Source organism: Endozoicomonas sp. 4G, assembly GCF_023822025.1.
GTDB lineage: Bacteria > Pseudomonadota > Gammaproteobacteria > Pseudomonadales > Endozoicomonadaceae > Endozoicomonas_A.
This window is the reverse complement of record NZ_CP082909.1, coordinates 1,460,686-1,691,371: the sequence shown is the minus strand read 5'-3', so window position 1 is coordinate 1,691,371 and position 230,686 is coordinate 1,460,686. Positions and strand designations below refer to the sequence as shown.

Sequence of the window (230,686 nt, the reverse complement as noted above, 5' to 3'; positions counted from 1 at the left end):
TGCTGGACGAAGGCATATCCGAGTATGGGGCTGTCGATCATATGCAGTCTTCCGAACGAGATCGCCAAGCGTCATCAGTGATGCGGTCGCCAGCCTCCCGACCACGCTAAAGTTCGGGCAAGTGCACCAGTGTGCGTTCGGTCTCTGGCTCGGGTATGCCTTCTTTCTTATCGTAGGACGAAGACTTGAGGTTGGCAGCAAAGAGTTACTCAAAGATGTGTGCCCGCAGGGCGGGCTAGTCCGCTAAAGATGAACCCGTATCACTAAAGTCGAGCACTTGTTTAAATCATTCTTGAGAATTGTAAAAAAGCTATACAAACCTAACTCTTCTTAATATATCTAAAATATAGGATAGAACTACGAAGAAAAAGGAGACCACCCATAGCCCTTCAAAAACTACACCTAAGAAAGAAGTCAGAAAAAAGCAATAAGTTTTATCCCTTCGAGCCATCGAGTACAGAGACAAAATCAAAGTTGACAGCACAAAAAATGTATAAAATGCTGTTTTCCCATAATTACCTATAATATATGAGCTATAAATATTACTCCTCTTTAGCATTGTACATATTAAATTTTGATCACATACTAAGTCGTACTCTGAATTCAGAGCTATAGCATTTTTATCAGCTTCCACTCCCTCAGTAAAATAATATATTTTATGTGAAATAGAAGGCAATACTGATAAAACTAGTAGCGTTGCCACAGCAAAGAATAGCTTTCCATTTATCCCAATACTCTTTCTTATAAAATACAATATGAGCATAAATGGAATTAAAACACCTGAACTCAAATTGGCAAGCAATAGAGCATAAAACAATCTTCCTTTTCCTTTATAAACACCCAAAAAATAATGATATAAAATACTAATTGAAAGAATAACTAGAGCTGTTCTGTAGCTAAAAAACAAAGGAGAAAGTAGAATGAAATATTTCCATTTCCCATTCCTAGAAATCAAAAAAGGGAGCATATAAAGGAGAAGAACTATTGATTGAAAAAAAACAGGCGCGTTTAACTTATAAAGAAACCAGAAAGGCCAAACAACAATATATCTAGCAAAATGTATGAACCATAATAAACCAGTCGGCTGCAAATTGTTATCTATGAAATTTATTTGACTATAGAAACCATCTACGCCATTCCCATAAAACATAGATTTAGGAAATATTAAAGAAAACAATAAAAAAACGAAAATATAAAAAAAATTTCTACCAGACATCTATACCATACTCAAAAAAGTTCATAGCTTTGATATATAATTATCATCTTTTATAAAGTTGTTATAACACAAGGGCTGCAGAGCAGGCATGTAACCAGGTATTGTGATTCTACTTCATTGCTCATACCCATACAGCCCAGAGAACTCGTTTCTGAATTCTTATCCAGGTGGTCAGAAACACCTCTATGGCCTTTACCAGTAAAGGGCTTCGTTTAATGTCTACCCTAAGCATAATAATTACCCTACTAAAGGCTTTGCTTTAATGATCTACGACTTCACGAAACCATAGCTCTAATGCCATCAAGGCACGGATTTCACGTGTATTATTATTTTCACCACTGCAATGCTCTTCATAGAGGCTACGTATATAATTATAATCAAACAGCCCTCGGTTAACTGCTCTCTCTGATAGCAACAAATCACAGCACATGTCGGCAAGCTCGGTTTTAAACCAATCACCTATTGGTACGGTAAACATCTGTTTCCGTCTATAAGCAAGTTCTTCTCCAATCAAGGGGGTTACTGCCTTTTTGTAAATATATTTTGTTTCTCCTGATTTTAGCTTTAATGTCCCAGGCATAGAAAATGCCAGCTCAATCATTCGATAATCTAGGAAGGGAGACCTATTTTCAATAGAAACTGCCATTCCCATTCGATCAGGCTTAACTAAATTATTTCCTGAGAGTAACAAAATTGTATCGATATAGAGCGCCTGATTAATGCGATCCATATTTTCGACTTTACTAAAAAAAGGTCTAATAACTTTATCAGCGTCAAATATGCCTATTCTTTTTTGGCTTTCAACGGAGAGTAATTTCTTTCTTTCCTCAGTATCAAATAATGAAATATTATTTGTGTATTTTTCCTGAAAATCCACATTATTAAGCCCACCAATATCCTCAGCAAAGAATGTCTTATATTTGTCATAACCTGCAAAAAGCTCATCTGCACCATCACCTGTCAGCACCATCTTAACGTGTTCTGAGGCAAGTTGTGCCACCTTGTATGTTGGCAGGAAAGAGACATCACCATGCGGATGATCACAATGATAGGTAGCCATTGGCCATAAGTCGATTAAATTTGGATCAACTTTTTGCAGGGTATGATTTGTATGAAATCTCTCAGCAGCTGCTTGTGCAAATGGTGACTCATCATATCTTGGATCATCAAATCCGATGGAAAATGTTTTTACAGGCTGATTCAGGTACTTACTCATTAGACCTACAACTGTGCTTGAGTCCACACCACCTGATAAAAAAGCACCAAAAGGAACATCTGCTCTTAACCTGATTTTTACAGCATCGGCAAGGATAGTGTTAAATTCTTCAATCCATTCTAATTCGCTTTTATTGACTGTAGTTATTTTTGAAATATCCCACCAACAGTTTTCTTCGATACCTTGCGCTGTTATTCTTAACCAGTGACCTGGCATCACATGCTTGATATTCTCAAACATTGTGAGTGGAGGTGGAACATAATTAAATGCAAGAAAGTTATTTAAAGCCTGATAATCAAGTTCAGGTTGCTCCACAGATTTCAAAATTGCTTTAATTTCTGAAGCGTAAACTGTTTGAGTAGCGTTGTTAAAATAATATAGCGGCTTTTCACCTACCCGATCCCTGATAAGAAAAACAGCGTTCTGTGTTTTATCATAAATAGCAATAGCAAACATGCCATTTAATTTAGAGACGAAATCAATACCATCTCTTTCATACAGCCTGAGTATAACTTCAGTGTCACAGTGAGTCTTGCAAAAATAACCATCTTCAGCAAGCTCCTGAGCTAGCTCAACATGGTTGAATATTTCACCATTTTGAACAACCACGATATTGTTATCATCAGAAATAAATGGCTGTTGACCATGTTCAATATCAAGTATTGCCAGTCTTTGATTACCCAGCGCTATGGCATGGGATTCATCATGATAGCAACCCTGTCCATCAGGGCCGCGATGCTGTATGGATTCGCCCATACATTGCAAGGTTTCATCTGAAATTCTGTTATTGTTAGTATCAACATATCCAAAGATTCCGCACATACTCAGTTACCACCTTTAGACAGTACTTGCTTAATGGTCATTAAAATAATCTTGAAATCCGTAATCATTGACATCTTCTTGGCATACTCAAGATCAAGTTCTGTTCGTTGTTCAGGTGTAGCTTCCGATCGTAGCGTAGCCTGAGCCAGACCTGTAATACCAGGCTTTACAGAATTGCGTAGTTGCCACTGAGCTTGTGTATATTCTTTTTTTTGTTCTGGAACATTAGGTCGAGGACCAACAATACTCATGCTACCCTGCAAAACATTGATTAGCTGTGGTAGCTCATCAATACTTGTTTTCCTAATAAATGAGCCAACTCGTGTAATGCGACTATCGTTGCCGACAGTAAAGTACGGTCCTTTTTCTGTCGCATCTGAAACCATGCTTCTGAACTTATAAATAGAGAAAGTTTTACCATGAAGACCTATGCGAGCTTGCGTAAATAATACACTACCTTTTGAATCTAATTTTATTGCTACTGCAACAACCACAAAGAGGGGAAAAAAGCATATAATTGCTAATAATGAAACTAATATATCAAATAGACGTTTCACAAACTTTCCTTACTACAAAACTATCAACTAATTCCTTGAATTTCATACGATCTATTTCTTCTTGCTCCTGCGTTCTCATTGACAATCGTATTTCTTCATTTTTTAACTTTTCAATTTCTCCTCTTAAATTTACAACTTTTTCTAGCTCTTCTACTGTTTCGCTCTGCCTATGAAATGTTCTTGAAAGTATGACAGCACTAGACCCCAGTCTTACATGTTCTGCTAGAACAGACTCACCGGGCACAATACCCTCACTCATTCGAGCAATTCCACCTATGCCAAATTTCAGCCCTGCTTCTTTAATGATCTTAACCATCTTATCAACTAAACCATTTGCTAATGGTTCAAACATAAAGTTCAAACGCATGTCAAGGTGTAGATCATTCAGGCCAATATGTATTTCGGATACTCCGTCAACATTAACAATCTCTTCCAGAGACTCTGCTGCCGCCTGTGTTTCAACAAGAAGTACAATTCCAACCCGACCATCGACATATTTTGAAAACTGCTGTACTTGTTTTGCTGATCTGAACATAGGGAGCATTAACATGTCAGCTCCTTCGGAAATCGCTTGCTCAACTTCATGCTTCGTCCCATTGTGAAGTGGGTTTACACGCACCATAAGCGGAATACTTTGAAGTTTTGCCTTAATTTTGCTCACGTCTTCTAAAGAATGTTCACTTATAAGGGTGTCCAGATGGCCTTGTCGCTCTTTTTTCCCCATCACTTCTAAGTCTACAAATATTCGCCCCACACCACAAAGCTCACCATATTCTGCAAGCTCTGGATTGTTGGTAATAAATATATATTCAATCATTTCTTTTCATCTTTACCATTAATTGTTCTCTTACTTCCTTCCTCATCAAGAACGCAGCAACTAAAAGTAAGGAAGACACCAAGGCAGATATAAATATTTTTACCCAATTATTTAAGTCAAAGCTTTGAATCTTAACGCATATGATACATATTGATAGCGAACAAATTAGAAGCAAAAAGGAGAAACGGGTTTCCAACATTGTATTCAGCCAGCTCAAACCTTCTATCCGAAGAAACAGAAAAAGAAAAAGAACCATTAAAAGGTTACTTGTAAGCATTGAGAAAATGATTGCGTACAAGTCGTAGCCATAGAGCCCTATCTTATAAATCAAAATAAATAAAATCAGCCCAAATACATTGACAATAAGAGGTGTAAACGTATTATTCCTTGAGTTAAACACAGCCGTTAAAAATGTAGACAATCCCATCAAGGGCAACAACCAAATACCCCACTCTGTCAAGCCTGAAATTTCTTGTATATTTGTAGAATCAATCTTTCCATAACCATAAACAACCGAAGTATATGACTCACTTATTGAACTTAGAGCGCTTGAAACAGCTACTGACAAAAACAAAGTTAATTGCACTCCATATTTAACAATTTTTGAGTGATCACTTGGATTTTCAAAGTAGCTTTTAGAGAGTTTTGGAAATAATACAACTGAAAGAAATGTTACAGTTATAGCTAATGGAAACTCAATCAACTTCGTTGAATAATTCAAAACTGCCAAGCTGCCGGGATCCAAGTAAGATGCCTGAGATCTTGCAAAAACTGGAAATAGTAGAATCGCGCTACCGGATACCACAGCCTGAAGATAATGCAAAAACAGCTTTTTGTTTATAAGAAGAGAATTAAGACTTTTTAACGGCGTGAATTTTAAATCACCAATTTTTACTAATTGTGAAACAAATCTTAATATTCCGCCAAAGAGGACGGAAGCAGATAATACATACACACCACCTCCAACCTGCCTAATAACCCACAACCCGAAGATAATTGATACATTTATTATTAATGTTCCCATTGCTGGAATCATATATTGGTTTCGTGATTGTAGAAATGCCGTAGTAACCCCAGCTATAACCGTTAACGGTAACAACCAGATAACATAGCCAACAGCTTCTACAGTTCTTTCAAATTCATCATAGCCAAACCCAGGAGCAAAAATGGATATTAGCCATTCCATCTTGAAATATATTAAGATTGCCAGCAACAAAAACAAAATACCGAAAACTACTATAGCCTGATAGACCAGCCTTCGTGCATATTCAGGATTTCTATTAAACTCTGGTATTAGAACAGCTCCTAACGCACCTCCCATGAGAATATTAACCAAAATATCTGGAACACTCAGCATTAAGATTACTGTGTCAGCTTGACTACTTATACCGTAAATAGAAGCAACAATACTCTCTCTAATAAACCCTGTGATTCTCCCAAGCAGAATACCAATATTTAATATCATTGAGGAAATTAGAATTGACTTTATCATATATTTCAATAGAAATTTCAGTGCTGAGATGTCAGGCTTATTTAGTGCCTACCCGAAAACCCACTAGTAATCGGATTTAGCAGGCAGCAGCCAAAACTTTTTGATTAAAATTTAGCCTATTCATTATGGGTGCTACTAATAGTCACCTAAAAAAATCCCATTGTAAGTTTATAATCCAATATGCAGTTCACCACTATACTGCGAACAATACCACCTAACCTTGTCAGCAACACCAAGCAACACAGGCGCAAATTCAAGAACCCTGGAGAAAATCAGATCCAATGCCACTGTCTGGTATTCATCACCAATACTATTCCTCAATTCACGAATTTCTATAAATTCACTGGCACTATCAATCAAACCTTTCTTCTCAGCCCGGTTGATTCTATCGCGGTTCGAGCCCTCGTCTTCGAGATCTATAACATCGACCAGACGGAATATTTTTAGTAACAAGAAATCGTTAAAGCGAACAAAACGAGCGGTAAGGGCTTCAAACTTGTCCAGATCTTCAAGTTCTGGCGTATTTCCCTTCTCAACAGTTACAGCCTGACAGCGAGCCAAAGACCATTTCAGCAACTCTTCCATCTGGCTCATGCTGTCCAGCTGCTGCCGCAAGAGCAACAGCTGGTCTTCTTTTATCGCTAGCTGTCGTTTTTTGTTCATAGCTTTGAATGGTGCCGGAGGATGGTCGGTGGAATAGTTCAGAGCCAGCGTTCCCCACTTATGGTCTCGTATAAGGCAATCGCATCTCTTACAAAAGCATCCATTAAATCGAGTGCTGCCTTTGTTTTATTGCCATCATAATTATGGGAAGGATCAATACGGCTATCCGCATAGATCAACCATTGCGAAATATCCGACGGCAGCAGTCTGTTTTCATTGGCAATCCGAAATAGCGGTTTCGGACTGTTAGGTACATCAGGTAACCCAAGACTGATTTTTAAATAGTGCTTTAGCACTTTCCACAGACAGTCATAACAGTTTCCAAATCGCCGGGTAACAGATTCCGATACTGCCTCTTGAATCCAGTTGGGTAATGCGTGATCAAGTGTCTGCTGATGATGGTATTGAGATTCCAGCAGCGTTAATGACTGTTTAAACTTTCCGCAGTCGATTTTGATGTCGTCAGCCATCGTTGCACTCCCCCGGCAAAACAGCACCATAACGCAAGGCAAAACCCCGAATATTACGGTAGACCGTTAACAACTCGCCAGCCAGCGGCATGGCCCGGTTCAACGTCTTGGCGGTGAGCTCACTGTCTTCCGGGTAATCATGGGCAAAAGCATTGCGCATCTCACGAAATAAAAGCCATTGGGCTGCATTGTCAATCGCTTCTATTTTTTCCAGCCGGTTGAGCTTGTCGATAAAGGTGTTTAACGCCCCCTGCTCTCCCACCAAATCCAACACCTGAGGAAAGAGTTTTGCTCCCATTGCATCCTGTAATTTACTGAACCGGGTGGCAAATTGATCCATGTACGCCACTTCAGCCGGAGCAAGGTTTTCGAACGCTTTGGCATTCAATGGAAACAGGCTTTTCACTTCGGCCATCACCCATTCAAGGCGCAAAGCATGACGGTCACAAATCAAGAGGGTGCGCCCGATAACGTCTGCAATTTGTCGTTTGCTACTCATTCATTACCCCAGAGCTCTGTTGCCATTCAATTGAATCCCGGTATTTCTGGCTTCATGGTGAATCGCTTCCCGGCGTTTTCCCCGTCGATAAATGACCAGGTCAATTTTCTGGTCACCGATGTGCTGTTTGATGTCCACCAGACTGTGGAGTTTAGCATCAATAACCGCTTCTGGGCTTTGCAGGTCGGTTTCTATGTAGAGATCTATATCACCGCCACGCTGATTATCATCAACTCTGGAGCCGAAGAGCCAGATATCAGTTTTGGCACCAAAGTGATGCTGAAGCACGTTGCAAATATGGCCTGCATGTTCGTTTGTGATTCTCAATGGTATTGACCTGTCGTATTTTCTTCACAGCTTTGAAAGGATGTCTGTTAGCTTGTGGCCGACTTTCGAAGTTCGGCGTGGGTCACTGACACGGCAAAATCATGAAAGTGACTGCCCAGCAAGGACTTCAGCTACAGGTCAATAATTTCAGGGGGTTTCATGTTTTTTCCCTGCGGGTTCAGGTCTTTCATTGTCCATCATTATTAAAGCTGCGCATAACTTCTTCTGCGAACCAGTTAATTTCATCAACATGCTTTTCTATAACAGATTTAAGAATAGCTATGTTCAATTTTTGGTACTCGTGGACCGCTATATTCCTGAACCCAACCATTTTTATCATACTGATTGTGAGTGGGGCTGATACCAGTCCATGATCGTTTAGTAGCTGGAAAGATTCTCTGGCATTCTGGGGGATTCCCAATTTTTTCAGTTTGATAACGTAGTTCGCCATATCCTGGGCAGCCTGGCAAGCTCTCTGAATATTCAGAATTATAGAATCCTGCTGAGTGTAATTTGTGCACAGTTCAGACTCATGACCTTTGTATTCTTCGTTAATACGGGCAATACAACGCTGAATGATTGAGTATTTGTTAAGAATAATGTCATTCATTGTGCAGCCTTCTTTGTAAGTCGTTCAGGATTTCCCGTCTATCGTATTGTAGTTGCTGGTACAGCGACATAACCTGGAGTTCGAATAAGTCACAGGTTACGGTATCTTGCTGCCACAGCCAGATTCCTGTATTGATCACTTCATGCTGTAGTACAGTGGTTGCTGCGCGTAAATCTACCAAGTCGATATTGGTATTCACCTGGCTGGCTAGTGTCTGGGCGTTTTCCCATAGTTCAACCGGGTCAGCCATACCATCAATCAAAATACCCAGGTCTATGTCACTTTCTTTATTGGCTGTGCCGTTGGCATGGCTCCCAAAGAGCAGTATACCTTGTAACAAGTCACCATAAGCTCGCCTGAGAAATGATATGATGACTGCCTTGTGCAGTGGTTCCATTGGTTTGATACTAGCTCTATCGGTAATGGTTTAGGCAGCGTAACTTCTGCCGTCCTCGCTACGGGCGCTATTCTCGGTCAGGCTCCTAGCGCTGTAGAGTCCGCCTTTCAGGGGAGGTATGCATTCCCACGCGGAGCGTGGGAACGAGTGGGAGTGGGGATAGACGTTACATTTCAGTCAATCACACTGGGCCCACTCTCAACCATCGCTTTTATACCTGCCACCGATTCTTTCAGCCGACTGCCAAAGCGCTGCTGATAAAATTCCCGCATGAGTTTCTGGTGTTCCTGGTCTCCCCCCAACATCGCTGTGTAATTCACATCAAGGTCATCCAGCTGGAGCAGGTCGTAGATGCCTACCCAGGTCTCTTCTTGCTTGATCGTGAAGCGGAGCTTGAGGTTCGGGTTGAGAATGTAGTGACCTCTGCGTATGCGTTTGAACAGTTTGCGGTTATAACGATGATCGCGGTCAACTTCGTTAGTCGACAAAATACCACTGATATAGGTTTGTTTTTTTCTGCGCTCTGGCAATACGCTGTCGGGTAGTTCCTGAACCAGCGTCGTTAAGTCTTGAGCTGTAAAGCCTTCCCACCGTGGGAGTCGGTCTCCCAGCTTGCGATAAAACAGGGCACACATCAGGTTAAAGAGAAACAGCCCCATCAGCTTTTTATCCAGCTTGATTAACCGGCCTTCTGCCTGTATCGCCATGGTGTCGGGCTGGAGTCGTTCGTAGATAGAAGGCAGTTTTTTGCTGCTGTAGGTCGGATCAACGGTGGCTGTCTCCAGTGCCATTTGCAGGGCATTGAGTCCGTTGGAGCCGGTCAGGCTGGCTTCGGCACCCCGTTCTATCAGGGTGTCTACTAATTCGGTGTTGCCGGTTTTGGCGGCGACCATCAGTGGGGTCAGGTTAAATATTGTCCGGTGGTTGATGCCGTATTTTTCTGTATCGCGAAGCACGCCTCCGGGGTTTTTTAATGTGTACAGCATGTAGTGCTTGCGATACAGCTGGCTCAGGCTTTTACCCTCATCACCAAAAGCCGCCCTGAAGTTTTGTTCTTGCAGCGCATTCAAAGTGGGTTGGTGATGGTAGAGCATGGCGTATTCAAGGGCCAGTATTCGCTTTTTCTTGTTGCCACTGCCTTCGAACCCTTGCTCACAGAGTTTAGTAAACGCTTCTCTGTCGTATACTGGCCAGGGCACTGGTTTTTCTTGCAATATACGACTGCGTATATCGTCAGCCTGATCCTGTTTACCTTGCAATTCCAGTTTGTGGGCTTCTTTTTGCCAGTCTTCGAGAGAAGAGTCCTGCTTGTCGAGGGTCAATTCTCCAGAGAAGTTCTCCAGGTCCAACAGCTTCAGCAGCGGGTGCTTAAGGTTTCCTTCGATAAGGTACAGGTTGTTGACGGCACGGGTCATGGCCACGTACAGGGCATTGATGTAGAACTTGTAGACTTCGAGGGATTTGTCCCGTTTATCTTTGCTGCGTGCGTAGTTGAGGCTGTCGCCTTCTAACTGTTTGGGGTCAATGCCTGCGGCAATTTCCCGGAACGCTTTCTCTTCATCCTGGACAAAATTGAAAAGAATAATATTGTCGTATTCCAGTCCTTTGGCTTCCTGAACTGAGAAAACCAGGGGTGTTTTAAACCAGCGACTGGCCAGGGGCTTCTGTTCAGGGTGCATGACCAGCACGGCAAAGCGGGTGGACAGCGCGGTTTTGGCGTTAAGGTCCCGCTTGACGGCATCGGTGTCTTTGAGTACCTGCAAGGTGCCGTCTTTGCCGCCAATACTCTGAACCAGGTAGTTGCTCTCTTTATCAATGGAACCAAAGCGCGCCTGTTTCAGTTTCAGGATACGGTTGGCAATGGCTGTCACTACTGCCGAGTTGCGGTAGTTGGTTTGCAGTACCCGGATGATTTCACTGCCACCCGAGAGTTTCTGCTCATTGAAAAACAGGCTTTTTACCTTGTCCCAGGAGAAAAAGTTGGGGTGCACGATCTGGTTGGAATCACCGCACAGCAGAAATTGCCCGGCATTTCGCAAGGTTTTCAGAATCAGGTACAGCTGGACGTTGGTAATATCCTGTACTTCATCGATAACGATAAAGTCGTACTGCGGCTTTGCCAGAGACTGGTATTGGTAGCTGACGATATTGCTGTCGTAGAATCCCTCTTTCTCCATCCAGGCCAGGTAACGCTCAAACAGATCGTAAACAGAGGCACGTTCTTCTTCATTGAAGATGGATTGTTTGACGCCTAACTGTCGGTAGTCATCCCGGCTGAGCCAGGCTTCAGAGAAGGAGCTGGTCAGTACGCCTCTGAATTCTTCGAAGACTTTATGGGGGTCACGCAGCGGGCTTTTTTGGCGGCGAAACCAGTTTTCAAAGTCTTTCAGGGAGACTTCTTTGCCGGCAGGTACTTGCAGGCTTTCCAGAAACTCTTTCAGTGAGAGAAAGTCGACTTCCTGGTACTCATTTTCGTAACCTTTGGCGTAGTAAAGGTTGCGGGAATTCTGAACCAGGAATGAAGACAGACTGATATAGAGTACGTCACCTGCCGCCTGTTTCATTTTCTCCAGGGTCAGGGCGGTCTTGCCACTGCCTGCGCTGCCAATAATCACCAATGGCGCTGGCATCTGGTAAATCTCCTTCTGACTCGTATCGAAGGAGATAATTTTATCCAGCAGGTTAAATTGACTACTATTGTTATTCAGATAAGGCAGGGGTTCTATGGTCAGAGCTTCGGAGCTTGCAACCGTCGGGATTTTCTCTTCGTCAATCTCGGCACCACGGCTGAGGAAACGAGACTTTTCGTAAGCGTGGTTGCGAATATGTTCAAGTACCAGACAGTAAGTGGAACCTTCGTAACTGTACAGGCTGAACAGCAGTCGGTCGCTTTTGTTCAAACGGGCACGGTAGAGGTTATGGTCGACTTTACGGACATCGGCTCGAACGAAGTCGTCTTCTTCCAGTGCTTTTAATGTTTTAGGCAAACCCTTGATCTTCTCGGGTTGCAGGTCGGAGTACAGTAAGGTTTTCACTGTTTGAGGTTCCAAAAACAGGGAGTATATACTTAGGATTTTTTCACGCTACCGCCCTTCAGATGACACTCTCTCTGAAAAGCTGCTTAAAAAATTGTCGACTACTTTGTTGATTACACACCCTGAGTGGTTATCCCATCAGGAAACCGGCAGGTAATAGCCTTCTCTACCCATCACATAGAATTACACATAAGAGGGTAAATCTTACACGTTATAGCTAGTTAAAACTACCTATATTAAACGACAATTTTATACGAATTCCTTATACACACCCGGAGGTAAAACACAATGGTAGAGGACAAACTATCTGGCGGACGGGACTTTTCTGCTACTGCACAAAATGGCGCCAACTGTCAAAAACGAACCAACAACCAGCACCCTGTCGTGGGCGGTTGACGTATCGGTTAGCTGCTGAAAAGCTATTTCAGCATTTTCAGACATCACAGGCAAATCAGCATATCTCGCAACGGCTTCACTAAGATCGGCCTTGTCCAGCGCCCTGGGCGAGTCAAAGTCAGTGACGACCCACTCATCGACCACTTCAGACAGAGCCTCAATCACCCCGTGATAATCCTTGTCTTTATAGATCGCCATCAGGGCACGGGTTTTTCCTGGTACCGGCTCTGCCTTTAGACGCTCTACCAGTTTTGTGGCTGCCTGTGGGTTGTGGGCAACATCGAGAATGACTTCAACTTGCTCGCCACTTTTGTTGGTCTCAGTGACTTTTTCATAGCGACCGGGGAGGCTCGATGTTTTTAAGCCTTTGTCGATGGCATCACGGCTGACGACTTCAGGTAAAAACTGTATTGCTTGCAGAGCGGTGGCAGCATTGTCAATCACCAGTTCAGGTTTGGTCAGGTCGACATATTCTATGCATTCACCTGTTCTGTTCAAACCTTTCCAGCGCCATGTTTTGCTTTTTTCGCTTAGCTCGAACTCTTTATTTCTTCTATATAGAGCTGATTCCAGCCTGACAGCTTGATCGACGATGCTATTGGGTGTCTCGATACCACCAAATACGGCGGGTTTTTCAGGGCGAAAAATACCGGCTTTTTCTTTTGCGATGGCTTCGATGCTGTAACCGAGCCAGTCCTGATGATCTAAACCGACGGTGGTCACCACTGAGACATCGGGTTCAATCATATTGGTGGCGTCCAGGCGACCGCCCAGCCCAATTTCCATAAGCGCAATATCAACGCTTTCTTTCTGGAAAACATCCACAGCCAGCAGTACGGCGAATTCGAAATAGGACAGCCAGTTTCCGCCACGCCCGTTGTTCACTTTTTGAAAAGCGGCGCACAGGCTTTCGTCGCTGGCCTCAATGCGATTGACTTTAATACGCTCGTTGAATCTGAGCAGGTGCGGAGAGGTGTAAACGCCCACTTTGTATCCGGCTGCCAGAAGGATGGACTCAAGAATGGCGACCGTCGATCCTTTGCCGTTGGTACCGCCCACTGTGATCACGAAAGGCGCGGGGGTTGTCAGCTCCAGCTTTTCGGCTACCTTTCTTATTCTGTCCAGGCCAAGTTCCATTTCGTGTTCTGGGCGGGTGTTTTCTAACCAGTCAAGCCAATCAGACAGCTGCTCGTAGGGGGGCTGACTGTTTTGCTGGTGTGTCATGGGGGTGGTTCCTTGGGCGAGTATTAGGGGGCGGATGATTGCATATTTGTCTGGATCTTTCTATATCTGGCTTTGGGTCGATGCTGTTACGAGGGGGTTACGATGAGTTATCACTATGCAGAGTGCGGTTTATCCTACATTCATCTGGCTGATGGTTATAATACTGAAGTCATAGATGAAGTGACTTATGTGGGCGTGGAAAATGTTCACGGCCTGCATCAGCTTATTGCCAAGAACATTACTGTAAAAAAAAGCCCACTTCTGGGTGAAGAAGTGCGATTTTTGAGAATCGAATGTGGAATGTCCCAAAAGAACCTGGCAGAAATATTGGGCGTTGACTCCCAAACCGTTGCTCGTTGGGAGAAGGATCAAACTGCCATACCAAGAACCTCAGATGCAGCGCTTCGCTCTATCTATCTGGAATCCGTAGATACAAACAGCAAAATCAGCTTTTTTCTCAACCTGCTTGCCGAGAGTGAAGAAGTTGAGGTTATACAACAACTGACTCTAAAAGCTGAAAATAATCATTGGTCGGTGGCGATTTAACTTATCTCAATGTCGGAACCTACAGGCCTGAAAACATGGCAATCAGGATAAATGTCGGGATGAATACGGTCATTAGAAGGATTGGCAACTCGTCAGGAATCATTATACCGCCAAAGTTACTGCGTAAACTGAACTTGAAGGATGGGGACGGTATCGTTATCACGAAAGTAAAGAATAGTCTGGTGATTACCAAGAGCACAAACCGGCCACGTTATTCAATGGATGAGCTACTGGCTCAGTGTGATCTGTCGGTCGCTATGCCGAAGGAGTTTACCGAATGGGATTCTGTTCCGGCTGTTGGAGATGAAGTGCTTTGAGCGTTTATTAATATGGCGATATTGAGAGAGGGTGGGAACGAGTTATGTTTGACCATATTTATAGGAACAGTTGTAAGCCCCCCACAGTTGACCAATCTGGCTTTGGAGGCAATGATATAAGCTTTTAGCTGATGGTAATTGTGATGCCTGTGATCTCTTCTTTTTTTGGAATTTACATCAGAATGTATCATGATGATCATCCACCACCACATATCCATGTTGAGTACCAAGGTCACGAGGCTTTGGTGTGTATTAATGATGGTACGGTTCTCAAGGGCTATCTTCCAAAAAAGGCCGCAAGATTGGTATCTGACTGGTGTGGTGACCATAAAACAGCACTATTTGATAACTGGCAAAAAGCAGTGGAGCTTCAGCCGCTAGAGCGTATTCCGGGAGCTGATTATGATTAAATTGATAAAAGCTGAGTGGTTATACGATAAAGAAATTCGCCTTTCTTTTTCTGATGGTTCCTACGGAGTGATGGATTTTTCTCCGTTGTTGTCTAAAAAAACAGCTATGACATTACCCTTGGAGAGTTCACAGTATTTTTGCCGTTTTTTCCTTGAGTTGGGCGCTTTGTGCTGGCCTAATGGTTTTGAACTGAGTCCTGGTAGCTTGCATGAGAAACTGGATAAGGCAGGTCAGCTAGTTAGGTTTGATGCCGAACCAACAAAAGAGAACGTGCCAACCACCCTTCGACTCCGCTCAGGGTGAACAGAGTTTGGGTGCCATTGATAAAGGGAAACCATCAATTACATTGAAAGCGTGTACCAGCTTGTTAGGTAAGGTATGCATTCCCACGCAGAGCGAGGGTGTCGCGAAACCCAAGACAAACAGGTATCATTGTCTTGATATCTGTTTGCTCGTGATGACCGATGACAACCAAACAAAAAATCAAAGTGCACCAGCCTCCCCAGCAGGATATGTTTTCTCCTGCTCCTTCCGAGAGACAAAAGCTACGCACAATCCGCCATTCATCACGGCGATTTATTCATCCTGATGCTGACGAGATCTTTTTGTCCGGCCATCCGTTGCGTCAGCATCTGGAGATGACCAACGACAAAACTCCTTTTGTTATTTCAGACTTGCTGGATGAACAGGACTGGTCTGTTTTTGAGCAAGACTATGCAGAATCCGGTCGCCCACCTTATGCACCGCGCTGCATGGCTGGATTGATTTTGTATGCAATTATTAATGGCGTCACTTCCCTCAGGTTTATTGAGCGAATGGCTCGGATGGATTTGGGTTGTATGTGGGTCAGTGGCGGTATATTTCCGGATCATGCCAATATCGGACGATTTATCACCCGGCATCAAGAAGCCCTGAATGGCTCCTTTTTCGAGGCATTAACTCAGTCAGTACTCAACCGCACAGGGTCAGCAAATGACTCAGTCGCTGGAGATGGAACCTTAATTGAGGCTGCTTGCTCCAACTACAAATTGATCAAAGAAGAAGCAGCTCGCGCAGCGGTTGAGGAAAGCAAAGCCCGATTAGAAAAGGCACCTGATGATGAGTCCTTGAAAGAAGCACTGACCCATCAAACAGAAGTGTACGACACATTACAGGAGCGTCAGGCAAAGCAAAAACGCAGGGGCAAAAAAAACACATCGGACACAAGGATAAGTCCAACAGAGCCAGAAGCCGCCCGCCACAAAATGAAACGGGGCAGAGGGTATGCACAGGCTTATCTTCCCTCTGTGCTAGCTAATGAAGAACGAGTGGTTCTGGCTGCTGCTGTTGATCCAACCAATGAAGCCGCAGTGATCCCTCAGATGATGGATCAGGCAGAACGCATAATAGGCAAAACACCGGAAGAGCTGCTGGTCGACGGTAGTTACTTTACAGACAGCGTGATTAATGACTCGCTGGCAAGAGATGTCAGCCTACTGTGTCCAGAAAGTGGTAATCCGGGCAAGCCTAAAAAGAATCAGAAATTCCATAAAGGCAGCTTCCGATATGAATCGGAAGAGGATGCGTACATATGCCCGGCAGGTCAGAAACTAACGCTCATCTATCGCCCGAGAAATCCGAGCCACTCGAAGGCGCAATGGACTTATGGCGGTGCAGCCTGCAGTGATTGCCCGTTGAGAAAGCAATGCACCACTAGCAAGGCTGGGCGAAAAATCAGGCGCTTTGCTATGGATAGCGTTAAAGATGAGCTGCGCCGGGTTATGGAGCATCCAGCGGCAAAGAAGGCTTATAAGAAACGTCAAGGGATGGTTGAGCCAGTGTTCAGTTATTTACGAACTGTTCAGGGGCTAAACCGCTTCCGCCGTCGGGGATTAGACTCAGTGAAGCTGGAGTTTAACCTTCACCTTCTGGCTTATAACCTGAGCAGGGCAGTAGCCTTTGCTTTGCAGCGTTTATTTACAGTGATTTGGGAAATATTAGCGATCATCCGCACTCAATGGCTAATAATCGCTAGAACCCAAAATTTAAAATTGTCGCATGGGGGTGGCAAGTTTTTTAGAGTTGCCTGCGCTCATGAAACTGTTTAACGGTTTTGCAACACCCTCAGAGCGTGGGAACGAGTCGCAAACACTCCAGCGAGATCAATCTTATGTCCATGGCAGTCCAAAGCGTAAAATTTGAACAGGAAACACTTGATAAACTCAGTGAGCTGGCGCGGATAAGAGATCAAGATATCTCCTATCTAATTCTTGAAGCTGTGATTGACTTCATAGAGAAGTCAGAGTGGCAAATAGAAGAGGTTAAAAAGACACTGCAGGGGATTGATTCTGGAGAAGTGTCTACAAGGCCGCTGGGTGAGTTTTTGGCAGAAACCAAAGAAAACCTGTTTCAAAAGTCATGACTCGTTCTCACGCTGGAGAGGATGGGAACAAGTCCAAAACACAGAGAAACACAGTGGGTCAGGTCTTGATTCTTGCTACCCGTTATGTCAAGGGTTGCGACCAGTCTTCAACCTCTAAACCCGGCACTCTACAAAATTCTTTAGTGTTATTGGTGATCACGGTCAATTCCAGACTTCGGGCATGCCCAGCTATCATATTGTCATAGCTACCAATCAGCTGACCAGTAGATTTCAGAAAGTATCGAATTTGAGAAGAGTGCTCCGCTGCATCCTCGTTAAAATCTAGTATCGGGATAACACTAAGGAGAGTATTTAACTCTTCCTGTTTTTTCTCCCGAAGTCTTTTTGGGGCGCAGCAAATGCCAAACATAAGCTCATCAACAGTAACCGCCGATATAAACATACGGCCATTGTTGCTTTTGAAATGCTCTTTGATACTACCTTTGTCGTGTCCTCTCAGAATGTGAATCAGTACATTGGTGTCAAGTAAGTATTTCATTATGACCAATCTCCAAAATCACGTTCTTGTGGTAGAGGCTGTTCTCTCTCAGGGTAATCCGGACAGACCGTGATGTTGTCAAAAAATTCGTCCCAGTCCACATCTACGGGTGAAATGGTTAAAGTATTCCCTTGTCGCTGGATTTGAACGTGCTTTACATTTTCGGGAAACGCAAACTCTTTGGGAATGCGTACAGCCTGCGTTCTGTTGTTTTTGAAAATCGTCGTTTTCATATTCGAACCTCTCTTGTATATACCTGAGTATATACTAGATTAAAAATTCAGGCCTTTCCTACAGATCTATGGGGGGTTGCTAGAGCGTATTCCAGGAGCTGATTATGATTAAATTGATAAAAGCTGAGTGGTTGTACGATAAAGAAATTCGACTTTCTTTTTCTGATGGTTCCTACGGAGTGATGGATTTTTCTCCGTTGTTGTCTAAAAAAACAGCTATGACATTACCCTTGGAGAGTTCACAGTATTTTTGCCGTTTTTTCCTTGAGTTGGGCGCTTTGTGCTCCACCCTTCGTCCGTTCACCCTGAGCGGAGTCGAAGGGCGCTCAGGGTGAACGGGGTTTGGGTGCCATTAATAAAGGGAACCCATCCATTACATTGAAAGCGTGTACCAGCTTGTTAGGTAAGGTATGCATTCCCACGCAGAGCGTGGGAACGAGAGGTTAGACTTTTTCGACACCCTCTGGAGCCAGGGAACGAGCCACAAACTTTTCAACCATCACCCAGCCGCCGAAACCACCTCTTCCTCAACTTCACTAAAGTCCGAATCCGGCTCAACCGGCACAGGGGCGATTCCCTGCATTTTTCTGCAAAGACGAGCGATTGTCGAGCGCATGTCACCCCGGTCAACAATCATATCGATGACACCGTGCTCCAGCAGGAACTCACTTCGCTGAAAGCCTTCCGGCAACTTTTCACGAACGGTCTGCTCGATCACCCGCGGGCCGGCAAAACCGATTAATGCACCCGGCTCGGCAATATTGATATCACCCAGCATGGCCAGTGAGGCGGAAACACCGCCATAAACGGGATCGGTCAGTACCGAGAAATAAGGCACACCCTGTTGTTTCAAACGCTCTAACGCTGCGCTGGTTTTTGCCATCTGCATCAGGGAGAACAAGGCTTCCTGCATACGGGCACCGCCACTGGCCGAGAAACAGACAAAAGGAATCTTCAGTTCCAGACTTAGCTCTGCGGCTCGGGCAAATTTCTCGCCCACCACAGAACCCATTGAACCGCCCATAAAGCTGAATTCAAACGCTACAGCGACCACAGGCAGGCCATCCAGATAGCCTTTCATGGCGACCAGGGCGTCTTTTTCACCGGTCTGTTTTTGCGCCGAGGCCAGACGATCTTTGTATTTTTTTGAATCCCGGAACTTGAGCTTATCGACAGGCTCTATCTCTGAAAACAGCTCTTCAGTACTGTTTTTATCCAGAAAATATTCCAGACGCTTGCGGGCACCGATCCGCATGTGATGGCTGCATTTTGGACAAACGTCCAAATTTCTTTCAAGCTCTGGACGATACAGGACCGACTCACACTTTACGCACTTGCGCCACAACCCTTCCGGCACATTACTGCTTTTCTGCTGGCTCGCAGAACGTGACAGCGAAGGTATCAGTTTGTCGACTAGCCAGTTACTCATTAACTTAACGCTTCCTGTCTATTGGCAAGACTGAAAACGAGAGCGCCTGAAAATCCCGAGCGCTCCCTTTCGTCTGCCCTGATTGATCGGATTAATCTTTATCCATTGCCTGACGCATGGCTTCCAGATGGCCAGAGACCCGTTCGACAGCGCTGTCACCCTGGCTTTCATAGTGGGCCAGTTCAGAGACCAACAGAGATCCCACCACCACACCGTCAGCCACCGAAGCAATGGCCGCTGCCGACTCACCATCACGAATACCAAAGCCGACACCGACTGGCAGGTCGGTAAACCCTTTGATATGAGCCACTCGGGACTGAACACTGTCCAGATCCAGCGCATTCGAGCCTGTTACTCCTTTTACGGAAACGTAATAGACGAATCCTGAAGCAACGGCACAGATCTTTTTAATACGCTCATCGGTGGTTGTGGGTGTAATCAGGTTGATCATATCAATCTGCCTGGGTTTTAACTGCGCCACCAGATCGCCAGCAAACTCTGCCGGCAGATCAACAATCAGGACACCGTCGACACCGGCTTGGGCGGCCCGGTTTGCAAACCGCTCATAACCCATGATTTCTATCGGGTTCAGGTAGCCCATCAGGACAATCGGGGTAGTATTATCGTGTTCCCTGAAGCGAGTTACCATTGAAAAAACGTGATTCAATGTAACACCTTGTGATAATGCCCGCTCATGAGCCTCTGCAATCACCGGTCCGTCGGCCACGGGATCCGAGAACGGGAACCCAAGCTCAATCAGGTTAGCACCGCTGGCGACCATCCTGTGCATAATGTCGACGGTCTTTTCCGCCGGATCACCTGCCGTCATGTAGGGCATCAGAGCCTTACTGCCTTGCGAAGACAATCGTTCAAAGCACTGTTTGATTCTCATGATAATTCCCCCCTCAACGCTTAGAACGTCAGTCCATCAATTTCAGCCACGGTATGAATATCCTTGTCGCCCCGGCCCGACAGGTTGACCAGGATAATCCGGTCCTTTGCCAGGGTTGGCGCCAGTTTCTCGGCAAAGGCCAGGGCATGTGAGCTTTCCAGGGCTGGCATAATGCCTTCCATACGGGTCAGGTTTCTGAAAGCAGCCAGTGCCTCATCATCGGTGATACAAGGGTATTCAGCACGGCCAACCGCTCTGAGGTGACTGTGCTCAGGACCAACACCGGGGTAATCCAATCCGGCTGATACGGAATAGCTTTCTACTATCTGACCATCGTCGTCACACATCAGGTAACTGCGTTGCCCCTGGAAAACGCCTTGTCTTTCGCCAGACATTCTGGCCGCATGTTCCCCAGACTCAACACCGTGACCACCGGCTTCAACGCCGTAGATTTTAACCTCTTCGTCCGGCAGGAATTCATGGAACAAACCCATGGCGTTAGAGCCACCGCCGACACAGGCCACCAGCGCATCTGGCAAACGTCCGGTCATTTCCAGGCACTGCCTGCGGGCTTCACGACCAATCACACTCTGGAAATTACGCACCATTTCCGGATACGGATGAGGGCCACACACGGTTCCCAGGATATAGAAAGTCTCTTCCGGACGGGTTACCCAGTCGCGCAGTGCTTCGTTGATGGCGTCTTTCAGTGTTTGCGAGCCACTTTCTACCGGCACCACCGTGGCCCCAAGTAACTTCATTCGGTAAACATTCAGCGCCTGACGTTTAACGTCTTTGGCGCCCATGTACACCACGCACTCCAGACCCAGTCTTGCGGCAACAGTAGCGGTAGCGACACCGTGCTGACCGGCACCGGTTTCAGCAATAATCCGCTTTTTACCCATGTGTTTGGCCAGCAGCGCCTGACCAATGGCATGGTTGATTTTGTGGGCACCGGTATGGTTCAGGTCTTCACGCTTCAAGTAGATTTGTGCACCACCGAGGCTCTCAGACCAGCGTTCAGCATGATAGAGCGGGGACGGCCTGCCTACGTAATGAGCCAGATCACGATCAAAGTCGGCCTGAAACTCTGCATCATCCCAGAGCTTTTTGTAAGTGGATTCCAGCTCTTCAAGCACACACATCAGTGTTTCAGCGACGTAGCGTCCACCAAAACGGCCAAAGTGACCGGTTTCATCCGGCAGGTCTTGCAACTTTTTATAATCTACAGTCATTGTCTTACCGCCTCGACAAAGGCTTTCATCTTTTCGGGGTCTTTGCCCCAGTCATTCTCTACACCACTGCTAACGTCTACAGCAAAAGGCGCAACCTGTTCTATGGCATGGGAAACGTTATCAGGATTCAGGCCACCCGCCAGGATAACAGGCTTATCCAGATGGTCGGGAATCAGCTGCCAGTCAAAAGCCTCGCCGGTTCCACCGGGCACACCTTTACGGTAAGAATCCAGAAGCAAACCACAGGCACCGGGGTAAGCAGCTGCGCTTTCTTCAACAGACATCCCGGGACGCACTCTGAGTGCCTTGATATATCGTCTTCGCCATCGCCCACACTCCTGATCCGTCTCATTACCATGAAACTGCAACAGATCCAGCGGAACCTGATTCAGAACGTTCCGGATAACCGCTTCTTCTGCGTCAACAAATAAGCCCACCAGCGTGATAAAAGGCGGGGTGGCAGTGGCAATTTCCCGAGCCCTACTAACGGACACAAACCGTCTACTGTGCTGATAAAACACCAGGCCCAGCGCATCAGCACCGGCATTAACCGCGGCCAGCGCTTCTTCTACCGAGGTAACTCCACAGACCTTGATCCGAGTCTTCAACAATACCTCTCCTGTAAATACCTATAGCCAGTGAATGAAAAAGCAGGGGGTGAAGTATGAACGAAAGCAGGGGGTGGATGTTAGCAGAAACGGTAGAGCCTTGTCTCATGGTGATGACATCCTCCCCGCCCTGAAAGAAGTTACGACAGTCACTCACTGGTGCAGGTTTCAATGTAATTGATGGGTTCTCGCTATCAATGGCACCCAAACTCCGCTCAGGATGAACGGGGTTCGGGCGCTCAGTATGAACGGGGTTTGGGTGCTTAGGATGAACGAGGGGGCTGTATGGATATCAAGGACTGGCTGCACTAGAACTATTCGGTAGAACCATTCACTGAGAAATTACATTGACTCGCAAAATCTTCAGGTAATGTATAGGGCACCCCACTCAGATGGCTATTCATTTTATTCCATGCTTTTATACGCTCTAACGTGTTATATATTTTTGCTCTCATTTTATGGCGAAATGCCGTGGAATTCCCGTCCATCACATGCAAAAGACAAAGAACTGCCGCACCCGACTCATCGCTCAATTCAATGATTTTTTCTCTGTCATAGGCATTCTCCAGTTTCTTCTGACTTACTTTCGCCAACTGTCTGGCCGCCTTCCTTTCCTGTTCAGAATCGGTTAGAACCCTCTCAATAAACCGCTCAATATCATCACGAACACCATCTTGATTACTGTCAATTCCTGCTAAGCCAATCAAGCCATCCTCACCAGGATCGGGCGGCAGATCAAAAAACCAGCGGGTTTCAACAGATTGCAGACATTGCTCCCAGGCAAGGCTTCTGAAACGCTTATTTTTGTTCAATATCAGACAATAGCGACTGCCCCTGAACTGAAAGCTCAGGCGTTGCTGCAGGTACTCAACCGGATAAAGGATACCGAATCTGCGCTCAGATGTGACTGGATAGAATTGCTTGCGCCATCGGAAAACATTCAGCGCCCTGCCTTCCACAGAAACCACCTCACCTTCACCCACCTCCCAGTCCTGTATTCTGCTCTGATCACAAGAATGGGAGTGGGCCAACCTTCCGCCGCTGAAGTAAGGTAGCCAGTTGAGCTTTTTTTTAATATTTTGGCTCCATTGGTCTCGTTCCTTCGAACCCTCCTGAAGACAAACTCCCTGCTCCTGAACGCCCCATTCCAGTGATCCGGCCTGAGCTGTGCCAGTCAAGAGCGATAGAGTCGCAACGCAGGCAACAAAGCCTACTATAGACAGATGTCGTTTTCTCATGATCCTTCCCTGTTTGCCTTAAGACAGTCACTAAAGATAACAATTGATAATGCTGGAGGCTTTATTCAATAAGAAACCCTTGCCGAAATGAAAAAACAAGAGCCAACTCAAAGGTAAAACTCACTTTAGTTCAAACGTCTGGAAGGGTATTGCCCCCTGATTGCCAGATTATAATAACGGCCAGCAGATTCAGCAGACATCAAATCCTGATAGACACTCTCTGGCACATCATAATATCGATACAAACTGTCAGACTCCACAAACTGGATTTCCAGTATCTGTGCTGTCGGATCATAGCCCGCAGAAGCCAACGCCGATGAGCCTAATGACTGCCGATCAAAAGGCAGGGTTTCCAGACTGTATGCAACGCTTCTGATCTGCTCCCTCAACATCTGGCCACTGGGATCACCCGAAAGATAACTCATCACAAAGCTATGATTCTTCCAGTCGTCGCTCACCGTCGTGTTTGTTACATTGGCGGGCAGAGGCCCAAAAGCAGCACTTCGCAATACATTAATCACCAGATCATCAGAAAGCGTCAGATATCGAGTCACACTCTGCTGATCAGCTGGATAACTCAAAGGGTAACCCACCTGGCTGGCAGGCGTGGCTACTGACACCACACCCATTAGCTTCAACTCATTCCAGGCAATACCGGCAGTCGAAGCCTGATAAACCAAACGCCAGGACTCATTACCGTAAAAGTTCCCCTGGGAATGAGCCACCAGCAGCACTTTCCGGCATTGGCTAATATCTTGCGAATACTGGCGCACATGCCTGCGAAGGTCACTGTCGAAAACATAACTGAATGCATCGTAGCTAGTCACAACCAGCTCCAGCCCCTCACGGAACCAGTCAGGTGCAGACTCTATTCCTGCCAGCCACAGTAAAATATTACTGTAATCCTGTAACAACTTTTGTCGCGCCACTTCGAGCATTTGATCAACAGGGTTTTCATTGTAGTTGTAAGAAAGCTTATAGCTGACCCGGTAGCCAGGAAGCTGACTTCTCAATAGTCGAATTAAACTATTCCTTGATTCTCGAGCAGCCTTTTGACTATTGAACATTCCATTACCGTAGTACAGGGCCAGTTCGGGTGAAGAAACCCGACATTCACTTGCATTCGCCATTGAAGCAGCGAGCAAAAACAGCATCATTAAATAGTTTTTCATATTCTTCCCTGAAATTTCAGTTCTGCTCTTCACGTTTAAAATGACATTGACTCTCCAAGTCATCAGTCAAGGTAAATATCATACCGCTGAAGTAACTGTTTATTTTGCTCCATGCTTTCAATCTTTCTACCGTGTTGTACGTTTTTGCCTCTAACTCCAAGAGAAATTTTGTTGCCTTATCCTCCATAACAAATGACATACAGTCCAATGCAGCACCTGTTTCAGGCTCAAGAGCCATCACTGCATCCCGGTCGTATGCAATTATCAACTCTTTCTGAAGACTACCCGCCAATGACAAAGCAGCTCTTTTATCCTCTTCAGAGCCCTCTAATACTTTCTCAATAAACCGCTCAACATCATCACGAACACCATCTTGATCACTGTCAATTCCTGCTAAACCGATCAAGCCATCCTCACCAGGATCGGGCGGCAGATCGAATAACCAGCGGGTTTCCACAGATTGCAGACATTGCTCCCAGGCAAGGCTTCTAAAACGCTTATTTTTGTTCAATATCAGACAATAGCGACTGCCTCTGAACTGAAAGCTCAGGCGTTGCTGCAGGTACTCAACCGGATAAAGGATACCGAATCTGCGCTCAGATGTGACTGGATAGAATTGCTTGCGCCATCGGAAAACATTCAGCGCCCTGCCTTCCACAGAAACCACCTCACCTTCACCCACCTCCCAGTCCTGTATTCTGCTCTGATCACAAGAATGAGAGTGGGCCAACCTTCCACCGCTGAAGTAAGGTAGCCAGTTGAGCTTTTTTTTAATATTTTGGCTCCATTGGTCTCGTTCCTTCGAACCCTCCTGAAGACAAACTCCCTGCTCCTGAACGCCCCATTCCAGTGATCCGGCCTGAGCTGTGCCAGTCAAGAGCGACAGAGTTGCAACGCAGGCAGCAAAGCCTACTATAGACAGATGTCGTTTTCTCATGATCCTTCCCTGATCGTCTTAAAACAGCCATCAAAAATATTAATCGATAAAACCGAATGCCTTATTCAATAAGAAACCTCTTATGTAAGCAAGTTGTCAAGCCTTCTACCAGGGCAGTACTGAAGCCACAAAAAAAGGATTCGGCTCACTGTTTGGCAGTTCATACTCTGCTGGATAGCCTACATCGACAAAATAAAGGCCATGGGGCTTGGCAGTCGTTCCCCCTTCAGAACGTTTTCGGGCATCCAACACGTCTTTGGCCCAGACCGGTGGTTTTCTACCCGCTCCAATCTCAAGCAGAACGCCGGTGATGTTTCTTACCATATGATGAAGAAAAGCATTGGCCCTGACGTCAATCACCACCATATCGCCATGTCTGTAGACATTGAGATGCTGAATTTCACGCACCGCATGTTTGGCCTGGCACTGAACTGCACGGTACGAATCAAAATCATGCTCACCAACAAGATACTGCCCGGCGATATTCATCCACTCTACATCCAGTGGCCGATAGTAGAAGGTGACACCTTTGGGTAGATGAGCGGGCCGCACCGGGCGGTTAAGAATCACATAGCGATATCGGCGCCACAGGGCGGAGTAGCGAGCGTGGAAATCGTCAGGTACAGGCTGAACCCAGTTAAAGGTGATGTCATCCGGCAAGTTGGAATTTCCACCAAAGGTCCAGCCATAGCCGCTACGCACTGACTCTGTGTCAAAATGAATAATCTGGTTGCAACCATGCACCCCGGCATCGGTTCTTCCGGCACAAACGACAGAGACAGAATGATTGGCAACTTTTGACAACGCCTTTTCTACAGCAGCCTGAACCGAGGGAAGCCCCGACTTCAGACTCTGCCACCCGTGATAACGGGAACCATCGTATTGAACACTGGCAGCTAATCGCGGCATGAAAAATACTCACTCCATCCATTAAAGGGAGAGGAATTTATCAGGAGGCAGAAAGAATTGGTAGGGGGCCAGCAAGCCGAATAAGAAAAGCCCGGATCTACCCAGGCTTTTGTAAAGTTTCAATTCAGAAATGATTAAATCGTCTTAACCCGTTTGTTCCATCAATACCTGAGCCTCCTGCTTCTGCTCGTCGCTGCCAGAATCCAGCACTTCCTGCAGAATATCCCGGGCACCTTCATGATCACCCATGTCGATGTAGGCTCTTGCCAGATCCAACTTGGTGGCTACTTCATCGTCATCAGACAAGAAGTCCAGATCATCATCCTGCAGAACTGACTCCAGGTCAGGCAAACCATCATCAAAGCTCAGAGACTCTTCTTCAGCATCGGCACTGTCATCGTCCAGTCCAAGATCAAGATCCAGGTCATCCGACAGATCATCCGCCAGATCATCGACTGGAGCAGGCTCATCTTCCTGAGCGGACAGGTCTTTCGACAGTTCCAGGTCTTCCAACTGGAAGTCCAGATCACCAACCGACTCTATATCAGGTAGCTCTGTATCAAACGACTCTGCATCAAACGACTCTGTATCAGACGACTCAGCCAGTTCATTTTCAAGTTCCAGTTCATCCAGATCAAACTCCAGATCCCCCAGATCGCCGTCCGCATCAACATCGTTATCATCGGTGAGTGCATCATTCAGGTCAAATGACTCAAAATCGTCATCTTTCTCCTCAGCAACTGCTTGTGAGGGAGCCTCTCCTGAGAAAGCTTCGGTCGGGAACCGGGCTTTATAGGTATCAGCCTGACGCAGGGCATCCTGATCATTCAGCGACTCAACACCCGTCAGGGCTTCTTTAAAGTTTTCCAGATCATTATTCTCAGCGTGAACTTCCAGCAGCTTGAGTCTCAGGTCCGAGCGACCCGGCTCTTTTTCAATGGCTTTTTCCAGTAGCTCAACCGCTTGTGGGAATCGACCGTAGGCAATATAGATATCGGCTTCACTGATCGCATCATCGGTTTGCTGAGTCGTCTCTTCTGGCTCTTCTGGCTCTTCATCTTCCTGCAGGCTGTCTTCATCGATTTCGAGCATCTCATCCAGTTCGAGCTCTTCCTGATCCTCTTGCAGGGGCTCTTGAGGGATCAACGACATAGGCTCCAGACCAGACTCTTCTTCAATCTCATCCTCGTCTTCTTCCTGCTTACGACGGCGGTAGACTAAAAGAGCCGCAATCAAACCTAATGGCAACGCAGCTGACAAAGCCAGGTAAAGCGGATGGCTGAACAGGAAGCTCAGGAAACCAGTCTCAGGTTCTGGTTGCACCGGCGCTGAAGCCGGTTTGGCTTCCTGTGTTTTTTGCTCAGGTGTTCCGGTAGACGCTCCGGTAGACTGCTGCGTCAATGCAGCCAGCTGGTCATCTTTAAGGTCTATCAGTCGTTTCAGGGTACTGATCTGATCATCAAGATCTTTCAAACGGCTCTTAAGCTCTTCGTTTTCGCGAGCCAGCTTATCCATCGTCTCGCGCGTCATGGCCAGCTCATTCTTCAGAGCCGTGGTTGTCGCATCGGTTGAATGGCCCCCCAGATCACTGCCGGTTCCGGAGCTATTATCCGTGGCAACAATCGACAGACGCCCATTATTTTCAGCATTGTCTCCATCCGAATCAGAAGAGCTTCGTCGTGTAGCATCCAGCTGCTCGAGGCGAGCCTGCCAGTCACGATTCTGTCGAGCCACCTCGCCTACTGCATCCTGGAAACTCATCGCTTCAATTTCTTCTCTGACAGGTACTCGCAATACCTGCCCTTTCTTGAGGCGATTGATATTATTTTGCATGAAAGCTTGGGGATTCTTTTTCTGCAGGGCCAGCATTGTCTGCTGAATACTCAGCTCACTGCCCGGTCTCACCCTTTTGGCAATATCCCAGAGATAATCATTAGGTTGCACATCATAGGTATCTGGTCGGCTTTGTCCGGAATAACTGCCAACACCGCGAACAGGCTCTTCCCTGACCGGAGTCGCCTGAATCGGCCTGACTATTTCTTTTGAAGCTATTCCTTCTGAAGTTATTTCTTCTGAAGCGCCCTGATCAAATGGATTCACATTCTGACTACGCGACGGCGTAGGCAAACCACCGTTGTACGTCAGAGTAGAAGCAGGCATTACCGGTGCTGCGGGTTCCTCGCTGAATGCCGGTGGATCCAGAAGCATGGTGTATTCCCGGAGCAACCGACCACTGGGCCAGTGCACTTCTAACAGGAAATTAAGAAAAGGTTCACGCACCGGCTGATGACTGGTGACGTGAATAAAACCGGTACCATCCTCTCTCAGGACGGTCTTAAACTTCATGCCTGTTAAACTGAAAGGTCTGTCAAGCCCTGCCCGCTGAAAATCGGAACGACTGGCAAGATTGGGCAGTATCTCGTTTCGGGTCAGCTCTCTGACTTGCAGCAATTCAATCTCGGCATCCAATGGTTGATTGAGCGCCGAATTCAAGCGCACTTCGCCCAAACCCAGCGCATGAACCAGACCGGAACCCAATGCTCCCGATATGGCCATAGCTGCTACAAGCTTTTGCAGTTTCATTATTAGTCCTTGTTATCTGCGCGTATCAGCAATCCCGCTCGTAAACACACCTTATGGTACTGTCACTGTTCTTAGCTAAGTTATCATTTTAAAAAGTCTTTTAGCAATATCTCTACCACTGCCAATGCCTGAATTGCACCGCATCGCACAGGATCAGCCACAATCCATAAGCATATTTGATCGGCATGATCCGGATTTTGACGAATACGACCCACGACAATGGCATCTTTTCCTGCAACGGTTTCAACAGAAGGCATTTCATCCACTGCTGCCAACTCAATGCCATCAACACCGGTCAGGAGATCCCTGACCGTCTGCTCGTCCACCGGACGATCCAGATCCAGGTGCACCGCCAGACTGTCACCGAAGAACACCGGCACCCGCACGCAGGTGGCACTGACCCTGAGATCTTCCTGATCCAGCCCCTTCATCAGTTCTTCAGCGATCAGGCGCTCCGGTGCGGTAAAGCCACTTTCAGTGACGGGACCCACCTGCGGCAGGACATTGAAAGCAATTCGCTGCTCAAAAAGCGTTTTCTTGACTGGCTTGCCACTGAGCAGGTCAATTGTCTGCCCACGCAACTCTTCAATTCCTTTCTGACCACTTTCAGCCAGCGACAGGCTGGCCATAACATTGACAGAATCAATACCCACGGTTTCCTGAAGAGGCTTGATAACCTGTAGCATCAGCGCTGCCGGACTGGCTGGAATGGCTACCTCCTGCTGACCAGACAGTTCGGCAGCATCGGAAAGACCAGACAGGTATATATCAGCCTCACTATTAATAGCACCACCGACCGCACCATTAACCACACGACAACCACTCTCAGCAGCCAGGTTCAGGACTTCAGGGTTTATGTGTGAGCCAGCCGGTATGATCAGAAGATCAGCATCGGCGTAGTTAAACGTCAACGCACTAATAACATCCAGTTCCGTGCCCTTGAAAACGACGGTGGCTTCGTCGCCAGGCTCACCAGGCTCTTCACTTCCTGTCAGCGGATAGACAACACCGGGCGTTAAATGGCTCTCTTCCAGAAGGGTTAGCAGAGCCTCCCCGGCAAGACTCTGGGCATTATAAATCGCTAAATCAAAGGTTCCGCTCATAAGCTTCTCTGTAGGTAAACAACATCGTTGGGGGATTGTCGGGGGAATGTACTTCAGTGTCAGCATTTGATCAATGATCAAGCCGGAAGTGTGCTCTTGCCGTAGCCACTGGTGTTTCCCTGCGGCTCTGCCAGGCGGTGATCGAAACATTGGCGATCCGGCTACCCTGTCTGATCACATTGCATTCAGCAAAAACATCCTTAATTCTTGAGCTTCTCAGGTAATCAATAGAAAAATCGACAATCTTGGGAATGCCAGGCTCGTCCATAAACAACATCAGATGAATGGCTGCCGACATTTCCATGAAACCAGCCAACACACCACCGTGGAGTGCTGGCAACACCGGATTACCGGTGTTTTCGCTGTTTCCGGGTAAAACAAAAAGAGCATCGTCACCCAGGGACTGGCAACGCATGCCAATTTTTCTGGCGTAGGGCAGAAGATCTGTCAGATTACTGTAATCACTGCTTGCCCTGACCTGGAGCAGAACCTCTCTAAAATCGTTTTGAATCGTCATTTTGCCAGCTCCTTAGCCATTTCACTCAAGGTTCGCCCGGTTCTCATAAAGGTGCCCACGCCATGAGCAAAAGGTTGGTCACGGTCGCCCTGGTAGGCGACTCCTCTTGTAAATACAACGGTTTTAGTCACTCGATAGGCTTCTGCAAAACAGCGAACCGGCTTGAAAGGGTCTGGGCACTCAAGATGGTCAATGCGCAGATCGATAGTAGGACAAGTTTCAAAGCCGGGCAGACTGATGCAGGCGGCTATACCGAAAGCACTGTCCATCAAGGTGGTTATCGCCCCGGAATGAATAATGCCACTGCCCGGATCGGCTTCCAGCTCTTCATTAAACGGCATGCGGATAACAACACCTTCAGAAGAGGCTTGCTCCGGCTTCATGCCTAATATACGACAATGAGGTACTGCATGAAAAAACTGCTGGACAACCTTTCCTATCTGCTCGTCGGTATTCATAAACTCAATCCCTTATTCTGGCAGGTACGAGGCCAGTATATCCCATTTCGAACCACTGTTTAGCCTCCATACCAGCCAGTAAACAACTGAATCACGACGGCATTAGTAATATCGATAAAAAACGCGCCAATCAAAGGCACCACAATAAAGGCTTTGCCCGATGGTCCGAAGTGTTTGGTCACTGCCGTCATATTGGCAATCGCATTGGGCGTTGCGCCCAGGGCCATGCCCATATAGCCAGCTGACATGACCGCGGCATCATAATCCCTGCCCAATGCCCGAAAGATCACCCAATAAGTGAACAGTCCGAGCACCACAACCTGGGCCACCAGAATCAAAAGGATCGGCAGGGCCAGATCCACCAGCGTCCATAACTGCATACTCATTAATGACATGGAGAGAAACAGGCCCAGCGACAAATCAGAGACCAGTGCCAGTGAAGCCGAGTCTGAGGGACACTTCATATTCTTGAAGAGCAGTGGCAAGACATTGGTCAGGATGATCCCGGTAAACAGGCAGGTCACGTAATTGGGCAGAAACAAGCCGATTTTCTGAAGCAGGATAGTAATATGAAGCCCTGTACCAATGGCCACGGCGAAAAGAAACACGGTTTCAAGCATCATCTCAGCATCAATCAGCTCATGCTCTTCACCGTAGCGAGAACCGATAGTGATGTGCTCTGAACCTGAAGGACTCAGATTGTTTTTTTCAATCAATCTTTGTGCCAGCGGCCCGCCGGTAAGCCCACCCAGAATCAAACCGAAAGTGGCGCAGGCCGCACCTATTTCCGTTGCATTTAACAAGCCGAACTGTTCCGCCAGGATAGGTGCCCAGGCAATCGCCGTGCCGTGCCCACCGCTTAATGCGATTGAACCTCCCACGACACCAATTAATGGGTTAACGCCGGTCAGTTTGGCAATGGTGACACCAATGCCGTTCTGCACAAACAGGAACAGGCTGGCAAAAATCATCAAAATAACCAGACTGATTCCCCCCTCCTTCAGCGTTGAGAAACGCGACGATAGACCAATAGTGCTGAAAAAGATCAGCATCAGGTTGTCTCTCATGGTCAATTCAAACTCAATGCTCAGTCCGGTAAAAATAAACAGGGCGGTGAACACCAGTGAAGCCAGAAAACCACCGGTTACCGGCTCGGGAATATTGAAATGGCGAAAAAACGCAATATGCGTGTTGAGATAGCGCCCAACGAAGAGCACCAGAATGGCGACGATCAGTGTCTCCCATGAAGATATCAGCATTGAAACACCTAAATTCGGCTGAGGGGGATGGTATCGGGGCAGCGCCTGACTGAATGAAACATGGAACTAAACGACACTAATAATAGTCGTTGCTCAGAATTTTACCGGCGGAGATGGGTTTTCCTTGTTCCCATCCACTGAGAGGCTGCCGCAAAACTCTGGTTCCCATGCTTTTAGGCCCTGTGGGTCCCAGCGTGGGAACTTACGCCATCCGACTGCAATCCTATCCGGAGAATCTGGGCTATGTGTAAACAATGCAATACCGGGGAAAACCCGCTAGAGTGGATTAACTTCTGGCAATTAATCAGCATGGATAAGGCAAATTAAGGCAATGCAACTGAACCATATCGTATACCACAATTTTCGTTGCTTTAAAGAATCGAGGCTCACACTGCACCCAAGACTGACCGTTATTGTGGGTGCGAATGGCGCGGGTAAAACCGCGTCAATGGAAGGCATTGCTGTTGCCCTGGGCAGCTTTATCGGGGCTTTTGATGAAGCCAAAGGCTGGCCTATCAAACCATCAGACGCTCGACAAGAGCGATTACATACCGACCCCATAGAGTGTGAGCCTCAATACCCTGTTGCTATAGAAGCCGAAGGGTCATTGAAACAAGGTGGCCAACCTGAGCACTGGTCCAGAAGCTTGACAGGCAAAAAATCCAAAACCACCGTAGTTGATGCCCGATATGCCACCGAAACCGGCAAATTTCTTCAGACCATGGTGCGAAAAAAACAAAGCGTCTCTCTCCCTATCATTGCCTTCTATGGTGCCGGAAGGTTATGGGGAGAAAGTCGTCTGACCAAAACCAAAAAGCAGACCCTCAGTGAAAGCCGAACACTGGGTTATCACGAAAGCATGAACCCCACTTCAGGCTATAAAGAGTTCGCTTACTGGTTCAAGCAGCTTTTTCAGGCGCAGCTACAAGCGAAAATGGAGAAAGTGCAAAAAGGGGAAGCGGATCTTGTCACTCCATACGACACCACCATTAAAGTCGTACAGAAAACCGTAGATTTGTTACTGGCTCACACGGACTGGCACTCAGTGATGTACGATGCCGCCATGGACGAAATTGCGGCAGAACATCCCGATGTAGGTCGAATGCCTGTGACCATGCTCAGTGACGGCGTGAGGAATGTGCTGGGACTGGCGGCGGATATTGCTTTTCGTTGTTGCAAACTCAACCCTCAGTTTAAAGAAAAAGCCGCCACTGAAACCCCTGGCCTGGTGATGATTGATGAAGTGGATATGTACCTTCATCCCTCCTGGCAGCAAACACTGGTCAGCTCCCTGCAGGAAGCCTTCCCGAAAATTCAGTTTATTCTCACGACTCACAGCCCCCATGTGATTTCGACGGTGGACTCTGATTCGATTCGGGTACTGGATAATGGTCAGTTCCATAATGCGCCCCTGGGCACCAAAGGGGCAGAAGCCTCCCGAATTCTGGATAGAGTATTCCATGTTCAACCTCGTCCGGAAAAAGATCCAAACACTATTCTGCTTAACGAGTACCTTGATCTGGTCTATGACGACAAATGGCAGGAAGCAGAAGAAAAGCGAAAAGCGCTGGACGCTATTTTTCATGGACAGGAACCGGCCTTGACCGAAGCTGACCTTTATATAGAAAACCGTCAATGGGAGTTAGACGGTGAAGAAGATTTGTAAAAGCACAGAACCTCAGGAACTGACCGAGTTCCGTCAGAAGCATCCAAACGCCCAATGGCAAACCTTTAGAGATACTGGCCCATATTCCAGGGTCAAGACAGCCGTGTTTCAGGATCAGGGACTGCTCTGTGCTTTTTGTGAAACCAGACTGCCACCTGAAAAGTCGAGCAACCAGCGGGTAGAGCATTTCCACCCAAAATCCGATGCCTCAGACCCCAACCATAACTGGACGCTGGACTGGGACAATATGATCGGAGTGTGTATGGGCGGCTCCAAACAGGCTGAAGATAAAAAAGTTCGTTACTCCACGCCGGAAAACCTGAGCTGCGATGCCTACAAAGACCATCTGGTTACCGGGGGCCAGTTACCGGAAGACTGTGAAGGCTATGTGCTGAACCCGCTTCGAATTATTAACACCCCCTGTCTATTCAAGTTCGATAAACGCACCTGCGAGTTCAGAGCAAATCCGGAAGCCTGCGCCCAACTGGCGGATATTGATAACCACTATGAGTCGCTGGTTAAGCTGGTGGAAGAAACCATTCGGATTCTGAACCTGAACTGTTCTCGATTAGTAGATGACCGCCGGGCTGTACTGAATGCTTTCAACAAGGAATTTGCCAAAGCCCGCAAAAGCAATAACCGCCGGTACAAAACCCAACTGGCTGATCGCTGGTTTCGCACTCGCTGGCCTTCCTTTTTTACCACCCGCCGGATTTTGCTGGGGCAGGCTGCTGAAGAGTGGCTGGTTGACAGTGAGTATCAGGGGTAAAAATAAACAGGGCGGTGAACACCAGTGAAGCCAGAAAGCCACCGGTTACCGGCTCGGGAATATTGAAATGGCGAAAAAACGCAATATGCGTGTTGAGATAGCGCCCAACAAAGAGCACCAGAATGGCGACGATCAGTGTCTCCCATGAAGATATCAGCATTGAAACACCTAAATTCGGCTGAGGGGGATGGTATCGGGCTGCGCCTGACTGAATGAAACATGGAACTAAACGACACTAATAATAGTCGTTGCTCAGAATTTTACCGGCGGAGATGGGTTTTCCTTGTTTATGCTGAACGGAGTTTAGGTGCCATTGATAGAGGGAACCCATCAATTACATTGAAAGCGTGCACTAAACCGCACCCAGTTAGAAAACAACAGTTTAATGGATTGGTACCCAGCGGACCCCGATATGATGTGTACGTCAGGTTTTTCAGCTCGGGCAGCAGCCAGCCTGCAATGCGATGTTTCAATCCCATTCAGTATTTCCTGAAATTTGTGCTAATTTGTATGTACAAATGTAAATACCGACTTTACCATGCAATTTGAATGGGATGAGAAAAAAAATCAGGCCAATATCCGCAAACACGGGATAGCCTTTGAGGATGCTGTCGATATTTTCAATCATCCTCAGCTCTGCCAGGTTGATGACCGCACGAGTTATGATGAAGAACGCTGGATCACCATTGGACGTATTCAGCACCTTACCGGGGTAGTGGTCTACACAGAACGGGTCGGCGATGTTGTGCGGATTATTTCAGCCCGAAAAGCCTCCAAAAGAGAGATCAAACGCTATGAAGAAAGCATCTGGAACTAACTGGGAACGGCTTGAAGCCATGAGCGACGATGAAATAGATACCTCTGATATCCCCGAGCTTGATGATGAGTTTTTTAATCAGGCCGAGTTACGCCTGCCTGTTAAAAAGCCCATCACAATCCGTTTGGACTCCGATGTTCTGGAGTGGTTTAAAAGTCAGGGCCAAGGCTATCAGACACGCATCAACAACTTGCTCAGACAATATATGGAAGCCCAACAGTCTCGCTAAATTCCTTTGTGAGAATAAACCCCATACTGCCGGGGTCGCTTCTGCTGCTTGATCAGTTCCCGCTCAATGGCCTGCAGTCGCCTTTCCATATCATGTTATGCGAGGTATGCATTCCCACGCGAAGCGTGGGAACGAGGGGGTGTGCGGATATCAGAGCTTGGGTGCACTAACGGCGAGATTTCTGCTTTTTCTTTTTATCGTCTTTTTTCTTACCTTTGAGCTCAATCACACGACGCTTGTGAGTCACCTTGCGTTCGCCACCGGGGTTCTTCTTATGAACGGCTTTGCGTTCTGCGTAAGGGTTCTCTGAAGAACGGAACTCAATACGAATCGGTGTCCCCATGATCTTGAGCACTTTTCTGAAGGTATTTTCCAGATAACGCTTATAAGAAGCGGGAACTTCTTCCGTCTGATTGCCATGAATAATAATGGTCGGTGGGTTCATAGCGCCGGCATGGCAGTATCGGAGTTTTATACGACGATTTCTAACCATGGGTGGCTGGTGAATCTTGGTGGCATCTTCCAGAATCCGGGTCAGCTGATTGGTAGACAGTTTGCGAGTCGCACACTCGTAAGCTTCATCAATGGAATCGTAAAGATGACCGACATTAGTGCCGTGTTTGGCAGAGATCATATGAATACGGGCAAAGTTAATGAACTCCAGCCTTCTGGCCAGTTCTTCTTTTACCTTTTTCCGCTCTTCCTCTTTCATGCCGTCCCACTTGTTCACGGCAATAACAACAGCGCGACCCGCTTCCAGCACAAAGCCCAGCAGATGCAGATCCTGTTCTACAATGCCTTCCCTGGCATCGACCACCAGTACCACGACATTGGCATCTTCAATGGCCTGGAGGGTTTTGATGACTGAGAACTTTTCAGCCACTTCATGGACTTTACCGCGGCGGCGAACACCCGCCGTGTCAATCAATGTGTAGTCCTGTCCCCAACGCTCATAAGGTATGTAAACACTGTCGCGGGTGGTTCCGGCCTGGTCATAAACCACAACACGTTCTTCACCCAGCAAACGATTGACCAGTGTCGACTTACCCACATTGGGCCGTCCAACAATGCCAATCTTGATTCCCCTGGCCTTGACCGTTTCCGAGTCGTCTTCACCTTCTTGAAACTCATCAGGCTCAGGCCCCATCACGGCTTCGAGGACGCCTTCAATCATACCTTTAACGCCACGACCATGGACGGCAGCAATATGGAAGGCTTCACCAAAACCAAGAACGGCAAAGTCGGCTTCTGCCTGGTCAGCATCAACGGTATCGGTCTTGTTAAGCACCAGATGATACTGCTTGTTTTGTTTGCGCAGATGATCAGCAATCATTTCATCAGCAGCCGTCAAACCGGCCCTGGCATCCACCAGAAACAGAACAATATCAGCTTCCCGGATCGCCGCCAGAGATTGTCCGGCCATGGCTGAGTCAATACCTTCTTCGTCACCACTGATACCGCCGGTATCGACAACGATATAGGGTCTGGAGCCCATCCTGCCTTCTCCGTACTTACGATCACGGGTAAGACCGGCGACATTAGCAACCAGGGCATCACGAGAGCGAGTCAAACGATTGAACAGCGTAGACTTACCGACATTGGGACGCCCCACCAGGGCAATTACAGGAACCATACACTTCATTCCACAGGGGTTATTGGATACCCCCAAGCTTTTAACCAGTTACAGACAAACCGCCGTTTAAGAGGGAGCCATTTGTCCTGAAACCCACTTCAGCAGGACTTTACAGTCCAACCGCAATAGATTTCTGGCATTCTAATAACAGAAAAAGGGCTGAACCCCATAAAAAGTTCAGCCCGGCTTTAATCTTTTGCCAAACGCGCTTTGGTTCAATTCAGCACATTAAGTTGACTTTTGTCTCAGCGCTGTCAAGGTGCCATCGGCACTGAGCACGTACAGGAAATCACCTGATACCACGGGAGGGGCCTTAATGGCTGATGAACCCACCTTGAAACGACCTGCTATGCCACCATCAACCTGAGACAACAGGTGAACATAGCCTTCCAGGTCACCCACCGCCAGATAGCTGCTATAAGTGGCCGGCGCTGTCAGCAAACGGTACTCCAGCTTATCTTGTCTCCAGCTCACGGCACCACTGCGTTGGTCCAGGGAACTGACATAACTGCTGTCATCGGTCAGATACAGAGACCCAAAACCTTCAGCGATGGATTTATAGCTCGATAACTCCCGGCTCCAGAGCACACGGCCACTGTACATATCCAGAGCGGCTGCATTCCCCTGGAAGCTGACCATAAACAGGTTGTTACCTACGATCAGCGGCTGCGCCTTGATGTCGACCATTCTTTCCAGTTCAGAAGAGCCTTCAGGAATGGCAACGCGGCTGTTCCAGAGAGGACCGCCATCGGTAATTCTAAACGCTTTCGCTTCACCATTGGAGAGCCCTACAAAGACCGCCTCACCTTCCATGCGGGGGGTACTGGAACCTCTCAAGGTCAGAGCAGGCTGCAAGTTTTCCTGATGCCAGAGTTCTTTACCGGTTTGTGCATCCAGTGCCGTAATGGTGTCGTCAATACTCTGAACCACTACCACGCTGCCGTTGGTTTGCGGAGAAGAGATCACTTCACTGCTCACTCTGGCTTGCCAGAGCTCACTGCCATCTTCTTCTTTCAGAGCAATAACGTGCCCGTCCAGAGTGCCCAATAGCAGCATTCCGTAGTCGGCAGTGATACCACCACCGATGGGGAATTTCAGACTCTTCTTCCAGATTTCCTTGCCGGTCTCGCGATTCAGGGCAACAACGTGACCCTGGGCATCTGCCGCATAAATCACGTCACCTGATATAGAAGGCACCAGTCGCTCATAACGACCTTCATCACCTTCACCGATACTTTTGGACCAGACTTTTTCTAATTCGACATCCGGTTTAAATTCGGTCAGGGGTTTAGGTTTGCGAACGACCTCCTCATCACCGGAGAACAGGCTACAGGAAGCCAGCCCCAGCGTCATGAAAACGATCAGCAGTGACCTGATTATCCTTTGCATCCATTAGCCCTCTTTTACATTTGCTGCCAGATCGTCCAGTTTGAACTGCAGCAGAGGCCGGGACTCTCCGTCGGTACGGGCAGCTTCCAGTGCCTTTTCATAAGATTCGCGCGCTTTGTCCTTCTGACCCATCGCCAGATAAGCATCGCCCCGGGCAGACTCGATGGTCGCTACAAAGCCAGCTTCTGGCGTGGCCTTGGCCAGAACATCCAGCGCCGCCTGGGCGTTATCGTCAGACTGGCCCAGCATCACCCGCGCCAGCCGGGCACGGGCTACCATCTCAACTTCCAGATCAGGCTTCTGATCCAGTACCCACTCCAGGGAAGAACGGGCACCCTCAAGATCGTTATCCAGAACCTGCTCACGGGCCTGAAACAGTGTCGCAAACGCTGCATACTCAGAGCTCTGGTAATCAGCCTGCAAGGTTTCCACTACGTGTGTTACCGTGGCTTTCTGTTGCTCCGACAGGGGTTGCCCCTGGGCTGTCCGGGTAGCGTCCAGAAGACTCTGGTACAGCTGCGATGAATCAGCCGCCGTTTCCAGCTGATTCTTTTGGTATGCCTTGTAACCAAAAATAGCTATGACTGTGATAGCGACACCGGCAATAACGGGCTTGCCGTATTCCTGCCAGAGGTTTTTGAGCAGTTCTACTTCTTCTTCATCTGAGCGACTCACTCTTTACTCCTGAATTCGCTGTTTAAAAATTCAATTACAGCAGAAATATCCATATTTTCCTGCTCACCTTCCGTTAACAAAGGCTTAACGGATATTGACTGACTGGCCAGCTCATCTTCTCCAATGATGAAGGCAAAATCAGCTCCGCTATTAAAGGCTCTTTTCATCTGACCTTTAAAGCCGCCACCGCAATTCACTTGAATGCGTATACCTGGAACACCTGTTCTTATTTGCTCGATCATGGGCAGAGCCTTAGCACTCACCTTGTCTCCGCGGGTGACCACAGCAACATCGACAGTCTTCTGCACCGACTCTGGAATCAGGTTCAGCGTATCCAGCATCAGCACCAGACGTTCCAACCCCATGGCAAACCCGACTGCGGGAGTCGGTTTGCCACCCAGCAGTTCCACCAAAGCATCGTAACGACCACCGCCGCAGACGGTTCCCTGGGCACCAAGGCTGTCGGTTATCCATTCAAACACGGTCCGGCTGTAGTAATCCAGCCCGCGAACCAGACGTGGATTGACAACATAAGCAATCCCTGCCGCATCCAGAATACCTTTCAGGGTTTCAAAATGCTCGGCCGATTCAGCGTCCAGATAATCGTGCAACACCGGGGCGTCTGCGACAATTTCCTGAGTACGTTTATCTTTGCTGTCGAGAATTCTGAGAGGATTAATAGTCAGACGGTTGCGACTGTCTTCATCCAATTCCTGCTCGAAGCGGGATAAATAGTCGACCAGAGCCTCACGATAATGCTGGCGAGCGGCCAACGTACCCAACGTATTGAGTTCCAGACGCACATGCTTATGAATACCCAGCTCTTTCCAGAGTCTGGCAGTCAGCAAGATCAGCTCTGCATCAATATCGGGACCCGCCATGCCGTAAGTTTCAACACTGAACTGATGAAACTGACGGTAACGACCTTTCTGTGGACGCTCGTAACGGAACATGGGCCCCATGGTCCAGAGTCGTTGTGTCTGGTTGTAGAGCAGACCATGCTGGATGCCGGCACGCACGCAACCCGCTGTACCTTCAGGACGCAGAGAAAGGCTCTCGCCATTGCGATCCTGGAAGGTGTACATTTCTTTCTCTACGATATCCGTACCCGCACCGATACCCCGGCTGAACAGCGGACTGGGCTCAACCACAGGCATCCTGATTTCTCGATAACTGTAGGCCGCCATCAGGTTACGAAGTCTGGATTCCAGATACTGCCAGGCAGGGCTCTGTTCTGGCAGGATGTCGTTCATCCCGCGAATGGCTTGAAGTTGCTTTGCCAAGTTCTGACGTCCTCTCAATCCTCAAAAAAGCGCCAACTATAACTTTTCCAGCCTCCTGAGTATATGGCAGACAGGCTTATCACGCAGGCTGGCGCAAAATCTGGCTAGGAGCCAGACGCTTTTATCGCAACTTCCCTGCCATCAAACTTCAGGTCCGCTACGCCCCGCTTCAGGCTCCGCCGCCTCCGCTTCAGAATCATTAAAGTCGCCCTGAAGGGAGCCAATTTCTTCCACGTCAGAAATATCTTCTGTCGACTCAATAATGGCGGGCGCCTGTGGCTGGGAAACCACTTCCGGCTGCGGGGCAGGACGCTTGTCCATATTCCAGCCATAATAACTGCCCGCACCCACCAGAACCACAACAAGAAGGCTCGCTCCCCAAGCCGCGACAGGAGACATCGCACGCCGCACTGTCACAGGAGCACCTTCTTTCAAACGAGGCGTTTCGGCACCGCTGTGCCCGGTGAAACGATCAAAGTGCTCCACCAGTTCATTGCCATCCAATTGCAGAATCCGGGCATAGCTTCTGACATATCCCCGAGCAAAAACCAGACCCGGCAGTTTCTCAAACTCATTACTTTCGATGGCCAGAATATAAAACTCCGGCAGTTTAAGATGATCGGCGGCTTCCTCTACCGAAAGATCCGCCTTCAGCCTTCCTGCTTGTAGTAACTGACCTGGAGAGGCATCAGAAGCCATCTCAAGATCTTTCTGGCTATTTTGTTCATCAGTACTCATAACTGCTTCTACTCCGCCCTCCCTCTCCGGTGGAAGAAGGGAATAAACGCCCTAACTGCAAAGAATAACTGGCAGCAGCATCCTGATCGCCATTGATTCTGGCCAGACGAACTCCCAGCCTGAGGGATCGCTCATTCTGACGGGAAAGACGGGCAAAGTTCTGATAGGACTTCCAAGCTTCACGAAACTCGCCTTGCTCCTCAAGTATTGCTGCTAATTCCAGACTTGCACGGGGTAAATTACTGTTTAATTTCAGTGCTTTCTCAAAATGCTCTGCTGCCAGAGATAAACGGCCTTGTCTTAAAGCCACTAACCCCAGGTTTTCATAAGCTCGACTGCGACTGTTGTAGCGTACATCATCGGCGGCTTTCTCAAATTCCCGGTAGGCTTCACTCAAGCGGTTCTGACTGAAGAGAAAAACCCCGAAGTTATTATGGATTTCAGAAGAGTCAGGATTCAGGGACAGGGCTTTTTTGAAGGACTGTTCCGCCAGGCTGGCTTCCCCCTGAAGCTGATAAACCAGCCCCAGCATGCCATAGGCATCGGCTGATCGTGGTTGAATTTCCAGCGCGCGGTTGATGGGCTTAACGGCTTTCTCGGTTAACCCCTGTTGCACATAGCCTCTGGCCAGTTCGAGATAGCTGCGGATAGCTTCGCTTTCATTGACGGGCTCTGGCCCGCCGGTTGTCACACAGCCACTCAGAATGATACTGAACAAAACTGCGCCGATTCTCAGTTTTGCAATCATATATCTCCCCGTCATTGAATCCTTTTGAACCATAGTAAGTGAACCGGGATAGCCAAGGCCACAGAAATCTGGCCCTGGCGATGATAATTTTCAGCTCAAACAACCTTGGAAGCCTGACGGGCAGTCATATACCGCTCACTTCTTCTCGTTTTGTCAGCGACCTGCCCGACCAACTGACCACAGGCAGCATCAATATCGTCACCGCGGGTCTTTCGCACGGTCACATTAAAACCGGCTTGCTGCAACTGCTCCTGAAAGCGATGCACAGCGTTATTACTGGGACGCTCGTAGCCAGAATGCGGAAACGGATTAAAGGGAATCAGGTTAATTTTACAGGGGACTTTCTGTAACAATTCAATCAACTGAGCCGCTTGTTCAGGCTGATCATTCACTCCTGCCAGCAGCGTATACTCAATGGTCACGACACGCTTGTCGGGAAGCCCGCTCATATATTGATCGATAGCATCCAGCAACTCTGACAGTGGATACTTGCGGTTAATCGGGACCAGTACATTTCTTAATTCGTCGTTAGGCGCATGAAGCGAGACGGCCAGAGACACATCGGTCACCTGACCCAGTTTGCGCAGGGCGGGTACAACGCCCGAAGTACTCAGTGTTACCCGACGCTTGGACAGACCATAACCCAGGTCGTCCATCATCAGGTTCATGGCGTCAACGACATTATCGAAGTTCAGCAAGGGCTCGCCCATCCCCATCATAACAACGTTGGTGATAGAACGATCTTTCTTTGCAGGGACGTTATTGAAATGACGCGCAGCAATCCAGACCTGACCGATAATTTCTGCAACCGTAAGATCTGAGTTAAAACCTTGCTTGCCGGTGGAGCAAAAGCTGCAATCCAATGAACAGCCTGCCTGGGAAGATACACAAAGGGTGCCACGCTTTCCGTCTGGAATATAAACCGTTTCGACACAACTGCCCGAGGCGACTCTTACCACCCACTTGCAGGTGCCATCTTCAGAAAACTGGCTGCTGACCACTTGGGGACCACGAATTTCAGCCACCGCCTTCAGCTTTTGCTTCAGGGTTTTGCCGATATTGGTCATTTCATCAAAGTTATCGACGCCGAAGTGATGAATCCACTTGAGCATCTGCTCGGCACGAAACTTTTTTTCACCTATGCTGAGAAAAAAATCTACCATCTTGCTGCGGGACAAATCCAACAGGTTGATGGGTTTATTTTGAACCTCACCGACCTCAGCGCTTACGGTGATCAATTCGGACATTCTTAATACCTCAAAAAGCCATGAGCGTTTTCTGTCATGGGGCAGCCACGCATTATTGATTCACGAAAAAATACGAGCGCCATTAAACCACAAAAGCTATGGCATTTTCATAGATACAAATACAGGGCACACACCTGAGCCTTGTTGGCTAAAGGATGAATGCCCCGCTAGATGTCACTTACCGGGTGCGAGGGCAGACGCCTGCATCCTCAAAAAAGTAGGCCACTTCTCTGGCAGCAGAAGCCGGAGAATCGGAACCATGCACAGCATTTTCATCAATAGTCTGAGCAAAATCAGCACGGATAGTTCCGGCGGCGGCTTCAGCCGGGTTGGTAGCACCCATCAGCTCACGATGGTGAGCGACAGCGTTTTCACCTTCCAGAACCGATACCACGACCGGGCCGGAAGTCATAAAGGACACCAGGTCATTAAAGAAAGGACGCTCTTTATGCTCAGCATAAAAGCCTTCTGCTTTCTCTTTGCTCAGGTGAACCATACGGGTTCCGACAACTTTCAGGCCAGCCTTTTCAAATCGGCTGAAAATTTCGCCGATGACATTTTTAGCAACTGCGTCAGGTTTAATAATCGACAAAGTGCGCTCTACAGCCATTACACTCTCCAAAACACTCTCCAAAACACTTTTAAACGTTTTCTGGCCCAGCACGGGGCACATTTATAATCCAATGCGCTACCTCCAGTCATTGGGGGAGCTTGGTCGGCATTGTAAACGATCACTACCCCAGTGTCAGTCTTATCAGCAAAAATGTTCACGATCTTTAAAACCAGCCCCTGGTGACATTCATTTGCAGATTATCAGGCACCTACCTGTATAAGTGCTATTCTGCAACAGCCTTGAGAATACAGAGCCGAGGCGTTATCTGTCCGCATATCAGGTTATACCTATCCTAATACGCCTGATGACAATGCATCTCAGTCTGTAGTTATAAACTCTGGATCAGGTAGGCTACTAGATGTCCAAAAACGTTCTTTTATTTGCTCTCATTTTTTCCATAAAATCTTATGCATGGATACCCATACATCTAATCTATGGTAACGCATTGATGCTTGCATGGATTGCAGAAAACCCCGCTGAAGTTGAAGCGGCTCGCCGATGCAACGCCAGAGCCTATCCATTTTTGAATGAACAGTACCGACTTGATACCGCATACGTATTTCCAAGTGATGCCCGAAACCAAAAAAGCAATAACTATCACCACCAACTATACAGACAGCCTGGCTACTCTCAACCGCTTCAGCGACCCCAGCTGCCTCAGCTGCCTCAGCCGAATTTAAATAGAGGCCTGCTCACGTTACCAGCTTCACAAGCACATGCAGTCGGCGCATTAATAACATTAAAATTTGATACTAATGCGCCCCGTTACCCCAAATACTGCAGAGATTTCGCCTATGGGCGTAATGGCTGCTGGCGAGACCCGTGCAGGTTTCTACATATTACAAAAAGGGACTTTATAAGGCGTGTTGTATGTTTTAATCAGCTTTCAGGGGTATGCCGGTCTAACAATTGTGATCACAGGCACCTTTTGCCACATCAACTACATCAATTACAGACTATTCGAGCGCGGGGAGGCTTTGTCCCCATTATTTTCTGCGACAGGAACCACACCACTTCTCGAGAACAGGAAAACTGTCCCTTTCTACATTTCAGTCGGTGATCGTTTATCTAACAAGTGCGCATTAAGCGCAGAGGTATAACTATGACTCTCAACGTTAAGATTACCAGTGGCTACATTCAATGTTTTGCAAGCCAGGTAGCACTGCTGTTATTCAGTTTTTTGTTGATATCACCACCGCTTCAGGCGGTCATTAAGACATGCCATAAGTGTCAAATACAGTATAATGATGATGACTTTTCAGACTGCCCCATTTGCCACTATGAATTTGACAGTCCAACAACACAACCTGCAACACAACCTGCAACACAATATGCAACACCGCCTGTAACACAAGACTCTGACGAACTGGCGGTACGACTTTTTTTGTTGGCCGCCCAGGCTCAACCGAATTCAAATTTTGTTTTTTCCCCTGAGAGCCTTTTTCAGGCTCTGTCAAACCTGCTCATGGGAGCCACTGGTGCCACCCGGCAGTCGCTTGCAAACTTTTTGGGAGGTTATCAACCCCCTTCCACAACCGAAGAATCAGGCGCCGCTTCAGGGTCAGATGAGGTTTACTCCTTTGGCAACTGGTTATTGTTGTCCTCGCGATACCAGCTTCTTGATGCTTATCGCAGGATCGCTGAAAAGACGAATACCATGATTTATGACAACATTGACTTCAACAACGAGTCATCCCTTATCGACCTCGCCAGACAACTTAACCAACAGATCAGCATTTTAACTCAGGGCATGATGCCAGATTCTTGTCGCCCCGATCGATGGGGGCCGGATACGGTACTCAGTCTAATAAATACTGTTTACTTTCGGGGATCATGGAAACAACCTTTTTATCGCGATGAGGACGGAGGATTTTTTACTTTAGCAAACGGCAGGAGAATACGATTAAGAGAGGTGTTAAATAGTGAAGTACAATTCTCAGAACACGCTAACGTTAATGGGTGGCAAGCAGTGACGGTTCCCTATCAGGGTAACTACGAAATGGTTCTGGTTTTACCCCCGGAGGGAACCTTACCTTCCGCAATATCTGTTTTGGCATTGGCCGATTTACTTTCGTCACTACAACCTGTACAACGGGTGGAATTAACTCTACCGCCCTTCGAAAGCCGCTCTGATACCGACTTGAATCCGATGTTGAGACAGATGGGTCTGGGGGGGTTATTTGAACAGGGCAAAGTTAGTTTAGGCGCAATGCTGATGGGATCTTCGCAAGATATCTTCTTAAGCAAAGTTCACCAAAAATGCGCCATAAAAGTCAATGAAAAGGGGACTGAAGCTTCAGCAGTGACTGAAATGGTTTGTACCGATGGTATGGTCAGACACCCCTGTGTTAACTTTGACAGACCCTTTCTATATATGTTGCGACACCAGGGAACGCTGAGAATAGTCTTTATCGGGCAGATACTTGATCCTGATGCCCTTGATGAGTAAGGGAAAATCGACCATGCCGGGCGGAGACATCATTCAAGCTCTTCAATCCAGGCTGCCTGAATAGCCTCCAGAAGTTTTTCTCCACAGCGCTCTGGATCATCATCAAAATCTTCCAGAGCCATCACCCAGCTTCTCAGATCAACAAAATTGACAAATGTTGGATCAACATCCGGGTGCGCATCCACCAGCTCGGCAGCAATGTCGTAGATATCTGTCCATTTCATAGTCTTTCCTAAAAACACGACAGGGTCAATGTTTCTCTGACACCTGATTAATGGTGTATCTGGGGATTTCTACCACCAGATTCTCTTCCGCCACGACCGCCTGACAACTTAAACGGGATTCAGGCTCCAGGCCCCAGGCTTTATCGAGCAGATCTTCTTCCAGCTCATCAGCCTCTTCCATGCTGTCAAAGCCTTCACGAACAACCACATGGCAGGTCGTACAGGCGCAGGACTTTTCGCAGGCATGTTCAATTTCAATGCCATGAGCCAGAGCTGCATCACATACGGTCACGCCTGCTTCAGCCTCAATCACAGCCCCTTCCGGACAGATTTCATCGTGGGGCAGAAATACGATCTGCGGCATGTTCAGGACTCCTTGAATTCGTCAATCTTATGGCCGGAGAGTGCTTTTCGTATACCCGAATTCATACGACGGGCAGCAAACTCATCACTGGCCTTACTGATACGCTCAATTTCGAGCTTGATGGCCTCTGCGTCACCTGAACACTTCACAACACCCAGGTTTTCCAGATCAGCCACCAGCCGGTTAAATTCATTTTTACTCAGCAGTTCATGCCCGTCGGCTTCAAGCGCCGTAGCCAGGGCTTCTGTCAGCCGCTCAGCCTCTACCTCCTGCTCCCGGAGTTTTCTAGCATCACGATCTGCGGCGGCACTGCCCATGGACTCTTTCAGCATACGTGCGATTTCATCATCGCTCAGGCCATAAGAAGGCTTCACCTGCACACTGCTTTTGACACCTGTCGCCATTTCTTCCGCCGATACATCCAGCAGACCGTCTGCATCTACCTGGAAAGTGACACGAATTTTGGCAGCGCCCGCAGGCAGTGGCGGAATCCCCCGCAACTCAAAGCGCGCCAGCGAACGGTTGTCACTTACCAGCTCTCGCTCACCTTGCAGAACCTGGATGGCCATTGCCGTCTGGCCCTCTTTGTAAGTGGTGAACTCTTGAGCCCTGCTGACCGGAATGGTGCTATTTCTGTGAATGACTTTTTCCATCAGCCCACCCATGGTCTCGAGACCGAGTGACAGCGGAATAACATCCAGCAGCAACATATCTTCGGCTGACTTATTGCCTGCCAGTACATCAGCCTGTTGCGCGGCACCCATGGCAACGACGCGGTCTGGATCAATAGACGTCAACGGTTGTTTGCCAGCAAATTCAGCCACGGATTCACGAACAAAAGGTACACGAGTGGAGCCGCCTACCATAATAATTTCATGAATATCAGCGGCCTTAACACCTGCATCACGCAGAACCCGCTTAAATGTCCTGATCGTTCTGGTAATCAGTGGTTTTACCAATTCGTTGAACTGAATACGACTCAGCTCACCTTGCCAACCGGAAAAGGTGACGGTCACATTCTCTGAGTCAGTCAAAGCCTCTTTAACCCGGCAGGCTTCAATCATAACGGCTCTGTGACTGCCACTATCAAGATCCGCTTCAGAAACAGACGCACTCGCCAGGATCCAGCGGGCAACCGCTTTATCAAAATCATCCCCACCCAGTGCCGTGTCGCCGCCGGTAGCCATGACTTCAAACACTCCCTTCCTTAACCTGAGTACAGAGATATCAAACGTACCGCCACCCAGATCAAAGACCGCAATAACCCCTTCAGCTCCCTCATCCAGGCCGTAGGCAACCGCTGCAGCAGTAGGCTCATTCAAAAGACGGTAGACGTGCAACCCGGCCAGCTTTGCGGCATCTTTAGTGGCCTGACGCTGAGCATCATCAAAATAGGCAGGGACAGTAATGACTGCACCATCCAACTCGCCCCCAAGGCTTTCGCTGGCACGCTCTGCCAGCGAGCGAAGAATTTCGGCAGACACTTCAACCGGGCTGACAGCCCCGCGGCGGGTTGCTATCAGGGGCATACTGCTTTCGGACTGAGTGAAGCGATAAGGCATCACCTCGCCCAGCGTATTGACATCCTCCAGACCACGCCCCATCAGTCGTTTAACTGAGACAATGGTGTTCAGCGAATCGTCTATCACATGGCGTTTCGCCTGCAATCCCACTTCGATGCCCTGCTCTGCGTAACGAACCATTGAGGGCAGGATATGCCTGCCATCGTGATCGGGCAGTGTTTCCACAGATCCAGACCGAACCGTGGCTACCAGAGAGTTGGTAGTGCCCAGATCGATCCCTACTGCACGTTTTTGCTGATGAGGTTCGGGAGCCAGTCCAGGCTCCGATATCTGAAGAAGTGCCATATTCGATTCTCAATCGTCCAGGAGCCCGGCTTCCAGCTGTTCCAGTTCACCAGACAGCTTCACCATGAATTGCATTTTTTGAACGACAGCCGCAGCCTGCTCCAGTGAAGCTTTATCGCCCTTTTGCCAAAGAGAGGCAAATTCGTTTTGATAATCCATTACCGATTGATCCACCTGCGCTATCAGTCGATCCAGTTCTGACTCAGGATCCTGATGCTCACGAATGTCGCTGATAGCTTCTCTCAGCTCCATCTGTTCCATCAGGAAGACCGTATCCATCACTGTGTTATTTTCAAGATCAACAGGGTGGCCTGCCAGTTCCAGCAGGTAAAGAGCGCGATCAAGAGGCGACTTCAGTGTTTCGAGCCCTTCATTGACGAAGGCGGCGTACTGAACTGCCAGCCTCTGCTGCGACTCACCTTCGCCAGCAAACCGGTCAGGATGAACCAGCTTCTGTAATTCACGATATCGCTCAGATAATAATGCCTGATCCACCTGAAATTCGACAGGCAACTGAAATAGCTCGAAAAAATTCTTGGTTAAGTCGACCACGATACCGGACATTCCAAATGTATTCTATTACGCAGCTCTTTGTTACGAGCCCTGTGTTACAAACTCTTTGTTACAAACCCTCTCAATGGCAAAAAGTCCTCCACCACCTGAGTGATGAAAGACTTTTCAACGCATTCAAAAACGAGAGAGATCAGGCTGCATGGGTGTCACTGTACGTCAGAGTTCAGACGTTGAAGCTCTCACCACAACCGCATTCGCTGGATGCATTGGGGTTGTTAAACTGAAAGCCTTCGTTTAACCCTTCCCTGACAAAATCAAGCTCGGTGCCATCGAGATAGACCAGGCTCTTTTGATCGGAGTATATGTTGACACCCTGACTTTTAAAAGACAGTTCATCTTTTACTGTTTCATCGACGAACTCCAGTACATAAGCCATGCCCGAACAGCCAGAAGTTCTCACACCAACACGGATACCGAGACCCCTGCCACGCTTCTTCAGTTGATTCTTTACATGCCGGGCTGCGGCTTCTGTCATGGTGATCGCCATGAATTACTCCAACTCAATACATAAATCCAATAGGTCACCGGGAGCCTGCCAGACTTAAGACTGTCCTGCAGGCTCCTGGAATATCAATGACCTGAAGGCTGATCGTGCTTGGTACGATAATCGTCGATGGCCGCCTTGATCGCGTCTTCAGCCAATACTGAACAGTGGATCTTCACAGGAGGAAGCGCCAACTCGTCAGCAATATCCGTGTTCCTGATTTCCGCTGCCTGTTCCAGCGTCTTACCTTTCATCCACTCTGTTGCCAGAGAGCTGGAAGCAATAGCAGAACCACACCCGTAGGTTTTAAAACGGGCATCTTCAATCACACCCTCGTCGCTTACCTGAATCTGAAGACGCATGACGTCGCCACAGGCAGGCGCACCCACCATCCCCGTACCGACTTTATCAGACTTGTCGTCTAACTTGCCTACGTTGCGAGGGTTCTCGTAATGATCGATTACCTTTTCACTGTATGCCATAACCTTATCCTCCCACCCATTTCGGTATTAGTGCGCTACCCACTGAACAGTACTGAGATCAACACCGTCTTTATACATGTCCCACAGAGGTGACAGTTCACGCAGTTTTTCTACGGCTTCTCTCACCTGAGTAGCCGCATACTCCACTTCTTCAGTCGTTGTGAAACGACCAAAGCTGAAACGCAGGGAACTGTGGGCCAGCTCATCACTGACACCCAGTGCGCGCAGCACGTAAGATGGTTCCAGACTGGCAGAAGTACAGGCCGACCCGGAAGAGACAGCAATGTCTTTCAGAGACATAATCAGAGACTCACCTTCTACGAAGGCAAAGCTGATGTTGAGGTTGCCGGCAACACGGTGTTCAAGGCTGCCATTGACATGAACTTCTTCCATGTCTGAAATACTGTTCAAAAAGTGCTGACGCAGCCTCAGGCTGTGCTCGTTATCAACCCCCATCTCTTCTTTGGCTATACGACAGGCTTCACCCATACCGACCAGCTGATGAGTCGGGAGAGTGCCTGAACGCATACCCCGCTCATGACCGCCACCATGAATCTGGGCCTCAATACGAACGCGCGGCTTGCGACGTACATAGAGCACACCCACACCTTTGGGACCATACATTTTGTGAGCCGATAACGACATCAGATCCACTTTCAGGGTGCCCAGGTCAATGGGAAGCTTGCCTGCACTCTGCGAAGCATCAACATGAAACAAAACCTTGCTGGCCCGGGTAATCTCGCCAATGGCGGCGATATCCGTCACCACGCCAATTTCATTATTAACATGCATCAGGCTGACCAGGATGGTGTCTTCACGCAACGCATTGCTAACCTGTTCGGGGGTAATCATACCTTCAGAGTCGGGCTCAAGGTAGGTGACTTCATAACCTTCGCGCTCCAACTGACGGCAGGCATCCAGAACGGCTTTGTGCTCAATTCTGGAGGTAATGATGTGCTTGCCTTTTTTGCTGTAGAAGTGCGCTACACCTTTAATAGCCAGATTGTCAGCCTCAGTGGCACCTGAAGTCCAGACAATTTCACGAGGATCAGCACCCAGCAGGTCCGCAACCTGTCTGCGGGCGTCTTCAACAGCTTCTTCTGCCTTCCAGCCAAACACGTGTGAACGGGATGCAGGATTACCGAAGTTGCCCTCAGACAACAGGCACTGGCTCATTTTCTCAGCAACACGAGGATCACAAGGTGTTGTTGCTGAATAATCGAGGTATATTGGTAATTTCATCCCGCACATCTCCAGGCGCCTGAATACGTCTTGTGTCGCTCAGGTCGCTCAATTGCCGCTCAAGCTATTAATCGCTCAAGGCTGTTAATCGCTCAAGGCTGTTAATCGCTCAAGGCTGTTAATCGCTCAAGGCTGTTAATCGCTCAAGGCTGTTAATCGCTCAAGGCTGTTAACCGCTCACGGCTGTTTGTCCCTGCGATCCACCGCTCTTCCCTCATCAAAGAAGGCTGTTGATCACGCTCTTGTTTATCAGTCCCTGTTGCTCATCCTGACGGACTGCAACATTCTGAACTTCACGTCTGGCTACCAGATCAGCAAGACTGATTCCACTCAGGAATACGTGGATTTGCTGGCTGAGGTCATGCCAGAGATCATGGGTAAGGCATTTGGCTCCTTTTTGACAGGAACCGCTACCGTGACATCGTGTGGCATCAACTGACTCATTAACTGCATCAATGACTTCTGCCACATAAATTTCATCAACATCACGACTCAAACGATAACCGCCGCCAGGGCCTCGAACACTGCACACCAGATCTCCCCGGCGGAGACGTGAGAACAGCTGCTCCAGATAGGAAAGCGAAATGCCCTGACGATCAGAAATATCAGCCAGCGCCACCGGCCCTTGACCAGCATGAAGCGCCAGGTCCAACATAGCGGTTACGGCATAACGCCCTTTCGTTGTTAATCGCATGTTGGCACCATCTCCGAACCAGCCGACCGGAAGCCGACGCTATCTAAAGAACCTAAATCTACTGACTTTGCTGTTTGTTGTCCCGACAACAGCTCTACCCTGCATACGTAAAAAAACAATGACAGGATCAGTATTCGGGCGAATTATGAAATACCTGAGCAATTTAGTCAAGTATTGTAAATGATAGCGTGAGAAGCCTGTCTCAGCCTTAAACCGACTGAAGAAAGAAGAACTGTGAAGAAATCGAAATGATGCGGAATCAAGTCAACTGAAGAGGCCGTCTTAACAAAAGCGTTATAACAGTGCGGCATAAGCCGCCGTCATTGTATACAAGCAATGCCCTGCATCCAAGCAAATTATGAATGGGAACTCACTTCGATATCCGCATCGGATTTGACACTGGCAAAATCCTCTTCCCTTAATTCAGGCAACTGCTTGTCACCGCAATCAAGCCCACGATCCCTGAGGGTCATACAGAGCTTTTCTATACGACTATCCACTGCCTGCATATGATCCAACATGGCAGATATCGCATTGGCTGTAGGGTCTGGCATGTTTTCTGTCACCGCGTAGGCATCAAAGCCTATTTTTTCAGCCATTTTCTGACGTCGAGAATCCATTTCTTCACGCTTCTCAATGATACGTCCCGGTATGCCAACCACGGTCGCACCTTCAGGCACTTCCCGAATGACAACGGAATTGGAGCCAATTTTGGCATTTGCACCGACCACAAAAGGCCCCAACACCTTAGCACCAGCACCTACCACAACTCCCTTCATAAGCGTCGGATGACGTTTACCCCGATTCGAAGGGTGGTTTTTGCCTCTATTCGGTGAAGTCCCCCCCAGGGTCACACCATGGTAGAGCGTCACATCATCATGAATAATGGCCGTTTCACCAATCACTACTCCCATGCCATGGTCTATAAAAAAGCGTCGACCAATACGGGCACCCGGATGTATTTCTATACCCGTCAACCAGCGACTGAATGACGACAGCGTTCGTCCCAGCCAGCAAAACCCAAACCTCCAGACTTTATGGGCTGCACGATGCAGCAATAAAGCATGGAGACCCGGATAGTTAGTAAGCACATCAAAGGTGTTCCGGGCAGCCGGATCACGCTCCATAACCGTTCTTATGTCTTCTTTTAAACGCTCAAACATGGATCAACCCATCATTCCCGGAAGCTGATGTTATTCTTTAACACTCTGTCTTACTGCTTTTGAGCCTCTTCAGAACTGCCAGCAGATTCGGCAAACTTCCCGGTCTCTGACAAAATCCCCCTGAGGATATTCAACTCAATCCGGTCTGGACGAATACGTCCATACATACGCCTAAGCTTGGCCATGATCTTCTCGTGACTGCTGTGATCAAGAAAACCAATTTGCACCAGTGTCTTATACAAGTGCTCATAGAAGCGTTCCATATCATCCTGGGATGCCAGATCATGGGTTCGCGGCGAAGGCAGCGGCACCTCACCCCGGGTGATCGCCAACCACGCCATCCTTAACTCATAGGCCATTACCTGAACAGCCGCTCCGAGGTTCAGCGAACTAAAATCTGGATCGGTCGGAACATGCACCTGAAGATGACACATCTGCAACTCTTCATTCGTCATTCCACGATCTTCCCTGCCAAATACCAGAGCAATTTTCCCTGAACCCGCTTCACCAAGAATCCGGCCAGCGCAGGCACGGGGATCGACCAGGGGTAATGACACCCCTCTGACCCTGGCACTGGTACCCACCACAAAGTGACAGTCTGCCACCGCTTCTTCCAAAGAACCCACCACCCTGGCACGGGTCAGCAGATCATCGGCACCGGAAGCCAGCGCATGAGCCTTGCCAGAAGGAAACTCCAGTGGCTCCACCAATACAAGCTTGCTGAGCGCCATGGTCTTCATGGCCCTGGCTGCCGCGCCGATATTACCCGGATGGGTGGTATTGATCAGAACAATGGAAATGTTGTCGAGCACCAATGGCTCAATTGCGACTGAGTCACTCACTGGGGGATATCTCGCGTGGCGGGTGGATTGTCGTGGCATAAAACGATTTGACCGGCGAGTTTAACCTAAACGATGACTGACAGCTACGAGAACTGAAACAGGCAGGACGACAGAAGCACGCCGAAAGGTTTCTAACCGCAAATAACGCTGTTATACTCCGCCGATTGTTTTCCCAGTCACTGGCTCAATATCCGGCGTTTCAGGAGTAAGAGACCAGTCTGTACCAGGCTGCCGACCCTTCCGGTCAGCATTTTGATCTTTCACAGTCAGACGTAGTCCAGCCTATGCAACCCATGGTGAATATGGCCTTGCGAGCAGCTCGCACGGCCGCCGAAATTATTCTTCACGCCCACCAGGACCTCGAGAGCCTCAAGGTGCAGGCAAAAGACCGGAACGACTTTGTCACCGAAGTGGACAGAGCTTCCGAGAAAGCCATTATCGGCGCATTGAAGAAAGCGTACCCCGACCACGGATTCTTTGGCGAAGAGTCCGGTATCGTCGAAGGAAAAGGAGAAGGTAAGGACTACCTCTGGATCATTGATCCACTGGATGGCACTACCAACTTCATCCGTGGCATTCCTACTTTCGCTATTTCCATCGCCTGTCAGTACCGCGGTCGTATTGAGCATGCCGTTGTACTTGACCCCGTTCGGGATGAGGCATTTTGCGCCAGTCGTGGACAAGGCGCCACACTGAACAGCAAGCGCATCCGCGTCAGCAATCGTAAAAGTCTTGAAGGCGCACTGATCGGCACCGGAATTCCTTTCTCGGGCCACAACCTGAACTATCTGGACGGCTACCTGAACATGATGCGCTCCCTGCTGGGTGATACTGCTGGCATTCGTCGTGCAGGCGCTGCTGCCCTGGATCTGGCCTATGTTGCCTGCGGACGTCTGGATGCCTTCTGGGAATTTGGCCTGCAAAAATACGATATGGCGGCTGGCGCACTGTTAATTCAGGAAGCGGGCGGCCTGTGCAGCGACTTTAGTGGCGGACACGACTTCCTGGACAAAGGCCAGGTTGTTGCAGCTAACCCCAAATGCTTCAAGGAAGTTCTGCAACGTATTCGTCCATTTGCCCATGAAAATATGGGACGCTGATCCTTCAGAGCCTTATCCTTCAGGGATAAGGCTCAGTGTTCAAGTGCCAAGTGTTATCATTTGACCAGTTTTGCCACATCTCGAAAAGCATCGCAATTCGCTGTTTTCATCAATTCAAACAGACTCATTTCAACACTGGTCATCTCGACCCCCTTCCGTGCCAACTTATCTAACGCCAGTCGTTTGTTTTGCTTTGACCTGGATGAGGTTGCATCGACCACCACTTCCACTTCGTACCCCGAATTCATTAAATCCAGGGCTGTCTGATAAACACAAATATGGGCCTCAATACCTGCCAGCAAAATGTGGGTTTTTCCAGCAGCCTTCAGTGAATCCATAAATGCCTGCTCCCCACAACCACTGAAGGATGCCTTTGCGACAGGGGTTAAACCTTTCAGCTCATCAGCCACACTCGGGCTCGTTGGCCCCAGTTTTTCGGGCAGCTGTTCCAACCAGAAAACCGACAACTCCAGCATTCGAGCCCCTTTAATCATTTTCACCAGGCCGTCATGCATGTTTTTCTGCCTGTACATTAACGTGGCAAGTTTACCCTGAACATCGACCACAACCAGGGCCGTATTGTCCTGACTCAGCATACTGAACCCTCAATATGAAAAAACACCAGTGTAATAATATTTGGCGCACAAACCAAAGCGATTGTTCAGACTGTTTTTATGCAGCACAAAAAAAACCGGCCTTTTTACCAGCCGGTTTTTTGATCAAACTGATAACGATCAGGGTCTCTGATCAACGTCGCCTTCCTTAACAGGAACAATCAGGTCGTCACGACTGATCTTCATATAAATCAGCAGATTGGAAGCAATGTAGATGGAGGAATAAGTACCCACACCAATACCTACAATCAGGGCTGTAGCGAAACCATTGATCATTTCACCACCAAACAGAAACAGTGAGAGCAGCACCATCAGGGTGGTACCGGAGGTGGCCAATGTCCTGCCCAGTGTCTGAGTCAGGGAAACGTTGATAATTTCATCGGCATCCCCCTTTCTCAACTTTCTGAAATTTTCACGAATTCTGTCGTACACAATGATGGTATCGTTCAACGAGTAACCGATAACCGCCAGTATCGCCGCCAGAACAGTGAGGTCGAACGGCAACTGCAGCAAGGAGAACAACCCCAGGACGATAATGCTGTCATGGGTCAATGCCAGAACGGCACCCACAGAGAACTTGAACTGGAACCGGAAAGCGATATAAAGCATGACCAGCCCCAGGGCCATCAGCATACCCAAACCGCCCTGCTCTCTCAGTCGCTCACCTACCTGAGGGCCAACAAACTCAACCCGCTTGACGACAACGCTACCCACGTGATTCTGATCCAGCAATCTGGCAATACTATGCCCCAGAGCCGGATCGTCACCGGGGATACGAACCAGAATATCACGCACAGAACCGAATTCCTGGACGACAGCGTCACTGTGACCAGCATCACCCAGCTGACTGCGAATCTCTTCTGTGTTAGCTGGTTTATCATACACCAGTTCGATCAGGGTACCGCCGGTAAAGTCCAGACCCCAGTTAATTCCCTTGATGCCCAGTGAGGCCAGGGAACCTACGATCATCACAACGGAAAGAACGGTTGCGTAGGTACGCAACTTCATAAAATTAATGATTTTTTGATCTGCCATAATGACCACCTCAGATGCTCAATTTTTTCAGATCACGACGACCGCCGTACACCAGATTCACCAGTGAGCGGGTCACCATAATCGCGGTGAACATGGATGTGACGATACCGATAGACAGAGTCACAGCGAAGCCCTTGATGGGACCGGTTCCCACAGCAAAGAGGATCAACCCCACCAGCAGCGTGGTAATGTTACCATCAAAGATTGATACGAAAGCACGGTCATAACCATCGTGAATCGCACGCTGTACCGGACGCCCTAACTTGATTTCCTCCCGGATACGTGAGAACACCAGCACATTGGCATCCACCGCCATACCCAGCGTCAGCACGATACCTGCGATACCCGGCATAGTCAGGGTGGCGCCGAAGATACTCATCACAGCAATCAGCAGCATCAGGTTGATGGCCAGGGCAATGTTTGCCAGCAAACCAAACACCCGGTAAACCACCACCATAAACATAATGACCATACCCAGGCCCATCAGCGTGGAGTCCAGCCCCATTTTGATGTTCTCTGCACCCAGACTTGGGCCGACTGTGCGTTCTTCAACAAAGTACATAGGTGCTGCCAGGGAACCCGCCCTGAGCAACAGAGCCAGTTCCGACGCTTCAGCGGAAGAATCAAGGCCAGTAATACGGAACTGGTTACCCAGTGCTGACTGAACAGTGGCAAGACTGATGACCCGCCTTTCTTCACGGAAACCAGGCACCTTAACCTTGACCATTTTGCCATCAACTTCTCGGGTTTCAGTGCGGGTGACCGGCTTCTGCTCGATAAAGATAACCGCCATGCTGCGCCCGATGTTATTACGGGTGGCGTTGTTCATCTTTTTGCCGCCGGTACTGTCCAGGCTGATGTTTACCTGAGGCTGGCCACTTTCGGTATCAAAGTTAGACTGAGCACTGGAAACACGCTCACCAGTGATAATGATGTCGCGTTCCAGGTCAACGGTACGACCCCGGTAATCGAAAGCCTCTGTCGTACTGCGAGAAGCATTGGGCAGCGCCTCAAGCCGGAACTCAAGGTTAGCGGTTTTACCCAGGATACGCTTGGCTTCTGCGGTATCCTGAACACCCGGAAGCTCAACAACAATACTGTTTCGCCCCTGACGCTGAACCAGAGGCTCAGATACACCCAGCTCGTTAACACGGTTACGAACTGTGGTCAGGTTTTGTTTGACCGCATAATCTTCCAGTTCACGAATGTATTGTTCGGAGTAGCGGTAGGAAACAGCGTAACGCTCGCCCAGGTCCTCTGCCTCTACCAGCAGATCAGGGAACTCCCGTTTGATCAGGCGCTCAGCCTTGTCCCGGGTCGCTTTGTCCAGGAATGCCAGTTGACGGGCACCGTCAGCACGATCAGGCATGGTGCGATAACGCAGCCTTTCCTTACGAAGCAAGGTGCGAATTTCGGTATTTGAAATATCCAGCTTGGTCTTGACGGCCCGCTCCGTATCCACCTCCAGCTGGAAGTGCACACCACCCGACAGATCCAGACCCAGCTTCATGGGATAGGCACCGATGGAGGTCAGCCACTCCGGCGTCGTCGGCGCCAGGTTGAGTGCCACGATATAGTCATCGCCCAAAGCTTCCTTGACCACTGATTTAGCCAATTGCTGTTGATCGGCATGCTTCAGCCGGATCAACAGGACATTATTTTCTATATCAGCGGCCTTGACCTCGATATTGGCCTCAGCCAGCGCTTCTTGCGCCTTATTCTGCACATCAGTACTGATGGTTTCTGATGAGCTGTCGCCCGATATCTGAATGGCGGGATCATCGGGGTACAAGTTGGGCAGAGCGTACACAAAACCAAGGGCAACGATGGTTGCAATCAGCAGGTACTTCCACAGGGGGTATCGATTGAGCATGGCCCACCGGTTCCTGTTCTAAATATTAAATGCCTGGATCAGGAGCCTGCTCAAGGAACGAAAACTCGCCCTGATGCTCAGGCAAAATCCGTTTCTCCAGAGATAACCGGAAACCATCTTCGATTTCCGGTCGCGCTTTTTATCATGAAAAAATTTTTCATCATCAACGATGCAGAAAAATCGTTTCCTTAGCTTAGGCTGTTGACCAGCCCATAGCTGCTATTTAATGGCTTTCAGCGTACCCTTGGGCAGTGAAGCAGCCACTGAAGATTTTTGGAAATTCAGTTCAATGTTCTCAGCAACCTTCAGAGTGATAAAATCATCGGTGGTGTTCACAACCTTGCCAACGATACCACCGGTGGTCACAACCTCATCACCCTTGGCCAGATTGCTGAGCAGATTTTTATGCTCTTTAGCGCGCTTGGACTGCGGACGCCAGATCAGCAACCAGAAAATCAGGACAAAACCGCCCAGCATGATCAGCTGACCATACATGCTCGGACCCGCAGGGGCCGCGCCAGCCGCTTCAGCAAATGCCGGACTGATGAATGGAATCATTCAGATACTCCTTAGAGACAATAAAAAAACAATAAAATTCCGTCACAAAAACAGGATCACACCAGATCGTTACAGCACCGGCACCGGTTGACCACGCTTTTGGTAGAACGCTTCGACAAAGTCGTCCAATTTACCTTGTTCAATGGCGTCTCGCAAACCCGCCATGACTCTCTGGTAATAGCGAAGATTGTGAATTGTGTTGAGCATACAACCCAGAATCTCGCCGCACTTGTCCAGATGATGCAGATAAGAGCGACTGAAATTTTGGCAAGTATAGCAGTCACAATCCTCTTCCAACGGCCGGGTGTCCCGCTTATGTACGGCATTGCGAATTTTAATGACCCCTTCGTCCACAAAAAGATGGCCGTTACGGGCATTACGAGTCGGCATCACACAGTCAAACATATCCACGCCACGACGCACGGCTTCAACAATGTCTTCCGGTTTGCCCACACCCATCAGGTAACGGGGATAGCCTTCAGGCACTTTATGGGTGATATGTGACAGAATGCGCATCATGTCTTCTTTGGTTTCACCCACAGAAAGACCGCCAATGGCATAACCATCAAAGCCGATCTCGGCCAGCCCTTCCAGGGAGCGGTCACGCAAATGCTCAAACATGCCGCCCTGAATAATGCCAAACAGGGCGGAAGGACTGTCGCCATGAGCGTCTTTGGAACGCTTTGCCCAGCGAAGGGATAACTCCATCGACGCTTCTGCGTCCTTTTCTGTGGCTTCGCCATCGGTGCATTCGTCAAAAATCATGACAATATCTGAACCCAGCTCTCGCTGAACCTGCATGGACACTTCCGGACTCAGGAACACGGGCGAGCCATCCACAGGTGACTTAAAGGAAACACCTTCTTCCGTGATCTTGCGTAATTTACCCAGACTGAACACCTGAAAACCGCCCGAGTCGGTCAGAATCGGCCCCTGCCATTGGTTAAAATCGTGCAAATCCCCATGCTCCCGGATAATCTCAGTGCCGGGCCGCAGCATCAGGTGGAAAGTATTTCCGAGAATAATCTCCGCTCCTGTATCGGCAATATCCCTGGGCATCATGCCTTTAACGGTGCCATAGGTACCAACGGGCATAAAACAGGGCGTTTCAACCGTGCCACGGGGAAAGGTCAGCCGTCCACGTCGAGCCTCACCATCAGTGGCCAGCTCTTCGAACTGCATGAAGCACTCTTCTCTACTCATGAGCCTCTCAATCAGATGAAGCTACAACGCATTCATCTGAGTTATTTCAAAAATTAAATTAGCTTTAAGGTGGGAGCGGATCGCTTTTTTTCAAGCCCTGCGCCCGACTTTCTTGTTCAGCCTTTCCGGGTCAGCCACATGGCATCACCATAACTGAAGAATCGATACCCTTCTTTTACTGCCTCGTTATAGGCTCGAAGTATCGCGTCTCTACCCAAAAACGCACTGACCAGCATCAGCAATGTTGACTGGGGAAGGTGAAAATTGGTGATCATGGCATCCACCGAGCGGAATTCATAACCCGGAAAAATAAAAATATCGGTATCGCCAAAGAAGGGTTTGATGTCGCCATCTCTGGAAGCCGACTCCAGGGAACGAACCGATGTAGTCCCCACAGCCACCACTTTATTACCCCTGGCACGGGCTGCTTTGACCGCCTCACAGACCTCTTCCGGTACTTCGATGTACTCAGAATGCATTTCATGGTCAGCGATATTTTCAACCCGCACTGGCTGGAAGGTACCAGAACCTACGTGCAGGGTAACAAACGCCTGCTCAACACCCTTATCTTTCAGACGCTGCAACAGAGTTTCGTCAAAATGCAGTCCTGCCGTTGGCGCTGCCACAGCACCGTCTTTTTGTGCAAACACTGTCTGGTATCTAAGGCGATCAGCACTGCCATCTTCACGATCAATATAAGGGGGAAGCGGCATATGACCATGTTCTTGTAACTGAGGAAGCACAGGCTTATCAAAATCAATAAGGAACAAAGCTCCCTGTCGACCCGCCACTTCTGCTTCAATGCAGTCATCCGCCAGAAAAATTCGACTGCCGGGTTTTGGCGCTTTGCTGGAACGCACGTGTGCTAACACTTTTCGTTCTTCCAAAACACGTTCTATCAGCACTTCCAGTTTGCCACCGGTTTCCTTTCGGCCAAACAATCTTGCAGGAATCACCCGGGTGTTATTCATAACCAACAGATCGCCGGGCTCGAGCAGGCTTTCTACATCGGTAAACTGTCCATGGGTAATGGTTTCTGTCGGACCATCAAGCTGCAACAGACGACTACCAGTTCGCTCCCTGGCAGGAAACCGGGCAATCTGCTCATCGGGCAACTCAAAATCAAAATCACTGACGCGCATAATTAGGTGTGTGGTAAAAAACCGGTGAATATACTGCAAAACTCTGGCTCTGTCAGGCGCGATTCCATGTACGCTGGTTTCACTCACAATGAATAGTGAGGCTCAGGGCAAAGCGGCTGTTGAAAACCCTTCGGGCTTATGTATACTAGGCCACATCTTCTCGGGGCAGCTCAGCCCTGAAAACAGTGCCGGTGTGATGGAATTGGTAGACATAGGGGATTCAAAATCCCCCGCCTTTGCGGGCGTGGCGGTTCGAGTCCGCCCACCGGTACCAGTTCGAATTTTTATTCCCTGTGTAAATTTAAAGCAGTCGGTTAATCCATGCCGTCAGTGTCGCATACTCTGACTTCACAGGCGTTGCACCTGGATATGCTGAATTTTACCACCGTATACGACCACATCTTCCAAACCAGAGTACTCTACTCTTTCTCCAGTATGAGTTTCACCCACAAAGTTAAAATTGAAATGAACGATTCCGGGCTTGGTCTCCGTAACGCTGTTTACTTGCCACTCAAGCTTTGCAAACAGTCCATGATAACGTCGCTGCATCGACATGATGTCACTCACTCCCAGGAAAAGCTCTCCCTTTCCTGATCGGTACGTAGAGCTTTGACAAAACAGCTTGGTGATTTCATCAAAGTTACTGTCGTTGGAGAGTTGGAAGTAATACTCTGCTATTTGCAATGAATTCATTTTCTTTAAAGTCTCTCAATCATAAACAAATGGGCTAGAGTATAATGCTTGTACATGGGAAGTGGAGAGCAGAATTCCTGAAACGAATTGGAAACATTGTTATATTCTGAGCCCTATCGATAATGTGTAAACATCAACGCTCTATACACATATGACGTTTAACTTTTGGTTCAGCCGCAGCGTCGGTGGGTGGAGAAAAACCCCGTAACGATCTGGAAGTATTCATTATGTTGTAGTTTGTGGCACAAAGCTAATTTTTCCTACTTATAAAAAAGTTCACCTTAATGTCTTCTAAAAGCTTGTTTTTTGTTTCGGGTAAACAGACATAAAAGAAAACCCATGCAAAAAGAGCGATGGCAGCATAAAGGCTAAATGTTGAGCCTATTCCAATAAAGTGCACCAGGGTTAAAAATGTTCCAGAAACAATAAAATTACAAAACCAGTTTGTAAAAATTGCAATACTCACAGCACGCCCTTTTACTTTTATAGGCAGCATTTCATTCGGCATGAGCCATGACATTGGCCCTAGGCTAATAGCAAAACTTCCAACAAAAGCCATAATTGAAACGATAGAGATAATGGCGATAAACTTACTTTGAATTCCGAATAAAAAACTGAGACCAATTGCAACAAGGGTAACGATCATTCCGAATAAGCCTGTGAAAAACAGGGGCCTTCTTCCCCACCTATCCAACAGAGGAAGGGCGATGATTGTCATCAGCACATTGACAACTCCAACCCCAATTGTTGCTAAGATTGCAGCGTGTGTGGAGGTAAACCCAGTACTTAAAAAAATCTGCGGTGCATAATAAATAACCGCATTTATTCCTGTAAGTTGTTGAAATGAGTGCAGAGCAATTGAAACAGTGAATGCAGGCCATATATCCGAGTGAAGAAGCTCTTTAAATTTTGTTTTTTCTTTTTTTAGACTGCCTTTGATTTTCTCAAGTTCTTTTTCTGCTTGATCAGCTTCCCGAATTGATTTTAAAACACTAAGTGCTTGTTTGAATTTCCCTTTTGAGGCTAAAAAGCGGGGGGTTTTAGGAAAACAAGCAAGAGCAATGAACTGAATAACTGCTGGGACCATACCAAAACCAAACATCCACCTCCACCCATCCTCTATACCGGAAAAGGCATAGTTCATAATAAATGCCAGCAAAATCCCAATGGTTACAAACAGTTGATTGGTTGTGACAAGCCCACCGCGAATTTTTGCAGGAGCGATTTCAGCAATGTACATAGGAGCTGCTGTCATTGAAATTCCAATAGCAAGCCCTGTAATCACTCGCCCAATAATTAAATCATGGAAGCTCATTGCAAAAGCCAGGAATAAAGCCCCGGCAATGAATAAAATACTTCCTATTAAAATCGTTATCTTTCTACCTAACTTGTCAGTAAAATACCCCGAAAATAAAGTCGCAATGCCTGCCGTAAGAAGCATGACTGAAACAACAAGCTGTTCTTCATAAATGGTAAGAATAAAATCTTTTTTTACAAAAAGGAGGGCTCCCGAGATCACACCGGTATCATAGCCAAATAAAAGACCTGTAATGGCCGCAAAGATTGAAAGAGTATAAGTAACCAGCCTAGGTGTTGATTTTTCCATATTCAGGTCAACTTTTTACTGGCCATTTAAATTTTTAGCACTAGCTAAGCTTGAGTATTAAAAACCATATTGGAAAAAGGAGTGTCTTTTGCCACAACGCAATCTAAGTCAGAAAAGGCTGTTTGTCAACTTTTCAGGCTTAACGTGGGTCACTAATAATAAAGTGGTTAAATCAAATCGCGAGCACTCACGCTGAGCTGAGCCCCTATCATGATCTCGCAGGTATAAGAACATAGACGTATTAGAAAGAAAAAGAATAAAAGTATCGAGGCGTTTTTACTGTTTAGTATTTTATTTAAAACATCGAGTGGTGATGGAGCTGATATCAGTGTCCTAAAGTTGGTCGTAATAATCCCCAGCACGCTGGCGGAAAAAGACATTACAATATTGCAACTGCAGTTTAACTGGTTTCTCCTGAATAACAGTAACATAGGGATTAGCTTCAAGAGTTACTGTGACTGACTTGTTTTGCAAAAGTTTATCGTAGAGAGCCTTTTTTGTAGTTTCTTTTTTGGAATAAGGCATGCGAATAATAATATTTTTATTGCAGTTAGGTGCAGAAATTGGGAAGTACTCTTTTGGTACAAAGACTTCAAATTGACCACCCGCATTAAAACCATATTTTTTATTGATTTCATAATGACCAGGACGAAGCTCATACTGAAAGTGATAATATTTTGAGTATTTTCCTGGATTCACCGTTATCTCCAAAGCTTGCAGAGGAAACGCAATCCAAAAAAACAGAATGATAAGAAAATGTTTCATAGTTACTCTGACCCATAACACCTGCATGTGGGGCACCACTGCAGCCCGAGTTCCGCAGCGACCCGTTAATAGGATGTTCAACACATAAGCCAATTTCAGTGGCTGCGCTACAGGCGCAGCCCGCTGTAAATTTTTGGTATGCTCACTTTGTTTTTTGGACTAACAAACCAGCTCTATACGCACCCATTACAACATATTTCGCTGTATTTTCCTGCTCCGTTCCTATTGCTTCTAAGTAATCTTTGGAAAATGCAAAATCAATCATATTGTCGTTACAAAGAGAATGCACTACTTTGAATTTACTAAAAGAGTTTAACCACTCTAAGACTATATCAAGCTCCCTGTGCTCGTAAAAAATAAAAAATGCATATCCCCCAACCTTTAGTCGAGCAAGAGAGTTTAAGATAATTTTAATCCATAGTTTTGAAATAAATTTTTGTTTATTTTGATTTTTTACCATCATATACGGAATATGGAATTCGCTATCATATGCTCTATATAATGCACTAATTGCTAATTCATCATAATCTGTCACATGAGGGTGAATAAATAGAACAGCATCATAATATGTTTTGTCAGATTGTCTTTTTGATAAATCCAAATGTCTTAAAACCAGCTTTGGGTTGTCTCCAAACATTCCCCTTGTAAATTCAATGGCTTTGTCATCTACATCTTCAGCAACTATTAAAGAAGCGTTAAATTGAGCTAACAGATCAGGGAATTCATAAAATTTTCCTGAAGCAGGAACTAATAACCGGTCATAGACTTCTACTTCTGCTGCTGATTGTAATTCGCTCAGTAATTTCGAAATTCTTTGTCTTGCATATTTCGAACTTCGGACACTATTTATGTGTACCGCATGATATATGGGATGCCAATCAGGATATTTCTCTTCATTTGACTCCAGGACTCCGTAGATTTTACTTTTAATTTCTAAAAGCATACGTTGAGTAGTTATCTCTTGAGATAATTTTTTTTCAACTTCCGAATAGATATTTTGCTGATCACCTCTTAAAAGATAAGGATAAGTAGTATTTAAATCTGAAAATAAGCGTTTAACCACTTCAATTTCAGGCATTAAATCAACTGCAAACAGTTTCGGCGATAAAGAAAAAATAAATAATGATAAAAGCAACCTATATATGTTTTTCATAAAGCTGACACTTTAGTTAGAAAAGAAACATATATAGCTCATTAGCGTGGCTTGAGCATAATGCCGCGATAAACGGCGCGAGCTTGCGAGCGACCGGCGATCGGCAACCGTAGGCCGCATCCTTTAAAACCATTTGTTACATACGATTCTATGCGTAAATCAGTTTGGACATATAAAGTTCGTTAACGTAGTCACCATTTACTTTTAGTGACTTTCGTTTAACACCTTCGACTTCAAAGCCAAATGACTTATATAGCGAAATAGCCCTTGTGTTGTGCTCCATAACCGTTAGCTCAATTCTATGAATCCCATTTTCTTTTGCCCATAACTCAAGGCTTTTAAGGAGCGTTTTACCAAAACCTTTTCCAGTAAATTTTTGTAAAACTCCGATCACACAATAAACAGTATGCTTGTTTCTTGAAAGCTCATTGCCAATACCAACAGTAAATCCTGCTATTTCATCACTTCCAGAATCAATAGCAACAAGCATAGTTTTGGATTCTGAATCAGAAAAACCAGAAATTATATTACGCTGCTGTTCAATGGTTGTTTTTCTTTCATCGGGCTCATAAAGCATGAATTGTGTTTCAGAATCTAACTTTTTGCCTCGTCAGTAAAATCTGTGGGTCATTTCTGGTTCAGGCAGATGGCCCAGTGCATGATATAAAGCAATTTCTGCACATTTGTAGGTCCTAAAACCGTACGATTTTCTCGTAGTGAGTTTTACCTTGGTGTTCAGACCTTCAACAATTCCGCTGGAAAATGCCTTTTTTGCCTTGAACCAATTCAGAATCAACGGCCTGTGTCGTCGAACAGTTTTGGCTACTTTCTTCATGGGTTCTATCTTTGACCTCATGACTCTTGTGCACCACCGATCCAGATACTTCCCTGCCCAGTGTGGTGATATGTAGTCCCAGAACACTTGAAACTCTTCCTTGAGCAGATAAGCCCTGACACTTTTGAGGTTATACTGGAGTACCGTATTTAACTTGATCTCCTCTTTCTCGGTCAGGTTCTCCTTCCGTTTGAGGAGACACCAACGAGTCTTCTTCAAAACAGGCTCATAACCATCAGCCTGAAGCTGTTTTTGTTCTGATGCCCTGACCTCATCGATAGCTTTGTTCAGCATGGAGACAATATGAAATCGATCCAGAATATGCAGCGCCTGACTGGCAAACTCAGTGATTGCTTTTACGTAGGGCTTCCACATGTCAGAGCAGACATACTCCAATCGCTCACTACGTTCGGGGCCAAAGAAAGAGAAAAAGCTACGAATCGTCGCTTCTGTACGGTCCTTACCAACCCACAACAGCCGGGTACAACCACGATCAATCTGGTAAACCACTGTCAGGTATTTGTGCCCAACCTGGTAAGACACTTCATCAACCCCAATAGCCTTGATATGGTCGAGTGAGCGATTTGCTTTGCCCCACTCAACCATGTACTCCACAGCATGAAATACTTTTTCCCACGAAGTATTGAAAGTACTGGCAACCTCCTTCCAGGAAAGTTTTCTGGCCCAGTTTGCCAGGAATTGCATGTAGACTTTGGTCAGTTCCTTTTTACCTTCAGCCCATGGAACTTGCTCAACCTTTACGCCGCATGTCTTACATTCCACTCGGCGCATTCTATAGAGCAAGAAAACTCTGATTCCCCAGAGGGGAACAAACTCGAAACGGCGTTCAGTAAGGTGATCATAGCCTGGTGCTGGTTTTTGGCAGCCAGAGCAGAGAGCCCGACTGTTCTTCCTTGGAACCACGGTGACATTGAACACATCTTCACCCTGATAATTGCCGAATTGGACATCCTGATAAACAAATGACTTGAGTTTATGCACTTTATTTAGGATAGTTTTTATTAGCATCAGCGGTCTCTTCTGTTTTTTTGTCTGCTAACAAAAAACTACCAGAAATCAGCCGCTGGTGCTTCTACCTTTAAGTTTGATCATTCTTACCCGCGGATACCTCTTAAGAACTGGTTTGCTAACCTCAGGGCGCTGATAGCGTTGCAAACTGGTTTGCAGAGTCAGCGGTTTCCAATCCTTCATGTGCCGACTATTTGTTTCCAACTTAGAGGTTACTCTGTAGCTTTATCCTCACAGGCTGGCTGGTTTTACCCACAGATATCCCTGAAGAGCCAACTTTTTAAACATTGATAAAAGTTCTTCTGCGTCACTTACTATGGCATTTCTAATTTTCAATTTTTACTCCAATGTTGGTTTTACGTATAACGCGTACATGTGGGGAACCGTAGGCGACCCCAGGCTTGTTCAACAACCGGATAAGATTGCGGCTATGCACACCTATCCTTATTCGTTATGTGCTTAGTGCAAATATGCACTGCTCTCTTGTCAACCAAACCTCATCAAAGCTACTTTCTGAAAGATGTTCTTTGATAAATGTTTTATGAATTTCCTTTTTTCTTTGACCAATTTCTTTGGGGAGTATTTCGGTTTCCTGAAAAAAAACGTTTATTGGCTCTTCGGCCTCACAATCAGAGCGAGTAAAATCAAACCTTTCACCTCGATACGTAAGATAGCAATGAGCCTCAGGGATGTACTCAAAATCTGTATTGTCTAAAACAGTACCAACTCCAGGTGTATTTGACTCATTCATTGGATATATGCCAACTGTGAGTTGAACATTAAGATTTAATTCATCAGCAAGTGACTTCAAAAGAGCATGCTTTGTGCTGCAAGTTCCTCTATTCTCCACAAGAACAAGATTCCAATCGTCACTTTTGCTGGTACGCCCATAAGGGATTTTGTGGACATATACACAAGCTTTGTGAAAACTATTACAACCAAGTTCAACAAATGCTCTTGTTAGTTGCGTATCACTAGAAAATTTTTCTTTGGGTAATTCGATATTCATTGTTCACTCTTAGCACATAACACCTTCTAAACGTCATCGGATAAGCCATATTGATCTAAGTCTTCGCCAATTTTTTCAACTAGCTTGAATGGAATTCGGGATGATGACTCACAAACTTCAACACCAATGATTGTTACTTGGTGGACTAATAAATCTCCATAATCAAAGAGATAAAGAATCTGCCTACCTTCCTCAAAACCTAAGTCACGAATTTCAGCGGTAGATGCTGACTTAGTAGGTTTTCCAAGTCTTGAGACATAATGTTCACCATCAGGAGCAGCTGAATACTCCGTTTCTGAATCGTACAGTTCATTGGACAGATAAAATGAAAACATATGATCATTATCCCAACAAAAAGCATCCTGAATTTTCAAGTGAAGATCATATAATGTTTCTTTTCCTGAAACTACGAAGGTTCGAGAAATCTCGTTACTTACATCATGTAGCCAGTGCTCAGTTAACTGAACTTTAATTGTATATTTCTTTATTGGTTCATTGAAAACTTTCTTGGCCCCTTCTAAAGTGCTGGAAAAATTAAAGGCTCTTTTAATCTCATAATCTTTTTCAGGATTAAGAAAGCAACATTTTTTGTATTTTTTTCCGCTACCACAAAGACAGAGATCATTACGAGATATTTTTAACATGACGTCTTTCTCTGGTGTTGATTGATTGGAGAGGCATAACGCCTGCTTCAGACGCGCCGCCGATGGCGGCGTCGGGTGAAGAGACGAAGCCCCGGAACGAGCTGGCTGCATTTGTTAGGCATGTGCTGAGTATGGAGAATACGATTCAGCTAGGAGCCTGACCGAGAATAGCTGCCCTACTGCGGCGACAGCAAATTGGTCTAAAAACCCGCTTTTGTTCGTCAAATAGCTAGCTATTCTCCTCACAAAAACGAATTTTTATCCTCAATTTTCTGCCGTCCTCGCTACGGGCGCTATTCTCGGTCAGGCTCCTAGTAAATCTCAGCTTTCTCTATCCATTCTGGAATTCCTTCCTTGATGCTTTCTTTTAAATCTTCAAGATCATCTCTATCTATTAAATTTTTTTCGAGAAGGAATGAATAAAACTTTTTTAGGGATGCTGCATTACTTTTGATTGTCGAAGGACTAGCCCACATAGCTTTCCTAATAAACCAATACCCTAAAAACATGTCCACTCCATGGGCACCATTTTCTGGTTTTATAACATCTTCATATAAGAGATAGTGGTTTATATAAAAATCAATATTTTGCAAGTGTGTGCGAATAGTTTTGTCTGATAGCCGCGAGCTTTTTAGCCAGCCTTCAAACTCGTCAAGAAGCTTTTTATTTTCAGCTCTTACCTTTTCACACTCAGCTTCATATTTCTCATATTCGTCCATTACAAAATACCAAGGTTATATACTGTGTGCATAGTTTACCAGTATCAATAACTTTGCCAACACAAAAAAGCTAGAGATATTAAAGAAGCACCTGACGGTTGCAGCAAGGGTGGCAAACGCAGCGAGCCGTCCCTTTGACTGAACTTGTTAAATGCCGTTACCCCATAACTCTTCAGTTAATTTTGATGCAGAAATTTCTTTGCAGCCACTTCTATTTTCACCCGCCCATAGAGGAGTAAAATCAGAACAACCCAGAGTTTCTGCTTTTGATCTCAGAGGAGCAAGTGCAACTGAAGCATAAGGGAACTTCGGTGCCTTATCCGTAATAAAACCAAGATCTTTCATTATTTTATTGGTAATGCCTCTTGCCAACCGACCTGAAAATATATTTGTTAATGCGGTTGTCATACCTTTTGACTGTATCGCTTTTCTATGTAGCTCAGTTGTTTTTGCTTCATAACAAAGCAAATATGAAGTACCAACCTGAACGCCTGATGCGCCTAAACTTATCATTTCTTTAACATCAGTATTTGTTGCGATCCCGCCTGCCGCAACAAGAGGAATTGACAGTTCACTTTGCAAGCATTCTACAAGTTCTGAAGTTGCAATTTGGGTTGATGGGTTAGAGGTCATAAACATTCCTCTATGACCTCCTGCTTCACAACCTTGCGCAATAACTACATCTGCTCCATTTTCTTGCAACCACACACCTTCTTCTCTGGTTGTTGCAGAGGAAATGATAACTGTTCCCCAAGACTTTAATCTCTTAACCAATTCTTGGGATGGAAGACCAAAATGAAAGCTAATGATTGGTGGTTTATAAGGCTCTAATGCATCTGCAAGGTTTGAATCGAAAGGAACTCTCAAACCAGAAATATCTTCAGGGGGGGAGACTGAAAATAATTCATAATAGGAAGCAAACTGTTCTTCCCAAAGTTTAAGTGCTTTGTGATCGACAACAGGCATTTGATGGCAGAAGAAATTTAAGTTGTAATTCTTGCCTGAGTGTTTTTTGAAATTTTTGATTTCAGATAAGACCTGATCTTTAGTCAGCATTCCACAAGGAATTGAGCCAAGCCCTCCAGAATTTGATACAGCTACAGCTAATTCCCAGTTCTGCACTCCTGCCATAGGGGCTTGAATTATTGGCTTTTCCATTCCAAGAACACTGCATATTTTCATTTTTATTCTTCATTCTTTATTAACACTTAACGCCTGCGTGTGGGGCGCTGCTGCAAGCAGCTTGCTGCCAACACGACGCACTTGTTATGTAGCGGTGTAACTTTATGACTATTCCAGATATGGCAAATAATATATTGGAATTTCTACTTTCATGGTTCTTGGTTGGTGTGGCTTTTGGCTAATCAAGCCCAGCTTATGCAGTTTTATAACCATCTGATGGACTGTAGGTGCTGTGACCTTAAAATATTTCTGTAAATCAGACTCAGCAGGTGGGATACCATTAATTTTTGTAAAGTTGTAGATAAAAGACAGGTATTGCCCCTGAAGCTCTGTGAATTCTATCGGCTCTTGACTCATGAGAAAATTAATCTTCCTTTAAACTTACAAACGTTTACTGTTCCAGCTGCTTAAGTTTATATGAGCGAAATTGCCAGCGGCATTTTTAACCCTATCGCTGGAAAGGGTTTGACTGCAAAATGGACAATTATAAATTTCTAAAACTGTTTGCCAGATAGTGTCACCAACATTTTCGAGGTTGTGATTATCTTCCAAGTCTTCATCTATAGCTTCCCGTTCAATAATCAAGTTCCATACAGCTTCATCGCTGTTAATGATTGAATCTGAAAATACAATACTTACTCCATCTTTGGGTAAAAAGTCACATTCATGTATTTTATACACATTCACACCTTAATATCGATGTTAGGCTTGCAGCAAGGGTGGCGAACGCAGTGAGCCGTGTCTTTAACTGCACTTGTTATATGGCGGTTGTTAAATCTTAATTTCTTGTTTCTCTATTAATTCGGCTTTTACTTCCTCAAAGGATTGTTTAGTCACATCTTCAAACATCTCAGGTGGAACTAAAGAACTAAACACTCTTAGACGATACTCACCACCAACCCATAAAAGCTCATAATCCATTACATATCGTGGATCTTCACTAAAAATTGTACGTCTACCATTTATCATTAGTGACAAAAATAGAGGTAGACCTTCTTCAAGATCTTCAGGTAGCGCTAAATCATATAACATATTGCTGATAAAGCCATCTTCAAATTCACGACTCATCACTTCAGGGTAATTCCCAATGTTCCAGCACACCGATGCTATAGCAATGACAGCCTCGATATCTTCTTTCGAATCCCCAATCATGTCCAAGAGAGGGGAAGCATAATCCAGTAGAAGTGAGGAAAGCTTCTGTTTTCCAGAATCGTTATCATGCAACTCATACTGCACTGAATTTTTTGGTGCTTTTTGCTTCCGTTTCCGTTTTAGCTCTTTTTCCCTGCGTTTCTGACCTACAGATTTCTTAGCCAAAACAAACTCCATAAACACATTATAAAAGTTGAAGTCTATCAGATTTCACAGGCTTTCCCACAAACTAAAATTGACTATGCTGCCTAGAGGAGCCACATAACGCCTGATTCAGCCGCGCCGCCGACGGCGGCGGGTGGAGGGGCGGAGCCCCGGAACGAAAGGGTAGAATTTGATACCTATTGAGCCCTCTTCCCAGCTTATCGAGAAAGGCCGGGGATCAGTTTGAACACTGTTTCCTGATCCATTTTCGTGTTTTTCATGAAGAGGAAGTGTCGTTTGTTTAGTCCACTCCGGGTGCTTGCCGTATCACTCTATCATGGCACCCAAACCTCGTTCATCCTGAACAGAGTTTGGGTGCTCAGGATGAACGAGAGGGCTGTATGGATATCAATGCTTAGCTGCACTAGTATTTGGAGTAATAATCTTTAATGTATTTTCTTATTGGTGGGACAGCAACAGCAAGAAAAGTAATTATTGTAACTAAGGCTGTAGAAAACCAAAATAAGGAACCCATCTGATCGTTGTTTAGAGCAAAAATCGTTGCAAGTGAACTTGCAGGAAGAAGAAGAGCAGCAATAAGAGATATAAACATTAATACAGAATCATTGGTTTCCTGCTTCTCTTGTCGCCACAGAGCATAACTGTACTCTATTTCAGATAATGACTTTTCCTCTATTTTATCTAATTCTGCTTCATCACAAAGATATTGATAAAGCTTTTGTGCAAAAGGATATGTTGAGATATGTGAAATTCTATACTGACTACGAAACCTTGATATCTTTTTAAATAAAGCAGTTTTGCTTTTTTTACTTCCTAGAATCAGCTCATCTTTATAGTGGTTAAGCGAGATTCTTTGAAATATAACCATAGCGAACAAATCAAGATAGTAATGATACTCAAAAAGATTATACTGCAAAGATGAAACGCCTGGTGTTTGATCTAGAAATACAAAACGATTTAAATTGAATTGACAACACCAATCCTTCCAATGTGAAAACTGTCGATTCCTAAGCTTCCCTATCTCTTCATTTGAAAGGGTGTACCTTGGGTTAGATAAATCAATACCTGCACTTAATTGGCTTATACATAATTTATCATAAGAAAGCTCACCTTCCGATTTGATCCAGCTACAGTTGATAAGCTCATGCCCAAAAACATCATTACTATAGTAATCATCATTTTCAAGAGAAATAGTTAAGATTTTACAAATATGTTCGTAAAGAGTACCAGAATCACCCGTCTTGTTTTTCCAGTTAGTGCAATGGCTATTTTTAGTTTTTGGCTGCCAACTAAATGCGGAACGGTTAATCGATGAAATAGCACTACCTTCATAATTTAAAGATGAATTCACGTGAAAATAAAGTAAGCATACGTCGTTTATAACCAATAACTGAAGCCTTTCTAAAGTAATTTGATATTGATCAGTGGAACAGTGTAGTTGCCCTAAGCTTGATGAATCCATCTTTAAAAAATACCTACCACCATCTAATGGACGAAGCTTTTCTGCACTTGGGCGAGTATAAAAGCGTCTTATATCTTTTATCTGTTCTGGCGATAGATTGGAAGTCCAATGTTTCCAAGGCTGAGCTGATAAGATCTTCTTAATCTGATCTTTTGATAACATAAGTGGCAAGAATCCCCACCCCACCCATTTGTAAGCATTCATCATACTACTTCCTTGGAGTTCTCTGGTAACGACGATGCAAGCCTCTTTATATTATATTTATCACAGAGATTTTTTATCACTAAAAGTTGTTCGTGGCTATATACTTTTGAAATATATCCGCGAATATTTTTATCCACTCTTTCTTTGTACGGAATTTTTCGGTAGCTCTCACAGGTATCCTGAAAATCTCGTAACAAGGAAGCTTCGTGCATCAAAGTTTCATTAACAAGTTCATAACGGGCAGTATAGCCATTCCATACGCTCACAGGATTTGCCTTGTGATGCGCTGTACCGCACATAAGAATAGCCTGATGACCAGACTCAACTCTTTTTTGTAGCCAAGTATTGCTAGCGTTCTTAATGCGTATTATTGGAAGCCCAAATTTATCCAATTTTATCTCTGAATGGTTGACACCATCTCTATCTAATTGATCGATTAAGATCTCCATCATTCGACTTGAATCAACCTTTCTAATCATTGGCAGAATCTCTTCAGCCTTGTATTCAAGGCAGTTTTTTCCGAAAGCGACTATTGCTCTTTCTACTTTATCCTCGCCTACTAAAAAAAGCTTTGTTTGAAGATAACCTGATGAATAATTTTTTATTTCCTCAAATGAAATAGCTTCATCAGTTATGTTTAACCCCCTCTTTGATTGGATTTTTTCCAGATCCATACCTGAAAGACTGACTATTTGTTTTTCTTCTAAAATCTGACTATTTCTTAAAAACTTGCTTGTGCTCTCATTCCGCAATTCATTTAGATCTGTGTATACAAGCTCATAAGCTAATCTAGGGAGTAAGCGAGAAGATGTGGCGCAGTACCGAAATGACCTTTGCACTTTTCTTACTGGTACACCATGCTGTAAGCTCTCTAAGCCAAGGCTGGTCAGCCTAAATCCATCTTGCGTATAATCGATAAATGACCTCCCAGTCATTTCAGCTAAATGTTTTAGTACCAATTTCTCCGCCAATCCTGTTAAGAATACAATGGATTCAACTGAACTAATACCTTGTTCGATGAGTTTAAATAACATAATATCAGTGTCACTTAACTCCTCTCGGCTACGTTCTTTAACCAACATCTTAATATTCAATATTGGCAGCATGCAGTTTTTTGCGTAAAAAATCGTTTCCCCTGAAGCTAACTCATTATTGAGAACTTCAGAGTAACTATCCATAAGACTGAATCTATTTGGTTTTTTCTTTATCTTCTTGCTAGGCATTAAACTTCTCCAATTTATTCAGATTTCTTACTATTTTTTATTTTTTAGCTACCTTATGGAAATTATCTTTTAAAAAAAGAAGCATCAAGAAGAGCCTTTTTCTCAGCTGTTTTATTTTTCAACAAAGACATTGCTCTTTTAAATCCTACATCATGTGCACCTTCACGCTTTGACCCTTTCGTTAAGGTTCCGGAATCACCAATCATGATCAACTGCTTCTTGGCACGAGTCTGTGCAACATTAAGTCTTCGCCAGTCAGATAAAAAACCTACTTTTCCACGAGGATTGGAACGAGTAAATGTAAAAATTATCAGATCTCTTTCCTGTCCCTGGAAACTATCCACGGAGGCGACTAATTCATTTAACGGCATGGTTAATTCAAGAAGATTACCTTTCTTTTGTTCTCGTCGAATAGCTTTTTGGATAGCCTTAACATGATTTGCATAGGGAACAATAATTCCAATCTCTCTGCATTCAGCTAACTCAGGTAATTCTTTTATAGATTCTTCAAGAATATTGACGACAAGCTTTGTTTCGCAAACGTTGTCTTCTACAACAATCCTACCGTCTTGATCAAATGATAATTCAGTTTTGTTTGGCAGACGGTAGGTGTCTATCCAAATCATTGGTTGTGGGCAGAAGGAGAGTAGAGGCTTTTTCTTCTCCATTCCGGTTCCTGCATAGTACTGTCCATCGTAAAATGCTTCCGAGACAAAATCACTAATGATTGATGGACATCGAAATTGAGTGTCCAGCATAATTTTACGATCTTCAGGAGCATTTTCCCAGAGATGTTCAAACCAGCTCAAACGATAGAGATCTTTGTAGTCTTCAAAACCTTGGGATTCTATTTCTTCAAGGACTTCATCACTCACAACCGGGGGTAGCTGCTTGTGATCTCCGACAAGAATAGTCTTACTTGCCCTTGAAAGTGGTACGATTAAATTGTGCAATTGAATCTGACCGGATTCATCAACAATTACAACATCAAAGTCTAGCTCTCTGAATAGAGATTTAGTGTTAATACCAATACAAGTTGCTCCTACAACATTAACATTTTCGATAAGAATTTTATATAGTGCCTGCTGACGTTCATTTTTTAATTTATCAAACCAATGTGTCAGATTTTGTATAACGGCCATTAGCCTTTGAAGGCTATCTTCTAAATCTTTCAAGTCCTTTATTGATATGGGCTTTAAGTTTATGGCTGGAACATCTATTTCTTGTATTGGCAAATAAATTCCTGAAAAATAAAAATTTATTTTTCTGTTTATATCTTCAATTTGATCAGGTAGTTTTTTTGTTTGTTCTTCATGCTCAGTCAGAGTAGATCTTTTGGATAAGATTTCTGAGCTAACCTTAGACAACGATCTATAAGCTACATCTTTCTTTTTTCTCAATTGTTCTCGATTAGCCTTGTAATATATGTCTGATAAAAATTTTAAAATCGGCCAAGATTTCCCTTCAATATCAGATAGTTTTTTTTGTAACTTGCTTATTTCTTCGTCTAATAAAACTTGCCTGGATGTTAGTGTTGATAGCTCTGACTCAATTTTACTAATGGAAAAGAACAGTTTTTGATATTCTGAATCAAGATTATCTCTATGTGTCAGAAGAATGGATATTTGTTCTTTCTGGTTAATGATATTTTCAATTAGTTGCTTTTGCTTATTCAGCATACTTAGTTTTGCATCTGCATCAGCAAACATCTTATTTTGAAGCTCAGTTGCCTTGTTATCTAATGTAATAGCTTCTAGAGAAGAGCTTATTTTGTTTTCATTACCTATCCTAAGGCACTCAAAATCATCTTTTTCAGCTAGTCGTTCAAGTACATTATCAACCGCTTTATTATTTTGGGATGTGACCAATACGCGGTGTCCCTGCTGTGCAAAATACTTCACCCATTGCAGAATAACAGTAGTTTTACCTGTACCTGGAGGCCCAAGGACCAGAGTATAGTCATCACTTCCAGCACCACTGTTAATAGCTTTAACTTGTGAGGGAGTTGGAGGGAACTTACTAGGCGGAATAGGTACATTGACTGGTTTTAGTGGTTTATGTTCGTACTCTTCAGCAATAAGAGGAAGCAGCCAGGGGTTTTTAGAGGATTGATCTTTAAGTGAATCTACAACAGCATTTCGTACCTTACTCAGGGTTGGTAATGCAGCAATTCCGAGCATTCCCTCAGAGGGTATCTGTATGTCAGAAGTTTGTTTTTCAATACTTACATGAATAACAGGTTCTTTCGAAATCGGGTTTAGATCTACAACTTCTAGAAGTATATCAATTGGTTCTCTTTGTTCTGACAATACTAACAATAAACCAGGCTGTTCTTCGCATAATCTTTTATAGTCACTTTCATCGATGGTTATTTCATAGTGCAGTCGATACGTAGTTCTTTTACTTAGAGCCGTTATGAGTTTTGCTGAGAAAGGGGGGCACTGGAGAGCCTTTACTTGTTCAATCTCATGTTCAGCGTTAATAAAACTACGTAGCATGTTAACACTTTCATCCATTTCAACGCTTAATTCATCTACTGTACTTTCCTGGGTTGTTTTTTCTCCTCCTGCATTCCAGGGGGAGTTAATGATTTCAAGTAGCTCATTGGCATATTTTCCGGTACTATATCTATTACTCTGTTTTTCTAGTCCAGAGCCAAAATCTCGCCCCGTAATTACACTTACGCCCTCAAATGACACCAAAGAACCTCTTTCAAGCATTTCTTGGCGATCTCGGTTAGTTGCAAAGCTGATTTTACTTAGCCACAATCGTGAATTTCCATTGCTGCATCCAATGTTTACAATAATTTTATACTTACTAATTAGTAGAGATATTTTTACATCATCTCTACCTTTTGACTTAAATGAGCTGACCCAACCTTTAGTTGCACTTTTCAACTGACCAATAACCAGAGCTTGATTTGGACCATTATCAGGCCAGTTTTGATCAAGATAATTTCTGTCTTCTTTATAAAGAAGTGGAATTTCAGAATTATATTTTTCTACTTTCTGTTCTGGCCAAAACTGAAGGGATTTATTGATTATATTAGTCATCCATAACTCTCTATCTAATTATTCTGGATATTTGACGAAGCTGATTGGCAATCGTTTGAGCTTGCTGTGTTCTTGAGTGGGCTTTAAAAAGCAAACCTTTCCTAAGTAGTTCTTCTAGTTGATTAGGCAGTGATGAGAACTGTTTATTAAATTCTGATGCCCAATCGGTCATATCAAAATTTGGTTCTAGCTCTAAGTGGCTACCTGTAAAAATATACGTAAGTACCTGGCATAGTGAGAATACATCACTTGCCTCTGAAAGTCTGACATTTCTTGCATAACTCTGCTCTGGTGATCGAAAGTGGTACGAACCCTCCTCTGCTTCACGACTTTGATTGGACGATCCAAAATCAATGAGATACACATCGGCTACATTTCTTCCTGCAAATTGGAGAATAATATTTTCAGGTTTTATGTCTCTATGTAAAAGTCTAAAACGATGTAGTTGGTGTACTTTTCTGGCTATTTTCTCTGAAATTGTGATTTTTTGTTGTAATAAGATGGACGATTGTGTATTTGAATTTATGTATTCAGATAGTGGAGTTCCTTCGATCCAGTCCATTATCAAGAAGTGCTTATTCTCATCCTGCCAGTGATGGTGGCACTTTGCAGTTATGCCAAAAGGTAGTCGATTAAGCGCGACTATTTCATTTTTTATAGTTTTCTCCTGACGCCTATCATCAGCCTTAATGACTTTCATGCCATAGAAACTACTGGGTAAATGAGCATGCTTTACTTTGTAAAACGCGCGCCCAGTGGTTAGGTTTGAATAAATTACTTTATCAATTTTATAGCTGGCAACAGGCGACCTTACGCTGTTTCTGATAGCCAGTTCTACCATGATCTGAATACCTCGATGACTTCTTTAATGTCAGGCCTATGCCTTGCAATAGTGTGTAAGATTCGTTGTAAAAATTGAGCGTTTGATTTGTCGACACCTAAATCCTTACATAGGCTGTTCCAAAATATTGGTCGCCGACCTTTAGCAATTAATTCTTTGGATGAGTCCTTGAAAGGTAAGTGGCCACTGAGTAATTGGAAAGCAATCAACCCAAGACTATAGATGTCTGCTGAGTATGTGAGAGTTTGTCCCGGTTCATTTACTTCAGGTGCCTGATAGCGCTGCGCAAAAGTTCTTCTGGCATTGATTGGTAGGGTTGCTAAGGTTTCGAGCTGGCACAATTCGAAGTTGATTAGCATTGGTTTTCCATCATCACCAATTCTAATATTGTCCGGGTTAATCGCTCGATGAATGATGGCCGGTTCACCTACAGATTGGATACTTTCCAGAATTCTGGCCAGCGATACCAGCATTGAAATAATCTCTTGTCTGGATGTTTTTTTATTTGTCCATTCTGTCAGGTTTAATTCAGGAGCGGGTTCTAGAAATATGTAGAGATGATCTTCGGTGACTTCCTTGCCACAATAGTATTGGACTCCATGAAGTCTTTTCTTCCCCAGTCGGTTTAATATCTGCGCCTCTCTTCCCAAGCTTTGAATTTCAGCTTGTCTGTGGACACTACTTAAATGATCAAATGAAAAACATTTTGCCCATGAGAGCTCACTATCTTCCCAAGCTTCATAAACCTTGTAGTAATCAGTAGACTCTTTGATATTTTCAGTTTCACTGCACTGATAGTCTCCGACCCAATGCCTGTTTTTCTGTTGTATAGGAGGAGTACTAACAAGTAAATCCACTATGCGATTAATTTCAGATTCATCAAGCCTAGCTTTGAGCTTTTTTCCGAAGCGTTTTTTACAAAAACTAATTAAGGCTTCAGAAATATTCTTGTTCTCAGCAATGAGCACCTCACCCGCTTGTGTAAAAGGAGTATGGTATATTTCATCATTGTATATACATTTGACACTAGCGTTTGGCGATGTGAATACAACTATTCCTGTATTTTTTAGTAGGGGATCAAGAGCTTTAAGTGCTGGTAAGTCACCGAATCGTCTTAGCCCCTCTCGCAATTTATGAATGGGGTTTGGAAAAGAACGGGTGCCTCTATTGTTTGTAATATACAAACTTTGTCGTTTTGAGGTAGATACATCTATTTTTATATCACCGTGATGGTCTTTCAGTTCTAGAGGTATTACTCCATATGGATAGATCAGTAAACCATCAAACAGCCGTGAAGAGCTATCACTTAAGATAGGAGGGCATGAGACTATTCTGAACCCATCAAATTGCCTACAACTGAAAAGCGATGTTGCTAGTTCGGAAAGTCCTCGCCGCTCATGAAATCTATCCTCCTGCGGTCCTACAAATGGGTTATAGGGCCACTCAGAGCGTATATATGTCTGTGTTTTGCATACTGGAAATATTAGTGCAGACCAATCATTGTCTGCAACAGCAGGTAAAAACTGCCTATAAAGGTTGCCAGATCTCAGAGTGTGGTAATCTATTTCAGCTGCGCACAGTGTTGAAAAGTCTAAACCATCACTGGTTAACATTAGCAACTCTTCATCTTGAGGCTTCAAATGGCGTTCTTCTACTGAGGGGCATGATGGTTGTCCTAAAACTGCAGTAGGTTGACAGTGTATTGCGGAATCTGGATGTAGCGAGACCGATTTTGAAACACTAAACAATCTCAAATTCCCAACATGGTGGAAGATATAGCCAAAATCAGACTTAGTAATTACACCGAATGCAGCTTGAATATTTTCACTCTGAAAAAGAGTATGGATATGTTTAATTAAAGAAAAGGGATTAAACACTTCATTATCCTGCTGCTCATTTAGCCAGTTTCGCAGTATCAGAAGACCTTGGTTGACATCAGTTCCAGACACCATGTCAGCAAGAATAGCTTGGCAGCCTGTTTGATGTATCCATGTGAAGTCTCCAATATTCTCTTTCCCTAAAACGCTTTGAAAATGTAATTCCATAGTCTATTTATACACTCAGCCTCTATTTATTGTTAATTCCCTGTAGGCATCATCAAAGAATGTTGCTCTTCTGGTTTTAATCGTAAAAGTATTGTTTCCTATGCAAACGCAGTGAACACCCCTTTGACTGCACTTGTTAGCTGCTTGTGTGTGTGGCAACCTTAATACCAAAAGCGATTAAAGCACCGCCTACAAATTTCTCTATAGTATTTTTCGAGTCATTGAACATTTGAAGAAGCTTAGGCTGTGTAAAAAATACAGCTACGATAGTGAACCATATTAAGTGTGTTGCTGATATTATTGCACCATAAATTATTTGAATAACTATCGGTGTATCAGGGGTAACTATCTGGGTAAAGATACTCAGAAAGAAAATGGGGGCTTTTGGATTTAATACATTTGTTACAAAACCAATCTTAAATGCTGACAAAGAAGACATGGAACCTTTGGCTTGAGATAACTCTATATCATTACTCGATCTGAATGTTTGCCAGCCAATGTATATTAAATAGGCAGCTCCTGCATATTTCAGTACGGAAAACAAGACGATGGACTTCGAAATTATCACCGCAAGTCCAGCGATTGAATATGCAATATGAACCCATAATGCTGCACTAACACCCAGTGATGAAAATACCCCAGCTCTTCTGCTAAAGCAAATACTGTTTCGAGTAATCATTATAAAGTCTGCACCCGGACTTATCGCCATCAAAACTGCAATGACTGAAATAGAGATCAATTGGGGTAGATATTCGGACAAATTTATTATTTCCATTTTTTACTCCGATATTTGTTTTTACGGGTGCAGCTAACGCCAACTTCAACTGCGCCGCCGACGTTGGCATCGGGTGGAGGACTGGAGAAAGACCAGTCCTCCACCCGATTTATGCTTTTGCTTTTTCTGTGTATAAATCACCCATTAAGCGCACTAAGACAAACAGAAAATTTCTTGTGATCTGAGAGGCTTCTACTCGGGATTTATTAAATGACGAATATCTCGCAACTTCACAATTAAGGTAAACCATTAGTTCAACCTGAATATTTGTTTCGATGCTTCTTTGAACAAACCTGCTTTGTAAATTCTCTCTTACCCTGTCAGGCATCGGTATTTCATCTGAAAGTGATTTTAACTCACCATCAATTAATGCTATGTGATTTTCCGTCCATTTTTCACTACCCGTTACCGGTGGATTTCCAAAACCTTTAATAAAGAACCATAAGACATCGCATGATAAATCAAGATATAGATTTGCCATATCATGATTTATTTCTGCAATTGCATCGGATGGTTCTCCATATATAAATCGATATAATCCAGGGTGTTTTTTTTCAAACTCATCTAGCATATTTGTAATAACATACTCAGATGCTGACCTTCCCTGAGAAATTATATCCATTGTTTGACGTTCACTTAATATTTCCATAACGACTCACTGCTGGTTGATGATGGTAAAAAGAAATAACGCCGACAGCAAGGGTGGCGAACCCAGTAAGCCATCCCTTTGCCCGCAATTGTTAGGCCTTTATCTGGTAAACAACCTCATCTAGTACATTCCCAGATTCAGTTGTAACTTTTGCTTCTTTAAAAATTACACCACCAAGAGACTCAGGAATTTTACGGCTAGCTATATTTCTACGATCAACAGGATATATTGCATACTTGAAATTGATAGTATTCGAAGCCCATTGAAAAAGACTACTAACAACTTTTCTTCCATACCCATTACCGTGTGCTGTTTTTTTAACCCAGACTCCCAATTCAGGTGAGCAGGCATTGCCACGACAATACAATGCGACACACCCCAAAAACTCATCTTTTAACGATGTAATTACTAAAACAAGCTGTTGCTTGGCTTTCATACCTTCAATTGAACAAGAAATAAAATCAAGAGTTTCATTAATATTTTCTGTTGGTTTGGGAGCCATGTAACGAGTTACTTCTTCCGAGAACTCACAAAAAATTTCTTTGGCATATTTGTCAGATATAGAAACTAATTTCAATCCTCTATCAACTATTGATATGTTTTGAAGATCAATTTTTATGTTATTTTTAAATTCAAAATTTTTCATATTTTTATTCACTTTATCTCAAAGGCTCAACGCCTGGATCAGGTGTGCCGTAGGCACCACCTGGAACCACTTGTTGAACTAAGCCGCTAATGCGATGAAAAAACACTGCTCTTCGACGATCCCGGGATTATGGATTTTCACACAGTACGTGTTACTTGTTTTTGCCAAAACTGAGCACAACCATTATCACCGCTTAATTGATATGGTTCAAAACCATATTTTAGGTAGGCTTGCTGAGCGGGCTTATTACCTTCTAATACTTCCAAAGTAATTTTACAACACCCCTTCTGGTAAGCAATTTCCTCGATCTTATCAAGTAATACTCGGCTTAACTTTTTTCCGCGATATTCATTTTTAACTGCAATATCATGAATGTTTATAAGAGGCTTACATTTAAAAGTTGAAAACCCTTCGAAACAATTTGCAAAACCAGCAGGCTTGCCATCAACATAACAAAGAATGCTGAAAGCACTTGCAACCTTACCAAGCTCTTTGGCCAGGTTTTCTTTGACGTATTGATCCAAGGGTTCATTTCCGCCCATTGGATCAATAGCATAATCGTTTAATAAGGAAACAAGGTCATTAGCATGTTTTTCATTTGAATAGTCTGCAAGAATTACTTCTATTGTCATGCTTACTCCGTACTTGTATTGTCTGGTTTGTGTGCCCATTCCTGACTTCCATTTCTGAGTGTGAGAGCTACAGAATGTGCCAGCAGCTGGCTCACATCTGAAATTTCAGTCGATTGCACTTATTGTATTAATCCAGCAGGACTTGCTGTGGCTTACAGTGGTCTGGAGACACCCTCCTGAATAAATAGCGTTCAGCATAATTCGAGTTTCATATTTTCCAATATGATCCTCAGTTAAAAACATGGTCATACTCATAAGAAAGTTTTTCACTTTTCTTATATGCTTTAAACCAGTTTTCTAAACAACTATAAAATTTATTTATAAAACCCAACCACTCTTGCTTTCGTTGCTCCCAATTAATAGATTCTTCCTTTTCTAGAGTCTCATGTTGGGAAAGCAAACTTTCAAAATCTTTCTTGCTCATTAAAGCAGTCTCATTGGGCTTGTTTCTCTGAAAGACTTATGGATCAGGCTTCACCATCCTAGTGCAGACCCGCACGCTACGTGCTGTGGGGGGCTGGAGGTTAGAATCCTTCGGCTACCCGATTTAGGTTTCGTAGTTGATGTTTTGTGTGCAGGTTTTTCCGAAAGGCATAAAATCTATGGTCTATAATTCCAGACGGCTACTCAGCAGTACATATTTAAAATAATATATCGGTGTATCTGTATGTCGAAGCTAGAAAATATAAAGGATAAAGTCAGTGGGACTTTAGAACATATTGCTGACAAAACTGGTAATACTGCTGACTTTGTAGTGAAAAAAGTAGAGAAAGCAGCAGATTTCGTCGTCGAAAAAACTGGCGAAACGGGCGACTATGACTATGTTGATGATTCAATAGAAAAAGTGTCCAGCCCTGCGTCACGGGGCGTTTTTGTATAGAAACCTAACAGCTATTATGTACCGGTTAATTTAGGAGTAGAGAATATGTTTGTAAATGCACAGCAACAAGCTATCGACCACCCTGAGACATTTAAAGCACCAACACCAGGGGAACTGGCTCAAGTAAGAAAGGGTTCTTTCGTGAAGGTGTGTGCTGAACCAGAACGATTCTGGGTACTTGTCGAGCATGTGATTGACGGAATGGTTCAGGGAGTAATCGACAACGACTTGATTTTTACTGAACGACACGGACTGGTATGTGACCAAAGAATTTCGTTTGAACTGGATAAGATCTACCAGATTCATAGCGAGATTGATTAAAGCACATAATGAGCCTGTAGAAAAACTCAAAAACAAAGCCGTAAAACTTGCGGCTTCATTTATTAGCGAGTGCTGATCTACAAGCGCCCGGTTAATTTATAATTTTTCCATTCAGGCTTACCCCCTATGTAATTCGACCGACTACCCCAGCGTTCTGAGTTCCTTGCCTTGGCCTGGTCCATCAGCTCTTTACGCTTCTCCAGACACTTCTCAGCCTGTTCAGAGGCACATTGTCGGGCGGCATCATTTGCTGAATTTTAACTCTTCTGAATAACGAGCCATTGGGCACTCTCTGACCGCCCCCTGATTAGTAGGAAAAATCGTAACTATTCAGCACCCAGCAAAGGATGACCGCAGTAATTCTTCATGGCTATAAGCAGGGCTTCGAAAACGTTCTGACCCTGCTTTCTCGCCGATGAAACATAACTCCGTATCCGGCAATACCATTTCGCTCCTTTCTTGCTTCTGATACAACCCGATATTTTTTGCTTCACCTTGCCATTTCTGATGTCTCGTTCACTGCCATTATTGTCGAAGGGGATGTTGAGGTCGGTCATGAATCTCAAGGTTTCGTCCTTGAACTCCACCAACCGCTTAAACAGGTTGAAGGCTTTGGTATTTTTGACTTTGTCACGACCCAGCCGTTGTCGTACTCGTTCCATATACTCAGCTTCTTCAGCCAGCGCTCTTCTCGCTGTCCGCTCGAACAGTGAGGCAATGCGCTGGTAAATCACTTCTGGCATAGCCTTCATGCCAATCTTTCTGAAACCGTTGCTGAGATGGCAGGCCAGTCTCAGCAACCGTTGCAAACGTGCGGCAAGATGGTTGCAGTCCCTATCAACAACACCCTGTAACTCTCTCAGGTGATGGGCATTGCAGAGGGCATGAAGTGCAGCATAACGGAAGTAAGCCTTATAGTGGTCATGAACTAATATTCCAGCAAAGGCCAGTAAGATGCCCATGGACTCTATGGCGGAGTGACCTCGACTGGGATCAAGGTGATACATCGTCCATTTTTCAGTACGAAGGACATGCATCCACCATAGCGCCCCGGCTACTCTCATGCCCGTTTCGTCAGCACCGGCAATGGGTTCTACCTTGAGGGCATCGGCAATAGCCTGTTCGGTGCTGGCTAACTGGTTATAAGCCTTCTCCTGGAAGGTGCAGATAGAACCCGGGCTAACCTCTAATCCGAAAATATCCATGAAGAACTGGGAAGCGCGCTTGTAAGGCACCAGCTGATACTGGCAAAGATACACGGCCAGTGCCTGAGTAACAGGCCCATACTGCACATGAGAGTCTACGCCTTCGGGGAAGCTGGCCTGCGTTACATGACCGCAGCTACACTTTTTGACCTCTGCTACATGAGCAGTTACTTCAAAGTGACCAAAACGACCGGGTTCAAACACTTGTCGTTCAACCAGCTTAACCGTTTTTCCGAACGCAGTGAGCAACGGCATTTTTCGCAGTCAATGACAGGGTGGTAGTGGGTATGCTCTGCTTTAGCAGCTTGTCGAAGCGTAGAACCCTTGTGACCTTTCTGGCCGCCGGGCTTACGACCTGACTTCTTTCGTAAGCTTTTTGGGTTGGGTTTTTCGTCTTTTGGGTCGCTCTCCGTCGCCTCTAAAGAGTCCTTTGCTTTGGCGTTGGGTTTTGCATATCCATCCGAGGATGGAGGCTTGCTGCTGTTGCGGCTGTTGGTATTGAGTCTAGCTGAGAGTTCTTTGTTCTCCGTCTCCAGCTTTGCCCCTTGCTGGCTCAGCACGGTCACCTGCTCTTGCAGTTCATTCACAACGGCAAGGAGGGCGACAATCATCTGAAATTCGGGAGTAAGCTGACTCATAGCGGCATACGACCAGGAAACTGTACTTCAGAGTGGCACATAATCACGAAAATACCAGTCGATTACAGGGGGGCTGAATAGTTACGAAAAATCAAAAAAGGCGACAACTATCCTGACACAGGGGGGGGATCACTCCGTAAAAAACCCTTTTCGCAAAATATGACAGGCACGCTACCGCTCAACTGCCACACAGCTGAACAGCACTTATCGCTAACGCTAATCGTTTCCTGTTTGCCTAAAACTAGCAAGATTCTGCCAGCATTCTCTTCTGAAGGATAGGTATTAGTGCTTGTTTTTCCAGCGACTCCCACTGAATATACGCATAAAGACGTGTAAGTGATGCAGAAGCGGAGCATCGACGACATTTTCATCTGCATCATGGCAAAAGTGGACTTGGCGAAGTTGCCAAAAGGAATGCCATTCTGACAGTGGTTAGGCCGGTGATCGGGGATTTCACCCAGACAGTCAGCGACTTCTTTAATCAGGTGACTGGCGGACAAGTGCGTACGCCGCGCGCTGCATGCGGCATCGGGTGTAGAGGCAAAGCCACGGAACGAACTGGAAGCATTTGTTATATGGCGCTCTCGATGTGAAACCATTATTTAAAATGGGATTTCGGATTCATCTTCATCATATTTTTGAGTTTCTGCTGTGACATCTTGTTTTGTCTCAATCAAGTGCCATAACTCATTCTGGTGCAGCCATATAGGATCAGCATTTCTTTTAATGAAATCATCAACCGGTATTCCATCAATTTCTGGATCCTTCTTTACTTTAACCTGCTTTCCATTAATGAAAATAAATTCGTATTTTTTTCTCTGCTCAATCTTTCTCTCACGTCGCAGTTTCTTGATTTTTTTAGAAAGAGGCTTTTTTTGAGCTTTCATAATTTGCCACCACACCTGCTATGACAATTGTCATAGTGAACCATATTTGCTAAGTTAGCCTGCTCTTTGGAACTTGATAAGGATTCACCACAAAAAGCACAGCAGTTTATTTCAGAGGCAGTTTGCCAGATTGTATATTTGTTCAAGGTAGTGATTTTCTTCAAGGTCTGACTCTCTTGCTGTGCGCTCTATTATCATATTCCAGACATGCTTCTCATCGCCAAGAAATTCATTGCTGTAGACAATGGTAATTTCTTTTTGTCTGAAAATCACTTTCATGATATTGATACAATCTATGGCTCCTTTGCATGGGGTTTGTATTAGCCACATAACGCCTGGTTCAGCCGCCGCCGGAGGTGGTCGGTTGAGCATAGCGAACGTACTGGAACCACTTGTCAGGTTACGATGCCTGTTACCAACTCGTATATTATTGGTACTACTGATATTACAAGCAACAAAGCCATTGAGACATTAAATTTATGTTGATGTTCTGCTTTTTTGAGTATCTTTTTTAAGTTTGCACCGAAGACAAGCCAAACACCTACTGCTGGGAATGCAACAACGAAAAATGATAGTGCAATAAATAAAATCTGAACATAAACATTGGAATTTAATGTTGTATATGCGGCTATTGCACCTGTTGCCATTATCCATGCCTTAGGATTAGCCCACTGAAAAATAGCGGCTTGCAAAAAAGTTAAAGGCTTTGATTTATTGCTTTCAAGTGAGCTTTGTGAGGAGATCGCAATGAGATAAGCCAAATATAAAAGATAGAGAACACCAATGACTTTTATAATTTCATGTAGCACTGGATATTTTTCAAAGATAACTCCAAACCCTAAACCAACTGCAACAACCATTGCAGGGAATCCAAAACAAATCCCCATAAAATGAGGTAAACTCTTTTTAATTCCATGATTCATTCCAGATGTCATTATCATTACGTTATTTGGTCCTGGGGTCACAGTTGTTGAGACTGCAAACAGTAAAACAGCTAAAGCAAACTCCATTCTTATAATTCCCTATTTTACATACTTATTGGTTTGTATGAGGGTGGAGGGGCGAAAAGCTGCTCACGTAATTCATACGCAAGCTCAAGCTCCTCGTACTCTGCTCTCACTTTTGGGTTTTTGAGAGCTTTTTTCTTGAAATCAGAAAATGTTGGTCTTGTCATTTTTTGAACTATTGCCCCTTGACCTGACAAAACAGTGAACGACCCATGCCTTCTCATAATTGATAACTCTTGCAAGAAATAGTTCCCTTAGATTTGTGATGAACTTGCCCGCTGCAACATAACCCTGTGGTTCCAGCAGCCGGATCCGTCTGCTGGAACCACTTGTTAGCCATTTGGACTATCTTGTGAGTACGTTCTCTCGGCTATGTAACATATTGGGAATATGATGAAAACCAAAACTTTAGTGATATTAACGATTCTGCTTCAATGCATTCTATCTGAACTTCACTTGTTATGTTTTGCAATGGATCCTCCCTTCAAACAAAACGCTGCTGCACTTGATTTAGAGGAAACTCCAGATGACTGTACCTTTGCAGAACTTAAACAGATTGCCCAAGAAATTATTTATTTATTCCCTCCTGATCAGTACTTATATATAGGGATTGGTCGAAGCCCTGCACCCGTAATTGCCTGGTTACAAGTGAAAACACAAGCAAAGGACACTGTTCAGATTCCGCTTTCAAACTTTAAGCTTTGCAAGCCTATTGGTTTTGATAATATAGGAATTCCTGAATTTCCTTCCGATGATAGTCGGGCAAAGTTGTTTAGACATTTTGATAGCTATCTTCGAATAAACTCAGGGTTCCAAAAAAAATGGTTAGTTATTGATGTTGCAGAAACAGGCAATACGCTTCGCTCTGCAGGATTTGCACTGAGAGAATATGCTGCCGAACATGACCTGGATAATTCTGTTGAAATGTTAGCTATTTCCGAAAACGATCAAGAAAAACAAGATTATCTCAACATGGGAATGCATGTGGCGATGGCTGAGTATAAGCCTGGTGCCGAGAACTGTGTTACAGCATTAGAAAATTTTTTGATATTCGGACCTGGAAAAAAATATGCACCCTATGGCAAACTAAATTGGCCTGACTTATTAAACACACCAAACCTACCACAGCAAAGTGCCACAAGCACAGGCTATGACTCGCTCCTCAAACTCATCCAAAACTGGACTGCATCAATAGCACTTACAGTTTTCTGGACTATAACATTAGCTCCAAAGCGTGATCCATCAGCTGAGTAGACGGCTAACGCCTGCAGCAAGGGTGCGAATGCAGTGAGCGTCCCTTTGACTGTACTTGTTAGCTGCGTTGCCCTGGTAGTGTACTTAATAAAGAATAAGCCTCACTGAGAAGCTTTGTTCTTGGCTCCAGATCTTTGATTGATAATGAATGAAGATTTATAACGACTAATTCTCGCTTTTAGTTTCTTTTCTGAATCTGGAAATATAAACATACTGAACTCTCAAATATATGTAGCAGCTAACGTTTGCATAAGCAGCGGCGCGTCTAGCGCCGTCCGCCAAATGCTCTTGCTATGTATTTTTTAGTCGTGCCATATGGTAAGCAGAAACATACTCTCCATTACGAAATGCGTACATTACTGACTCCCCTTCAATGACAAAGCCAAATTTTTTATATAAACCAATTGCCGCTTGATTATCAATATAAACAGTTAACTCCAAACGCGATAAGTTTAACCAATTATCAGCAAGATCTATGATCTATAACAGTTGAAAGTAGTTTACTACCAACACCTAACCCTAAATACTCATCTTTTACTCCCATACCGAAAGAAGCAACATGCCTTCTTCGGGGGTTAACACAAACCTCAAACCCAATATTACCAACTATTTCACCATTAAGAATTGCTACATATGAGTAAATATTATCCGGTATAGTTGAAATTCGTTTTTCCCATAGTTCTAATGATGGGTCAGGTAACTGAAGCGTATTGCTATAAGCATTGGTACACTCATAAATTTCTTTAATCTTTTTTGCATCAGAGGCTTCAGAGCGTCTAACTTTAATTTCCATATGTTCCTCGAATGTTTAAAATACATAACGCATGTGCAGGCGGAGTCCCAGCCAGCCTTGCTGGCGACACCACACACTTGTTATGCCGCGATTCTCAGTTTTGGCCATTGCCCTAACCAGCCTTTACTTGTAACTCTTTGGTTAAAGACCGACCTTGCACGTTTTGGGTTATGAGTGACCTTTAAACTGAATAAAGAATCGGTACCAAAAGCTGAAATGCATTCTAGCTCCCCATTTTTAAGTAGTCGAACTGCTACAGCTGTTTCCTTTTCAGGCCAGAATGACATTGCGTCCAATGAGTTTTTATATGGTTTGTCATTATTTCGGATGTGCATTATAGCTTGGTTGCGAACTTGCCAGTTTAAATTGGGCATATTTTTTTTCAGGGCTGACTCATACTCGATGTACTTATTTTGATCACGCTCATTGCTATCAAAATAGATAACATCAATATCATTCAATTCAGTTGCACTATCAAACCCATGGAGATAATCCCAGACTAAGTTTCGGACAAAACCTGCTGCAATATAGCATTGAGGTAACTCCAACCTTTGAACACACTGCAACGCCTGTATTCTGAATTTATCTGATTTGATTAATTTGGAAATCATCTTTGTGCCATGTTTAGCTGTATAACGCTTACAAAAGGGTGGCGAACGCAGTGCGCCATCTTTTTGACTGCACTTGTTATTTGCTTGCTGTGTGTTGATGTTCCCCCCATCAGGCTGGCAACAGCTCAGACAGCGTTACTATGTTACCTGATCGATTTATCAATATTTCAATTTTGTTGTGGCTATGGTGTAGCTGCATAAGAAATTCACGACACATACCACCACAAGGCAAAATGATTTCATCTGATTTGATGCAGACTAACCTTCTTATTTGATACTCACCTTCGGTAAGCATGGTCCCAATAGCATTTCTCTCTGCACACATGCCCATAGAACAGGCTGTATCAATGCAAACACCAGAGTAATAATTGCCATTCATTGATTCAATAACAGCAGCGACTTGACCATATGAAATATAGTTTGAAGGCACAGCATCTTGTAATTTTGATACAGCTAATTTAATAAGTGGCTCAAAATCAGATATATTTTTCATTTACAAAACCAGATATTTTTGAAAGTCGGATATATCCTGGCACCTGACTGCAAGTGGCGCCCCGGCCAGCTTGCTACCGACACCACGCACTTGTTAGGGGCGCTGCTGATTTTTGACTAAAGCTCTTCTCCATTTACTGCAGACCAATGAAATGGTTGAAGCTCTCTAATGGACTTAAAGATTAACTTATTTTCTTTATTGGTAATTGCGACTTGAACACTACCACCCCAGTGGACCAAGCGCTCCTGACAAATACCGCAGGGACTAAGAACCATAAAATCCGAAGTCTCATTCTCTCTGAAGATACATAAAGAATGTGTTACCGCTTCATTGATTTTATGATCTTCCAAAAAAGCTCCTACTTCCATACACAGTCCAAGAGCGGCATTTTTTGTGTCAGGAGCAACACTTGTAATAATTTTTCCTGATATTGTTCGAATGGCTGCAGCACCTCCCCAACCTTGAGGATACCTTTTCTCAATTAGGTCTTTTGCAGCTTCGTACAGTTCTTCTTAAATGCTCAAAAAATATTACCCCCATTCTTGATTACTTTATTTATTTGGTAAAGCACCTAATGCCAGCTTCAGCCGCGCTGCCAGGCGCGTCCGATGGAGCTGCGCAGCAACGGAACGAACTTGATTTTTTTGTCATGCGGTACTTTCAGGCTTTGCACGCAAAAATGTTGACTTATTCATGTGAAGGACCAAATTACCTAAAACAGTAAGAGCAATACCCATAATGCTGGCTAAGTGCCACTCATAACCCTCAAAAATGCTTGATAAAAACAATGCAATAACCGGGAACATAACTGTGCTATATGCAGCATTATTTGCACCTATGCGAGCTACTAATGATAAATAAGTAGTAAAGGCAACAATTGAACCAAATATACTTAAATACATTAATGAAGCAATGTACTCTGGCTCTGAACTGAAAACTAATGGTTGCTTCATTACTAACAGAATTATGAATAAGATAATTGCACCATAAAACATACCGTATGCATTTGTTGTAATAGGTGACAATCCAAGACTTGTTGTTTTCTTTGAAAGCATATTGCCGAGTGAAAATAAATATGTACCCAGAATAGCGAATATAATTCCTTTTATCGTGTCTATCGAAATTTCTTCATTATACAATTCAGGTAAAAATAATATTAGTAGCCCTGAACTACCTAAAAATGCTGCTATCATTACCTTTGCTGGCACTTCTTCTTTATAAAATATTTTATTATTTATTGCATTGAAAATCGTAGCAAGTGAGAAAACAACAGCAGACAGCCCACTTGAAATATAAATTGTTGAATTATAGAAGCAGATAAAATTAAGCGAGAAAAGACAGCAGCCTTGTAATAGCATTAACTTATGATCTTGTATTCTTGTTGTTTGAAGCTTTCTCAAAAAAATGAGTGTTGGTAAAAATAGAATTCCCGCTAAAGCAAATCTATAAAAGACAGAAACATTAACTGGAACGTCGCCAAGTTGAAAATATATTGCAACCCAAGTGCTACCCCAAATTAGAACTGTGGTTACATATAGAAAAATATTCAAACTGCATCCTCTCTTGTATTTTGATCTTTGAGTGAAACCGCATAACGCAAAGCTGACGGACGCACAGTATGTGCGCCCTAGTTGAGCGTGTTGTTAGGTGGCGTGGTTATTTCTAAAGGTGGTTTACGATAATGGTGAGAGAGTCTTCTATTTTATCAAACCGTTTGTCGTGTTCGTCAAAACGTTTTTCTATCCGAGCGAACATGAGCCGACTCTCTTGCTGGTTAGCGTCAATCTTTTCATTGGGTGACTCAATAGCTATTTCCTGCCGTGCGCTATGCAGGTACAGCTTCCTAATATCGTCCTGTGAGTTTTTGACACTGACCTCTATGCGACTGATGGCATTCCAGAAATCGTCTGTGTCTCTATCGTGGTTCATGCGTACACCCTATGATTATTTCTTGTGCGTTGAGCATATCAGACAATAAGAGATGGTATAGAGAAACCTAACGCCTGCTTCAGCCGCGCCGCCGCAGGCGGCGTCGGGTGGAGGGGGCGAAGCCCCGGAACGAACTGGAAGCATTTGGGTGAAAGTCTCATATTGACCATTTTTTCAGTGCTTGCAGGCCAAGGGATGAAGGGCATCAACAAATTCTATCTGACATGACAACTGGGGACGGCCAAACACCGGTATGATGTTTATTGATACCACAACATTCCAGTGAGAGGCCGCCCCGATGGAAGTATGTCAGTCACTGACCCAAGCCGCCAATTTTTCTTGTCACGCAATCCAGCAGCTTGAGCACAAGTTGGCCGCTCTTCGCCAGCAGAACAACCCAATCCAGCGTCTTGAAGATTATGAAAATGAACTTCACAGGCTTTTTGCCCAAGCGGAGCAAGACGTCCTGGCAGAAGACTTGTCTGGGCTTGATATTAATCTTCCTGCCGTTAAGATAAACGGCATCTGTTACCATCGGGCACTGCGATGCTCGGAAACTTATCAGACCGCTGTGGCTATTCCGGTGCATTCGGCCACCCATTCCGTTAGTACCCGGCCACTAATTCCGGTGCATTCGGCCACCCCCTCTTTCGGAGCGCAGCGACGCATCGGAATGGAGCTTAGGACTTATGTTCGTACTTTGCCAGTTTTCCCCCTTTCTTGCGGAGTGACTCACCCTCCAGGGGAACCCTGTGAGCGTTGTGAATCAGCCTATCCAGAATGGCATCCGCAAGGCTCGGACCACCGATCAGTTCATGTCAGTGCTCGACTGGCATTTGGCTGGTGATCATCAGTGTAACCGTCACGACAGGCTTTTTGCGCAAGAGCATAGGCCAGCCAGGTTTTACCCACGCCAGTAGGACCGGTAATGATGACGTTTTACTGAGCATTGACCTTAGGCCATCCTCGAAGCATGAACCGGGTGAGTCCCAAGACCTTCCTTACCAGAATTCAACCCAGGCTCGTGCAACAACAGGATAATATTGCGGCTAAGCGCAATCTATCCTTATTCGTTACACGGCGATTACTCCATACCTATGTATTTTGGCTGTGATTGTATGCGGCCTATCCATAACATAATTGCTGGATATTCATTTAAATCAAATCCGCCCTCATCGGCAACATGAGTATAACCATACAATGAAATATCGGCTGTGGTAAATTTATTTCCTGTAAGGTAAGGTGTTTTTCGCAGTTGCTGCTCCATTACTTGAAGTGCTTTGTGCCCACCTTCTTGCTTTGACTCATACTCTGCTTTACGATCATCGGGCAAATGGAGATATTTTGCGATAAATCTAGCTACTGCAATGAATGGCTCATGGCTGTACTGTTCAAAAAACTGCCACTGTTGAATTTTCGAATATTCAAATGGATCACTTGATAGAAACTCTGTTCCTGATGCCAAATAGTTTAAAATTGCATTTGATTCAGATATACAACGTCCATCATCTAATTCCAGAACCGGAATTTTTGCATTTGGGTTTTTAACGAGAAATTCTATTGTATGAGTTTCGTCTTTGAGAATGTCTAAATGAATCCAATCGTGTTCGATATTCAGTAACGATGCTAACAATTTAATTTTGTAGCAGTTTCCAGATTGAATATCCCCGTAGATCTTCATTTGCTCCTCCTATCTTCACGTAATCGTTGTTTTATCTCTACATCAACATGATGTGGGTCTATTGCTTGATTTAGCCGTGTAACGCCTGCATGTGGAGTGCCGTAACTGCTCAAAATTTGTAGGCATGTCAACCCACTGATATCAATACTTTGACCATTCTGATCAGGCATAAACCCACCCCATGGCTCCGTCGAAAACCTCAGCGCTTGAAACTGAAGTCAGCGAACTCAAAACCCTTGTCGGCAACCTGCTCAACAAGGTCAACAAGCTGACCATCGAAAACACCTCCCTGCGTGAGGAAGTCAGGCACCTGAAAAAACTCAAGGGGCAACCCAAAATTCGCCCGAATAAAAAAGCCCCGAAAGATGGTAAAAACAACCAAGACGGCAAGCCAGCCTCAGCTTCTGACAACACATCGCCACCAAAGAGTAAGCGGCCCCGTTCGCAAGAGCGTGGCCAAACCGCCAAGCCTTCTCCCTCTAGCGTCAGGGACGAAATTTGCTCGGCAGAAGGTGTGCAAGATAGTTGGAAACGCAAGGGCTATCAAAACTTTACCCATGTTGATGTAAACCTGGAGTTCACGACAAAACGCTACCGTCGCGAGGTCTGGACCACAACCGAAGGCCAAACAGTCATTGCTCCTTTGCCCGCTCATGTTAAAGGTCGCTTTGGAGACAACCTTACCGCCATGGTGCTTGATCTTTATCACTCTTGCAGTGTCACCCAGCCTTTGCTGCTCGATTGGTTACATAGCCATGGTTGTCCAATCTCCGAGGGAAAACTCAATGACTTGCTGATACATGGACACGAGCCATTTCACCAAGAACGGGAAGAAATTCTCGAAACAGGTATTGCCTGCTCCCGTGCGCTGCTCGTAGACGACACTGGAGCCAGGCATGATGGCAAAAACGGCTATTGTACAGTGATCGGCAATGAGACCTTTACCGTGTTCGCTTCAACTGCCAGCAAGAGTCGCATTAATTTCCTGACTTTGCTTCAGGGGAAGCGTCGATCTCACGTACTCAACTCCGTTGCACTTGACTACATGAAGCAGGTGGAGATGACCGGCAAGTGGGTTGATATCCTGTCTGCTTATGGTGAGACCCACTTCCTGGATGCCTCTGCCTGGGAAGCCTTTCTGAATGATCACAAGCTGTTCGCCAAAGAGCAACGCCGCAAGGCAACAGAAGCTGTGCTTAAAGCAGGCTTGTTGAACAACGGCTTTCCGGAAACTATGGTCATTCATAGTGATGGTGCCCGGCAGTTCGACACCGCATTTCCGCACTCTCTGTGTTGGTTCCACGCCAGCCGCCCCCTGGCAAAGCTGATTCCTGCCAACAAACAAGAGCGGGCAGCCCGTGACTGGATGGAAAAGCAATTCTGGTATTTGTACGATGATGTTGAGGCTTATTGTCAGGCTCCGACAGAAGCCAAAAAAAATCAGATTGAGCAAGACTTTGACTATTGGGTGACAACGCAGGTTGACTACTCTGATCTTCGTCATGTTCTGGTCAAGCTTCACAGGGCACGGGAGGAACTGTTGCTGATACTGAAGCATCCATGGTTGCCTCTTGTGAGCGGCAGATCAGGGAGTATGTAAAACGGCGCAAGATCAGCGGTGGTACTCGAAACGCTCTCGGTCGAAAGTGTCGGGATACATTTGCCAGTCTGAAAAAGACGTGCAGATTACATGGCGTGTCATTCTCCAGATATCTGAAGGATCGAATTTCCGGGGGCAGAATGATTCCCCGACTGTCAGACATGATTCGCAACAAGTCAACTCAACCGATGGGCAGCCATGTCTAAGGCCTGTGAGCAGCTGCTGCTTTCGGATGGGCACCCATTAAATCAAACACCTTACTAAAACAAAAGAAATGCTGAACGATAAAAACAACATCAGAACATTTAGAGGATACCTTCATGGAAATTGGTTCAATCTTAACTAACCGGTACAATGCAGCCGCTGCCGGTATAGTAAAGAACCCTCTTACAGTACCTAAGACCTCTACAAGCAAAGAGGAAGTTCAAGTTCAGATCAGTGAAACAGCAAAGAATTTGTCTCAGATAGGCACCAAACAAGCATTCAATGACAGAATGCTAAACCTGTATATGAGTGACTCAGGACTAGCAGAAACAACCGCAAAAAACTTGGCGTATGGGCAGGATCTCCTATTTGTGAAGCTCCCAGAGAGCGGCTTGCTGAAGGATACATATTATCTGGATGGTACGCCTGTGACTGATCAAGGCTACAAAAGTCGTTTTGAGTCGGAAGCAGGTGCCTACCGTAAACAGAGAATTGCACTTTATGAAGCTGAAAAATCAAAAGGAACACCAGTAGGACAAATTATAGAAAAATTGTCTGATTTTTATAAAAATTTACCTGAAAGCTATCACTTGAAGATTGGGTATGTACAGGAAGGCAGGTGAGAAAAGCCCGCCTTATACTCTCTGCCTTAGTTCGCTGCCCAGCTTACATTAACTGTATTTGTTTTCCCATGTGGAGTTGGATGAATTGATCCACTACCGGGAACAGCAAAGGCAAAGAAGAATGGAGTAGACGCTGATAAGCCATTAAAAGCTGTTGTCCCAAAGGACTGATAACGACTCACATCAAGACATGTATCTTTTGCAACACAAACGTAGACCAACAAGCCCTCTGGTCGTTCCGATGAGTCCCAAGTCCATGAAACGTATGTTATCAGCGCATTTGATGGCAATGCTGTAGGTGAGGATATATTTGAACCAATATACCAATTACCTTTAGTATACACAGTTGGACCTACAGCCCAATTTGACCAGCCTCCACTTGATGTCGCTGCCGCTTAGGTACTCGCCAGAAGTCCTAATCCAGGGTGAGAGTCTGCATTCCCCAATAATTCAAACTTATGCTCACTCATAGGGACGGATTTTTCAGTAGCAGAAGTGCTGGAGAAAATCAGAGAAGAGAAAATAAGAGTCAACAAAGCAAAAAAATTGTGATTAAGCAGTTTCATTCGTCTCATTCCTTTGAGCTTCAGATAGGAGTAGAAAAGATAACCGAACTTTTCTGGCTGATCAAGGAAAGCCTTAACAAAGAGGCACCTACTACCAGAGGAGTTTCTTGTATCCTTAGACATTTATAACTTTTTTAAACCCAGTCTGGTTTTTACCTAAAGCTCGAAGTGGCTATCTGCTATTTTTTTGCCAATAAAATATGAGCAGTTACGATTCATGCTCTCCAAGGCCATTATTATTTGCCCATAAATCCATGTTTGGCCATTGAAAACGCAACAAATTTTAATGGGTCATCTGCTGTGCAGTCTTGAAACCAAGCTACCTAACTCTTTAAAAAAAGCCTGTGTAGTTTTTAACCAGAGTTGTCTGAATTGTTCTTCTTTACCAGGTTTTATGTTGAGCTCATATACAGCAATAAACATGTTTATCATCGTTGTTGATTTTGTGGTGACAGAAGCTTCCGTAAAACAACAGATTTACGTTCCTTTGAATAGCGAGGCATATTAAACATCCACCGCCCACTGTCTAACATTATTGGTTAATCAGTAACCGGGACAACTATCCTGACACAGTGGGCCTTCTCCCATATATGAAATTGGGATTTTTCGGCTTAACCCAATATCTCCATATATTAATGGTTGTTGTGCATGGGGAACTATTGAAAGTGATTTTAACTTTGGTTCCAATACTCTAAGATAATTGGTAATTTCGTCAAGGCCAACCTCAATGTCAATTCTACCCAGTCGTTCTGCATCTTCTAATGTATTTCCTTTTGAGGAAGAACCAACAAATACAGCTTGTTTTGGAGTTTCATTAAGATTTTTAACATTCAGTGATAATTGACCACTTTGAATAAATAGATTTGCTTCACCTGCATTTCTTTTCCCTGATTTATAAGTTATTTTCAAGGATTCAGTCAATGCATTATTTGAAGAAAATATCTGACTTGGATCAAACTGCTGGTTTGTTCTAGATATAGTTGCATTGAAGTTGTTCACATGCTCATAGACAGCTTCTTCAGAAGCTTGATTATCTTTAACCTTGATTTTAATCTTATTTTCTAAATTAAAATCATTAAAAAGGGGCTGCCACAGTGAGCTTGGCTGAAAATTAATTGTATTTACCCCTCTCCAAGCATATTGCTTGAGAGTGAGCTCTGGTGAACTACGGTCATAAAACATAAATAAAGCTTCTAATATAGAAGTTTTACCTGTATTGTTTTGGCCTGATATTATATTGATTCGTTTTAAATCTTTTAATTCAAGGTGTTGAAACTTCTTTAAGTTTTCAACACTAAATGAAGTTATCATATTTTATTTCCGTGATATAAAAATTTAAACATTTTATACTTTTTATAAGTGAATTTCTAGTTGGGTGCTTAACGCCTGCAGCAGCGGCAGCCAAAATTGGCGGTTGCCTGCACTTGTTATGTGCTGGGCACTGGATAAATAGTAACAACAACACTACCGCCGACCCCAGCCAATTTTTTTATTGCATCTGACTCTATTCTTGAATGAAAGTTATTTGCTGTAGTCCCACTTTCATAGCCAAAGTCAAAATCTCTCCTTAGTGCTTTGTCCCAGATATCTCTTGATGATTTGGACAAACCATCAATTAAAGAAACATACTCAGCAATTATCTCATCGATCCCGCTACAGGTTGTTTCAAAGGATCCATAATAAATACCATCAACCTCTTCATTACGAAACACGCAAATACGCTCCCCCCATTCCTCGATGATGGGAGATATATCAATCGACGATTCGATATCTAGATCTATGTTAAGAAAGTGGGTCTCATTCATATTAACTTAATTTGATTTGGCACATAACGCTTGCGTGAACCGCGCGCCGAAGGCGCGTCGGGTGGAGCCCTGAAAGGGCAGAACGTATTCCACGCACTTGTTATATACGGTTTCCTTCGGGGACAATCATTGGCAGATCAGTACAACCAAAGTCTAAGCCAAACTGACTTAACACACAGGTCAACTGCCCTCGGTGATGTGTTTGATGGTTGAAAATATGCTGGCAAAACTCACCTACATTTTTTTCAAGCGTGCTGCCTTCTGTAGTTGTATACCTTACTGTTTTACAGCATTTATCCTCATCCAGAGAATTGGCAAATTGCACATAGATCTCATCAACTCGTTCTCTGAGTGGGATCAGCTCTTTGAGACTGTTAGCGAATGTGTCATTTACAGATTTTGCAACTGGCAATGAAGATAATACTTCTTCTTCAATATCCACAAGACGATTTTCTGCCAATCGCCTTAACATGATTAGATCACCGAAAAGAATATGATTCCAATAACTCATTACGCTTGAAAAAAATGAATGTGTTTCTTTATGCAATTGCTCTTTTGTGAGCCTCCCACAAACACTCAACAGTTGTTTATTCATTCGCTGATTATACAGTGCGAGCATTCTAAAATTTGATGATAGTTTCATTTTTTACTCTGAGCTGAGTACATAACGACTAAATCAGGTGCTCCGAAGGCGTCATCTGGATTTTTTTGTTAGGTGCGTTTACTTGATTCTATGACGGAGATTGTGCAAACAACTCTGCCCCAGTCATATTTTTGGTTTGGTTGGAAAAACAATAATACTCTGGCTTTTCATCAATGAATATTTGATGATCGAAGTTGAACTTGTACTCTTTGCCAAACAAGCCAACAGGAACAATATGCTGGTAGTTATGCTTTAAACGGTAAAAAAGATGACTTCCACAGTTTGAGCAGAAAGCTCTTTCAGCCCATTCTGAAGAGTTATAGATTGAAATCTTTTCTTTACCTTCAATTTTTACATTGCTACCACAATCTACAGAGAGAAGTGGACCACCAACCCAGCTTTGACATGTGCTGCAATGACAGGCACCCACATTCAAACTCATTTCTTCACATGAAAGCTTTACGCTTCCACAAAGGAATTTTCCTGTTCCATGTGTAGTTTCAGACATTTTATATACTCACTTCCGATTGTTTGAAATGGGCTTGATGTTGATGTAGCCCCTAACGCATAAATCAGGTGCGCCGTAGGCGTCACCTGGATTTACTTGTTATAACACGGTTTGCACTGAACCTGACGTTTACTTTTTAGACTTTTCACCAAGATACTGTGTAAATCGAAGCATATAGCCATCAGGGTCTTGAACTAAGAATTCTTTTTGGCCAGATAACGATGAACCAACGTCATACCATGATTCCTTGAGGTCACGATATAGTTGTATTTGGAGATTTTGTAGACGCTCAAGAATTGGCTGAATATCTGAAAGCTCCATTTGGAAATTTACACCTCGACCAAGTGGACGAGAAAGCTCCCCAACATGCCAATCACTCTCATGGAACTGTTCGATCATTATTTGAACTTTCTCTAATTCCAGATAAGCAAAATCTGGATTCTCTCTTTTGTTACGAACTTTGAATCCAATTATCTTGGTATAGAAATCCAGAGACTTCTGAAAATTGGTAACTGTGAGTTAAGGAACCATTACGTTCCAGTAATCACTCATCTCAAAACTCCGTTTACTCCATAACTTGATTGAGTGTTATAACGCCTGCGTGTGGGGCTGACGCTGCAAGCGGCAGTCCCAGCCAGCTTGCTGGCGACACCACGCACTTGTTAGGCGCATACTCAAAGCTTGACTTATAAACCATTTATACCATAATCAGGTATATATTGGTACAGGATAAAAAATAGGTGACTGACATGGGTAAAAATACAAGCATTACCTTAGGCGAACACTTTGATTGGTTCATTTCCAACCAGGTTAAAAGTGGCCGCTACGGATCTGCTAGCGAAGTTATTCGTGCTGCTCTGCGACTTTTGGAAAGCAAGGAAACCAAAATTAATACTCTGCGTAACCTGCTCATTGAAGGCGAAGAAAGCGGCATGGCTGAATATGACTATGACACTTTCATTAATGAACTTGACGATGAAACTAACAAATGAAGCCTTTTATTCTAACCCAGAAAGCTAAGGCTGATTTAAAAGAGATTGCAAAATTTACTATGAAACGCTGGGGTAGAGAAAAACGAAATCTTTATCTCAAGGAGTTTGATCAAGCTTTCTTTTTTTTGGCTGAACGCCCTTCCATTGGAAAGTCATGTGACGAAATCAGAAAAGGCTATCGGAAATTCCCTCAGGGAAGTCACATTATTTTCTACAAGCAGAACGATAAAAATCAGATAAATATCATCAGACTCCTACACAAGAGCATGGATGTTGATATTCACTTTAGCGCCTAACGCCTGCGTGTGGGGCGCCGCCGCAGGCGGCGTCCCAGGCAGCTTGCTGCCGACACCACGCACTTGTTATGTGGCGCTTTGACTGATTGCCAACTTCACAGCTTGTGCTGCATGAATTTTTGTTGTGTCGTATAGCGGGATACTTGTATGCTGCTGCTCAACAAGCAATGCGATTTCTGTACAACCTAGAATTACCGCATCAGCACCTTTCGAATATAAGTTGCTGATGATTTCCAGATACTTTTCTCTCGATTCATCATTTATTTCACCAAGGCACAGCTCATTGTAAATTACTTTATGAATAATATCTTGATCCTGATCGTTTGGAACAATAACCTCTATACCATATTTTTCTGAAACCCGATTTTTGTAAAATCCTTGCTCCATTGTGAACTTTGTACCAAGCAAACCAACCCGCTTTATTCCATCAGTAACAAGTTTTTCTGCGGTTGCGTCTGCAATATGAACAAGTGGTACTGAAATAGAAGATTGAACTTCCTCTGAGACCTTGTGCATTGTATTTGTACAGATGAGAATAAAATCAGCCCCACCCGCTTCAACTGATTGCGCGGCTTGAGAAAGAATTTTTCCTGTCTCTTCCCAGCAACCGGAATGTTGCAGCTTTTCTATTTCATCAAAGTCAACACTATAGAGGCAGATTTTGGCTGAATGCAAGCCACCAAGTACTTCTTTGACACCTTCATTTATTGCTTTGTAATAGCTTACGGTAGATTCCCAACTCATTCCTCCAAGCAGACCAATAGTTTTCATATTTTCTCGTTTTACTCAATTGTTGATTTGTGCCACATAACGCCTGCTTCAGCCGCGCCGCCGACAGCGGCGTCGGGTAGAGGGGCGAAGCCCCGGAACGAACTGGAAGCATTTGTTATGTGAAAATTGCACTTAACTCTCTGTAATATTCTAAAGCTCTTTGCATGACCATATCTTCTTTCTGATGAATTTGGTTTTGCTTCTCAATATTTTTCTGAAGTTCTAAGATCTTTTTGTCTCTTTCTTCTTGTGATTCACCACCTTTAAATGGCTCATGAGTAGCAAATGTTCCTGTACGAAAAGCTAATGTATTTCTTAGATTTTCATCGAATGTAATTCCAGTACAAGTTCTATTATTTTCTCTGTATTGTTGCCCAGTAATATCACAAAATTGTAATAACTCAATGTCTCCCAAACCTTGTATAATTCCTTTTTTTATTTTGTTTAGGGCTGCTATTAAGAAAATCATATCATGACGAAAATTTCTCCTTACATATTCATCATTATGTTTATTTGTTATAATTTCCCTCTCGATAAGAGTAGATAATACCCACCTAACATATCCATCATCAAAATATTTTAGCTGAAGATCAGATGATAAATATTTATTAGCTACTGCATGTGGAAATTTAATGCCATTATCAAAACGTAATCTAACAGACCAGTCTGTATTTTTGATATCTCTTATCTTAGAGATTATGATTTCTTCATCGATTTTAACTTTGTCAATAAGCTTATTAATTTCGCTAAATGAACTAAATCCAATGGTATATGTTTCTATGTTTAATATATCTACACTGTCTTGAACTTTCTCTAAAATCTCTTGGTATTTATATTCATTCTCAAGAGATTTTCTTCCGGAAAATTCATAAAAAATCGCAGGCGTTATTGCTAGCTTTATATCAAGCTTGCTTTTTCTCGACAAAAAGTCTGAAAAAATCAGAGTAGACAAATATCTTAGATAACTAATCTGGCTACTGCTTTTATTCTTTATATCTTGAAGAATGCTATTGTCGATAAACAGGTAGTGCGGCTCAGTAAAACCAGAAGATGGCATAAATTGATCCATTAGGTATGCAAAATAGACTAAGACCTTTTCTTTATCCTTTTTATCAAGAGCTTTAATTTCTTCTTTAATACGGATCACTGTTTGAACCCTCTTTTTCACATAACGCAGAGTTAAACGGCGCGAACGCAGTGAGCGTCCGATGGAGTAGCAAAGCTGCGGAATGAATTTGAACGACTTGTTATGCGCTGATTAATACGAAACTCTATTTTCTAAATGGATTGAACTATCTCTTTTATTTTTACTGCTTTTTCAAAGTGATCAAGCTTATGTGTCATTATCCACCATTCCGCTGCCTCCATGAGCAGTTCAGGGTTATCATTTTTATTTGCAAAAAACGCATAGAAAGATACCCCTACATTTTCGCTTTTGCTAGCAATTTTCTTGTCAAATACTTCAATGATCTTTTCTTTTAGACTTTCTCTCATTTACCACTTACTTCAAACTTGATTACTGATTAACTGTGAAAGATTTTAAGCACCTAACGCCTACATGTGCGGCACCGTAGGTGTCCAGCTTCTTTAGGGGCGACACCATATACTTGTTATGTGCCTGATGCTAAATATTTACTGAGGTCTTGAGACACAAGGTTTGATAGAACTCCTAATTGTACCTTTATTCCTGCGTTTTCAAGTATTTTGATTCCTGCACCATTATTCTTTGGGTGAGGACCAATAATGCCAACATATACTGATTTGATGCCTGACTTTATCAATGCTTTTGCACACGACGGAGTGCGACCATGAAACGAACAAGGCTCCAGTGTGACCAGGGCTTACGCACGAAGACAATCATTCTCATTTAGCCTCAACAATGAATGATTTCAATAGCTGAGACAGGTATCTATTGCTCCACCCAGCCTTTTTACGCTTTGTCTTGATGCTCCTCTTACTGGTAACGTCGGCCTTCAGAATATTTAGGGCAATACAACGCAAGGTAGACAGATTTTCAGCAGCGCATTCATCTTTGGTTTGACAAGCATCTTCATCAAAGGCAACGTCCAGCATCCAGTGCAGACTATTTTCCACTTCCCAGTGCTGGCGTGTTGCATTGAGCATTCCCTCGGCTGTCATGGTTTTGCTGGAAATGTAGTACCTTAGAGCTATCGTGGCTTTGCCATCAATTGTTCGATCAGACTGAACGACACCAAACTGCTTTATTCCTGTCCATTCATCAGCTGTTGAAAGAGCCGAAACGTCATCAAAAACCCAGCAGCAGCGATATTCATGACGACCATGACCTTTATTTTTGCGCTCAAAAAATGCATCTGATACTGGCTCTTCCGGGTTGCTATTCCATCGCTCTTCGACTGCTGTTTGAATATCGTTGTGCAGTGTTTTTTGGTTTCCTTTAACAGCAAGAAGATAATCTGCCTCCTGGTTTACGCAGGTTTCTGCAATACTTTTTTGGCAGCTGATTGCATCGGCTGTAATCATGCAGCCTTTCAAGTCGATAGCTTCAAGAAGTTGAGGGACAGCGGTTATCTCATTCGACTTTTTATCAACCTTTTTTTGCCCTAAGACCAGACTCAGTCTGGTGCTCCAGGCGCTAACCATGAGGACTGCTTTTTTACCCTTGCCTTTTCCCTTGGAACCCTTGATAACCTTGCCGTCAATTGGAATGATTTCAGCATCACCATCAGGTATATCAAGGGCTTCAGGATAAGCAGATTTTACCCACCGGGTGAAGCATTCCTGAAATTCATCCGGTCTGAGCATGCAAAAAATCCGGTAGAAGGTGTCGTGCGACGGAATACCATTGGGAAGCTCAAGAAATAAACGAAACCAGTCTTCTTTTTCTTCACCGAACTCTTGCATATCTTGCCATGTATCAGCCCCACAGATGATGGCACACACAGCAATCACAAGAACATCGTCAAAGTTATGCTCGCAGGAAGAAGCTCGCTTACGTGGGTCGGTCAACTCGTTGAGAAACATGATTAGCGGTTCAGGATTAATAGGCATCAGACGTAAAATCGGGGTATTTTACAGCTTTTAAGCACAGATGTGTTAGCCATGATCAACTCATGATGCGGCAGAGCTATTGCTTTGCGCATCTAAATGAGAATGATTATTCTCATGCGTAAGCCCTCCATTTAAAAATCGAAGTTGAAATCTGAAGACTGAGCACTGTCATAGACGCTTTTTACGAGCTTAAAGTCATCGTACTCTTGCGAAGTGGAAAATTGGGCTTCACGGTTTGTTGGCTTATCTATTATCTGTACACGAAAAACACCAACTTCTTCGATTGAGTCAAAAGTGTACGAAATGATGACAGCAAGTTTTGCTAGTTCAGTTTTCACAGTAGCATTTTCATCGTCGTAACTCCACGAAATGTCACCTGACTCCGTTTTTTGTCTTAGCTTTCTAAGGAAATCAGCGGTTTTAGTCGGAATCATAATTTAACCCTTATCGCTGGATTTAAATTTTCAACTTCTACTTTAATGTCAAGAATCTTTTTCATAAGATCTGTTTTTTGTCTCTTTGTCAGAGGTGCATCTGGTGTTGTTTTCTTTGCTTTCAACAACCCCATTTCGACCTCATTAATTAATTCTGAAATTCTGTTTTCTGAGTCTTTTATATCGTTTGCCTGATTTGGTAATACTTTCACACACAACTTTCGGAAATATTGAAAGCTGCATAAAGCGGTTCTATAGTCTTCGTGGCTTACATTATTGTTTGTTTCATCAATAGCAGCCAGGCAATCACTTATTGTCGAAGCACTTTCAACAAGTTTAACCTTTTCAAGTAAACTCATAGCTGTTGCTTGAATAGACTTTGAAATATGAACAGAATGCATTACTTCACATACTGCAACAATAAAACCAATGGCTGTTATAACAGTTCCAAAATATGAAAATCTTGCAAAGTTATTTTCATCGCTGATGATAGTCTTTTCGTACTTGTATGCAACTACCACCAGAATTATAGATACAACAATGTATAGAATTCTTACGATGTTATCCTTGAACATTCATCCTACTCACGCATCATTTCTGTTTGACTTAGAGAAACGGCTGATTATATACCGGATATGCGATAATGTACATTTGCGCTTAACAGCTATTAGACCTCAAACGAGTGATATTAGCTATGACCAAAGTATGCAATACCCTGAAAGTAAAGCGCTATAGCTATAAAACTGAACAGTCGTATTGCTATTGGATCAAGTATTTCATTCGCTATCAACACATGAGACACCCTCGAGACTTGGGGCCTGATCATGTCAGACAGTTTCAGATAGACCTTCGGAAGATGTCCGCCACCTGGTCAGGCCCAAGAAGGCCACAAAAATTGAAGTGGCGTTTGAACGGTCGGCATGAAGCAAAATATGACAGGCACGCTACCGCTCAACTGCCACACAGCTGAACAGAACTTATCCCTCACCTCAATCATTTCCTGCTCGTCTAAAACTAGCAAGATTGTGCCAGCATTCTCTTTCGAAGGATAGGTATTAATGCGTGTTTTTAGCCCGGTAGCTTACCAATGATCCATTCATCACGCCCATACGTAAGCAGAGAAAAAAACTCATCGTCAGGCAGGCACGATAAACACCAAAGTATATGGATTACCAGAACAACAAATGATATAGCTAAAACCAGAGCCACCTAAAACAACAAAAGCCGTACCTCAATCAATCAACCAGCTCTCAGAAGACGGGGTTCGTACATCATGGCCAAAGGAAGCAAGAGCTTACTAGCCCTTAACGCTGTGCTGTTCCAGCTGGTTTGGTTTATTGCTGTACAAGGCAATAACCGGTATGCACTATTGGCATTACTCTTCCTGCTCGTTGTCCACTTCATGCTGATGAAACCAGACAGACAAGAGCTACGACTGATCGTTGCCGTGCCAGTCGTCGGTATTGTTGCTGACACCCTGATTATGAATGCAGGATGGATTGAATATCATGGCACTCATCATTTTATCATTCCAATCTGGCTATGCGTTTTATGGGTTGCCTTCGCGACAACTCTGAAACATTCATTAAACTGGCTATTCAAGACCTTCTGGCTACCTCCGTTAATGGGCCTGCTGGTTGTGCCATTCAGTTATTGGGCAGGCATCAGGCTATCAGGGTCTCAGCCTTTGATCCCGATGGAAAGGCTATTGCTGCTGGAAGGTTTGTTCTGGGCGGTTTTATTGACTTTGATTGGCCATATAGAAAGAAAACAGGAGCAACCTTAATGCCAGCGTCCCTGCCCCCAAAAACAATCATAATGTTCAGCCTGGCTTTACTGCCCTCAGGACTCACTCAGGCAGGTCAATCGGCACTCATCGGGTATGCCTATCACGTGGGAACACGACAGCTTGCGTACACTGAAGAGCACACTTTCCCAGACACCTTATCTCATCATGTTATTTACAAAGAAGCTGATGGAACCGTTTTCGCCAGTAAAACCATCGACTACAGCGATAGCTATATTGCACCTGATATCATTCAGGAAAATCACCGCAATGGTGAACGGATTAAGACTGAGTTGATGGGCGATGTATTCAAGGTTTCTTACAGAGCAAGCTTCGGGAAAGACACCCAACACTCAGACGTCACCTTATCTCCTGACCTGGTGATTGATGCTGGCTTCGATCATTACATTCGTTCAAATTGGGACTCTCTCGTCGCAGAAAAAGAAACAGTGATTCAATACCTGATACCAAGCCACCAAAGAGCCATCGATCTTCGTATAAAACCCGTTGAATGCAAGAAAGACCCAAAAGATACTAATATTTGCTTTAATATTGCCGCAGACAGTTGGTTATACCGCCTGCTCTCGTCGCCACTGACACTCAGCTATGATAAGCAAAGTCAAAGGCTGATGACGTTTTCTGGCCGCTCTAATATCAGCGATAAAAAGGGTGATTATCAGGATGTCACCATTCATTATCAACCCCATCAACCTGCCAAAAATCAAGAGATCAGTTATGTTACGAATGAGTGCTCTACTAATGGTTCTGTTTTTGTTTGGCTGCAGCTCTGTGGATATCAGCCAATATCAAAATAACCAACCCAAACTCTCATTACCGGACTTTTTCAATGGTCCTCTGACAGCCCACGGGATTCTGAAGAATCGAAGCGGTGAGGTCATACGCTACTTTAATGCCACTCTAACAGGGAGCTGGGACGAACAGGGTGTCGGCACTCTCGATGAGGATTTTATTTTTAACGACGGTGAAAAACAAAAGCGTATCTGGACATTCACACCGGATGGCAAAGGCAGTTACCTGGCCAGTGCAGGAGACGTAAAGGAAGCAGTCCCGGTGAAAACAGCCGGCAATGCTCTCTTTATGACCTATGTCCTGAACATCCTCTACAAAGGTGAGCCTATAGAAGTGTCGATAGACGACAAAATGTATCTGGTCAGCGATCACGTCATCATCAATGAATCCGTCATGTCCAAGTTCGGTTTCAACGTGGGCTACCTCACCCTGACTATCATCAAAGCCGGGAACACTCCGGAGTATCCAGATAACTCACAGAGAGGTCAGGACTCCCTTGGCCAGTAACTTTACAATCACTGCATTGAGGGTAACCAATGGATTCACACCGTTAAAAATACCAAGGTCTGGCTCATTACCCCATTTAACAAAGCCAACGCCGGGCACCAGCTCGTGAGGTACAGTTATGGACAAATTAAAGGTATGAGTAGTTTCTGGACAGTCCGGGTAGGTCGATTTCGGTATAACCTTCTGTTTTATGTCGTTAATGAATCTGGCGTCATGACTACACCAGTAGACAATCTCTCTAACAGCCTGTGACAGCAGCTCGCCTTCATCCATAGCCTGAACCGCACACTCTTCTGTGAACCGGGGAAACGCCTTGTGAAACAGAGTAGCCAGAATGACCTTTATTTTATGCTCATGATTGCGCGTGGACTCCCTATCGCCAGAATCGAACTGTTTTTGAAAACAGAGAGCATATTGCAATACCAGCCCCTGGGCATTTTTTGCCAGTTCCGAAAAGGCCACTTTGGCCCGATCCTCTGACTTGTCAAAATCAAGATATTTCTGACATCGGGTAGAAAAAAAATAATCTTCACCCAGCTCATTCATGCTTTTCGTATCACCGGAGTCTCTCATGCCAACAGGACCCACATTAGGGTGTTGTGAAGCCTTTTTCCACTTAAGCATCCTCCCCTCGCAAGGGGCATTCACATAAGACGAAAGGATATGGTGTTTTCGGTGAGTCGCTAAATCATGGTCAGCTGCCATTACCGGCGGAGCGTATAATCCGCAGCTGAATAAAACACCACAATCATGGGCGTACTTATAAAGCCCCTCGAAAATCTGATCCGCCTTTGTCTCTGGATCAAGAACGTAAGGGTATAAATGATAAGGTGCATCCTTTGTTGATTTCAAATGAAGGCAATAACCTGCTTTGCCATCAGGGTAGCGACACTTCTCCTCCAGTTTGGCCTTTTTGGCTGGAGGCATTAATGTCATCAGATCAGCCTGCACATCCTCCCAGCGATATTGGCCAACCACTTCGGGAATCGAACTTTTCAAGCCATGCTGGCTGGCTATAGCGGCCATCAGGCTGATTTTATTACCCTCTTTTGCCAGTTCTTCCGGCTTTTCCGTATCACTGAGAAATTTCAGATAATCCCAGCCGCCATCTGCTCGCTGGATAACCAACGTACGCCCGTTCACCTCGATAGATTTACCCATTAATGATGCTATCGGGGGAGGTGCTGTCCACTGCTGCGGATTGTCGAGTTTTTTCCAATCATTATCAAACTGATTATCCTGTGGCTGATAATCTTGATCCAGTGATAACAATAACTGCCAAGTATTGGGACTTTCCATAGTATTGAGGGGGTGAACAGGTCTGCAAAACAGCGTTTCCCGCTGTTTCGCACAATCAGGATGATTTAACCAATTATTTATTACATAAGTTCGATGAGCTGGAGGTGCAAGTCGTAGAAATGATTGAATAATGTCAAAATGTAAATTAGTCACATCTTTGCTATAGGATGCAAGTTGACCCTGGGTTGCTAAAGTTTTTCTCGAACCCTCTTTACCTGGATCAGGCCACAAGTCGGGCCGATAACTTTTCAGCCTGCTTGTGAAGGTCTCCTCCTGCTCACGGTATTCCGATTCCGATCGAACCCATGAAAGCCCTTCCATCAAAAGCCAGTCCATGAATTTCATAAAATCATTGGGATGGGTGAGGCCATTGCAGCATTTAACCTGGTTGATCAGTATATTCCACGCCTCACTGTACCGGGTATCTTCCTGTAAAAAACCTGCACTGTCCGTCGAAGCCGTACCATTCATTCCCGCAAAAATGTTAGCCACCCACAGGCTTACATCACCCAAATGTAAAGCTTTTCCATGATTCCGTGTTAACCGACTTTCAGCTTCATAACTCTCACCCTTACAAATAGGCAACTGCTCCATGACAAGATGAATAAACGACATAGCTTGTTTATCTGGATACCAAAATACCCGATGTAATTGTTCACCGAATTTGTTGGGCAAAGACCATAAAAACGGTGCTGCTCGATTCACTGTATTGACAAACAATCGATCCTTGGTCAGACCAGCCTCTTTGGCTATAAGAAAAGGAGAATTATTCAGATTGACCGATGCTTCTATAAACGCCTGCCTGGTGACGCTAATACCCATTTCAGTCAATAGCTCAGTGCATTGGTGCAGTCCTCCTAAAATAGCTATCATTGCAATCAGTTGCTGCTGATCCTTACAAAATGATGCAATAAGTTTAAGGGCTTCTTCCCGCCCCTCTTTTTTTGATTGTTGCGCAATAGCCTCAAGAACAAATACCATTATTATGCTGTTTTTATATCGATTAACATGCATATAATTAAAAATTCGGCGACTATTAAAGCTATGGCTAACCAAGTCTTCAATTATGTTGCTCGTAGTAAATTCACGACGGAGATAATTAAAGAAAACTTTCAGCCTTCTATACGAAACTTTTGGTATTGATTGCGCGATTACTTCCTGAAACACCCCATCATCCATTGTAATGGACGTTAAAATCATTTCGGAAAGACTATCAAAGCGAGGATCAGCATCTGCAAAAATAGCTTTGACAAATAATAGATCCGGGCAATGAGGATTACAGTTCTCTAGCAACTTTCTCATCGTATCAAAAGGAAGGTATACGAGATGTTCAGGATAAGGATCGAAACAGAGAGAGTTTGATCTAATGGGAAACCCTTGTTCAATAATATAGGTGAGCACTTCCAGATTGCTTGTTTCGACTTCCGACCAAATAGCAATATCCGGCGCTATTTTTTCAATATGACTTGCTATTATTTTTCTTGATTGAATATCGCTTATAGCTCCAATTTTTCTCCAAGCAAAAGTGTCAGTATCAGCACCAATGTATTTGCTAATCTCACTTTTCAACTCATTAACTTTATCCATTAAACTAACATCGACGTGCAACCTGTCAAACTGTTGAGAAAGTTTCTGTAACTCTTCTTTCACGCACTGTGCATCAACAGGTTCTGAAGTCAATAACTCCAGCAAATTCATCTGCCCTGCCTTGAAACCATGGCCAAGGCTTAGAGCTACTTTTTCGGTTTTCGGTCTGGCATGACTGACTTCGCAGTCGGCTAGTGTAAACGAGCTGACAGGGTGTGCGGATGTGACCCCGGTTGCTCCGGTGTTGTTAGATACAAAATTAGCAGGATTGAAGCATCCCTCTGTTTCTTCAGCAGGCCGTACCGTCAGCGATTTATAACTCCCTGTCCCTCTGCGACTACTCACTTCCGAAGTTAGGCCTGACCCGGTCATCGGATCGGTATTTTTGCCTGTTACATCCATATTTTTCTACCCTGATCAAAATGTCCCTTCCGCCCTTTGACAATGATAAGGAAAAAAAATTCCAATTCCCGGGCCGCAAGGCACCGAAACTCCGTTCAGGATCAACGAGGGGGCTGTGTGGATATCAAGGCTTAGCTGCATTAGTATGGTTCCACTGACCTGAGGACTTACAGCATGAGCGAACAAAACAAATACACTCCACCAGCGGTCTGGACCTGGGACAACGAATCCGGTGGCCAGTTTGCCAGTATCAATCGACCGGTGTCAGGCAAAACACACGATAAGGAACTGCCCAAAGGACAACACCCCTTCCAGCTGTATTCACTGGCTACTCCCAATGGCGTGAAAGTCACCATCATGCTGGAAGAGCTATTAGAAAAGGGCATTGAGAAAGCTGAATATGATGCCTATCCCATCAGCATCAAGGATGGAGAGCAGTTCGGTAGTGGCTTTGTCGATATCAACCCCAATTCCAAGATTCCGGCATTGATCGATAATAGTGGCAGGAAGCCGGTTCGTATTTTTGAATCCGGTGCCATTCTGGTTCACCTGGCGGAAAAGTTTGGCGAATTTTTACCGCAGAAAGAAGGCCGTTCAGAGGTCATGTCCTGGTTGTTCTGGCAAATGGGCAGCGCACCCTTTTTAGGTGGAGGGTTTGGTCATTTTTATGCCTATGCACCGGAGAAGTTTGAATACCCGATTAATCGTTACGCTATGGAAGCAAAACGCCAGTTGGATGTGCTGGATAAGCAATTAGCAAACAATACTTATATAGCAGGCAGTGAATACTCCATTGCCGATATCGCAATCTGGCCCTGGTACGGCGCTCTGGTCTTAGGTCAGATGTACGACGCAGCAGAGTTTTTAAGTGTGGACTCTTATAAGAACGTGAAACGCTGGGCAGAACAGATTGCCTCACAGCCAGCGGTAAAACGTGGCAAGAGGGTCAATAGAACCTGGGGAGAACCCGGTGAACAATTGCCAGAACGTCATCATAAGTCTGACTTTGGATAATTGAGAGCGATCTGGCAATGAACACCATCAACATCCAATACTATACCTCACCCGTAGGTGAGCTGATCCTGGGCACCTACGACCAGCAACTCTGCCTGTGTGACTGGCGTTACCGCAAGAAAAGATTGCGGGTTGATGCACGGGTTAAAAATGGGCTCAAAGCGGAGTACGTTGAGCAAGACGACGAAGTTATGGAGCTTACCCGACAACAGTTAGAAGAGTACTTTCGTAAAGAACGAAATAGCTTTTCAGTCCCCCTGCTTTTGGTAGGCACCGCCTTCCAAAAGCAGGTTTGGCAAGCTTTATTGCATATTCCCTACGGAGAAACCACCAGCTATGCCGGACTGGCAGAATCCATAGGGGACAGAAACGCCCTCAGAGCCGTCGCCAATGCCAACGGTGCAAACGGCATTTCCATACTGGTTCCCTGCCACCGGGTTATTGCCAGCAATGGTGAGTTACAGGGTTATGCCGGTGGTAAACCGACTAAAGAAAAACTACTGAATCTGGAAGGTGCCCTGCCCCAGCAACAGGGTTCGCTGTTTGATTAACACGCCATAGAAACCAACATGATCAATATAAAAACAACCAGAACTGAATTGACTCTGCTTAAACCTGAAGATGCCCGACTGCTTTTAGAGTACAGACTGACTAACCGGGATCACCTTTGTCCTTGGGAACCCCTGCGGCACGAGAATTTTTATACACTGGAACAGTGTAAGCACGAGCTAACCAAACAGCGGAAAATGTTCGAGGAAGGCACAGGCTTCTACTTCACAGCACTGACACCGGACCGAAGAGAAATCATAGGGTTATGTAACTTTAGCAATGTCGTCCATGGCGTTTTTCAAGCCTGTCACCTGGGTTACTCTATCTCGAAAAAATACCAGGGCCAGGGCTTAATGCACGAAATTGTATCCGCGGGCATTGACTATATTTTTCAGGAAGTGAAACTGCATCGCATTATGGCCAACTACATTCCTGACAACCATCGAAGTGCCACATTACTCAAAAAACTGAACTTTGAAGAAGAAGGCAAAGCCCGGTCTTACCTCAAGATTGCCGGGAAGTGGCAGGATCATATTCTGACCGCCAAAATCAATCCTGCCCAACACCACAGAAACTGATAAACTCCGCGGCCTGTTACAGGAGTTTTTATGTCAGACACATCAAAAAAGAAGCACACTCAACCCGCACCCGTCTGGCGACGGCTGGCCGCTATTATGTACGACAGTTTTCTGGTTTTGGCCATTATGTTTCTGGTGGGTTTTATCAATCTTGGCATCCAGATGAAAGTGCACGGCGCTGAAGAACTCAAAGCCATCACAGAGAGCGGGCAATCCATTGGCGGGCCTTTCTTTTATGCTGCGCTTTTCCTGAGCATTTTCAGCTTTTTCGCCTTTTTCTGGTCCCGTCGTGGTCAGACGTTGGGCATGCAGGCCTGGCATATTAAAATTGTGGATCGGGAAGGAGGTTATATTTCCATCGGCCAATGCCTGATTCGGACACTGACCGCTATCCCTGCCCTGCTACTTTGCGGACTGGGTGTCTTCTGGAGTCTCTGGGATCGGGAACACCTCAGCTGGCAGGATCGATTCTCCCGATCCAGAACTCTGTATATTCCCAAGCCCTGACCGGATAGTCAGGCTGCCCTGTACAGCAACAACGATCCTATACCAATACAGATCATAATGGGCAGCAGCACAGACAACACCGGTGGGAAACCAAACACCAGGCTGGATGGCCCCAGCAGGTTCTGCACAATCATAAAAACGACCCCGGTAATCACACCCGAGAAAATTCTCAGCCCCATACTGACCGAGCGCAGGGGGCCAAAGACAAAAGAGATCCCCACCAGCACCAGGGAGAAAATAGACAGGGGTTGCAGTGCCTTGGTCCAGAACGCCAACGCGTACTCACCGGCACCCAACCCTTGCTCTTCCAGATAATTGGTATAAGTATTCAGACCTGAGATAGACAAGCCATCGGGCTTGACCACGACCACCTTCAACAGCGTCGTGGTCAGGTTGGTATCCCAGGGCGCAGTGTTCACTTTTTCCGAGACAACCTTATCACCTTCCATACGGCTCAGGGTGACATCTTCCAGCAGCCAGTGATCCTTCTGATAGATGGCCCTTTTTGCAAACGAACTTTCTTTGAGCCTCATATCATCATCAAAGACATAGCGACTGACACCATAGAGCACGCCATTAGGCTCCACCGCATTGAAGTACATAAATTCATTGCCTTCACGGTGCCAGACGCCTTCTCCGGAATATTCGCCATTGTGTGACCGGGCGATGTTCTTGCGGGTTTCGGCAATCTGCTCTGTGGCTGGCGCCACATACTCACCCAGAACAATGCCTATACAGGTCAGCAGCAACGCAGGTTTCATCACCGACCAGACCATTCGCCATAACGAAATGCCTGCCGCTCTCATAACCACCAGCTCACTGTTGGCAGCCATACTGCCCAGACCGGCCAGACAGCCAATCAAAGCGGATACAGGAATAAATTCATAAATCTTCTTGGGAATGAGCAGCAAAATATAGACGACGACATCCGCCATCTGGTAATTACCACGGACATTATCCAGCTCGCCCAGGAAAGCGAACATGGATTCCAGAACGACCAGAATCAAAAGCACCATGACCATGGAAGCCAGCACGTTCCATGCGATATAACGATCCAGCTTACGCATGAGCAACTTTCCTTTTAGCCATCCTTTTGGCCACCCTTTTCGCCATCATAGCCTGCACAGGCTCCTGAAAATAAACAATCAATCCAAGCAACAGGTAAACCCCATGCACCCACCAGATGCCGATCTGTGGCGAAAGACGTCCATCATCCACCATTCCACGGGCAGTAATCAGCAACGCCAGATAAAGCAGATAAAGCAAGACACCGGGCAAGAGTTTAACGTAGCGCCCCTGCCTGGGATTCACTTTTGAGAGCGGGACCGCCAGTAACACAATAATTGGAATCAATAACGGCAGCGAGATGCGCCACTGCAACTCCGCTATATAGGCAGGATTATCAGAGCCCAACAAGCTAGCGGTGGGCATCGCCTGCTCTTTGCTGATCTCATCCGCTACAGCACTCTCTTCCATACGGATGCCGTAGGTTCCATACTGAGCCACCCTGACTTTTTTACCACCGGGTGTCAGATCGTAACGATAACCATCACTCAGGATCAGATAACGCTGACCGTCCCGCTCTGCGGTAGATATACGACCACGCTCTGCCAACACCAGGGTCATCTCTGAACTGTCCTGACCTGACGACTGGTGAGCAATAAATACCTTATCCATCTGTTGATTGTCGTCTGTCAGAGACTCAGTGTAAGTAACCCGGTTTGCGCCCTCAAACTTTTGGAACCGGCCCGGCACCAGGGTATCGAACTCGGTCATGGAATCCTGTTGGGAAAGAATGATTTCTACTTTCTTTATCCCCCACGGGGCGACCAGGGTGCTCAGAACCGCCACCACGATCATAACGCCCAGTGCCGGAATCATGGTCATGCGCAGCAGCTGCCCCTGACTGACCCCACAGGCCCCCATAACCGTCATTTCATTCTCTACATAAAGCCGACCATAAGCCATGATAATGCCCAGAAACAAGCCCAGGGGAATAATCATCACCAGGAACTCGGGCACTCTGTAAGCCATGATGGCAAAAAGGAAGTCGGCATTCAGCGAGCCGCTGGCAGCCTGCGCGAGATAGTTCACAAAACGGCCACTCATGATAATCAGGAGCACAATACCAGTGACGGCAAATGTGACCTTGAGCATTTCTTTGGCCAGGTATCGAAAAAGGATCGAAGGCATGATCTGGGGTTACGGTTTCCGATTGTTTATTAACGTTAAAATTCACTTATCCCAAAGCTCTGATAAGCGTAAATGACAACAAAAGGCTTAAAATCTGTCTCTGAAAGAGTTGCGGGAATTCACTTCTGACGCAAGCTCTGTTCAAATACCCGATCTGACAATTATCCAACAAACCTGTTCGAGTTTATAGCCCGTATGAGAGAAGTCTCATCATTTACATTCCTTTTGCAAAAAACGGGTGTGGCGGCAAAACGTATTTATCAGGGCTTTGTCAGACAAATTAACAGGAGATCGGGTCATCCCCGAGAGCGATAACCGGACAAGTGTCCTATGGGAGCAACCATGCAATTTATCGTAAAAAGCGGAGCGGTAGAGAAGCAGAAAACTGCCTGCCTGGTACTGGCTGTACAGAAAAAAGTGCTTGCCAGCGCAGCGTCAGCCGTGAACGAAGCCAGCAAAGGTGCCATTAACAGCATCCTCAAACGCGGCGACCTCAAGTACAAGGCAGGCCAGACCCTGTTGCTCCAGCATGTTCCGGAAGTGGCCGCTGAGCGGGTTCTGCTCTGCGCCACTGGCGAAGGCAAGACCGCCCTGAAAGAAAGTGAGTTCATCAAGCTGGCTAAAGCCGTTGCCGGTGAACTGAAAGCAGCCTCGGCCAAAGACGCACTGATTTCTCTGGAAGATGTCGATGTCGATGGCAAAGACCACAGCTGGAAAGTACGCCAGCTGGTCGAAGCCATTGTCTACGCGTTCTACCAGTTCGACGAGTTCAAGAGCAAAAATGCCGACGCACCGGCACTGAAGAAAGTTTCCTTCCTGGCAGATCGTAAGCAGGCAGACGCTCTGAATCAAGCCATCGCTGAAGGTCAGGCCATTGGCGAAGGTCGTAATCTGGCCCGTACCCTGGGCAATCTGCCGGGTAACGTCTGCCACCCGACCTACCTGGCCGAGCAGGCCAAAACGCTGGCGAAATCCCATGCCAGCATGACCACCAAAATTCTGGGCGAAAAGCAGATGTCCAGCCTGGGAATGCATTCTTTGCTGTCCGTAGGCCAGGGCTCTGATCAAGAATCGAAACTGATCCTGATGGATTACAAAGGCGGCAAGCCCGACGAAAAACCCATTGTTCTGCTGGGTAAAGGCATCACCTTTGATACCGGCGGTATCTCCCTGAAACCTGGCGCAGCCATGGACGAAATGAAATTCGACATGTGCGGTGCGGCCAGTATCTTTGGCGCCATGCAGACCATTCTGGCACTGGACCTGCCCATCAACGTCGTGGGCATGGTAGCCGCTGCTGAGAATATGCCCAGCGGCAACGCTACCCGTCCGGGTGACATCGTCACCTCTATGTCGGGCCAGACCATTGAGATCCTCAATACCGATGCCGAAGGCCGTCTGGTGCTCTGCGACGCCCTGACCTACGCCGAGCGTTACAAGCCAAAAGCCGTCATCGATGTTGCCACCCTGACAGGCGCCTGCGTCATTGCCCTGGGCCATCATACAACGGGCCTTCTAAGTAACAATGATGAGCTCAGCGAAGCACTGCTGAAAGCCTCTAAAGACGCCTCCGACCAAGCCTGGCAGCTGCCAATGGGTGAAGAGTACCAGGCTCAGCTGGACTCCAACTTTGCTGACATGGCTAATATCGGTGGCCGCCCCGCTGGCACCATTACTGCTGCCTGCTTCCTGGCACGCTTTACAGAAAGCTACCCATGGGCTCACCTGGACATCGCTGGTACGGCATGGACCTCTGGTAAAGCCAAAGGCGCTACCGGTCGCCCTGTCCCGATGCTGATTCAATATCTGCTGAACCAGCTGTAACTCACTTCGGGGTTGTGGGGGTTGTGGGTCCATAAACACTCACAACCTTTCCTCCAGCCCCATTTGCCATTACACTCAGCGTCATGTCTCGAGTAACCTTCTATTTGCTACAACAACAGTCTGCCCAGGCTGTTAAACAGTTCGCCTGTCGACTGACCGACAAGGCGTGGCGTAGTGGTATGCCTGTTCATATTCACACGGATAATGACATTCAATGCGAAACCCTCGACCGACTGCTCTGGGAGTGGCGTGAAGACAGCTTTCTGCCCCATCAGATCATCAACAGCAAGGCACCGGGCGCACCGATCACTCTGGGGTATGAGCCCCCCGACGCCTTACACGACAACACTCTTCTGATTAATCTGTCCGGTCAGATTCCGGGCTTTTATAAAGACTTTGTCCGAACCTGTGAGATTGTTGACCGGAGTCCGGGCCCGGTTGAGATTCTCCGTGACAAATTCAGAGCTTATGTTGCAGACGGCATCCAGCCAGAAACCCACAAGATCTAAAGTACGCAATCTAAAGTACACAATCTAAAGTACACAACGAAAACCATCAACCGGTGAGGAATATGAGTCAGAAAAAGGCGGATCGTCACGATCATCTCAATCAGCATATTCCTGTTCTCACCGATCTGGCCGACCAGCAAGAAGACCGACAGACCGTCACGGTGCTGGATATCCAGAGAGATTATCAACAGAGCACTCCTCAGGAAACGGTTACAGAAACGGTTACAGAGTCAGAACTGAAAGCCCGGCTACGCAAACAGGCCCGGCAACTGATTCAGGACATCATCGATGACGAGCTGGTCAGGATTGAAGCCCAGCTGAACCGTGAACTGAACAGCTATCTGGATCGCCTGCTGGAGCAGGTGCCGGAAAATCTAACGGATTAACACTGCTCTTCCTGTTCCGTGTATACTGCACGGTTTCGATCAGAACCTGTCAGAACCCTCTAGTTATGGAAAAAACCTTTAACCCTCACGCGATTGAGCGCAGCTGGTATCAAACCTGGGAAGAGAAAGGCTACTTTGCCCCCTCCGGCCAGGGCTCTCCCTACAGCATTATGATTCCACCGCCCAACGTCACCGGCAGCCTGCACATGGGTCACGCTTTCCAGGACTCTATTATGGACGCCCTGATTCGTTACCAGCGCATGAAAGGCAGCAATACCCTATGGCAGGTGGGTACAGACCATGCCGGTATTGCCACACAAATGGTGGTAGAGCGTAAAATTCAGGCCGAAGAAGGCAAGACCCGCCACGATTATGGCCGTGCAGCCTTTACCGACAAAATCTGGGAATGGAAAGAAGAGTCCGGTGGTAACATCACCCGCCAGCTGCGTCGCCTCGGTGCTTCTGTGGACTGGGACAATGAACGCTTCACCATGGATAAAGGCTTCTACAAAGCCGTTCAGGAAGTTTTCGTTCGCCTCTATAAAGACGATCTGATCTATCGCGGCAAACGCCTGGTCAACTGGGACCCCAAACTTCATACCGCTATCTCTGATCTGGAAGTCGTCAACAAGGATATCAAGGGGCACATGTGGCACCTGCGCTACCCCCTGGCTGACGGCGAAAAAACCGCTGAAGGCAAAGACTACATTGTCGTCGCCACCACCCGTCCGGAAACCATGCTGGGTGATACCGGTGTTGCCGTTAATGCTAAAGACGAACGCTACAAGGCCCTAATCGGAAAAGACATCATCCTACCACTGGTCAACCGTCGTATTCCTATCGTGGCCGATGAACATGCGGACATGGAAAAAGGCACCGGCTGTGTAAAAATCACACCAGCCCATGACTTTAACGATAATGAGGTCGGCAAGCGCTGCGGTCTGCCCATGATCAATGTCATGACCCTGGAAGGCCATATCAGCCAACAGGGTCAGGTTTTCAACATCGATGGTTCCGACAATCACGATATTGACGCCCCCATCCCCGAAAAATACCGCGGCATGGAACGGTTTGCTGCACGTAAAGCCATCATCGCCGACTTTGAAGCAGCCGGGCTGCTGGAAGAGATCAAGAACCACGAGCTGATGGTGCCTTATGGTGACCGCTCTGACGTGGTTATTGAACCGCTGTTGACGGATCAGTGGTTTGTCCGTGCCGAACCGCTGGCCAAACCTGCCATTGAGGCCGTTGCAGACGGCCGCATTCAATTTGTCCCCAAACAGTACGAAAACATGTACTTCTCCTGGATGCAGGATATCCAGGACTGGTGCATCTCCCGCCAGCTCTGGTGGGGTCATCGCATTCCTGCCTGGTACGACGAACACGGCAATGTTTATGTTGGTCGCAGTGAAGAAGACGTACGACAGGAAAACAACATTCCTGCCGAAGTCAGCCTGAAACAAGACGACGATGTACTGGATACCTGGTTCTCTTCTGCGCTCTGGACTTTTGGCACCCTCGGCTGGCCTGAAAACACTGAGCGCCTGAACACCTTCCACCCGACCGATGTTCTGGTGTCGGGCTTTGACATCATTTTCTTCTGGGTAGCCCGGATGATCATGATGACCATGCATTTCATCAAAGATGAAAACGGCAACCCTCAGGTACCGTTCAAATACGTCTACATGACCGGCCTGATTCGTGATGAGAATGGCGACAAAATGTCCAAGTCCAAAGGGAACGTACTGGACCCCCTGGATATGATCGACGGCATCAGCCTGGAAGATCTGGTTGCAAAACGCACCGGCAATATGATGCAGCCACAACTGGCGGCAAAAATTGAAAAACGTACCCGTAAAACCTTCTCTGAGGGTATCGCGGCACACGGTACCGACGCGCTGCGTTACACCCTCTACTCATTGGCTTCTACCGGTCGTGATATCAACTGGGATATGAAGCGTCTGGAAGGTTACCGAAACTTCTGCAACAAGATCTGGAACGCAGCCAACTACGTTCAGATGAACACCAAAGACGAAGACTGCGGCCAGAAGGGTGGTGACGTTGAACTGACCCTGGCGGATAAGTGGATTATTTCCCGGCTTCAGCGTCTGGAAGCCCAGCTTGAAAAGAACCTGGCCGACTTCCGTCTGGATCACGCCTCCCAGAACCTGTACGACTTTATCTGGAATGAATACTGCGCCTGGTACCTGGAGCTGTCCAAGCCTGTTCTTTGGAGTGAAGAGGCTTCTGAAGCCCTGAAACGTGGCACCCGTCGTACACTGGTTCAGGTTCTGGAAACCATTATGCGCCTGGCTCACCCGTTCATGCCGTTTATTACTGAAGAGATCTGGCAGAACATCAAGCAGGAAGCGGGCGTTGCAGGCGACACCCTGATGCTGCAAAGCTACCCGACTCTGGATGAAAGTAAACTGGACGAGACTGCCGAGCAGGACATCGAATGGCTGAAAGGCTTCATTACCGGCATCCGTAATATTCGTGCTGAACTGAATATTGGCCCCAGCCGCGAACTGGATGTACTGCTGCGCAACCTTTCTGTTGACGACCAGCGTCGCCTTGATGAAAACAGTGCTTTCCTGAAGTCTCTGGCGAAATTGTCAGACATTCGTGTTCTCAGTTCTGACGAACAAGCCCCTATGTCAACCACTCAGCTGGTGGGCAAGATGGAAGTTCTGGTACCGATGGCTGGGTTGATCGACAAGGAAAAGGAAGTCGCCCGCCTGAGCAAAGAAGTGGAACGACTGAATAAAGAAGTGCAGCGTTTTGAAGGGAAACTGGCTAATGAGAAGTTCATTAACAACGCCAAGCCTGAGGTGGTTGAAAAAGAACGTGGCAAGTTGAAAGAAGCCCTGGCTGCCAGGGAGCGTTTGAATGAACAGCTGACAGCGATTCAGGCTTTGTAAAGAGTTTGAGGATGATACCTGAGACTCCGTTCACCCTGAGCGGAGTCGAAGGGCGGTTGGCAGGGTCTTTAATCGTTGTTTTTCCGCAATTGATCCCTGAGCCGTTGCAGCCGTATCCACTCTTCCTGAGTAGCCAGCAGCTCTGAAAACAGCTCATCGCCAACGGTTGACTGAGAATCACCGTCTTCTTCAAGACCTTCTGTCTGCTCTTCAATCCAGAAATGCTCGAATCGACCTTCAATCTGAAGGCTCAACAAATTGGCCCTGACGATTCTGGAAGCATCATCCATTCTGACAATGTCCTGCCTGTCAGAGGCGAACCGTTTAATCCTTGCAAACAGGTTCTGCCAGAAAAAAAGAAACTCCGCTTTTTCAGGATCTTCCCCACCGGAGGCGGGTTCAGCCTGATCAGAATCGTCAACCATAATGCGTCCTTACTGCCTGAATTCATAAATTGATTATAGAACCCTGTTTCGCTGCGCTCTAAAACAGTCTAATAAAATCAGGCAGATAAGCACTTATTTGATATCCAGAACCTGCTCTTCGATCTTCTGCTTCCAGATTTGCGGTCCGGTTTTGTGGACAGAATCACCGGTGTGATCCACTGCCACGGTCACCGGCATATCCTTGACTTCAAACTCGTAGATAGCTTCCATACCCAGTTCAGGGAAGGCAACCACTTCGGCTTTCCTGACCGCCTGGGAAACCAGATAAGCGGCTCCACCTACGGCAATCAGATAAACAGACTCGTTATCCCTGATGGCATCAATCGCAGCATCACCCCGTTCTGCCTTGCCAATCATTCCAGCCAGACCTGTCTGCTCCAGCATAGTACGGGTAAACTTGTCCATACGGGTAGAAGTGGTTGGACCTGCGGGGCCAACTACTTCATCACGCACCGGATCAACCGGTCCTACGTAGTAAATAAAGCGACCTTTCAGATCAACAGGCAAAGCTTCGCCACGGGACATCATGTCAACCATGCGTTTGTGGGCAGCATCACGACCGGTCAGGATTTTTCCTGACAGCAGTACTGTGTCACCCGGCTTCCAGCTCTTGATTTCTTCTTTGGAGATGCCGTCAACATTGACCTTACGTACCCCTTCGCTCATATCCAGGGCGACCTCAGGGTAATCATCCAGACTCGGAGCTTCCTGAATAACGGGACCACTGCCATCCAGTACAAAATGCGCGTGTCGTGTGGCGGCACAGTTTGGAATCATCGCTACAGGCAAAGAAGCGGCGTGAGTCGGGTAGTCCTTAATCTTGATATCCAGCACCGTGGTGAGGCCACCCAGACCCTGTGCACCAATACCCAGACTGTTGACAGCATCCATAATCTCCAGACGCAGTTCCTCAACCCGGTTACTGGGTCCGCGCTCCCTGAGTTCATGGATATCAACAGGTTCCATAAGGGATTCCTTGGCCAGCACCATGGCTTTTTCAGCGGTACCACCAATACCGATGCCTAACATACCCGGAGGACACCAGCCTGCACCCATCGTCGGTACGGTTTTCTTGACCCACTCAACAATATCATCCGAGGGATTCAGCATCGCCAGCTTGGATTTGTTCTCAGAGCCTCCACCCTTGGCTGCCACCTGAACATCAACGGTATCCCCTGGCACCAGGGTCATATGGATAACGGCAGGTGTGTTGTCTTTGGTATTTTTGCGGGCACCGGCAGGATCTTCCAGAACGGAGGCACGGAGCACATTTTCCGGGTGCGTGTAGGCGCGGCGCACCCCTTCATTCACCATATCCTCGATACTTTGATCCCCTTCGAAGCGGACATTCATACCAATCTTCAGGAAGACAGTAACAATACCCGTATCCTGACAAATAGGCCGCTTGCCCATGGCGCACATTCTGGAATTAATCAGAATCTGGGCCATGGCGTCTTTAGCCGCCTTGGACGGCTCTTTCTTCCAGGCGTCATGAACCGCATGAATGAAATCCAGCGGATGATAACAGGAGATAAATTGAAGAGCGTCAGCAACACTCTCAATCAGATCCTCTTCACGAATTAGTGGCATTGCGCTCCCCAACTCCCATAATCAGTCTGGGAACCTGTCGAACTCAAAGCGCAGCTTCAACAGATCTCAGATTTGCAAGCGTTAAACGGACCCTGGCCGGTTACCCGGCTCTGTTTTTTCGCAGGGTTTCCCCTCCTCATTTGTCCGGCCAGTATATCAACGCTTCACATCAGAAAACATTGATCGAAAACAGGATCTTTCACTTTTTATCGCGGATCACCGAAAAAAACGACAGACAATACTTAAAATGAATGATGGGCACAGCCCCGTCACGAATGCAGGAATGCCCGCAGTCACGCAGGCAATCGTTGATCTGGCAGAAAGTCGAAATTAAGGGTCGGGTTTTACATGCACATCCACTAAATTGGGCATGGAACCACGATCCTCGACGACCTGTATTTGTAACTGAGGAGTCAACAATCTGGTGCGGGTCTCTGAAGTTGGTGCGGACTCCGTCACCCGCCTGATACTATAAATTTGCGGGCCTTTAAGCTCTGACATGATCTTTTGAAATGCCCGTTTCTTTACTACCTCCCAAATTGCCTGAAAGCTTTTATCCACTACTGACGAGCAGGCTTGAGAGGGTTTGCGAACTATATTAATGGCGTATTTTGAGTCACTGGATGAAAGAGAGTCCATCTCGACTGTGCCATCTGCAGGGTTGCTGCTGACAAGGATGGTGACTGGAATCTCAACCGTTTTTTTTCTCTTCCTGTTTTTTTTTGTTCTTGGTGTACATGGGGTTTCGATGCCTAAATGAAGCACCCCTGTGATCTGAAATTGATAGTGACCCTGCTTATCCTTATCCTCATCCTCATCGCTAGCAGTGCTTTCAGAAGAAGCCACGGCAGAGGACTCTTCTTCTGCCGGTGCCGGTCGTGGGGGATGTTCAGCTAATGTATCTGTATGAGACTCGTCCCTTGTCCGCTTTTTTGCACGAGACTTGCCCTTTTTCTGCGGTGATGGCAAGGCCTCCTGATGGGTGCCTGTGCCCGAAGCTGATGGTTTATTTGCGCTGGCTGAAGCAGTGCTTTCATAAATAGTCACTACGGGGTTGTAAATAATGGGATCAATCACGTATAACTGATTCTTGTTCTGAATTTCAATGGGTCCCATTGGAAGAATAATTGGGTAACTATGTTGATCGTCATCCTCAGTAGCCATTTCAATTAAATTTTTATGGATAAGCATTTGCAAAGTGTCACGGGCTATTACCCCTTCATCTGAAGATGGAGAGTACAAATAATCCAGAGTTGAAGAGTAAGAAGGAGGCCAGAGTTCCGCATCAAAAAGTCGACTTCCATAAAAAAAAGTTTCAGGCAAGATGATTGCGGCACTTGGCTGTTCAGGCTGTCGAGGCTGTTCTTCAGATAAAGGACTGAGCGTTTGTGAAACAACAAGGTGGCAATTATCCTCTTGCCGATGTGTAACGACAATTTCATCGTATATCTCATTAACAATAACGGTATACTCGGTGATGTTATCAACCGAATCATCTTCATCTTCTGCGTTAGCATTTATTGCCGTATATCCAAGTGCCAGAATAAACAAAGCTCTTGCAAAAAGATTAAAAAAAGGCATAGTTTGTTACCTGACTTATTGACCACTAAACAACTACAGTCTTGTATCTGACTCCTCCGTGACTATCGAATACAACACTGCCCAGAATAACGCAAACAGCCTTTAACTTAGCAGGAAATCGAGTTTAAAGACTAAATTCTACCTTCGTCTCACGGAATCAGTATGATCGACTACCCGTAATTGTATTTTTGGCATTAATGGCATTGCCCTAACCTCTGAGGATGCCGGGAACCCTGTTAGCCACCTGACACCACGAACTTTCCGGCGGCTTTGCTCTTCCCTGATCCTTCGCATTGCCCGACGGCGTACTTTCTCCCAGGTTTTCTGGAGGCTATCATCCGGCACTGAATTGATGGGCGAGCTGGCCTGAGACGGTTGGCGAAATATATTAACGGCATAGTCCGGGCCAGTGGATGAAAGCGAGTCTATCCAGGCTGCGCCTTGCGCAGGGTCGGTGCTGACAAGCATGATGACTGGAACCGTCACTGTTTTTTTTCTCATCCTTCTTTCTCCTGCTCTTGCCGTACATGGGGATTCGATGCCTAATAAAAGCTGCCCTGTGATATGGAATTGATAGCGGCCCTGCCCACCTGAAGCGGCGCTTGCAGAAGAAGCCACAGTGGCGGACCCTGCTTCTGAGGGTTGTGCTCGTGAGGTGCGGATGCTTTTGCCTGAAGCTGGTGGTTTTAGCGATGCCGGTTTGTTCTGACTCCTGGATGAAGCAGTTTTGGACAAAGCTGTCCTGGAAAAAGCTGTCCTGGAAAAAGCAGTTTTAGACGCAGCAGTTTTGGCTGGAAGATTGCCTGCGCAGGCAGTGACTACCGGATGTTGAAGAATGGGGTCAATGACGTATAACCGATCCTTATTTTGAATTTCAATGGGCCCCATCGGGAGAGCGAGTGGGTAAACAGATTGCTGGTCGCCCCCGGTTGCCAGTTGAATTAAACTCTCATGTGAAAGCATGTGAAGAGGCTCATGACCAAGTACTCCTTCATCCGCAAAAGGACGGGACAAACGATCTTGAGTTAAAGAGTATGAAGGCGGCCAGAGCTCCACAGTAACAAGTGGGTTTTGACTATAAAAACTTTCGGGAAAGATAATGGCAATGCTTGGCTGTGGTAACTGTTCATCAGGCAGGGAACCGGGAGTTTGTGAGATAATAAGGTGGCAATCACCCCCTTGCCGATGCGTGACGACTATTTCATTGGATACGCCATCGACAATAACACTGTACTCGGTGATGCTATCAACCAAATCATCATCTGCGTTAGCATTCATTACCGCATGTCCAAGTGCGAGAGCAAGGGCAAAAAACATTCTTACGATAAGATCAAAGGAAAGCATGGTTTGCCACCTGATTGACTACTAGAGCATCACACACTTGCTCATCTGTGATCACCAATGGCAGTCAATAATAGCACATAACGCCTGGTTCAAATTTTGCTGGTCAGTGCAGCAGCCTCTTTGGATTATTTGTTAGCTTACCGAATTATGACTATATTGATGCAGTTCTCCCTATTACGCTTTATAGATCGCACTTTAAAACTAAAAAATACCACCGGCTTTTTTAATACGAGTAAGTTCATGCTTAAAAAACTACATCTTTTGCTATTTGTTATAGTTTCTTTCTGCCCCCGGACTTGGGCAACCGTAGAAATCATTGATCCACTGACTTTTAAATATACGGATAAAACAGGACGCACAACAATTCGACACATCAATGGCTACACCAGACCTGAGAATGTCGAGCAATATTTACTGTCGGCCATTGAAAGGCATTCTCCCACTCTGAACACGGATAGAGACCTCACAGGAAGAGCAATAAGTACAGTTCACGTTGTACAGTTTTCAGCTGACCCCACAGGTTTTGTTGACCAGAATGAAAATATTGGTTTTATCATCGTTTTAAATGATGGAACAACCCTCCTTAGTTTGGATTTTTTATACACAACAAACCATGCTCCAAGTACCTATGATGAAGCTCTATCGCAGCTCAAACTTTGCGCCCATGTTGCCCGTCATGGCGCACATGTCGGAGATATCTCACAGGGCTCATTAGCGCCTTTTAGCCTGTTTTCCACGGCCTCATTACCCTTCAATCAGAATCTCAAGGATTCTGGCTTTCGCAGGAACAAGAAACAAACCACCAGATATCAAGTAACCTTTCTGGTTCCCTATCCAATGTTATCGGGTCAGGGCACTATAGAAATAACAGGCATTGACTCATTCGAATACACTATTCTTGAGTCCACTTAGACAAGGTAAGATATCACTATGCCTGACATTACACTGTTTAACCGGACTTACCCGGTTGATAAAAACCGGTGCCTGCTGGACTCTTTGTTGGCAGAGGGTGAAAAAATACCCTTCTCCTGCCGTTCAGGTGTTTGTCATGCCTGCATAATGAAAGCTGATACAGGTCAGCCCACGGAACAGAGCCAGGCTTGCCTGAGCCGTGAAAAAGTGCGCCAGGGGTATTTCCTGGCGTGCCAGTGTCTGCCTGAAAACGATATGACCGTCTCCCTGCCCACCAGAAGTCATACGCAGGCCATCATTACCGGGAAACAATGCTTAACGCCTACTATCATGGCCCTGACACTCGCGCCCCGACATCCTGTGCCCTACTTTCCCGGTCAGCACGTCTGCATTGACACAGGAACCAAGCTGAAAAAAGAATGCTACCTGGCCTCAGCGCCAACACCGGACCGGGCAATGGTCATCCATGTCCAGCGCAAGGTGGCCGACCCTTTCAGCACCTGGGCGCATGATGCTACCGAAGCAGGACAGAGAATCCGCATCAGCAGCCCCCGTGGAATAAACCTTTGTGGAAATCTGCTGCCTGCCCAGATACTTATCGCTCAGGAAATGGCACTGGTCCCGTTACTGGCTTATGCCCGTGAAGCTATGAGCAATCAGCCCTCATCTCAACTGAATATTCATCTCATTCACGAAGCGTCCAATAACAACGATCACTATTGCCTTGAATCCCTGGAAACACTCTCACAAATGGATCAATTCCGCTATACCCTGACAACAAGCCGACAGGATTATGGACAATGGCTGGATTCAGCGTTAGCGACAGCGCCGTCAATCCGGGTTATTTGTGCCGGTGACACGGCATTCAACGCAGCTATTGAAAACGCCTGCTCTCTTCGCCCGGGTATTGAGTGCCTCTCTCTGAACAGTGAACCCTTCTGATCCAGTTTTCCCTTCGCAACCATCAGCCTTCCTGTTAATCTGAGACCATCTATCTGATCATCCGAGCAAGATTAACCAAGCAAGATTAAAAAGGTGGGAAGCATGACTCTGCAAACTCAAGTCAGTGACAAACTGACAACAGCCCTGGAGCTTGAATACTTTGAAATAGCCAATGAAAGCCATATGCACAATGTGCCACCAGGTTCTGAGTCCCACTTTAAAGTTGTTCTGGTCAGCCGGGCGTTTGAGAACACCATGCCCGTTAAACGCCATCAGTTGATTTACAAAATCCTGTCTGACGAAATGCAGGGAGGCATTCATGCCCTGGCGCTTCACACCTATACCCCCGACGAGTGGCAAAAGCGTAAGGAGCAGGCTCCTGACAGCCCTGACTGCAAAGGCGGCAGTAAAATACATTAACCGCCAGGCCATCAAAACCACGGAATCCCTCAAGCGTGCGCGGTGGGACACGGGGGATTCTTTTAACAGATGATCTCGGTAAATCGTACTGTTCAAACGACAGGCATTAGTAGACACTCTACTGAGTTAAAACAAAGACCTTAATCAAAAGTCCTTAATCAAAAGACCTTAATCAAAAAACGACTCACACTATGACTGTTTATAAAAAAACACGCCAACTTCTCGCTCTGCCTTTGATACTGATCAGCGCCCTGTTGCTGACAGCCTGCTCATCGCAGCAAAAGATTGACACGGAAGAACAACCCTTCAGCGGTCACCTGGAAAACTATGAAAGACTCACATCGTTTGACGATGACACCGCCATGCGCTGGGTCAGCGGCGACCTGAAAAACTATAAAAAAATCTATGTTGAGCCCGTCAATCTGTTCCCTAATTACAACGCAACCAATGATGCCCGACATGAAGTGGCGACTAAAGTCGCTGAATACCTGAATAATGGTTTCAAAGAAAGCCTGAAGCAGCGTGGTATGCTGGCAGAAAAACCGGGACCGGGTGTGCTGGTGATTCAACCTGCCATCACCGGCATTGTATCAGAGATGCAAGACCTCAAAGCCAGACAGTTTGTACTCCCCATCGCCGTTGCCAGAACCCTGTTCAAGACAGCCACCGACCAACTGGATTACATCGTGGCGCTGTATCTGGAAGTACAATTGAGAGACGGTGAAACAGGCGAACTGAAAGGCGAAGTGCTGCGCAAAGGCATCAACAAACAGTCAGATAATGACCAAGTCACCAAAGAAGATGTGAAAGCGGTTCTGGATGACTGGCTGGAATCCTACAACCTTGGTCTGGACAGTATGATCGGCAAACAACAGTAGACAACCAACAACACGGCTGTCTGCGAGAAACCTCAGACAGCCTGCAAAGCTAACGACGTCGGCCTCTCTGCCCACTTAAAATGTCTACCATCCTATCGGCAGAGGTTAATCCCCTACCACCCGTCGCAGCTGAAATGCGCGATGATAACCAGTCTCGAATCATGTTCCGCCGGTCCAATGGAGCATTTCCTGGCCGGTCAGGATTACCAACGCTGGCAGGCGCTGGTTGCGCGTCCCTGTCACTGAGACTGGTTCTGCATAAAGGACAGCTTGAACTTACCGGTACCCAGGGCTTCAGACAGCCTTCGTGAAACATATGGCCGCATGTTTCGATCACCCTAACTGCCTTTCCGGCAAAAGCTTCGAGACAAACAGGACAGTTGTCTGTCGGCAGTTGATAAAGTGGCTGATTATTTGGGTTGCTGTTTGGATTGCTGTTTGGATTGCTGGGTGGTGCGATTCCGTCCATATGTCTTATTCCTTTCCCTGTCCTTCAAATAATTTCAATCTTTGATCATCGTCTATTCATTTTGTTCCCTGTGTTTATTTCTTTGGCTTCCAGATTGTGAACCCGGCTGCCTGAGAAGGGATAATCAAATTTAGATCTTTCGTACCACATGAAGACCATGTCTGACGGGTAAAAGAATATTATCGAGATCAGCCCTGGCAGAGAGATAACGGTTAAGCTCTGCAATGACCTCATCCCGCTCATCCTGAGGATTCAAGACACCGCCTTTCCAAAGGGCATCGTCAATAACGATAACGCCGCCCTTTTTCAACATCGGCAGAATCAGCTCCAGGTATTCAAAGTACTTTTTCTTGTCGGCATCAATGAACACAAAGTCAAGCTCGCCCGCAATCGAAGGAATGGTTTCCAATGCCCTGCCAAACAACACCTTTAGCTTATGAGCATGGGACGACCGGGCAAAAAATTCTTCGGCAATGGCAATGGCTCGCGGATTCGTTTCACAACAGTAGATTTCGCCATCGTCCGGCAGGGCTTCCGCCATGGACAGAGCTGCGTAGCCGGTGAACATGCCAATTTCCAGCACTCTCTTGCTGTTGCTCAGAGCCACCAGCATTTTCAGGGTTTGCCCCACCATTCTTCCTGACATGTTACCTGGGTAGCGGGTCCGGTCTTCCGTCGCCCGGGCCAGCTCTTTCAGAAGTGGTGACTCACCGCCAGTAATGTTATGGCAATATTCCTCGATATCGGGATTCACAATGACCGTCATCGCCTTTCCTTCAAATCCAGTCTGACGACGGCTTCCTGCGAAACCGAATCATGGGCAGGAAAAGCCCCAGCAGAATGCCTATCATAATGGTGCCGCCACCATAGAGATACCAGCGCATACTGGTGCTGCGAGCCAGTTGATTGTTTTCAGCCTCTACCACCTCGATCCGGTTTTTCAGCTGCAGATTTTCTTCCATCAACTGCTTGTTTCGACGATCCAGTGCCAGGGGCTCAGCGGTTGCTTCTCTCAGGGCGATAAACTCAGAGGTTTTATCATCCAGCAGCCCGGTGGTCTCTTTAAGTGAGGTTTGAACACCGCTCAGTTCATTCTCAGCGGCAGATAGTTCGGATTTCAGAGCCGTATTCTCTTTCGTCAGCTGGGAAACCTCACCCAGCACTTTTGGCAGACGCTCTCTGGCCGGCTGTTCCGCTACCAGGTACTGACTAGGGATATACCCCTCCAGCCCGTCAGCGGTTTTGACCTTGCTGAATCCTTCTCCGGCATCCGCTTCCAGAACCTTCATGCTCAGCCCTGTTTTCAGACCCCGGTGTAAAATCCGGTATTGATTACCCGGGCCTGTCCGCAGCGGCACATAAACGACATCCGTAACATAGCGAGTTTCAGGCTGAACCGGTTCAGCCTGAGCCATGGAACCCAGCAGTACTAAACCACTGAGAAACAAAAACAATTTGTATATGGTTTTTTTCACGTTTTCTCTCTTAACCAGGCTTCTTGGAACCTGCTGAACCTTCTATCACGGAAAAATCAGGGAAGTACTTTCTTAAAAGGCTTCACACTCACGGACCGATACACACCAGCCTCCACATAAGGATCTGCATCAGCCCATGATTGCGCCGCTTCGAGGCTATCAAACTCAGCAATAACAATACTGCCACTGAATCCGGCTGCACCCGGATCGTTAGCGTCGATGGCAGGACAGGGACCTGCCAGGATCAGACGCCCCCGGGATTTCAACGCCTCAAGTCTTGCCAGGTGAGCGGGTCTGGCTGTCTTGCGCAGGGGCAGACTGTTTTCAACATCTTCACTGATAACCGCGTAAAGCATTTATTTTTCCTCAGTCCGCATATGTTTTGAAATCACCAGGAACTGCAAAACGACAAAGACAAACGTCAGGATCAGGCTGCCAAACACCTTAAAGTCGACCCAGAACTCATGGAAGGTGAAGGCGACATAAAGGTTAGCGACACCCAGAAAGATAAAGAATACAACCCAGCTCAGATTCATACGAACCCAGACCTCTTCCGGCAGGCTGACGGCGTGTTCCATCATTCTCTGAACCAGCGTTTTCTGGCCAATGAATTGACTGCCCAGGAAGGCAGCAGCAAAGATCCAGTTGACAATGGGTGCTTTCCATTTCAGGAAGCTCTCATTCTGGAAGGCCAGCGTCATGCCACCAAATAACACCACCGCCACCAGAGTAATCAGCTGGCTCTTTTCCAGGGTTTTATTCTTGATGAAGATGCCGCCGTAAACAATGGCAGAAGCCACAATCAGGAAGAAAGTACCACTGATTGGCCCTCCCAACTCAAAGGAATGACCAGCCACATCCACCATTCTGGGGTCCATTTTGTAGACCGTAAAGAAAACGATCAGTGGAATAAAATCAATCAGTTGCTTCATACTTAAACCAGTTGGGTTACCCTGTTGCCTTGCTTCGCCCGGTGCGATAGGAGCTTTTTAAATCAACCTGTAGTTTACTATGGAACCGGTTTATTGCCATGTCTGACCGGAGCCATCACGCCAACTTTTTAAAAGCCTTTACAGTTCCATTAGTGGTAGAGTGTACTGACAGTTACTACTTATTTGTATCGCAATGACCCTGAATGTTGACCTCCATTGTCACACCACTGCATCCGATGGCTCCATGGGACCGCTGGAAGTTTATGAACGCGCACATGATAAAGGGGTCGATATACTGGCTATTACGGATCATGACTCGGTAGCCGCACACCAGTTCCTCAAAAGCAAAACGCTGGAAGGCCCCAGACTGATTACCGGGATGGAACTTTCAACCACCTGGTCTGGCATGGAAATCCATATTGTCGGCCTGAACTTTTCCCTGTCCCATCCCGACCTTGAGAGCATTATTGATCACCAGTACTCTGCCAGAAAGCAGCGATCACGGCTGATTGCCAACCGCCTGGTGAAACAGCTGAAACTGGATATCAGTGCCGACGCTTTGATGGATGAAGTGATTGATCTGGCATTGAACCGGCAGAAACAATCCGCAGACGGCTTTGTGTTATCCAGAAACGATATCCAGACCGGTCGCCCTCACTTCGCCTATTGGCTGATGGCAAGAGGCTACGTTAATGAGATGCAAGCGGCTTTTGATAAACACCTGTCTCATCAGAAAATAGGCAACCTGAAGGCGTTCTGGCCTCCCATGAGTCAGGCCATAGCCTGGATCAGAGCCCTGGATGGTACGGCTGTGTTAGCCCACCCCGGAAAGTACAAAATGACCCGCACCAAACTCAGGGCTCTGGTGAAAGACTTTAAACAGGCTGGCGGCCACGCCCTTGAAGTCAGCGGCTGTCAGCAACCTCCCGGGCAACGGGAAACACTGGCCAGCCTTTGCGAAGACTTCCAACTCAAAGCCTCAAGAGCCAGTGATTTTCACACCCCGGCCAATCCATGGGTAGAACTGGGCAAAGCATCAGAACTTCCCGATGACAGCTTGCCCGTCTGGGAGAACTGGTAGGTAAGAATCACTAACACCTGTGTTATGAACTTCTGCCATTGATGCCTATCAAAGCTATCAACTCAGGAAGAGATTAATTGCATGGATGCACATTTTTTTACCGGGACCTTATCAACAAGGTCCCATTCCTCAGAACGTGAAGGAAGCGTAAAGCTGACTCCAGAGCAGTTAAAACTGAAAGAGATTGAGGTGCCGGTAAGTTTTAACGCAAGAGTTATAAAGGTTTTAGAAGGTTGCAATATAAAATATCAACTGCAGCGTAATCAGCTACTGGTTGAACCCTCTGTTTATGGAGAGCATGAATCAACAGAATATAAAATCACCACTGATAGAGAAATCAGAAAAATAATCCCTCGTCATTGTTTGCTGTCTTTCAAGTATTCACAAGACAATAGAATGACCCCGATTTTACTGGAAAGCCATCGGTTTGATGAAAACATTATTGATGGTGTAATCTCTCATTCCTTACCCACCGCCTACCTGTCAGTATCAACGAAAGAACACGAATATACCTGTATGCATATTGCAGAAAATCAAATTGCACTAACATCACTTTCAAAGCCTGAGCAACCCAGGTTTTTAACCATTACATATCTTGGCGATTGTCATGCGGTAGTGTTCTGGGATCAAAATACGCAAACCGCCATAATGAGTCACTTTATGCAAAATGACATGTGCGAAGCATCTTTTGACTTTATGTTATCCAAAATAACTCAGTATGCTCCCATGAAAGATATCAAGGCATTTATTGTTGGCGGCATTGTTAAACGGATGAAAGACAGCGGTAATTTTTTTGAATTTGCTGAACAATATCTTGATAAAAAAAACATCACCTTCAAACAAACTTTTCTGGGCGATGAAAAAAGACCCAGTGATTTACTGTTTGATAGTAAAGAAGGTGTTTTTTACGAATTAAAATTCATAAACAAGGGTACCTACCCGTTTGGCTCAATGGACGGCAGAAAAGATTTACCATTCTCTTTTAAAAATGCCGATTTTGATGAAAAGTGTTTTAATTTTGAGAAAACGTATTATTATTCCGCTGAAAATAAAACTCATTTCATACCCATAAATCTGACGTTTATTCGATAAAGCCCTGTCAGATTGCAAATTGAAGGCGGTACCCCTCATTTCCCAACACAACATAATGCAACAGTCCCAAAAATAAACAATGTACAGAGAGCAGTCGTTATTTGATCAAGTTGAGCTTTTTGCTGTTGCAACTCATGTCTAACACGTAGAAGTTCTGAACGAGTTTCCTGATGGCTGGCAACCAAGGAGTGTATCATATCATTAGTAGTAAACATATGGATCGCATGAAGACCACTATTATAGGGTTGATCAAGAAAGCCTGAGCATTTTGGGCAATCTGCGAAGTGTCCATGTTCCGCTAAAACATCATAACAGCCTTCATGAAAAGTATGCTGACAAACTAAAGCTTTTTTATCCTTGCTAGCCAGACATCTTTTACATATAAGACAGTGTTCGTCTGGATACAATACCGTACTTATCAGATAGAGAGGCAAAAAATACGCAATCAGCTTCATGACTTTTTCTCTCACAGGGTTTTAAAAATGCCGTTAAGTATATGCATAAATCGGCCAGCCGGAGGCTAGCACTACCGTCCCCTGCTTCAGCGGTATGATGCGCGCTCCATTTGATACTGTGGATCTGGGGCTGCCTCTACAATGGCTTGCTTAAACGGAACAAGTTCAGAATCGGATAGTCCATAAGACGGTTGATCCGGTAGTTCATCAGACAGTTGATCTGATAGCTCACCAAATAGCTCCTTAGGAGCCATACCAAAGATCAAAAACATACTATGTATAAATTTGTCTTTTTCTCCCTTCTGTTCCAGAAGCTTAACAAGCTGTTCACAGGCTTTTGAGGTGAAGGTTGCTAAAAGTTCAAGTTGCTCACTGCGTACATCTTTCTCAAAAAAGAAATTTTCATTGAATACATCTTCTAAACGCTTTCCGTACATTGATCTTATAAGAACAAAAGCAGTCAATAGAGCTTCAATCTCATACTCACCTATAAATTGATTGGCACTAATATTTAATGCCTGATCATGAAATGATTGAATATCGGTTCCAACTAAAAACTTTCTGTTATGCAAAGTAATAAAAGAATATTCACCACGAACCCCAATCTTAATAATTTCTGTTAACTCCCCACGATCATGGTACGGATCGGGCACACCAAAACCATACATATCATAAACATCTCTGGCAAACTTATGAAACATTGTTATTACTATAAAACTTGATGGGAATATTTCAGCTTTTAGCGACCGACTCACTTCTTTAAATGTCCGATAAATATAATTAATTAATACTGTTTTATGTTGGCGATCTAACCCTGAATAAAAAACTTGACCCGGTTTATTAGAAGCCACAAAACCATTACTCTTTAGCTGGTTGAGCAATTCGTTTCCGAATCGTATCAAACCGGTTTCGCTCTCAAACTTATCCCTGTGAATAGCAAGTATTTTAGCAATTGGTGTCAAATCAACACTATCTCGACCTCCCTGAGACTTTTCCAACTCACCGACATATGAAATAAGCCGGTAAATAGACAGACTGCCATTTAAAAATGCAAGCCATTTCGAATCAAATTCATCTAAATTATTTTTACCTGACACAAAACTATCAACTAGCTGGTTCTGCAATTCGTTTTCAAACCGTTTCAAACCGGCTTCGCTCTTAAAATCATCCCTGTGAATAGCAAGTGCTTTAACAATTCTTGCCACCTCAATATGTTCTTCAATTCCCTGAGACTTTGCCAATTCACCAACTTCTGAAACAAGCTGGTAAATAGACATACTGCCATTTAAAAATTTAAGCCATTTCGGAACAAATTCACTTAGCGTATTTTTATCTGACACAAAACTTTCAGTTAAAAGCTTATAAAGTGCCGGGAAATTATAGTAACTATTACTGTGAAAACAAACTTCTCTCGCGCTTTGATTTGAATCCAGATTTTTGAACCATTCAAATACATAGACTGCAGAAGTATCAGCCTCTTCTGGATATGACTCAGATGTCTCCCTGACTCGTTCTGCTGCAGAAGGCAGTTCTTCTGTTGATTCCTGCTCAAGTACACCAGATTCACGACCCTGGCAGTGTTTGCATTTATTAAAGGCGAATACAGGCTTATTACAAAACGGGCATAACCCACTGTTCGGTGATCCACCTGAGCCATCATCGTCCCCACTCTCTCTGCCACCGCCGCTGCCTTGATTTTGACGACCATTTTGACGACCATTTTGACGACCATAGTCGCTTTGAAATTGAGCATTGGCAGGAGAGGCCTTATTAAGGTCGGCTTGCCCGCTAGACTGATTATTTCCGGTTCCGCCAGCATGACCAATCCCGGTGGGGACATGGCCCGGAAAAATGGTGTTGAGCACAATCCGGGTATCCCAAATCTGTTTTTTTACAGTCTGGCCGTCAGTGCCAGGCACCAGGATTACTATACTGAACAGCTCACTCATCCATTCAAAGGAGTAAAGGGAGCCCATCCTACCGCCCGGCCTCCTCTTGAACAAATCACCTAAATCGTCGCTACTGCCAAAGCCGCCACCATTAGAGCTTGTGAATGGTTTGCTGTTATCCGCAGTACCCGAGGTTCCGGGTATCGCAAAAGACCCGCTGAAATGACTGAGGTTGACATAAAACTGATTGTTCTCCAGTTCAGAAACGGTTTTACCGTTCTGCCCATCCGCTTTGCGATCCGCCCAGCTCAACAGGCTGGTATAACCAGCACAGTGACCAGCAAGCGGCAAAGTGACAGACAGCATAAATAAAGAAAACAGGTGACCCACAGTCAGGAGCCTTGTGATTTTCATGCCTAAATTTACCGAAAGGTTTTATCGACAAGCAATAAAAGTAGACGTTATATTTGAAAATGTTTTATTTATTTCAGGTATTCGAAACGAAAGCGGTCATTTAAAAACGTCTTTCAACAATCCACAGGAGTTCACTATTCAATAAAGCCCTGTCGGATTGCAAATTGAAGGCGTTACCCCTCATTTCCCAACGCAATATAATACAATAATCCCAAAAGCAAAAATTGAAAAGAGAGTAGCCGTTACGTTATCAAATTGAATGTTTTGCCGTTGCCGTTGCCGTTGCAACTCATCTCTAACACGTTGAAGTTCTGAACGAGTTTCCTGATTGCTGACAATCAAGGAGTGTATCACCTCATTAGTAGTAAACATACGAACCGCATGAAGAGCACCATTACAGGGTTGATCAATAAAGCCTGAGCATTTTGGGCAATCTGCGAAGTGTTCATGTTCCGCTAAAACATCATAACAGACTTGATGAAAAGTATGCTGACAAACTAAAGCTTTTTTATCCTTGTCAGCCAGATATTTTTTACATATAAGACAGTGCTCGTCTGAATACAATACCGTACTTATCAGATAGAGAGGCAAAAAATACGCAATCAGCTTCATGACTTTTTCTTCTCTCACAGGGTTTTAAAAATGCCGATAAGTATATGCATAAATCATAAATCGGCCAGCCGGAAGCTAGCACTACCGTCCCCTGCCTCTTAACAAAAGCCACACTAACAGCTCCCGATTAAACAGAATCATTGCACTGCCCTGCTTCAGTGGTATGATGCGCGCTCCATTTATTACTGCAAGAGAATGGCAACCTGTCGACATCCCTTTGAACACAGTCGCTAAAAGACGGTTCAAAAGGTACAGGTACCATGCACACAGCCATGAGCCAGTTTTTCCAGATTCACCCCGAGACGCCGCAGCTTCGTCTGATCCGTCAGGCCGCAGAAATTCTAAGGGCCGGTGGGGTGATTGCCTACCCCACTGACTCGGCCTATGCCCTGGGCTGCCTGATTGGTGACAAACAGGCGGTTGAGCGGATTCGCCAGATTCGCCGCCTGGATGAAAAGCACAATTTCACACTGGTGTGCAGAGACCTCTCTGAACTGGCCACCTACGCCCAGGTCGACAACGTCCAATACCGTCTGCTGAAAAATCACACCCCCGGCCCTTACACGTTTATTCTTAAAGGCACCCGGGAAGTCCCTCGCCGCCTGATGCACCCCAAGCGAAAAACCCTGGGCATACGAGTTCCCCAGTGCAGCATTGTCAGCGCCCTGCTCAATGAACTGGATGCGCCCATCATGAGCAGTACCTTACAGTTGCCCGGTGACAACGAGCCCATGCTGGATCCATACGACATTCGCCAAACACTTGAAAGCCAGCTGGATCTGGTTATTGATGGCGGTTATCGAGGCATGGAACCCACCACGGTCATCAGTTTACTGGCAGACACACCGGAAGTACTCCGGGAAGGTAAAGGTAATACGGAACCGTTTTTTAATTAAATCCTGGGCACCCATAAAACGATGATTTTATTTACGACGGGCAAAACACGCTTTTACCGTCGCCCAAACTGTCGTACCCTGTCGGTTCAGGATTCTAACGGGAGAGCCTCTTGAGCGCTGTAGACTCGCAGTCGCGTGTCCTGTCTGGCATGCGACCCACTGGCCGACTGCACCTTGGCCATTATCATGGGGTATTAAAAAACTGGCTCCGGCTGCAACACGAATACGAATGTTTTTTCTTCGTAGCTGACTGGCACGCTTTGACCACTCACTACGAAGAGCCGGAAAAACTGGAAGACTCAGTCTGGGACATGGTCATTGACTGGCTGGCAACAGGTGTCAATCCAGGGGCAGCCACCCTGTTCATACAGTCCAAAGTTCCGGAGCATGCCGAATTAAATCTGCTGCTCTCCATGATTACACCGCTCTCCTGGCTGGAACGGGTACCCAGTTACAAAGATCAGCAGGAAAAATTGAAGGAAAGGGATCTCTCCACTTTCGGATTCCTCGGCTACCCCTTGCTGCAAAGTGCCGACATCCTTGCCTACCGTGCTGGTCTGGTTCCCGTCGGTGCTGACCAGGAAGCTCACGTAGAGATCACCCGTGAAATCGCCAGACGTTTCAACCACCTGTATGGCCGGGAGCCAGGCTTTGAGGAGAATGCCGAGGCTGCGATCGCTAAAATGGGCCGCAAAGCCGCCAACCTCTATCGCAAGCTCCGTCGTGCCTACCTTGAGCAGGGAGATGATGAAGCCCTGGCCACCGCCAAAGCCCTGCTGAAAGAACAGGGCAATATCACCCTGGGCGATCAGGAGCGATTGTTTGGCTATCTGGAAGGCACGGGCAAGGTCATCCTGCCGGAACCTCAGGCTCTGCTCACTGAGCAGGCCCGTATGCCGGGTCTGGATGGCCAGAAAATGTCCAAGTCCTACGGCAATACCATCAGCCTCAGGGAAAACCAGGACAGTGTTGCCTCAAAACTGAAAAAGATGCCCACAGACCCGGCCCGCATTCGCAGGAACGATCCGGGCGAGCCGGAAAAATGTCCGGTCTGGCAACTCCATCAAGTCTACTCCGATGATCAGTGCAGAAAGTGGGTGCAAAACGGCTGCCGTTCAGCAGGTATCGGCTGCCTTGACTGCAAAAAACCCTTGATTGAAGCCGTTCAGGCGGAACTGGAACCTATTCGCACAGAAGCCAGGGAACTGGAAAGCAATCCCGATGTCGTAAAAAGCATCATTGCCGAAGGGATAGAAAAAACCCGGGACGAAGCCCAGGACACCCTCAGGGAAGTTCGGGAAGCCATAGGGCTGGACTATCGCTGAACACTGTGTTTCAGTTAAATAAAATTGCAACAATCGCAAAATCAATTACGCTAGACACAAGATAAATCATTATAAAAGTGAATTTATCTTGTGAGTTTCAACTTTAAGTGTTTGACAAGGTAGCTTGAACCTTAGCCATAACAGCGAGTGTTGCGCTCGTTGCGGTTTTAATCAAGAGTGAAGTATCAACCATTAAAAAATACCATCAGGCTTTTAGCCTGATCACCACAAAAAGCAGTTTTACCGCTTGCCGGTCAAACTGCTTTTTTTCAGTTAGAGGATTTGAAACAGGGTGACGCATCAATGACCCCCACGGAAGCCGTGGCTGAGTCCGGAGAACGCCAGATATTGGTTATGGGTCAGCCCATGGCCAAGCTGCCTGATGATCTTTATATCCCACCGGATGCCCTGCAGGTCTTTCTGGAAGCCTTTGAAGGCCCTCTTGACCTGCTGCTCTACCTGATCAAGCGCAACAACATGGACATCCTGAACGTTCAAGTGGCGGTCATCACAGAGCAATACATGCAGTACGTGGAATTGATGGAATCAGGACAATTCGAGCTGGCAGCAGAATATCTGGTTATGGCTGCGACACTGGCTGAAATCAAATCCCGCATGTTGCTGCCACGAGTCTCTGAAGATGAAGACGAGGAAGAAGACCCCCGTGCTGAGCTGATTCGTCGACTGCAGGAATATGAACGTTTCAAGAAAGCCGCAGAAGATATTGATCAGCTGCCCAGAATGACCAGAGACCTGCACCAGGCCAGCGCGGTTCCACCCGATCTGGAGCAGGAACGCCCGCACCCGGAAGTGGATCTTAAAGAAATCATGCTGGCCATGGGAGAGATACTGCGCCGCTCAGAAATGTACGTCAGCCACCAGGTTGAACAGGAGGCGTTGTCCACCCGTGAGCGCATGAGTGAAGTGCTGTCCATGCTGACCTCTGAGCGTTTCACACCTTTTGTTGCCTTGTTCCGGCTGGAAGAGGGCAAACTCGGCGTTGTCGTTACCTTTATGGCGGTGATGGAACTGATCAAAGAATCCCTGATCGAATTGATCCAGAACGAACCTTTTGGCCCCATTCACGTTAAAGCCCGGATTGACTGATGGAAGCAGAACAACTGCAACGTATCCTGGAAGGAGCCCTGCTGGCCAGCCAGAAACCCCTGACCGTAGAAAAGCTGGCCGCGCTGTTCCCCGAAGACCTCTACCCTGAGGAAGAGCGCCCCGATGGCAACCGGATTCGCGAAGCCCTGGTGGCTATTTCTGAAGCCTGTGAAGGACGGGGTTTTGAACTCAAGCAGGTGGCATCGGGTTACCGCTTCCAGGTCAGGCAGGAATTGTCCCCCTGGGTGGGCAGACTCTGGGAAGAAAAGCCACAGCGCTACACAAGGGCACTGCTGGAAACCCTGGCACTGATCGCCTATCGACAGCCGATCACCCGTGGCGAAATTGAAGACATCCGGGGAGTCGCGGTCAGCAGCAACATTATTCGCACCCTTCAGGACCGCGAATGGGTACGTGTGGTGGGTCACCGGGATGTACCAGGGCGTCCGGCCATGTTTGCCACTACCCGCCAGTTTCTGGATTATTTTAATCTGGAAAACCTCAATGAGCTGCCTCCTTTATCCGAGATTCGTAATTTGGAAGAAGCCGCCAGAGAGCTGGCTGAAGCCAATGAACAGAGCGAACTCACCACGGAGGATGATGAAACTCAAGAGGTCACTGAAACGGAAGAACAATCCGCCGAGGAACTCTTTGCCGAACTGGATGAACTGGAAGCCGATCTGCCAGACAACTTTGACGACCTGATCCGTAAAAAGAAAGTCGAAGAGATGGAACGGGCAGAGCCATCTACCCAAGAAGATGAAGCGGCACACCCTGAGACGGATCTCCATCACAGTGAAGAGCCTGCGCCTGAAGCAGAAACACCCGTGGAAACACCAGACGAAAGCAGTACACCCTGAGCGATGCCTGATCACTCAACGGAACAGCGACGGAAATCCACGCTGTCTTAACCGGTGCTGAATCGCTATAATCCGGCCCCTTTGATTGAGTAACAGAGCGGCACAGCCGTAAATAACATGACAACTGAAACCACTCCTCCCCAGGGTGAGAAACTGCAAAAAATCCTGGCGGGCGCCGGCCTGGGCTCGCGCCGTGAGATGGAACGCTGGATCAGCGAAGGTCGAATCTCCGTAAACGGTGAACAGGCCAGCCTCGGCGACCGCGCCAATGCCGAAGACAGGATTGCCGTCGACGGTCGCCTGGTTAAACTGGAAACCTATGCTTCCAGAATCCGCCGCGTCATTGCCTACAACAAGCCTGAAGGTGAGATTTGCAGCCGTCACGACCCCGAAGGTCGCCCCACCGTTTTCGACAAACTGCCCAAACTTCAGGGAGAGCGCTGGATTGCCATTGGCCGTCTGGACATCAACACCTCCGGACTGATGCTGTTTACCACCGATGGTGAGCTGGCCAGTCGCCTGATGCACCCTTCCTACCAGATTGAACGTGAATACGCGGTTCGAGTCATGGGGAATGCCACAGAACAGAAGGTAAAAAACCTGTTCGACGGTGTTGAGCTGGAAGATGGCCCTGCCCGCTTCACCGACATTGTCGACTCAGGCGGTTCGGGCATCAACCGCTGGTTCCATGTCTGCCTGCTGGAGGGCCGCAATCGTGAAGTGCGCAGACTCTGGGAATCCCAGGATTTGAAAGTAAACCGTCTGAAACGGGTACGTTTTGCTAATGTTATCATTCCTGACCACCTGCGCATGGGTCAATGGGAAGAAGTCGAGAAAGCGGATATCGACGAACTGGCGGCAGCGGTTCAGCTGACACCCGCAGCCAACGGACCGTCCCGCAGAGCCGATCCCCGACACACCAAAACCGGCCTGAAAACCAAAGGCACCCGTGGTAAACCGGCTATTAACAAGAAGCGCCCGTCACCTCACAAAAAGCCCGGTGCTTTCAAAAAGAACAGACATCGTTAGCGCGGTTTGAGCTTCCGTCAGGGCTGATACTGGACAGATCTACTGTACTTATATACAGTTACTCTAAACCAAACCTGACAGGAGAGGGCCATGTCTATTACCCCCATGTGGCGAGTTGACCGGGACGGAAGCATGTTTACAGACAAAAAAGCCGCTGAAGAATACGATCGTATGCTGGAGCTGGCCGGAAATATCTCCAGCCTGCTGGAAGACAACTTTGAAATCAATGAAGAGCTGGCTGAAGAGATCGGCCTGATGTTCGCCAAAAACAAAGACACCTTCGCCAAAGCCTTTAAAGGCAAACCGGATCTGGTGCTTGAGATTGGTCAGGCTTCTGAAGCAGAGAACAATGCCGAGGATGAAGCAGAGGATGAAGCAGCGGCCTGATCCGCCCACACAGCCTTCAACAGGCCAGAGCGGAATGCCCTGATCCGCTCTGCCACAGGAAAAAAAGTCTTTCTGCCATTGCTGATTAAAAAAACCTTTTTTTACCGAAAACAGTGAATCTGCCGGTCGTTTTTCCCATTTTCAGACCAGCACACCGGTAAAGCAACCCGCCAAGTAGCACTTGTACTGGTTGCTAATACAATCAATTCCGCTAATATAGCGGCCTTTTTGTCTGGCAAGGTATGTAGTCACGACATGACGAGCTTCGTTCCTGGACAGCGCTGGATCAGTGACACCGAAACTGAACAAGGGCTAGGTACCGTTCTTACTTTCGACAGTCGCATGGTCACCCTGTTGTTTCCTACCACCGGTGAGACCCGGCTGTACTCCATTAATAACTGCCCGCTCTCAAGGGTACAATTTAACCTTGGTGACGAGATAGAAAGTCACGAGGGCTGGGCCATGACGGTGACAGAAGTCATCGAAGAAAATGGCCTGCTGCTTTATAAAGGCGTTCTTTCTGACGGTAAGCCCAAAGAGCTTCCCGAATCGGAACTGGGCAACTTTATTCATTTCAACAAACCGCAGGATCGAATGCTGGCCGGTCAAATCGATCAAAACAGCAATTATTCCCTGCGCTACAAGACATTGTTAAACAATTGTCGACTGCTCAGCTCGCCGGTGAGAGGGCTTCTCGGTGCTCGCACCAGCCTGATCCCTCACCAGCTGCACATCGCCCGTGAAGTGTCTGAACGACATGCTCCCAGGGTGATGCTGGCTGACGAAGTGGGCATGGGTAAAACCATTGAAGCCGGTCTTATTCTTCACCAGCAGCTCATCACAGAACGTGCTGGGCGGGTGTTGATTCTGGTGCCGGAAACCCTTCAGCATCAATGGCTGGTGGAAATGCTGCGTCGCTTCAACCTGCATTTCAGCCTGTTTGATGAAGAGCGTTGCCGCGCCATTGAAGATGAAAATCCGTTCAACACCGGACAGCTGATTCTCTGTAGCCTGGACTTCCTGAGCCAGTACGAAAACCGTTGCCAACAGGCTCTTGAGGTCGACTGGGATCTGTTGATCGTCGATGAAGCTCACCACCTGATCTGGTCAGAGGAAAACCCCAGCCGTGAGTATCAGGTTGTGGAATCCCTGTCGTCACGGATTCCCGGCCTGCTGTTGTTGACCGCAACCCCCGAACAGATGGGTCCCGAAAGTCATTTTGCTCGACTCCGCCTGCTGGACCCGGACCGTTTCCACGATCTGGCCACTTACCAGCAAGAAGAGAAAAGCTATGAGCCTGTGGCCGAGGCGGTTCAGGAGCTGCTGGAAAATGACCACCTGCCGGAAGCCGCCTGTCAGCACCTGATCGGCTTCCTGGGCCAGGACTGCCAGCCTCTGATCAGCCTTATCAATAATGGCTCGGATGAACAAAAACAAGCGGCCCGTGAACAGCTGCTGAGAACCCTGCTGGACCGTCACGGTACCGGTCGGGTGTTGTTCAGAAATACCCGTGCAGCGGTGGGTGGATTCCCCGGTCGTGTGGTACAGGGTTACGCCCAGAAACTGCCCGAGCTTTACCAGATTGCCCAGGAAGAAGAAACGGAAGTCCGTGGTTCGCTCTATCCTGAACTGGCTTACCAGTCCCATATCTGCGTTGATGATATGGACCCCTGGTGGAAGGTAGACCCACGTATCGACTGGCTGATCAATCTGCTAAAACTGCTTAAAAAGCAAAAAGTGCTGGTGATCTGTGCCAATGCCAATAGCGCCCTGGACCTTGGGGACGCCCTCAGAATTCTGTCGGGCATACCCACCGCAGTGTTCCACGAAAACATGACGATCGTGGAGCGGGATAGTGCGGCGGCTTATTTTGCGGAGGAAGAATACGGTGCCCAGGTGCTGGTCTGCTCCGAGATTGGCAGTGAAGGCCGAAATTTCCAGTTTGCCCACCATCTGGTGCTGTTTGATTTACCCGCTCACCCGGACCTGCTGGAACAGCGTATTGGACGACTCGACCGCATTGGCCAGACCGAGACCATCAAAATCCATGTTCCTTACCTGGAAGGCACCGGACAGGAATTAATGTTCCACTGGTACGATCAGGGCCTGAACGCCTTTGCCGATACCTGCCCGTCTGGCAGCATGGTCTATGAACAGCTGGGCGAAGCCTTCAGCGAAGCACTGGCACCGGAAAAGAAAACGACACTGGCCGACATTCAGCCGCTGATCGAGGAAACCGCCAGACTCAATGCAAAACTGAATGAGCATCTTCACAATGGCCGGGATCGCCTGCTGGAAATCAACTCCCGTGGCACCCTGGCCAGTGAAGAGCTGATCAATGACATCGAAGCACAGGAAGAGCCCAAACAGCTCAAACGCTATATGGAAAAGCTGTTCGAAGGCTTTGGTGTCGAGTCAGAAGACCATTCCAAACATTGTCTCGTGGTGCGCCCTGGCAGCCATATGGTGACCGCTTTTCCGGGTCTTCCGGCTGATGGCATTACCGTCACCTTTGACCGGGATATGGCGCTTTCAAGGGAAGACATGCATTTTCTCACCTGGGAACACCCCATGGTTCGTGAAAGCATGGACATGCTGCTCACCAGTGAAATGGGCAATACCTCAGTAGCCCTGCTGAAAAACAAGGCGCTGAAGCCAGGCACCATGCTGCTGGAAGCAATTTATGTCGTCGCTGCCACTGGCGAGAAAAAACTGCAACTGGATCGCTACCTGCCTGCGACGCCGATTCGCTGCCTGATCGACCCCAGTATGAATAACCTCTCGGAAAAAGTCGCTTTCGATACGTTGAATGCCCAACTTCAGCCCATCAAAAAAGGCATGGCGAAAAAGCTGGTAAAAGCGCAACGGGAGCCGATTCTGACCATGCTGGCCAAAGCGGAACAAGCAGCGAAGGAACAGGTTAACCCCATTGTGACAGAAGCCTGCAAAAACCTGCTGGGTCATGTTACCGAGGAGATCAAGCGACTGGCCGCCCTGAAAGCAGTGAACCCGAACGTACGTGACGAGGAGATTGAACACCTCAAGCAACGTGCTGCCCTGGGTCATCAATGTCTTCAGAAAGCGATGCTCAGGCTGGATGGTTTGCGGTTGATGATTGCGGGTTGATAGCAGTATCTCCGTTCAGGATGAACGGGGTTCTGCTGCGTAGTAGTATCTCCGTTCACCCTGAGCGGAGTCGAAGGGTGCCGGGCACGGTCTTTATTGTTGGTTCGGAGCCTACATCCTTCGACCGTGCATCCTGAGCGGAGTCGAAGGGCGCTCAGGATGAACGTAGATTGTTCACATCAAACTCATTGAAATGATGCACTAGAAACATCTCCGAAAGCGACCTGCGGTTTCTCCATTATTTGCCAAATTTAAGCTAGGATTAAGCCAATCAACCTGATCCCTTAATAAGAAAAGGTAGCCTCATGTCACGCAAAGGACCTTGGCCTCTTTCCCTGTTTTTGCTTTTTGCTTTGTTTTCCCCGAAAGTCATCTTCGCAGGCCAGAATGGTGTGATGCTGCTTGGCAGCAAAAAGTTGGACTACAGTGAAGATCTGCCCATCCTGGGGATTTCTTCCATCCGTTATGATAAGAACTACCGCAGATACATTCTGCTTTCAGACGACACCGGAGCCGTACCCAACTATTACAACAAAAACGGCCAGTCCCGATACTATCTCATTCCGGAAAAAACCCTGATTACCAGGAAAGGCATAGTAAAGAGCAAAGGGACTTTCCTTCGGTCGTCTGGTAGAAAGGTCAGGGAAGTGGTCATTGAGCCTAATGACAGCATTTTCTGGACAACTCATGGACATATTGATACGGAAGGCTTTGATTTTCTTGACGACAATAGTTTTCTGATCGCTTCAGAACAAAGCGCAACCTATCTGTTCAATCGGGTTTCCCCCTGGATTCGTTTCCCGGGGTGGAATGTTCACAGTGCACTTCTGCAAGTAGCCAGAGATGGAACGCTTCTGGGTGCTTACCATTACCCCAGCGAATTCTCCAATATCGGCTGGCGCTTTGACTGGAAAATTCCTCATTGGGTGCCAGGTATCGGTGACACAGCATTCAACTGGCACAGTGAAGACCCCGATAGAAAAGGGGTCAAGCGAAACCGGGGCTTTGAAACAGTCACCCATCTTCCGGGAACCAGTGATTATCTGGCTATCACTGAACAGGGCATTTTACAGGATGAAAAAAACTGGGATCATGATAAAGGCCCTGTACCCAGCCGGGTATTACGTTTCTCCATGGCGGAGGCCAAAAATCTGGTTTCAGCCAGGGTAAAACCAGAGATTCAGTATCATTATCAACCCACTGCGGTTCCTGCAGACCTTTATGATCCCCAGACGGATGTCGTTGTCCAAAGCATCAGCGATGCCCAGGGCATCAATGACCACCAGTTTCTCATTATCGAAAAAAATTACATCAAGAAAGCCGACAGAAAAACGGCAAACTACTCCTACGCAGAGGTTTATCTGGTTGACCTGAACAATCTGCTACCGCCGACTCAGGGTAATAGCGACGGTTCAGAAGAAGATCGCAATACACTGCAAGAATCCGCTGAAACGCCTCTGCCTCTGCTCGATAAAAAGCGCATTTTGAGCACTCGGAATTTTGAAAAAACCTTTCCGGACTTTAAAAGAATCAACATCGAAGGGGTAACGCTTGGACCCGACGGTGATGACGGCACTAAGCTACTGGTTCTGGTCAGCGATAACGGGGCTAACGCTCCCAAGCCAAGAAGCACCGACGTCATCTTCTTCAAAGTCCCTGACAAGCTGTTAAAGATGCAATAAGTACTGAATTAGCCCTGGTAAGGCGTTGGGTCAGCAACCCCGGCTTCATCAAAGCCCTTTTTGCGGTAGCGGCAGCTGTCACAGACACCACAGGCACGACCTTGCTCATCAGCCTGATAGCAGGAAACGGTAATGCCGTAGTCGACCCCGAGACGGCTGCCTTCCTTGATAATGTCTGCCTTGGTCAGCTCCAGCAGAGGGGCACGAATATGAAAGTGATCGCCCTCGACACCGGCTTTGGTGGCCAGATTAGCCATTTTCTCAAACGCTTCGAGGTACGCAGGACGACAATCCGGATAACCAGAATAATCCACATCGTTAGCGCCAATGAAAATATCCCGGGCACCCAGGATTTCAGCCCAACCCAGGGCCAGGGAGAGAAAGACGGTATTGCGTGCTGGCACATAAGTCACAGGAATACCCTCGCCCAGCGCCTCAGGAACGTCAATACCATCATCGGTCAAGGCTGACCCACCGAGATCACGCAAGTCCAGCTTCAGGGTTTTATGATCCCTTGCCCCCAATGCTTCGGAGACACGAACCGAGGCTTCCAATTCCGCCCTGTGCCGCTGACCGTAATCAAAGCTGACGGTGTAACACTCATATCCTTGATCTTTGGCAATAGCCAGTACCGTAGAAGAATCGAGACCACCGGACAGTAAAATGACTGCTTTTTTTGTCATACTCTTTGTTCCTAATTTATTCCCAATTTTTTCCGCTCATTAATTAAACTCCCGTCTTGTCACCCCAGATCACCCGGTGTAATTGCACCTGGAATCGAACCGGAAGCTTATCGGAAACAATCCAGTCAGCCAGCTGATCGGGTTTCAGCTGGTCATTGACAGGGGAAAAGAGTACATCCGATACTCGCTCCGGAAGGTTATATTGCAGCATCTTACTGACCGACCAGTCATAATCTTCCCGATTGGCGATGACAAACTTAACCTGGTCATGGGCGGTAAGGTACTCAATATTCTCGTACAGATTCCTGTGGCTCTCACCAGACGCAGGCGGCTTGAGATCCAACACTTTAGCCACTCGCTCATCCACTTGGGAAACATCCAGTGCGCCGCTGGTTTCCAGCGACACGTCATAGCCTCTGTCCGATAACTGCTCAAGCAGCGGCAGGCAATTCGGCTGCCCAAGGGGCTCACCACCGGTTACACAAACATATTTAGCGCCATAGCCCTCGACTTCCTGAAGAATCTCATCCAGAGACATACGGGTGCCACCATGAAACGAATACTCGGTATCACACCAGCTGCAGCGAAGTGGGCAACCCGTCAGGCGGACAAACACAGTGGGCAGGCCCGAGGTACGGGACTCTCCCTGAAGGGAATGAAAAATTTCGGTAATTCTGAGGGTATCAGCAGTCATTGAGCTCTCACCAGACATTCAGGCGGGCAATACTAGGAGCCAACCCGGCTGAAGTCAATTTCGGTTTAATCGTCCGAACGGATAAGAGAAGGTAGCGGCAGTGCCCACCCGGAGGCAGGCAACATGAATCAGGTCCCGGACATATTCCTGAGATAGGTCTCTGACAGCCTTGCCGCAGAACTTCCGGGATATTGACTGATCACTGATTCAAAGTGTTTTCTGGCAGCGTCTTTTTCACCTTGCAGGTCAAGAACACGGCCCAGTTTATAAGTAGCATCAGGTACTTTTGAGCTATCAGGGTAGCTGTCAATCAGAACCTGGAAATCGCTCTGGGCTTCTTGGTATTTGCCCTGGGCCATCTGAACTTCACCTAACCAGTATTGAGCGTTATCAGAAAACTGACCTTTGGGATAATCTTTCAGCAGTTTTTTCAAAGCAGGCACAGCCTCATCAAACTGCTTCTCCTTAATCAGGGCGAAAGCAGACTGATAAGCAGCTTCTTCACGGCTATCCGACTTGGCTGCCACAGGCTTCTTGGGCAAAGTCACCGGGAAGCCGCCAGCAGTGGCAGGCGCTTTATCTGAAGTGTCACCCAGACGGGTAATACGTCGATCAAGATCCAGGTAACGATCCCTGTTCTCTTTCTGCAACTGGTTGATCTGATAAGCCTGTTCCTCTACCTGCCCTCTGAGCGTCATGATCTCCTGACGAAGTTCATCCAGGAGATTCAGCAAATGAGCAGTCCCTCCTGCCGCTGATTCTGTCGAAGCCATTTCAGCCTGGGGCGGATCCTGACGTTCAACAGACTGACCACTACTGCCCGAAGGCTGGGAGTCCACCACAGGCACCTGCGCCTGAACAGAAGAGGTCATCAGACCAGCAAGAACAAAAGCAGAGCAAACAGATCGTTTCAGACGCATTCAGTCTCATTCCCTGTCGTGCAGCCATGAGCCTGAGTGCTACCCACCCAGGATTTTTAAACCCGTGAATGGGGCGCCATGGCTGCAATATGAAGTCGATAATTTTCTTTCGTTATGGGGATCAGTTGATCACAATGTGAGCACGGCGGTTCTTAGCCCAGGCTTCAGCATTATGAGCGGGATCCAGAGGCTTCTCAAAACCGAAGCTGATCACTTCAATGCGGCTTGGAGAAACACCTTTGGCAACCAGGTAGCTCTTCACAGCATTGGCACGACGCTCGCCCAGGGCCAGGTTGTAAGTGCGGGTTCCGCGCTCATCCGTATGACCCTGGATGATGATGTTCTTGCCACGACCTTCAGGGGAGTTCAGGTAAGCAGCCTGTACGTCCAGAGCCTTATAATCGCTTTCTTTCAGCTTAGAGCTGTCAAAGCCGAAGTGGTAGGTTTTATCCGCCAGCAGCTGCTCGACCTGCTCAGGGGAAGCCTGAACATCACCGCTGTCAATAACGGCTTGAACAGCAGGATCAAGAACAGGGGTGGTTTCAATCACTACTTCTTCAGTGACGACCTCGGGAGTCGTTTCAACATCAGAGGTGCTCTGACCACCTGTAGAGGCACAACCCGCCAGCCAGAGTGCAATAGCAGGCAGTGCGGCAGCTTTGACAATATTGGCAAAACGCATGACAAGCTCCAATCGTTCATTCAGTGTTGGTAAGTCGAAAATCAATACATTGATTGATGCAGTACAGTATCAGAACTGCAGACTTCGAACCAGCCCGAATACCAAGGGATTCAGCCAAACTTACGACTTAATCCGGCCTGAAATCCAGACAGAGTAAAAACCCTATGCCCGAACATCAGGCTCAGCTGCCCCCGGCAGACTAATCCGAACCGATTTTAGCGCTGTGTACCTAATGACGGCCCCCAGACCGGCTCTCTGACATCACCCTCGGCCGATGGCAGGCGATATTTTACTCGACCATCCGCTGTGACAATGCCAAGTTCTCCATTTTTGCCTCCCGTTACCGCATAAATAAGACGGCGACCCCCGGGGGAAACACTGGGCGAATCTTCCAACCGGGCAGATGTCAGCAAACGCAATCGTCCGGAATCGAGATCCAGAATGGCGATGTTAAATTCGGCAGCGCCCTGACCTTTATGGACCAGTGCCAGCGATTTACCATCAGGGAATACTTTAGCACGGGCATTGAACTTACCGGTAAACGTCAGTCGTTCAGGTTTCCCATTAGCGACCACGGTACCATTTGACAACCGGTTAACATCCACCTTGTAAATCTGGGCACTGCCTCCCCGGTTAGAAGTAAAGACCAGGCTTTTCCCATCAGGCATCCAGTCTGGCTCAGTATCAATCGAGAAGTGCGAGGTGACCTGGCTGAGTTTTCCGGTGGCCAGATCCATCACATAAATGTCCGGATTATCGCCTTTGGACAGAACCAGCGCTACCTGCTTGCCATCTGGAGAAAACACCGGAGAGCTGTTCAACCCTTTAAAGTTTGTTAACTTCTGACGTTTACCAGTAGCCAGCTCCTGAATGTAGATAGCCGGGCGGCCAGACTCAAAAGAAACATAAGCAACACGACTACCGTCGGGTGACCAGCTCGGGGACAGTATAGGCTCTCTGGAACGAAGTATCTCGCGCTGACGCTGACCGTCGGCATCGGCATAGTTCAGGCGATACTCGGTATTATCAGCACTTTTACGATGGGCCGTGACATACATGATTCGGGTAGAGAAATCGCCGGGAATGCCGGTAATCTTTTCATAAACCGCATCACTTATATGGTGAGCCAGGCCGCGCAACTGACTTTCAACGCCTCGCACCCTGCCTTTTAGAATGCTTTTCTGGCGAACAATATCAAATAGCTGATAGCTCACCTCAAAGGTGTTACCTTCCTGTTTCACTTCCCCGGTCACCAGATAGGAAGCACCCAGTACATCCCAGTCACGGTAAACGACATCTTTGGCACCGGCAGGGAAACTGAGCATGTCTTCCCGCGGCAAAGGTGCAAACAGACCACTGAGACGAAGGTCATTTTCTACGACAGAAGCCATATCTTCCGGCAGTATTTTTTTACCGTTCCAGCTGAAGGGCGATACGGCCACCTTGACAGCTTTGTCATTGCCCTGGGTCACTTCTATGGTAAGAATGGCCTGGGCATTCTGCATAGACATCAGCAGGACAACAAACAACCACGAACTCAAAAGGCCTCTGCCCCGAAACCTGCCCGACAATCCGGCAGAAAACCGTTCTACTGAAAACCGTACTAATTGCTTCATCTCACCAGATCCTCTGGCCTGAACCTAAAATTAACGCGTCTAAAATTGTTGTCGAACACACGCCGCTCCAGCTTTTTCAATTCCGGGAAAGGCGCTGCCCGTTGTATCGCCTGTATGACAGAACGATCATAAGCATCATTTCCGCTGCCTTCCAGCAATCTTACTTCCAGCAAATCACCAAAAGGAGACAGACTGAGCTGAACCAGCGCCACCATATTATTACGGGCACTGGGTGGTCGGTTCCAGTTCTGGGCAATCAGGTTGTTCAGCAATTCAGAGTAGTAGGCCACTTCTGCGGCCTCTTTTTCGGCCTGCTCGGCGGCAGCTGCCTGAGCCTGTTCCTGCTGTCTTAGCAATGCTTCCTGTTGCTTTTTCTTCCGACTTTCTTCCGCCAGGCGCTGTTGCCGCTCTCGCTCTTTTCGAGCCGCTTCTTCCTTTTTCTTTCTTTCCTGCGCTCTTTCCTGCGCTGCTGCTTGCTCTTTTGCCGCCTGCTCTTTTTTCAGAGCCAGCTCTTTCTGTCGTTTAATTTCGGCCTGCCGACGTGCCTCTTCCCTGCGCTTTTGGGCAGCAAGTTCCCGGGCTTTTTGTGCCGAGTTGTCGACCACGGGCTTGGGTTCTGGTGGTCTGGCTTTTGGCTGGGCTATTTCAACGACACTGGCCTTGATGCTTCTGGGCGGTACGATCCTCAACGCTTCATCAGACGACCAGTCCCGGGACAGCAGAGCCAGTAGCAAAACGTGCAGCAGTACGGACACCACCACTGCAAACCCGTAACCCTGAAACAGCTTATGACTGAATAAAGCACCGACCAATGGAATCTTCTTCATTACCGCCCTGCGTTCCACAATACCATGATCATGGTTTTTTCTGTCTGACAGTCAGGCCAGAAGGAAACACGTTCGATCATCAGCGTTTCACCCCTTCATCCAACGACGATGGATCGGTAATCAACCCCACATCATGAACACCTGCTCCCTGCAATCGGGCCATCAACTCAACGACCGCACCGTAGTCAACTTTACGGTCACCTTTAATTAATACCTGAGTGTCGGGACTGGCAGAAAGCACCTTACCAACCTTGTCACTGATTTCGTCCAACCCTCTGGCACTTTCCTGGTTGCCACCCAGGTCAATAAAGTACTTGCCATCGGACTGGACGGAGATAATCAAAGTCTTGGCATCATCTGGCAGGGGCATTGGCTTGCTGGTTGCTTTCGGCAGTTCTACCTTCACTCCCTGGGTCAACATTGGGGCACTGACCATAAAGGCCACCAGCATAACCATCATGATGTCGATAAACGGCACCATGTTGATTTCTGACATTGGCTTGCGCCGGGTTCTGGATCGAGCCATGATTTTTTACCCGCTCCCCTCAGCCCGCACGATGACGACTGTGAACCTTGCGATGAAGAATACTGGAGAATTCATCTGCAAAGGTTTCATAATTCGCCAACAGAGCTTCTACTCTGGATGCGTAACGGTTATAGGCCACCACCGCAGGAATCGCAGCCACCAGACCGACGGCTGTGGTCATCAGTGCTTCAGCAATACCAGGAGCCACCGAGGCCAGGGTGGCTTGCTGCACATTAGCCAGCCCACGGAAAGAGTTCATAATACCAACGACGGTACCGAACAGGCCGACATAGGGGCAGGTCGAACCGACACTGGCCAGGAAGGGGAGATGGGTTTCCAGTTTTTCCTGCTCGCGGGAGATGGCGACTCTCATGGCTCGCTGGGTGGCTTCCATGACAGCGTCAGCATCTTCCGTACCCTGGGAACGCATTCGGGAAAACTCACTGAAGCCTGACCGGAAGATCTGTTCCAGCCCCCCCAGATCGTCTTCTTTATCCAGCTCTCTGTACAGCTGGGTCAGATCCATTCCGGACCAGAAACGATCTTCAAAGGCCAGCATATTCTGATGGGCGGAGCGAATAAGCATGCCGCGCTGGACGATCATGACCCAGGAAACAACAGACGCCACCACCAGCAGTATCAGCACCAGCAAAACGATCCAGCTGGCGTTGCCTACCAGTGACCAAATGGACATGCTATCTGCCACTGAAAACCTCGCTTTTAATTCGATCAGTTAGAAAAAGGGTTACCGACAATCGTTCTGGATAATACCATCAATCTCAGGACGAATTATCGTCAGAGCTTAATTTCTTCCGTAAGGATTCTGTAATCGCCGTCGGTTTTCGGCTCTGGCTGTCAAGGCAAGCTACCACAAACCGGGCTTCACATAACAAGACGCCTTCGCGAAAACACTGTTGCAGAAAAACCATCCGGGCCTTGCCCATGCTTTCAATCCGGACGGTTACGGTAAGAGCATCATCCAGCCGGGCAGTCTGTTTAAACTGAACTGACGCATCGACGACCACCAGTTGTTTCTTGTCCTGCAATAACTTCTGGTGATCATAACCGGTACTGCGCAGATATTCAGTTCTGGCCCGCTCCATGAACTTCAGGTAATTGACGTGGTACACGATACCACCGGCATCGGTGTCTTCGTAATAGACTCGAACAGGAATGGAAAAAGTATCAGTCACTGGGCAGGCCACATAAAATGAAATCAGGTCAGAGACTGCCAGAGACGCTTAGGCTATGGCAAGCCATGAATGAGCAAACCGTTACCAAGTTTCCAATGCGTCATAATAGAATCGAAATCCACGCTTTTCAAAAACTCTTTGACAATGGTCACCAACTCACCGGAGTTCAAATTCAAGCTATTCAAAAACTCTTCGGCAATGATCGTCAACTCACCGGAGTTCAGCACCAGTGCATTACAGGTGTTGTGTGCCTCCCGTAAGTAGGCATTCTTAGCAAATTCCCCAAAACCAGAAGTATTGTCAATAGCACACATCATGGCAGACAACTCTTCTGGCGAGGATGGGTCATGAGCACCATAACTGCTCTCGGTACAAGTTTTAGAATTGATGATACCCCCGATCCAGCAATAGGTTAAACGACCACCTTTCGAATGTGTCACTTCATACAGATAATGACCGAATGCCTGCTCAATGGCTTGCTTGTATTTAGTTTTTAAATCGTCCAAAAGCTTATGATCTCTGTCTGGCACCCTAGAGAGCGTTCGTTTGATTTTTTTCAACAACCGCCTCAGTTCAAAGCTATTGTTCTCGGCTTCTCTTTCAAAAAAGACTTCGATCTTTTCATCAATCAATGCTTTCCAGGAAGGCTGCCCCATGATAATTACCGGACGATGGCTCACCCTGCCCGGGTTTAACTTTGGAAATGCGGGATGGTGCGCCAGCATCCGTGCTATGTCCGGAACTCCCTCTGGATTGTCTGTCCAGGAGGTTTGTAACGATGAGCTGAGTGCTAAACGTTCTAAGCGTGACGAAAAGCCACCACAGCTACTGGTGACAAATAAGGCATAATCTTCTCTTTCCTGGAAGTCTTTATAAGCCAACTGCCATTTCTGGCTACTTTTTTCACTGAAAAACACTTCTTTATAAAACTTTTTCAGGCAATGAGCAGCTTCGGTCCTGAGTTCATCGACACTTTCCAGATCCGCCAATAACCTATGATGCTTAATAACCTCTCTAGCATAATTCTCGTAAAACGGCAGTGGATCCAGCCAACCTAACTTCAGAGCTTTCTTGGCAAGGAGCCTAACCGAAGGCATGGCTAAGTCTCTGCCGTCTAATATGTCTAACATTGAACTCAACCAATCCAGTGGGCTTGCTCTAGCCTGATCAATCATTTTTGAATGGAGTGACCTGAGCAGTTCAATGACCTGGTAACCGTCGCTGTTGGATAATATTTCTTTGACTGCATCTGACATCGGTCTATAGTAACGCCAATCTTCGCTATATACACCACCGATCAATTTTTTCTCGAAATAGTTCAGTGATTTTGTCTCCAGCGACACCAACATTGAGACCCCCGTGGAAAAACTGGCCAAGTCTTTTTTATCCCAAAGACTCTTTACTAATTCGAAGGTACTTAGATTTTTTTTGGGCAATGCACTGTCCGTCTCAAGGGCTTTGTTCAGATCCTCAAGATTCATACTGCAGGCTTTAGCCAGAGCTTTTTGTTGTGCAGGTTCAGCCCCCTTCAGAAAGTTCTTAACCTTATTTGCGGCATTACTGGAACCCTGCACGTTTCTGGTGGGCTGGAAGTCTGGTGTCATTTCTTTCAATTGTACAGGCGCCCCGCCCAAGTCCACCGATTTCCAGGTTTGACCTGCATCTTTAGAGTACTCAGCAAAACAGTGTCCAGAGCTACTGATTTGCCGGGATGGAATCCCGAAATAACGACAAAAAGCAATAAAAACAGGCACCCGATGACGACAACTCCCCTGCCGCCGGGTGACTAAATAGTGAAAGAAATTAACACCCCGCTTTGGTTTAGCCTCGCCAGAAAATCCCTTGCAATAGTCTGTGATTGCCATCATTCGTTGTTCCATATTTTCAGGTTTTTTTATGGTCTGCAAAAGCCTCAATACTTCGGGTGGGTGTTGGTCAACCTGGTCAAGGGTCTCAAACAGTCCGTCCAGTACTGCTTTCATACCTTTCGAACAGCTGGCATCAAAACGTTTTAATGGTTCTGGCCGGGGCTCTTTAAAAGGTGTTTTTCTGCCCGGTTTTCTGGGTTCTACGACATAAACGCATTTGATACTCTGCCTGGGTTTAGCATCGGGAATAAACAATGTATGAAGCCCGGTATATACATCCCTGTGCAGGAAAGATTCGGAGAACTCAGGTTCTGTACGCAGGGCCACGATATAGTCATCAGGTGTCAGGCTGGGCAAGGCATATTGACCATTTTTCGATGACGTTTCAAAAGTTGCCAGCGTTTGATTGCTGGCTAATGTCACCGTCTGGTCATGACCCGGTAACCGCTTCGGCCTGAGGGTTTCGAATCCTAGAAAATGCTTAGCGTTAATAATGATCGGTGTAACATCTCCCTTGGGAGACACATAAATATCCTTTGCCCAACAGCGATACATTGCGGGTGAATATTTGTCGGTTTTAAAAACTCTACAATCTTTGACTTTTGGCATCTTCTGGTGACCGAAGTCCGTTTTCCTGTCCAGTGCCGGTAATTTTTTTGCATAGAGCTCTGGAATATATTGTTCAGGGGCACTGTCACCGCCAGTTGCCGACATGTTGTCAAGCCGCCGGGTCGTCAGATGGTTCGTTTTCCTGCCCGGTGCCGGAATTTTTTTTGCATGGAGTTCTGGAATGTGTTGTTCAGGGGTCTTGTCACTGCCAGTTGCCGACATGTTGTCAAGCCGCCGGGTCGTCAGATGGTTCGTTTTCCTGCCCGGTGCCGGAATTTTTTTTGCATGGAGTTCTGGAATGTGTTGTTCAGGGGTCTTGTCACTGCCAGTTGCCGACTGGTCGTCAAACCACCGGCTCTGGGCCACCATTTTGACCATTTCCATCCTGACTTTCTCTTCACTCAGGTCAGCCTTAATACCGATTTCATGGCATTTTTCGTCAATACTGTTGATCTCACTGGGTCGTACCAACCATGGACGACGAACGTCCGGTATCGTCTCGTTGAACCAACGGCAAAGCTTAGCAACAAGCTTGCTGTTACTCACGACAGGAGCCGATAACTCCGGCAATGCCTCCAGCGACAGGTTGGCGGCCATCAGATAGAGCCGGTAGTGCTGGTTCAGGCATCGGAGCAGTCCCTCTTCAGTAAAATCGTTCCCTTCGATAACGGCCCTGGCCACATTCTGTAAATCAAGGCTGGTGGGCTGCAACGGCAGTTTTTTCCGTTGCAGGGCAGCCCTTAGACAACAATGTTTATTGGTCAGCCATTTAGCCACGCTTTTCCCCCGGGAATTCTCTGGCAACACTTTCTCTGGCAACACTTTCTCGGCAATAGTCTGCAACTCTGCCGGGCTGTACTGCCGGATGGGCAAATGCCTAAAACGCCCTTTTAACGCGGGTGATAGCGGTTTTCGTCCGCTGTACTCCGGTGGATTGATGGTGGCAAACAAATGGAAGCCCGGATGGGCATCACCGGCCAGACTAGCGTTCAAGGCTCCTTCCAGATATTGGCTCTCGATCAGATTCATTTCCGAGATGACTACGATGCCACCCTCAACTCTTGCCTTCTGGATCCTTTCACACACGTAGTCCCAGGAACAATCACAGGCATTCAGGGGAAAGACCTTCGGCATGGATTCTCCCCGTTGCTCAAGCTGCCATTTGAAACTTTCAATCACCAGATTCAGCGTGGCATCCTTACCCCGCCCAGCCGGGCCTTCTATCAGCGTTGCCTGACGGCCGCCGTGTTTTCCCTTGAGATGATACTGCTGACATCGACTCAAATCCTGTGCAAGCCATTGCACCAGCTCATGAACTGCCGATCCGGAAGCCTCAAAGTCAGGCCGGTTTCGTTCAGTGTATGTTTTGAAGGCCTGCTGTATAGACTGGGTGGTCTGGTCATGAACTTTCTTGCCCAGGGTGTTGTCCACCTGGTAACGAGCAGCAAACCAGATTTCCAGTGCTGCCAGGGCATCCTGATCGCTCTCGCTGATTTCGGGTCCCAGTACATCCCGAAAACTTTGTTGAATCAAACCGTTCACTTGCTCACGGGTAACCGGCTCCCCTTCAGACAACCCACGATCCAGGTACCAACTCACCCAACTGCAAATATCCGTTAAGTCCCTGGGGGTAAACTCACGTTCTGGCAACAGCTCCTGATAATATTGCCAGAGTGTCATCACACTTCTGGTGGCACTCTGGGCAGCCGTGTTTATTTGAGTATCTGACAGGTGCCGTTGTAACGGGTTGACCAAAGCGGGCTCCACCACTGTGTCCCGAAGAAAAGCCTGGTCTAATGGGGGGTAGTACACCCCGAGCAATTTCTCTTTCAGAGCCGGGTCGAGTTGGCGCCCGGCGTAATGATCCGGGTTACCGGTGAGAATCACCCGATGTTTTGAGCTGACCTTGACGGGATGTCCATTCACATAGATGCAAGGTTCCGGCTCCCATAAGCCGTTCAGGGAGGCCAGCAACCCGGCCTTAGCCAGATTAGCTTCATCCAGAATCAGAGTTATATAGCCTCCGTCTTTATCGGCTGAGCGTTTGGCCCATTCCATCAGTGCCCTATCCTGCTGTTCCATAGAGCGGTCGCCATCAGCGTGCTCTTGCCACTGCCAGTGTTTCATCAAAGTCTGTTCGCTGTCAGATGGCCCGAGAGAGATCACCAAAGCCTGTCCCGAAGCCCTCGCCATCCTGGCGGAAAAATAACTTTTCCCGGTGCCGGTTTCCCCTTGCAGGAAGATCACGGGAGAATCCACAAGCCGGTCATGAAGTCGGGATAAGCGACGGCTTTCACGATCCTTCTGATTGATCGAGCCGTGATAAAGATCCCGGGCCAGCGCTGACAGGGGCCGTTCAGCAGAACCCTGCCACTGCAATGATTGCGACAGTCGGTGTGCTATGCGTTTAATGCATTCTGCCTCGGCATTCGCCGCTCTGGCCATGTCAACACAATCGGCGGCCAGAGCGTGAATGGCATCGGATCGGGTCTGTTCTAGGGATGAAAGTAGCTGCCAGCCAGAAGCCAGTGCATCTTGCAAACGTTTAATATGTCTTGCTGGCCTGATGGCTAACCGTTGATGGGGCTCTGCTACCGTCAGATGATCGACTTCCAACTGATCGGCCACTGCCTGTCGTTGCTGTTCAGGAACATAGGCCACGATCATGGTACAGAACCTGTGCAGAGTTTCTTTTTCAACCCCAGCTCGAAAGGGACGCTCATAGGACAGTTGTAACTCTTCGCGCAATACTGACGGGTCGAAGGCTCTGGCCAGTGACCACAGGTTCTGTTTGACAAACTCTCTGTCTAGCCGTGGGGCATCGCTGATGATGGCATGTAACCGATCCGGGTCTACTGTGCCGGTTTGATCTTCATCCGGCAGTAACTGCCAACAAGCCACTTTCATAAAATCCCGCACTGACGGATTCTGCCGGGTGCCGTGGGTGATAACGCTATTGATGGCCTTGCGCCAGTGGCGGGCCAGAAGCTGTCGGGACTGATCAACCCGCTGTGCCCGCCGGGCAGCCAGTATCAGGTTATTCAACAACCCTTCGGTCATTTCAGGCAGAGGACTGCAAAGGTCGGGAGGTACTGTTTTAAAGGCTTCGTAAAGTTGTTCAATGGCCTGTTCTGGCAGCTCAGCCCGGGGGAGATCATACCTGCGGGCATTGATATCCCAGATGTCAAATTCAGGACAGGGTTTGCTCCTGGCGATCATCGAGCAGAATAACGAAGATGAACTTTTCTCAGACTCGGGCCAGAGCACCGTGACCCTGGCTTTCGGGTAAGCCTGTAACTGACCGTTCACCAACAGAGGTTGTTTAACAAGCAGCGGTTCCAGCAGCTGCGCAAGCGTGGGATTACTCTCCAGCCCACGCAACACCACCTGCCTGCCGACAGTTAATGCCTCCTGTAATACACTCTGGCGTCGTCCAAAGCGCGCCTTTTGTTCTGAAGTGATATGGATATTATCAAACAGTTGACTGAAGCTGGTCTGTTCATTGACCTGGATCACCAGAGGGTCGTTCTGGTCACTGAGCCAATGACTGGCCTGGGCAGGTTGCTGATAAGTGACGGCATTAAAGGCCGTTTGAACCAGGGTATTGAACAAAGGACGGCTGTCGTTTTCTGCCAACCCCAGGGCTTGCGGCTGCTCTCTTGAATGGGCGACCTGAAGTCGGGGATTCAGACCCGTTGTCTCGCGAATCGTCTGCAATGAACCGAGTAAATGAAACCAGAGCGTCTCGGTGAGGGGAGAGGTCACGGTAACGACACGACTCAACCGAAGTTGTTTCAATAGGGAAGTGTTAGGAACGGCATAACCTTTTGGGTCAATGGCAATCGGGTTTAACCACTGTGAAATATTACTTTGGTTAATAATGATCGCGTTTCCTGATGCTTTACCAGGGCGCGCCTGTCTTTGGAACAGAGAATGAAGCTCGTCATTCTTCACCGGCATTTGATAAAACTGAACATCGTCGGGTAACTGACAGAGCTTGCCATTGCTCTCAAAGCTCTTTTGCACCAGCATCTGCCGAATCGCCTGTTCGAAGGCCAGATCCTGCCAGTTGGCTCCTTTCAGAATCACCCGCTGTCCAGCCTTTAATAACTCAAGCCTGCCGGGGATATGCCGGATTCTCCCCTGTTTATCGATGCCTGGCCCACCCAGCAGCAACGGTCGCCAGTGACTGTGCCTATGACAGTCAATAACAACGGCATTGTCGTTTATAGCAGGTTCAGCCCCGGTAAATTCAGGCAATACCGGGGGAGCCTCGTTGAGTGGGTCGAACTGCCAGCTATTTCCCGGTCGATTAATTCGTCGCCAGAAGTCAGCACCCGGTGCGTCGTCCTGCTGACCAACCGCTGCCAACTGTGCAGGATCGGCCAGAACCAACAGGGCAACATGGTTACCCAGAGGGCGCTTTTTCTGGCTAAGTTTGTCGTACAGACAGGGGTTATCCGGGTCCAGCAGATCATTAAATTTTGGCAATTCTTCACTGGTGAGTTCCCGAATATCCATCACCAGGGTCAGTGGCTTTGAACCTTCAAACAACTTACCTGAATGCAGAGCGTGGCGACCATCGTCAGAAATGCTCAAGCGGCTGACCAGATTATCCTGTGCGAGATCATCGGGATGGGAGATAACAGTGACATCCTGATGGTTAGCAGTTCGGGCCGCTAACAGCTGTCGAACCTCATCATCATTGGCGACGAAACGAAAATCGAAGGGATAACGGGACTTGCGGAGCGGGGAATCCGCCGAGGATACGGTTCTCGCCTTGTCAGGTAAGGTAATCGGAGGTAACAATCTATTGAGTTTGGGCGTTACCTCGGAACAGATATCGACTCCGTTCGGTAATGGCGATGGTTCGTCACTATTGGCGATGCTACTACCAGTAACAGTACCAGGAACAGAGCTGTTTATTGGCTCAGGGCTGTTTATTGGCTCACCAATCCGACCATCCATAGTCACTCCCACTCCTGTTATCTGAAAGTACCTGTGACCTTCAGACGGAATGAAAGTTCCCCTGAGCTGAAAACTTTGTAACAAGCTTTTCAAGTTTATCGTCTATTGTTACCGGCTTCTGAAAGAACAGATGAGTAGGCTTTTGATCGAGATGGTTTGATAAAAAAACACCCCCAACCTTCCTTTTTTGGTTTTGGTCATCAGGATCGATCCTTCTATACTGCAATCCTGCAACCCGCCGGTGAAATGCCTGCTTTAACTTCTCGTGGCAAGGTTGCACATGTATGTTTTTGAGCTGTGCCGAATACTCCAGGCAATATGTATGCGAAGCAAATGGAAACAACAGTGCAGAACAAATAATATCGGATACTTGTAAGCCCGAGTGATTATCACTTTTTCCAAAGACCGGCATTTCAACTAACTTCGGGTATTCATCGCCTTCAAACTTGAACTTCTGCGTGAATATTGAATGAGACGTTTGAATATCAAGCTGATGGCTTCGAGAATCGGCGATAATTACGCCTTTTTCATCCCTTTCTTCAAGAAAAGCGTTGAACTCAGTGCAAATATATTGCAGGGCTGAAGTGTACATGCCAACACTGCTGGTATCTTTATCTGCTTTTTTTACGTAAACCCTACCAATAATCCTACCATTATGAGTATTGACAAGATTTAGTAGTTCATTCAAAAACCGTTCTGTATGAGTCCATTTATTATGACTTTTCAAGCTTTTGGGGTTTCTGAGATCAGAACCTTTAATTTCTTTTCTTATAAGATCAATTGGCCGTTCAAGATTTTTAGCTAAGGAAGGGAAGTATTTTTTCTTTATTCCAACAAACTTCTTAGTAAATGAGGCTACATTTGCTTCTTTCAGAATTAATCCCCCCAAGACAAACACAGGCATGGAGTTTTTATTTTGAGTAGACAAAGAAGCAGTGTCGCCCGACTCATCAACATAGCAGAAGTACATCTAAAAACTGATTCCCCAGAAATGAAAAAAGGGCGCGATTTTGGCACCCTTTACTACGCCGAGAGGTTAGTTCGGCGTAGGATATTTGGCAACTATTTCTAGCTGCCTGTGTAGCTACAGCCAGAAGTCTAGGGCTATGTGGCCAAAAGATCAAGAGCAGCTTCGAAAACCAGCCATATATCTTGAAAGCTTCTACCAAACTACTTCTGGCAATAACTGTTATCGGCTCTGGTACATCATTTCAATGAAATTGACGGGTTACGTTCCGTTCATCCTGAGCGCCCTTCGACTCTGCTCAGGATGCACGTAGATTGTTCACATCAAACTCATTGAAGCGACGTACCACTATTCTCTGGTCTGTTCATCGAGCCCAAAATGCAGGTACGCGTGTCGGGTGACCATGCGCCCTCTGGGGGTTCTCATTATATAGCCCTGTTGTATCAGATAAGGCTCCAGGACATCTTCGATGGTATCCCGCTCTTCACTGATCGCGGCTGCCAGGCTGTCCACCCCAACCGGGCCACCATCAAACTTTTCGATCATAGCCAACAGCAGTCGTCTGTCCATATGGTCAAAACCGCTGGCATCGACATCCAGCATATTCAACGCGGCATCGGCGGTTTCCTTATGGATCACACCATCGCCCTTAACCTCAGCAAAATCCCTTACCCTGCGCAGCAGTCGGTTGGCAATTCTGGGGGTTCCCCTGGAGCGTCGGGCTATCTCCCCTGCCCCATCTTTATCAATGCCCACCCCCAGAATGCCAGCAGAACGTTCGACGATATGAGTCAAATCCTCAATATTGTAAAACTCCAGCCTCTGCACAATACCAAAGCGATCCCGCAGTGGCGAGGTCAGCAAACCCGCTCTGGTTGTCGCCCCAACCAGAGTGAAGGGAGGCAAATCCAGTTTGATGGATCGCGCAGCCGGGCCTTCACCAATCATTATGTCCAGCTGATAATCTTCCATCGCTGGATACAGCACTTCTTCTACCACTGGGCTGAGCCGGTGAATCTCATCAATAAACAAAACATCATTGGGTTCAAGGTTGGTCAGCAGGGCTGCCAGATCGCCTGCTTTTTCCAGGACCGGGCCAGAAGTCGTGCGAATATTGCTGCCCATCTCATTGGCCAGTATGTTGGAAAGCGTCGTTTTACCGAGTCCCGGGGGTCCGAATATGAGGGTATGATCCAGGGCATCATTACGACGCCTTGCCGCCTGGATAAAAATCTCCATCTGCTCTTTGACTTTTGGCTGCCCTACATAATCAGCCAGTTTTACCGGACGAATGGCCCGGTCCAGCACCTCTTCCAAAGGGCGCTCCGAGGAGGATATTAATCGATCTGCTTCAATCATGTTTTAGCTCTTTTGCCATTAGTCTCAGCGTACCATCTCCAGTCGGTTAAAAAAACAAACCCACCCTGGGAACAAAACACTTTATTGATCGTCCAAGTAGCTTGATCGAACAAGCTCAATTCTGATTAAAGGAAGTACTCGGAATGAATACACATTTGGTTTCAGGAAAAGGCCTGACCAACTCGGTTCTGGCCTCTATGCTATTCGGGCTTGTGCCCGTCTATATCCAGCTGACTGAACTGACCGGAAATACCTTGTTCTGGAACCGGATCATTTTCAGTGCCCTGTGTCTGGCGCTGGTCTGCTATCGCATGGACCGACTGCAGAGTTTCAGTGCCATTTTTCTCTGCCGGAAAACCGTGCTGATGCTGTCTCTGGGTGGATTGATCGTTGGCTTTCAGTGGTGGCTGTTTGTCTGGGGCCCTGTGAATAATAAAACTCAGGATCTGTCTCTGGGCTATTTTTTGTTGCCCCTGACCCTGGCGCTAACCGGCAAGCTGGTCTTTAACGAGAGACTGAACAAAGCTCAGTACTTTGCCATGGGGTTCGCCTCACTGGGCGTGCTTGCCATGCTTTGGCAACAGGGCTCGCTACCCTGGGTCAGTCTGGCAATAGCAGGGCTTTATCCAGTCTATTTCATTATCCGTAAGCCTTTGCAGGTCGACACCCTGCCAGCTCTGTTGTTTGAGCATTTGCTGTTCTTGCCAGCCAGTCTGTTCATACTGATGAGCGATCAGAGCTTTATCCAGAACCTGACCCGCTCCGCCACCCTGTGGTATCTGCTGCCGGGTCTGGGAGTGCTCTGCAGCCTGTCACTGATCTGTTACATCAACGCTTCCAGGAATCTGCCTGTCAGCCTGTTTGGCTTGTTGAGCTACCTGGAGCCTGCTTTGATCTTTGTGGTGGCCATCACTGCCCTGGGGGAAGTCTTCACAGCACAACAGTGGTTCAGCTACAGCTTTATCTGGCTGGCTACCGCAATCATCTGTGTTGACTCGGCCAGAAGGCTCACTCAGAAAATTGCAAATCAGGCAAGCCGGTGAGACACCCCGTGCCTCACCAGCTACTCAATGGCTACTCAATAATACCGGGAGCCATCAGATCATACTTTTCAGAGCCTGACGAATCAGCTCTTCGCTGGTCATGCCTTCCTTGAACAGCTTGCCGATGACCTTGCTGGCTTCCTGGGGCTTGTAACCCAGGGCCACCAGCGCACTGACCGCTTCCTGTTCGTTATCTTTTGCTGCCACAGCCATTTCACCACCGGCAACCAAGGGTTTCCCTTCCAGCAGGGGGGCTGACTGCCAGCGATCCAGCTTGTCTTTCATTTCAACAATCAGCCGCTCGGCGGTTTTTTTACCGACACCCGGTAACTTCACCAGCGTGGCACTGTCACCTTCTTGTACACAGCGCACAAAAGCATCCGCTTCGATACCTGACAACAGAGTCAGCCCAAGCTTGGGACCAACTCCATTAACCTTGATCAAGGTTCTGAACAACTCCCGTTCATCACGACTGCTGAAACCGTACAAAAGCTGAGCGTCTTCCCGCACCACAAAGTGGGTATGTAAAACGACTTCTTGCCCAATCTCCGGCAGTTTGTAAAAAACCGACATCGGAGCTTCCACTTCGTACCCGATACCATGGGCTTCGATCAACAAATGAGGAGGCTGCCTGTCAGCCAGAAGGCCCCGAATTTTTCCAATCATCGTTTTTCCAGATTTTGAATTTTCTGACTATGGGGTCAGAACACCTAACAATACACCGGCGACCACGAACTCCTGAGAATTGTCCCTCTCTAATCACTGAGAGACATTCAATCTGATGGCTCAGAAGTCCGGAGGAGCCCACCCCTTGACAAAACTTCGCACGTTTCTAGGATCACTCTGGCAGATCCTGCCCGAGGCCGGTCTGGCCAGTGAATACCATCCCGCTGTAGCCGGTGGCGCTATTTCTATACCTTTTATTCAGTCACAGAAATTTCTGTTGCAGGAGGACTTTCCAGAGCCCCTGCCAAGTTCACCTGAGCTTGCCAAACCTGCTCGCAGCTTTACCAGTTATATGCAAGGCTATAGCAGCCTCCCCCTGAAAGATCGCGCTCTGGTTGCCCTTCGAAGTGCCTACCTGTGCAATGCCAGACACCTGACCCCGGTGATTGCTCAATGCGCCCTGGACACCGGCCTGCAAGCCAGTGATGTGCAAATGGTTGCTCACGGCCATCTGGCTCCGGGCTGGAACAGCCATCAACGCCTGATACTGAGAACCACCGAAGAACTCTACAAAAAACAGACCATAAGTTCAGCCAACTGGACAGCGCTGGTGAAAATCTATACGCCACAACAAATTCTGGATCTGGTGCTTTGCATCGCGTCCTTCCACCTTTGTGTTTATCCGCATTAGGAACCTGTGAGACGCCGACGTCGGGTACCCGTAGCACCCGCCATTCTGACCAGGCTGGAGCGGGTATGGGAATGACAAAGTGCCACCGCCAGAGCATCGGCAGCATCAGCCTGGGGAGTATCACTCAGGTCAAGAATCGACTTTACCATGTGCTTTACCTGATGCTTATCTGCGGAACCTTTGCCAACCACCGCCTGCTTGACCTGCCGGGCAGAATACTCCGATACCTCAATATGGTGATTAACCACCGCCACAATGGCCGCTGCCCTGGCCTGCCCCAGCTTCAGTGCCGAGTCAGCGTTCCTGGACATAAAGACCTGCTCTATACCCACTGACTGTGGTGAGTAACGTTCAATCAGGGTGCTGATACCGTCATAAATCTGCTGCAATCGCTCTGGCAGGGGCGCTTCCCGGATACGAATACACCCGGACGCCACGTAGTGTGTTTTATTACCTACTTCTTCAATTAATCCATAGCCGGTAATTCTTGATCCCGGATCTATCCCCATCAGGATGGCCATTCAGAATGTATTCTCAAGTCAGGATTTCAGTACCAATGTTTATGCCGAAAGGATACTGTACATCCATACAATATACCAGCGATGGGGCAAGGTATCAGAAACTTACAATTCAAGAACACTGAATTACCAAACTTGCCTGTGAGTAACGATGGAAGCAGCTTAGTATTTCTCCGGCAATACTTTCATGGTGATCCGGAAACGATCAATGTCTGACCTACTAAAAACATTAATAATTATCACTGCTATCACGGCAGTATTGTTTATGCTGCTGGTGGGCTTCAATGTCTGGGCATTCACTGATTTGCCCTCGAGACTGTCAGAGCAAAAACAGCATCAAAAAAGCCCCGACACTTTCGTTATCGAGGCCATTCAAAAGGAAGGAACAACTTAACCCAGCTGCTCCATCACTTCGGCAGAGATATCAGCGTTGGTGTAAACGTTTTGTACATCGTCCAGATCTTCCAGACGATCCACCAGCTTCATGATTTTTTCTGCACCGTCTTTATCCAGTTCCGTCTGGGTGGAAGCGATCATTGCCACTTCACCACCCGCCGGGGTCAGACCCGCAGCTTCAATGGCTTCTTTTACGGCCATGAATTCAGTCCACTCAGTCACCACTTCAATGGAACCATCGTCGTTAGTCACAACGTCTTCAGCACCGGCTTCCAGAGCGGCTTCCATAACCGTGTCTTCATTCAGGCCCGGTTCGAAGAAAATCTGCCCTTTGCGCTCAAACAGATAGGCGACAGAACCGTCAGTACCCAGGTTGCCACCGTGCTTGGAGAAGGCATGACGCACTTCGGCAACGGTACGGTTACGGTTGTCTGTCAGGCATTCCACCAGAACTGCGATACCGCCAACGCCATAACCTTCGTAGGTGACTTCTTCCATATTGGAATCATCATCGCCACCAGCACCCCGGGCAATGGCCCGGTTGATGGTATCACGGGTCATATTGGCACCCAGAGCCTTATCAACCACCTGGCGCAGCTTGGGGTTATCCTCGATATTGCCACCGCCCTGCTTGGCCGCTACCACCAGCTCACGAATGATTTTGGTGAAGACTTTGCCACGCTTGGCGTCCTGTGCCGCCTTACGGTGCTTGATATTGGCCCATTTACTATGACCTGCCATAGAAAATACCCTTTATCTTTTCTTGAACAGGCCGGTAAAACCGGCCTTTAACAATGGATTGATTGGTCGCAGACCTTTTAATTAGTCGCAGACGCTAAAACAGTCGCAGACGCTTGAACAATCAGTGACTGGTTGCAGACGCTGGAGCACGACGAATACGGATGTTCAGATCGCGCAGCTGGGTAGCGTCGACTTCGCCCGGAGCCTGGGTCAGCAGACAGGCTGCCGACTGAGTTTTCGGAAAGGCGATGACATCACGAATGTTATCAGTACCACACAGCAGCATCACCAGACGATCCAGACCAAACGCCAGGCCGCCATGGGGAGGTGCGCCATATTTCAGAGCGTCCAGCAGGAAGCCAAACTTCTCCTGCTGCTCTGCTTCCTCAATCTTCAGGATACGGAATACCGTCTGCTGCATGGCCTGATTGTGTATACGAACAGAACCACCGCCCACTTCGTAACCATTGATCACCATGTCATAAGCACGGGACAGAGCTTCAGCAGGATTCGCCTCAAGCTCTTCAGGTGAAGTGGTTGGCGCTGTGAACGGGTGATGCAGGGCTGTCAGCTCACCGTCGTCTGTTTCTTCAAACATCGGGAAGTCTACAACCCACAGTGGCGCCCACTCTTTTGTGTACAAATTCAGATCAGCACCGATCTTGCAGCGCAATGCACCCAGGGCTTCGTTAACCACCTTCTCTTTGTCGGCACCAAAGAAAACGATGTCGCCATTGCTGGCATCCAGACGCTCCATAATCTTCATGGTGACATCGTCACCCAGGAACTTGATGATCGGAGACTGTAAGCCATTAGCACCGTTTTCGATTTCGTTGACCTTGATCCAGGCTAAACCTTTGGCACCATAGATGCTGACAAATTTGGTGTAGTCATCAATCTGCTTACGGGACAGCTCAGCACCGCCAGGAACTTTCAGAGCAGCGACACGCCCTTTTGGATCTTCAGCTGGTCCTTTGAAAACCTTGAATTCAACGCTAGCCATCAGATCAGCCACATCCACCAGTTCCAGAGGGATACGCAGATCTGGCTTGTCAGAGCCATAACGGTTCATGGCTTGTGCAAAGGTCATGTGCGGGAATTCGCCCAGCTCAATATCACCTACTTTCTTAAAGGTGCTCTTAACCAGATCTTCTGCCATGCCCATGATTTGGGACTCATCCATGAAGGAAGTCTCAATATCAATCTGGGTAAATTCTGGCTGACGGTCAGCCCGCAGGTCTTCGTCACGGAAGCATTTTACAATCTGGTAGTAACGGTCAAAGCCAGCCACCATCAGCATTTGTTTGAACAGCTGGGGAGACTGTGGCAGCGCAAAGAACTTACCTTCGTGGGTACGGCTGGGTACCAGGTAGTCACGGGCACCTTCCGGGGTGGCACGGGTCAGAACCGGTGTTTCGACATCCAGATAACCGTGCTCATCCATAAAGCTGCGCACGGCACTGGTCAGCTTGCTGCGAAGAATCATTTTTTCCTGCATTTCCGGACGACGCAGGTCAACGACACGGTTTTTCAGACGAACTTCTTCACCTACATCGGTGTAGCCTTCGATCTGGAAAGGGGGCGTCTGGGCTTCGTTCAGGATGTCTACCTGTTTACCCAACACCTCAATCTCACCGGTGCCCATATTGGTGTTTACAGTCCCTTGCGGGCGTGGGCGAACGAATCCGGTAATTTTCAGCACGTATTCACTGCGTGCTCTGTCAGCGAGGGCAAAAGCCTCTTCGGTGTCGGGATCAATAACCACCTGGGCGATGCCTTCACGGTCACGCATATCCAGGAAGATTACACCACCATGGTCGCGGCGGCGGTGTACCCATCCACACAGAGTTACCTCCTGCCCGTCATGGGAGAGATTCAGTTCGCCGCAATAATGGCTGCGCATAACATACCTCGAAACTGGGGGACTAAGACCCTTGGCCGGGCCCTGATTATCATCGTTTTATCTCAACTGGATACCCCGTACTTCTAGTACGAGGAGGAATGTTGACTAGCGGGGGATTATACCTGAACCTTTGATTTTCACCAGATGCGGGTGACTTGCTGCAAAGTTATTACTGGGACTGGTACAGATTGAAGTGGCAGGCACCAGCCCGGTACGGCAACTGGAAGCGGCGCAGAGTGTCAAACGCGATTACCTTTACTGATTTGAACCGCGGCTTCCTGCTGCTCTTCCAGTGACTCCGCCACTTCAAGCGGAATCGATTCAAAATCCTGCAGATGCTCAGCCACGCTCTTGCGCTGGCTATCGACATTCTCAGCCACTTCATCCAGGTGATCTTCTTTCACATCCTGGGTTTCTTCACCTTCTTCGAGCTTGGCTTCCATCCAGAGGCGGGCAAACACCTGTGGACTGCTTGCACCTTCAAAACTGAGATTGTCACCCCGGTGAGTCTCTGCCGCAGGATTGAGGGCGTCTTCCAAGGCCTGCTCTGAAGGGACACTATTGAGAGCAATAGCGAGACCTTCTTCGGCTGAAGGCAAGTTCCTTATCTGTGGTTGATCATCAAGGCGCTGAATAGCACTTCTTAACTCAGCGGGGTCAGAAGGAGAGAAAACCTGTTGCAGAGTTTCCAGTTCCTGAGCGGTTAGATACTGATCAACGCCCTCCTCACTATCAGCCCGTTCATCCTCTAGCCGTCTCCCATCTCTTATGCGCTCTTTATCCAGCGATTTTACTCCATCTTTGCTCTGCTCACGTTTTCTGGATTCCCTGACCTGCTCTTTCTGAACCTGTTGTTCGAGCTCTTTGACGGCTTGCACACCTTCTTCACCGGTTTTCAGCGCAGCAGGATCGAACCTCTGACGAATTTGTCCCAGAAGACTGTTAACACGAACGAAGGTTTCCGTCACTGTGTTCAGCTGTCTGTTGGCTTTGAGCAGGGCGGTATGATCGGTGGCATTGCTGGTTTTCAATGTCTGAATCTCCTGATTCAGAGCACTGATTTCGGTGGTAATGCCTGCAATTTGATACTCAAGCATCATGATTTCAGCCGTTAACTGATTGACTTTATTATTATTGCTGTTGTTGTTAACTACAGAATGGTTACCGGCATAATTGCTGTTGGCCTGACTGGACTGAGCACTGGCCAATTCAGCTTCTTTCAGGGTTTTATAAAGATTCTTGGTGGCCAGGTTTTCAGCATAGGTATCCCGCTGAGCGGTTTTGTTGGTCAAATCTTCGGTTCTGGATCGAATATTCCCCCTCAGGGAGAGGGCAGTAGCTGCACTATCTTCCCTCCTGCTCTGCTCAGAAAGCCGATTACTAAAGTTCTGATCGATAGAGGCAGCACTCACCATCGCCTGGGTATCACTGATCATCCCTTTCACAATAAGAATGAGCGACTGGGTATCATTAATATCGATATCCTGGGCATTGAAACGACGATTGAATTCATGCACAGCTGCCCTGAAGCCATCCAGCCTGGCATCAAAAGCTCTTTGCAGAAAGTCGCGACTGTCTGCACTGGAAGAGTCCGGCTGATCCGGGCTGACACTGACTGCTTGACCGCTGTTACTATTGGCAGAACTGGAAACCGAATTCGAGCCGCTGAAACCTTGGCTTACCTGACTCTGAGCTGGCGTTTGGGATACTGGCCCATTCTGTTGCACGGGGGTCTGGGATATACCGGAGTTGGGATCCACTGGGTTCATAGTTACTTCCTCCCTGAAGGTTCTATCAGATAGCGCTTTAATTGTTTGGCCTGTTTTCGCTGCTCCTCCCATCCTTTGGCAGATTTCAGAATTTTAGCGGCATTTGTCAGCGCTTTAACTGCCAGATTACGATTTTTGAGACGAATAAAACACTCTGTCATACAAATTGATGGGCGAGGGTCCTGACTATCCAGTTTTTCAGCATAATTCAGCGCAGGTATCGCCGCAGCATTCTGATTTAAATGGTAAAGAGCCAGTCCTATTCCCAGATAATAACGAGGGTTCTGATGATCCAGGAGCGCCAGGTAACGAAAGACTTTAAGAGCTTCTGGGTAGTTTCCGATACTGAAATAGCTGTAACCAAGCTGATAGATGGCCTCCATCTGGTCTTGATCCAGCCCTTTCAATTCACGTATTGTCCCGCCCTGCCTTAAATAAGACTGCCAAAGGCCTTTTCCTGCTTCAGCATTTTGCTGCAAGCTGCTCATAATTCATCCCTGAGAAACTAATGATCTCAATTCATTATAAACATTCATTTTTTACAGCTTTTTGTTCATTACTCTTGCTGAAATAACAAAAAGAAATCATAAGAATATTTCTTTATTCACTAAGATAATTTGCAAAATATCAGATCACTGTTTTACTCAAACATTCATGTGACGTTCGTCTGTACGGCGATCGGACAAATGATGTTTTAGGGGCGGGACGGCTGGATAGCTGTTATCAGGCAAGGACGCGGACCCGGTAAACGCTTGCACTTAAAGATGTGAGTTTTTTCTATACCCTGTTGCATCCTGTTCAGGATTGTATAAGAATCACTCTTAGCCCTATGGGGAGGTTTCGCAGTACATTCTGTTCAGGTGGTACAAGGATTTTGAAACCAGGGCTGGAACACACATCTAATACAGCAAGGAGCTGAACACTAATGAAACTCGCACAAATCAGTGCACTGAGCGCTGCCATCTTTATGGCTACCTCTGCTCAAGCTAACGCCTTTTTGGATGACTCGAGCCTGAACCTTGAGTTGAGAAACTTTTCCGAGACAAAAACCGGGGACGATGGCACTACTAAATCCTCCAACACTCAATGGGCTCAAGGAGTTCGCCTTGACTTCACCTCTGGCTATTTCGAGAACATTGTTGGGCTGGATCTGAGTGGTTATTACTCTCTGAAACTTTCTGCTTCCAACATTGATCCTTTTGTTGGCAACCCTGGCCTGTTGAGGGTAGACAGTGAAGGAGACTCTCACAGCTACGGCAAAACAGCCTATGCGATCAAGTTCAACCTGGCCGACATGGGCGTTGCCAAGTACGGACGCATGTTCCTGGATATGCCTCTGGTCAACAACTCGGATAGCCGTGTATTGCCGGGCCTGAGCGAAGGCTTCTACGCAGACGTTGCTTTTTCTGGCCTGTCAGCTCATACCGCCTGGGTCAAGAAAGGCAATGGCAGAACGGAATCAGGCTTTACTGATTACGAAGCGTACGGTGACAGCCAGGCAGTAAAAACCCTGGGCGGCTCCTACGACTTTGGCAATGGCCTGGTGCTGAGCGCCGACTATGCCAGTCAAAGCGATTACGCCAAGAAATACCTGACTGAAGCCAGCTTCTCTACCGAAGTCGATGGCATTAAAGCGGGTGTAGCGGGTCAGTACGGGCATGCCAGCCTGACCGGCGACAGCGAACCAGCCACCGGAGACAAGAGCCAATATGCCTATGGCCTGAAAGTGACCGCAGGTGTCGGTCAGGCTGACTTTGGCGTTGCATACACCAAAGTTGAGGACACTGACATAGGTGACTACAATTCTGGCTGGTCTGGTGGTGACGATGACACCGGCTACTTCGGTTATAACGCTATCCAGATCTCTGACTTCAGAAGCAATGGTCAAAAAGCCTGGGGCTTCACTGCAGGCTATGACTTTAAAGGCATTGTGGACGGTCTAAGTCTCAAAGGCATTTACGTCGTGGGCGACAACAAGTATGAAGACGAAAAAGAATACAACCTTGACGTCAATTACGCCATTCCTCAGGTTGAAGGTCTGACCGCTCGACTGAGGTACGCAAAGAATACGGTTGAGGCCAAAGGCGAAGACGATGTTGTTAAGACTGACACTCGCGTCATCCTGAAGTACAACGTCGCTGTCTTCTGATCTAACCCATCAGAAAAACAACCCTATAAAGCCTCTGCTCTTGCAGGGGCTTTTTTTATTTGATCATTGATAAAACTCATTTTTCAAACACAAAAAAAGGGAGGTTTTTTTTACCTCCCTTGATGGATCGAAAAGAACTCAGAGAATCAATACCAGCATCATCACGAAGCGGCGTATTCCTTAAGTTTTTTCAAAGGACGAACCTTAACCTGAATACTGGCCGGCTTGGCAGGCACATCCATTAGCTCGCCGGGCTTAAATGGATTGGGGACGCCTTTTTTGGCTTTCTGAGCAGGTTTTTTCCTGGTCACAATCTTGAGCAGCCCCGGAAGAGTGAACTCGCCACAACCCCGCTTCTTGATATGACGCTCAACCAGTATTCCTAACTCTTCCAGTACAGCACCCACTTCTTTCCGGCTTAAACCGGTACTCTCTGAGATATCAGCAAGAATCTGGGTTTTACTGTACTTATCTTTGATAGCTGCGGCTTTCTTCGCTGCCATACTTTTACTCTCCTGATGGTTTTCCTTGTAGGTTACACCCGCACCAGCGGATTGTGATCTGCCACTACACCAGGCCGATTCAATGTTTCGAGGTGAGTCCGAAAAAACCAGACTTTTGAAACATCTGAAATCACTATAACAAGTGCTTTTTTACAGTGGTAGTCTTTTTTTGCACCCTTTTCAGCATTGTTGCAGCCCTTTATGTACAGTGCATCGAAAGAATTTGAGATAGAAGCACAATGACGTTACATTAATCCTTACAGCAGTGTTGCACTGTATTTTTTATCACCCCATTTGTTTGTACTCTGGGCTGACTGCATTAAAAGTTTCAAAACATTCCCATTCTTTCGGGAGGCAGTCGTTTCATTGTCAGTCACACACATAACAACCAAAAGGACTCAGTACTTGAAACATCTAAAATTTATCCACATGATCCTGGGCATCCTCTCACTAACGGCACTGATTGTGGAAGGATCCATCCTCAATGTATTACTGGAGGGAGCACTGGCTACTGCCTCAGCCACCATGCTGTTGCTCACTGCGGCATTGATTCACCTCTGCCTTGGCTGCTATCTGACAGTCTATCGCTCCGGGAAACTCTACGTACAGGCACTGGCCTCAGTTATGGTGATCGCTGGAACGGGCCTGAGCGGCTGGGCGATGTTTTCTCACCAGTCACCTGAAATCGCCTCCTCACTACTCCTCGTTACCGGCGTCCTGCTGCATGTCGTAATCAACCTGAAATCACTTAATCCGGCAACGCCAATGGAAGTGATGGATTCTGGCAGAGAAACAGGCACCGTTAAATGGTTCAACGTTTCAAAGGGCTTCGGTTTTATTACCCGGGATAACGGCGAAGATGTTTTCGTTCACTACCGCACCATACGTGGAGAAGGTCACCGAACTCTGACTGAAGGACAAAGGGTAGAATTTATCGTGATAGAAAAAGACAAGGGACTGCAGGCAGAAGACGTGATCGCTGCTCCCAGGGGCCGCTGAGATTGACACCTTTCTGAACGGGGGATAATTCGCCCCCGTTCAGTGCACTGCCCTGATTAGTAATGAGGAGGCGCATTCTCCTCCAGTTCTTCCAACTGAGAACTGGCCATAGCCATCAATTGCTTCTTCAGCTGAGCCATCTCCTGCTTCAAGTCATCAATTTCCTGCTGCTGACGGGTCACCACTTCATTAAGCTGGGCAACGGTATCTTCCTGAAAGCTGACCTGAGTCTGTAGTTCAATCAGTTCCTCATTCATCTCAAGCACCCCACTTATTCAAAACAACTGAACAATGATTCCAGTTTCTTTTTGATCTCACTCACCTGCGCCTTGTCATAAGGCTTAGCGGGCAGCCTGCCCCATACCGGGTGTGGCCAGGCTGGATCACTCTCATAACGGACAATATGATGAACATGCAGCTGTTTAACTACATTGCCAAGCGCTGCCACATTCATCTTGTCCGCCTCAAAAACATCATTCAGAATGGCCGCAGTCAATGACGACTCACAGGCCAGCTGTAACTGCTGCTCTTCATCAAGATGAAAGACTTCATAAACCCCGGCCACCCTGGGCACCAGAATAAACCAGGGATACTGGCTATCATTCATTAGCAAAACCCGGCAAAGGGGCAGATCCCCTATAACAAAGCAGTCCTCTTCGAGCCTGTTATCCAACTGAAATTCGCTCATAATTTACTCCATTTTAACCGAGTTGCCAGTAATAAATTCGCAGCACTATAGCCAACCTGCTGGTGAAATTCGACTTTGATTCACTCAGCGTCATGACGCTTCTGCACAACCATAGTAAGATACCCTCCTTTGCGTTTTCATAATCGGATAACTGAGCACATGCGTACTAGCCAATCCTTGATCTCTACCCTCAAGGAAACACCTTCTGATGCCGTCGTTATAAGCCACCAGCTGATGCTACGGGCAGGCATGATCCGCAAACTGGCGTCCGGCCTCTACAGCTGGATGCCCATGGGTCTGCGGGTTCTCCAGAAGGTAGAAAACATTGTTCGTGAAGAAATGAACCGCTCTGGCGCACAGGAAGTCCTGCTGCCAGCCGTACAACCGGCTGAACTCTGGCAGGAAACTGGCCGCTGGGATCAGTTTGGTCCCGAACTGCTCAGATTCAAAGACCGCCATCAACGCGACTTCGTCATTGGTCCGACTCATGAAGAAGTCATCACCGACATGGTTCGCGACACCCTCAGCAGCTACAAACAGCTGCCCATCAATTTGTTCCAGATCCAAACCAAATTCCGTGATGAAATCCGCCCCCGTTTTGGTCTGATGCGGGGTCGTGAGTTTATTATGAAAGATGCCTATTCATTCCATAGCAGTGACCAATGCCTCGCTCGTGAATACGAAAATATGCACGACACCTACCACCGCATATTTACCCGTCTGGGGCTGAATTTCAGAGCAGTAGAAGCAGATACGGGCTCCATCGGTGGTAGCGCCTCACACGAAATTCATGTTCTGGCAGACTCCGGAGAAGACGCCATTGTCTTCAGCAACCAGAGTGACTACGCAGCCAACATTGAAAAAGCAGAAGCCCTGGCACCTGCCCATGAGAGAGCCACCCCATCTGAAGAAATGCGTCTGGTCGACACTCCTGAAGCAAAAACCATCGCCGATCTGGTTGACCAATTCGAGCTACCCATAGAGAAAACGGTCAAGACTCTGATTGTTGCAGCGGACGAAGAAGCAGAAGCCGACTTCGTTGCCCTGATGATTCGTGGTGATCACGAGCTGAATGAAATAAAAGCAGAAAAACTGCCTGACGTTGCAACCCCCCTGCGCTTTGCAACAGAGGATGAGATCAAGTCCATCATGGGAGCCGGACCCGGCTCACTGGGCCCGGTTGGCATCAAAATCCCATGCATTGTTGATCGCACGGTTGCCCTGATGTCTGATTTTGGCGCAGGCGCCAACATCGATGGCAAACATCATTTTGGTATCAACTGGGAGAGGGACGCTTCCTTCAACCGCATCGCCGATTTAAGAAACATCGTCGAAGGTGACCCCAGCCCCTGCGGTAAGGGCACACTGGAAATCAAACGCGGCATTGAAGTCGGCCATATTTTCCAACTGGGCACCAAATACTCTGAAGCCATGAACGCGACTGTTCTGGATGAAAACGGCAAAGCCGTGACGATGGCGATGGGTTGCTATGGCCTGGGGGTTTCCCGTGTCGTTGCTGCCGCTATCGAACAAAATCACGATGACCGCGGCATCATCTGGCCCGAAAGCATTGCGCCTTTCCAGATTGCCATTGTCGGCCTGAAGATTGAGAAGTCTGAAGCCGTCCGTGAAGCCGCCGAAAACCTCTACAGGGAACTGACTGAAGCAGGCTACGAAGTCCTGCTGGATGATCGCAAGGCCAGTCCGGGCGTCAAGTTTGCCGACATGGAACTGATCGGCATTCCTCACCGGGTGGTCCTCAGTGACAGAGGTCTCGCGAACGGTCAGGTAGAATACAAATACCGCAGGGCAGCGGATCGCGAAGACGTGGCACTCAGTGAAATTTCGGACTTTCTTAAGGAGCGTATGGCCTGACAAACTTATTAAACGGCCATCGTTTTATAATAAAAACAACCTGATCACAGGTTTCACCCTCACCCTTCTGCTGACTCCAACAACCGGCTGGAGTCAGCAGACAGTGGATGAAGGGCTGAAAATCTATCTTGAAGAGACTCTCAGCACCCCTGAGAGCTTTTCTGATCGTTTTGCGGCAGAAGTCTGGCTGATCGATATGTCCAGACGACTCAAGCCGTTTATGAGACACCAGAGCCAGCGACAACGTCTGGAGCTGCTCAAAGCAATTCATAAGAAGGCCACTGCCGCAAAACTTTCCCCCGAACTACTACTGGCATTAATCCAGACAGAATCCTCTTTTGACCGGTTTGCGATTTCTTCTGCCGGGGCCCAGGGCCTGATGCAGGTTATGCCATTCTGGAAAAACATCATTGGTCGTCCACAGGACAACCTGACCGACGTAGAGACCAATCTGAAATACGGCAGCCATATTCTCAATTATTATCTGGCCAAGGAAAAAGGTAACCTGACCCGGGCTTTGGCTCGCTACAATGGCAGCCTTGGCAAAACCTGGTACCCGGAACGAGTGTATAAAAACTGGGATCGCCACTGGCGAAATGACTGAGACAGCCTTAAGTCAGACTAACCAGTAATAAAATCGGAGAACATCTGTCCGGGCTCACGGGTCACACTGACATCCGTGACCCGAGCCATGGGAGGGCCTTCATGAAGCCAGGCTTCCAGCTTGTCCAGCGCTTGCTCTTCACCACACATTAAGACTTCAACCCTTCCATCCGGGAGATTTTTTGCCCATCCGGTAATTCCCAGTTTTCTGGCTTCCTGCTGAGTCGAGCCACGATACCAGACACCCTGCACTTTTCCCTCAATCAGGGCGCGCCTGCATTGATCAGTCATCAGCTTTCACCTTACTTTTCAAGCTCTGAATTTTCTGCTCAAGGCTCTCCTTTGTCTGAGGCCCATACAGTACTTCAACCAGCTCTCCCTGTGGATTAACAATCATGGTCGCAGGCAATGCCTGAGGGGGTTTGATTGCCAACAGCGCCATCGGACTCTCCGTCACAACAGGAAACTGAATCCCCATATGCTTAGCTTTTTTTACCAGTTTTTCTCCCTGGCTGTGATCAAAATCGTAGCCAAGAACCCGAACCTTGCCGTCACTGGCCAGAGCGTTCAACTCCGGAATCTCTTCCCGACAGGGTGCACACCAGTGAGCCCAGATATTTATAACTGACCACCGCCCTTTATCATCCTTGAGAAAAACCCCCTTTCCCTGGGTATCGGTCAAATCCGGTTCAGAGCAGGCAGACAAAAAGAGAGTGGCCAGCATCAGTGGAAAAAGTCGGAAAAAAAAGTATCGCATTACCGTCGGATCCTGTAGCAAGTTTGTTCTGATTCTAGTTGTAATGCCTTATAAAGTCGTCTGCAAGACCCCCCAATTAAAAAACCGGCCTGAAAAAAGGCCGGTTTTCAAACTTCAACAAACGACCCGAATGATCAGGCAGTTACTGCTTTTCCTGAAGCCTGTTCAGACTCCTGTGCTTCCAGAGAACGACTGTAAACATTCAGGAATGGCAGATAAGCTACGGTGGAGAAGGCCACCAGAGCCAGGCTGAGCAGCAGCGCTGTGACGCTGAAATTAGTACTCAGGAACGCAGCCAGTGGGCCCGGTGTTGTCCAGGGCACCAGAGCAACCACTCGACCTACCAGATCCATGGAAGTAGCTAGGTAGGCAACCGTCACGTTAATCAGAGGCACACCAATGAAAGGAATACCCAGAATCGGGTTCATAATAACCGGCGCACCAAAGATAACAGGCTCGTTAATATTGAAAAGACCGGGCACAACAGAGAGACGACCAATGGAGCGCAGGTGGGCACTTTTACTGATGGACATGGCAATGGCCAGACCCAGAGTTGCACCGGCACCACCCAGGTAAACAAAACTGTCCAGGAAACCACCGGCAAAGATAGCAGGCAGAGCCTCGCCAGCTTCCATGGCAGCCTGGTTCGCCTGAAGGTTGGTCAACATAATCGCAGTGATCACACCCACCACAATGTTGGTACCGTGCAAGCCACAGAACCACAGAACGTGCACCAGCAGAACAATCAGCAACAAACCTGGCAGAGAATCAGCCGCACCCACCAGAGGCACAAACAGCTTCATCATCAGTTCAGGAATCAGCATGCCACCTTCACCCAGGGAAGCCACAAAAAGGTTCAGCGGTTGCAGCACCAGGATAATGGCAATCACCGGTGTCAGGGATTCAAAAGAACGGGCAATGGCCGGTGGCACTTGTTCTGGAAGCTTAATGGTCAGCTTGCGATTATGCATGAAACGGTAAATTTCAATGGCCAGGAAAGACACCAGAATGGCGGTGAACATCCCCTTGCTGTCGAGATAGTTGGCATTGATCGCTGGCGGCCAGCCGGTAACGGGAGCGGCGACCAACAAAAAAGCAAACAAAGACAAAAAGCCACTGGTAACTTCAGGCAGCCCATACTGTTTACCCAGGCTGGAACCAATACCAAAAGAGATAAACAGGCAGGACATACCCAGTGTCGCATAAAATGGCTGCAACCAGTCGCCTTTATATTCTGCCATCAGGTCTGTATACCACTGGGAGAACATAAAGTTGGCAGGATCAGTCAGAGGCAGATTGAGTAGCAACAGCAGGATAGAACCCACTATAAAAAATGGCATGGCGTAAACCATCCCATCCCGTAGAGCAACCAGATACTTGATATTGGCCAGCTTACCAGCCAGAGGCATTAGTGCCTGTTCCATTTTGTTTGCAAAATTCTGCATAACCCCACCCTGCTTGTTTTGCTTATGAATTCCGATGTCAGTGTGAAGCCTCGGGCTACCCGCTCATCCAACAGGAAAACCAGAGATTCACAACGACTGACCTTTATTAACATAGGGTATGAGAATACCAATACTGAAGATCAAATGTAACCGGTTTCAGTAACCGATTACATTGATTAAATCACTTTTTTGACCGAGGTCATTATTTTCAGGATTCGGTAAAAAGTTCGTCAAGATTGCAATCGAGCACAGCCCGCTGTTTTTCATTCAGCTGCTTCAAGCGACCCACCAGTTGACCAAACCACACGGGCTTGTTCAGAACCACAACGGACTCCAGCTCCTGGTCCGATGGCAAAGCCCGGGACAGCGACTGGCACAAGGCATTAAACTCCAGATGCCTGAGATCTCTGGCCAGTATCATTTCGCCCAGATCATTTTTACTGACGATATCCTGATCCAGCAAATAACTGGTATAAAGCTCCCAATCTTCAAGAGAGAGATTCCATCCCCCCTGATGTAGCTGTTTCAGCTTGAGACCCATCCCTTTTTGAAACTGCTCACTAAATCCGTTCAGAACCACCAGAACGCCGAGCAAAGGTGGCAGCGTCTCATTTCTGGCCTGGTTGGATAGCGCAAAACTCCTGACCAGTACCGCACCAAAAAGAACCAGCACCCAACTGAAATAGATCCACAACAAAAACACGGGAACAGCCGCAAAGGCACCATAGATCAAATGATACGACGGAGACAGAGTAATAAACAGGGCAAAGCCCCCCTTCGCCAATTCCAGCAGAAAAGCTACCACCAGGGCTCCTGTAAAAGCGTGACGAAAAGGTACAGGCCGATTGGGCACAGCCAGATAAAGTAAGGTAAAAACGAGGCTACTCAACAACATGGGAGTTAACCGCAACAGCCACTGGTCAACCCCAAGATAAGCGGTGGTATCAGCGATCAGCTTCAGGGACGCCAGGTAAGAGGTCAACACAAAACCAACCCCAATCAGAAAGGGTCCCATGGTGAGAATCGCCCAATAGAGCAAAAAGCCGGCGACTCCCCGACGAACCCGATCTACCTGCCAGATCTGGTTAATGGCACGATCAATTGTCCTGAGCATCATAAATGCCGTAACCACCAGAAAGGCAACACCCACTCCTGTCAACTTTCGTGCCTGCTGGGAAAAGCTGGAAAGATAAGATTGAATCTGCTCACTCGCTGTCGGAACAAAGTGACTGAATATAAAACTCTGAACCGTATCACCCACCCCCTGAAATGAAGGAATAGCCGACAACATGCTATAAGTGACCGTCATCATCGGCACCACGGCAAACAGCGTCGTATAAGTCAATGCCGCAGCGTTATCAAGGCAACGGTGCTTGAAGAAAGTATCTGAGACAGACAGCAGGTAGGCTCGAAACCAAAGAACACGTTGAGCCCTTATGGAACCGAAAGGACGCGAATCTGGCATAACCAATCCCTAATATTGAGAAGAGCCCGGACAGAAAATTTCCGGGGCTCAAGCGACAGCGCGTCAGTTTTTATGCCCGGGAGGAAAACCATTCAGTATTGCCTTAACCGCAGTGTTAATCTTTTCACTGCGCTTTTCGGGTGTGGCACCTTGCACCACTCTGGAAGTCGAACGTCCACGCCATTGGAGCTGATGATTTTCCGGGTTCACAAAGTCGATAATGAGCGAGCCTTCCTCATAGTCTCTCACTTGAGTTTCAGTCGTAGCGCCCATACCCCAGAAGCCCCAGCCATACCCCATGGAAGTCGTCATTTGATTCAGCTCTCTGCGTGTGCGGGTCGTGGTCAGATAATTTACCAGAAAGTCCGGATGATCCTCTTTACTCACCTCCCGATACCCCCTGGTCTGAAGATCGCTGTTGATAGCGGTCCGGATGCGCATATCCGTCAAACCATTGATCTGATACCCCTTGACCTTATTGTTCTCGCCCGGCTTGTTCAGCCACGCATAGGTTTTCCAGTCTTTCATGGACTGGGTAGCAGCGGGAGAATTGTTGTAGTCCCAGTTGAGCTTCTGGCTGGAGCAGCCAACCATTACGACCGCAATAATCACAACCAGCGACAGTTTAAGCTTATACATGACCATACCTGCCTTTTGAGAAGAAGGTTTTATTAGACTTGTTGTCCACCAGCGACCGAACAAGCCTGAACATGCTGATAACAACTGTAGGGAATTATATGGTTGATTTGATTAAAAGTGGATAGATTTGCTGAACTTTTGTCTACGGATATCAATTGCACCGGAACCCATTCAACGATAATCTTCCCGTCACAGATACCCTTGCGAAAGATAAGTCGAGAGAAAGGCAATATGAGCGTCACCATTTACCATAACCCCCGCTGTTCAAAGTCCAGACAGACTCTGGCTCTGATTGAAGAAAAGGGCATCCACCCCGACATAGTGCTGTACCTGGAAAACCCACCCAGCGAAGCCACTTTATCTGATATTCTGAAACAATTAGGCAAGAGCCCGGAAGCACTGATGCGCAAGGGTGAGCAGGAATACAAGGATCACGTCAAAGGTCAGGACCTCTTAGAACAGCAGCAAATTGAGACAATGGTCGCCTATCCAAAAATCATTGAAAGACCTATCGTCGTCTGTAATGGTCAGGCTCGTGTCGGTCGTCCGCCGGAATCCGTACTGGAGATCCTGTAATCGTGGATCTGACTCAAAAAGCCAACCTCAGCTACCGGTTTAGCCTGGTACTCTACTTGTGTCTGCTATCTTCGCAGGCGGCAAAAGTACTCTGGCTGGACCCACCTCAAAACTCAGTCTGGATGATTGCGTCTTTCACTATTATCCCACTGTTACTGCCTGTTTACGGGTTAATCAGACGCCAGCCAAGAGCGACGGCCTGGCTGTGCTTCATTCTCTGCTTTTATTTTATCAGCGGTGTGCTTGATGCCTGGTTTATCACCGATTCCATTCATGGCTGGCTAATTACCCTGTTCAGCAGTGCGCTGTTTATCTCTGCCATGATGTTCACCCGCTGGCAAGGACAATTAAACAATCAGCCTGAGTAACTGAGTCCTTTCCTTCTTGACAGGCCAGCTGGCTAGTGCAGGAAAGCACTAATACCCATACAGATCAAAATATGCTTTGATATGCGCTCATTTCTCTTCAGTAGTTGTAGCACGGATGCCATCAAAGCATACCCAACAAATCATCTTGTCAGAACAGCAACGCAATGCCCTTGACCTGATTGTTCGCCAACGGAAAAGTTCTCAGGCTATGGTGCTCAGAGCCAAAATCATTCTGTTGGGGGCACAAGGGAAAAGTCTTCAGGGAACGACTAAAGAACTCAAGTGTAACCGTGAAACCGTCACTCGCTGGAGAAAGCACTGGGTCGAGCGTAGTGATGAGATTCCAGTATTAGAAAAACTCAAAGAGGCTCCTCGCCCTGGCGCAAAAGCCAAGTTCACCGAAGAGCAAATTTGCTTGATTGTTGCCATGTCTTGCGACAAACCAGGGCTGAAGGCACACCACAAGATGAACTTGGCGTTAAGGGTAAGTCCGGTATCCTGAAGAACATGAGGACACGGGCTGCGTACCTGACTGATACATCCCATAAGATCGTTTTTCACTATACTCCGAAACATGCATCATGGCTGAACCAGATAGAAATATGGTTTTCGATTCTGGTAAGACGTTTTCTGAAGCGAAACAGCTTTACTTCAAAAGAAGACCTGAAAGCTCGGCTTCACCAGTTTGTTGACTTCTTCAACGAGAAAATGGCGAAGCCATTTAAATGGACTTACAAAGGTCGGCCATTGCAGGTGCGATGCTGTATGGATATTAGAGCTTGGGTGCACTAGGCTTATCAATCTGTCGAACTGAATTGTCTCAATCAGCTCGGCAGATTTCGCCGTGCCTGCTCTAAAATGGAAACAGAGCAGGTTGTGTGTTTGCATGTCGCACAACCTTAGAGGTTTCATTATGCCAAGGCAGATTCTCGTTCCTGTTGCTCATGGCTGCGAAGAAATCGAAGCCATTACCATTATTGACACACTTCGCAGGGCTGGGGCTCAGGTCTCTGTTGCCGCCTGCACCCTCGACGGTAATCTGGAAATTGAAGCATCCCGAGGTATTAAGTTAATAGCCGACGGCCATATCGAAGCCTGCCTGAATACAAACTTCCATTTGATAGCTCTGCCCGGTGGTATGCCGGGGGCTGCCAACCTCAGGGACAACGCACACCTTACCGAGCTTCTGAACAGGCAAAAGACAGCCCACCGCTGGTATGCCGCCATCTGTGCCTCATCAGCCGTTGTGCTGGCTTACCACTCTCTGCTCGATAATGTCCGCGCCACTTGCTACCCTACTTTTTTTGATCAACTGGAGGGGGCTTTGCCGCAACCTGAAAGCCCGGTCGTCGTCGATCAGAAAAAACGGGTGATTACCGCCCAGGGGCCCGGCTCTGCCATGGCCTTCAGCTTCGCTCTGGTTGACGCGGTATACGGTAAAGATGCATACCGTCCCATAGCCAAACAGATGCTGGCAGACTGGGCATTATAAGTACTCAACGACCGAAAGCTGTGAGCAAAGAGAAATGAGCGCTTCCCTAAAGCAAGGCATCTATGGTTTGATGAAAAAAGGGTTTAGAAAAAGCTGGTACGGACGCTAGTACTAATTAATAAAGCCTTGAGGTACTCATTATGGAAAGTATTATCATTCTCTTTTTATGTGGACTGGCTCTCTACCAGTTAAGCCTGAGACAAGATAAAATCGCCGAGCAGCTGATCGCCCGGACCTTTGACCGGTTTGAACGACGATACAACAATATTACCTACTCCTGCCTGAGCTCTACCGTCGTTAAAAAACAGCTGCTCGGCTTTCCTTCTGTTCCTCTGGTACCTTCGGTCAACTATACAGCCAGAGCCTTATGTTATTCCGAGAACAAGAACTGGTTCTGGTTTGATGCCAGTATCCGCAACATGAAACTCTGTTCAACCAGTATTACACCGGTTTCACAACCAGAAGCCTGCGATGCATTGAGCAGTGACCCGGACATTCTCAGTCAGTATTTTCCTGAGGAAAAAAATAACCAATCCAACGCCAGCACCTGACGGACGCTTTTAAACAACTGTTCAAAAAACCTTCAGGCAATCAGAGGGTATCACAAAACTCTAACCACTCGTTCCCAGTCGAGTCGCCCGAGAGAACTTCCCCCTCAGGATCGGGTAGAAGGAGCTACCAGTTGTAACTCCAACCCCCTCAGATCCCGGCGTGCGGATTTCCCGCACCGGGCTCTTCAGCATCTGACTTACAGCACTGCCATAAACTGCATCCTCCAAAAGGGGATCGCTATCTTTGGTTTCAGTAACGGCATGATCTGTTTGAGGCGGTTAAACATTTCCCAAGTCACCTTGCCTTTTCGGCTTCGCCTACTGAGCATCTTGCGCCAATATCTCTCCACAGACCGATACAATTTGCAAAGGCTCCGGAAGTTCCCTCCCATTCCATAGTAAGCGTAGTGTCCCTGTAAACGACGATTGATAGCTGTTAATTGTTCATGCAACGGATCGTGGCGGATGCGTCTTAGCAGCTCTTTGAATTTCTCAATACTTCGCCTAAGCCGTGCTCTCTCCGTCTTACGACCAACCATGAAGTTTCCCTTCTGGTTCCGGGTGCAGTAATGGGTAAATCCAAGGAAATAGACCATCTTCGGGCGCTTCTTTTGCCGGTGAGCAAAACGGCCAAACTGAATCACAAAACCCGTCATCAGAATCATCCAGCCAACAAGCCTCAGGGACAACCAGCCATGTCAGAGGCTCTTTCACCCACCCCCTGTCGTCTGGTTCTGGCGGTGGCAATGAACATCCTGAACAAGACCTGCATACGTTTGGTTTAAATTGTTATGCCGGTTCCTGTCATGGTGTTTGTGAACTCCGTCAAAAATTCAATAATGTTACGTTAGCTGAAGAGTCGCTGAGTTACGCAGAAAGTTCGACAGGACACAGTCATCATGAGACGACAGAAACACAACCCTCTCAGCCACAAGCCCATGAGGGCGCCGTAGTAGTGGGAAAAATAGATGAAAACGCAGCAGCTTGTCACATTATTTCAGAAACCATAAACCACTTGCATTGGTTAAAAGCTATTCTCATTGAAAAGGATGTGCGTGATAGAGCAGGATCCGCTAACCCGAATATTCAGGTATTCAGTAATGCCATCGAATTACTTGATTTTCTCAACCCTTACTATATTTCAATAACTCAAGAGAGAGAACCGGATCATGGCTTTTCACAAGGCTATAGCTACACCTGGCTTCACTTCTTTTATAAGGGTAAGCCGTTGTTCTCAGTAAAAAAACTGACAGTGAAACTAGTTTTTCAGAGTTTTATGGGAAATGGGCAGATATTAAAACCGAAGAGTTATTTATTGAACTCTATTACACTCCTTATGCCCCAGGGTACCAATCTGCAAAAAGTGAGTTTGAGAAACACAGGAAAAAATAGCACACTCAGGGAAAAATACCTTTGAGTTTTCAGCCGCACCAGTAGCCTGATGATCAGGGCAGCTCTTCTCAAACTGGCTCCCACGTTAGAACCCAAAGGGCCCAAAGACATGGGAACCAGAATGCTAAACACCCATTTTAAAACGACAATTATGTCTACTTATATTCAGGCTGGTCTGCAAAATCCTCTTTAGGCAGCAAGAGTTCATCACCGTTGGTAGAGCCAAGGTTTTCAACATTCACGTGAGAGCCATTCGATTTCAAAAATGAAAGAGTTGCTTCAACAATGCTTTCATGGACATCTACGTCATTAGGCAGCAGGTCTTGATCTTCAGATGCCGCATCCACTGGAACAAAACTGGACATGTGCGTGCCATAACCATAACGGGAAGCACTACGGATAGTGGTTACACCCTGTACACCGTTGTCACCACCAACCAGCAAATCCAAACCCAAGGTTCTGATCAGAGGATCTGTACCACCCAGCGGCATCTCATGGGCCTGATTAACAATCACAAAATCGCCCGGATTGAAATCCTTACCATCGCCTTCCATCGCGGCAAGAGCCATGGCTGTCATATTCAGTTCATTTGAACCATCGCCCACGGCCTCAGTCAGCAGAATAGGCTCATCAGGATATTGAGCCAGCACCTTGGCGTAACTCACCGGGTCAGAAGGGTCGGTAATAGCCTGATAAGCAATCTCGGCGGGGATTTTATAGACTTGCCAGATTTGCTCCTCAAACTCAGCAAAGTCAGCCGGTGCCGGGTTGCCCATAGCAGCACTGGCGGCCAGCACATCATCCGCCAATTGACGTATATGCTCATCGGCAATCTGATCAGGCTGGGTCAGATCAACATTTTCCAACCCCTCGCGATATTCGTCGGTTTTATCCAGGGCAGCCACTTTCTCATCCTTCGAAAGCTGTGTTACCGGATTGTAGAAACCCAACGTCTCAGCCATAAATAAACGGAAAGCGGCAGAGTGCAGAGCGTCTTCCTTCATTTCTGGCAGTAACACAGGCGACTGTATCAGAACAGTGGCGACACCCGCACCGGGCACATTCACTGTTGTCGTCTTCAGGTCCAGCTTTTCTTTATACTGAGGGAAATGCTCTTGGGCATCTCTGATAATACCAGAGATAATAGTGCCGTGAATGCCTCCCAGTGAACTCCCCAGCATGTGCACATTGTTAGTATCGAGAAGCGTCTCACCCTTATGGTTCACACCATTGGCGATCGCCATGCGGATGCCGACATAATCCAGGGCCACCTGCCACATAAAGCCGCGTGTAGTTAACAGATTTTCAGCACTGGCATAATCCGTCCGGCGTTCCGAAGCATCCAGATCAGCCACACCGTCGCCATCAATATCCACGGCTCTGTCACCGTGCATGGGATGGTCGATGGCTACCACCGCATAACCGGAACCAACCAGCTGTTTAGCAAAGATTTCAGCTTCGTCTTTTGAGCCACCGAAGCCATGGCTGTGCATAACCACCTTAAATCCGCCGTCAGGCACCTCACCTGTGGGCAGATAAATTTTGGCTTTTATGGAAGCCTCTTTAAACACCTTGATATCAGCAGCATTGCTGGCATTAATAGGTGTACCGTCGCTTGTTTGGAAATAACTGAAAGCGCCTGAACAGAATTCCTGTGGTGCTACCCTATATTCATTGAAGTTCTCAGGATGACTGTCGTGGCTGCCACCTTCTTGCATACTGACGACATATTCATTGTATTCACAGTTTACTCCCATCTCAGGTGTATCCAGATAGGCTGGCAAGTTGATGGTCGCAGAGAAAACACGGAATTCAGCTGTTTCTGTGGGCTCTTGTTCTGAAATTGATACGCCTTCCTTCGCCAGCTGTTCAGAAATCGCCGTGACAACTCTATTCTGCTCAGTACTCACTGAAGATGAAGCAAATGTTTCTTCCACTAAACCAGAGAATTGGGTTCCTGAGGAGTACTCACCAAGATACTTTTCAACCACAGGTCGAATCACACTGATATTGCTGCCCGTAGTAAAATCAGCCGCATAAACAATACTGCTATCAGAAAGACCCGCACCTGCCAACTGATCAATAACACCCTGCAAATGCAGACCCATTTCATCATTACTGCTTAACAGCTGCTTATAAGCAGACGGAGTTTGCAAAGGTTGACCATGGGCGTCCTGCAACCCAGTTGTCAGAACAACAAAATAGCGGGTCGCTTCGTCAAAAGGCTTCAGGGGCTCAATATTAATAGTGCCCGCCTCTGCCAGAATTGCCCGGTAATCTACATTCCAAACCAGCTCTTCAAGCGTACCATCCTTTTCCCGGAACATTTTAATGCCACTCTGGAACGTAGCCGGATCAATGGAGGGTGAGCCACCGGATGATTCCGGCGCTTTGGTGAATTCCAGAATCATGGGAACGGATGTGCCCCAGCCTGGCTGAGAACCGTAGTAGTTCCAGAAAGTATTGGGGCTATCACCCGTAGCATCCCCAAGAGTAGCAGCCCAGTCTGTCTCCCCGGGTACTTTCAGCGAGCCATCTTCATCAAACCCGACAATATCATTGGGGTAAGGGATAACACCATTGGCTGGATCAAACTTTAACGTCTGGGATTGAAGGGTGACTTCTTCAACATCGTCGTTTAGAACATCATCACAACCTGCCAGTAACATAACGGGCAGAGCCAATGAAACCGCTTTAGCTAAACGTGTGCACTGCATCATTTTTCCCTTGTAATTATTTTTCATCACTCTCGGCGAGGGGCATTTGAAGAATGCCTTATTAACAATATCTAATCTCAACTCTCTAATGGCTATTCGCACTTTTACCTACACAACAAACAAATTAATAAGATCTATTTAGAGGAGCTGGGATTATTAACGAGCAGGTATAGTTAGACAATCGACTCAACCTATAAGGCCGTCAAAAAAACAATTCATTGACCCATGTCATTTAAATGCAACTAAACCCTAAGTATTTACACCTGATACAAAAAGGCCCGAGTATTTAACTACTCAGGCCATTCAGTTTAAATTAATTTCGCCCATTTAGTTAATGGATTAATTAATCAGGACTACGCCCCTTATTAGCAGCAATTCTCAGCCTTAATGCATTCAATTTAATAAAGCCTTCAGCGTCTGCCTGATCATAAGCACCGGCATCATCTTCAAAGGTGGCAATATTTTCATCAAACAGAGAGTCATCCGACTGACGACCAACCACCGTGACATTCCCTTTATACAACTTCAGACGTACGACACCATTCACGCAGTCCTGACTTTCATCAATCATCTTCTGGAGCATCTCACGCTCGGGAGACCACCAGTAACCGTTGTAAATCAGCTTCGCATACCTTGGCATCAGCTCATCTTTCAGATGCGCTACTTCACGATCAAGGGTGATGGATTCGATGGCCCTGTGCGCCTTCAGCATAATGGTTCCACCGGGAGTCTCGTAGCAACCTCGGGACTTCATACCGACGTAACGATTCTCAACAATATCCAAACGTCCGATACCATTCTCCCCACCGACTTTGTTCAGGTGAGCCAGAACCGTTGCCGGTGTCATGTCCTGACCATCAATGGCAACAATGTCACCTTTCTTGTAGGTCAGTTCCAGATACAGCGGCTGATCCGGGGCCTTTTCCGGAGATACGCTCCAACGCCACATTTCTTCTTCAGCTTCAGCCCAGGGATCTTCCAGAATGCCGCCTTCGTAAGAAATATGCAGCAGGTTGGCATCCATAGAATATGGGGATTTGCCTTTCTTCTTCTCAATCTCGATACCGTGCTCTTGACAATAAGCCAGCAGTTTTTCACGGGAATTCAGATCCCATTCACGCCAGGGAGCAATCACCTGCACACCAGGCTTTAACGCGTAGGCACCCAGCTCAAAACGCACCTGGTCATTACCTTTGCCAGTAGCCCCGTGGGAGATAGCGTCTGCCCCGGTCTCATTGGCAATTTCAATCAATCGTTTGGAAATCAGAGGACGGGCGATGGAAGTACCCAGCAGGTACTCACCTTCATATACGGTATTGGCTCGGAACATTGGAAAGACAAAATCCCGAACAAACTCTTCACGCAGATCTTCGATATAGATCTCTTTGATGCCCAGTGCTTCTGCCTTGGCCCTGGCAGGCTCTACTTCTTCGCCCTGACCCAGGTCTGCGGTAAATGTCACCACTTCGCACTGGTAAGTGTCTTCCAGCCATTTAGCAATGACGGAGGTATCCAGCCCCCCCGAATAGGCCAGCACTACTTTTTTTATCTCTTTCACCCTGCACTCCCAATTAGCAAGTACTCAAAACCTGATTTTTGAAAGAGTATTGATGATACAAAGCCGATAATCAATACTTATTCAATAAAATAGCATATAAATTCAATATTTTTACTTTTGAGGGCTCTCTCCCACACCCTGAACCGCCAAACTCAATAGCTAAATATCACTACCAAGCCAGCATGATTTTAGATAGGATGCCACCCCGGTGAAAACACTTTTACGCTGTTGCTACCCAGCAGTCACTCTTTCTTCCCTGAAAACAGGTATTCCTCAGCAGATGACGCACATGCCCATAGTGAAAGAAAAGCTCTCTCTGACACGCCCTGATGACTGGCATATTCACCTCAGAGACGGCGCAGCCCTGGCCGAAACGGTGCGTTCTGCAGCCAGAAACTTTGCCCGCGCCATTATCATGCCAAACCTGCGTCCACCGGTACTGAATGCTGATGATGCTGCTGAATACAAGGCCCGAATTCTTGAGCATGTGCCTGCGGGCAGTCAGTTTGAGCCACTGATGACCCTGTACCTGACGGATAATACTACCCCGCAGATGGTTCGTGAAGCCAAAGCCAGAGGGGATGTCAGTGCTTTGAAGCTCTATCCAGCCGGGGCTACCACTAACTCTGACTCTGGCGTCACCGACATCAGCAATATTGAAAAAAGCCTGGCAACCATGGCTGAAGTGGGCCTGCCACTGCTGGTACACGCTGAAGTCACTGACAAAGACATTGATATATTCGATCGTGAAAAAGTCTTCATTGATCGTTACCTGAGAGATATCACGGTTCGCCACCCTGACCTGAAAGTGGTGATGGAACACATTACCACGGCTGACGCGGTTGAATTTGTCAAAAGCAGCCACAGCAATGTAGCAGCGACCATTACGGCGCACCATCTGCTGTACAATCGCAACGATATGCTGGCAGGAGGCATTCGCCCTCATTACTACTGTTTGCCGATCCTGAAGCGTAATATTCACCAGCAGGCCCTGCTGGAAGCCGCCACCAGTGGCAACCCGAAATTTTTCCTGGGCACGGATTCTGCACCCCATACGGTCGATGCCAAAGAGACTGCCTGTGGCTGTGCGGGTTGCTACACCGCACCGGCGGCACTGGAGCTGTATGCTGAGGCCTTTGAGAGCATGAATGCACTGGATAAACTGGAAGCATTCGCCAGCCACTTTGGTCCGGATTTCTACGGCCTGCCCAGGAACCAGACTTCCGTAACCCTGATTAAGGAAGAGTGGCAGTTGCCGGATTCCATCCCCCTGGGAGACAATCAGGTGATTCCTCTGCGTGCAGGTGAAACCCTGAACTGGCGCCTGCAAACTCAGGACTGATACTTTCTACTGACACTTTCTACTGACTCTGAAAGAACCAAGGAGATTCCGTGGTCGATGATAGCCACCTGATGGCCAACCGCTTTCGTGGTTTCTTACCCGTTGTGGTGGATGTAGAGACCGGAGGTTTCAATTCCGCCACCGATGCCCTGCTGGAAATTGCGGCAGTCGTCATTGAGATGGACGAAAGCGGCTATGTGCACCCCGGTAAGCCTCAGTCTTTCCATATCAAACCTTTTGAAGGTGCCAATATTGAACCGGCGGCGATTGAGTTTATCGGTGTGGATCCTTTCCACCCGCTTCGCATCGCTACTGAAGAAGAGCAGGCACTGAATGCCATTTTTAAAACAGTGCGTAAGGAAGTAAAGAAGCAGGGTTGCAACCGGGCAGTACTGGTGGGTCACAATGCATCGTTCGACCTTGGTTTTCTTATGGCCGGGGCAGAGCGCTGTAAGATCAAGCGCAACCCATTCCACCCCTTCTCCTGTTTTGATACAGCGTCCCTGTCGGGCTTGGCCTATGGGCAGACGGTGCTGGCCAGGGCCTGCGAGGCGGCAGATATCCATTTCAATAAGGGTGAAGCCCACTCAGCCCGTTATGACACCGAAAAAACTGCCGAGCTGTTTTGCTCTATCGTTAATCGCTGGAAGGATCTTGGCGGCTGGCTTTAGAGAGCGAGAAGGCTCACCGGGACACCGGTGAGCTTATCTGAAATTCAGTTCGGATAATGTTTTTCAAGGTATTGAGCAACCGCATCATCATTGCATTCACCAATCACTTCGTGATCAGGCAGTTTTGCTTTCAGTCGCTCCGTCGCATTGGCCATCACCAACCCTTTGCCAACTACCTGTAGCATCTCAACGTCGTTCATACCGTCACCGAATGCCACTGCGTCTTTTAGCTCCAGTCCTTTGAGTTTCATCACCTCTTCCAGAGCGGCACCTTTGCTCACAGCCGGGGCCATGATTTCAAGGCAGGTATTTAAAGAGAAGGTCATATTCACGGAGTCACCAAAGGCATCATGAATATCCCGCTCAAGATCAAGCAACTCATCGTGCTCTTTGGCAACGAAGAACACTTTGATAATCTTCTCGACAGGAATCGTATCCAGACTCTGCATGGTGTAGCTGAACCCTGTGTCCTTGTGAAACTTCAACACGTCTTCATGATGCTGCTCGACATACCACTTATCTTCGCTGTAAACACTCAGAAAAACCGTATCACTGTATTGACGACCCAGGGCAATTAAAGGCTGGATAAAATCCGGGTTCAGATCATGACGGATGATCATCTCCCCCTGGGGATTATGGGCACGGGCACCATTAGACGTAATGGTAAACATATCAATGTCCAGCTGTGCCCTCAGCTCTTCAACATCCAGGTAATGTCTGCCCGTGGCAAACACAAAACGAATCCCCTGGCTGCTTAAACGACGAATCACTGCTTTTGTGCGGGGTGCCAGCTCATGCTGGTCATTGAGAAGGGTGCCATCAAGATCTGAAACAACAACTGGATACATGCATACCTCTGTAGGAGAGTGCGTTTTATCTAACAGGTGCGTTAGTCTCTCAATTATGCACACCTGTCCCATTTTCTGACAATAGGCGCATGTACGGAAGCCGCTGGGTAACGGCTTCGGCCAGGTGCCTTACACGAACGTAATCTCAGCGTCTTTAAGTGTTGCCTTAATAACATCACCGGGAGAATACTGACCGGAAAGTATGGATTCTGCCAGTGGGTTCTCAATACTGCGCTGAATGGCCCGCTTTAATGGGCGGGCACCGTAGACAGGATCGAAACCCACTTCAGCCAGTTTTTTCATGGCTTCGTCTGAGATCTCCAGGGACAAACCGTTTTCAGCAAGACGCTTGTCCAGTCGGCTTAACTGAATGGCCGCAATGCCTTCTATCTGTTCTTCAGTCAACGGATGGAAGACCACCAGCTCATCGACACGATTGACAAACTCAGGTCTGAAGTGAGCCCCCACGACATCCATAAGCGTTGATTTCACGGCTTCAAAATCTTCACCCTGCATAGTCTGAATAACATCAGAGCCGAGGTTGGAAGTCATGACAATCACCGTATTTTTAAAGTCTACCGTTCTGCCCTGACCGTCTGTTAAGCGACCATCTTCTAATACTTGCAACAGAATATTAAAAACGTCGGGGTGCGCCTTTTCCACTTCATCCATCAACACCACGGAATAGGGTTTACGACGAACCGCCTCTGTCAGATACCCACCCTCTTCATAACCCACATAGCCGGGAGGCGCTCCCAGCAAACGGGCAACCGAGTGTTTTTCCATAAATTCGGACATATCAATACGAACAATGGCATCTTCTGTATCAAACAGAAATTCAGCCAACGCTTTGCACAGCTCTGTTTTACCGACACCGGTTGGCCCAAGAAACATAAAAGAACCATTAGGTCGATTGGGATCGGCCAGACCGGCTCTGGAACGGCGAACAGCGTTAGAAACAGCGACTACCGCTTCATCTTGACCAATAACACGACTATGAAGCGCCTTTTCCATGGTCAAGAGTTTTTCACGCTCCCCTTCCAGCATCTTGGCAACAGGAATACCGGTCCAGCGAGAGACGACTTCAGCAATCTCTTCATCGGTCACTCTGTTACGCAACAATTTAGTTTCGCCACCGGACTCAGCAGCGTCTGCTTCAGCCAGCTTCTTTTCCAGCTCAGGAATCTGGCCATACTGAATTTCTGACATTTTGGCGAGATCGCCGGAACGCTGGGCTGCTTCCAGAGCGATCAGTAATTGCTCACGTTCTTCCCGTAACTTCTGAGATCCCTGGAGGACGACTTTCTCGGCCTTCCAGATATCTTCAAGGTCTGAGTAGTCTCTTTCAAGGCGGCCCACTTCTTTATCTAGCAGTGTCAGCCGTTCTTTGGAAGCTCTGTCGTCTTCTTTTTTGAGCGCTTCCCGTTCAATTTTCAGCTGAATCAGACGACGCTCCAGACGATCCATCTCTTCCGGCTTGGAGTCCATTTCCATACGGATACGACTGGCGGACTCATCAATCAGATCGATCGCTTTATCGGGCAACTGTCTGTCCGTGATATAACGCTGAGAGAGTTTTACCGCAGCAACAATGGCCGGGTCGGTAATATCAACACCGTGATGGGCTTCATAACGCTCTTTCAGGCCACGCAGGATAGCAATCGTATCTTCTTCTGTTGGCTCATCCACCAGCACTTTCTGGAAACGGCGCTCCAGGGCGGCATCTTTTTCAATATACTGCCGGTATTCATCCAGTGTCGTCGCACCGACACAATGAAGCTCACCCCGGGCCAGGGCAGGCTTAAGCATATTACCGGCATCCATTGCTCCTTCTGCTTTACCGGCTCCTACCATGGTATGGAGTTCATCAATAAACAGAATAATCTGCCCCTCCTGTTTGGACAGCTCATTAAGCACCGACTTTAATCGCTCTTCAAATTCACCCCTGAATTTGGCACCGGCAATCAGCGAACCCATATCAAGCGACAAAAGCCTTTTACCCTTGATACCGTCAGGCACTTCGCCATTGATAATTCTTTGAGCCAGCCCTTCCACAATGGCGGTTTTGCCGATACCGGGCTCACCAATAATCACCGGATTATTTTTGGTTCTCCGTTGCAGCACCTGGACGATGCGCCTGATTTCATCGTCCCGGCCAATGACCGGATCCAGCTTGCCAGCTTCCGCCCGCTCAGTAAGGTCGATGGTGTAGGTCGCCAGGGCATTGCGATTGTCTTCGGCATTGGGATCATTAACCGCTTCGCCACCCCTGAGATTATTAATGGCATTTTCCAGAGCCTGCTGGCTGACCCCCTGCCCCTTCAGTACACGGGAAACGGACGAGCTACCCGCCATCATGACCAGAAGAACGGTTTCACTGGAAATAAACTGGTCACCTCTGTTCTGGGCTTGTTTATCAGCCAGATTCAGCAAGCGAATCGTTTCCTGAGAAGGTTGAATATCGCCGGTTGGCTGATTGATAACAGGCACCTGATCCAGTAGCTTTTCAAGCTCATCAACCAGTTGCTGCAAATTAAAACCCACCTGACTCAACAGCGGCTTGATGGAACCACCTGGCTGATTCAACAGTGCCAGTAACAGGTGGACAGGTTCTATTTGATTGTGATCTTTACCCAGAGCCAGTGACTGAGCATCTGACAATGCGGATTGCAGCTTACTGGTAAGTCTGTCTGCTCGCATAGTGAGTTCTCCCGCGCTTTATTACTTGCCGACAAGGCGGCTTATGTCACTTATATTGCGGCTGAATTGTTTTTTTCAAGACTCAGCTTTCCCACCTTTTCCTGAAATGGCTAAATAGAAATGCAGCGTCTAAGCTTGCTATGGACTGTCCCAAGGTGCCCTGAAAATGATTAAGTTGCAGCATTATCTGGCTCGGCTAATCGCTCTTGTATTCCTGCTACAAACCCTATCTCTCCAGGCTCAGGGGGTTGCTACCACTACCACTACTCCTACGGTATCGTGCGACTCTCTTAAAGGGCAGACGTCAGGGGTTCGGGATCGACTGAGCCAGTATAAAGGTCTGGTTCGCGGGCGACAGTGTGTTGTTTTTAGTACCTACCCGGATCCTAGCGGTTTGGATCTCGGAACCGAAGTCAGTCGGATTCCTGAAAACACTGTGATACTACTCTCCTCCAACACTATCCAGAGAGTAACGCCTACCCCTGCCCCATCCGTTAACCCTACAACGGGCAAAATTGCTGTGACCTATTGGCTTGGCACACCAATCGTTTTGAAGGATGGCCAGGATCTTATTGGGGCTGCTGATGACGGTTTTGAAATCGTCATTACGGGTACGCCAAATTTTAATATACCCCTTTTTGTCGATGTTGGAAGCGCTGACAAGTTCCTCTTCGATCAAACAAAACCCAATCATATAAAGCACATTACCTTCGAGTACATTCAGCTTAAAGGCACCGTTGCACTTAACAATGTTATTCTCGCAAAGTGCTATAACCGGAAACTGATTGTAGAAGACAACGTATTCAAACTTGCTAACCAGTTCGCAGTTTCCCTTGATTGCAAAGAACCTCTGGATGCATCTGCCAACGCTACGGGCCCGGGCCTGCGGTTCGCCAATAATACGGTCACAGGTCAGACCCTCATATTCCGTGGAGGCCTCCGCCTCGTCTACATTCCCGAAGGTGGGGTATTTATTAATCTTCCTGAAATTAAGAACCCGCCGCAGAAAATAGAGGTGATTGAGAATACATTCCAGAGCAGAATGGCAATAGCGGGCGAATTTATGCTTGGCGCCAGAGCCCGTCTGGATGTTTTCAGAAATACGGTTAACTCGACCAATGACGCTCTCACACTTCGTGAAGCCAAGGGCCTGCGAAACTCACCAAGGGGAGGCTTTGCTCTTAACGGCCATACCGATCCCAATGAAGAACCTCCTCGCTTCAATCTGGCAGGTAATCAGGTCCAGACAACAGAGACAGCGATAACCGTCACGGCTCCCCTTAAACTGGCCCTGGCCTGTAACCGCCTGCAAGGGATGACTCCGTGGCTACAACTGAAACCCGAACTCAGCCTGAAAGCCGTTGATGCCTTCCCGCTGACCAATGAGTGCGAAAGACGAGTCAGCTCAAGCGTTGTCATGCCAGTTTTGAACTCAACCACGGCCATACCAGCCTTGAACCCAACCGCTGCAATGCCAGCCTCGAACTCAACCGCTGCCATGCCAACGTATGGTCCTCATGCCATCAGCAAGATTGAGAATATCTGGACGGCCATCGGGGGCTCTAATGCGATGGCCTGCTGCGGGCTGATAAACGTCGAAGGTCTTTTATATTTTAAGTCAGCAGTCTGCCCTACAGCAATCTGCCCGTCGCCCTCTTCTTCCGTTGCTGTTGCGACGTCCAGCATAATCCCCACCACTGTAGCGACATCAACAGCCGTTCCAATAATCCCGTGCGACTCTCTGACAGGACAAAAACCGGGGGTTCAGAAACGGCTGGACCAATACAAAGAACTTGTCAGAGGACGGCAGTGCGCTGTTCTCAGTGCCGACCCGGCAGGAGATACAGCAAAGCTGATCAATCAGATTCCTGAAAACACCGTGATACTGTTCTCCTCTAATATTCACCAGGTATTGAGCTCTTCTCCCTCCGTTACCCCTGCAACGGGTGATACTACTGTTAATTATCTTATTGACAGCGAAATCCTTTTAAAGGACGGCCAGGATCTTATCGGGGCTGCTGATGACGGTTTTGAAATTGTCATCAAGCTCTCGGAGCGTTTTGCAAAGCCCTATATGGTCAGAGTTGGAAGCACTGACAACTTCCACTTTGACGAAATAAGAGACAGCCATATAGAACACATTACCTTTCTGCCCGCTGGCCCCAGATACCTGAAACCAGTTAACGCCATTGTTTCTGCAGGGTGCCATAACCGAAAACTGATTGTAGAAAGCAACCTGTTCCATCTTCCCAACTGGGCTGCTGTTGACCTTGATTGCAGAAAATCACTGGATGCATCGGCCAGTGACAATCGCCCGGGCCCAGGCTTGCTGTTCACCAACAACACGGCCATTGGCGACACCATCAGCATGTTGCACTTTGGCGTTATTCCCGAAGGAGGGATAATTGTTAATCTTCCTGCTATCAGGAATCAGGCTCAGAGGCTCGCAGTCATCGGGAACAGGTTCCGGGGCAAAATGGCCAATGCCGGTGACTTTAACCTTGGCCCCGGATCCAGTATCGATGTTTTTAGAAATACCATCGACAATATTGACAATGCTGGCCTCACACTTCGCGAGACTTTCGGTTTACGAGAACAACGGCGAGGGGGGTTTGCGCTTATCAGTCATGCAGATAACACGGTAAAACCTCCCCTCTTTAATCTGGCAGGTAATCAGATCCGAGTGACAGCGACAGCAATAACCTTTAGAGCCCCCCTTGAACTGGCTCTGGCCTGTAACCATCTGCAGGGGATCGTTCCGTGGCGACAACTCGAACCCGAGTTCAGTCTGAAAGCCTCTGATGCATTACCATTGGGAGGCGAGTGCCAAAGAGTAATGAGTTCAACGCTTGTCATGTCCACTCCAGGTTTAAACACCTTCATGGCAACTTCAGACTCAATCAATATTATGTCAACGTTGAACTCATTCACTGTCATGCCGACTTTGAGCTCAACTAATGTCATGCCGACTTTGATCTCAGCCGCTGGCATGTCGATTTTGAATTCAACCCATGTCATGCCAGCTTGGAACTCATCCACTGTCATGCCGACTTTGAATTCAACCAATATCATGCCGACTTTGATTTCAGCCGCTGCCATGTCGATTTTGAATTCAACCCATGTCATGCCAGCTTTGAACTCATCCACTGTCATGCCAGCTTTGAATTCAACCAATATCATGCCGATTTTGAATTCAACCAATGTCATGCCAGCCTTGAACTCATCCACTGTCATGCCCACTTTGAATTCAACCAATATCATGCCGATTTTGAATTCAACCAATGTCATGCCAGCTTTGAACTCATCCACTGTCATGCCCACTTTGAATTCAACCAATGTCATGCCAGCTTTGAACTCATCCACTGTCATGCCCACTTTGAACTCAACCAATGTCATGCCGATTTTGAATTCAACCAATATCATGCCAGCTTTGAACTCATCCACTGTCATGCCCACTTTGAATTCAACCAATGTCATGCCAGCCTTGAACTCATCCACTGTCATGCCGACTTTAAATTCAACCAATGTCATGCCAGCTTTGAACTCAACCTCTGTCATGCCAACAACTAGTTCCTATACCATTGCTGAAATTAAGAATACCTGGACGGCCATCAGAGGCTCCACTGCAACTGCCTGCAGTGGACTGATAAACGTCGAAGGTATTCTATTATTTGACTCAGCAGCCTGTACGACACTGATCTCTTCTTCACTTGCCATTGCGACTTCCAGCTCCAGCGCGATCTCCACCACCAGTACAATCACAAGCACCAGTGCAACCCCCACCACTACAACAGAACTTCCAATAGTACCGTGCGAATCTATCATAGGGCACGCAAGCGGGATTCAGAAACGACTGAACCAATATGAAAAGCTTGTCAGACAGCGTCAGTGCGTTGTACTCAGTCCCGATCCTGCGGGCGATTTCAGTGAGTTGATCAAACGTATTCCAGATAACACCGTTATACTGCTCTCATCCAGCGCAGCGACTCCAACCACCGCTGTCCCTTCGGCGGGTAAAACCGCCATTCATTACCTGATTGGCAGTGAAATAGTCTTGAAAAACGGTCAAGACATTATTGGCGCGGCTGATGACGGTTTTGAAATCGTCATTTCGCCTTTGCCAGATTATTTTGATCAACATATGCTCAGAGTCGGAAGCACCAGAAACTTCTATTTTGATGAAACCAGAGACAGTCACATAAGACAGGTGACTTTCCGGCCCACTGAATCCAGGGGCCGCTATCCCATTCAGACGATTGTTTTCGCAGAGTGCTATAACCGGCGACTGATTATAGAAGACAGTGTATTCCATCTTTCCAACTGGGCCGGGGTTGACCTTGATTGCCGATTACCTCTGGATGCATCGGCCAATGATTTGCGCCCTGGTCCCGGCCTGCGGTTCGCCAATAACACGGTGACTGGTAACATCATCAAAACCTTGCTCCTCGACTACATTCCCGACAAAGGGGTAGTGATTAATCTACCTGCCATCAGGAACCAGTCAAAACAGATCGCTCTTATCGGGAACAGATTTCAGGGCAATATGACAGGTGCAGGGGAGTTTACCCTTGGACACGGAACCCGTATGGATGTGTTCAGAAACAATGTCGACATTGACAATACAGGCAAGACACGTAAGGCGCTTTTTTCAGGAGTAGATCAACAAAGAGGAGGCTTCACTCTGACTGGCCATAAAGATATCAATGCAGAACTTCCTCTATTTAATCTCGCAGGCAATCAGATCCGGGTAACCGATACGGCTATAAGTATCAGGGAGCAACTGGAACTGGCTCTGGCCTGTAACCACCTGCAGGCATTCAATCCGTGGCGACAGGCTCAACAAGAATACCGCCTGATAGCCGCCGATCCATTACCACTGGCAAACGAATGCCAAAGATCAATGGGCTCAACCCATGTCATTCGAGATCACACTCCATTAACCATCAGCCAGATTCTAAATACCTGGACGGCCATTCATCATTCTACAGCCACTGCTTTGAGTGGACTGGTGAACTTTGAAGGTCAGTTCTTCTTTGAATTATCAGACCTTACGACAGAGCCTCCGGTTTCTATTGCTGACACGATCTCCAGCTCAAGAGCAGTGATTACTGGTTTGAGTATCATAACTACCCTGGCCGTGTTATATAGATACCATCAGGATCTTTAAAGCTGAGTGCTATAGCTTCTGAACTGGCGAATATCTTGACATCTGCTAGTTTGAGTCATTCCAGATTTAATTCTAAGAAACTTGGAATATTATGAAAAAATTATCGCCCCCACCCAGCCAAAAAAATCGACCAGACTCGTTATCCGCCATGCTTTTCCTGATATTGGCAGGCACCTTTTCTCTTCAGACGCTGGCAGACCCCACCAACCCGGAAGACAGTCTCGTTGTCATTAACAATGCCCGGTCTGCCACTGGCTTTTGTCTGGGCGTATTGACAGGAGAGAAAGAAGTCACCACCACAGCCCCCTGCGCACAGGGCGGTGGGTTTGGCAGCTACGCCATCTACAGCAGCCTGGAAGACCTCAGTCATTGGCAAGGCGCTATCCAGCCTGACTGGCCATCAAGAAGAAACAGACAGGAAGCAGCTGATGAAAACCAGATTGTAAAAATTACGTTGGAACAGCACCCGGAAAATAAAAGCATTGCCAAACTCTCCAAACAGGCACACCCAATCAAGACCACACCTCACTGGCAGTGTCTTGCCCTGGCCGGAGACTGGGACGATGCCCGCTGGCGATGGCAAATGCGTTCGGTCACACCTCTGAGCGCCAGTGCGGACATCTATCCAGATATCTACATAGCGCCTGTAAACAATCATCTGACCGAAAATATGGAAGGCTGGTACGTTCATAACACGGTGGCAATATTTGATCAGGAGGGTGCTCTGGTGGGCTTTTCCTATTGCCCCTCAGCCGCCTACAGCACTTCTTCAGATAAGTTCAGGGTATACTCGATTGACTATCAATCAGGGCAATATCGAAACCATCAGGATCTCTGAAGCTGAAGTCAAAACAATGTGGCTAAACGCTCAGGCTGAACACCATTCCTTTGATGCTGAGTTTTTATTTGTATATTGAACTTCCGTACAATAATATGAAGGGCTTGTTACCCAAGAATTAGATAAGATTCGTGACACCACCAAACAAATGACTGCTAATAAAATCAAAATATAAGAGTTGTTAATATGACCACATTACCTGAATTCTTCTTATGGCTAGGAGTCATTTTTCCTCTGGTATTTAGTGCAGGCCCGGGAAATGTACTGTGTGCTGTATGCGGTGCGTCTAATGGCTTCAAAAAATCGATCCCATTCATTTTAGGGCTGGATTTAGTCTACACAACTTATGCATTACTCGCAGGTTTCGGGCTTTCTGCCCTAATTACTAACTACCCCAAGCTTTTCTTCTTTATTCAAGTAGGAGGAGTGATATATATTTTTTGGCTGGGCTATAAATTTCTTATCCGAAAAAACATAGATAATAATAACTCCATAAGACAGCTAACATTTATTGATGGCGTTATATCCCAAGCGTTAAATATTAAAGGCGTTACAATAATCCTAACCATGTATTCTCAGTTTTTAAATCGTGGAGAATCGATCATTTATGAAGTGGTATCCCTCAGTCTTTGCCTTCTTTTATTAAACTTGTTCACACATATGAGCTGGTCTTATGGTGGTGCATGGATGGCTAAAAAATTTGCATCCAATTACGCCGTACAGGTTCAAAGCAAACTATTTGGATCAATGCTGATAGCCATAGCTTTCTGGTTATTTTATCAATCGATGCTTACTATCTAACGTTGCCATAGCCTCTGAACCGGCATCCGGAACAAAGGCTATGGAAAGCGTGGTTATGAGGCGGTAATAGCAGGAGTGAGTGTCTCACCCTGATCAACATTCCTGCTCTTTTCAACCAGTCGGTTAATCACTCTGGAGAGGAAGATCGTCACAAAAACCATAATGCCTGCAAAAATGGCCAACTTCAGAAAATAATCGTAGTAGGCACTTTCAACAACGCTCTGGGTAAACTCGATGTCTTTTGGCAGGGCAATGCTGGTTGAAAGTCTGGCTGCAAACAGGCCGCTCAACGACAGGGCAATGGAGCGCATACCCATGGTGAAAGCGGAAAGATCTTTAGGAGCCATCTGAAACAGAAAGCCTGCACCCAGTGCGCCAACGATCAATTCAGCAATGGCCTGGAAGAAATGCACCATCAGTATCCAGTTGGCAGAGATTTTTCCGGCCTCATTCATATGCTGCGTGGAAAGCGCCAGCAGCGAAAACCCGATGGCAGTGAACACAAAGGCAAAAGCGAACTTGGTGGGAATGGAAAAGGAAAAACCTTTCTTTTCCAGCCAGGCGTAGAAGCCCACCACTGGTCCTCCAAGTATGAAGCACCACAGTGGGTTAAAGGCCACACCAGACTCCGGCTTCACCGGAATAAACCCAAGAATTTCGTCACCCATCAGGTTGATAGCGTAAATATTCATGGAGGTCATCATTTGACCGTAGTAAAAATAAAAGCAGATCAGAATGACCATCATCACGAGAATGGCGATCATACGAAGCTGGTCAGATGATTCTGCTTTGGCGGTACGAAAGATAAAATAGCCAATAGCGGCAAAACCAATGGCGTAAAGCAGGTACTGACCCTGATCAAGGTTTGAAAACACCCAGTAAATAAGGCCCATGGAGAACAGCGAGCCAGCACCGAATATGCCCCAGAATAACAACGACAGTGGCCTGTGATCCATCGCGTTACCTGCCGCTCTTAGCGGTTTGCGGTAAACATAGAATAAAACCAGGATCCCACACATGATAAGGGAAGAGAGCATAAAGCTGCCTTGATAAGCAACAAAAGCCAGTATGAAAGGGAAGACATATTTTGCCCCAAAAGAACCCAGATTGTTTAACGAATAATTCAGGGTCAAACCTTCTTGAAAACGATCCTGGTTCGTTTCGTTGTAAGAGTTGCCAAACAACACAGTCGGGCTGGTGGAAGACAGTCCCCTGGAATAACCAATAACGGCAATACCCAGAATACTTAGCGGAGCGTTGATGAGTGCAGCACCGGCACTGAGCATGGCCAGGCCGATGGCGTAGAAACTGTAACCTATGTACACGGCACGAAAAGAGCCAATATAGCGATCGGCAACAAAACCGCCAATGGCTGAACAAACAGGGCCAATGGCACCAAAGGCACCTAACATCATAATGGTTTGGGCTTCGCTGTAGTTGAGCTTATCAAGAAAAAAACGAGTCAACAGGATAAAGCTTCCGTAAAAAGCAGCCCCCCATAATATTTGACGTAAAATCAAAACAGGCACAATGCCTGGTAATCGTGCGGACATGTCTTTCATTGCGTAACAGCCTTGGTCAATGATGTCGGTTTTTTTTCTAAGTTATCATTTCAAGGCTTTGTAAATATTGATTTAGGCCAATAAAATAAAAATGTCGTTTTGTTTTTATGAGAAAAATAGCAGCTATTGCTTAAAATTTTTCAGGGAGTTCTGTGTTATCAGGGAGAGTAATAGTGACTTTTTCAGTCTTGGGCCTTGAACAACAGAGCAGGAACTGACCCTCTGCAGGAGCAATGGCGATCTTACGGTCGTAGAAGGTATCTCCAACTTCCAGCCGTGAGATACAGGTATGGCAGACGCCCATACGGCAAGCGTTAGGGGGAGTCAAACCATACTGTTCAGCCAACTCCAACAGTGAAAGATTAAGACCCGCATCCCACTTTGCAAGGATCCCGGCGGGTAAGAAAGTGACCTCAGCCGTTTCTACTACAGGTACAGGCGATGCCCCTGGCTCCGTTCCAAAGCTTTCGGTATAGATCTGATCAGCATTAGCTTCCAACGCCAGCAGAGCTTCTGTAACGTGAGTTTGAAAAGCAGGTGGCCCGCAGAGGTAGAACTGCAATTCATAAGGAGGCATATCAATCCGTTTAGCTCCATCCGTGATGTATAGCCCGTCAAGCTTTTCAGCGATGATATCCTTCGTCAAATGACCCTGATAATTGAAACGACCCGACGAAACGTCGTTTTCAGTCGGCCGGGAAAAAATATGAATGACAGTGACATTAGGAAGTGCCCCGAGCTGATCCAACTCGGCCCGGTGCGCCTGATGAATGCCATCCTGAACGGCGTGAAAGAAAAATACGGGCGGGTAGTTTTTCATCAAGGTGTGTGCTTTCAGCATGGCTAACAATGGCGTCAATCCGATTCCGCCAGCAAACAAAACCAATGGTTTTGGGTTACCTCGTGCAAGGGTAAACTGACCCAGGGGAGAAGACACCCGCAGGCTGTCCCCCACCGCCAGTGTCTCATGCATATACGCACTGCCGGGTCCGCTGGGCGTGCGTTTAATCGTCATGCGATAGTGGTCAGGGTTATCCTGATAATCGCTAAGACTCCAGACCCGGGTAATTTCTTCTTCGGCCAGAGGAATCTTTACAGTCAGAAACTGCCCAGCCAGTGCTCCCGCCAAGGGTCCCGTACCATCGGGAGCCTCGAGCCAGACTGATTTTGTATCCGGTGTCTCCTGACGGATGTCTTTCACTCTCAATGCGCGAGAGCCTGACCACCGACCTTTTGATAACTTCGCCCGATCCTGCTCCGCCGCAATTTTTGACGTTAAAAAAAGAAAAGACATCGGGCTCAGGCCTTCAAGCTCTGACATCGCTTGCATCTGATCCAAACTGGCGGTGCCCGCAAAGAGTGCTTTAGCGATGTTCAGCACCAGGGTGCGTGGCTCTGACTTAGCCTCCAGCTGCACTTGATCGCCGGAGGTAATGGTTCCGGTTTTTACTACGCTCAGATAGACACCACTGTGGCCTGAAATGGCAAACTCCGGGATAAAACGGTCTGACTGCCCCAAACGCCAGCATACTTTGAAGCATGGAATACGAGGCCCGGACACAGACAGCACTACTTCATCGCCAATGTACAGAACATCTCCCACTGCCAAGGCCGCCTCATCCAAACCCTCTATAACAAGATTCTCAGCAAAGCGACCCATTGGCCAATCCTTATCGTTGCCACCGATACGATCTTGCCAGTACCTGTAAGTTGTCGTCGAAACAGCGTAGATGTGATCTTTATGAACCGCTACCTCATTGCCTTCAATACCAGTGGCATGAACTCTTACCGAACCCTGCACTTCAGATTTCAGATAAGCCGTTGTGACACCGTGACCACGTATGTTCTGACGCTTTGTTCTACCAATGCAGATCGCAGAAAGTTTCATTTCTTTAACGTTAAGTTTTCAATGATGTTATCTACCCCTGCAATATAGTCCCTTTTTACACCCTCACAACCCGAAGTCTCTTCCAACATGAAATGAGCCTAAAGGGGACTCCTGTTTCTAGCATGAAATGAGCCTCACGCTTTTGGATCTTTCGTCCATTATTACTGGATGAAAATCATCATGAACACGAGGCTAATTAGTACCCTCCAGCAGGTTCAAGAACTGCTTAATCAAGCACCATTGATAGAGCCCGGTTGGGAGTCAAAAGACGAGTGTTATCAATGGGTTGAAGAAGTTTTGAGGCACTTCCGATATCGATCACTCACTCGGTCAGAGAAAGGGATTATTAAGCGGTATCTGACAGTTGCCACAGGCTACTCAAGAGCTCAAATCAGCCGCCTTATCAAGGCATACCTCTCAGCAGGTCATTTGAAGCGCAAACAGCGGACCAGCAATGGGTTCAGCAATCAGTACACCAAGGCCGATATAAGGCTCCTCGCTGCGACAGATCAGCTTCATAATGGTCTAAATGGGGCTGCTATCAAAAAGCTCTGTGAAAGGGCGTATGTGCAGGGTGACCAGAGCTATGAACGCCTGAAAGATATTTCCGTCTCACACATATACAACCTGAGAAAGTCACAGACATACCGTAACATCCGGTCACCTAAAGACGTCACCAAACCGACAAAACGAGCAATTGGTGTACGGCGAAAACCAAGGCCAGAAGGACAGCCAGGCTTTATACGCATCGACACTGTACACCAGGGTGATCAGGATAGAGTCAAAGGCGTGTACCATATCAATGCTGTTGATGAGGTGACACAGTATCAGGTTGTTTGCTCTGTTGAGAAGATTAGTGAGACATTTTTGATTCCTGTTTTGGAGGAGCTGCTGGCTTCATTTCCCTTTAAATTAAGGGGTTTTCATTCTGATAACGGTTCTGAATACATTAATGGTCGTGTATCAGAATTACTTGAAAATCTTCGTATAAATTTTACGAAATCAAGAGCAAGAAAGACGAACGACAATGCACTTGTAGAAAGCAAGAATGGTGCGATCATCAGAAAAATACTTGGGTATGCTCATATTCCTCAGAAGTATGCGACAGAAATAAATGAGTTCAATAAAATCTATCTTACCCCATACCTAAACTTTCATCGTCCGTGCTTCTTCCCGGAAACAGAGGTAGACGCAAAGGGCAAGGAAAAGAAAAAGTATCACTATGAAAACATGATGACCCCCTATGAAAAATTCAAAAGTCTCCCCGACTTTAAGAAATATTTGAAAAAGGGAGTCACCCTCGAAGAACTTGAGGCAAGAGCTACAAGCATGAGCGATAATGAGTCAGCAAAGCAGTTGCAGGCTGCCAGAGAATTACTGTTTCAATCAATTTTTGAACGAAAGGCCTGAAAGCACTGGCTTGACGCCCCTTCAGGCTCATTTTGGGATTAGAAAATACTCCCGATAGCGGGTCTGAAGAGTGAGGTTATTCCTTTTTATTGAATCCAAACCAGTGTGGCCAAACGTCCGGACTGGACGCCATCCCTGCGGTACGAGAACCAGCGATCTTTCTCTTTATAAGTGCAGAAATGGCCACCACTGATTTGCGTTACACCCAACTTCTCCAGCCGGAGTCTGGCCAGCTGGTAGAGATCTCCATACCACCGGTCACCCTGACCGGGAATAAACGCTGCCTCAGCTTGCGGATCAGACTTCAGAAAAGCTTCGCGAACTTCAGGCCCCACTTCAAAATGAGACTGACTGATGGCTGGCCCCAACCAGGCCATCACCCGGACAGGTTCATCACCCATGGCTTTAACGGTGGCTTCCAGCACTCCTGCCTGAAGCCCTTTCCAACCCGCATGGGCAGCAGCGACACGAGTACCGGACTGATTGCAAAAAATAACCGGAAGGCAATCCGCTGTTAAAACGGCACAGGGTAATCCCGGTTTATCGGTCCAAACAGCATCACCTTCCCTTTCGATGTTATCCGGCTTAGCCGTCACTACCTCAATACCGTGAACCTGTTTGAGCCACTGAGGCGGGTGTCGCCATTGCCAGTCCTCACCCAGCAACGCCCTGTTTTTTGCCACCACATCAGGATCGTCACCGGAGCGCAGCCCCAGATTAAAGCTGCTGAAATGACCCTGACTGTGCCCCCCTGCCCTGAGGGTGACCAGCGCCCTGATACCTTCAGGTGCAGGCCAGTCCGGGAACAGGTAACGATCTTCAGACATATTTGACTCTCTCTATTGCGATACTCTGGAGCCTGAGCCCCCCGGTAAAAAAGCGTCTTCTCTTAATGCTGCCAAAAGTGCTGAAAAATCATCCGGCAAAGGCGCTTCCCACTCCATGTAATCATCCGTCACCGGATGCATCAGCCCGAGCTTTCTGGCATGAAGTGCCTGACGTTTAAAGCCTCTCAAAGTCTCTTCCAGAACAGGAGAGCATCCTTTGGGAATTCTCAGACGGCCAGCATACAGATCATCCCCCACCAGTGGGAAGCGAATATGACTCATATGCACCCTGATCTGGTGGGTTCTGCCCGTTTCCAGTTTGCAGCGGACATGGGTATGAGCATTAAACTTCTTCAGAACCCGGTAATGCGTAACCGAAGGTTTACCGCCAGGCACCACTGCCATACGAAGACGATGAGCCGGGTGACGGGCAATAGGTTCATTCACCGTTCCGCCTGCTGTCATAACACCCTGGGTCACTGCTTCATACTCTCGACTGACACTTCGGTCCTGAAGCTGGGCCACCAGATCGGTATGAGCGGCCAGATTTCTGGCTACCACCATTAATCCCGAAGTATCCTTATCCAGACGGTGAACGATACCCGCCCTGGGCACTGAAGCCACTTCCGGATAGTGGTATAACAGGCCATTCAACAAAGTACCTGAGTAGTTTCCCGCCGCAGGATGAACCACCAGCCCCACGGGTTTGTTGATGACCAGAATGGCATCGTCTTCATAAATGATATTCAGTGGGATATTTTCAGGTTCCCAGCGCTCTTCGTCGTCGACTTCAACACTGAGTGTCAGCCGCTCCCCCCCCACCAGCTTGTCTTTGGGCTTTTTTATCTGGCCGTCCACCAGCAGACCGCCGTTCTTGATCCATTCCTGAAGACGTGCCCTGGAAAAATCCGGAAAGCAGCTGACTGCAATCTGATCCAGTCTCTTACTCCCCTGCTCGTCAGGCACAACGGCCTGCTGATTAATCTGCTCACTCATTAATTACTTCTCAAGTTTTAGTACCTGAACGGCGCTGTTCTCGGTCAGGCTCCCAGACAAAAAATTTCGTTTTACAGCGGACTGTGTTTAAATTAGTCGGATAAAGGCAGGTAGTTTATCACATCAGTGCGGCTGGCTGAGCTATGCTCAAGACTTTATCAACCTGCTTCCCTGCCGTAAGTTCAGGGGAGACACCCGCTCTCCTCACAATCATGCCGGAGTACGGAAACTGTAAACATCATGACAATACTCAAAACGACTTTTTTGCGCGCGCCCATGTTGCGCCTGACAGTTTCGCGCTTGATAGGTCTGTTCCTTGCTGCGGTGGTTCTGGCGGGATGCTCGTCGACCCCCGAAAAAGAGAAGCTCCCGGAATCTCTGACTGAAGCCGAACTCTACCAGATGGCCAACCAGTCTCTGAACAACAAGAGTTACACCAAGGCTATAGAGCAACTGCGTGCGCTGGAGTCTCGCTATCCCTTCGGCTCCTTTGCAGAACAGGCGCAACTGGATCTGGTTTATGCCTATTTCATGAATGTAGAGCCGGAAGCGGCTCGCGCTGCCGCAGACCGTTTTCTGCGCCTGCACCCACAGCACCCGGATGCGGACTACGCCTATTACATGAAAGGTCTGGCATCGAATACGGCTTCTATGGGGCTCATCGAACGTTACCTGCCACTGGACAATACCAAACGTGATCCCGGTCAGGCACGTCAGTCCTTTAATGAGTTTCGTGAATTACTGACTCGCTACCCAGACAGCAAATATGGGCCGGATGCCCGCCAGCGCATGGTAGCCCTGAGAAACCGCCTGGCTGTGTATGAAATCCATGCAGCCAATTACTACATGAAACGTAAAGCCTACGTAGCCGCTGTAAACCGTGGCAAGTACGTCGTTGAAAATATGCAGAAGACCCCGGCGGTAGAACCTGCGTTGGGCGTTATGGTAGAAGGCTATCAGCGACTTGGGCTGGTAGAACCTGCGAATGAAGCCCTTGAAGTGTTGAAGCTCAACTTCCCGGACTCGAAACTGCTTAACGATCAGGGTGAGTTCATCGGCTACCAGTCTTTCGGCGATGTCAACCCCTCTCTGCTTTACACTGTGACATTCGGCCTGCTGGGTGATTCAGGGATTGAAAAGCAGAAAGCCCAGACTCCTGTTGCTCCAAAACCTCCCAAAAACGAACAGTAATATCCTGAAGTGGCTTCCAGCAGGAAGCCACCCTACCCTCTGGTTTAATTCAATGCCAACTATTGTGAAGTGCCCAAATGTGAAGTGCCCAAATGTGAAGTGCCCGAAATGCGGCAAAGAAGTGGAATGGAAGAAAGAAAACACGTTTCGCCCCTTCTGCTCCCAGCGATGCAAGCTGATCGATCTGGGAGCCTGGGCGAATGAAGAGCACTCAATTCCCGGAAGTCCTGCTTTTGATGATCTGATGTCCAGCGAGATTGACGACAGTCTAAAGCACTGAAAAGCCTTTGCCAGCCCCCAGCTCAACAGGCCATGAGCCCTCTTTCAGCAAGGCTTGTGCCTGAGCACGCTTGAATCTCAGGACATCATACATGGCCTCACGCAGCTCTGGCTGATGCATATGCTCAGCCAGCTCATCCAGTTGCTTATCCGACAGTTTGGCGATTCTTCTCAGCGCTAACTCTACTGATCTTTTCACTTGATCTTCTGGCATCTGCTCAACCATAGACAACAATGTTTTCTTACCTCGATACTGAAATCTATGTAGGCTTGAAGGATGCAAAAGCTTCTCGGTAAATTCCTCCATGGAGCAATCTCTGGGAAGAGGAAACTGATTATAAAAGGACATACCAAAATCAATACTGACTAACTTTCCGGTAATTAAGTCATCCCCGTCCTCAACGTTAACCAGCTCATCACCTTCGGCGTGCTTGAATAAGTAATTATCCAGTTTCAGGTAATCCTGGTCACCCAGCAGAAAACGCCTCATAACCAGATTGGTGACCGGGTTCTGATCATCGGTAAACTGACAAATAGAAGGGAACAGGGTTTGACGAAAGAACGTATCGCCAGGATAGAAATCTTTCAGATCTTTAGAGGCCACACAATGATCCTGGCGCTTTTCATCCAGACTATAGCGATAAGCGTACTCCTGCCCATAGCCCATGACTTTTTTATAGGCTTCAGCAGCAAGACACTCTCTCTGGGCCAGAACTTTTTGATTATCATAAAAGCGGGCTTTGTAAGGTTTTCCGGTGATCAGGTAGATCACTTTTTGCAACAATCGTTTAAATTTTTCAGCACCCGATTCATAGCCGGGCGTTTTGATATGCCAGAGTCCTTCATTTTTTTCAGTTTTGGGAGAACCTGACGCCTTCTCCACTTCTTCTGATTCTGTTTTGACCCGCATTAACCGGTGCTCAACAACGCCCCGGCGAGTCGGTCCGGGTACTTCCTCCCAATACTCACTGAAAGGCCTGTCGTTAATGGAAGGAAGAATATTTCTGCCAACCTGCCCGGTCTTTTCAAAATAGGTAATCGCTCGATCCTGAATGGGGCGCTGCTCATGGGTTAAGGGGGCTTGATCCAGCCCTTCGGTACCAGACAAGTCTCCCGGTGAACCTATCGTTCTTCCCAGGGAGTCCTGACCAGTAGGTGATGGGGTTTTGAGTGGTGAATCGGTGGGTAAACCTGATGTTGGTCTGTTACCAAAAGGTTCGATACTAGGCTTAGACATTTGCTTCCCTGCAAAAGTTATTCATTTGAGTTAAGACTAGCAGCCTCAATAAGTTCAAAGCCAGAAAGTACCAATAGCGGCAAGCCCCTGGGCACCCCGGTTAATCAGCCTATCCTGATCAGTCAGCTTCATTCCTCCCAACCAGAAGACAGGTAATGGACAGTTCTCAGTTAGCTCAGCAGCTTTCTCCTCACCTAACGGTTCACTGTTTGGATGCGAGTCTGTGGGCAGTACCGGAGAAAGCGTTACAAAATCGACAGCCAGCGACACAGCCCGATCTATTTGCTCCTGATTATGACAGGAAGCTGCCAGCCACTGATCAGAACCACAGCCACTGCGCCAATCAAGCCCCTCCTGCATCAGCTGTTTCGAGGTAAGATGAATACCGTCACACCAGGTTTTAGCCAATAGCTCAGGCTCACCTTTCAGCAGCAGTTTGGCTCCGGTTTGCCGGCAGAGGTGATGCAGTTCTCTGGCTAAATGCTGATACGTGGCTTCATCCAGCCATGGCGCCCGAAACTGGATCAGTGCTATTCCCTGATCAATCTGATCACTCACTTTCTCAAGAAGTTCAGCCGCCGTACCAAACTTTCCGGTAATCATATAACGATTGGGCAGTAGAGCAGCCGTAACAATGGCATTGTTAGCCGGAGGAAACTCCAGTCCGGGTAACTCTTTCAGGTCGACCCAGCGAATCTCCTGCCCCTCATTTCCACAAGGTTTCCCTTTGATATCTTCTGCCCACCAGGTGTCGAGATAGACCGACTTGTCGGGGTAATCATGTCGAATCGAAATTAATTTCCGGAACTGACCTACCTCGATATCCAGCTCTTCCTTAAGCTCGCGATTCAGGGCTGCTGTAACAGACTCCCCCTCTTCCACCTTGCCACCGGGAAACTCCCAGTAGCCACCCATGTGCTTATCATCCGGTCGCCGGGCTATGAGGATTTTGCCATCGTTCCCACGAATAACGGCTACCGCAACATGCACTACTTTTCTGGCATTCGCCTGATTGTCTGGAGACATGACCCACTGCCTTATTATCAAGTTCGATATTCAGCATTGATTCGAACATACTCATGGGAAAGATCCGTCGTCCAGAGCGTTTCTGTGATATGACCGGCACCCAGCTGAACACGGATCAGAATCTCTTCCTGATTCATGACACGCTCACCTTCCGCTTCGGTGTAGGAGCGGGCAACACTGCCACCTTCTACAATGCAAACGTCGTTTAGCCAGATGGCAACCTTATCAATCTTCAGCTCACTGATCTCAGCTCTCCCCACTGCCGCAAGAATTCTGCCCCAGTTTGGATCAAAGGCAAATACTGCGGTTTTGACCAGAGGAGAGTGGGCAATGGTATAGGCGACCTCAAGGGCATCTGCGACACTGTTCGCCTGTTCAACCTGGATAGTCAGAAACTTGGTAGCCCCTTCACCATCTCTGACAATGGCCTGCGCCAAAGCAGTAGCGACCTCTTCAACCGCCTGTTTCAGAGCCTGGTACAAAAGCCCTTCAGAATGGGTTAACGGTTCATTCCCGGCCTTACCCGTGGCGACCAGCATGCAACAATCATTGGTAGAAGTATCACCATCGACAGTGATTCTATTGAACGACAGATTGACAGCATTAGACAGGAGCTTTTGCAAAACAGCCTGATCCACAGCAACATCGGTGGCCATAAAAGCCAGCATGGTCGCCATATTCGGCTTGATCATACCTGACCCTTTGCTGATTCCTGTGACTGTGTACTTTTTACCGTCGACTGCAAATTGCCGACTGGCACCTTTAGGCCGGGTGTCGGTGGTCAGGATGCCTTCTCCTGCCCGGTGCCAGCCATCTTCACTTAAATACGAGATAGCAGCAGGCAGGCCAGCAACTATTTTATCTACGGGCAGAGGCTCACCAATCACACCGGTTGAAAAAGGCAACACCTGATCTTCCTGCACGTTGGCGTGTTCAGCCAGTGCAAGACAGACTTCAGTGGCGTCCAGCATTCCCTGATCACCAGTACCGGCATTGGCATTACCGGTGTTAATCACAAAATACTCTGGCGAACAGTGAATACGACGTCTGGCCAGATGGACTGGAGCCGCACAAAAACGGTTCAGGGTGAAAACTCCGGCAACAGAAGCGCCCGAATCCCAATTCATAATCACAAGATCCTTACGGTCCTGCTTCTTGATACCCGCCGCTGTTGTTCCCAGACGAAAGCCCTTCACTGGATGCATTTCCGGCCAGTTTCCTGATCCTACTGCCATCGTTTTTCCATCTCCTCTTTCTTAGGGCCAGCGAGCACTGACTCAGCTGACCCAATGCGAATGACAGTTATAGCCAACTGCTCGCAGTTTGTTATTAATTTCGTTCCACGATTTCTTCAAATACCTGGAAATAGGTCGGGAAAGTCTTTGAGGTACAACCAGGATCATTGATAGTAATTGGACTGCCACCAAATGCCGCCAGAGAAAAACACATTGCCATTCTGTGGTCATCGTAGGTGTCTATGGCAGCAGGCTGAACCTGCGCGGGCGGATTAATCACAATGTAATCTTCACCTTCTTCCACGTCCGCTCCCACTTTACGAAGCTCCGTCGCCATGGCTGCCAGCCGGTCAGTCTCTTTGACCCGCCAGTTGTAAATGTTTCGAATAACCGTCTGCCCCCTGGCAAACAGAGCGGTGGTGGCAATGGTCATGGCGGCATCCGGGATAGAGTTCAGATCAACATCCACCCCCTTGAGTTCACCTTTCTCTACTTCAATCCAGTTGTCACTCCAGGTGACTTTAGCACCCATCTGCTCCAGCACTTGTGCAAACCGGGCATCGCCCTGAATACTGGCATTACCGGTGCCATGAACCCTCAACTTGCCGCCAATGGCTGCCGCTGCCAGGAAGTAAGACGCCGAGGAAGCATCTCCTTCTACCATGATGTCGCCGGGGGAAATGTAGGTTTGCCCTCCCTCTACGACAAAGCTCTGGTATTCATTATTCTGAACATTGACACCAAAGCGCTTCATAACCGAAAGGGTAATGTCGATGTAAGGCTTGGAAACCAGCTCACCTTCAATGGTGATAACTGTTTTGTCTGATGCCAGGGGGGCTGCCATCAGCATGGCTGTCAGAAATTGACTGGAGATATCGCCCCTGATGCTGACCTCTCCGCCCTTCAGGCCGGTGCCTGAGATTTTCAGAGGAGGGAAGTTTTTCTCACCCAGGTACTCGATATCTGCTCCGGCCTGCTCAAGACAGGAAATCAGGTCGCCGATGGGCCGCTCATACATTCTGGGTTCACCCGTCAGGGTGTATTCACCTTCCCCCAGACACAAGGCTGCCGTCAACGGCCTCATGGCAGTACCGGCATTCCCCAGGAACAGAGTCAGGCTTTGACCGAAACCCAGCGGGCCAGCCAGACCGGTGATTTGGCAAACAATATTGTTCTCTGACAGTTGGTACTGCACACCCAGCGCTTTCAGAGCCTTCAGCATATAGCGAACGTCATCGCTATCCAGAAGGTTGGTGATAGTCGTTGTGCCTTCTGCCAGCGCAGCAAGCAGCAAGATACGATTAGACAGGCTTTTTGAGCCAGGAATAGAGACCTCCCCCTGTACACGGGAGATAGGCTTTAATACGAGTTGCTCCATTGGACTTCTTAACTGGCCGAATGATAGGAGGCACCGATTATACCTCAACACAGCAATAAATCAGCCGGTGTTAAACTGCCCACAAAAGAAAACAGGCCGCTTTGCGGCCTGTTTTCTTTAAGGTAACGAATCAGTATCAGACAATCCTGCCATGACACTGCTTGTATTTCTTGCCAGAACCACAGGGACAGGGCTCATTTCGACCCACTTTGCGACTTTCACGAACGAAAGGTTCACTGACACCCTGAGGAGGCTGAGAAGGCTGAGACAGTTCACCCTCTTCGCCAGAATCGTCTGCTATGCCCTGAGCCTGATCGTGCTGGAACTGCATACGACGAATCAGTTCCTGACGACGCCGTTCTTCCATTTCCTCAGTTTTATCATCCTGCTGAACCTGGACATGGGAAAGGATACGAATGGTGTCGGTTTTGATATCTTCCAGCATGGACTGGAACAGCTCAAAGGCTTCTCGCTTGTATTCCTGCTTGGGGTTCTTCTGGGCATAGCCTCTCAGGTGAATACCCTGACGCAGGTGATCCATGGTGGCAAGGTGCTCTTTCCACTTGTCATCCAGCACGCGCAACAGGATATGCTTCTCGAAGTTCCTAAGAGGCTCCTCACCCGCCAGCTCTTCTTTCTGCTTGTAGTGAACGATGACCTGGGCCAGAATTTTCTCTCTCAGCGACTCTTCTTCCAGCTTGTCATCTTCATCCAGCCAATTCTGTATTGGTAACTGGATAGCCAGTTCTGCTCCGAGCTTCTGCTCCAGACCCTTGACATCCCACTGCTCTTCAAGACTCTCAGGAGGAATGTGCTGAGAAACAATATCGTTGACCACTTCGTCTCTCATGCTGTCGATGCTCGACTGCACGTTTTCAGAGTTCAGAAGCTCATCACGCTGCTTGTAGACCACTCGACGCTGGTCATTAGCGACATCATCGTATTCCAGCAACTGCTTACGAATATCGAAGTTACGGCCCTCAACCTTACGCTGGGCTTTTTCAATGGCATTGGTCACCATTCGGTGCTCAATGGCTTCGCCTTTCTCCATACCCAGTGCTTTCATAAAGCTCTTCACCCGGTCAGAGGCAAAGATACGCATCAGGTTGTCTTCCAGGGACAGGTAAAAACGGGAGGAACCGGGATCACCCTGACGACCAGATCGACCACGCAACTGGTTGTCGATACGGCGGGATTCATGACGCTCAGTACCGATAATATGCAAGCCACCGGCTTCCAGAACCGCCTTGTGGCGCTTCTGCCATTCAGCCCTGATCTGTTCTTCCTGCTCCTCGCTCGGGTCTGCAACCGCAGCAAGCTCGGCTTCCCAGCTACCACCTAAAGTAATGTCAGTACCACGGCCTGCCATGTTAGTGGCAATGGTAATCGCACCCGGACGACCGGCCTGGGCAATGATCTCGGCTTCTTTCTCGTGGAATTTGGCGTTCAGGACATTGTGGGGAATCTTGGCCTTGTTCAGGGCATTGGACAGCAGCTCGGAAGCGTCAATGGAGGCCGTACCCACCAGAACAGGACGCCCCTGTTCAACGGTTTCCTTGATGTCGGCGATGATCGCTTCGTATTTTTCTTCGATGGTCAGATAAACCAGGTCGTTACCATCTTTACGCACCATCGGTTTATGGGTCGGGATAACAATAACGTCCAGGCCATAAATCTGGCGAAGTTCGAAAGCTTCTGTATCCGCTGTACCGGTCATACCAGAAAGCTTTTCGTAAAGTCGGAAGTAGTTCTGGAAGGTGGTGGAGGCCAGAGTCTGACTCTCAGCCTGAATATTCAGCCCTTCCTTGGCTTCCAGCGCCTGATGCAGACCTTCAGAGAGACGACGGCCCGGCATGGTTCGACCGGTATGCTCGTCCACCAGCAGCACTTCACCTTCAGCGACAATGTACTCGACATTGCGCATAAACAGCACATGCGCTTTCAGAGCAGCATTCACGTGATGAAGCATATTCAGGTTGTGAGCAGAATAGAGACTCTCACCTTCAGGCAACAATCCCAACTTCTGTAACTGCTCTTCAATAAACAGATGACCGATCTCAGTCAATTCAACCTGACGGGTCTTTTCGTCCAGCAGGTAATGACCGGTTGGCTCTTCACCTTCTTCCAGCTCTCCTTCCTGCTTTTTCAGCTGGGGAGCGAGCTTATTCATCTGCTTGTAGAGTTCAGAAGAATCTTCTGCCGGACCGGAAATAATCAGTGGCGTACGCGCTTCATCAATCAGGATCGAATCTACTTCGTCAACAACGGCGTAGTGCAATTCACGCTGAAACTTATCTTCCTTGCGAAACGCCATGTTGTCGCGAAGATAGTCGAAACCAAACTCATTGTTGGTACCGTAGGTAATATCCGCCTGATAGGCTGCCCTTTTCTCTTCAGGAGACTGCTGGGGAACGACGACACCAACGGTCAGGCCAAGAAATTCATAGAGAGCACTCATCCACTGGGCGTCACGACGAGCCAGGTAATCATTGACCGTAACAACGTGAACGCCCTTACCAGTGATGGCATTCAGGTAGACCGGCAGGGTCGCCATCAGGGTCTTGCCTTCACCGGTTCTCATCTCGGCGATGCGACCTTCATGAAGAGTAATACCGCCGATCAGCTGGACATCGAAATGCCTCATACCCATGCTGCGCTTACTGCCCTCTCTGACGACAGCAAAGGCCTCTGGCAGCAGGGCATCAAGACTTTCGCCCTGTTGATAGCGATCCTTAAGCGACTGGGTCCGTCCCCTGAGTTCTTCATCACTGAGACCAGACAGTTGATCTTCCAGAGCATTGATCTGTTTGACCAGCTTGCCCATGCGTTTCAGCTGGCGATCATTCCGGCTGCCGATAATTTTTTTGACTAACGAAGCTAACATAGATTGGTTACAGTCTCACTCTGATTCCGGGGCTGCCTCTCTTGCCGACAATCCCGGGTGGGCAGACAAGCTAAAGAACAGCTGTGTATTCTATGACAATCACACAAAAGTCTCATCCATATTAGCTATAAATCTGGCCTTGAAGGATTAATAAACCATAAATATAAAGCCCAAGATGGTTTTTTATTGACTAACGTCAACGTCAGGAGCCTGTCGGACTTAATAAACGAACAGCAGGGATATAAGGACAGGAAAGAAGTATTTCAAGGGCAGTAAGTTACTTTTTACTGCCAGTTAAAGTTACTTGCTGGCTCGATAAATGTAGCGCTGAGGGTCTACATTCCTGCCATTGCGGATCACTTCAAAGTGAACATGGGGCCCCGTTGAACGACCTGAGCTGCCCACTTCAGCGATAACCTGTCCACGGGTAACGATGTCGCCTTCCCTGACTTTGTTCGCCTGACTGTGGGCATACCGAGTCACGTAACCATTACCATGGTTAATTTCAACCATAAGCCCATAGCCAGAACGTTCACCCGACCAGGTCACAACACCTGCTGCCACCGCGACGATGTCAGAACCATTGACAGCGGCCATATCGATACCTGAATGCCAGGACAGCTTACCGGTAAAAGGATCCACCCTCTGACCAAAACGGGAAGAAAGCCAACCTTTCCTGACGGGAAGACCTGCCACAAAGGCTTCATCACTGATGGCCCTGCTGGAAACCAGACTGGTCAGAACATCAAACTGCTGCGCCCTGTTATCTATCTGTTCGGAAAGCTGATCAATGGCATCAATCAGGGAAGGTTTTGCATAGACCGATTCACCGGAAGGTAATTCTTCCGGCCCGCCGATGGCCGGCACTTCATCAAAGGAAAACTCACCGTCATCCAGCTTGGCGGCCACCGTAAGCCTCTCACCCAGGGCATCCAGCCGGGTAATCCGTCCCTGCAGTTCAGCCAGACGAATAGTCAGAGCATCAATTTGACGTTCAGCAGCAAGACGCACACTTTCAACTTCTTTCTTCTGCCCGCTCAAGGTTACCTGCCACCGCCGCAAGCCCTCTTCGGTCAGAATAACGTCAGACCCCGAATTAAAGAAAAGACGGGCCATTCCTCCACCCAGAATCATGCTGAGAAAAATCAACAAGAAAATCGCCAGTACCAACCACTTACCTGCGACTCTGAACGATTTCGTCCGAGAGTTATCCTGATTGACAACAATGACTTTCATTCAAGGGAACCCTGTACTTCTGATTTCGTCAGCGTAGATCCCAAAAAAGGTCGCCACAGCGACCTTTTTTGAGAAGTAACCCACATAACCCATAAGAGTCAAGCGGTGACCGCAACAGGTTTGAGATAGGAAATCGGTGCCACTTCAGCATCCTCGAATGTCACCACCTCCCAGGCTTTTTCATTCTCCAGCAGAGAACGAACCAGCTTGTTATTCAGCTCATGTCCGGACTTGTAGCCAACGAACTGACCAATCAGGCTATTACCTAAAAGGTACAGGTCCCCGATGGCATCCAGAATTTTGTGCTTGACCAGTTCATCGTGATAACGAAGTCCGTCTTCGTTCAGAATCCGGTAGTCATCAACCACGACAACGTTATCAACGCTGCCTCCCAGGGCCAGATTCTGTGAACGCAGGTACTCAACGTCACGCATAAATCCGAAGGTACGGGCCCGGCTGACTTCTTTGACAAACGAAGTGCTGGAAAAATCGATCTCAGAGGTCTGGGAACGACCTTTGAAAACAGGATGATCAAAATAGATAGTAAAGCTGACTTTAAAGCCGTCATAAGGCTTGAAAGTAGCCGTTTTCTCACCGTCAGTGACGGTCACTTCTTTCTTGATGCGAATAAATTTCTTGGCTGCCTCCTGCTCCCGAATACCAGCAGACTGGATCAGGAAAACAAAAGGACCCGCACTACCGTCCATAATTGGTACTTCATGGGCACTGACTTCAACATAGGCATTGTCAATGCCCAGACCAGCCATTGCCGAAAGCAGGTGTTCAACGGTATCTACCCGGACACCGTCTTTCTGCAAAGAGGTACACAGAGTAGTTTGTCCGACATATTCCGCACGAGCAGGAATTTCCACCACAGGCTCAAGGTCTGTACGGCAGAAGATAATGCCAGTATCGACGGGAGCCGGTTTAAGAGTCAAATAGACTTTCTCACCGGAATGTAACCCCACTCCCGTAGCTCGAATAATATTTTTCAGGGTACGCTGTCTGATCATGATAACGCTATTCCGCGACCTCAAAGGTCCCTGTTATTTGAATGCAACGACCTATTGTAACAAAACTTACACATGACACAACCAGTCATTCACTCAATCAGCCTGACGACGTAAAAACGCCGGTATATCCAGGTAATCCACATTGTCAGTTGATGGTGCCTGCCTGCGGGGCTTTTTTTCAGCTTGCTCCACCTCGGGCTGTTCAGCAGCTTTATTGCGAACATGGGGAGGAATGTCGAGCTCCTTGAGATTCAGGGTACCATCTGGACGGGTTGCCTTGGACCTGGAACCATCAACCACCTTGAGCGACTGCTCCCGTTTATCACCACCGTCTCCGAGGCCGGTCGCAACAACAGTCACCCTTAATTCATCCGTCATTTCCGGATCGATAACGGTGCCTACCACGGTGGTAGCATTATCTGAAGCAAATTCACGCACGGTATCACCTACTTCGTGGAATTCGCCGACAGAAAGATCCAGGCCCGCAGTAATATTAACCAGCACACCACGAGCCCCCTGAAGGTTAACATCTTCCAAAAGAGGGCTACGGATAGCACGCTCGGCCGCTTCAATCGCTCTGTTGCTGCCTGTGGCAGAACCTGTACCCATCATAGCCATGCCCATTTCAGACATAACGGTACGTACGTCAGCGAAGTCTACGTTAATCAGGCCGTCGCGGGTGATCAATTCTGAAATACCCTGAACTGCACCCAGCAGTACATCATTAGCGGCACCAAATGCGTTTAACAGGCTGACATCACGCCCCAACACAGGCAGAAGGTTCTCATTAGGAATACAGACCAGAGAGTCTACACTCTCTTTCAACTGATTCAGACCTTCCTCAGCCACTGTCATTCTACGGCGACCTTCAAAAGAAAAAGGCTTGGTCACCACCGCCACGGTCAAAGCACCCATTTCTCTGGCAATTTCAGCCACAACAGGAGCCGCTCCGGTACCTGTTCCACCGCCCATACCGGCAGTGATGAACACCATATCAGAGCCCGCTAACACTTCAGCAATCCGATCCCGGTCTTCCATTGCAGCTTCACGACCGACTTCCGGATTCGCTCCAGCACCGAGGCCGCGGGTAATATTGGCCCCCAACTGCAAATGAGTGTGCGCCTGAAGGTGCTGTTTTTTCAGAGCCTGAGCATCCGTATTGGCACAGACAAACTCAACACCTTCCAGCCGACTGTTCAGCATGTGGCACACGGCGTTACCGCCACCGCCACCTACACCAACCACCTTTATTACCGCTTCCTGCGGAACATTATCCACCAGCTCAAACATGGCCATCTCCTTTCTATTACCTTAAACAATATATTTTCTGAATAGTCATTACCACAACACCACGATTACTTTCCCGAAAAACCAGCCTGCATGTAATACGATCACTTCTGTTGATGGCACTCTTCAATCAAAATTGACCTTGAAACCATTTTTTCAGCCGATTAAGCAGACCTTCTTCCTGCTTGCTAAAACTGGCTGTTTCCCTTCGCCCATCCTGCTGAGCTTTCAAACCATAATGAAGCAAGCCGACACCTGTTGCATAAATAGGGTTACATACGACATCTGTCAAACCCTGGACAGCCTGAGGCACACCGAGCCTGACGGGCATATGAAAAATTTCTTCTGCCAGATCCACGGCACCTTCCATTTTGGAAGTCCCGCCTGTGAGTACGATACCGGCCGGGATAAGATCTTCAAAACCACTGCGTCTTAATTCTGCCTGAATCAACGTAAACAGCTCATCGTATCTGGGCTCGACCACTTCTGCCAGTGACTGCCGGGACAGTTCTCTGGCCGGCCTGTCCCCGACACTGGGAACCTTGATCATATCTTCCGCCCCAGCCAACTGGGTGAGAGCGCAGGCATATTTAATCTTAAGCTCTTCAGCATGCTGAGTGGGTGTTCTCAGAGCCATGGCAATATCGTTGGTCACCTGATCACCGGCGATGGGAATAACCGCCGTATGTCGTATGGCCCCTCCAGTGAAAATAGCAATATCAGTAGTACCGCCACCAATATCCACCATGCATACACCGAGCTCTTTTTCATCCTCTGAAAGCACTGAATAGCTGGAAGCCAGCTGCTCCAGAATAATGTCGTCTACTGCCAGACCGCATCGCTTAATGCAATTCTCAATATTTTGCGATGCATTAACAGCACAGGTTACCAGATGCACTTTTGCCTCAAGGCGAACACCTGACATACCCAGTGGCTCTTTTACACCTTCCTGGGTATCAATCACATATTCCTGGGGCAGAATATGAAGAATTTTCTGATCCGCCGGAATGGCAACAGCCTGAGCGGCATCAATCACCCTGTCAACATCGGCTCCGGCAACTTCTCTTTCCCTGATAGCAACGATGCCGTGGGAGTTAAGGCTGCGAATATGATTTCCGGCAATACCAGCGTAAACCGAGTGGATCTGACAGCCCGCCATCAGCTCTGCCTCTTCCACCGCTCTTTTGATAGCGTGGACGGTAGAGTCTATGTTAACGACAACGCCACGCTTCAAGCCCCGAGAAGTATGTGAGCCGATCCCGATCACTTCAAGCTGGCCATCGGCGCTTATTTCACCCACGATCGCGACAACCTTGGAAGTCCCAATATCAAGTCCGACGATTAAATTTCCGTTATCAGCCGTTGTCATGGCATTTGTCTTCCCAAACCACTCAAACTGTAATAGTCAGTGCACCGAGCCCATTATTCCAGCGGTGCCATGTAAACGAATTACGACGTTTTCATGGCTGTTTCCAGGCAACCGAAGCCCCATTCAAATAGCGCAAATCAATGCGCTTTACATCCTGCCAGCGATCATCAAGCCTTGCATGGTACAGCCTGATAAAACGCTGCAATCTTTCCATTCTGCGATCACGCCCAAGATTGACTTCAACATGATCCACTCTCAGCCACCAGGAATCCGTTGTACTGAGCTGTAACTCTCGAACGGCGACCCCAAGGGGCCTGATCACCTGACTAAACGCCAGGTATTGCTGCATAATATCCTGAGAACGATCTTCCCGACCTGCCAGCTTTGGCAGCTTACTGAAAGCTTCCAAAGACTCTGGCCTGAAGACGCCTCCATCCTCATCAATTAAAGCGTCATCCTGCCAACGGGCAATAGGTTTTCGCTCTTCCAGCCTGACGATCAGAGTATTCGGCCACTCTCGACGCAGGCTGACTTCTCTTACCCACGGCATATCCAGAACAACCTCGCGCATCGCTTTCAGGTCAAGGTAAAAAAACCGGTTAACCAACCAGGGCGCCAGCTGTTTTTCAACTTCACCAGGTTCCAGATAATTGAACGTGGAACGCACCTCCACCCGTGCTATCGGCTGATTAACCCACATCATCAATGTTGGCCAAATCCAGAGCAGCACTCCGCCCAGAGCACAGATAGCCGTCAGTCCCAGGCAACGCTGCCATGGAATAGAGCGAACCCGCCCTTTATCCCTTTCCCGACTCGCTCCACGACTACGATTACCTGAGACGTCAGATGACTTCTGATTCTGTTTGAACAAGCTCGTCACTTCCCTTTATGCCAACCTCCTTCTGATGAGCCGGTAACAGGGACGACTTCAGAATCTCCAGAACCAATGCATCAAAACTCAAACCCACTGACTTTGCAGCCATAGGAACAAGACTCGTCTCAGTCATACCGGGCACCGTATTTGCCTCAAGTAGCCAGAAACGTCCTCTCTGGTCCTGCATAAAGTCCACTCGCCCCCATCCAGAACAACCCAGTGTTTCGAAAGCGGTCAGAGCCAGGGCCTGAAGCTCTTGCTCCTTGCTTGCCGACAGACCACAGGGTAAGTGATATTGAGTGTTCCCTGAGAGATACTTGGCGTCATAGTCATAAAAAGACTCTGCTGACTCGATTCGAATAGCAGGCAGGGGCTGCCCGTTCAGAATCGCCACGGTAAACTCAGGGCCATCAATAAACTGTTCCACCAGCACAGAGCTACCGTACTCTGAAGCCTGTTCCCAGGCTGGCAGCAGATCCTGCTCCCGATCAACTCGGGTAATCCCGACACTGGAGCCTTCCAGGCTGGGTTTTACAA

At 47.1% G+C, this 230,686-nt stretch carries 227 protein-coding genes, 1 tRNA gene and 3 pseudogenes (1 of these 231 cut by a window edge); 69 read left to right on the top strand and 162 right to left on the bottom strand.

Features of this window, described 5'->3' with window-relative positions; genetic code table 11:
* Positions 1–310: 310 nt before the first annotated feature.
* The 13 genes from K7B67_RS06595 to folC all read right to left on the bottom strand — a co-directional run bounded on the left by K7B67_RS06595 (position 311) and on the right by folC (position 13,741).
* A complete protein-coding gene (locus tag K7B67_RS06595) occupies positions 311–1,216 on the bottom strand; it encodes a hypothetical protein (protein ID WP_252179563.1) in 906 nt (301 codons plus the stop codon).
* Positions 1,217–1,475: 259 nt separating this feature from the next.
* Positions 1,476–3,254, bottom strand: a complete 1,779-nt coding sequence (gene asnB / locus K7B67_RS06590) for an asparagine synthase (glutamine-hydrolyzing) (RefSeq protein ID WP_252179562.1) — start codon at positions 3,252–3,254, stop codon at positions 1,476–1,478.
* 2 nt (positions 3,255–3,256) lie between these two features.
* Positions 3,257–3,811, bottom strand: coding sequence for a sugar transferase (locus tag K7B67_RS06585; protein WP_252179561.1), 555 nt, complete (start codon positions 3,809–3,811; stop codon positions 3,257–3,259).
* Positions 3,795–4,628 (bottom strand): aldolase/citrate lyase family protein, encoded by an 834-nt coding sequence (locus tag K7B67_RS06580; RefSeq protein WP_252179560.1) that lies wholly within the window; start codon positions 4,626–4,628, stop codon positions 3,795–3,797. Before K7B67_RS06580 ends, K7B67_RS06585 begins: the two co-directional genes overlap by 17 nt.
* Positions 4,621–6,093, bottom strand: coding sequence for a lipid II flippase MurJ (locus tag K7B67_RS06575; protein ID WP_252179558.1), 1,473 nt, complete (start codon positions 6,091–6,093; stop codon positions 4,621–4,623). Before K7B67_RS06575 ends, K7B67_RS06580 begins: the two co-directional genes overlap by 8 nt.
* 195 nt (positions 6,094–6,288) lie before the next feature.
* A complete protein-coding gene (locus tag K7B67_RS06570; protein WP_252179557.1) occupies positions 6,289–6,714 on the bottom strand; it encodes a hypothetical protein in 426 nt (141 codons plus the stop codon).
* A 107-nt stretch (positions 6,715–6,821) separates the two neighbouring features.
* Positions 6,822–7,253 carry a nucleotidyltransferase substrate binding protein gene (locus K7B67_RS06565; protein WP_252179556.1) on the bottom strand — a complete coding sequence of 144 codons (432 nt, stop codon included), beginning with the start codon at positions 7,251–7,253 and terminating at the stop codon, positions 6,822–6,824.
* A complete protein-coding gene (locus tag K7B67_RS06560; RefSeq protein WP_252179555.1) occupies positions 7,246–7,752 on the bottom strand; it encodes a hypothetical protein in 507 nt (168 codons plus the stop codon). Before K7B67_RS06560 ends, K7B67_RS06565 begins: the two co-directional genes overlap by 8 nt.
* Positions 7,753–7,755: 3 nt before the next feature.
* Positions 7,756–8,079, bottom strand: coding sequence for a nucleotidyltransferase domain-containing protein (locus K7B67_RS06555; protein ID WP_252179554.1), 324 nt, complete (start codon positions 8,077–8,079; stop codon positions 7,756–7,758).
* 187 nt (positions 8,080–8,266) lie between these two features.
* Positions 8,267–8,689: a DUF86 domain-containing protein gene (locus K7B67_RS06550; RefSeq protein ID WP_252179553.1), complete on the bottom strand. Its 423-nt coding sequence runs from the start codon at positions 8,687–8,689 to the stop codon at positions 8,267–8,269.
* The gene (locus K7B67_RS06545; protein ID WP_252179552.1) at positions 8,682–9,086 is read right to left on the bottom strand and encodes a nucleotidyltransferase domain-containing protein; all 405 of its coding nucleotides are present in this window, start codon (positions 9,084–9,086) and stop codon (positions 8,682–8,684) included. The genes K7B67_RS06550 and K7B67_RS06545 overlap by 8 nt, the downstream gene beginning before the upstream one ends.
* 173 nt (positions 9,087–9,259) lie before the next feature.
* Positions 9,260–12,121 carry an ankyrin repeat domain-containing protein gene (locus tag K7B67_RS06540; RefSeq protein WP_252179551.1) on the bottom strand — a complete coding sequence of 954 codons (2,862 nt, stop codon included), beginning with the start codon at positions 12,119–12,121 and terminating at the stop codon, positions 9,260–9,262.
* 303 nt (positions 12,122–12,424) lie between these two features.
* Complete coding sequence (gene folC, locus K7B67_RS06535; RefSeq protein ID WP_252179550.1) at positions 12,425–13,741, bottom strand: bifunctional tetrahydrofolate synthase/dihydrofolate synthase; 1,317 nt, start codon at positions 13,739–13,741, stop codon at positions 12,425–12,427.
* Between the two features lie 102 nt (positions 13,742–13,843).
* Between folC and K7B67_RS06530 the strand changes: the two genes are divergently transcribed.
* The 6 genes from K7B67_RS06530 (at position 13,844) to K7B67_RS06505 (ending at position 17,416) form a co-directional block, all read left to right on the top strand.
* A complete protein-coding gene (locus tag K7B67_RS06530) occupies positions 13,844–14,287 on the top strand; it encodes a helix-turn-helix domain-containing protein (protein ID WP_252179549.1) in 444 nt (147 codons plus the stop codon).
* Positions 14,288–14,346: 59 nt separating this feature from the next.
* Entirely contained in the window at positions 14,347–14,604 is a 258-nt protein-coding gene (locus tag K7B67_RS06525) for an AbrB/MazE/SpoVT family DNA-binding domain-containing protein (RefSeq protein ID WP_252179548.1), read from the top strand.
* Between the two features lie 143 nt (positions 14,605–14,747).
* Positions 14,748–15,014 (top strand): DUF4160 domain-containing protein, encoded by a 267-nt coding sequence (locus tag K7B67_RS06520; protein WP_252179547.1) that lies wholly within the window; start codon positions 14,748–14,750, stop codon positions 15,012–15,014.
* On the top strand, positions 15,007–15,318 hold the full coding sequence (locus K7B67_RS06515) for a DUF2442 domain-containing protein (RefSeq protein ID WP_252179546.1): 312 nt from the start codon (positions 15,007–15,009) through the stop codon (positions 15,316–15,318). Before K7B67_RS06520 ends, K7B67_RS06515 begins: the two co-directional genes overlap by 8 nt.
* A gap of 161 nt (positions 15,319–15,479) precedes the next feature.
* Positions 15,480–17,102: an IS1182 family transposase gene (locus K7B67_RS06510; RefSeq protein WP_252179545.1), complete on the top strand. Its 1,623-nt coding sequence runs from the start codon at positions 15,480–15,482 to the stop codon at positions 17,100–17,102.
* Between the two features lie 62 nt (positions 17,103–17,164).
* Entirely contained in the window at positions 17,165–17,416 is a 252-nt protein-coding gene (locus tag K7B67_RS06505; protein ID WP_252179544.1) for a hypothetical protein, read from the top strand.
* An 82-nt stretch (positions 17,417–17,498) separates the two neighbouring features.
* Here the strand turns inward: K7B67_RS06505 and K7B67_RS06500 are convergent, their stop codons facing one another.
* Both K7B67_RS06500 and vapB read right to left on the bottom strand, forming a co-directional pair.
* Positions 17,499–17,915, bottom strand: a complete 417-nt coding sequence (locus K7B67_RS06500; RefSeq protein ID WP_252179543.1) for a PIN domain-containing protein — start codon at positions 17,913–17,915, stop codon at positions 17,499–17,501.
* On the bottom strand, positions 17,915–18,148 hold the full coding sequence (gene vapB, locus K7B67_RS06495) for a type II toxin-antitoxin system VapB family antitoxin (RefSeq protein WP_252179542.1): 234 nt from the start codon (positions 18,146–18,148) through the stop codon (positions 17,915–17,917). The genes K7B67_RS06500 and vapB overlap by 1 nt, the downstream gene beginning before the upstream one ends.
* 104 nt (positions 18,149–18,252) lie before the next feature.
* On the opposite strand from vapB, the gene K7B67_RS06490 reads away from it, so the two are divergent.
* Entirely contained in the window at positions 18,253–18,483 is a 231-nt protein-coding gene (locus K7B67_RS06490) for a hypothetical protein (protein WP_252179541.1), read from the top strand.
* Between the two features lie 164 nt (positions 18,484–18,647).
* Here the strand turns inward: K7B67_RS06490 and accD are convergent, their stop codons facing one another.
* The 13 genes from accD to gltS all read right to left on the bottom strand — a co-directional run bounded on the left by accD (position 18,648) and on the right by gltS (position 32,488).
* Positions 18,648–19,577 carry an acetyl-CoA carboxylase, carboxyltransferase subunit beta gene (gene accD / locus K7B67_RS06485; protein WP_252179540.1) on the bottom strand — a complete coding sequence of 310 codons (930 nt, stop codon included), beginning with the start codon at positions 19,575–19,577 and terminating at the stop codon, positions 18,648–18,650.
* 91 nt (positions 19,578–19,668) lie between these two features.
* Positions 19,669–20,469 (bottom strand): tryptophan synthase subunit alpha, encoded by an 801-nt coding sequence (gene trpA, locus K7B67_RS06480; RefSeq protein WP_346658262.1) that lies wholly within the window; start codon positions 20,467–20,469, stop codon positions 19,669–19,671.
* Between the two features lie 20 nt (positions 20,470–20,489).
* Positions 20,490–21,704, bottom strand: a complete 1,215-nt coding sequence (gene trpB, locus K7B67_RS06475; RefSeq protein WP_252179539.1) for a tryptophan synthase subunit beta — start codon at positions 21,702–21,704, stop codon at positions 20,490–20,492.
* Complete coding sequence (locus K7B67_RS06470; protein ID WP_252179538.1) at positions 21,701–22,312, bottom strand: phosphoribosylanthranilate isomerase; 612 nt, start codon at positions 22,310–22,312, stop codon at positions 21,701–21,703. Before K7B67_RS06470 ends, trpB begins: the two co-directional genes overlap by 4 nt.
* A 314-nt stretch (positions 22,313–22,626) precedes the next feature.
* Positions 22,627–23,550 carry a hypothetical protein gene (locus K7B67_RS06465; RefSeq protein ID WP_252179537.1) on the bottom strand — a complete coding sequence of 308 codons (924 nt, stop codon included), beginning with the start codon at positions 23,548–23,550 and terminating at the stop codon, positions 22,627–22,629.
* 125 nt (positions 23,551–23,675) lie between these two features.
* Positions 23,676–24,722, bottom strand: coding sequence for a KTSC domain-containing protein (locus K7B67_RS06460; RefSeq protein ID WP_252179536.1), 1,047 nt, complete (start codon positions 24,720–24,722; stop codon positions 23,676–23,678).
* 16 nt (positions 24,723–24,738) lie between these two features.
* Positions 24,739–25,659 carry a hypothetical protein gene (locus K7B67_RS06455; RefSeq protein ID WP_252179535.1) on the bottom strand — a complete coding sequence of 307 codons (921 nt, stop codon included), beginning with the start codon at positions 25,657–25,659 and terminating at the stop codon, positions 24,739–24,741.
* 105 nt (positions 25,660–25,764) lie between these two features.
* The gene (gene truA / locus K7B67_RS06450) at positions 25,765–26,568 is read right to left on the bottom strand and encodes a tRNA pseudouridine(38-40) synthase TruA (protein ID WP_252179534.1); all 804 of its coding nucleotides are present in this window, start codon (positions 26,566–26,568) and stop codon (positions 25,765–25,767) included.
* Positions 26,569–26,712: 144 nt separating this feature from the next.
* Complete coding sequence (locus K7B67_RS06445; protein WP_252179533.1) at positions 26,713–29,151, bottom strand: FimV/HubP family polar landmark protein; 2,439 nt, start codon at positions 29,149–29,151, stop codon at positions 26,713–26,715.
* An 83-nt stretch (positions 29,152–29,234) separates the two neighbouring features.
* The gene (locus tag K7B67_RS06440) at positions 29,235–30,254 is read right to left on the bottom strand and encodes an Asd/ArgC dimerization domain-containing protein (RefSeq protein ID WP_252179532.1); all 1,020 of its coding nucleotides are present in this window, start codon (positions 30,252–30,254) and stop codon (positions 29,235–29,237) included.
* A gap of 70 nt (positions 30,255–30,324) precedes the next feature.
* A complete protein-coding gene (locus K7B67_RS06435) occupies positions 30,325–30,771 on the bottom strand; it encodes a PaaI family thioesterase (protein ID WP_252179531.1) in 447 nt (148 codons plus the stop codon).
* Entirely contained in the window at positions 30,768–31,229 is a 462-nt protein-coding gene (locus K7B67_RS06430) for a PaaI family thioesterase (RefSeq protein ID WP_252179530.1), read from the bottom strand. Before K7B67_RS06430 ends, K7B67_RS06435 begins: the two co-directional genes overlap by 4 nt.
* Before the next feature lie 59 nt (positions 31,230–31,288).
* Positions 31,289–32,488 carry a sodium/glutamate symporter gene (gene gltS / locus K7B67_RS06425; RefSeq protein WP_252179529.1) on the bottom strand — a complete coding sequence of 400 codons (1,200 nt, stop codon included), beginning with the start codon at positions 32,486–32,488 and terminating at the stop codon, positions 31,289–31,291.
* Positions 32,489–32,819: 331 nt separating this feature from the next.
* On the opposite strand from gltS, the gene K7B67_RS06420 reads away from it, so the two are divergent.
* From K7B67_RS06420 to K7B67_RS06405, 4 genes are all read left to right on the top strand, one after another.
* The gene (locus K7B67_RS06420) at positions 32,820–34,154 is read left to right on the top strand and encodes an AAA family ATPase (protein WP_252179528.1); all 1,335 of its coding nucleotides are present in this window, start codon (positions 32,820–32,822) and stop codon (positions 34,152–34,154) included.
* Positions 34,138–34,923 (top strand): retron Ec78 anti-phage system effector HNH endonuclease PtuB, encoded by a 786-nt coding sequence (gene ptuB / locus K7B67_RS06415; RefSeq protein ID WP_252179527.1) that lies wholly within the window; start codon positions 34,138–34,140, stop codon positions 34,921–34,923. Before K7B67_RS06420 ends, ptuB begins: the two co-directional genes overlap by 17 nt.
* A 538-nt stretch (positions 34,924–35,461) precedes the next feature.
* Positions 35,462–35,740 (top strand): BrnT family toxin, encoded by a 279-nt coding sequence (locus K7B67_RS06410; protein WP_252179526.1) that lies wholly within the window; start codon positions 35,462–35,464, stop codon positions 35,738–35,740.
* Positions 35,718–35,969 carry a BrnA antitoxin family protein gene (locus K7B67_RS06405; protein ID WP_252179525.1) on the top strand — a complete coding sequence of 84 codons (252 nt, stop codon included), beginning with the start codon at positions 35,718–35,720 and terminating at the stop codon, positions 35,967–35,969. The genes K7B67_RS06410 and K7B67_RS06405 overlap by 23 nt, the downstream gene beginning before the upstream one ends.
* Positions 35,970–36,135: 166 nt before the next feature.
* On the opposite strand, the gene der is transcribed toward K7B67_RS06405, so the two are convergent.
* From der to ndk, 8 genes are all read right to left on the bottom strand, one after another.
* Complete coding sequence (gene der, locus K7B67_RS06400) at positions 36,136–37,602, bottom strand: ribosome biogenesis GTPase Der (protein ID WP_252179524.1); 1,467 nt, start codon at positions 37,600–37,602, stop codon at positions 36,136–36,138.
* A 228-nt stretch (positions 37,603–37,830) separates the two neighbouring features.
* On the bottom strand, positions 37,831–38,991 hold the full coding sequence (gene bamB, locus K7B67_RS06395) for an outer membrane protein assembly factor BamB (protein ID WP_252179523.1): 1,161 nt from the start codon (positions 38,989–38,991) through the stop codon (positions 37,831–37,833).
* A gap of 3 nt (positions 38,992–38,994) precedes the next feature.
* Positions 38,995–39,666, bottom strand: a complete 672-nt coding sequence (locus K7B67_RS06390; protein ID WP_252179522.1) for a tetratricopeptide repeat protein — start codon at positions 39,664–39,666, stop codon at positions 38,995–38,997.
* Positions 39,663–40,949: a histidine--tRNA ligase gene (gene hisS / locus K7B67_RS06385; RefSeq protein WP_252179521.1), complete on the bottom strand. Its 1,287-nt coding sequence runs from the start codon at positions 40,947–40,949 to the stop codon at positions 39,663–39,665. The genes K7B67_RS06390 and hisS overlap by 4 nt, the downstream gene beginning before the upstream one ends.
* A 141-nt stretch (positions 40,950–41,090) precedes the next feature.
* Positions 41,091–41,687, bottom strand: a complete 597-nt coding sequence (locus K7B67_RS06380; RefSeq protein ID WP_252179520.1) for a helix-turn-helix domain-containing protein — start codon at positions 41,685–41,687, stop codon at positions 41,091–41,093.
* Positions 41,677–42,435 (bottom strand): type IV pilus biogenesis/stability protein PilW, encoded by a 759-nt coding sequence (pilW, locus tag K7B67_RS06375; RefSeq protein ID WP_252179519.1) that lies wholly within the window; start codon positions 42,433–42,435, stop codon positions 41,677–41,679. The genes K7B67_RS06380 and pilW overlap by 11 nt, the downstream gene beginning before the upstream one ends.
* Before the next feature lie 95 nt (positions 42,436–42,530).
* Positions 42,531–43,682 (bottom strand): 23S rRNA (adenine(2503)-C(2))-methyltransferase RlmN, encoded by a 1,152-nt coding sequence (gene rlmN, locus K7B67_RS06370; protein WP_252179518.1) that lies wholly within the window; start codon positions 43,680–43,682, stop codon positions 42,531–42,533.
* Positions 43,683–43,860: 178 nt separating this feature from the next.
* Entirely contained in the window at positions 43,861–44,292 is a 432-nt protein-coding gene (ndk, locus tag K7B67_RS06365) for a nucleoside-diphosphate kinase (protein WP_252179517.1), read from the bottom strand.
* 1,186 nt (positions 44,293–45,478) lie between these two features.
* On the opposite strand from ndk, the gene K7B67_RS06360 reads away from it, so the two are divergent.
* Positions 45,479–46,744 carry a serpin family protein gene (locus K7B67_RS06360; protein WP_252179516.1) on the top strand — a complete coding sequence of 422 codons (1,266 nt, stop codon included), beginning with the start codon at positions 45,479–45,481 and terminating at the stop codon, positions 46,742–46,744.
* 29 nt (positions 46,745–46,773) lie between these two features.
* Here the strand turns inward: K7B67_RS06360 and iscX are convergent, their stop codons facing one another.
* The 10 genes from iscX to trmJ form a co-directional block, all read right to left on the bottom strand.
* The gene (gene iscX / locus K7B67_RS06355; RefSeq protein WP_252179515.1) at positions 46,774–46,968 is read right to left on the bottom strand and encodes a Fe-S cluster assembly protein IscX; all 195 of its coding nucleotides are present in this window, start codon (positions 46,966–46,968) and stop codon (positions 46,774–46,776) included.
* A 25-nt stretch (positions 46,969–46,993) separates the two neighbouring features.
* Positions 46,994–47,332: an ISC system 2Fe-2S type ferredoxin gene (gene fdx, locus K7B67_RS06350; RefSeq protein ID WP_252179514.1), complete on the bottom strand. Its 339-nt coding sequence runs from the start codon at positions 47,330–47,332 to the stop codon at positions 46,994–46,996.
* A 2-nt stretch (positions 47,333–47,334) separates the two neighbouring features.
* Positions 47,335–49,200 carry a Fe-S protein assembly chaperone HscA gene (hscA, locus tag K7B67_RS06345; protein ID WP_252179513.1) on the bottom strand — a complete coding sequence of 622 codons (1,866 nt, stop codon included), beginning with the start codon at positions 49,198–49,200 and terminating at the stop codon, positions 47,335–47,337.
* Between the two features lie 9 nt (positions 49,201–49,209).
* Positions 49,210–49,764, bottom strand: a complete 555-nt coding sequence (gene hscB / locus K7B67_RS06340) for a Fe-S protein assembly co-chaperone HscB (protein WP_252179511.1) — start codon at positions 49,762–49,764, stop codon at positions 49,210–49,212.
* A gap of 172 nt (positions 49,765–49,936) precedes the next feature.
* Complete coding sequence (gene iscA, locus K7B67_RS06335) at positions 49,937–50,260, bottom strand: iron-sulfur cluster assembly protein IscA (protein ID WP_252179510.1); 324 nt, start codon at positions 50,258–50,260, stop codon at positions 49,937–49,939.
* An 83-nt stretch (positions 50,261–50,343) separates the two neighbouring features.
* Positions 50,344–50,739: a Fe-S cluster assembly scaffold IscU gene (gene iscU, locus K7B67_RS06330; RefSeq protein ID WP_252179509.1), complete on the bottom strand. Its 396-nt coding sequence runs from the start codon at positions 50,737–50,739 to the stop codon at positions 50,344–50,346.
* A 27-nt stretch (positions 50,740–50,766) separates the two neighbouring features.
* Complete coding sequence (locus tag K7B67_RS06325) at positions 50,767–51,981, bottom strand: IscS subfamily cysteine desulfurase (RefSeq protein ID WP_252179508.1); 1,215 nt, start codon at positions 51,979–51,981, stop codon at positions 50,767–50,769.
* A gap of 217 nt (positions 51,982–52,198) precedes the next feature.
* Positions 52,199–52,675 carry a Fe-S cluster assembly transcriptional regulator IscR gene (iscR, locus tag K7B67_RS06320; RefSeq protein WP_252179507.1) on the bottom strand — a complete coding sequence of 159 codons (477 nt, stop codon included), beginning with the start codon at positions 52,673–52,675 and terminating at the stop codon, positions 52,199–52,201.
* Positions 52,676–53,031: 356 nt separating this feature from the next.
* Positions 53,032–53,838 (bottom strand): serine O-acetyltransferase, encoded by an 807-nt coding sequence (gene cysE, locus K7B67_RS06315; protein WP_252179506.1) that lies wholly within the window; start codon positions 53,836–53,838, stop codon positions 53,032–53,034.
* A 50-nt stretch (positions 53,839–53,888) separates the two neighbouring features.
* Complete coding sequence (gene trmJ / locus K7B67_RS06310; RefSeq protein ID WP_252179505.1) at positions 53,889–54,680, bottom strand: tRNA (cytosine(32)/uridine(32)-2'-O)-methyltransferase TrmJ; 792 nt, start codon at positions 54,678–54,680, stop codon at positions 53,889–53,891.
* A gap of 284 nt (positions 54,681–54,964) precedes the next feature.
* Here trmJ and K7B67_RS06305 point away from each other — a divergent pair, with 284 nt between their 5' ends.
* Complete coding sequence (locus K7B67_RS06305) at positions 54,965–55,780, top strand: inositol monophosphatase family protein (protein ID WP_252179504.1); 816 nt, start codon at positions 54,965–54,967, stop codon at positions 55,778–55,780.
* Positions 55,781–55,836: 56 nt separating this feature from the next.
* Here K7B67_RS06305 and K7B67_RS06300 read toward each other — a convergent pair whose 3' ends face one another.
* The 6 genes from K7B67_RS06300 to queA all read right to left on the bottom strand — a co-directional run bounded on the left by K7B67_RS06300 (position 55,837) and on the right by queA (position 62,205).
* Positions 55,837–56,376: a hydrolase gene (locus K7B67_RS06300; protein ID WP_252179503.1), complete on the bottom strand. Its 540-nt coding sequence runs from the start codon at positions 56,374–56,376 to the stop codon at positions 55,837–55,839.
* Between the two features lie 138 nt (positions 56,377–56,514).
* On the bottom strand, positions 56,515–57,429 hold the full coding sequence (gene secF / locus K7B67_RS06295) for a protein translocase subunit SecF (RefSeq protein ID WP_252179502.1): 915 nt from the start codon (positions 57,427–57,429) through the stop codon (positions 56,515–56,517).
* 10 nt (positions 57,430–57,439) lie between these two features.
* Entirely contained in the window at positions 57,440–59,302 is a 1,863-nt protein-coding gene (gene secD, locus K7B67_RS06290; RefSeq protein WP_252179501.1) for a protein translocase subunit SecD, read from the bottom strand.
* A 219-nt stretch (positions 59,303–59,521) separates the two neighbouring features.
* Positions 59,522–59,860: a preprotein translocase subunit YajC gene (gene yajC, locus K7B67_RS06285; protein WP_252179500.1), complete on the bottom strand. Its 339-nt coding sequence runs from the start codon at positions 59,858–59,860 to the stop codon at positions 59,522–59,524.
* Positions 59,861–59,929: 69 nt separating this feature from the next.
* Positions 59,930–61,042, bottom strand: coding sequence for a tRNA guanosine(34) transglycosylase Tgt (gene tgt, locus K7B67_RS06280; RefSeq protein WP_252180541.1), 1,113 nt, complete (start codon positions 61,040–61,042; stop codon positions 59,930–59,932).
* A 137-nt stretch (positions 61,043–61,179) separates the two neighbouring features.
* Positions 61,180–62,205: a tRNA preQ1(34) S-adenosylmethionine ribosyltransferase-isomerase QueA gene (gene queA / locus K7B67_RS06275; protein ID WP_252179499.1), complete on the bottom strand. Its 1,026-nt coding sequence runs from the start codon at positions 62,203–62,205 to the stop codon at positions 61,180–61,182.
* A 187-nt stretch (positions 62,206–62,392) separates the two neighbouring features.
* Between queA and K7B67_RS06270 the strand changes: the two genes are divergently transcribed.
* A tRNA-Leu gene (locus tag K7B67_RS06270) sits at positions 62,393–62,479 on the top strand.
* 74 nt (positions 62,480–62,553) lie between these two features.
* Here K7B67_RS06270 and K7B67_RS06265 read toward each other — a convergent pair.
* The 23 genes from K7B67_RS06265 to K7B67_RS06155 all read right to left on the bottom strand — a co-directional run bounded on the left by K7B67_RS06265 (position 62,554) and on the right by K7B67_RS06155 (position 85,111).
* Complete coding sequence (locus K7B67_RS06265; RefSeq protein ID WP_252179498.1) at positions 62,554–62,898, bottom strand: hypothetical protein; 345 nt, start codon at positions 62,896–62,898, stop codon at positions 62,554–62,556.
* Positions 62,899–63,148: 250 nt separating this feature from the next.
* On the bottom strand, positions 63,149–64,504 hold the full coding sequence (locus K7B67_RS06260; protein WP_252179497.1) for a sugar porter family MFS transporter: 1,356 nt from the start codon (positions 64,502–64,504) through the stop codon (positions 63,149–63,151).
* A gap of 333 nt (positions 64,505–64,837) precedes the next feature.
* Positions 64,838–65,269 (bottom strand): hypothetical protein, encoded by a 432-nt coding sequence (locus K7B67_RS06255; RefSeq protein ID WP_252179496.1) that lies wholly within the window; start codon positions 65,267–65,269, stop codon positions 64,838–64,840.
* 142 nt (positions 65,270–65,411) lie between these two features.
* Entirely contained in the window at positions 65,412–66,422 is a 1,011-nt protein-coding gene (locus K7B67_RS06250) for a hypothetical protein (protein WP_252179495.1), read from the bottom strand.
* A 148-nt stretch (positions 66,423–66,570) separates the two neighbouring features.
* Entirely contained in the window at positions 66,571–66,999 is a 429-nt protein-coding gene (locus tag K7B67_RS06245) for a GNAT family N-acetyltransferase (RefSeq protein WP_252179494.1), read from the bottom strand.
* Positions 67,000–67,032: 33 nt separating this feature from the next.
* Entirely contained in the window at positions 67,033–68,286 is a 1,254-nt protein-coding gene (locus K7B67_RS06240; RefSeq protein ID WP_252176868.1) for an ISL3 family transposase, read from the bottom strand.
* 451 nt (positions 68,287–68,737) lie between these two features.
* Entirely contained in the window at positions 68,738–69,295 is a 558-nt protein-coding gene (locus tag K7B67_RS06235) for a hypothetical protein (protein ID WP_252179493.1), read from the bottom strand.
* Between the two features lie 26 nt (positions 69,296–69,321).
* Positions 69,322–70,050: an SEC-C metal-binding domain-containing protein gene (locus K7B67_RS06230; protein WP_252179492.1), complete on the bottom strand. Its 729-nt coding sequence runs from the start codon at positions 70,048–70,050 to the stop codon at positions 69,322–69,324.
* Positions 70,051–70,250: 200 nt separating this feature from the next.
* The gene (locus K7B67_RS06225) at positions 70,251–70,658 is read right to left on the bottom strand and encodes a hypothetical protein (protein WP_252179491.1); all 408 of its coding nucleotides are present in this window, start codon (positions 70,656–70,658) and stop codon (positions 70,251–70,253) included.
* Between the two features lie 147 nt (positions 70,659–70,805).
* Positions 70,806–71,840, bottom strand: coding sequence for a nitronate monooxygenase (locus K7B67_RS06220; RefSeq protein WP_252179490.1), 1,035 nt, complete (start codon positions 71,838–71,840; stop codon positions 70,806–70,808).
* A 108-nt stretch (positions 71,841–71,948) separates the two neighbouring features.
* Positions 71,949–72,197, bottom strand: a complete 249-nt coding sequence (locus tag K7B67_RS06215) for a MarR family transcriptional regulator (RefSeq protein ID WP_252179489.1) — start codon at positions 72,195–72,197, stop codon at positions 71,949–71,951.
* Between the two features lie 24 nt (positions 72,198–72,221).
* On the bottom strand, positions 72,222–72,521 hold the full coding sequence (locus K7B67_RS06210) for a hypothetical protein (RefSeq protein WP_252179488.1): 300 nt from the start codon (positions 72,519–72,521) through the stop codon (positions 72,222–72,224).
* A 90-nt stretch (positions 72,522–72,611) separates the two neighbouring features.
* Positions 72,612–73,157, bottom strand: coding sequence for a hypothetical protein (locus tag K7B67_RS06205; RefSeq protein WP_252179487.1), 546 nt, complete (start codon positions 73,155–73,157; stop codon positions 72,612–72,614).
* A 403-nt stretch (positions 73,158–73,560) separates the two neighbouring features.
* Positions 73,561–74,826, bottom strand: coding sequence for a hypothetical protein (locus tag K7B67_RS06200; protein WP_252179486.1), 1,266 nt, complete (start codon positions 74,824–74,826; stop codon positions 73,561–73,563).
* Positions 74,823–76,046, bottom strand: a complete 1,224-nt coding sequence (locus K7B67_RS06195; protein ID WP_252179485.1) for a hypothetical protein — start codon at positions 76,044–76,046, stop codon at positions 74,823–74,825. The genes K7B67_RS06200 and K7B67_RS06195 overlap by 4 nt, the downstream gene beginning before the upstream one ends.
* Before the next feature lie 62 nt (positions 76,047–76,108).
* A complete protein-coding gene (locus tag K7B67_RS06190; RefSeq protein WP_252179484.1) occupies positions 76,109–79,099 on the bottom strand; it encodes an AAA domain-containing protein in 2,991 nt (996 codons plus the stop codon).
* Positions 79,100–79,109: 10 nt separating this feature from the next.
* Entirely contained in the window at positions 79,110–79,940 is an 831-nt protein-coding gene (locus K7B67_RS06185; protein WP_252179483.1) for a protein kinase, read from the bottom strand.
* Positions 79,934–81,985 (bottom strand): NERD domain-containing protein kinase family protein, encoded by a 2,052-nt coding sequence (locus tag K7B67_RS06180; protein WP_252179482.1) that lies wholly within the window; start codon positions 81,983–81,985, stop codon positions 79,934–79,936. The genes K7B67_RS06185 and K7B67_RS06180 overlap by 7 nt, the downstream gene beginning before the upstream one ends.
* Positions 81,986–82,121: 136 nt before the next feature.
* Positions 82,122–82,760 (bottom strand): LysE family transporter, encoded by a 639-nt coding sequence (locus K7B67_RS06175; protein WP_252179481.1) that lies wholly within the window; start codon positions 82,758–82,760, stop codon positions 82,122–82,124.
* A gap of 109 nt (positions 82,761–82,869) precedes the next feature.
* Entirely contained in the window at positions 82,870–83,409 is a 540-nt protein-coding gene (locus K7B67_RS06170) for a hypothetical protein (protein ID WP_252179480.1), read from the bottom strand.
* 91 nt (positions 83,410–83,500) lie between these two features.
* A complete protein-coding gene (locus K7B67_RS06165; RefSeq protein ID WP_252179479.1) occupies positions 83,501–84,055 on the bottom strand; it encodes a GNAT family N-acetyltransferase in 555 nt (184 codons plus the stop codon).
* Positions 84,056–84,192: 137 nt separating this feature from the next.
* Positions 84,193–84,726 (bottom strand): GNAT family N-acetyltransferase, encoded by a 534-nt coding sequence (locus K7B67_RS06160; RefSeq protein ID WP_252179478.1) that lies wholly within the window; start codon positions 84,724–84,726, stop codon positions 84,193–84,195.
* Between the two features lie 190 nt (positions 84,727–84,916).
* The gene (locus tag K7B67_RS06155) at positions 84,917–85,111 is read right to left on the bottom strand and encodes a hypothetical protein (protein WP_252179477.1); all 195 of its coding nucleotides are present in this window, start codon (positions 85,109–85,111) and stop codon (positions 84,917–84,919) included.
* Positions 85,112–85,354: 243 nt separating this feature from the next.
* Here K7B67_RS06155 and K7B67_RS06150 point away from each other — a divergent pair, with 243 nt between their 5' ends.
* On the top strand, positions 85,355–85,567 hold the full coding sequence (locus tag K7B67_RS06150) for a hypothetical protein (RefSeq protein ID WP_252179476.1): 213 nt from the start codon (positions 85,355–85,357) through the stop codon (positions 85,565–85,567).
* A 45-nt stretch (positions 85,568–85,612) separates the two neighbouring features.
* The gene (locus tag K7B67_RS06145; RefSeq protein WP_252179475.1) at positions 85,613–85,888 is read left to right on the top strand and encodes a hypothetical protein; all 276 of its coding nucleotides are present in this window, start codon (positions 85,613–85,615) and stop codon (positions 85,886–85,888) included.
* A 326-nt stretch (positions 85,889–86,214) separates the two neighbouring features.
* Here K7B67_RS06145 and K7B67_RS06140 read toward each other — a convergent pair whose 3' ends face one another.
* The 6 genes and pseudogenes from K7B67_RS06140 to K7B67_RS06115 all read right to left on the bottom strand — a co-directional run bounded on the left by K7B67_RS06140 (position 86,215) and on the right by K7B67_RS06115 (position 89,867).
* Entirely contained in the window at positions 86,215–87,348 is a 1,134-nt protein-coding gene (locus tag K7B67_RS06140) for an IS66 family transposase (protein ID WP_252179474.1), read from the bottom strand.
* Between the two features lie 62 nt (positions 87,349–87,410).
* A pseudogene (locus K7B67_RS06135) lies at positions 87,411–87,704 on the bottom strand (DUF6444 domain-containing protein); the annotation flags it as partial.
* Positions 87,705–88,333: 629 nt separating this feature from the next.
* Positions 88,334–88,618 carry a hypothetical protein gene (locus K7B67_RS06130; RefSeq protein WP_252179473.1) on the bottom strand — a complete coding sequence of 95 codons (285 nt, stop codon included), beginning with the start codon at positions 88,616–88,618 and terminating at the stop codon, positions 88,334–88,336.
* A gap of 111 nt (positions 88,619–88,729) precedes the next feature.
* Positions 88,730–88,897, bottom strand: coding sequence for a hypothetical protein (locus tag K7B67_RS06125; protein ID WP_252179472.1), 168 nt, complete (start codon positions 88,895–88,897; stop codon positions 88,730–88,732).
* A 116-nt stretch (positions 88,898–89,013) separates the two neighbouring features.
* Positions 89,014–89,628 (bottom strand): LysE family translocator, encoded by a 615-nt coding sequence (locus tag K7B67_RS06120; RefSeq protein WP_252179471.1) that lies wholly within the window; start codon positions 89,626–89,628, stop codon positions 89,014–89,016.
* Between the two features lie 17 nt (positions 89,629–89,645).
* Positions 89,646–89,867: a hypothetical protein gene (locus K7B67_RS06115; RefSeq protein WP_252179470.1), complete on the bottom strand. Its 222-nt coding sequence runs from the start codon at positions 89,865–89,867 to the stop codon at positions 89,646–89,648.
* A 148-nt stretch (positions 89,868–90,015) separates the two neighbouring features.
* Here K7B67_RS06115 and K7B67_RS06110 point away from each other — a divergent pair, with 148 nt between their 5' ends.
* On the top strand, positions 90,016–90,879 hold the full coding sequence (locus K7B67_RS06110) for a hypothetical protein (protein WP_252179469.1): 864 nt from the start codon (positions 90,016–90,018) through the stop codon (positions 90,877–90,879).
* A 291-nt stretch (positions 90,880–91,170) separates the two neighbouring features.
* Here K7B67_RS06110 and K7B67_RS23980 read toward each other — a convergent pair whose 3' ends face one another.
* The 10 genes and pseudogenes from K7B67_RS23980 to K7B67_RS06065 form a co-directional block, all read right to left on the bottom strand.
* Positions 91,171–91,320 (bottom strand): hypothetical protein, encoded by a 150-nt coding sequence (locus K7B67_RS23980; protein WP_346658261.1) that lies wholly within the window; start codon positions 91,318–91,320, stop codon positions 91,171–91,173.
* A gap of 22 nt (positions 91,321–91,342) precedes the next feature.
* Positions 91,343–91,672 (bottom strand): GNAT family N-acetyltransferase, encoded by a 330-nt coding sequence (locus tag K7B67_RS06105; RefSeq protein WP_346658260.1) that lies wholly within the window; start codon positions 91,670–91,672, stop codon positions 91,343–91,345.
* A gap of 80 nt (positions 91,673–91,752) precedes the next feature.
* Positions 91,753–92,283, bottom strand: a complete 531-nt coding sequence (locus tag K7B67_RS06100) for a nucleotidyltransferase family protein (protein ID WP_252179468.1) — start codon at positions 92,281–92,283, stop codon at positions 91,753–91,755.
* Between the two features lie 109 nt (positions 92,284–92,392).
* On the bottom strand, positions 92,393–92,776 hold the full coding sequence (locus tag K7B67_RS06095) for a hypothetical protein (protein WP_252179467.1): 384 nt from the start codon (positions 92,774–92,776) through the stop codon (positions 92,393–92,395).
* A 116-nt stretch (positions 92,777–92,892) separates the two neighbouring features.
* On the bottom strand, positions 92,893–93,282 hold the full coding sequence (locus tag K7B67_RS06090) for a cytidine deaminase (RefSeq protein WP_256484854.1): 390 nt from the start codon (positions 93,280–93,282) through the stop codon (positions 92,893–92,895).
* A 141-nt stretch (positions 93,283–93,423) separates the two neighbouring features.
* Positions 93,424–94,326 carry a DMT family transporter gene (locus K7B67_RS06085; protein ID WP_252179466.1) on the bottom strand — a complete coding sequence of 301 codons (903 nt, stop codon included), beginning with the start codon at positions 94,324–94,326 and terminating at the stop codon, positions 93,424–93,426.
* Between the two features lie 112 nt (positions 94,327–94,438).
* Entirely contained in the window at positions 94,439–94,705 is a 267-nt protein-coding gene (locus K7B67_RS06080; protein WP_252179465.1) for a hypothetical protein, read from the bottom strand.
* A gap of 313 nt (positions 94,706–95,018) precedes the next feature.
* A complete protein-coding gene (locus tag K7B67_RS06075) occupies positions 95,019–95,294 on the bottom strand; it encodes a hypothetical protein (RefSeq protein WP_252179464.1) in 276 nt (91 codons plus the stop codon).
* A gap of 91 nt (positions 95,295–95,385) precedes the next feature.
* A pseudogene (locus K7B67_RS06070) lies at positions 95,386–95,644 on the bottom strand (ATP-binding protein); the annotation flags it as partial.
* A 145-nt stretch (positions 95,645–95,789) separates the two neighbouring features.
* The gene (locus K7B67_RS06065) at positions 95,790–96,386 is read right to left on the bottom strand and encodes a glutathione S-transferase family protein (RefSeq protein ID WP_252179463.1); all 597 of its coding nucleotides are present in this window, start codon (positions 96,384–96,386) and stop codon (positions 95,790–95,792) included.
* A 181-nt stretch (positions 96,387–96,567) separates the two neighbouring features.
* Here K7B67_RS06065 and K7B67_RS06060 point away from each other — a divergent pair, with 181 nt between their 5' ends.
* Both K7B67_RS06060 and K7B67_RS06055 read left to right on the top strand, forming a co-directional pair.
* The gene (locus tag K7B67_RS06060) at positions 96,568–97,986 is read left to right on the top strand and encodes a hypothetical protein (RefSeq protein ID WP_252179462.1); all 1,419 of its coding nucleotides are present in this window, start codon (positions 96,568–96,570) and stop codon (positions 97,984–97,986) included.
* Positions 97,987–98,306: 320 nt separating this feature from the next.
* Positions 98,307–98,813 carry a hypothetical protein gene (locus K7B67_RS06055; protein ID WP_252179461.1) on the top strand — a complete coding sequence of 169 codons (507 nt, stop codon included), beginning with the start codon at positions 98,307–98,309 and terminating at the stop codon, positions 98,811–98,813.
* A gap of 395 nt (positions 98,814–99,208) precedes the next feature.
* Here K7B67_RS06055 and K7B67_RS06050 read toward each other — a convergent pair whose 3' ends face one another.
* From K7B67_RS06050 to K7B67_RS06025, 6 genes and pseudogenes are all read right to left on the bottom strand, one after another.
* Positions 99,209–99,379 carry a hypothetical protein gene (locus K7B67_RS06050; protein ID WP_252179460.1) on the bottom strand — a complete coding sequence of 57 codons (171 nt, stop codon included), beginning with the start codon at positions 99,377–99,379 and terminating at the stop codon, positions 99,209–99,211.
* 543 nt (positions 99,380–99,922) lie between these two features.
* Positions 99,923–100,690, bottom strand: coding sequence for an AAA family ATPase (locus tag K7B67_RS06045; RefSeq protein WP_252179459.1), 768 nt, complete (start codon positions 100,688–100,690; stop codon positions 99,923–99,925).
* 116 nt (positions 100,691–100,806) lie between these two features.
* Positions 100,807–101,091 carry a hypothetical protein gene (locus tag K7B67_RS06040; RefSeq protein ID WP_252179458.1) on the bottom strand — a complete coding sequence of 95 codons (285 nt, stop codon included), beginning with the start codon at positions 101,089–101,091 and terminating at the stop codon, positions 100,807–100,809.
* A 193-nt stretch (positions 101,092–101,284) separates the two neighbouring features.
* The gene (locus K7B67_RS06035) at positions 101,285–101,827 is read right to left on the bottom strand and encodes a DinB family protein (RefSeq protein WP_252179457.1); all 543 of its coding nucleotides are present in this window, start codon (positions 101,825–101,827) and stop codon (positions 101,285–101,287) included.
* Positions 101,828–101,915: 88 nt separating this feature from the next.
* Positions 101,916–102,335, bottom strand: coding sequence for a GFA family protein (locus tag K7B67_RS06030; protein ID WP_252179456.1), 420 nt, complete (start codon positions 102,333–102,335; stop codon positions 101,916–101,918).
* Positions 102,336–102,464: 129 nt separating this feature from the next.
* Positions 102,465–102,842 (bottom strand): annotated as a pseudogene (locus tag K7B67_RS06025) (VOC family protein); the annotation flags it as partial.
* A 242-nt stretch (positions 102,843–103,084) separates the two neighbouring features.
* Between K7B67_RS06025 and K7B67_RS06020 the strand changes: the two are divergent.
* Both K7B67_RS06020 and K7B67_RS06015 read left to right on the top strand, forming a co-directional pair.
* On the top strand, positions 103,085–103,327 hold the full coding sequence (locus K7B67_RS06020) for a type II toxin-antitoxin system ParD family antitoxin (RefSeq protein WP_252179455.1): 243 nt from the start codon (positions 103,085–103,087) through the stop codon (positions 103,325–103,327).
* Positions 103,324–103,623, top strand: a complete 300-nt coding sequence (locus tag K7B67_RS06015) for a type II toxin-antitoxin system RelE/ParE family toxin (protein WP_252179454.1) — start codon at positions 103,324–103,326, stop codon at positions 103,621–103,623. Before K7B67_RS06020 ends, K7B67_RS06015 begins: the two co-directional genes overlap by 4 nt.
* A gap of 66 nt (positions 103,624–103,689) precedes the next feature.
* Here the strand turns inward: K7B67_RS06015 and K7B67_RS06010 are convergent, their stop codons facing one another.
* The 6 genes from K7B67_RS06010 to K7B67_RS05985 form a co-directional block, all read right to left on the bottom strand.
* On the bottom strand, positions 103,690–104,394 hold the full coding sequence (locus tag K7B67_RS06010; RefSeq protein WP_252179453.1) for an aspartate/glutamate racemase family protein: 705 nt from the start codon (positions 104,392–104,394) through the stop codon (positions 103,690–103,692).
* A gap of 115 nt (positions 104,395–104,509) precedes the next feature.
* A complete protein-coding gene (locus K7B67_RS06005) occupies positions 104,510–105,541 on the bottom strand; it encodes a hypothetical protein (protein WP_252179452.1) in 1,032 nt (343 codons plus the stop codon).
* Between the two features lie 131 nt (positions 105,542–105,672).
* Positions 105,673–105,888, bottom strand: a complete 216-nt coding sequence (locus K7B67_RS06000; protein ID WP_252179451.1) for a DUF6500 family protein — start codon at positions 105,886–105,888, stop codon at positions 105,673–105,675.
* A gap of 369 nt (positions 105,889–106,257) precedes the next feature.
* Entirely contained in the window at positions 106,258–107,397 is a 1,140-nt protein-coding gene (locus tag K7B67_RS05995) for an ISAs1 family transposase (protein ID WP_252179450.1), read from the bottom strand.
* Between the two features lie 158 nt (positions 107,398–107,555).
* Entirely contained in the window at positions 107,556–107,858 is a 303-nt protein-coding gene (locus K7B67_RS05990; protein ID WP_252179449.1) for a hypothetical protein, read from the bottom strand.
* Entirely contained in the window at positions 107,855–108,433 is a 579-nt protein-coding gene (locus tag K7B67_RS05985) for a hypothetical protein (protein ID WP_252179448.1), read from the bottom strand. The genes K7B67_RS05990 and K7B67_RS05985 overlap by 4 nt, the downstream gene beginning before the upstream one ends.
* A 698-nt stretch (positions 108,434–109,131) precedes the next feature.
* Between K7B67_RS05985 and K7B67_RS05980 the strand changes: the two genes are divergently transcribed.
* From K7B67_RS05980 to K7B67_RS05970, 3 genes are read left to right on the top strand one after another with little or no spacing between them, the layout of a single operon-like run.
* On the top strand, positions 109,132–109,644 hold the full coding sequence (locus tag K7B67_RS05980; RefSeq protein ID WP_252179447.1) for a DUF2878 domain-containing protein: 513 nt from the start codon (positions 109,132–109,134) through the stop codon (positions 109,642–109,644).
* Positions 109,644–110,459, top strand: coding sequence for a hypothetical protein (locus tag K7B67_RS05975; protein ID WP_252179446.1), 816 nt, complete (start codon positions 109,644–109,646; stop codon positions 110,457–110,459). The genes K7B67_RS05980 and K7B67_RS05975 overlap by 1 nt, the downstream gene beginning before the upstream one ends.
* On the top strand, positions 110,434–110,961 hold the full coding sequence (locus tag K7B67_RS05970) for a DUF3833 domain-containing protein (protein ID WP_252179445.1): 528 nt from the start codon (positions 110,434–110,436) through the stop codon (positions 110,959–110,961). The genes K7B67_RS05975 and K7B67_RS05970 overlap by 26 nt, the downstream gene beginning before the upstream one ends.
* Here K7B67_RS05970 and K7B67_RS05965 read toward each other — a convergent pair.
* Positions 110,929–114,249 carry a hypothetical protein gene (locus K7B67_RS05965; RefSeq protein WP_252179444.1) on the bottom strand — a complete coding sequence of 1,107 codons (3,321 nt, stop codon included), beginning with the start codon at positions 114,247–114,249 and terminating at the stop codon, positions 110,929–110,931. The genes K7B67_RS05970 and K7B67_RS05965 overlap by 33 nt on opposite strands.
* 174 nt (positions 114,250–114,423) lie before the next feature.
* Here K7B67_RS05965 and yghU point away from each other — a divergent pair, with 174 nt between their 5' ends.
* The 4 genes from yghU to K7B67_RS05940 are packed head-to-tail and all read left to right on the top strand — an operon-like array spanning position 114,424 to position 116,897.
* Positions 114,424–115,263 (top strand): glutathione-dependent disulfide-bond oxidoreductase, encoded by an 840-nt coding sequence (gene yghU / locus K7B67_RS05960; protein ID WP_252179443.1) that lies wholly within the window; start codon positions 114,424–114,426, stop codon positions 115,261–115,263.
* A gap of 17 nt (positions 115,264–115,280) precedes the next feature.
* Positions 115,281–115,814 (top strand): methylated-DNA--[protein]-cysteine S-methyltransferase, encoded by a 534-nt coding sequence (locus K7B67_RS23845; protein WP_256484751.1) that lies wholly within the window; start codon positions 115,281–115,283, stop codon positions 115,812–115,814.
* Positions 115,815–115,832: 18 nt separating this feature from the next.
* On the top strand, positions 115,833–116,390 hold the full coding sequence (gene rimJ / locus K7B67_RS05945) for a ribosomal protein S5-alanine N-acetyltransferase (RefSeq protein ID WP_252179442.1): 558 nt from the start codon (positions 115,833–115,835) through the stop codon (positions 116,388–116,390).
* Positions 116,391–116,420: 30 nt separating this feature from the next.
* A complete protein-coding gene (locus K7B67_RS05940; protein WP_252179441.1) occupies positions 116,421–116,897 on the top strand; it encodes an RDD family protein in 477 nt (158 codons plus the stop codon).
* A gap of 8 nt (positions 116,898–116,905) precedes the next feature.
* On the opposite strand, the gene lptG is transcribed toward K7B67_RS05940, so the two are convergent.
* Together lptG and lptF are read right to left on the bottom strand one after the other, a co-directional pair.
* Positions 116,906–117,964, bottom strand: coding sequence for an LPS export ABC transporter permease LptG (gene lptG, locus K7B67_RS05935; RefSeq protein WP_252179440.1), 1,059 nt, complete (start codon positions 117,962–117,964; stop codon positions 116,906–116,908).
* Positions 117,957–119,090, bottom strand: coding sequence for an LPS export ABC transporter permease LptF (gene lptF / locus K7B67_RS05930; protein WP_252179439.1), 1,134 nt, complete (start codon positions 119,088–119,090; stop codon positions 117,957–117,959). Before lptF ends, lptG begins: the two co-directional genes overlap by 8 nt.
* A gap of 342 nt (positions 119,091–119,432) precedes the next feature.
* On the opposite strand from lptF, the gene K7B67_RS05925 reads away from it, so the two are divergent.
* The 4 genes from K7B67_RS05925 (at position 119,433) to K7B67_RS05910 (ending at position 124,730) form a co-directional block, all read left to right on the top strand.
* Positions 119,433–120,914, top strand: coding sequence for a leucyl aminopeptidase (locus K7B67_RS05925; RefSeq protein ID WP_252179438.1), 1,482 nt, complete (start codon positions 119,433–119,435; stop codon positions 120,912–120,914).
* An 83-nt stretch (positions 120,915–120,997) separates the two neighbouring features.
* On the top strand, positions 120,998–121,423 hold the full coding sequence (locus K7B67_RS05920) for a DNA polymerase III subunit chi (protein WP_252179437.1): 426 nt from the start codon (positions 120,998–121,000) through the stop codon (positions 121,421–121,423).
* A gap of 62 nt (positions 121,424–121,485) precedes the next feature.
* The gene (locus K7B67_RS05915; RefSeq protein ID WP_252179436.1) at positions 121,486–121,809 is read left to right on the top strand and encodes a hypothetical protein; all 324 of its coding nucleotides are present in this window, start codon (positions 121,486–121,488) and stop codon (positions 121,807–121,809) included.
* A gap of 65 nt (positions 121,810–121,874) precedes the next feature.
* Positions 121,875–124,730, top strand: a complete 2,856-nt coding sequence (locus tag K7B67_RS05910) for a valine--tRNA ligase (RefSeq protein WP_252179435.1) — start codon at positions 121,875–121,877, stop codon at positions 124,728–124,730.
* Positions 124,731–124,798: 68 nt separating this feature from the next.
* Here the strand turns inward: K7B67_RS05910 and K7B67_RS05905 are convergent, their stop codons facing one another.
* From K7B67_RS05905 to K7B67_RS05890, 4 genes are all read right to left on the bottom strand, one after another.
* Complete coding sequence (locus K7B67_RS05905; protein WP_252179434.1) at positions 124,799–125,155, bottom strand: hypothetical protein; 357 nt, start codon at positions 125,153–125,155, stop codon at positions 124,799–124,801.
* 93 nt (positions 125,156–125,248) lie between these two features.
* Positions 125,249–126,766, bottom strand: coding sequence for a fumarate hydratase (locus tag K7B67_RS05900; RefSeq protein WP_252179433.1), 1,518 nt, complete (start codon positions 126,764–126,766; stop codon positions 125,249–125,251).
* A 330-nt stretch (positions 126,767–127,096) separates the two neighbouring features.
* A complete protein-coding gene (locus K7B67_RS05895) occupies positions 127,097–128,347 on the bottom strand; it encodes a hypothetical protein (RefSeq protein WP_252179432.1) in 1,251 nt (416 codons plus the stop codon).
* Between the two features lie 138 nt (positions 128,348–128,485).
* Positions 128,486–129,625, bottom strand: a complete 1,140-nt coding sequence (locus K7B67_RS05890) for a hypothetical protein (RefSeq protein WP_252179431.1) — start codon at positions 129,623–129,625, stop codon at positions 128,486–128,488.
* A gap of 162 nt (positions 129,626–129,787) precedes the next feature.
* Between K7B67_RS05890 and K7B67_RS05885 the strand changes: the two genes are divergently transcribed.
* The 4 genes from K7B67_RS05885 to K7B67_RS05870 all read left to right on the top strand — a co-directional run bounded on the left by K7B67_RS05885 (position 129,788) and on the right by K7B67_RS05870 (position 132,843).
* Positions 129,788–130,603 (top strand): hypothetical protein, encoded by an 816-nt coding sequence (locus K7B67_RS05885; RefSeq protein ID WP_252179430.1) that lies wholly within the window; start codon positions 129,788–129,790, stop codon positions 130,601–130,603.
* An 18-nt stretch (positions 130,604–130,621) separates the two neighbouring features.
* Complete coding sequence (locus K7B67_RS05880) at positions 130,622–131,545, top strand: 2Fe-2S iron-sulfur cluster-binding protein (protein WP_252179429.1); 924 nt, start codon at positions 130,622–130,624, stop codon at positions 131,543–131,545.
* Between the two features lie 102 nt (positions 131,546–131,647).
* Positions 131,648–131,965 (top strand): BolA/IbaG family iron-sulfur metabolism protein, encoded by a 318-nt coding sequence (locus K7B67_RS05875; protein ID WP_252179428.1) that lies wholly within the window; start codon positions 131,648–131,650, stop codon positions 131,963–131,965.
* Positions 131,966–132,156: 191 nt separating this feature from the next.
* Positions 132,157–132,843: a DUF3313 domain-containing protein gene (locus tag K7B67_RS05870; RefSeq protein ID WP_252179427.1), complete on the top strand. Its 687-nt coding sequence runs from the start codon at positions 132,157–132,159 to the stop codon at positions 132,841–132,843.
* A 599-nt stretch (positions 132,844–133,442) separates the two neighbouring features.
* On the opposite strand, the gene K7B67_RS05865 is transcribed toward K7B67_RS05870, so the two are convergent.
* The 4 genes from K7B67_RS05865 to ispZ are packed head-to-tail and all read right to left on the bottom strand — an operon-like array spanning position 133,443 to position 135,719.
* Positions 133,443–134,078: a class I SAM-dependent methyltransferase gene (locus tag K7B67_RS05865; protein ID WP_252179426.1), complete on the bottom strand. Its 636-nt coding sequence runs from the start codon at positions 134,076–134,078 to the stop codon at positions 133,443–133,445.
* A 10-nt stretch (positions 134,079–134,088) separates the two neighbouring features.
* Positions 134,089–134,787 (bottom strand): TIGR04211 family SH3 domain-containing protein, encoded by a 699-nt coding sequence (locus K7B67_RS05860; protein WP_252179425.1) that lies wholly within the window; start codon positions 134,785–134,787, stop codon positions 134,089–134,091.
* A 56-nt stretch (positions 134,788–134,843) separates the two neighbouring features.
* Positions 134,844–135,143, bottom strand: coding sequence for a YciI family protein (locus K7B67_RS05855; protein ID WP_252179424.1), 300 nt, complete (start codon positions 135,141–135,143; stop codon positions 134,844–134,846).
* Positions 135,144–135,719, bottom strand: coding sequence for a septation protein IspZ (ispZ, locus tag K7B67_RS05850; RefSeq protein WP_252179423.1), 576 nt, complete (start codon positions 135,717–135,719; stop codon positions 135,144–135,146). It abuts the gene before it with no gap.
* 193 nt (positions 135,720–135,912) lie between these two features.
* On the opposite strand from ispZ, the gene K7B67_RS05845 reads away from it, so the two are divergent.
* Together K7B67_RS05845 and K7B67_RS05840 are read left to right on the top strand one after the other, a co-directional pair.
* Entirely contained in the window at positions 135,913–136,800 is an 888-nt protein-coding gene (locus K7B67_RS05845; RefSeq protein WP_252179422.1) for a PHP domain-containing protein, read from the top strand.
* An 81-nt stretch (positions 136,801–136,881) separates the two neighbouring features.
* The gene (locus tag K7B67_RS05840; protein ID WP_252179421.1) at positions 136,882–137,892 is read left to right on the top strand and encodes a hypothetical protein; all 1,011 of its coding nucleotides are present in this window, start codon (positions 136,882–136,884) and stop codon (positions 137,890–137,892) included.
* A gap of 35 nt (positions 137,893–137,927) precedes the next feature.
* Here K7B67_RS05840 and K7B67_RS05835 read toward each other — a convergent pair whose 3' ends face one another.
* From K7B67_RS05835 to K7B67_RS05825, 3 genes are all read right to left on the bottom strand, one after another.
* On the bottom strand, positions 137,928–138,347 hold the full coding sequence (locus tag K7B67_RS05835; protein WP_252179420.1) for a hypothetical protein: 420 nt from the start codon (positions 138,345–138,347) through the stop codon (positions 137,928–137,930).
* 86 nt (positions 138,348–138,433) lie between these two features.
* Positions 138,434–140,650 (bottom strand): hypothetical protein, encoded by a 2,217-nt coding sequence (locus K7B67_RS05830; RefSeq protein WP_252179419.1) that lies wholly within the window; start codon positions 140,648–140,650, stop codon positions 138,434–138,436.
* A 180-nt stretch (positions 140,651–140,830) separates the two neighbouring features.
* Positions 140,831–141,262, bottom strand: a complete 432-nt coding sequence (locus K7B67_RS05825) for a hypothetical protein (protein ID WP_252179418.1) — start codon at positions 141,260–141,262, stop codon at positions 140,831–140,833.
* A 272-nt stretch (positions 141,263–141,534) separates the two neighbouring features.
* Between K7B67_RS05825 and K7B67_RS05820 the strand changes: the two genes are divergently transcribed.
* The 8 genes from K7B67_RS05820 (at position 141,535) to K7B67_RS05785 (ending at position 151,674) form a co-directional block, all read left to right on the top strand.
* Positions 141,535–142,158 carry an L-threonylcarbamoyladenylate synthase gene (locus K7B67_RS05820; RefSeq protein ID WP_252180538.1) on the top strand — a complete coding sequence of 208 codons (624 nt, stop codon included), beginning with the start codon at positions 141,535–141,537 and terminating at the stop codon, positions 142,156–142,158.
* A 110-nt stretch (positions 142,159–142,268) separates the two neighbouring features.
* Entirely contained in the window at positions 142,269–143,483 is a 1,215-nt protein-coding gene (locus tag K7B67_RS05815) for a tryptophan--tRNA ligase (protein ID WP_256484748.1), read from the top strand.
* Between the two features lie 303 nt (positions 143,484–143,786).
* A complete protein-coding gene (locus K7B67_RS05810; RefSeq protein ID WP_252179417.1) occupies positions 143,787–144,590 on the top strand; it encodes a ScpA family protein in 804 nt (267 codons plus the stop codon).
* Positions 144,590–145,450 carry an SMC-Scp complex subunit ScpB gene (scpB, locus tag K7B67_RS05805; RefSeq protein ID WP_252179416.1) on the top strand — a complete coding sequence of 287 codons (861 nt, stop codon included), beginning with the start codon at positions 144,590–144,592 and terminating at the stop codon, positions 145,448–145,450. Before K7B67_RS05810 ends, scpB begins: the two co-directional genes overlap by 1 nt.
* A 117-nt stretch (positions 145,451–145,567) precedes the next feature.
* Positions 145,568–146,479 (top strand): 23S rRNA pseudouridine(2605) synthase RluB, encoded by a 912-nt coding sequence (gene rluB, locus K7B67_RS05800; RefSeq protein ID WP_252179415.1) that lies wholly within the window; start codon positions 145,568–145,570, stop codon positions 146,477–146,479.
* A gap of 90 nt (positions 146,480–146,569) precedes the next feature.
* On the top strand, positions 146,570–146,866 hold the full coding sequence (locus K7B67_RS05795; RefSeq protein ID WP_252179414.1) for a YebG family protein: 297 nt from the start codon (positions 146,570–146,572) through the stop codon (positions 146,864–146,866).
* Positions 146,867–147,121: 255 nt separating this feature from the next.
* Positions 147,122–149,992 (top strand): RNA polymerase-associated protein RapA, encoded by a 2,871-nt coding sequence (gene rapA / locus K7B67_RS05790; protein WP_252179413.1) that lies wholly within the window; start codon positions 147,122–147,124, stop codon positions 149,990–149,992.
* Between the two features lie 305 nt (positions 149,993–150,297).
* Positions 150,298–151,674, top strand: coding sequence for an esterase-like activity of phytase family protein (locus tag K7B67_RS05785; RefSeq protein ID WP_252179412.1), 1,377 nt, complete (start codon positions 150,298–150,300; stop codon positions 151,672–151,674).
* An 8-nt stretch (positions 151,675–151,682) separates the two neighbouring features.
* Here the strand turns inward: K7B67_RS05785 and queC are convergent, their stop codons facing one another.
* From queC to ruvB, 12 genes are all read right to left on the bottom strand, one after another.
* Entirely contained in the window at positions 151,683–152,357 is a 675-nt protein-coding gene (gene queC / locus K7B67_RS05780) for a 7-cyano-7-deazaguanine synthase QueC (RefSeq protein WP_252179411.1), read from the bottom strand.
* 43 nt (positions 152,358–152,400) lie between these two features.
* Positions 152,401–153,051 (bottom strand): 7-carboxy-7-deazaguanine synthase QueE, encoded by a 651-nt coding sequence (gene queE, locus K7B67_RS05775; RefSeq protein ID WP_252179410.1) that lies wholly within the window; start codon positions 153,049–153,051, stop codon positions 152,401–152,403.
* Positions 153,052–153,179: 128 nt separating this feature from the next.
* Positions 153,180–153,971, bottom strand: coding sequence for a tol-pal system protein YbgF (gene ybgF / locus K7B67_RS05770; RefSeq protein ID WP_252179409.1), 792 nt, complete (start codon positions 153,969–153,971; stop codon positions 153,180–153,182).
* A gap of 121 nt (positions 153,972–154,092) precedes the next feature.
* Entirely contained in the window at positions 154,093–154,653 is a 561-nt protein-coding gene (locus tag K7B67_RS05765) for an OmpA family protein (protein WP_252179408.1), read from the bottom strand.
* A gap of 215 nt (positions 154,654–154,868) precedes the next feature.
* Positions 154,869–156,269, bottom strand: coding sequence for a Tol-Pal system beta propeller repeat protein TolB (gene tolB / locus K7B67_RS05760; protein WP_252179407.1), 1,401 nt, complete (start codon positions 156,267–156,269; stop codon positions 154,869–154,871).
* On the bottom strand, positions 156,266–157,096 hold the full coding sequence (locus K7B67_RS05755) for a cell envelope integrity protein TolA (protein WP_252179406.1): 831 nt from the start codon (positions 157,094–157,096) through the stop codon (positions 156,266–156,268). The genes tolB and K7B67_RS05755 overlap by 4 nt, the downstream gene beginning before the upstream one ends.
* A 79-nt stretch (positions 157,097–157,175) precedes the next feature.
* Positions 157,176–157,622: a protein TolR gene (gene tolR, locus K7B67_RS05750; RefSeq protein WP_252179405.1), complete on the bottom strand. Its 447-nt coding sequence runs from the start codon at positions 157,620–157,622 to the stop codon at positions 157,176–157,178.
* Between the two features lie 19 nt (positions 157,623–157,641).
* On the bottom strand, positions 157,642–158,316 hold the full coding sequence (gene tolQ / locus K7B67_RS05745; protein WP_252179404.1) for a protein TolQ: 675 nt from the start codon (positions 158,314–158,316) through the stop codon (positions 157,642–157,644).
* Between the two features lie 85 nt (positions 158,317–158,401).
* Positions 158,402–158,815, bottom strand: a complete 414-nt coding sequence (gene ybgC, locus K7B67_RS05740) for a tol-pal system-associated acyl-CoA thioesterase (RefSeq protein WP_276576720.1) — start codon at positions 158,813–158,815, stop codon at positions 158,402–158,404.
* Positions 158,816–158,868: 53 nt separating this feature from the next.
* Positions 158,869–166,260, bottom strand: a complete 7,392-nt coding sequence (locus tag K7B67_RS05735) for an AAA family ATPase (protein WP_252179403.1) — start codon at positions 166,258–166,260, stop codon at positions 158,869–158,871.
* A gap of 40 nt (positions 166,261–166,300) precedes the next feature.
* Positions 166,301–167,230, bottom strand: coding sequence for a DUF3800 domain-containing protein (locus tag K7B67_RS05730; protein WP_252179402.1), 930 nt, complete (start codon positions 167,228–167,230; stop codon positions 166,301–166,303).
* Between the two features lie 345 nt (positions 167,231–167,575).
* Positions 167,576–168,586 carry a Holliday junction branch migration DNA helicase RuvB gene (ruvB, locus tag K7B67_RS05725; protein ID WP_252179401.1) on the bottom strand — a complete coding sequence of 337 codons (1,011 nt, stop codon included), beginning with the start codon at positions 168,584–168,586 and terminating at the stop codon, positions 167,576–167,578.
* A 143-nt stretch (positions 168,587–168,729) separates the two neighbouring features.
* Here ruvB and rarD point away from each other — a divergent pair, with 143 nt between their 5' ends.
* The gene (gene rarD, locus K7B67_RS05720; RefSeq protein WP_252179400.1) at positions 168,730–169,629 is read left to right on the top strand and encodes an EamA family transporter RarD; all 900 of its coding nucleotides are present in this window, start codon (positions 168,730–168,732) and stop codon (positions 169,627–169,629) included.
* A 54-nt stretch (positions 169,630–169,683) separates the two neighbouring features.
* On the opposite strand, the gene ruvA is transcribed toward rarD, so the two are convergent.
* On the bottom strand, positions 169,684–170,295 hold the full coding sequence (gene ruvA / locus K7B67_RS05715; protein WP_252179399.1) for a Holliday junction branch migration protein RuvA: 612 nt from the start codon (positions 170,293–170,295) through the stop codon (positions 169,684–169,686).
* A gap of 145 nt (positions 170,296–170,440) precedes the next feature.
* Here ruvA and K7B67_RS05710 point away from each other — a divergent pair, with 145 nt between their 5' ends.
* Positions 170,441–170,986 carry a hypothetical protein gene (locus K7B67_RS05710; protein WP_252179398.1) on the top strand — a complete coding sequence of 182 codons (546 nt, stop codon included), beginning with the start codon at positions 170,441–170,443 and terminating at the stop codon, positions 170,984–170,986.
* Here K7B67_RS05710 and ruvC read toward each other — a convergent pair.
* The gene (ruvC, locus tag K7B67_RS05705) at positions 170,983–171,507 is read right to left on the bottom strand and encodes a crossover junction endodeoxyribonuclease RuvC (protein ID WP_252179397.1); all 525 of its coding nucleotides are present in this window, start codon (positions 171,505–171,507) and stop codon (positions 170,983–170,985) included. The genes K7B67_RS05710 and ruvC overlap by 4 nt on opposite strands.
* A 205-nt stretch (positions 171,508–171,712) precedes the next feature.
* Here ruvC and K7B67_RS05700 point away from each other — a divergent pair, with 205 nt between their 5' ends.
* Positions 171,713–171,898 carry a hypothetical protein gene (locus K7B67_RS05700; protein ID WP_252179396.1) on the top strand — a complete coding sequence of 62 codons (186 nt, stop codon included), beginning with the start codon at positions 171,713–171,715 and terminating at the stop codon, positions 171,896–171,898.
* Here the strand turns inward: K7B67_RS05700 and K7B67_RS05695 are convergent.
* The 4 genes from K7B67_RS05695 to K7B67_RS05680 form a co-directional block, all read right to left on the bottom strand.
* The gene (locus K7B67_RS05695) at positions 171,895–172,641 is read right to left on the bottom strand and encodes a YebC/PmpR family DNA-binding transcriptional regulator (RefSeq protein ID WP_252179395.1); all 747 of its coding nucleotides are present in this window, start codon (positions 172,639–172,641) and stop codon (positions 171,895–171,897) included. The genes K7B67_RS05700 and K7B67_RS05695 overlap by 4 nt on opposite strands.
* A 121-nt stretch (positions 172,642–172,762) precedes the next feature.
* A complete protein-coding gene (aspS, locus tag K7B67_RS05690) occupies positions 172,763–174,544 on the bottom strand; it encodes an aspartate--tRNA ligase (RefSeq protein ID WP_252179394.1) in 1,782 nt (593 codons plus the stop codon).
* Positions 174,545–174,783: 239 nt separating this feature from the next.
* The gene (locus K7B67_RS05685) at positions 174,784–176,313 is read right to left on the bottom strand and encodes a hypothetical protein (RefSeq protein ID WP_252179393.1); all 1,530 of its coding nucleotides are present in this window, start codon (positions 176,311–176,313) and stop codon (positions 174,784–174,786) included.
* 2 nt (positions 176,314–176,315) lie between these two features.
* Positions 176,316–176,801: a tetratricopeptide repeat protein gene (locus K7B67_RS05680; RefSeq protein ID WP_252179392.1), complete on the bottom strand. Its 486-nt coding sequence runs from the start codon at positions 176,799–176,801 to the stop codon at positions 176,316–176,318.
* A gap of 437 nt (positions 176,802–177,238) precedes the next feature.
* Here K7B67_RS05680 and K7B67_RS05675 point away from each other — a divergent pair, with 437 nt between their 5' ends.
* Positions 177,239–178,462: an OprD family outer membrane porin gene (locus K7B67_RS05675; protein WP_252179391.1), complete on the top strand. Its 1,224-nt coding sequence runs from the start codon at positions 177,239–177,241 to the stop codon at positions 178,460–178,462.
* A gap of 161 nt (positions 178,463–178,623) precedes the next feature.
* On the opposite strand, the gene K7B67_RS05670 is transcribed toward K7B67_RS05675, so the two are convergent.
* The gene (locus K7B67_RS05670) at positions 178,624–178,965 is read right to left on the bottom strand and encodes an HU family DNA-binding protein (protein ID WP_252179390.1); all 342 of its coding nucleotides are present in this window, start codon (positions 178,963–178,965) and stop codon (positions 178,624–178,626) included.
* Between the two features lie 405 nt (positions 178,966–179,370).
* Here K7B67_RS05670 and K7B67_RS23935 point away from each other — a divergent pair, with 405 nt between their 5' ends.
* Entirely contained in the window at positions 179,371–179,964 is a 594-nt protein-coding gene (locus K7B67_RS23935) for a cold-shock protein (protein ID WP_276576719.1), read from the top strand.
* A gap of 56 nt (positions 179,965–180,020) precedes the next feature.
* Here the strand turns inward: K7B67_RS23935 and K7B67_RS05660 are convergent, their stop codons facing one another.
* Positions 180,021–180,221 (bottom strand): SlyX family protein, encoded by a 201-nt coding sequence (locus K7B67_RS05660; RefSeq protein WP_252179389.1) that lies wholly within the window; start codon positions 180,219–180,221, stop codon positions 180,021–180,023.
* Positions 180,222–180,235: 14 nt separating this feature from the next.
* Complete coding sequence (locus tag K7B67_RS05655; protein ID WP_252179388.1) at positions 180,236–180,652, bottom strand: HIT domain-containing protein; 417 nt, start codon at positions 180,650–180,652, stop codon at positions 180,236–180,238.
* A 159-nt stretch (positions 180,653–180,811) separates the two neighbouring features.
* On the opposite strand from K7B67_RS05655, the gene K7B67_RS05650 reads away from it, so the two are divergent.
* On the top strand, positions 180,812–182,527 hold the full coding sequence (locus tag K7B67_RS05650) for a proline--tRNA ligase (RefSeq protein WP_252179387.1): 1,716 nt from the start codon (positions 180,812–180,814) through the stop codon (positions 182,525–182,527).
* Between the two features lie 103 nt (positions 182,528–182,630).
* Positions 182,631–183,131: a lytic transglycosylase domain-containing protein gene (locus tag K7B67_RS05645; RefSeq protein WP_252179386.1), complete on the top strand. Its 501-nt coding sequence runs from the start codon at positions 182,631–182,633 to the stop codon at positions 183,129–183,131.
* Positions 183,132–183,148: 17 nt separating this feature from the next.
* Here the strand turns inward: K7B67_RS05645 and K7B67_RS05640 are convergent, their stop codons facing one another.
* The 5 genes from K7B67_RS05640 to K7B67_RS05620 form a co-directional block, all read right to left on the bottom strand.
* Positions 183,149–183,421, bottom strand: coding sequence for an acylphosphatase (locus K7B67_RS05640; RefSeq protein WP_252179385.1), 273 nt, complete (start codon positions 183,419–183,421; stop codon positions 183,149–183,151).
* Entirely contained in the window at positions 183,414–183,887 is a 474-nt protein-coding gene (locus K7B67_RS05635; RefSeq protein ID WP_252179384.1) for a TlpA disulfide reductase family protein, read from the bottom strand. Before K7B67_RS05635 ends, K7B67_RS05640 begins: the two co-directional genes overlap by 8 nt.
* Positions 183,888–184,021: 134 nt before the next feature.
* A complete protein-coding gene (locus tag K7B67_RS05630) occupies positions 184,022–185,332 on the bottom strand; it encodes a PTS sugar transporter subunit IIC (protein ID WP_252179383.1) in 1,311 nt (436 codons plus the stop codon).
* A gap of 208 nt (positions 185,333–185,540) precedes the next feature.
* A complete protein-coding gene (locus tag K7B67_RS05625; protein WP_252179382.1) occupies positions 185,541–186,797 on the bottom strand; it encodes a YihY family inner membrane protein in 1,257 nt (418 codons plus the stop codon).
* 63 nt (positions 186,798–186,860) lie between these two features.
* Positions 186,861–187,436 (bottom strand): DUF4136 domain-containing protein, encoded by a 576-nt coding sequence (locus tag K7B67_RS05620; protein ID WP_252179381.1) that lies wholly within the window; start codon positions 187,434–187,436, stop codon positions 186,861–186,863.
* Positions 187,437–187,667: 231 nt separating this feature from the next.
* Here K7B67_RS05620 and arsC point away from each other — a divergent pair, with 231 nt between their 5' ends.
* The 8 genes from arsC (at position 187,668) to K7B67_RS05580 (ending at position 191,840) form a co-directional block, all read left to right on the top strand.
* Positions 187,668–188,012, top strand: a complete 345-nt coding sequence (gene arsC, locus K7B67_RS05615) for an arsenate reductase (glutaredoxin) (protein WP_252179380.1) — start codon at positions 187,668–187,670, stop codon at positions 188,010–188,012.
* A 2-nt stretch (positions 188,013–188,014) separates the two neighbouring features.
* The gene (locus tag K7B67_RS05610; protein WP_252179379.1) at positions 188,015–188,380 is read left to right on the top strand and encodes a DUF2069 domain-containing protein; all 366 of its coding nucleotides are present in this window, start codon (positions 188,015–188,017) and stop codon (positions 188,378–188,380) included.
* A gap of 115 nt (positions 188,381–188,495) precedes the next feature.
* The gene (locus K7B67_RS05605; RefSeq protein ID WP_252176075.1) at positions 188,496–188,882 is read left to right on the top strand and encodes a helix-turn-helix domain-containing protein; all 387 of its coding nucleotides are present in this window, start codon (positions 188,496–188,498) and stop codon (positions 188,880–188,882) included.
* Positions 188,792–189,172 (top strand): transposase, encoded by a 381-nt coding sequence (locus K7B67_RS23840; protein WP_346658259.1) that lies wholly within the window; start codon positions 188,792–188,794, stop codon positions 189,170–189,172. The genes K7B67_RS05605 and K7B67_RS23840 overlap by 91 nt, the downstream gene beginning before the upstream one ends.
* A gap of 121 nt (positions 189,173–189,293) precedes the next feature.
* Entirely contained in the window at positions 189,294–189,872 is a 579-nt protein-coding gene (locus tag K7B67_RS05595) for a DJ-1 family glyoxalase III (protein ID WP_252179378.1), read from the top strand.
* A 140-nt stretch (positions 189,873–190,012) separates the two neighbouring features.
* Positions 190,013–190,423 (top strand): hypothetical protein, encoded by a 411-nt coding sequence (locus K7B67_RS05590; RefSeq protein ID WP_252179377.1) that lies wholly within the window; start codon positions 190,013–190,015, stop codon positions 190,421–190,423.
* Between the two features lie 569 nt (positions 190,424–190,992).
* Positions 190,993–191,208, top strand: a complete 216-nt coding sequence (locus K7B67_RS05585; RefSeq protein ID WP_252179376.1) for a hypothetical protein — start codon at positions 190,993–190,995, stop codon at positions 191,206–191,208.
* Positions 191,209–191,378: 170 nt separating this feature from the next.
* Complete coding sequence (locus tag K7B67_RS05580) at positions 191,379–191,840, top strand: hypothetical protein (RefSeq protein WP_252179375.1); 462 nt, start codon at positions 191,379–191,381, stop codon at positions 191,838–191,840.
* Between the two features lie 130 nt (positions 191,841–191,970).
* Here K7B67_RS05580 and K7B67_RS05575 read toward each other — a convergent pair whose 3' ends face one another.
* Together K7B67_RS05575 and K7B67_RS05570 are read right to left on the bottom strand one after the other, a co-directional pair.
* A complete protein-coding gene (locus K7B67_RS05575) occupies positions 191,971–194,535 on the bottom strand; it encodes a hypothetical protein (protein WP_252179374.1) in 2,565 nt (854 codons plus the stop codon).
* A 340-nt stretch (positions 194,536–194,875) separates the two neighbouring features.
* Positions 194,876–196,090: an argininosuccinate synthase gene (locus K7B67_RS05570; RefSeq protein ID WP_252179373.1), complete on the bottom strand. Its 1,215-nt coding sequence runs from the start codon at positions 196,088–196,090 to the stop codon at positions 194,876–194,878.
* Positions 196,091–196,379: 289 nt separating this feature from the next.
* Here K7B67_RS05570 and pyrC point away from each other — a divergent pair, with 289 nt between their 5' ends.
* On the top strand, positions 196,380–197,432 hold the full coding sequence (pyrC, locus tag K7B67_RS05565) for a dihydroorotase (RefSeq protein WP_252180534.1): 1,053 nt from the start codon (positions 196,380–196,382) through the stop codon (positions 197,430–197,432).
* A 71-nt stretch (positions 197,433–197,503) separates the two neighbouring features.
* Positions 197,504–198,103: a ribonuclease T gene (gene rnt, locus K7B67_RS05560; RefSeq protein WP_252180533.1), complete on the top strand. Its 600-nt coding sequence runs from the start codon at positions 197,504–197,506 to the stop codon at positions 198,101–198,103.
* 44 nt (positions 198,104–198,147) lie between these two features.
* Here rnt and K7B67_RS05555 read toward each other — a convergent pair whose 3' ends face one another.
* Together K7B67_RS05555 and clpB are read right to left on the bottom strand one after the other, a co-directional pair.
* Positions 198,148–198,951: a Cof-type HAD-IIB family hydrolase gene (locus tag K7B67_RS05555; RefSeq protein WP_252179372.1), complete on the bottom strand. Its 804-nt coding sequence runs from the start codon at positions 198,949–198,951 to the stop codon at positions 198,148–198,150.
* 129 nt (positions 198,952–199,080) lie between these two features.
* Entirely contained in the window at positions 199,081–201,651 is a 2,571-nt protein-coding gene (gene clpB / locus K7B67_RS05550) for an ATP-dependent chaperone ClpB (RefSeq protein WP_252179371.1), read from the bottom strand.
* A 166-nt stretch (positions 201,652–201,817) separates the two neighbouring features.
* On the opposite strand from clpB, the gene K7B67_RS05545 reads away from it, so the two are divergent.
* The 3 genes from K7B67_RS05545 (at position 201,818) to K7B67_RS05535 (ending at position 208,457) form a co-directional block, all read left to right on the top strand.
* Positions 201,818–206,818: a hypothetical protein gene (locus K7B67_RS05545; protein WP_252179370.1), complete on the top strand. Its 5,001-nt coding sequence runs from the start codon at positions 201,818–201,820 to the stop codon at positions 206,816–206,818.
* 91 nt (positions 206,819–206,909) lie between these two features.
* Positions 206,910–207,656, top strand: a complete 747-nt coding sequence (locus K7B67_RS05540) for a hypothetical protein (protein ID WP_252179369.1) — start codon at positions 206,910–206,912, stop codon at positions 207,654–207,656.
* Positions 207,657–207,842: 186 nt separating this feature from the next.
* Positions 207,843–208,457: a LysE family translocator gene (locus K7B67_RS05535; protein ID WP_252179368.1), complete on the top strand. Its 615-nt coding sequence runs from the start codon at positions 207,843–207,845 to the stop codon at positions 208,455–208,457.
* 53 nt (positions 208,458–208,510) lie between these two features.
* Here K7B67_RS05535 and K7B67_RS05530 read toward each other — a convergent pair whose 3' ends face one another.
* Both K7B67_RS05530 and K7B67_RS05525 read right to left on the bottom strand, forming a co-directional pair.
* On the bottom strand, positions 208,511–210,010 hold the full coding sequence (locus K7B67_RS05530) for an oligopeptide:H+ symporter (protein ID WP_252179367.1): 1,500 nt from the start codon (positions 210,008–210,010) through the stop codon (positions 208,511–208,513).
* Between the two features lie 139 nt (positions 210,011–210,149).
* A complete protein-coding gene (locus K7B67_RS05525; RefSeq protein ID WP_252179366.1) occupies positions 210,150–211,907 on the bottom strand; it encodes an MOSC domain-containing protein in 1,758 nt (585 codons plus the stop codon).
* 180 nt (positions 211,908–212,087) lie between these two features.
* Between K7B67_RS05525 and K7B67_RS05520 the strand changes: the two genes are divergently transcribed.
* Complete coding sequence (locus tag K7B67_RS05520) at positions 212,088–213,317, top strand: transposase family protein (RefSeq protein WP_252179128.1); 1,230 nt, start codon at positions 212,088–212,090, stop codon at positions 213,315–213,317.
* 86 nt (positions 213,318–213,403) lie between these two features.
* On the opposite strand, the gene pgeF is transcribed toward K7B67_RS05520, so the two are convergent.
* Complete coding sequence (pgeF, locus tag K7B67_RS05515; protein WP_252179365.1) at positions 213,404–214,144, bottom strand: peptidoglycan editing factor PgeF; 741 nt, start codon at positions 214,142–214,144, stop codon at positions 213,404–213,406.
* A gap of 12 nt (positions 214,145–214,156) precedes the next feature.
* Positions 214,157–215,140 (bottom strand): 23S rRNA pseudouridine(1911/1915/1917) synthase RluD, encoded by a 984-nt coding sequence (gene rluD, locus K7B67_RS05510; RefSeq protein WP_252179364.1) that lies wholly within the window; start codon positions 215,138–215,140, stop codon positions 214,157–214,159.
* Positions 215,141–215,380: 240 nt separating this feature from the next.
* Between rluD and K7B67_RS05505 the strand changes: the two genes are divergently transcribed.
* Together K7B67_RS05505 and yacG are read left to right on the top strand one after the other, a co-directional pair.
* Positions 215,381–216,331: an outer membrane protein assembly factor BamD gene (locus K7B67_RS05505; RefSeq protein ID WP_252179363.1), complete on the top strand. Its 951-nt coding sequence runs from the start codon at positions 215,381–215,383 to the stop codon at positions 216,329–216,331.
* 94 nt (positions 216,332–216,425) lie between these two features.
* A complete protein-coding gene (gene yacG, locus K7B67_RS05500) occupies positions 216,426–216,611 on the top strand; it encodes a DNA gyrase inhibitor YacG (protein ID WP_346658258.1) in 186 nt (61 codons plus the stop codon).
* On the opposite strand, the gene K7B67_RS05495 is transcribed toward yacG, so the two are convergent.
* From K7B67_RS05495 to K7B67_RS05445, 11 genes are all read right to left on the bottom strand, one after another.
* Complete coding sequence (locus K7B67_RS05495; protein ID WP_252179361.1) at positions 216,600–217,847, bottom strand: hypothetical protein; 1,248 nt, start codon at positions 217,845–217,847, stop codon at positions 216,600–216,602. The two genes, yacG and K7B67_RS05495, sit on opposite strands and share 12 nt — an antisense overlap.
* 54 nt (positions 217,848–217,901) lie before the next feature.
* Positions 217,902–218,873, bottom strand: coding sequence for a Nudix family hydrolase (locus K7B67_RS05490; RefSeq protein ID WP_252179360.1), 972 nt, complete (start codon positions 218,871–218,873; stop codon positions 217,902–217,904).
* Positions 218,874–218,890: 17 nt separating this feature from the next.
* On the bottom strand, positions 218,891–220,108 hold the full coding sequence (argJ, locus tag K7B67_RS05485) for a bifunctional glutamate N-acetyltransferase/amino-acid acetyltransferase ArgJ (RefSeq protein WP_252179359.1): 1,218 nt from the start codon (positions 220,106–220,108) through the stop codon (positions 218,891–218,893).
* Positions 220,109–220,202: 94 nt separating this feature from the next.
* On the bottom strand, positions 220,203–221,486 hold the full coding sequence (aroA, locus tag K7B67_RS05480) for a 3-phosphoshikimate 1-carboxyvinyltransferase (RefSeq protein WP_252179358.1): 1,284 nt from the start codon (positions 221,484–221,486) through the stop codon (positions 220,203–220,205).
* 136 nt (positions 221,487–221,622) lie between these two features.
* Positions 221,623–224,370: a preprotein translocase subunit SecA gene (gene secA, locus K7B67_RS05475; protein ID WP_252179357.1), complete on the bottom strand. Its 2,748-nt coding sequence runs from the start codon at positions 224,368–224,370 to the stop codon at positions 221,623–221,625.
* Positions 224,371–224,670: 300 nt separating this feature from the next.
* Positions 224,671–225,606, bottom strand: coding sequence for a M23 family metallopeptidase (locus tag K7B67_RS05470; protein ID WP_252179356.1), 936 nt, complete (start codon positions 225,604–225,606; stop codon positions 224,671–224,673).
* 98 nt (positions 225,607–225,704) lie between these two features.
* Positions 225,705–226,619 (bottom strand): UDP-3-O-acyl-N-acetylglucosamine deacetylase, encoded by a 915-nt coding sequence (gene lpxC / locus K7B67_RS05465; RefSeq protein ID WP_252179355.1) that lies wholly within the window; start codon positions 226,617–226,619, stop codon positions 225,705–225,707.
* 93 nt (positions 226,620–226,712) lie between these two features.
* Entirely contained in the window at positions 226,713–227,909 is a 1,197-nt protein-coding gene (gene ftsZ, locus K7B67_RS05460) for a cell division protein FtsZ (RefSeq protein ID WP_252179354.1), read from the bottom strand.
* A gap of 127 nt (positions 227,910–228,036) precedes the next feature.
* Entirely contained in the window at positions 228,037–229,275 is a 1,239-nt protein-coding gene (ftsA, locus tag K7B67_RS05455; RefSeq protein WP_252179353.1) for a cell division protein FtsA, read from the bottom strand.
* A gap of 91 nt (positions 229,276–229,366) precedes the next feature.
* Entirely contained in the window at positions 229,367–230,146 is a 780-nt protein-coding gene (locus tag K7B67_RS05450; RefSeq protein WP_252179352.1) for a cell division protein FtsQ/DivIB, read from the bottom strand.
* Positions 230,118–230,686: the 3' portion of a D-alanine--D-alanine ligase gene (locus tag K7B67_RS05445; protein WP_276576718.1), read on the bottom strand. Its footprint extends 484 nt past the window's final position; the window shows 569 of its 1,053 coding nt (coding positions 485–1,053); its start codon lies off the right edge, out of view; it ends in the stop codon at positions 230,118–230,120. Before K7B67_RS05445 ends, K7B67_RS05450 begins: the two co-directional genes overlap by 29 nt.

Bases quoted from the DNA above. Each gene is read 5' to 3' on its own strand.
- K7B67_RS06595 (WP_252179563.1), bottom strand. From the start codon at position 1,216: ATGTCTGGTAGAAATTTTTTTTATATTTTCGTTTTTTTATTGTTTTCT.
- asnB (WP_252179562.1), bottom strand. From the start codon at position 3,254: ATGTGCGGAATCTTTGGATATGTTGATACTAACAATAACAGAATTTCA.
- K7B67_RS06580 (WP_252179560.1), bottom strand. From the start codon at position 4,628: ATGATTGAATATATATTTATTACCAACAATCCAGAGCTTGCAGAATAT.
- K7B67_RS06575 (WP_252179558.1), bottom strand. From the start codon at position 6,093: ATGATATTAAATATTGGTATTCTGCTTGGGAGAATCACAGGGTTTATT.
- K7B67_RS06570 (WP_252179557.1), bottom strand. From the start codon at position 6,714: ATGAGCCAGATGGAAGAGTTGCTGAAATGGTCTTTGGCTCGCTGTCAG.
- K7B67_RS06565 (WP_252179556.1), bottom strand. From the start codon at position 7,253: ATGGCTGACGACATCAAAATCGACTGCGGAAAGTTTAAACAGTCATTA.
- K7B67_RS06560 (WP_252179555.1), bottom strand. From the start codon at position 7,752: ATGAGTAGCAAACGACAAATTGCAGACGTTATCGGGCGCACCCTCTTG.
- K7B67_RS06550 (WP_252179553.1), bottom strand. From the start codon at position 8,689: ATGAATGACATTATTCTTAACAAATACTCAATCATTCAGCGTTGTATT.
- K7B67_RS06545 (WP_252179552.1), bottom strand. From the start codon at position 9,086: ATGGAACCACTGCACAAGGCAGTCATCATATCATTTCTCAGGCGAGCT.
- folC (WP_252179550.1), bottom strand. From the start codon at position 13,741: ATGACACACCAGCAAAACAGTCAGCCCCCCTACGAGCAGCTGTCTGAT.
- K7B67_RS06530 (WP_252179549.1), top strand. From the start codon at position 13,844: ATGAGTTATCACTATGCAGAGTGCGGTTTATCCTACATTCATCTGGCT.
- K7B67_RS06525 (WP_252179548.1), top strand. From the start codon at position 14,347: ATGAATACGGTCATTAGAAGGATTGGCAACTCGTCAGGAATCATTATA.
- K7B67_RS06520 (WP_252179547.1), top strand. From the start codon at position 14,748: ATGCCTGTGATCTCTTCTTTTTTTGGAATTTACATCAGAATGTATCAT.
- K7B67_RS06515 (WP_252179546.1), top strand. From the start codon at position 15,007: ATGATTAAATTGATAAAAGCTGAGTGGTTATACGATAAAGAAATTCGC.
- K7B67_RS06510 (WP_252179545.1), top strand. From the start codon at position 15,480: ATGACAACCAAACAAAAAATCAAAGTGCACCAGCCTCCCCAGCAGGAT.
- K7B67_RS06505 (WP_252179544.1), top strand. From the start codon at position 17,165: ATGTCCATGGCAGTCCAAAGCGTAAAATTTGAACAGGAAACACTTGAT.
- K7B67_RS06500 (WP_252179543.1), bottom strand. From the start codon at position 17,915: ATGAAATACTTACTTGACACCAATGTACTGATTCACATTCTGAGAGGA.
- vapB (WP_252179542.1), bottom strand. From the start codon at position 18,148: ATGAAAACGACGATTTTCAAAAACAACAGAACGCAGGCTGTACGCATT.
- K7B67_RS06490 (WP_252179541.1), top strand. From the start codon at position 18,253: ATGATTAAATTGATAAAAGCTGAGTGGTTGTACGATAAAGAAATTCGA.
- accD (WP_252179540.1), bottom strand. From the start codon at position 19,577: ATGAGTAACTGGCTAGTCGACAAACTGATACCTTCGCTGTCACGTTCT.
- trpA (WP_346658262.1), bottom strand. From the start codon at position 20,469: ATGAGAATCAAACAGTGCTTTGAACGATTGTCTTCGCAAGGCAGTAAG.
- trpB (WP_252179539.1), bottom strand. From the start codon at position 21,704: ATGACTGTAGATTATAAAAAGTTGCAAGACCTGCCGGATGAAACCGGT.
- K7B67_RS06465 (WP_252179537.1), bottom strand. From the start codon at position 23,550: ATGAGAAAACGACATCTGTCTATAGTAGGCTTTGTTGCCTGCGTTGCG.
- K7B67_RS06460 (WP_252179536.1), bottom strand. From the start codon at position 24,722: ATGAAAAACTATTTAATGATGCTGTTTTTGCTCGCTGCTTCAATGGCG.
- K7B67_RS06455 (WP_252179535.1), bottom strand. From the start codon at position 25,659: ATGAGAAAACGACATCTGTCTATAGTAGGCTTTGCTGCCTGCGTTGCA.
- truA (WP_252179534.1), bottom strand. From the start codon at position 26,568: ATGCCGCGATTAGCTGCCAGTGTTCAATACGATGGTTCCCGTTATCAC.
- K7B67_RS06445 (WP_252179533.1), bottom strand. From the start codon at position 29,151: ATGAAACTGCAAAAGCTTGTAGCAGCTATGGCCATATCGGGAGCATTG.
- K7B67_RS06440 (WP_252179532.1), bottom strand. From the start codon at position 30,254: ATGAGCGGAACCTTTGATTTAGCGATTTATAATGCCCAGAGTCTTGCC.
- K7B67_RS06435 (WP_252179531.1), bottom strand. From the start codon at position 30,771: ATGACGATTCAAAACGATTTTAGAGAGGTTCTGCTCCAGGTCAGGGCA.
- K7B67_RS06430 (WP_252179530.1), bottom strand. From the start codon at position 31,229: ATGAATACCGACGAGCAGATAGGAAAGGTTGTCCAGCAGTTTTTTCAT.
- gltS (WP_252179529.1), bottom strand. From the start codon at position 32,488: ATGCTGATATCTTCATGGGAGACACTGATCGTCGCCATTCTGGTGCTC.
- K7B67_RS06420 (WP_252179528.1), top strand. From the start codon at position 32,820: ATGCAACTGAACCATATCGTATACCACAATTTTCGTTGCTTTAAAGAA.
- K7B67_RS06410 (WP_252179526.1), top strand. From the start codon at position 35,462: ATGCAATTTGAATGGGATGAGAAAAAAAATCAGGCCAATATCCGCAAA.
- K7B67_RS06405 (WP_252179525.1), top strand. From the start codon at position 35,718: ATGAAGAAAGCATCTGGAACTAACTGGGAACGGCTTGAAGCCATGAGC.
- der (WP_252179524.1), bottom strand. From the start codon at position 37,602: ATGGTTCCTGTAATTGCCCTGGTGGGGCGTCCCAATGTCGGTAAGTCT.
- bamB (WP_252179523.1), bottom strand. From the start codon at position 38,991: ATGCAAAGGATAATCAGGTCACTGCTGATCGTTTTCATGACGCTGGGG.
- K7B67_RS06380 (WP_252179520.1), bottom strand. From the start codon at position 41,687: ATGAGTACTGATGAACAAAATAGCCAGAAAGATCTTGAGATGGCTTCT.
- pilW (WP_252179519.1), bottom strand. From the start codon at position 42,435: ATGATTGCAAAACTGAGAATCGGCGCAGTTTTGTTCAGTATCATTCTG.
- rlmN (WP_252179518.1), bottom strand. From the start codon at position 43,682: ATGTCCGAATTGATCACCGTAAGCGCTGAGGTCGGTGAGGTTCAAAAT.
- ndk (WP_252179517.1), bottom strand. From the start codon at position 44,292: ATGGCTGTAGAGCGCACTTTGTCGATTATTAAACCTGACGCAGTTGCT.
- iscX (WP_252179515.1), bottom strand. From the start codon at position 46,968: ATGAAATGGACAGATATCTACGACATTGCTGCCGAGCTGGTGGATGCG.
- fdx (WP_252179514.1), bottom strand. From the start codon at position 47,332: ATGCCGCAGATCGTATTTCTGCCCCACGATGAAATCTGTCCGGAAGGG.
- hscA (WP_252179513.1), bottom strand. From the start codon at position 49,200: ATGGCACTTCTTCAGATATCGGAGCCTGGACTGGCTCCCGAACCTCAT.
- hscB (WP_252179511.1), bottom strand. From the start codon at position 49,764: ATGTCCGGTATCGTGGTCGACTTAACCAAGAATTTTTTCGAGCTATTT.
- iscA (WP_252179510.1), bottom strand. From the start codon at position 50,260: ATGGCGATCACCATGACAGAAGCCGCAGCCCGGCATGTAAAGAATCAA.
- iscU (WP_252179509.1), bottom strand. From the start codon at position 50,739: ATGGCATACAGTGAAAAGGTAATCGATCATTACGAGAACCCTCGCAAC.
- K7B67_RS06325 (WP_252179508.1), bottom strand. From the start codon at position 51,981: ATGAAATTACCAATATACCTCGATTATTCAGCAACAACACCTTGTGAT.
- iscR (WP_252179507.1), bottom strand. From the start codon at position 52,675: ATGCGATTAACAACGAAAGGGCGTTATGCCGTAACCGCTATGTTGGAC.
- cysE (WP_252179506.1), bottom strand. From the start codon at position 53,838: ATGTTTGAGCGTTTAAAAGAAGACATAAGAACGGTTATGGAGCGTGAT.
- K7B67_RS06305 (WP_252179504.1), top strand. From the start codon at position 54,965: ATGCAACCCATGGTGAATATGGCCTTGCGAGCAGCTCGCACGGCCGCC.
- K7B67_RS06300 (WP_252179503.1), bottom strand. From the start codon at position 56,376: ATGCTGAGTCAGGACAATACGGCCCTGGTTGTGGTCGATGTTCAGGGT.
- secF (WP_252179502.1), bottom strand. From the start codon at position 57,429: ATGGCAGATCAAAAAATCATTAATTTTATGAAGTTGCGTACCTACGCA.
- secD (WP_252179501.1), bottom strand. From the start codon at position 59,302: ATGCTCAATCGATACCCCCTGTGGAAGTACCTGCTGATTGCAACCATC.
- yajC (WP_252179500.1), bottom strand. From the start codon at position 59,860: ATGATTCCATTCATCAGTCCGGCATTTGCTGAAGCGGCTGGCGCGGCC.
- tgt (WP_252180541.1), bottom strand. From the start codon at position 61,042: ATGCAGTTCGAAGAGCTGGCCACTGATGGTGAGGCTCGACGTGGACGG.
- queA (WP_252179499.1), bottom strand. From the start codon at position 62,205: ATGCGCGTCAGTGATTTTGATTTTGAGTTGCCCGATGAGCAGATTGCC.
- K7B67_RS06265 (WP_252179498.1), bottom strand. From the start codon at position 62,898: ATGAATTCATTGCAAATAGCAGAGTATTACTTCCAACTCTCCAACGAC.
- K7B67_RS06260 (WP_252179497.1), bottom strand. From the start codon at position 64,504: ATGGAAAAATCAACACCTAGGCTGGTTACTTATACTCTTTCAATCTTT.
- K7B67_RS06255 (WP_252179496.1), bottom strand. From the start codon at position 65,269: ATGAAACATTTTCTTATCATTCTGTTTTTTTGGATTGCGTTTCCTCTG.
- K7B67_RS06250 (WP_252179495.1), bottom strand. From the start codon at position 66,422: ATGAAAAACATATATAGGTTGCTTTTATCATTATTTATTTTTTCTTTA.
- K7B67_RS06245 (WP_252179494.1), bottom strand. From the start codon at position 66,999: ATGCTTTATGAGCCCGATGAAAGAAAAACAACCATTGAACAGCAGCGT.
- K7B67_RS06240 (WP_252176868.1), bottom strand. From the start codon at position 68,286: ATGCTAATAAAAACTATCCTAAATAAAGTGCATAAACTCAAGTCATTT.
- K7B67_RS06235 (WP_252179493.1), bottom strand. From the start codon at position 69,295: ATGAATATCGAATTACCCAAAGAAAAATTTTCTAGTGATACGCAACTA.
- K7B67_RS06230 (WP_252179492.1), bottom strand. From the start codon at position 70,050: ATGCAGCCAGCTCGTTCCGGGGCTTCGTCTCTTCACCCGACGCCGCCA.
- K7B67_RS06225 (WP_252179491.1), bottom strand. From the start codon at position 70,658: ATGGACGAATATGAGAAATATGAAGCTGAGTGTGAAAAGGTAAGAGCT.
- K7B67_RS06220 (WP_252179490.1), bottom strand. From the start codon at position 71,840: ATGAAAATATGCAGTGTTCTTGGAATGGAAAAGCCAATAATTCAAGCC.
- K7B67_RS06215 (WP_252179489.1), bottom strand. From the start codon at position 72,197: ATGAGTCAAGAGCCGATAGAATTCACAGAGCTTCAGGGGCAATACCTG.
- K7B67_RS06200 (WP_252179486.1), bottom strand. From the start codon at position 74,826: ATGATGAATGCTTACAAATGGGTGGGGTGGGGATTCTTGCCACTTATG.
- K7B67_RS06195 (WP_252179485.1), bottom strand. From the start codon at position 76,046: ATGCCTAGCAAGAAGATAAAGAAAAAACCAAATAGATTCAGTCTTATG.
- K7B67_RS06190 (WP_252179484.1), bottom strand. From the start codon at position 79,099: ATGACTAATATAATCAATAAATCCCTTCAGTTTTGGCCAGAACAGAAA.
- K7B67_RS06185 (WP_252179483.1), bottom strand. From the start codon at position 79,940: ATGGTAGAACTGGCTATCAGAAACAGCGTAAGGTCGCCTGTTGCCAGC.
- K7B67_RS06180 (WP_252179482.1), bottom strand. From the start codon at position 81,985: ATGGAATTACATTTTCAAAGCGTTTTAGGGAAAGAGAATATTGGAGAC.
- K7B67_RS06175 (WP_252179481.1), bottom strand. From the start codon at position 82,760: ATGGAAATAATAAATTTGTCCGAATATCTACCCCAATTGATCTCTATT.
- K7B67_RS06170 (WP_252179480.1), bottom strand. From the start codon at position 83,409: ATGGAAATATTAAGTGAACGTCAAACAATGGATATAATTTCTCAGGGA.
- K7B67_RS06165 (WP_252179479.1), bottom strand. From the start codon at position 84,055: ATGAAAAATTTTGAATTTAAAAATAACATAAAAATTGATCTTCAAAAC.
- K7B67_RS06160 (WP_252179478.1), bottom strand. From the start codon at position 84,726: ATGGGCACACAAACCAGACAATACAAGTACGGAGTAAGCATGACAATA.
- K7B67_RS06155 (WP_252179477.1), bottom strand. From the start codon at position 85,111: ATGAGCAAGAAAGATTTTGAAAGTTTGCTTTCCCAACATGAGACTCTA.
- K7B67_RS06150 (WP_252179476.1), top strand. From the start codon at position 85,355: ATGTCGAAGCTAGAAAATATAAAGGATAAAGTCAGTGGGACTTTAGAA.
- K7B67_RS06145 (WP_252179475.1), top strand. From the start codon at position 85,613: ATGTTTGTAAATGCACAGCAACAAGCTATCGACCACCCTGAGACATTT.
- K7B67_RS06140 (WP_252179474.1), bottom strand. From the start codon at position 87,348: ATGCCGTTGCTCACTGCGTTCGGAAAAACGGTTAAGCTGGTTGAACGA.
- K7B67_RS06130 (WP_252179473.1), bottom strand. From the start codon at position 88,618: ATGAAAGCTCAAAAAAAGCCTCTTTCTAAAAAAATCAAGAAACTGCGA.
- K7B67_RS06125 (WP_252179472.1), bottom strand. From the start codon at position 88,897: ATGAAAGTGATTTTCAGACAAAAAGAAATTACCATTGTCTACAGCAAT.
- K7B67_RS06120 (WP_252179471.1), bottom strand. From the start codon at position 89,628: ATGGAGTTTGCTTTAGCTGTTTTACTGTTTGCAGTCTCAACAACTGTG.
- K7B67_RS06110 (WP_252179469.1), top strand. From the start codon at position 90,016: ATGATGAAAACCAAAACTTTAGTGATATTAACGATTCTGCTTCAATGC.
- K7B67_RS06105 (WP_346658260.1), bottom strand. From the start codon at position 91,672: ATGGAAATTAAAGTTAGACGCTCTGAAGCCTCTGATGCAAAAAAGATT.
- K7B67_RS06100 (WP_252179468.1), bottom strand. From the start codon at position 92,283: ATGATTTCCAAATTAATCAAATCAGATAAATTCAGAATACAGGCGTTG.
- K7B67_RS06095 (WP_252179467.1), bottom strand. From the start codon at position 92,776: ATGAAAAATATATCTGATTTTGAGCCACTTATTAAATTAGCTGTATCA.
- K7B67_RS06080 (WP_252179465.1), bottom strand. From the start codon at position 94,705: ATGAACCACGATAGAGACACAGACGATTTCTGGAATGCCATCAGTCGC.
- K7B67_RS06075 (WP_252179464.1), bottom strand. From the start codon at position 95,294: ATGCACCGGAATAGCCACAGCGGTCTGATAAGTTTCCGAGCATCGCAG.
- K7B67_RS06065 (WP_252179463.1), bottom strand. From the start codon at position 96,386: ATGAAGATCTACGGGGATATTCAATCTGGAAACTGCTACAAAATTAAA.
- K7B67_RS06060 (WP_252179462.1), top strand. From the start codon at position 96,568: ATGGCTCCGTCGAAAACCTCAGCGCTTGAAACTGAAGTCAGCGAACTC.
- K7B67_RS06055 (WP_252179461.1), top strand. From the start codon at position 98,307: ATGGAAATTGGTTCAATCTTAACTAACCGGTACAATGCAGCCGCTGCC.
- K7B67_RS06050 (WP_252179460.1), bottom strand. From the start codon at position 99,379: ATGAAACTGCTTAATCACAATTTTTTTGCTTTGTTGACTCTTATTTTC.
- K7B67_RS06045 (WP_252179459.1), bottom strand. From the start codon at position 100,690: ATGATAACTTCATTTAGTGTTGAAAACTTAAAGAAGTTTCAACACCTT.
- K7B67_RS06035 (WP_252179457.1), bottom strand. From the start codon at position 101,827: ATGAAACTATCATCAAATTTTAGAATGCTCGCACTGTATAATCAGCGA.
- K7B67_RS06030 (WP_252179456.1), bottom strand. From the start codon at position 102,335: ATGTCTGAAACTACACATGGAACAGGAAAATTCCTTTGTGGAAGCGTA.
- K7B67_RS06020 (WP_252179455.1), top strand. From the start codon at position 103,085: ATGGGTAAAAATACAAGCATTACCTTAGGCGAACACTTTGATTGGTTC.
- K7B67_RS06015 (WP_252179454.1), top strand. From the start codon at position 103,324: ATGAAGCCTTTTATTCTAACCCAGAAAGCTAAGGCTGATTTAAAAGAG.
- K7B67_RS06010 (WP_252179453.1), bottom strand. From the start codon at position 104,394: ATGAAAACTATTGGTCTGCTTGGAGGAATGAGTTGGGAATCTACCGTA.
- K7B67_RS06000 (WP_252179451.1), bottom strand. From the start codon at position 105,888: ATGAGAGAAAGTCTAAAAGAAAAGATCATTGAAGTATTTGACAAGAAA.
- K7B67_RS05995 (WP_252179450.1), bottom strand. From the start codon at position 107,397: ATGTTTCTCAACGAGTTGACCGACCCACGTAAGCGAGCTTCTTCCTGC.
- K7B67_RS05990 (WP_252179449.1), bottom strand. From the start codon at position 107,858: ATGATTCCGACTAAAACCGCTGATTTCCTTAGAAAGCTAAGACAAAAA.
- K7B67_RS05985 (WP_252179448.1), bottom strand. From the start codon at position 108,433: ATGTTCAAGGATAACATCGTAAGAATTCTATACATTGTTGTATCTATA.
- K7B67_RS05980 (WP_252179447.1), top strand. From the start codon at position 109,132: ATGGCCAAAGGAAGCAAGAGCTTACTAGCCCTTAACGCTGTGCTGTTC.
- K7B67_RS05975 (WP_252179446.1), top strand. From the start codon at position 109,644: ATGCCAGCGTCCCTGCCCCCAAAAACAATCATAATGTTCAGCCTGGCT.
- K7B67_RS05965 (WP_252179444.1), bottom strand. From the start codon at position 114,249: ATGGATGTAACAGGCAAAAATACCGATCCGATGACCGGGTCAGGCCTA.
- yghU (WP_252179443.1), top strand. From the start codon at position 114,424: ATGAGCGAACAAAACAAATACACTCCACCAGCGGTCTGGACCTGGGAC.
- K7B67_RS23845 (WP_256484751.1), top strand. From the start codon at position 115,281: ATGAACACCATCAACATCCAATACTATACCTCACCCGTAGGTGAGCTG.
- rimJ (WP_252179442.1), top strand. From the start codon at position 115,833: ATGATCAATATAAAAACAACCAGAACTGAATTGACTCTGCTTAAACCT.
- K7B67_RS05940 (WP_252179441.1), top strand. From the start codon at position 116,421: ATGTCAGACACATCAAAAAAGAAGCACACTCAACCCGCACCCGTCTGG.
- lptG (WP_252179440.1), bottom strand. From the start codon at position 117,964: ATGCGTAAGCTGGATCGTTATATCGCATGGAACGTGCTGGCTTCCATG.
- lptF (WP_252179439.1), bottom strand. From the start codon at position 119,090: ATGCCTTCGATCCTTTTTCGATACCTGGCCAAAGAAATGCTCAAGGTC.
- K7B67_RS05925 (WP_252179438.1), top strand. From the start codon at position 119,433: ATGCAATTTATCGTAAAAAGCGGAGCGGTAGAGAAGCAGAAAACTGCC.
- K7B67_RS05920 (WP_252179437.1), top strand. From the start codon at position 120,998: ATGTCTCGAGTAACCTTCTATTTGCTACAACAACAGTCTGCCCAGGCT.
- K7B67_RS05915 (WP_252179436.1), top strand. From the start codon at position 121,486: ATGAGTCAGAAAAAGGCGGATCGTCACGATCATCTCAATCAGCATATT.
- K7B67_RS05910 (WP_252179435.1), top strand. From the start codon at position 121,875: ATGGAAAAAACCTTTAACCCTCACGCGATTGAGCGCAGCTGGTATCAA.
- K7B67_RS05905 (WP_252179434.1), bottom strand. From the start codon at position 125,155: ATGGTTGACGATTCTGATCAGGCTGAACCCGCCTCCGGTGGGGAAGAT.
- K7B67_RS05900 (WP_252179433.1), bottom strand. From the start codon at position 126,766: ATGCCACTAATTCGTGAAGAGGATCTGATTGAGAGTGTTGCTGACGCT.
- K7B67_RS05895 (WP_252179432.1), bottom strand. From the start codon at position 128,347: ATGCCTTTTTTTAATCTTTTTGCAAGAGCTTTGTTTATTCTGGCACTT.
- K7B67_RS05890 (WP_252179431.1), bottom strand. From the start codon at position 129,625: ATGAATGCTAACGCAGATGATGATTTGGTTGATAGCATCACCGAGTAC.
- K7B67_RS05880 (WP_252179429.1), top strand. From the start codon at position 130,622: ATGCCTGACATTACACTGTTTAACCGGACTTACCCGGTTGATAAAAAC.
- K7B67_RS05875 (WP_252179428.1), top strand. From the start codon at position 131,648: ATGACTCTGCAAACTCAAGTCAGTGACAAACTGACAACAGCCCTGGAG.
- K7B67_RS05870 (WP_252179427.1), top strand. From the start codon at position 132,157: ATGACTGTTTATAAAAAAACACGCCAACTTCTCGCTCTGCCTTTGATA.
- K7B67_RS05865 (WP_252179426.1), bottom strand. From the start codon at position 134,078: ATGACGGTCATTGTGAATCCCGATATCGAGGAATATTGCCATAACATT.
- K7B67_RS05855 (WP_252179424.1), bottom strand. From the start codon at position 135,143: ATGCTTTACGCGGTTATCAGTGAAGATGTTGAAAACAGTCTGCCCCTG.
- ispZ (WP_252179423.1), bottom strand. From the start codon at position 135,719: ATGAAGCAACTGATTGATTTTATTCCACTGATCGTTTTCTTTACGGTC.
- K7B67_RS05845 (WP_252179422.1), top strand. From the start codon at position 135,913: ATGACCCTGAATGTTGACCTCCATTGTCACACCACTGCATCCGATGGC.
- K7B67_RS05840 (WP_252179421.1), top strand. From the start codon at position 136,882: ATGGATGCACATTTTTTTACCGGGACCTTATCAACAAGGTCCCATTCC.
- K7B67_RS05835 (WP_252179420.1), bottom strand. From the start codon at position 138,347: ATGAAGCTGATTGCGTATTTTTTGCCTCTCTATCTGATAAGTACGGTA.
- K7B67_RS05830 (WP_252179419.1), bottom strand. From the start codon at position 140,650: ATGAAAATCACAAGGCTCCTGACTGTGGGTCACCTGTTTTCTTTATTT.
- K7B67_RS05825 (WP_252179418.1), bottom strand. From the start codon at position 141,262: ATGAAGCTGATTGCGTATTTTTTGCCTCTCTATCTGATAAGTACGGTA.
- K7B67_RS05820 (WP_252180538.1), top strand. From the start codon at position 141,535: ATGAGCCAGTTTTTCCAGATTCACCCCGAGACGCCGCAGCTTCGTCTG.
- K7B67_RS05810 (WP_252179417.1), top strand. From the start codon at position 143,787: ATGACCCCCACGGAAGCCGTGGCTGAGTCCGGAGAACGCCAGATATTG.
- scpB (WP_252179416.1), top strand. From the start codon at position 144,590: ATGGAAGCAGAACAACTGCAACGTATCCTGGAAGGAGCCCTGCTGGCC.
- rluB (WP_252179415.1), top strand. From the start codon at position 145,568: ATGACAACTGAAACCACTCCTCCCCAGGGTGAGAAACTGCAAAAAATC.
- K7B67_RS05795 (WP_252179414.1), top strand. From the start codon at position 146,570: ATGTCTATTACCCCCATGTGGCGAGTTGACCGGGACGGAAGCATGTTT.
- rapA (WP_252179413.1), top strand. From the start codon at position 147,122: ATGACGAGCTTCGTTCCTGGACAGCGCTGGATCAGTGACACCGAAACT.
- K7B67_RS05785 (WP_252179412.1), top strand. From the start codon at position 150,298: ATGTCACGCAAAGGACCTTGGCCTCTTTCCCTGTTTTTGCTTTTTGCT.
- queC (WP_252179411.1), bottom strand. From the start codon at position 152,357: ATGACAAAAAAAGCAGTCATTTTACTGTCCGGTGGTCTCGATTCTTCT.
- queE (WP_252179410.1), bottom strand. From the start codon at position 153,051: ATGACTGCTGATACCCTCAGAATTACCGAAATTTTTCATTCCCTTCAG.
- ybgF (WP_252179409.1), bottom strand. From the start codon at position 153,971: ATGCGTCTGAAACGATCTGTTTGCTCTGCTTTTGTTCTTGCTGGTCTG.
- K7B67_RS05765 (WP_252179408.1), bottom strand. From the start codon at position 154,653: ATGCGTTTTGCCAATATTGTCAAAGCTGCCGCACTGCCTGCTATTGCA.
- tolB (WP_252179407.1), bottom strand. From the start codon at position 156,269: ATGAAGCAATTAGTACGGTTTTCAGTAGAACGGTTTTCTGCCGGATTG.
- K7B67_RS05755 (WP_252179406.1), bottom strand. From the start codon at position 157,096: ATGAAGAAGATTCCATTGGTCGGTGCTTTATTCAGTCATAAGCTGTTT.
- tolR (WP_252179405.1), bottom strand. From the start codon at position 157,622: ATGGCTCGATCCAGAACCCGGCGCAAGCCAATGTCAGAAATCAACATG.
- tolQ (WP_252179404.1), bottom strand. From the start codon at position 158,316: ATGTCCATTTGGTCACTGGTAGGCAACGCCAGCTGGATCGTTTTGCTG.
- K7B67_RS05735 (WP_252179403.1), bottom strand. From the start codon at position 166,260: ATGGATGGTCGGATTGGTGAGCCAATAAACAGCCCTGAGCCAATAAAC.
- K7B67_RS05730 (WP_252179402.1), bottom strand. From the start codon at position 167,230: ATGTACTTCTGCTATGTTGATGAGTCGGGCGACACTGCTTCTTTGTCT.
- ruvB (WP_252179401.1), bottom strand. From the start codon at position 168,586: ATGATTGAAGCAGATCGATTAATATCCTCCTCGGAGCGCCCTTTGGAA.
- rarD (WP_252179400.1), top strand. From the start codon at position 168,730: ATGAATACACATTTGGTTTCAGGAAAAGGCCTGACCAACTCGGTTCTG.
- ruvA (WP_252179399.1), bottom strand. From the start codon at position 170,295: ATGATTGGAAAAATTCGGGGCCTTCTGGCTGACAGGCAGCCTCCTCAT.
- ruvC (WP_252179397.1), bottom strand. From the start codon at position 171,507: ATGGCCATCCTGATGGGGATAGATCCGGGATCAAGAATTACCGGCTAT.
- K7B67_RS05700 (WP_252179396.1), top strand. From the start codon at position 171,713: ATGTCTGACCTACTAAAAACATTAATAATTATCACTGCTATCACGGCA.
- K7B67_RS05695 (WP_252179395.1), bottom strand. From the start codon at position 172,641: ATGGCAGGTCATAGTAAATGGGCCAATATCAAGCACCGTAAGGCGGCA.
- aspS (WP_252179394.1), bottom strand. From the start codon at position 174,544: ATGCGCAGCCATTATTGCGGCGAACTGAATCTCTCCCATGACGGGCAG.
- K7B67_RS05685 (WP_252179393.1), bottom strand. From the start codon at position 176,313: ATGAACCCAGTGGATCCCAACTCCGGTATATCCCAGACCCCCGTGCAA.
- K7B67_RS05680 (WP_252179392.1), bottom strand. From the start codon at position 176,801: ATGAGCAGCTTGCAGCAAAATGCTGAAGCAGGAAAAGGCCTTTGGCAG.
- K7B67_RS05675 (WP_252179391.1), top strand. From the start codon at position 177,239: ATGAAACTCGCACAAATCAGTGCACTGAGCGCTGCCATCTTTATGGCT.
- K7B67_RS05670 (WP_252179390.1), bottom strand. From the start codon at position 178,965: ATGGCAGCGAAGAAAGCCGCAGCTATCAAAGATAAGTACAGTAAAACC.
- K7B67_RS05660 (WP_252179389.1), bottom strand. From the start codon at position 180,221: ATGAATGAGGAACTGATTGAACTACAGACTCAGGTCAGCTTTCAGGAA.
- K7B67_RS05655 (WP_252179388.1), bottom strand. From the start codon at position 180,652: ATGAGCGAATTTCAGTTGGATAACAGGCTCGAAGAGGACTGCTTTGTT.
- K7B67_RS05650 (WP_252179387.1), top strand. From the start codon at position 180,812: ATGCGTACTAGCCAATCCTTGATCTCTACCCTCAAGGAAACACCTTCT.
- K7B67_RS05640 (WP_252179385.1), bottom strand. From the start codon at position 183,421: ATGACTGATCAATGCAGGCGCGCCCTGATTGAGGGAAAAGTGCAGGGT.
- K7B67_RS05635 (WP_252179384.1), bottom strand. From the start codon at position 183,887: ATGCGATACTTTTTTTTCCGACTTTTTCCACTGATGCTGGCCACTCTC.
- K7B67_RS05630 (WP_252179383.1), bottom strand. From the start codon at position 185,332: ATGCAGAATTTTGCAAACAAAATGGAACAGGCACTAATGCCTCTGGCT.
- K7B67_RS05625 (WP_252179382.1), bottom strand. From the start codon at position 186,797: ATGCCAGATTCGCGTCCTTTCGGTTCCATAAGGGCTCAACGTGTTCTT.
- K7B67_RS05620 (WP_252179381.1), bottom strand. From the start codon at position 187,436: ATGTATAAGCTTAAACTGTCGCTGGTTGTGATTATTGCGGTCGTAATG.
- arsC (WP_252179380.1), top strand. From the start codon at position 187,668: ATGAGCGTCACCATTTACCATAACCCCCGCTGTTCAAAGTCCAGACAG.
- K7B67_RS05605 (WP_252176075.1), top strand. From the start codon at position 188,496: ATGCCATCAAAGCATACCCAACAAATCATCTTGTCAGAACAGCAACGC.
- K7B67_RS05595 (WP_252179378.1), top strand. From the start codon at position 189,294: ATGCCAAGGCAGATTCTCGTTCCTGTTGCTCATGGCTGCGAAGAAATC.
- K7B67_RS05590 (WP_252179377.1), top strand. From the start codon at position 190,013: ATGGAAAGTATTATCATTCTCTTTTTATGTGGACTGGCTCTCTACCAG.
- K7B67_RS05585 (WP_252179376.1), top strand. From the start codon at position 190,993: ATGGGTAAATCCAAGGAAATAGACCATCTTCGGGCGCTTCTTTTGCCG.
- K7B67_RS05575 (WP_252179374.1), bottom strand. From the start codon at position 194,535: ATGATGCAGTGCACACGTTTAGCTAAAGCGGTTTCATTGGCTCTGCCC.
- pyrC (WP_252180534.1), top strand. From the start codon at position 196,380: ATGCCCATAGTGAAAGAAAAGCTCTCTCTGACACGCCCTGATGACTGG.
- rnt (WP_252180533.1), top strand. From the start codon at position 197,504: ATGGCCAACCGCTTTCGTGGTTTCTTACCCGTTGTGGTGGATGTAGAG.
- K7B67_RS05555 (WP_252179372.1), bottom strand. From the start codon at position 198,951: ATGTATCCAGTTGTTGTTTCAGATCTTGATGGCACCCTTCTCAATGAC.
- clpB (WP_252179371.1), bottom strand. From the start codon at position 201,651: ATGCGAGCAGACAGACTTACCAGTAAGCTGCAATCCGCATTGTCAGAT.
- K7B67_RS05545 (WP_252179370.1), top strand. From the start codon at position 201,818: ATGATTAAGTTGCAGCATTATCTGGCTCGGCTAATCGCTCTTGTATTC.
- K7B67_RS05540 (WP_252179369.1), top strand. From the start codon at position 206,910: ATGAAAAAATTATCGCCCCCACCCAGCCAAAAAAATCGACCAGACTCG.
- K7B67_RS05535 (WP_252179368.1), top strand. From the start codon at position 207,843: ATGACCACATTACCTGAATTCTTCTTATGGCTAGGAGTCATTTTTCCT.
- K7B67_RS05530 (WP_252179367.1), bottom strand. From the start codon at position 210,010: ATGTCCGCACGATTACCAGGCATTGTGCCTGTTTTGATTTTACGTCAA.
- K7B67_RS05525 (WP_252179366.1), bottom strand. From the start codon at position 211,907: ATGAAACTTTCTGCGATCTGCATTGGTAGAACAAAGCGTCAGAACATA.
- K7B67_RS05520 (WP_252179128.1), top strand. From the start codon at position 212,088: ATGAACACGAGGCTAATTAGTACCCTCCAGCAGGTTCAAGAACTGCTT.
- pgeF (WP_252179365.1), bottom strand. From the start codon at position 214,144: ATGTCTGAAGATCGTTACCTGTTCCCGGACTGGCCTGCACCTGAAGGT.
- rluD (WP_252179364.1), bottom strand. From the start codon at position 215,140: ATGAGTGAGCAGATTAATCAGCAGGCCGTTGTGCCTGACGAGCAGGGG.
- K7B67_RS05505 (WP_252179363.1), top strand. From the start codon at position 215,381: ATGACAATACTCAAAACGACTTTTTTGCGCGCGCCCATGTTGCGCCTG.
- K7B67_RS05495 (WP_252179361.1), bottom strand. From the start codon at position 217,847: ATGTCTAAGCCTAGTATCGAACCTTTTGGTAACAGACCAACATCAGGT.
- K7B67_RS05490 (WP_252179360.1), bottom strand. From the start codon at position 218,873: ATGTCTCCAGACAATCAGGCGAATGCCAGAAAAGTAGTGCATGTTGCG.
- argJ (WP_252179359.1), bottom strand. From the start codon at position 220,108: ATGGCAGTAGGATCAGGAAACTGGCCGGAAATGCATCCAGTGAAGGGC.
- aroA (WP_252179358.1), bottom strand. From the start codon at position 221,486: ATGGAGCAACTCGTATTAAAGCCTATCTCCCGTGTACAGGGGGAGGTC.
- secA (WP_252179357.1), bottom strand. From the start codon at position 224,370: ATGTTAGCTTCGTTAGTCAAAAAAATTATCGGCAGCCGGAATGATCGC.
- K7B67_RS05470 (WP_252179356.1), bottom strand. From the start codon at position 225,606: ATGAAAGTCATTGTTGTCAATCAGGATAACTCTCGGACGAAATCGTTC.
- lpxC (WP_252179355.1), bottom strand. From the start codon at position 226,619: ATGATCAGACAGCGTACCCTGAAAAATATTATTCGAGCTACGGGAGTG.
- ftsZ (WP_252179354.1), bottom strand. From the start codon at position 227,909: ATGTTTGAGCTGGTGGATAATGTTCCGCAGGAAGCGGTAATAAAGGTG.
- ftsA (WP_252179353.1), bottom strand. From the start codon at position 229,275: ATGACAACGGCTGATAACGGAAATTTAATCGTCGGACTTGATATTGGG.